At 70.4% G+C, this 175,098-nt stretch carries 155 protein-coding genes, 2 tRNA genes and 1 pseudogene; 77 read left to right on the top strand and 81 right to left on the bottom strand.

Translation table 11 applies throughout. The annotated features are described in order from the left end of the window. Nucleotides 1–421: 421 nt before the first annotated feature. From ABGB11_RS20150 to ABGB11_RS20135, 4 genes are all read left to right on the top strand, one after another. Nucleotides 422–1,804, top strand: coding sequence for a hypothetical protein (locus ABGB11_RS20150; protein ID WP_347634951.1), 1,383 nt, complete (start codon nucleotides 422–424; stop codon nucleotides 1,802–1,804). A gap of 543 nt (nucleotides 1,805–2,347) precedes the next feature. Continuing rightward, nucleotides 2,348–3,655: an MFS transporter gene (locus tag ABGB11_RS20145; RefSeq protein ID WP_347634949.1), complete on the top strand. Its 1,308-nt coding sequence runs from the start codon at nucleotides 2,348–2,350 to the stop codon at nucleotides 3,653–3,655. 75 nt (nucleotides 3,656–3,730) lie between these two features. Continuing rightward, nucleotides 3,731–4,741, top strand: coding sequence for a cyclase family protein (locus ABGB11_RS20140; RefSeq protein ID WP_347634947.1), 1,011 nt, complete (start codon nucleotides 3,731–3,733; stop codon nucleotides 4,739–4,741). A gap of 214 nt (nucleotides 4,742–4,955) precedes the next feature. Then, nucleotides 4,956–5,351, top strand: coding sequence for a hypothetical protein (locus tag ABGB11_RS20135; protein ID WP_347634945.1), 396 nt, complete (start codon nucleotides 4,956–4,958; stop codon nucleotides 5,349–5,351). A gap of 94 nt (nucleotides 5,352–5,445) precedes the next feature. Here the strand turns inward: ABGB11_RS20135 and ABGB11_RS20130 are convergent, their stop codons facing one another. Beyond that, complete coding sequence (locus ABGB11_RS20130; protein WP_347634943.1) at nucleotides 5,446–6,972, bottom strand: AMP-binding protein; 1,527 nt, start codon at nucleotides 6,970–6,972, stop codon at nucleotides 5,446–5,448. 57 nt (nucleotides 6,973–7,029) lie between these two features. On the opposite strand from ABGB11_RS20130, the gene ABGB11_RS20125 reads away from it, so the two are divergent. Next, a complete protein-coding gene (locus ABGB11_RS20125) occupies nucleotides 7,030–7,614 on the top strand; it encodes a TetR/AcrR family transcriptional regulator (RefSeq protein ID WP_347634941.1) in 585 nt (194 codons plus the stop codon). A gap of 21 nt (nucleotides 7,615–7,635) precedes the next feature. Here the strand turns inward: ABGB11_RS20125 and ABGB11_RS20120 are convergent, their stop codons facing one another. The 9 genes from ABGB11_RS20120 to ABGB11_RS20080 form a co-directional block, all read right to left on the bottom strand. After that, complete coding sequence (locus tag ABGB11_RS20120; RefSeq protein WP_347634939.1) at nucleotides 7,636–8,817, bottom strand: GNAT family N-acetyltransferase; 1,182 nt, start codon at nucleotides 8,815–8,817, stop codon at nucleotides 7,636–7,638. Further along, the gene (locus ABGB11_RS20115) at nucleotides 8,810–9,739 is read right to left on the bottom strand and encodes an SDR family NAD(P)-dependent oxidoreductase (RefSeq protein WP_347634937.1); all 930 of its coding nucleotides are present in this window, start codon (nucleotides 9,737–9,739) and stop codon (nucleotides 8,810–8,812) included. Before ABGB11_RS20115 ends, ABGB11_RS20120 begins: the two co-directional genes overlap by 8 nt. Continuing rightward, on the bottom strand, nucleotides 9,736–10,131 hold the full coding sequence (locus ABGB11_RS20110) for a Zn-ribbon domain-containing OB-fold protein (protein ID WP_347634935.1): 396 nt from the start codon (nucleotides 10,129–10,131) through the stop codon (nucleotides 9,736–9,738). The genes ABGB11_RS20115 and ABGB11_RS20110 overlap by 4 nt, the downstream gene beginning before the upstream one ends. Then, nucleotides 10,124–11,275 (bottom strand): thiolase, encoded by a 1,152-nt coding sequence (locus ABGB11_RS20105; protein WP_347634933.1) that lies wholly within the window; start codon nucleotides 11,273–11,275, stop codon nucleotides 10,124–10,126. The genes ABGB11_RS20110 and ABGB11_RS20105 overlap by 8 nt, the downstream gene beginning before the upstream one ends. 596 nt (nucleotides 11,276–11,871) lie before the next feature. Then, the gene (locus ABGB11_RS20100) at nucleotides 11,872–12,489 is read right to left on the bottom strand and encodes a TetR/AcrR family transcriptional regulator (protein ID WP_347634931.1); all 618 of its coding nucleotides are present in this window, start codon (nucleotides 12,487–12,489) and stop codon (nucleotides 11,872–11,874) included. Nucleotides 12,490–13,207: 718 nt separating this feature from the next. Continuing rightward, a complete protein-coding gene (locus ABGB11_RS20095; RefSeq protein ID WP_347634929.1) occupies nucleotides 13,208–13,612 on the bottom strand; it encodes a hypothetical protein in 405 nt (134 codons plus the stop codon). 61 nt (nucleotides 13,613–13,673) lie between these two features. Then, nucleotides 13,674–14,612, bottom strand: coding sequence for a class I SAM-dependent methyltransferase (locus ABGB11_RS20090; protein ID WP_347634927.1), 939 nt, complete (start codon nucleotides 14,610–14,612; stop codon nucleotides 13,674–13,676). 97 nt (nucleotides 14,613–14,709) lie between these two features. Further along, nucleotides 14,710–16,269 (bottom strand): NAD(P)/FAD-dependent oxidoreductase, encoded by a 1,560-nt coding sequence (locus tag ABGB11_RS20085; RefSeq protein WP_347634925.1) that lies wholly within the window; start codon nucleotides 16,267–16,269, stop codon nucleotides 14,710–14,712. Nucleotides 16,270–16,333: 64 nt separating this feature from the next. Further along, nucleotides 16,334–16,957, bottom strand: coding sequence for a TetR/AcrR family transcriptional regulator (locus ABGB11_RS20080; protein ID WP_347634923.1), 624 nt, complete (start codon nucleotides 16,955–16,957; stop codon nucleotides 16,334–16,336). 62 nt (nucleotides 16,958–17,019) lie between these two features. Here ABGB11_RS20080 and ABGB11_RS20075 point away from each other — a divergent pair, with 62 nt between their 5' ends. Then, entirely contained in the window at nucleotides 17,020–17,502 is a 483-nt protein-coding gene (locus tag ABGB11_RS20075) for a DUF2834 domain-containing protein (RefSeq protein WP_347634921.1), read from the top strand. Nucleotides 17,503–17,528: 26 nt separating this feature from the next. Here the strand turns inward: ABGB11_RS20075 and ABGB11_RS20070 are convergent, their stop codons facing one another. After that, the gene (locus ABGB11_RS20070; protein ID WP_347634919.1) at nucleotides 17,529–18,482 is read right to left on the bottom strand and encodes a LysR family transcriptional regulator; all 954 of its coding nucleotides are present in this window, start codon (nucleotides 18,480–18,482) and stop codon (nucleotides 17,529–17,531) included. Between the two features lie 103 nt (nucleotides 18,483–18,585). Between ABGB11_RS20070 and dnaE the strand changes: the two genes are divergently transcribed. Both dnaE and ABGB11_RS20060 read left to right on the top strand, forming a co-directional pair. Next, a complete protein-coding gene (gene dnaE, locus ABGB11_RS20065; RefSeq protein ID WP_347634917.1) occupies nucleotides 18,586–22,125 on the top strand; it encodes a DNA polymerase III subunit alpha in 3,540 nt (1,179 codons plus the stop codon). Between the two features lie 45 nt (nucleotides 22,126–22,170). Continuing rightward, a complete protein-coding gene (locus ABGB11_RS20060; protein ID WP_347634964.1) occupies nucleotides 22,171–23,193 on the top strand; it encodes an LLM class flavin-dependent oxidoreductase in 1,023 nt (340 codons plus the stop codon). An 80-nt stretch (nucleotides 23,194–23,273) separates the two neighbouring features. On the opposite strand, the gene ABGB11_RS20055 is transcribed toward ABGB11_RS20060, so the two are convergent. Both ABGB11_RS20055 and ABGB11_RS20050 read right to left on the bottom strand, forming a co-directional pair. After that, complete coding sequence (locus ABGB11_RS20055) at nucleotides 23,274–23,921, bottom strand: methyltransferase domain-containing protein (RefSeq protein WP_347634915.1); 648 nt, start codon at nucleotides 23,919–23,921, stop codon at nucleotides 23,274–23,276. Between the two features lie 79 nt (nucleotides 23,922–24,000). Continuing rightward, entirely contained in the window at nucleotides 24,001–24,921 is a 921-nt protein-coding gene (locus tag ABGB11_RS20050) for a LysR substrate-binding domain-containing protein (protein WP_347634913.1), read from the bottom strand. Between the two features lie 70 nt (nucleotides 24,922–24,991). Here ABGB11_RS20050 and ABGB11_RS20045 point away from each other — a divergent pair, with 70 nt between their 5' ends. Both ABGB11_RS20045 and ABGB11_RS20040 read left to right on the top strand, forming a co-directional pair. Beyond that, complete coding sequence (locus ABGB11_RS20045) at nucleotides 24,992–25,741, top strand: glucose 1-dehydrogenase (RefSeq protein WP_347634911.1); 750 nt, start codon at nucleotides 24,992–24,994, stop codon at nucleotides 25,739–25,741. Further along, nucleotides 25,738–27,171: an MFS transporter gene (locus tag ABGB11_RS20040; protein WP_347634909.1), complete on the top strand. Its 1,434-nt coding sequence runs from the start codon at nucleotides 25,738–25,740 to the stop codon at nucleotides 27,169–27,171. Before ABGB11_RS20045 ends, ABGB11_RS20040 begins: the two co-directional genes overlap by 4 nt. 282 nt (nucleotides 27,172–27,453) lie before the next feature. Here ABGB11_RS20040 and ABGB11_RS20035 read toward each other — a convergent pair whose 3' ends face one another. Both ABGB11_RS20035 and ABGB11_RS20030 read right to left on the bottom strand, forming a co-directional pair. Next, entirely contained in the window at nucleotides 27,454–27,654 is a 201-nt protein-coding gene (locus ABGB11_RS20035) for a DUF397 domain-containing protein (RefSeq protein WP_347634907.1), read from the bottom strand. Continuing rightward, nucleotides 27,626–28,462 carry a helix-turn-helix transcriptional regulator gene (locus ABGB11_RS20030; RefSeq protein WP_347634905.1) on the bottom strand — a complete coding sequence of 279 codons (837 nt, stop codon included), beginning with the start codon at nucleotides 28,460–28,462 and terminating at the stop codon, nucleotides 27,626–27,628. The genes ABGB11_RS20035 and ABGB11_RS20030 overlap by 29 nt, the downstream gene beginning before the upstream one ends. A gap of 138 nt (nucleotides 28,463–28,600) precedes the next feature. Here ABGB11_RS20030 and ABGB11_RS20025 point away from each other — a divergent pair, with 138 nt between their 5' ends. Both ABGB11_RS20025 and ABGB11_RS20020 read left to right on the top strand, forming a co-directional pair. Continuing rightward, nucleotides 28,601–28,999 carry an ATP-binding protein gene (locus ABGB11_RS20025; protein ID WP_347634903.1) on the top strand — a complete coding sequence of 133 codons (399 nt, stop codon included), beginning with the start codon at nucleotides 28,601–28,603 and terminating at the stop codon, nucleotides 28,997–28,999. Nucleotides 29,000–29,731: 732 nt separating this feature from the next. After that, nucleotides 29,732–29,929, top strand: a complete 198-nt coding sequence (locus ABGB11_RS20020; protein WP_347634901.1) for a hypothetical protein — start codon at nucleotides 29,732–29,734, stop codon at nucleotides 29,927–29,929. Nucleotides 29,930–29,954: 25 nt separating this feature from the next. Here ABGB11_RS20020 and ABGB11_RS20015 read toward each other — a convergent pair whose 3' ends face one another. The 3 genes from ABGB11_RS20015 to ABGB11_RS20005 form a co-directional block, all read right to left on the bottom strand. After that, nucleotides 29,955–30,617: a hypothetical protein gene (locus ABGB11_RS20015; protein WP_347634899.1), complete on the bottom strand. Its 663-nt coding sequence runs from the start codon at nucleotides 30,615–30,617 to the stop codon at nucleotides 29,955–29,957. A gap of 109 nt (nucleotides 30,618–30,726) precedes the next feature. Further along, nucleotides 30,727–31,677, bottom strand: a complete 951-nt coding sequence (locus ABGB11_RS20010) for a sigma-70 family RNA polymerase sigma factor (protein WP_347634897.1) — start codon at nucleotides 31,675–31,677, stop codon at nucleotides 30,727–30,729. 18 nt (nucleotides 31,678–31,695) lie between these two features. Then, nucleotides 31,696–32,907 carry an FAD-dependent oxidoreductase gene (locus ABGB11_RS20005; protein ID WP_347634895.1) on the bottom strand — a complete coding sequence of 404 codons (1,212 nt, stop codon included), beginning with the start codon at nucleotides 32,905–32,907 and terminating at the stop codon, nucleotides 31,696–31,698. A gap of 319 nt (nucleotides 32,908–33,226) precedes the next feature. Between ABGB11_RS20005 and ABGB11_RS20000 the strand changes: the two genes are divergently transcribed. Continuing rightward, complete coding sequence (locus ABGB11_RS20000; protein ID WP_347634893.1) at nucleotides 33,227–34,306, top strand: hypothetical protein; 1,080 nt, start codon at nucleotides 33,227–33,229, stop codon at nucleotides 34,304–34,306. A gap of 283 nt (nucleotides 34,307–34,589) precedes the next feature. On the opposite strand, the gene ABGB11_RS19995 is transcribed toward ABGB11_RS20000, so the two are convergent. The 3 genes from ABGB11_RS19995 to ABGB11_RS19985 all read right to left on the bottom strand — a co-directional run bounded on the left by ABGB11_RS19995 (nucleotide 34,590) and on the right by ABGB11_RS19985 (nucleotide 36,071). Then, nucleotides 34,590–35,012, bottom strand: a complete 423-nt coding sequence (locus tag ABGB11_RS19995; RefSeq protein ID WP_347634891.1) for a DUF4440 domain-containing protein — start codon at nucleotides 35,010–35,012, stop codon at nucleotides 34,590–34,592. A 163-nt stretch (nucleotides 35,013–35,175) separates the two neighbouring features. Next, nucleotides 35,176–35,625, bottom strand: a complete 450-nt coding sequence (locus ABGB11_RS19990) for a nitroreductase family deazaflavin-dependent oxidoreductase (protein WP_347634889.1) — start codon at nucleotides 35,623–35,625, stop codon at nucleotides 35,176–35,178. Next, complete coding sequence (locus ABGB11_RS19985; protein WP_347634887.1) at nucleotides 35,622–36,071, bottom strand: DUF6069 family protein; 450 nt, start codon at nucleotides 36,069–36,071, stop codon at nucleotides 35,622–35,624. Before ABGB11_RS19985 ends, ABGB11_RS19990 begins: the two co-directional genes overlap by 4 nt. A 120-nt stretch (nucleotides 36,072–36,191) precedes the next feature. Here ABGB11_RS19985 and ABGB11_RS19980 point away from each other — a divergent pair, with 120 nt between their 5' ends. From ABGB11_RS19980 to ABGB11_RS19970, 3 genes are all read left to right on the top strand, one after another. Further along, nucleotides 36,192–36,677: a MarR family winged helix-turn-helix transcriptional regulator gene (locus ABGB11_RS19980; protein WP_347634885.1), complete on the top strand. Its 486-nt coding sequence runs from the start codon at nucleotides 36,192–36,194 to the stop codon at nucleotides 36,675–36,677. A gap of 116 nt (nucleotides 36,678–36,793) precedes the next feature. Continuing rightward, nucleotides 36,794–37,465 (top strand): tyrosine-type recombinase/integrase, encoded by a 672-nt coding sequence (locus tag ABGB11_RS19975; protein WP_347634883.1) that lies wholly within the window; start codon nucleotides 36,794–36,796, stop codon nucleotides 37,463–37,465. A 425-nt stretch (nucleotides 37,466–37,890) separates the two neighbouring features. Beyond that, complete coding sequence (locus tag ABGB11_RS19970) at nucleotides 37,891–38,466, top strand: hypothetical protein (RefSeq protein ID WP_347634881.1); 576 nt, start codon at nucleotides 37,891–37,893, stop codon at nucleotides 38,464–38,466. Nucleotides 38,467–38,949: 483 nt separating this feature from the next. Here the strand turns inward: ABGB11_RS19970 and ABGB11_RS19965 are convergent. Further along, nucleotides 38,950–39,495: pseudogene (locus ABGB11_RS19965) on the bottom strand (IS30 family transposase); the annotation flags it as partial. Between the two features lie 567 nt (nucleotides 39,496–40,062). Between ABGB11_RS19965 and ABGB11_RS19960 the strand changes: the two are divergent. After that, complete coding sequence (locus ABGB11_RS19960) at nucleotides 40,063–40,284, top strand: hypothetical protein (protein ID WP_347634879.1); 222 nt, start codon at nucleotides 40,063–40,065, stop codon at nucleotides 40,282–40,284. Between the two features lie 309 nt (nucleotides 40,285–40,593). Here the strand turns inward: ABGB11_RS19960 and ABGB11_RS19955 are convergent, their stop codons facing one another. The 3 genes from ABGB11_RS19955 to ABGB11_RS19945 form a co-directional block, all read right to left on the bottom strand. Continuing rightward, nucleotides 40,594–42,144, bottom strand: coding sequence for a CBS domain-containing protein (locus tag ABGB11_RS19955; RefSeq protein ID WP_347634877.1), 1,551 nt, complete (start codon nucleotides 42,142–42,144; stop codon nucleotides 40,594–40,596). A 635-nt stretch (nucleotides 42,145–42,779) separates the two neighbouring features. After that, on the bottom strand, nucleotides 42,780–43,655 hold the full coding sequence (locus ABGB11_RS19950) for a phosphotransferase (protein ID WP_347634875.1): 876 nt from the start codon (nucleotides 43,653–43,655) through the stop codon (nucleotides 42,780–42,782). Further along, entirely contained in the window at nucleotides 43,639–43,920 is a 282-nt protein-coding gene (locus ABGB11_RS19945; RefSeq protein ID WP_347634873.1) for a hypothetical protein, read from the bottom strand. The genes ABGB11_RS19950 and ABGB11_RS19945 overlap by 17 nt, the downstream gene beginning before the upstream one ends. Before the next feature lie 92 nt (nucleotides 43,921–44,012). Between ABGB11_RS19945 and ABGB11_RS19940 the strand changes: the two genes are divergently transcribed. Then, nucleotides 44,013–44,312: an NIPSNAP family protein gene (locus tag ABGB11_RS19940; protein WP_185030248.1), complete on the top strand. Its 300-nt coding sequence runs from the start codon at nucleotides 44,013–44,015 to the stop codon at nucleotides 44,310–44,312. Here the strand turns inward: ABGB11_RS19940 and ABGB11_RS19935 are convergent. Beyond that, nucleotides 44,306–47,842 carry a WD40 repeat domain-containing protein gene (locus tag ABGB11_RS19935; protein ID WP_347634871.1) on the bottom strand — a complete coding sequence of 1,179 codons (3,537 nt, stop codon included), beginning with the start codon at nucleotides 47,840–47,842 and terminating at the stop codon, nucleotides 44,306–44,308. The two genes, ABGB11_RS19940 and ABGB11_RS19935, sit on opposite strands and share 7 nt — an antisense overlap. 459 nt (nucleotides 47,843–48,301) lie before the next feature. On the opposite strand from ABGB11_RS19935, the gene ABGB11_RS19930 reads away from it, so the two are divergent. The 4 genes from ABGB11_RS19930 (at nucleotide 48,302) to ABGB11_RS19915 (ending at nucleotide 51,955) form a co-directional block, all read left to right on the top strand. Further along, the gene (locus ABGB11_RS19930; protein WP_347634869.1) at nucleotides 48,302–48,949 is read left to right on the top strand and encodes a hypothetical protein; all 648 of its coding nucleotides are present in this window, start codon (nucleotides 48,302–48,304) and stop codon (nucleotides 48,947–48,949) included. Between the two features lie 259 nt (nucleotides 48,950–49,208). Then, entirely contained in the window at nucleotides 49,209–49,391 is a 183-nt protein-coding gene (locus ABGB11_RS19925) for a hypothetical protein (protein ID WP_147339319.1), read from the top strand. A 45-nt stretch (nucleotides 49,392–49,436) separates the two neighbouring features. Next, nucleotides 49,437–50,801 (top strand): N-6 DNA methylase, encoded by a 1,365-nt coding sequence (locus ABGB11_RS19920; RefSeq protein ID WP_347634866.1) that lies wholly within the window; start codon nucleotides 49,437–49,439, stop codon nucleotides 50,799–50,801. Continuing rightward, nucleotides 50,801–51,955: a hypothetical protein gene (locus ABGB11_RS19915; protein ID WP_347634864.1), complete on the top strand. Its 1,155-nt coding sequence runs from the start codon at nucleotides 50,801–50,803 to the stop codon at nucleotides 51,953–51,955. Before ABGB11_RS19920 ends, ABGB11_RS19915 begins: the two co-directional genes overlap by 1 nt. Before the next feature lie 114 nt (nucleotides 51,956–52,069). On the opposite strand, the gene ABGB11_RS19910 is transcribed toward ABGB11_RS19915, so the two are convergent. Next, nucleotides 52,070–53,170 carry a methyltransferase domain-containing protein gene (locus ABGB11_RS19910; protein WP_347634862.1) on the bottom strand — a complete coding sequence of 367 codons (1,101 nt, stop codon included), beginning with the start codon at nucleotides 53,168–53,170 and terminating at the stop codon, nucleotides 52,070–52,072. 254 nt (nucleotides 53,171–53,424) lie between these two features. Between ABGB11_RS19910 and ABGB11_RS19905 the strand changes: the two genes are divergently transcribed. Continuing rightward, complete coding sequence (locus ABGB11_RS19905) at nucleotides 53,425–54,921, top strand: peptide deformylase (protein WP_347634860.1); 1,497 nt, start codon at nucleotides 53,425–53,427, stop codon at nucleotides 54,919–54,921. A gap of 295 nt (nucleotides 54,922–55,216) precedes the next feature. Here ABGB11_RS19905 and ABGB11_RS19900 read toward each other — a convergent pair whose 3' ends face one another. Together ABGB11_RS19900 and ABGB11_RS19895 are read right to left on the bottom strand one after the other, a co-directional pair. Beyond that, on the bottom strand, nucleotides 55,217–55,411 hold the full coding sequence (locus ABGB11_RS19900; protein WP_347634858.1) for a DUF397 domain-containing protein: 195 nt from the start codon (nucleotides 55,409–55,411) through the stop codon (nucleotides 55,217–55,219). Then, the gene (locus ABGB11_RS19895) at nucleotides 55,402–56,211 is read right to left on the bottom strand and encodes a helix-turn-helix transcriptional regulator (RefSeq protein ID WP_347634857.1); all 810 of its coding nucleotides are present in this window, start codon (nucleotides 56,209–56,211) and stop codon (nucleotides 55,402–55,404) included. Before ABGB11_RS19895 ends, ABGB11_RS19900 begins: the two co-directional genes overlap by 10 nt. A 136-nt stretch (nucleotides 56,212–56,347) precedes the next feature. On the opposite strand from ABGB11_RS19895, the gene ABGB11_RS19890 reads away from it, so the two are divergent. Continuing rightward, on the top strand, nucleotides 56,348–56,743 hold the full coding sequence (locus tag ABGB11_RS19890; protein ID WP_347634856.1) for an ATP-binding protein: 396 nt from the start codon (nucleotides 56,348–56,350) through the stop codon (nucleotides 56,741–56,743). A 60-nt stretch (nucleotides 56,744–56,803) separates the two neighbouring features. Here ABGB11_RS19890 and ABGB11_RS19885 read toward each other — a convergent pair whose 3' ends face one another. The 4 genes from ABGB11_RS19885 to ABGB11_RS19870 form a co-directional block, all read right to left on the bottom strand. Then, entirely contained in the window at nucleotides 56,804–60,913 is a 4,110-nt protein-coding gene (locus tag ABGB11_RS19885; RefSeq protein ID WP_347634854.1) for a DNA methyltransferase, read from the bottom strand. Continuing rightward, complete coding sequence (locus ABGB11_RS19880) at nucleotides 60,913–63,819, bottom strand: DEAD/DEAH box helicase (protein ID WP_347634852.1); 2,907 nt, start codon at nucleotides 63,817–63,819, stop codon at nucleotides 60,913–60,915. Before ABGB11_RS19880 ends, ABGB11_RS19885 begins: the two co-directional genes overlap by 1 nt. 42 nt (nucleotides 63,820–63,861) lie before the next feature. After that, nucleotides 63,862–70,092 (bottom strand): protein kinase, encoded by a 6,231-nt coding sequence (locus ABGB11_RS19875; protein ID WP_347634850.1) that lies wholly within the window; start codon nucleotides 70,090–70,092, stop codon nucleotides 63,862–63,864. 141 nt (nucleotides 70,093–70,233) lie between these two features. Further along, nucleotides 70,234–72,321 (bottom strand): N-6 DNA methylase, encoded by a 2,088-nt coding sequence (locus tag ABGB11_RS19870; RefSeq protein ID WP_347634848.1) that lies wholly within the window; start codon nucleotides 72,319–72,321, stop codon nucleotides 70,234–70,236. A 129-nt stretch (nucleotides 72,322–72,450) separates the two neighbouring features. On the opposite strand from ABGB11_RS19870, the gene ABGB11_RS19865 reads away from it, so the two are divergent. The 8 genes from ABGB11_RS19865 (at nucleotide 72,451) to ABGB11_RS19830 (ending at nucleotide 81,246) form a co-directional block, all read left to right on the top strand. Continuing rightward, nucleotides 72,451–73,383, top strand: a complete 933-nt coding sequence (locus ABGB11_RS19865) for an exonuclease domain-containing protein (RefSeq protein ID WP_347634846.1) — start codon at nucleotides 72,451–72,453, stop codon at nucleotides 73,381–73,383. Nucleotides 73,384–73,540: 157 nt separating this feature from the next. Next, nucleotides 73,541–74,020 carry a DUF4352 domain-containing protein gene (locus ABGB11_RS19860; RefSeq protein WP_347634844.1) on the top strand — a complete coding sequence of 160 codons (480 nt, stop codon included), beginning with the start codon at nucleotides 73,541–73,543 and terminating at the stop codon, nucleotides 74,018–74,020. A gap of 191 nt (nucleotides 74,021–74,211) precedes the next feature. Continuing rightward, complete coding sequence (locus ABGB11_RS19855) at nucleotides 74,212–75,450, top strand: DNA repair exonuclease (RefSeq protein ID WP_347634842.1); 1,239 nt, start codon at nucleotides 74,212–74,214, stop codon at nucleotides 75,448–75,450. A 5-nt stretch (nucleotides 75,451–75,455) separates the two neighbouring features. Continuing rightward, complete coding sequence (locus ABGB11_RS19850; RefSeq protein ID WP_347634962.1) at nucleotides 75,456–78,905, top strand: AAA family ATPase; 3,450 nt, start codon at nucleotides 75,456–75,458, stop codon at nucleotides 78,903–78,905. A gap of 232 nt (nucleotides 78,906–79,137) precedes the next feature. Then, nucleotides 79,138–79,392, top strand: a complete 255-nt coding sequence (locus ABGB11_RS19845) for a hypothetical protein (RefSeq protein WP_347634840.1) — start codon at nucleotides 79,138–79,140, stop codon at nucleotides 79,390–79,392. A 510-nt stretch (nucleotides 79,393–79,902) separates the two neighbouring features. After that, nucleotides 79,903–80,583 (top strand): hypothetical protein, encoded by a 681-nt coding sequence (locus ABGB11_RS19840; protein ID WP_347634960.1) that lies wholly within the window; start codon nucleotides 79,903–79,905, stop codon nucleotides 80,581–80,583. 185 nt (nucleotides 80,584–80,768) lie between these two features. Then, entirely contained in the window at nucleotides 80,769–80,966 is a 198-nt protein-coding gene (locus ABGB11_RS19835; protein WP_347634838.1) for a hypothetical protein, read from the top strand. Then, a complete protein-coding gene (locus ABGB11_RS19830) occupies nucleotides 80,950–81,246 on the top strand; it encodes a tyrosine-type recombinase/integrase (protein WP_230298594.1) in 297 nt (98 codons plus the stop codon). The genes ABGB11_RS19835 and ABGB11_RS19830 overlap by 17 nt, the downstream gene beginning before the upstream one ends. Nucleotides 81,247–81,407: 161 nt before the next feature. Here the strand turns inward: ABGB11_RS19830 and ABGB11_RS19825 are convergent. Both ABGB11_RS19825 and ABGB11_RS19820 read right to left on the bottom strand, forming a co-directional pair. Then, a tRNA-Ser gene (locus ABGB11_RS19825) sits at nucleotides 81,408–81,499 on the bottom strand. Nucleotides 81,500–81,636: 137 nt separating this feature from the next. Next, nucleotides 81,637–82,065: a hypothetical protein gene (locus ABGB11_RS19820; RefSeq protein ID WP_347634836.1), complete on the bottom strand. Its 429-nt coding sequence runs from the start codon at nucleotides 82,063–82,065 to the stop codon at nucleotides 81,637–81,639. A 192-nt stretch (nucleotides 82,066–82,257) separates the two neighbouring features. On the opposite strand from ABGB11_RS19820, the gene ABGB11_RS19815 reads away from it, so the two are divergent. From ABGB11_RS19815 to ABGB11_RS19795, 5 genes are all read left to right on the top strand, one after another. Continuing rightward, nucleotides 82,258–82,330, top strand: a tRNA-Arg gene (locus ABGB11_RS19815). Between the two features lie 847 nt (nucleotides 82,331–83,177). Continuing rightward, the gene (locus tag ABGB11_RS19810; RefSeq protein WP_347634834.1) at nucleotides 83,178–83,774 is read left to right on the top strand and encodes a helix-hairpin-helix domain-containing protein; all 597 of its coding nucleotides are present in this window, start codon (nucleotides 83,178–83,180) and stop codon (nucleotides 83,772–83,774) included. A gap of 576 nt (nucleotides 83,775–84,350) precedes the next feature. Beyond that, nucleotides 84,351–84,824: a hypothetical protein gene (locus ABGB11_RS19805; protein ID WP_347634832.1), complete on the top strand. Its 474-nt coding sequence runs from the start codon at nucleotides 84,351–84,353 to the stop codon at nucleotides 84,822–84,824. Nucleotides 84,825–85,076: 252 nt separating this feature from the next. Then, nucleotides 85,077–85,694, top strand: coding sequence for an ABC transporter ATP-binding protein (locus tag ABGB11_RS19800; RefSeq protein ID WP_347634830.1), 618 nt, complete (start codon nucleotides 85,077–85,079; stop codon nucleotides 85,692–85,694). Continuing rightward, nucleotides 85,691–87,172, top strand: a complete 1,482-nt coding sequence (locus tag ABGB11_RS19795) for a DUF6297 family protein (RefSeq protein ID WP_347634828.1) — start codon at nucleotides 85,691–85,693, stop codon at nucleotides 87,170–87,172. Before ABGB11_RS19800 ends, ABGB11_RS19795 begins: the two co-directional genes overlap by 4 nt. 62 nt (nucleotides 87,173–87,234) lie before the next feature. Here ABGB11_RS19795 and ABGB11_RS19790 read toward each other — a convergent pair whose 3' ends face one another. The 9 genes from ABGB11_RS19790 to ABGB11_RS19750 all read right to left on the bottom strand — a co-directional run bounded on the left by ABGB11_RS19790 (nucleotide 87,235) and on the right by ABGB11_RS19750 (nucleotide 93,767). Next, complete coding sequence (locus ABGB11_RS19790) at nucleotides 87,235–87,375, bottom strand: hypothetical protein (protein WP_347634826.1); 141 nt, start codon at nucleotides 87,373–87,375, stop codon at nucleotides 87,235–87,237. Beyond that, nucleotides 87,357–87,767, bottom strand: a complete 411-nt coding sequence (locus ABGB11_RS19785; protein WP_347634824.1) for an alpha/beta hydrolase — start codon at nucleotides 87,765–87,767, stop codon at nucleotides 87,357–87,359. Before ABGB11_RS19785 ends, ABGB11_RS19790 begins: the two co-directional genes overlap by 19 nt. A 20-nt stretch (nucleotides 87,768–87,787) precedes the next feature. After that, nucleotides 87,788–88,423 carry an acetate uptake transporter gene (locus ABGB11_RS19780; protein ID WP_347634822.1) on the bottom strand — a complete coding sequence of 212 codons (636 nt, stop codon included), beginning with the start codon at nucleotides 88,421–88,423 and terminating at the stop codon, nucleotides 87,788–87,790. A gap of 213 nt (nucleotides 88,424–88,636) precedes the next feature. Beyond that, nucleotides 88,637–89,500, bottom strand: a complete 864-nt coding sequence (locus ABGB11_RS19775) for an SDR family NAD(P)-dependent oxidoreductase (RefSeq protein WP_347634820.1) — start codon at nucleotides 89,498–89,500, stop codon at nucleotides 88,637–88,639. Further along, nucleotides 89,497–90,465, bottom strand: coding sequence for an alpha/beta hydrolase (locus ABGB11_RS19770; RefSeq protein ID WP_347634818.1), 969 nt, complete (start codon nucleotides 90,463–90,465; stop codon nucleotides 89,497–89,499). Before ABGB11_RS19770 ends, ABGB11_RS19775 begins: the two co-directional genes overlap by 4 nt. Nucleotides 90,466–90,541: 76 nt before the next feature. Beyond that, nucleotides 90,542–91,879: a HAMP domain-containing sensor histidine kinase gene (locus ABGB11_RS19765; RefSeq protein WP_347634816.1), complete on the bottom strand. Its 1,338-nt coding sequence runs from the start codon at nucleotides 91,877–91,879 to the stop codon at nucleotides 90,542–90,544. Beyond that, the gene (locus ABGB11_RS19760) at nucleotides 91,876–92,559 is read right to left on the bottom strand and encodes a response regulator transcription factor (protein ID WP_347634814.1); all 684 of its coding nucleotides are present in this window, start codon (nucleotides 92,557–92,559) and stop codon (nucleotides 91,876–91,878) included. Before ABGB11_RS19760 ends, ABGB11_RS19765 begins: the two co-directional genes overlap by 4 nt. 63 nt (nucleotides 92,560–92,622) lie before the next feature. Further along, on the bottom strand, nucleotides 92,623–93,111 hold the full coding sequence (locus tag ABGB11_RS19755; protein WP_347634812.1) for a DUF5666 domain-containing protein: 489 nt from the start codon (nucleotides 93,109–93,111) through the stop codon (nucleotides 92,623–92,625). Between the two features lie 65 nt (nucleotides 93,112–93,176). Beyond that, nucleotides 93,177–93,767, bottom strand: coding sequence for a helix-turn-helix domain-containing protein (locus tag ABGB11_RS19750; RefSeq protein ID WP_347634810.1), 591 nt, complete (start codon nucleotides 93,765–93,767; stop codon nucleotides 93,177–93,179). Nucleotides 93,768–93,824: 57 nt separating this feature from the next. Here ABGB11_RS19750 and ABGB11_RS19745 point away from each other — a divergent pair, with 57 nt between their 5' ends. Then, nucleotides 93,825–95,159, top strand: coding sequence for a flavin monoamine oxidase family protein (locus tag ABGB11_RS19745; RefSeq protein WP_347634808.1), 1,335 nt, complete (start codon nucleotides 93,825–93,827; stop codon nucleotides 95,157–95,159). 22 nt (nucleotides 95,160–95,181) lie between these two features. Here ABGB11_RS19745 and recQ read toward each other — a convergent pair whose 3' ends face one another. Both recQ and ABGB11_RS19735 read right to left on the bottom strand, forming a co-directional pair. After that, nucleotides 95,182–97,011 carry a DNA helicase RecQ gene (gene recQ, locus ABGB11_RS19740; RefSeq protein WP_347634806.1) on the bottom strand — a complete coding sequence of 610 codons (1,830 nt, stop codon included), beginning with the start codon at nucleotides 97,009–97,011 and terminating at the stop codon, nucleotides 95,182–95,184. A 44-nt stretch (nucleotides 97,012–97,055) separates the two neighbouring features. Continuing rightward, nucleotides 97,056–97,715 carry an HAD family phosphatase gene (locus ABGB11_RS19735; protein WP_347634804.1) on the bottom strand — a complete coding sequence of 220 codons (660 nt, stop codon included), beginning with the start codon at nucleotides 97,713–97,715 and terminating at the stop codon, nucleotides 97,056–97,058. Between the two features lie 198 nt (nucleotides 97,716–97,913). Between ABGB11_RS19735 and ABGB11_RS19730 the strand changes: the two genes are divergently transcribed. Continuing rightward, entirely contained in the window at nucleotides 97,914–98,366 is a 453-nt protein-coding gene (locus ABGB11_RS19730) for a hypothetical protein (protein ID WP_347634802.1), read from the top strand. Nucleotides 98,367–98,458: 92 nt separating this feature from the next. Further along, nucleotides 98,459–98,839, top strand: coding sequence for a phage holin family protein (locus tag ABGB11_RS19725; RefSeq protein WP_347634800.1), 381 nt, complete (start codon nucleotides 98,459–98,461; stop codon nucleotides 98,837–98,839). Here the strand turns inward: ABGB11_RS19725 and ABGB11_RS19720 are convergent. The 4 genes from ABGB11_RS19720 to ABGB11_RS19705 all read right to left on the bottom strand — a co-directional run bounded on the left by ABGB11_RS19720 (nucleotide 98,836) and on the right by ABGB11_RS19705 (nucleotide 105,087). Then, on the bottom strand, nucleotides 98,836–101,625 hold the full coding sequence (locus tag ABGB11_RS19720; RefSeq protein ID WP_347634798.1) for a hypothetical protein: 2,790 nt from the start codon (nucleotides 101,623–101,625) through the stop codon (nucleotides 98,836–98,838). The two genes, ABGB11_RS19725 and ABGB11_RS19720, sit on opposite strands and share 4 nt — an antisense overlap. 80 nt (nucleotides 101,626–101,705) lie before the next feature. Then, nucleotides 101,706–102,680, bottom strand: a complete 975-nt coding sequence (locus ABGB11_RS19715; protein WP_347634796.1) for a cation diffusion facilitator family transporter — start codon at nucleotides 102,678–102,680, stop codon at nucleotides 101,706–101,708. 74 nt (nucleotides 102,681–102,754) lie between these two features. Continuing rightward, a complete protein-coding gene (locus ABGB11_RS19710) occupies nucleotides 102,755–103,768 on the bottom strand; it encodes a hemolysin family protein (protein WP_347634794.1) in 1,014 nt (337 codons plus the stop codon). After that, complete coding sequence (locus tag ABGB11_RS19705) at nucleotides 103,756–105,087, bottom strand: hemolysin family protein (protein WP_347634792.1); 1,332 nt, start codon at nucleotides 105,085–105,087, stop codon at nucleotides 103,756–103,758. Before ABGB11_RS19705 ends, ABGB11_RS19710 begins: the two co-directional genes overlap by 13 nt. A gap of 333 nt (nucleotides 105,088–105,420) precedes the next feature. Here ABGB11_RS19705 and ABGB11_RS19700 point away from each other — a divergent pair, with 333 nt between their 5' ends. From ABGB11_RS19700 to ABGB11_RS19670, 7 genes are read left to right on the top strand one after another with little or no spacing between them, the layout of a single operon-like run. After that, nucleotides 105,421–106,635, top strand: a complete 1,215-nt coding sequence (locus ABGB11_RS19700; RefSeq protein WP_347634790.1) for a hypothetical protein — start codon at nucleotides 105,421–105,423, stop codon at nucleotides 106,633–106,635. After that, nucleotides 106,632–109,172, top strand: coding sequence for a tetratricopeptide repeat protein (locus ABGB11_RS19695; protein WP_347634788.1), 2,541 nt, complete (start codon nucleotides 106,632–106,634; stop codon nucleotides 109,170–109,172). Before ABGB11_RS19700 ends, ABGB11_RS19695 begins: the two co-directional genes overlap by 4 nt. Before the next feature lie 2 nt (nucleotides 109,173–109,174). Beyond that, nucleotides 109,175–110,272, top strand: a complete 1,098-nt coding sequence (locus tag ABGB11_RS19690; protein WP_347634786.1) for a protein phosphatase 2C domain-containing protein — start codon at nucleotides 109,175–109,177, stop codon at nucleotides 110,270–110,272. Next, complete coding sequence (locus tag ABGB11_RS19685; protein ID WP_347634784.1) at nucleotides 110,269–111,585, top strand: VWA domain-containing protein; 1,317 nt, start codon at nucleotides 110,269–110,271, stop codon at nucleotides 111,583–111,585. Before ABGB11_RS19690 ends, ABGB11_RS19685 begins: the two co-directional genes overlap by 4 nt. Before the next feature lie 5 nt (nucleotides 111,586–111,590). Further along, nucleotides 111,591–112,382 (top strand): FHA domain-containing protein, encoded by a 792-nt coding sequence (locus ABGB11_RS19680; RefSeq protein ID WP_347634782.1) that lies wholly within the window; start codon nucleotides 111,591–111,593, stop codon nucleotides 112,380–112,382. Then, complete coding sequence (locus ABGB11_RS19675) at nucleotides 112,379–113,899, top strand: hypothetical protein (RefSeq protein WP_347634780.1); 1,521 nt, start codon at nucleotides 112,379–112,381, stop codon at nucleotides 113,897–113,899. Before ABGB11_RS19680 ends, ABGB11_RS19675 begins: the two co-directional genes overlap by 4 nt. A gap of 17 nt (nucleotides 113,900–113,916) precedes the next feature. Continuing rightward, complete coding sequence (locus tag ABGB11_RS19670; protein WP_347634778.1) at nucleotides 113,917–114,744, top strand: glutamate ABC transporter substrate-binding protein; 828 nt, start codon at nucleotides 113,917–113,919, stop codon at nucleotides 114,742–114,744. A 28-nt stretch (nucleotides 114,745–114,772) separates the two neighbouring features. Here ABGB11_RS19670 and ABGB11_RS19665 read toward each other — a convergent pair whose 3' ends face one another. Continuing rightward, the gene (locus ABGB11_RS19665; protein WP_250358994.1) at nucleotides 114,773–115,123 is read right to left on the bottom strand and encodes an STAS domain-containing protein; all 351 of its coding nucleotides are present in this window, start codon (nucleotides 115,121–115,123) and stop codon (nucleotides 114,773–114,775) included. Between the two features lie 409 nt (nucleotides 115,124–115,532). Between ABGB11_RS19665 and ABGB11_RS19660 the strand changes: the two genes are divergently transcribed. The 7 genes from ABGB11_RS19660 to hisC all read left to right on the top strand — a co-directional run bounded on the left by ABGB11_RS19660 (nucleotide 115,533) and on the right by hisC (nucleotide 121,051). Beyond that, complete coding sequence (locus tag ABGB11_RS19660; RefSeq protein WP_347634958.1) at nucleotides 115,533–116,204, top strand: lysophospholipid acyltransferase family protein; 672 nt, start codon at nucleotides 115,533–115,535, stop codon at nucleotides 116,202–116,204. A gap of 62 nt (nucleotides 116,205–116,266) precedes the next feature. After that, the gene (locus tag ABGB11_RS19655; protein WP_347634776.1) at nucleotides 116,267–116,962 is read left to right on the top strand and encodes a hypothetical protein; all 696 of its coding nucleotides are present in this window, start codon (nucleotides 116,267–116,269) and stop codon (nucleotides 116,960–116,962) included. Between the two features lie 179 nt (nucleotides 116,963–117,141). Further along, nucleotides 117,142–117,324, top strand: coding sequence for a hypothetical protein (locus ABGB11_RS19650; protein WP_347634774.1), 183 nt, complete (start codon nucleotides 117,142–117,144; stop codon nucleotides 117,322–117,324). Nucleotides 117,325–117,466: 142 nt separating this feature from the next. Next, nucleotides 117,467–118,816 carry an SPFH domain-containing protein gene (locus ABGB11_RS19645; protein WP_347634772.1) on the top strand — a complete coding sequence of 450 codons (1,350 nt, stop codon included), beginning with the start codon at nucleotides 117,467–117,469 and terminating at the stop codon, nucleotides 118,814–118,816. An 89-nt stretch (nucleotides 118,817–118,905) separates the two neighbouring features. Further along, nucleotides 118,906–119,580, top strand: a complete 675-nt coding sequence (locus tag ABGB11_RS19640; protein WP_347634770.1) for an NUDIX domain-containing protein — start codon at nucleotides 118,906–118,908, stop codon at nucleotides 119,578–119,580. A 57-nt stretch (nucleotides 119,581–119,637) separates the two neighbouring features. Beyond that, nucleotides 119,638–119,931: a DUF6401 family natural product biosynthesis protein gene (locus ABGB11_RS19635; protein WP_347634768.1), complete on the top strand. Its 294-nt coding sequence runs from the start codon at nucleotides 119,638–119,640 to the stop codon at nucleotides 119,929–119,931. A gap of 40 nt (nucleotides 119,932–119,971) precedes the next feature. Beyond that, nucleotides 119,972–121,051 carry a histidinol-phosphate transaminase gene (gene hisC / locus ABGB11_RS19630; protein ID WP_347634766.1) on the top strand — a complete coding sequence of 360 codons (1,080 nt, stop codon included), beginning with the start codon at nucleotides 119,972–119,974 and terminating at the stop codon, nucleotides 121,049–121,051. Nucleotides 121,052–121,094: 43 nt separating this feature from the next. Here the strand turns inward: hisC and ABGB11_RS19625 are convergent, their stop codons facing one another. Continuing rightward, the gene (locus tag ABGB11_RS19625; RefSeq protein ID WP_347634764.1) at nucleotides 121,095–122,612 is read right to left on the bottom strand and encodes an MFS transporter; all 1,518 of its coding nucleotides are present in this window, start codon (nucleotides 122,610–122,612) and stop codon (nucleotides 121,095–121,097) included. Nucleotides 122,613–122,715: 103 nt separating this feature from the next. Here ABGB11_RS19625 and ABGB11_RS19620 point away from each other — a divergent pair, with 103 nt between their 5' ends. Continuing rightward, a complete protein-coding gene (locus ABGB11_RS19620; RefSeq protein ID WP_347634762.1) occupies nucleotides 122,716–123,657 on the top strand; it encodes a helix-turn-helix transcriptional regulator in 942 nt (313 codons plus the stop codon). On the opposite strand, the gene ABGB11_RS19615 is transcribed toward ABGB11_RS19620, so the two are convergent. After that, nucleotides 123,612–124,940, bottom strand: coding sequence for a transcriptional regulator (locus ABGB11_RS19615; RefSeq protein WP_347634760.1), 1,329 nt, complete (start codon nucleotides 124,938–124,940; stop codon nucleotides 123,612–123,614). The two genes, ABGB11_RS19620 and ABGB11_RS19615, sit on opposite strands and share 46 nt — an antisense overlap. Nucleotides 124,941–125,654: 714 nt before the next feature. Next, nucleotides 125,655–126,941 carry a UDP-N-acetylglucosamine 1-carboxyvinyltransferase gene (gene murA, locus ABGB11_RS19610; protein WP_347634758.1) on the bottom strand — a complete coding sequence of 429 codons (1,287 nt, stop codon included), beginning with the start codon at nucleotides 126,939–126,941 and terminating at the stop codon, nucleotides 125,655–125,657. A gap of 269 nt (nucleotides 126,942–127,210) precedes the next feature. Here murA and ABGB11_RS19605 point away from each other — a divergent pair, with 269 nt between their 5' ends. After that, nucleotides 127,211–128,254: a suppressor of fused domain protein gene (locus ABGB11_RS19605; RefSeq protein ID WP_347634756.1), complete on the top strand. Its 1,044-nt coding sequence runs from the start codon at nucleotides 127,211–127,213 to the stop codon at nucleotides 128,252–128,254. 11 nt (nucleotides 128,255–128,265) lie between these two features. On the opposite strand, the gene ABGB11_RS19600 is transcribed toward ABGB11_RS19605, so the two are convergent. From ABGB11_RS19600 to purD, 3 genes are read right to left on the bottom strand one after another with little or no spacing between them, the layout of a single operon-like run. Beyond that, nucleotides 128,266–129,048, bottom strand: a complete 783-nt coding sequence (locus ABGB11_RS19600) for an MOSC N-terminal beta barrel domain-containing protein (RefSeq protein ID WP_347634754.1) — start codon at nucleotides 129,046–129,048, stop codon at nucleotides 128,266–128,268. Nucleotides 129,049–129,056: 8 nt separating this feature from the next. Beyond that, nucleotides 129,057–130,367 (bottom strand): adenylosuccinate lyase, encoded by a 1,311-nt coding sequence (gene purB, locus ABGB11_RS19595; protein ID WP_347634752.1) that lies wholly within the window; start codon nucleotides 130,365–130,367, stop codon nucleotides 129,057–129,059. Nucleotides 130,368–130,412: 45 nt separating this feature from the next. Next, on the bottom strand, nucleotides 130,413–131,678 hold the full coding sequence (gene purD, locus ABGB11_RS19590; protein ID WP_347634750.1) for a phosphoribosylamine--glycine ligase: 1,266 nt from the start codon (nucleotides 131,676–131,678) through the stop codon (nucleotides 130,413–130,415). 363 nt (nucleotides 131,679–132,041) lie between these two features. Between purD and ABGB11_RS19585 the strand changes: the two genes are divergently transcribed. Then, entirely contained in the window at nucleotides 132,042–133,121 is a 1,080-nt protein-coding gene (locus ABGB11_RS19585) for a magnesium and cobalt transport protein CorA (protein ID WP_347634748.1), read from the top strand. A 35-nt stretch (nucleotides 133,122–133,156) separates the two neighbouring features. Here the strand turns inward: ABGB11_RS19585 and ABGB11_RS19580 are convergent, their stop codons facing one another. The 3 genes from ABGB11_RS19580 to ABGB11_RS19570 all read right to left on the bottom strand — a co-directional run bounded on the left by ABGB11_RS19580 (nucleotide 133,157) and on the right by ABGB11_RS19570 (nucleotide 135,744). Further along, nucleotides 133,157–133,990: a glycerophosphodiester phosphodiesterase family protein gene (locus tag ABGB11_RS19580; RefSeq protein ID WP_347634746.1), complete on the bottom strand. Its 834-nt coding sequence runs from the start codon at nucleotides 133,988–133,990 to the stop codon at nucleotides 133,157–133,159. 67 nt (nucleotides 133,991–134,057) lie between these two features. Next, nucleotides 134,058–135,341, bottom strand: a complete 1,284-nt coding sequence (locus ABGB11_RS19575; RefSeq protein WP_347634744.1) for an adenylosuccinate synthase — start codon at nucleotides 135,339–135,341, stop codon at nucleotides 134,058–134,060. A gap of 118 nt (nucleotides 135,342–135,459) precedes the next feature. Further along, nucleotides 135,460–135,744: a helix-turn-helix transcriptional regulator gene (locus ABGB11_RS19570; RefSeq protein ID WP_347634742.1), complete on the bottom strand. Its 285-nt coding sequence runs from the start codon at nucleotides 135,742–135,744 to the stop codon at nucleotides 135,460–135,462. Between the two features lie 224 nt (nucleotides 135,745–135,968). Here ABGB11_RS19570 and ABGB11_RS19565 point away from each other — a divergent pair, with 224 nt between their 5' ends. Further along, a complete protein-coding gene (locus ABGB11_RS19565) occupies nucleotides 135,969–136,151 on the top strand; it encodes a hypothetical protein (protein WP_347634740.1) in 183 nt (60 codons plus the stop codon). Between the two features lie 13 nt (nucleotides 136,152–136,164). On the opposite strand, the gene ABGB11_RS19560 is transcribed toward ABGB11_RS19565, so the two are convergent. From ABGB11_RS19560 to fbaA, 4 genes are all read right to left on the bottom strand, one after another. Next, nucleotides 136,165–136,587: a DUF3151 domain-containing protein gene (locus ABGB11_RS19560; protein WP_347634738.1), complete on the bottom strand. Its 423-nt coding sequence runs from the start codon at nucleotides 136,585–136,587 to the stop codon at nucleotides 136,165–136,167. Between the two features lie 58 nt (nucleotides 136,588–136,645). Further along, nucleotides 136,646–137,170: a GNAT family N-acetyltransferase gene (locus ABGB11_RS19555; protein ID WP_347634736.1), complete on the bottom strand. Its 525-nt coding sequence runs from the start codon at nucleotides 137,168–137,170 to the stop codon at nucleotides 136,646–136,648. A gap of 82 nt (nucleotides 137,171–137,252) precedes the next feature. Then, nucleotides 137,253–137,702, bottom strand: coding sequence for a helix-turn-helix domain-containing protein (locus ABGB11_RS19550; protein WP_347634734.1), 450 nt, complete (start codon nucleotides 137,700–137,702; stop codon nucleotides 137,253–137,255). A gap of 91 nt (nucleotides 137,703–137,793) precedes the next feature. After that, nucleotides 137,794–138,816, bottom strand: a complete 1,023-nt coding sequence (gene fbaA, locus ABGB11_RS19545; protein WP_347634732.1) for a class II fructose-bisphosphate aldolase — start codon at nucleotides 138,814–138,816, stop codon at nucleotides 137,794–137,796. A gap of 170 nt (nucleotides 138,817–138,986) precedes the next feature. Between fbaA and ABGB11_RS19540 the strand changes: the two genes are divergently transcribed. Then, complete coding sequence (locus ABGB11_RS19540) at nucleotides 138,987–139,712, top strand: DedA family protein (protein ID WP_347634730.1); 726 nt, start codon at nucleotides 138,987–138,989, stop codon at nucleotides 139,710–139,712. 72 nt (nucleotides 139,713–139,784) lie between these two features. Next, nucleotides 139,785–140,198, top strand: a complete 414-nt coding sequence (locus ABGB11_RS19535; RefSeq protein WP_347634956.1) for a hypothetical protein — start codon at nucleotides 139,785–139,787, stop codon at nucleotides 140,196–140,198. 20 nt (nucleotides 140,199–140,218) lie between these two features. Here the strand turns inward: ABGB11_RS19535 and pyrE are convergent, their stop codons facing one another. Further along, nucleotides 140,219–140,755 carry an orotate phosphoribosyltransferase gene (gene pyrE, locus ABGB11_RS19530; RefSeq protein WP_347634728.1) on the bottom strand — a complete coding sequence of 179 codons (537 nt, stop codon included), beginning with the start codon at nucleotides 140,753–140,755 and terminating at the stop codon, nucleotides 140,219–140,221. Between the two features lie 59 nt (nucleotides 140,756–140,814). Here pyrE and ABGB11_RS19525 point away from each other — a divergent pair, with 59 nt between their 5' ends. Continuing rightward, complete coding sequence (locus ABGB11_RS19525; protein WP_347634726.1) at nucleotides 140,815–141,342, top strand: hypothetical protein; 528 nt, start codon at nucleotides 140,815–140,817, stop codon at nucleotides 141,340–141,342. Nucleotides 141,343–141,352: 10 nt separating this feature from the next. Here the strand turns inward: ABGB11_RS19525 and ABGB11_RS19520 are convergent, their stop codons facing one another. The 6 genes from ABGB11_RS19520 to ABGB11_RS19495 all read right to left on the bottom strand — a co-directional run bounded on the left by ABGB11_RS19520 (nucleotide 141,353) and on the right by ABGB11_RS19495 (nucleotide 148,185). Next, nucleotides 141,353–142,000: a tetratricopeptide repeat protein gene (locus ABGB11_RS19520; protein ID WP_347634724.1), complete on the bottom strand. Its 648-nt coding sequence runs from the start codon at nucleotides 141,998–142,000 to the stop codon at nucleotides 141,353–141,355. 80 nt (nucleotides 142,001–142,080) lie between these two features. Then, nucleotides 142,081–143,433: an NYN domain-containing protein gene (locus ABGB11_RS19515; RefSeq protein WP_347634722.1), complete on the bottom strand. Its 1,353-nt coding sequence runs from the start codon at nucleotides 143,431–143,433 to the stop codon at nucleotides 142,081–142,083. Between the two features lie 276 nt (nucleotides 143,434–143,709). After that, complete coding sequence (locus tag ABGB11_RS19510; protein WP_347634720.1) at nucleotides 143,710–145,104, bottom strand: sigma-70 family RNA polymerase sigma factor; 1,395 nt, start codon at nucleotides 145,102–145,104, stop codon at nucleotides 143,710–143,712. A gap of 159 nt (nucleotides 145,105–145,263) precedes the next feature. Continuing rightward, a complete protein-coding gene (locus ABGB11_RS19505; RefSeq protein WP_347634718.1) occupies nucleotides 145,264–146,889 on the bottom strand; it encodes an alkaline phosphatase D family protein in 1,626 nt (541 codons plus the stop codon). A gap of 49 nt (nucleotides 146,890–146,938) precedes the next feature. Next, the gene (locus ABGB11_RS19500) at nucleotides 146,939–147,922 is read right to left on the bottom strand and encodes an NAD-dependent epimerase/dehydratase family protein (RefSeq protein WP_347634716.1); all 984 of its coding nucleotides are present in this window, start codon (nucleotides 147,920–147,922) and stop codon (nucleotides 146,939–146,941) included. Nucleotides 147,923–147,969: 47 nt separating this feature from the next. Continuing rightward, a complete protein-coding gene (locus ABGB11_RS19495; protein ID WP_347634714.1) occupies nucleotides 147,970–148,185 on the bottom strand; it encodes a hypothetical protein in 216 nt (71 codons plus the stop codon). A gap of 65 nt (nucleotides 148,186–148,250) precedes the next feature. On the opposite strand from ABGB11_RS19495, the gene ABGB11_RS19490 reads away from it, so the two are divergent. The 9 genes from ABGB11_RS19490 (at nucleotide 148,251) to ABGB11_RS19450 (ending at nucleotide 154,509) form a co-directional block, all read left to right on the top strand. Continuing rightward, on the top strand, nucleotides 148,251–148,949 hold the full coding sequence (locus ABGB11_RS19490) for a hypothetical protein (protein WP_347634712.1): 699 nt from the start codon (nucleotides 148,251–148,253) through the stop codon (nucleotides 148,947–148,949). 35 nt (nucleotides 148,950–148,984) lie between these two features. Beyond that, nucleotides 148,985–149,194 carry a hypothetical protein gene (locus tag ABGB11_RS19485; protein WP_347634710.1) on the top strand — a complete coding sequence of 70 codons (210 nt, stop codon included), beginning with the start codon at nucleotides 148,985–148,987 and terminating at the stop codon, nucleotides 149,192–149,194. Between the two features lie 211 nt (nucleotides 149,195–149,405). Next, complete coding sequence (locus ABGB11_RS19480; protein WP_347634708.1) at nucleotides 149,406–150,788, top strand: MFS transporter; 1,383 nt, start codon at nucleotides 149,406–149,408, stop codon at nucleotides 150,786–150,788. An 8-nt stretch (nucleotides 150,789–150,796) separates the two neighbouring features. Further along, nucleotides 150,797–151,147, top strand: a complete 351-nt coding sequence (locus ABGB11_RS19475) for a YciI family protein (protein ID WP_347634706.1) — start codon at nucleotides 150,797–150,799, stop codon at nucleotides 151,145–151,147. Continuing rightward, nucleotides 151,144–152,361, top strand: a complete 1,218-nt coding sequence (locus ABGB11_RS19470) for an RNA polymerase sigma factor (RefSeq protein ID WP_347634704.1) — start codon at nucleotides 151,144–151,146, stop codon at nucleotides 152,359–152,361. Before ABGB11_RS19475 ends, ABGB11_RS19470 begins: the two co-directional genes overlap by 4 nt. A 226-nt stretch (nucleotides 152,362–152,587) precedes the next feature. After that, the gene (locus ABGB11_RS19465) at nucleotides 152,588–152,971 is read left to right on the top strand and encodes a hypothetical protein (RefSeq protein WP_347634702.1); all 384 of its coding nucleotides are present in this window, start codon (nucleotides 152,588–152,590) and stop codon (nucleotides 152,969–152,971) included. Nucleotides 152,972–152,975: 4 nt separating this feature from the next. Further along, nucleotides 152,976–153,632, top strand: a complete 657-nt coding sequence (locus ABGB11_RS19460; RefSeq protein ID WP_347634700.1) for a hypothetical protein — start codon at nucleotides 152,976–152,978, stop codon at nucleotides 153,630–153,632. Between the two features lie 62 nt (nucleotides 153,633–153,694). Continuing rightward, the gene (locus tag ABGB11_RS19455) at nucleotides 153,695–154,099 is read left to right on the top strand and encodes a roadblock/LC7 domain-containing protein (protein ID WP_347634698.1); all 405 of its coding nucleotides are present in this window, start codon (nucleotides 153,695–153,697) and stop codon (nucleotides 154,097–154,099) included. A gap of 38 nt (nucleotides 154,100–154,137) precedes the next feature. Beyond that, nucleotides 154,138–154,509, top strand: coding sequence for a hypothetical protein (locus ABGB11_RS19450; RefSeq protein WP_347634696.1), 372 nt, complete (start codon nucleotides 154,138–154,140; stop codon nucleotides 154,507–154,509). 36 nt (nucleotides 154,510–154,545) lie between these two features. Here the strand turns inward: ABGB11_RS19450 and clpB are convergent, their stop codons facing one another. The 5 genes from clpB to dnaK all read right to left on the bottom strand — a co-directional run bounded on the left by clpB (nucleotide 154,546) and on the right by dnaK (nucleotide 161,457). Next, nucleotides 154,546–157,137, bottom strand: a complete 2,592-nt coding sequence (gene clpB / locus ABGB11_RS19445; RefSeq protein ID WP_347634694.1) for an ATP-dependent chaperone ClpB — start codon at nucleotides 157,135–157,137, stop codon at nucleotides 154,546–154,548. A gap of 64 nt (nucleotides 157,138–157,201) precedes the next feature. Then, nucleotides 157,202–157,654, bottom strand: coding sequence for a helix-turn-helix transcriptional regulator (locus tag ABGB11_RS19440; protein WP_250358966.1), 453 nt, complete (start codon nucleotides 157,652–157,654; stop codon nucleotides 157,202–157,204). Between the two features lie 29 nt (nucleotides 157,655–157,683). Beyond that, entirely contained in the window at nucleotides 157,684–158,856 is a 1,173-nt protein-coding gene (gene dnaJ / locus ABGB11_RS19435) for a molecular chaperone DnaJ (protein WP_347634691.1), read from the bottom strand. A gap of 88 nt (nucleotides 158,857–158,944) precedes the next feature. Next, nucleotides 158,945–159,598, bottom strand: a complete 654-nt coding sequence (grpE, locus tag ABGB11_RS19430; RefSeq protein WP_347634953.1) for a nucleotide exchange factor GrpE — start codon at nucleotides 159,596–159,598, stop codon at nucleotides 158,945–158,947. Further along, nucleotides 159,592–161,457, bottom strand: coding sequence for a molecular chaperone DnaK (gene dnaK, locus ABGB11_RS19425; protein WP_347634689.1), 1,866 nt, complete (start codon nucleotides 161,455–161,457; stop codon nucleotides 159,592–159,594). Before dnaK ends, grpE begins: the two co-directional genes overlap by 7 nt. A gap of 431 nt (nucleotides 161,458–161,888) precedes the next feature. On the opposite strand from dnaK, the gene ABGB11_RS19420 reads away from it, so the two are divergent. From ABGB11_RS19420 to ABGB11_RS19405, 4 genes are all read left to right on the top strand, one after another. Continuing rightward, nucleotides 161,889–162,506, top strand: coding sequence for an RNA polymerase sigma factor (locus ABGB11_RS19420; RefSeq protein ID WP_347634687.1), 618 nt, complete (start codon nucleotides 161,889–161,891; stop codon nucleotides 162,504–162,506). Next, the gene (locus ABGB11_RS19415; protein ID WP_347634685.1) at nucleotides 162,499–163,647 is read left to right on the top strand and encodes a CU044_5270 family protein; all 1,149 of its coding nucleotides are present in this window, start codon (nucleotides 162,499–162,501) and stop codon (nucleotides 163,645–163,647) included. Before ABGB11_RS19420 ends, ABGB11_RS19415 begins: the two co-directional genes overlap by 8 nt. A 123-nt stretch (nucleotides 163,648–163,770) precedes the next feature. After that, on the top strand, nucleotides 163,771–164,376 hold the full coding sequence (locus ABGB11_RS19410) for an RNA polymerase sigma factor (protein ID WP_347634683.1): 606 nt from the start codon (nucleotides 163,771–163,773) through the stop codon (nucleotides 164,374–164,376). After that, nucleotides 164,373–165,596, top strand: a complete 1,224-nt coding sequence (locus tag ABGB11_RS19405) for a hypothetical protein (protein WP_347634682.1) — start codon at nucleotides 164,373–164,375, stop codon at nucleotides 165,594–165,596. The genes ABGB11_RS19410 and ABGB11_RS19405 overlap by 4 nt, the downstream gene beginning before the upstream one ends. 111 nt (nucleotides 165,597–165,707) lie before the next feature. Here ABGB11_RS19405 and ABGB11_RS19400 read toward each other — a convergent pair whose 3' ends face one another. Beyond that, nucleotides 165,708–166,409, bottom strand: a complete 702-nt coding sequence (locus tag ABGB11_RS19400) for a TetR/AcrR family transcriptional regulator C-terminal domain-containing protein (RefSeq protein ID WP_347634680.1) — start codon at nucleotides 166,407–166,409, stop codon at nucleotides 165,708–165,710. Nucleotides 166,410–166,533: 124 nt separating this feature from the next. Between ABGB11_RS19400 and ABGB11_RS19395 the strand changes: the two genes are divergently transcribed. Next, a complete protein-coding gene (locus ABGB11_RS19395; RefSeq protein WP_347634678.1) occupies nucleotides 166,534–168,024 on the top strand; it encodes an MFS transporter in 1,491 nt (496 codons plus the stop codon). Here the strand turns inward: ABGB11_RS19395 and ABGB11_RS19390 are convergent. From ABGB11_RS19390 to ABGB11_RS19375, 4 genes are all read right to left on the bottom strand, one after another. Further along, nucleotides 168,014–169,579, bottom strand: a complete 1,566-nt coding sequence (locus tag ABGB11_RS19390; protein WP_347634676.1) for a 3-hydroxyacyl-CoA dehydrogenase — start codon at nucleotides 169,577–169,579, stop codon at nucleotides 168,014–168,016. The two genes, ABGB11_RS19395 and ABGB11_RS19390, sit on opposite strands and share 11 nt — an antisense overlap. 55 nt (nucleotides 169,580–169,634) lie before the next feature. Further along, the gene (locus tag ABGB11_RS19385; protein WP_347634674.1) at nucleotides 169,635–170,450 is read right to left on the bottom strand and encodes a DUF2182 domain-containing protein; all 816 of its coding nucleotides are present in this window, start codon (nucleotides 170,448–170,450) and stop codon (nucleotides 169,635–169,637) included. Between the two features lie 17 nt (nucleotides 170,451–170,467). Next, the gene (locus tag ABGB11_RS19380) at nucleotides 170,468–171,118 is read right to left on the bottom strand and encodes a DUF1326 domain-containing protein (RefSeq protein WP_347634672.1); all 651 of its coding nucleotides are present in this window, start codon (nucleotides 171,116–171,118) and stop codon (nucleotides 170,468–170,470) included. A gap of 134 nt (nucleotides 171,119–171,252) precedes the next feature. Then, the gene (locus ABGB11_RS19375) at nucleotides 171,253–171,873 is read right to left on the bottom strand and encodes a TIGR03086 family metal-binding protein (RefSeq protein WP_347634670.1); all 621 of its coding nucleotides are present in this window, start codon (nucleotides 171,871–171,873) and stop codon (nucleotides 171,253–171,255) included. Between the two features lie 215 nt (nucleotides 171,874–172,088). Here ABGB11_RS19375 and ABGB11_RS19370 point away from each other — a divergent pair, with 215 nt between their 5' ends. Both ABGB11_RS19370 and ABGB11_RS19365 read left to right on the top strand, forming a co-directional pair. Then, nucleotides 172,089–174,236 carry a (Fe-S)-binding protein gene (locus tag ABGB11_RS19370; RefSeq protein WP_347634668.1) on the top strand — a complete coding sequence of 716 codons (2,148 nt, stop codon included), beginning with the start codon at nucleotides 172,089–172,091 and terminating at the stop codon, nucleotides 174,234–174,236. An 88-nt stretch (nucleotides 174,237–174,324) separates the two neighbouring features. Next, on the top strand, nucleotides 174,325–175,062 hold the full coding sequence (locus tag ABGB11_RS19365) for a ZIP family metal transporter (protein ID WP_347634666.1): 738 nt from the start codon (nucleotides 174,325–174,327) through the stop codon (nucleotides 175,060–175,062). Nucleotides 175,063–175,098: the final 36 nt, after the last annotated feature.

Here is a 175,098-nt window from a genome sequence, read left to right as displayed (position 1 = left end):
TGCCCCACCAACGCCGCCGCGTCCAACAACTCACGATCGATCCGGCTCTCACCCTGCACACCAAAATTCTCCCAGCCGGGCACCGCCCGGCTGGGAGAATCCACAGGATTGTTCAGCAGACTCCTAGACCCAGATCAGCAGGACCTGGCAGACGGCGAAATGCCCGCGGTCCTTGGCGCCGTACTGCTTCGAGGCCCGGTCGACCTCGCGCCTTCCGCTCATCCCGCCCCGTCCAGACCGCCGCCGAGACCCGAGCCGAACGGCACCTTCGCGACCTAAAGGATCACACGCCGGGCCTGGAAGGTCGAGGGCGCGGACGAGGGCCGGCGACCCGGCTCGCGCGCCTATAGCCCATCCCAATTGTTCTTGATCGATCTGCATGGTCGGCGTGTCTCCCGCTGGGGTGGGGCAGGCGAATGCCGTGACCCAGAGTTCTCCACACCCCGCGGACGCCGGTCGCCGACCACCGCGGCTCGACGACGGCACGGACGAGCGCGAGGAGGCCGGGCGGCACCGGGAGTTCACGCAAGGCCCGTCCAGACCCCACTGGCCGGTGCGGTTCGCCGGGGCGTCGGCGTCCGGCCTACGGGGCCGACGCTGGGCGCGGGCGGCGGCGCTGATCGTCATCGCGGGGCTGCTCGGCTCCGGCCTGTGGATGCTGAGATGGTCGGGCGGCGGCTCGACCGCCACGCCGGACACCTTCTGGTACGCCCGGGACGCCCTGCGGTATGCGGGCCATTCGTCGGCCGAGGCGGACCGCACCGCCGCGGAGATCACGTGCGGAGCCATGAAAGGAGACCCGGCGCGCTGGCGCCTGACCTACACCGAATGCCTGCGGTACCGGTCGCGGCTCCCCGCCAGGGCACCGGACCGCTTCCAGCGCATCTTCACGTCGCGTCCGGGCTACCCGCTGCTCGCGGTGCCGTTCGTCCGCGTGATGGGCGCGACCGGTTTCGCCGCGGCGACGGCCGCGCTGGGGGTGGCGTGCGGCGTCGCGGTCGTCCTGCTGGCGCTGGCCATCGGACTGCGTCCCGTCCAGGCGCTGGTGGCCGAGACGCTGTTCTACCTGCTCCCGACGGGTCTATGGGGCAGCCGCATGCTGGCGGAGGCGCCCATGATGCTCTGCCTGCTGGTCGCATTGATCGGGACGGTCCTACTGCTGCGCGGACGCACCGTGAAGACGGCCGCAGTGGTCTTGGCGTGCGCGCTGGCCCTGCTGTGCGCCGTCAAGCCGGCCAATGGCGTCGCTCTGGCCGCCGCGTTGGCCGCGGGTGCAGTCCTGTCGCTCCCCTTCGCCTCGTCGCGCCGGACGTCCCTGGCGGTCGCGGGCATCGCGACATTCGTCCTGGCGGGCAATCTCTGGATCAGCTCCGTCCTTCACTTGCCTGGGGTGCACGAAACCCTCCAGGACACTTTCACCCGCCATTTCCGCCTCCCCGACGTGCCCGATCCGTGGCAGCGCCTCGCCGACGCGTCATGGTCGCTGTGGACGGACGGGATAGCCCAGCTGATGCTCGACGAACCGCTCATCCCGGCGGCCTTCCTGTTCGCGGCCGCCGTCCTGCTCACCCGCATCCGCCGGGACGCGGCCTGGCCACTGGCCCTCGCCGGCCTGACCGGGGCGCTGGTGGCCTCCATGCACCCGCTCGTCTACGAGCTCCATCGCCTGTCGGTCGTGGCATGGATCCCGGTCGCCATCGCCCTGGCCGCCCTGACACCCACCAGCCGGTGTTCAGATCAGGTTCCCCACCTGGAGCGGACGAAGACCGGCTCGTTGTGCTGCCCTGCCACCGGAGGATCATAGATCTGCGCCCCGGGCCCCACCGACCCGGTGACGCGCGCCGCGCGCCGAGCCGGTCGTCTCGTCCGCCACCGTCGTGATCACGGAGGCGTTCGCTCCGGACGGCCAGACGCTCGCCGCGGCCGGGACCACCACGGGTACGTCCACTCCGGCGCCTTCGACCTCCCGACGGTGTTCGCGCTGGTCGGCCGCGGGTTTCCGGTGACCTCGGCTGGGTAGGGCAGTCGGTCGCATCTATGCGCGGGCGCGACCGGCCCCCCAGGCGGTGGAAGTCGCTGGCCCGTAGGGGCTGTGCTGCGGTCGGCGCGACAAGTCGAGGTGCCCGGAGACGCTGCGCCTGACCGGCGCCGGCGGTGGGACGGGGACAAAGTCCAGGTCGCCGAGGTACCTGAGTGTTGACATGACCCACGTCACAGAGCAGAATCGGTGAAACAAAGCGAGCGATCACTTTTCCTGACTCGAAGAGAGAGGATCGGCTCCATGGCGGCGTCCCAGACTGGCCCCAGAAAGATGCGGCTGATCGCTAGTGCGAGCAGCATCGGTACCGTGATCGAGTTGTACGACTTCGTGATCTTCGCGTCCGTGGCGGCGCTCGTCTTCCCGAAGATCTTCTTCCCGGCGCTGGGCTCGGCCGCCGGGACCGTCGCCTCGTTCGCGACGCTCGGCGTGGCGTTCGTGGCCCGCCCCGTCGGCTCCGTCCTCTTCGGTCACTTCGGCGACCGGCTCGGACGCAAGCGGACCCTCGTGTCCACCCTGCTGCTCATGGGCGTCGCGACCGTCCTCGTCGGCGCGATGCCGACGGCGGACCAGATCGGCGTGGCCGCGCCGCTCCTCGTCGTCGCCATGCGGATCCTGCAGGGGATCGCGGTCGGCGGCGAGTGGACGGGGGCGACCCTGATGGCGGCGGAGTACGCGCCGAAGCCGCGACGCGGATTCTGGTCGATGTTCGCCTCGCTGGGAGGCGCCATCGGGTCGGCTCTCGCCCTCGCGACCCTCCTGGTCACGCGCATGACCATGAGCGACGACGCGTTCCTGTCGTACGGCTGGCGGATTCCGTTCCTCGCCAGCGTCCTGCTGCTCCTGGTGGGCCTCTACATCCGGGGCTCGATCGAGGAGACGCCCGTGTTCAGGGAGGAGATCGCGCGCCGCGGCGCCGCCTCGGCTCCGCTGCTGGAGGCCATCAAGCACCAGCCGCGCGAGGTCCTGTTCGGCTCGGGCGTCCTGCTGACGGTGTTCGCCTTCATCTACATGGTGCTCGGCTACATGATCAGCTACGGGACGGCCGAGCTCGGGCTCAGCGAGACCACCGTCCTGTCGATCACCATCCTCGCCAGCGTCGTCATCGCGCCGGCCATCGTGCTCGGCGGCGCCCTGTCCGACCGCATCGGACGGCGGGCCGTGATCATCGGCGGGAACGCCGTCGCGGCCTGCTGGGCGCTGGCGCTGTTCCCCGTCCTCGGCTCGGCGTCCGCCGCGACCTTCGCGCTCGGGGCGTGCGTCACGATGATCATCGCCGGGGTCACGTACGGGCCGGTGGGCGCCTTCATGCCCGAGCTGTTCCACACCCGCTACCGCTACAGCGCGACCGGATTCTCCTACAACATCGCCGGCGTGCTCGGCGGCGCGGTCCCCGGGGTCGTGGCGGCCGCGACGATCAACACCTACGGTTCCTTCGCCTTTGGAGCGTTCCTCGCGGTGCTCTGCCTGATCGGCCTGGGCTGCACCATCGCACTGGGGGAAACGAAGGACGCGGAGATGGGGTCAGGCGACGGATACGGCCGGCACCGGAGCCACCGACGTAACCGCCGGCTCGTCAAGGACGAGAACGCCCTGCCCGCGCACCGCATGCGCTAGGACCCGCAGGACCCGTGCCCCATCACTCACCTTCGCGATCGACGGCCACGACCCGGCCGGAACTTTGGAGGCGATATGTCCGCCGAGAAGCACTTTCCGACCTACGCAGAACTGCTCGCTCGCACTGACGCTCCGGCGGGTTCGGCCTGGGGTCTCTTCGGTCCCGACGACGAGGTCGGCACCCTGAACCACCTCACTCCCGAGCGGGTGCGGGAGGCGGTCGGCGTCGTCCGCACCGGCGAGGTCGTCAACCTGAACCTGCCGCTCGAAACGTTCGACCCGCCGGTGAGCCCTTTCCGCAAGAGCCTCCAGCACAACATCTACGCGAACAACCCGTCCCACAGGGACGAGTACCTCGACAGCTTCTATCCGCAGGCGAGCACCCAGCTGGACGGGTTCCGCCACATCGGCCACCCCGAGCACGGCTTCTACAACGGGGCCGACCCCGACCGCTTCCAGCCGCGCGACCCTTTCCTCGGGATCAACCGCTTCGTCGAGCACGGCATCGTCGGTCGCGGGGTACTGGTCGACGTGGACCGCTTCCGCCGGGCGCAGGGGCGGCCCATCGACCATGCCGCGGCCGAGGCGATCCCGATCACCGACGTCGCGGACGCGGCGGCGGACCAGGGCGTCGAGTTCCGTCCCGGCGACCTGCTGCTCGTCCGGACGGGCTGGGTGCACCACCACCTGTACGAGCTGACACCCGAGCAGCGCCACGCAGCCAAGAACCCCCTGCGGGCGTCGGGGCTGCTCGCCAGCCACGAGACCGTCGCCTGGCTCTGGGACCACCAGTTCTCGCTGCTCGCCGCCGACAACTTCGGGGTGGAGGAGTTCCCCGCCCCGGCGGACTCCCCGTTCCTCACAGAGGCCGAACGCCGCGGCGAGGTGCCGCGCACCGTGTACTCCGGCGTCATGCACGGCGTCCTCATCGGGCTGCTGGGGTTCGTGCTCGGTGAGCTCTGGGACCTGGACGGTCTTGCGGAGCGCTGCGCGCGTGACGGGAAGTGGGACTGCCTCGTCGTGTCCAGCCCGCTCAACCTGACAGGAGGGTCAGGGTCCCCCGCGAACGCCGTCGCGATCCGATGAGTCCGGGGGCTCGCGACGAGCCCCATCAGGGTCGAGGCGCCCTGTGCGAGGGCGCCCGCCTCCGTGAAACGGCACCCGCCGGCAGCCGCCGGCGGGTGCGCCACGGTGTGGAGCGGGGGGGCGACCTGACCCGGCGTCGGGTCGTCCGGTCCACGCGAGGCGCGACGCCCAGCACGTCCTGCGAGCCGGTCTCTGACCCGTACGAGGTGTCCCCATGACGATTGATGCGCTCGGCCGTTCCCAAAGCGGCCTCCACCGCTATGGCGAGTCGATGCAGGAGTCCGAGTCGAGTGCCGTACGGCCGTTTTCGGTGGCGGTCGCGCTGGCCGGCAACGACACATCCGCCTTCTTGAGGCTCGTCGCGACCCTGCACCGGCGAGGCGTCCCCGTGACCGAGGCCGCGCTGGGCCGGCCGACGTCGGGCCGGCGCGCGTTCGCCGCGACATTCGTCGCCACCGGACGCCAGGCACAGGTGGTCGCCGCGTCCCTGAACAGACTGGTCGACGTCGTCACCGTGGACCTCTACGAAGGTCCCGCCGACCCGGGCAACGCCGGATCGGCGTGTGGCGAGGGCTGCGGCCGCCTGATCCCGGTCGGCGGACACCAGTAGCACGGAATCCCGAACGAAGACCTCGCGGGCGCGCGCCTGCACGTCGAGACCCGGGCAGGTGATTGCGTCCTGCCCGGGTCTTCGGTGGGAGAGGTCAGGGTGCGGGGGAGGGCGTGCGTTCTGCCACGAGGGCCGATCGGCGTAGCTTGCCGGCCTCGTCGCGCGGGACGCGGGCGATCACCTCGTAGGTCTTCGGCAGCTTGTACGCCGCCAGCTGCCCTCGCATGAATTCGCTCAGCGCCTCGACGGTCAAGGACGAGCCGTCGACGAGCTGCACCACGGCATGGACGGTCTGGCCCCACTCCGGGTGCGGTAGGCCGATGACGGCGGCGTCCGAGACCTCGGGGTGCTCCAGCACCGCGCCCTCCACCTCGGCGGGGAAGATGTTCGCACCGCCGGAGATGATGAGGTCGACCCTGCGGTCTGCGATGTAGAGGTAGCCGTCGTCGTCGACGTACCCGAAGTCGCCCACGGTGATGAAGCCGTCGGCGGTGGAGGGAGCCGGTTCGCTGCCGAGGTACTCGTAGGTCGGGCCCTGATGGTGGGGGCGCATGTAGATCATGCCGACCTGCCCGGCCGGCACCTCGCGCTGGTCGTCGTCGAGGATGCGCAGGTCGCACCCGAGGGGTTCGCCGACGCTGCCCTCGCGCCGGAGCCATACGTCGCCCCTGATCGCGCTGGCTCCGATGGCCTCGGTGGCGCCGTACAGCTCGTTGACCCGGGTCGGGCCCAGCAGGTCGATCCACTGCTTCTTCAGCCAGCGAGGGCAGGACGCGGCCCCGTGGAAGAGCGATTCGACGCTGGACCAGTCGCGGTCGGTGACACCGTCCAGGCGCATCATCCGCATCATCATCGTCGGGACGGCGAACATGAAGTTCACCCCGTACCGTTCGACACAGTCCACCGCCAGCTCCGCCGTGTACCTTTCCAGGACCACGAGGTGATGGCCGAAGAACAAACCCCAGTAAGCCCAGGCGAACGGCGCGTTATGGTAGAGCGGGCCGGAGACCAGCTGGGTCTGGTCGTGCCTGAACCCGAGGGCCAGGGCGAGCGGCTCCAGCGCGTGGCCCTCGACGGTACCGACAACGCCGCCGGGGTTACCCCAGGGCAGCGGGTCGACGATGAGCTTGGGCACCCCGGTCGATCCTCCGGAGCACACGGCCTTGCCCGGCCGGGCGTCGGCGAGTTGCCAGTCCGGATCCTGCATCGTCTCGATCTGCGCGGGGGTGACGCACTGGTAGCCCGGCACAGGATCGAGCGAGATGACCACGGCAGGACGGGCCAGGGCGAGGATCTGGTCGCGTTCCCGGGCCGGCATGTCCGACCTGAGCGGGACCACGCATGCTCCGAGCTTCCATACCGCCACGGTGGACAGCAGGTGCTCGACCGAGTTGCGCAGCTTCACCACGACGAAGCTGCCGGGGCCGACGCCGCGTGCGGCGAGTCCGGAGGCGAAGGTGTCGCTGCGCGCGTCCAGCTCCGACCATGTCAGACGGGTCGCGGTGGCGTCCGGGTGGGCGACGAAGGTCAGGGCCACGGCATCCGGCCGTGTCGCTCCGAGATGACGGATGCGTTCGCCGTACCCGACGTAGTGGTCGAACGCGAGTCGCTGCTGGGGCAACGCCTTCCTCCTCTTAAGTTAGCGAACGCTTGCTGAACTCGCTGATACGATTGTCATGTGCCCCGTCCCACTCGCGTCCAGGAGATAGTCGCCGCGGCCACGAAGCTCTTCAACGAACGGGGATTCCAGGGGACGTCGGTGCGCGCGATCGCCGAGGGCGCCGGAATGCATTCGGGGGGCCTCTACTCGCATTTCCCCTCCAAAGAGGCTCTGCTGCACCACATCGTCAGCGAGGCGAACCGGCACACGCAGGTCTCCGTCGAGGCGATCCGCGACAGTTCGCTCGATCCGGAGGAAAAGTTCCGTGCCGCGCTGCTCGCGCACGTGAGGGCGAACATCGAGGTCGACGCGGCGGCGATGTCGCGGATCCTGCTGACCGAATGGCGGCACCTCACCGGCCGGGAGCTCGATGAAGTGCTCGGCCAGCGCCGGGCGTACGAGCAGCTCTGGGACGACCTCATCGTGGAGGCGATCGAGGCCGGCGTCTTCCGCAAGGATGTCGACCCGCACATGGTGCGCCTCATCACTCTGTCGGTCGGAAACTGGGCTGGCATGTGGTTCAACCCCAAGGGTCGGCAGACGGTCGAGGAGGTCTTCGGAAGGGCGGCCGACGAGATGCTGCAGGGATTCCTCGCTCGCTGAACCCCATTGATCAGGCGTTTTTCAGAAGTGCTCGAAGAACCATGGGCTGGTGCCGGCGAATATGGCGTCCATCCGGTCGACAGCCGTGCTGTCGCGTGCTTTGAGATGCCCCAGCGCCAGTGCCTCTTGCGCGCTTGATCGTCCTGTGAAGAGGGGCGCGAATGCCGTCGCCTCCACCGTCACGTCCGGCTCCGCATCGGTTCCCTCGACGTGGCAGCGGCCGTCCCGCACCATGAGTCTCAGGGTGCTCGCCTTGGTATCCGGTGCGCCCTGGATGCCCAGCACGAGCGCCATGTCCAGGCCGGCGTTGTAGCCCCGCGAGGCGAGTGCGGCCGGATAGTCGAGGATCTTGGTCATCCAGGGGTGGACCCAGTCCATGAGGACGGGGGCGTCGAAGAAGCCGGCCAGCCCGTCGGACGGGCCGCCGAACCAGGAGAGGTCCTCCCCGGGCGAGCCGGCCTGCGCCAGGGCGTGCAGCAGCGCGCGGGCCGCCGGGGCGCTCGTCCAGACGATCTCGCGGGCACGGACGCGGTGCCAGAACGCGAACTCGCCGCGCGGCGCCGGGGCCTGGTCCCACAGCGCGTACCCGGTCGCGGTGCCGTCCCGTTCGGCGACGGCGGCGTACGTCTCGCCCGACCGGACCCGCGGCAGGATGTGGCCGTGCCACCAGGTCCGGTCGCGGTCGATCGGGCCGTTGCCGCGCCGGGCGAGCGTGTCGTACACCTCGGCGAGCCGGTCGGTGTCGGCCGCCTCGAACCAGCGGACCTCGTCCTTCTCCTGGCCGCGCCGCAGGGCCTGCGGCGACACGTGATGGCGGTAGCGGAACCCGGCGATCTCGAAGCCGGCCCGGCGGTAGGGCGCCACGCTGGACGGGGTCAGGGTGGCGATGGCCGCCCCCGCCTCGGCGTGGCGATCGAGGACGGGGCCGAGCAGGTCCGCCATGACCCCGCCCCCGCGGCGGGTGAGGTCGACCATGACCGACGAGACCGTCACGCACGGGACGGGCCTGCCGCCGAACCACTGCCCGCAACGCCGGGCCAGGAGCGCGGCCACCGGAGCCCCGTCGCGTTCGAGGACGTGGCCGTTCTCCAGCCACGTGTTCACGTCCAGCGGCGCGTTGAAGCACTGGTCGCGGAGGCGCGCCACGAACTGCTCGTCGCCGGCGTCGAAAGGCCGGCACAGCGGCGTTGTCGGATCATCCATCGGCGGGCTCCTTTTCGCCGAGCTCGGCCAGGAACTTCGTCACGTCCGGCCACGTGCCGAGTTCCGGGCCGACCTGCCGTTCCAGCTCTTCCAGGGTCCAGCGCCCGCTCGTGGTGAACCGGTTGACGACGGTGGGCGGCGCGATGAGCCGCACCTCGTTGCCGACGGCGTGCAGGACCTGGCCGGTGGCCCGGCAGGCCGGGGACGCCAGCCAGCCCACCACTGGGGAGACGTTCCCCGGGTCCCAGTAGTCGAAGCCGGTTCCGTCCGCCTCGTCGATGAGCTCGTCGGCCGACGCCATGCTGTCCAGGACCGTCTGCGTGCGGGCCGAAGGAACGAGCACGTTCGACCGGACGCCCACCGTCTCGCCCTCCAGAGCCAGCACCGAGGAGAGCGCGACGATGCCCAGCTTGGCGGAGGCATAGTTGCCCTGCCCGAAGTTGGGCATGATGCCGGCCATGGAACTGGTGTGCACGATGGCGCCCTGAACGGGGGTTCCGTTCGCCTTCGCCAGCTTCCTCCAATGGGCCATGGCGTGGATGGACGGGGCCGCGTGGCCCTTCAGATCGACCCGGACGACGTCGTCCCACTCGGCCTCGGTCATGCGCGCCAGCGTCCGATCCCGCAGGATTCCGGCGTTGTTCACCAGGATGTCGAACCGCCCGAACGCGTTGACGCAGGCGTCGATCATGTCGCGGGCGGCCGTCCAGTCCGAGACGTCGCCGTGGTCGCTCACCGCGCGGGAGCCGTACGCGGTGATCTCCTCGGCGACGTGGTCGGCCGGCCACCGCGCCCCGGGACTCCGGGCGACGTCGTTGACCAGCACGGAGGCGCCGAGGCTCGCCAGATGCAGGGCGTGGCTCCGTCCCAGGCCACCGCCCGCGCCCGTCACGATCGCGGCCATTCCGGCGAGCGGCTTCACTGCGCCACCTCCCCAACTTCGTCGAAGAACAGGAACGGGCGTGCGCCGTCCGGCCGCCTCCAGCGGGCGGCGACACGGTCCCCGATGGCGACGGTGTCCGGCATCCGCGCGAGCAGCCGCGGGCCTTCATCGATCTCCACCAGCCCGACCGTGTACGGCGGCGGGACGTCGTCCCGCACCGGAAGGTGGACCGTCACGCACGAGTACACGGTGCCGAGGCCGGATGCCTCGACCCACGTCAGGCCGGTCGAGTCGCAGGCCATGCAGAAGGGCCGGGGATACAGCTGGTGGTGCCCGCAGATCGTGCACCGCTGCACCAGCAACCTCCCCTCGGCCGCCGCGGACCAGAACGCCCTCGTGGGCGGATCGAGGATTTCCGCGATATCAGTCATTGGTCAGCACCACCGTCGAGCTGTAGGAGCACAGGCCGCCGATCGCGTTGACCAGCGCGCACCTGGGCCCCGGATTCACCTGCCGGTCGCCGGCCTCGCCGCGCAACTGCCGCACGGCCTCGATGACGAGGAAGATGCCGAAAGCGCCGGGGTGCGTGTAGGACAGCCCGCCCCCCGACGTCATGGCCGGCAGTTTCCCGCCGGGTCGGAAATGGCCCTGCGCGAACATCTCGCCGCCCGCCCCCTTCTCACAGAACCCCAGGTCTTCGAGTTGCAGGATCGGGGTGATGGTGAAGGCGTCGTAGGGCTGGAAGATGTCGACGTCCTCCGGGCCGATGCCGGCCATGTCGTAGGCCCGGCGACCCGAACCGGCCGCGGCGGTCGTGGTGATGTCGCGGCGCTGGTGAGGATGCCAGTGGGTGTGGCTCTCCCCCCACCCGCGGATCGCGACCGGCGGACGCCTCGCGGCCCGGGCCCGGTCGGCCGTCGTCACCACGACGGCGCCGCCGCCGTCGGTGATCGGGCAGCAGTCCAGCTTCTTGAGCGGACCGCAGATCCTGTCCGAGGCGAGGACGTCCTCGACCGTGAGCGGGCCCCGCCGCCACGCCTTGGGGTTCATGCGCGCCCATTCCCGCCCGGTGACCGCGACCGAGGCGAGCTGCTCCTCGGTGGTCCCGTACTCGTACATATGGCGCGCCGTGATGAGCGCGAAATGCCCGATGGGCGTCGGGATCCCGGTCGGCAGGTCGAACTGCGCGGCGATCGACTCCGGCGGCGGCGGCGTCACGGGGTACTCCCTGGACCGCTTCCGCAGGGCCCGCTGCCGGGACGCGTAGACGAGGAGGGCGACCTCGCACTGACCGGCCGCGATCGCCGCCATGGCATGGCCGATGAAGCCGACCCACGAGCCCCCGCCCAGGTCCGAGGAATCCGCATGGCTCGGCTCGATGCCCAGGTACTCACCGACCTGGACCGAGCCCTCCTCGCCCATGTAGTTGACGAACAGCCCATCGACGTCGGCGCGCGTCAGCCCCGCCTCGTCGAGCGCCTCCATCGCCGCCAGCGCGGCCATGGACGACTCGGACTGGTCGATGACGTGCCCGAGCGGACTCTCGGCCACACCCGTGATGTAGAACTCCGGCATCTGCTTCCTCTCTACGGCAGGTCCGTCGTCCGGCCGTCCTCCATGACCCTCCGCCGCGTGACTCGCCGGCCCTCCAAAGCAAAGTGAACGCTCGCTTTGTAAAATGCCACGATATCGGGACACCTGTCAACGACGTCTCCGATCCTCAAGACCCCCAGGTCGGACACACATCAACCCGCGAGGACGGAGCGCTCACCCCCCGGACCGCCGCCCCGTGTCGTCCTCCCCCAAGCCGCCAAACCCGGAGCGACCACCAACACCCCGCCACCGCGTCCGGTCAGGGACCGAACCGCCGGGGCCACGCGCGTGATCGAGTCGTCGCACACCGCCGCAGAGCCACGCCCTCCCCAGACGCCCGCGCCGAGAACGAGCAGGGAAGAGGGCAGCGATGCGGGGCGACGATCTCGCCAATACGGAGAAGCGGTGGACGCCGACTTATCGGGCAGCCGTCCCCGCTGATCGCTGACCGACAGAAGCTACTCGAAAGGCATGCGGAACGCCGTGAGGGGTGGCCGGCTGGCGGTAAGCGTCTCCTTTAGCGGCGCGTGTCGAGCATGTCCGTTCCCCCTGGTCGCAAACGGCGAGCGCTGCGCCCGTCAGCGGGCTGCCGCTCGCCGGGCCGTCTGGTGCAGGAACAGCCTGAACCGATGAAGGGCTTGCGGGTCGTCGGCATGCCGGCGGACGCCGTCCGCGCCGACGAAGCCGCCCCTGACGAATCCACTGATCAGCCAGGCCACATGCCACGTGAACAACTCCGGATCCACGTCGCCGTCGACGCACTGGGCCACCATGTCGTTGACCATCCGGAACGGAGGCAGGCCGTACCGCGCCTCCAGATCGGTGAAATCGGTGGCGTCGGACATCCACCGGTGCACCCATATCGACGGAAGCTCCTCATGTTCCAGGGCGTAGTCCAGGTTGCGGTCGATCAGCCGGATCAGACCATCGGCGTCAGGAGTGAACGTGGCCACGACCGGGGCCAGGTAATCCATCCGCTCCTTGGTCAGCTGCGCCATGACGGCCAGATACACGCCTCGCTTGCCCCCGTAGGCGTCGCGGACCACGGAGCAGTCGATGCCGCAGGCGTCGGCGATGAGCTGCGTCGTGGTCTCGTCGTACCCCACTTCGGAGAACAGCCGCGCGGCCGTGAGCAGTACATGCCGGGGAATTCGGCCACCGGCTTCCTCCAGCGATTGCTCCCCCACTTCGACCATCCCCCGCTACAGACGACTTTGCTTGGTAATCCGGCATCCCCGCATCTCGGCAGCCCAAACGCTACCCACTCCCCGATAGAAAGGGTGCCATATGCAACGTTTTGCAGGCAGCCACGACGACCGGACAGGGCGCCTCACTGTGCAAGCCCGACACCCCTCGCAGGATCTGGCAGGTGGGGCAGTCATCGGCGTTGCTTGATCGGCCCGATCCCCTGCTCGACGATGCGGACGAAGCCACGTCCGTCGTCCTGCTCGGCGCCCCCGCCGGAACGCACTGACCATGGAGAACGCGGGGACCGCGACGTCTCGTCAGGTCCGTGAAGACGAGTACGGAGACAGGAATCAAAAGCAGCGTTTCCGGCCGCAGTAGCGAGGAAAGTCGTGGCATCGAAAATCTAAGGGTGAGGGGCAATTCCCGCGGCCCGAGTCCCGCATCGCGCGCGCTATTCCGCAGCCTGATTCAGGCCATTGACCAATTATCAGAGCAGGGGCGTCCTTGTGCGCCTGGTATACGGTCTCGATCCCGGCGAGGATGAGATCGGTACCGGCGAGGAATTGCTCGCGTTCATCGTGTTCGCGCAGCGCGAGGGCACGCGGCGGCCGGGCTGATCGAGGCGGCGTCGCCGAGCAGGGGGTCACACGGGGACCAGGCTCATCGACATGCGTTACGAGAGCCCGATGGGCTTCGCCGGGACCGCGGTGAGAGCGGGGTGGGTGGTCAGGCGAAGAAGAGGATCAAGATGAGCGCCAGCACCAGGAGGGAAGCGACGGCGATGAACGTGAGTTGGAGGACGCAGCCTCGCTGCCTCACGGTGCCGGGAGCGCCGATGGCGCCTGCGAGGTACAGGGCCGCGGGGCCGCGGTACTCCAGCTCAGGTGGCTGCTCGGGAGTGAGGACCGTGGCGGCGACGCCCACCTGGCCGCTCCCCTGTGACACCGCCACGTGCACCGGCCTGTCGGCCGGGATCTCGAAGGCCACCTTGCCCCAGCCCTCGTGGTAGTGGGCGCCGTCGATACCGACGGTGACGCCCGCCTTGGCGACCACCCCGCGGCGGGTGTGGAGGTGCAGGACCCGCGTCGGGCCGTTGTGGTTGCCGGTGTAAGGGATGGGCGTCGCATTCATGCCCGCCATCGCTACCACAGGGACCTGCTGCAGAACCACCCCCCGCCCGCCCCTCGTGCGATCAGCGGCCTGCTCGGGCGGAGCCGATGAATCGGGCGACGGCCACTCGGCCGTTGCGGAGTGAACGGCCGTGTTTGGTCGGTGAATCGATGCGGCGGGCGAGGTCTAGCAGGTCAACGTCCTGTTCGACGGTGAAGCCGTGGGTGGTCAGGAGTTCGGCCGTTTGAGCGGGCGTCCACGCCGAGCGCCATGGTTCGTCCGCGGTGGCGCTCTCGACGCGTCCGAGGCGGGCGACCAGACTGCCCGCGGCGCGGCCCAAGGTGGCCGTCAGAGACGGGGTCTGGTAGTTCACCACCATGACACTGCCGGTGGCGGACCGGGCCGCCACCGCGGTCGCTGTCGTGGCCACCTCGGCTTTGCGCAGGTAGGGCACGACCCCTTCCCAGATCCAGACGGTCGGGATCGCTCGGTCGTGCCCGGCGGTTTCCAGGGCGGTGTCCAGGGGCTCCCGGGTCAGGTCGACCGGGGCGAACACCAGCTCCCGCGCGACCGGGGTGAGGTCGGCGGCGCGGGATCGGGTATCGGCCTGGGTGTCGGGATGATCCACGGAGAACACCTTCACCGTCTCCAGGGCGGGCAGGCGCCAGGGTCTGGTGTCCAGCCCGGCGCCGAGCAGGACCACCTGCATGCCGTCTTGGCCGGCCAGGGCACTGGTCACCGCCTCGTCGATCATCACCGTGCGGGGCGCCACGATCTCGGCGCAGGCGCGGACCGATTCCACCGCCCAACGCTCCCGGCCTCCGCCCTGAGCGGTTCCGGCGTCGTCCCGTGCCGCCTCCACCGGCTTCAGCTCCTCGGGGCCGAGGAGCCGCGCGGCCACCGGATCGCTGAACCGGTCCACGGCCATGCGGCCGTCGGCCACCGCACGCCCCTGACACACGAAGATCGCCGTTCGACTGGCTTGGCCCGACTTCACAGCACCCCTCACCCTTGGTGGCATCCCTCCGTCCGTCGAGAACCGTACTCCGGTTTGAGTGGGCCCTCGCCGATGATCTCGTGGCGAGAACGCAGCGCGTCGGGCCGGCCGGGACGTCGGGTCAGTGGTTGGTGAGGGCCGCTCGGGCGGCGTTGTAGCCGGGGATGAAAGTGATGCCGGGGCCGCCGTGGCAACCGGCGCTGCCCAGGTAGAGCCCGTCGATGCCGAGCGGCTGGTCGGCGTAGCCGGTCGGGCCTGGACGGTTGGGGCCGATCTGCTCGGGGTGGAGCAGGCCGTGGCAGTAGTCGCCGCCCGGCGCCGCGAACATGGTGCTCATGTGGCGCGGGGTGAACGTGGTGTGCTTGGTGATGAGGTCGGCGAAGCCGGGCGCCAGCCGGCTGATCTTGTCGATCACGCGCCGCCCCATCTCGGTCTTCAGCCGGGCGTAGTCCGCGTGGTCGGTCTCGATCGGGAACCAGAGGGAGAACGCCGACGCCGCGTGCTTGCCCGGCGGCGCCAGGTCGGGGTCGTGGGCCGAGGGGATCTGGACCGCGATGGCCGGGTCGTCCGGCACGATCCCGCGACGGCAGTCCTCCCACTGCCGCTGGAGTTCCTCCGGGGTGCTGAACAGGCCGATGGCCGCCTGCATCGCCGGGTCGTTGAGCAGTTCGTAGGGTGCCGCGAACTCCGGCGCGCCGTCCAAGGCGAAGTGCATCTGGACGTAACTGCCGCGGTGGTCGACGCGGGAGAACCGCCGGCGTACGTCGGCGGCCACGGCGCCGGGCGAGACCAGGCGGGTGATGGTCAGGTCGGGGGCGACGCAGGAGACGACGATCGGGGCGTCGAGCGTGGACCCGTCCCGGGTTCGGACGCCCACCACGCGTCCATCGGCGGCGCGGATCTCCGCCACCTCGGTCCGCAGCCGCAGCTCCCCTCCGGCGGAGGTGAAGCGGTCATGGAGATGCTCGGTCAGCGCACCGATGCCGCCCCGTGGCTTCTTCATCAAGACCGCGTCCTCGTCGGGGACGGCCAGACCGAAGGCCAGAGCCGCGGCGCTGCCGGGCGTCGCCGGGCCGCGGTACGTGGTGTTGACCGCGAGGAAGGAGAGCATCCCTCTCAGCGCGCCGTGCTTGTCCTTGTCGGGGAGGTAGCGGTCGAGGACGTCGGTGACCGATCCGAACAGAAGGTCGGTGATGCTCGACCGTTCGAGCTCATTGGTCGCGCACGCGTACATCTCGTCCAGCGTCTTCGGTGGACGCCCGGCGTCGAACCGGCCCAGTGCCCGGGCCGGTGCCTGGCTCCAGGCCACCAGTTCGGCCATGCCGTTGACGACCTCGGTGCCGTGTACCTCGTTCAGGTGGGTCATCAGCCGCATCGGGTCGGTGTAGTAGACGACCGGGTCGTCGCCGACGCCCCGCATCGAGACCGACATGACGTCCAGGTCGATGGTCGGCACCGCGTCCAGGCCGAGCTCGCGGCTGACCGTCGCGGACGTCGGGAACTGCAGCGAGCCCGCGATCTCGAACTTGTAGCCGTCGAACAGTTCCACGGTGGAGGCCATCCCGCCGGCGTACCGCTTGGACTCCAGGCAGACGGTGTTCAGCCCTGCCCGCTGCAACAGGGCGGCCGCCGCCAGCCCGTTGTGTCCCGCGCCGATGACGATCGCGTCGCAGTCACGCATGGGCGCCGCCTCCCGGGTCCCCCTGGCCTCTCCAGGAGGAGGCTGGCACGCACCGCATGTTTCGTCAATAGTGACGAAACATGCCGGCGACCATCCCGCCCTCGATCGAGGAGAGCGCGGAGTGGCACAGCTCGGCCAGCTCGGCCAAGGACCTCTCGTCGCGCAGCATCCAGACCTCCATCGCACCGAAGACGGCGGCGGCGATGCACCGCGCGGTGACCGTGACGGCGAGCCGCTCGCCGAGCGGCATATCGCCTTCCGCGGCCGTTCCGCGGGCCAGCCGCTCGGCGACGGCCTCGGCGAAGTCGGACTCGACCTGGCGGATGTGCCGGACGATCTGCCTGGGGTCGAGCGCCTCGGCCCGCAGCGCGGCGATCTGCGTGACGGCGTCCACGTCGTAGGGGAAGGCGAAGATGGCCGCCCGCACCGACTCGATGATGGGCTCGTCGTCCGGACGCGCGGCCAGAGCGCTGCGGAACCAGTGCAAACCGGCGTCGTAGTCGGCGAAGAGCAGATCGTGCTTGGACGTGAAGTGCCGGTAGAAGGTCCGCAGGGACACCCCGGCGTCGGCGGCGATCTGCTCGGCCGAGGTGTCCTCGACGCCCTGCGCGAGGAACCGGACCAGGGCGGCGCGCCGGAGCGCCTCGCGGGTGCGTTCGCTGCGCGCCGTCTGCGCCGACCTGGCCATGAGCTGAACCTACCTGTTTCGACAATATTGACAAAACTGTGAAGCGCGGTGACGCTGGCGAGATGGTGTCGCTCATCGTCCACGCCGTCCTGGGCGTTGCGGTCGTCTGGTTCCTCGTCGCCTCCAACCCGCAGATCTTCCGCCGTCCGGCGACAGGTCCCCCCGTCTCGCCACTGGAGTGCGTCTACTACGTCATCGGCATCGCGTCCATCGCGATCGGCTGGTACTTCAACATCCGGTTCGTGAGCGAGTACGCCGACGGCAACGCCAATCCGATCTGGGGCGACGGCAGCTGGGCCCAGTACATCGACCTGATGTTCACCAACCCTGCCGCGAGCTCCGCCGGCCAGGACTACACGATAGGGAACGTGATCCTGCTGCCGCTGATGACGATCATCGACGGCCGCCGGCGCGGCATCGGCCGCCCCTGGCTGTTCTTCGTCTCCAGCCTGTTCACCAGCTTCGCCTTCGCCTGGGCCTTCTACCTGGCCACCATCGAACGCCAACGCCGCCTGACGCAATCACCCGCCTCAGCCGACGCATGACCTGACCAACGTGCCCTGCGCGGGCCCTATGGGGGTGCGGTGAAGCGGTGTCGGTCGGGTTCTGGGAGCCATTGGTCGGCCGGGTCGTAGGGCTCGTAGTTGGCCTGGATGTGGTGGGTTAGCTGGTCCAGGGCCGGGTGCCGGTAGGTGCGTGGGTGGAGCAGCGACCAGGGGTAGGCCGGTGTGGGGTTGACCAGCGGCATGCGGACGGTGTCCGGGTGCCACTGGATTCGCGAGCGCTCCCCGATGATGCTCGCGAGCCCGCCCGAGGCGACGTTCCTCACGAAGTGTTCGTAGCCGAAGTCGGGGCCGGTGGTGTCGATCTGGATGCCGAATGCGGCGCCGAGGAAGCGGTGGTACTCGGCCCACTCGCTCCCTTCGGCATTGCCGGGCATCCACACGGTGGTATCGGAGAGTTGGGCCATTTCCACTTGTCGCAGGCCGGCCAGCGGGTGGTTACGGCCGACCAGGAGGTGCGCCGGTTCCAGGTAGGCGGGCAGGCTCACCAGTTCGTCGCCCAGAGTGCCGGCGACCCGGCAGAACGCGGCGTCCACCGTGCCGCGGGCGAGTGCGCCCGGGGCCGACCTGAGTCCGTTGGACGTGATGATCTCGATGTCCACGTCCGGGTGGGCGTCGTAGAACCCGCGGACCAGGTCGATGGCGGCGGTGCGGGTGTCCAGGACGTCGACGCGGAGCGCGCGGCGCCGGTCGCGGAGCACCGCCAGCGCCTGGTCGGCGGTCCCGACGAGGGCGCGTGCGTGCGGGAGGAAGACCCTGCCGTCCTCGGTCGGTTCGGCGCCGGTGCGCCGCCGGGTGAGCAGGCGCACCCCGAGGGCCGCCTCCAGGGTGGCGATGCGTTTGGAGACGGCCTGCTGGCTGATGCCCAGGCTGATCGCGGCCTCGCTGAAGTAGCGGTCCTCGGTGATGGCGACGAACGCCCGGACCGCGGCCAGGTCCAGGTCCGCCGCACCTGCATGCACAACCGACGATTGTGATGAGACGGCGTGTCGATTGTTGGACACTGCTGTTCGCTCTCCGGTCGAATGCACGGGCTTGCGGACGAACCTACAACCGGAGGGCGTCGTGAAGTCGTTCGTGCATCTCCACGTGCACACCGAGTACAGCATGCTCGACGGCGCCGCCAAGATCGGCCCGTTGCTGGACGAGGTCGCGCGGCGGCGGATGCCCGCGGTGGCGATGAGCGACCACGGCAACGTGCACGGGGCGTACGAGTTCTTCCACGCGGCGGCCGGGGCCGGGGTCAAGCCGATCATCGGGATCGAGGCGTACGTCGCGCCGGCGTCGCGGTTCCACAAGCAGGCGGTGTACTGGAGCGAGGATCCCGCGCTGCGCCGGTCCAACGACGAGACCGGGGAGGGCGGGGACGTGTCGGGCCGCGGCCTCTACACGCACATGACGATGTGGGCCACCGGCGCCGACGGGCTGCGGAACCTGTTCCGGCTCCAGTCGCGGGCCTGGCTGGAGGGCCATGTCCAGAAATATCCGCGGATGGACGACGAGCTGCTCGCCGAGCACGCCGCAGGCATCGTCGCCACGACCGGCTGCCCGTCCGGCGCCGTGCAGACAAGGCTCCGGCTCGGCCAGTACGAGCAGGCCGTCGAGGCCGCCGCGCGCTACCGCGACATCTTCGGCAAGGACAACTACTACCTCGAACTGATGGACCACGGCCTGGCCATCGAACGGCGCGTCCGCGACGACCTGCTGAGGCTCGCCAGGCATCTGGACCTGCCGCCCCTCGCCACCAACGACTCGCACTACGTGACCGAGGACCAGGCCGCCGCGCACGACGCCCTGCTGTGCATCGGCACCGGCAAGCAGCTCGCCGACCAGAACCGGTTCCGGTTCTCGGGGTCGGGCTACTTCGTCAAGAGCGCCGGCGAGATGCGGGCCCTGTGGGATCGGGAGGTCCCCGGGGCGTGTGACAACACGCTGGTGATCGCCGAACGCGTCGGCGACTACGGGGAGGTCTTCGCCCCGCGCGACCTCATGCCCAAGTTCCCCGTCCCCGACGGGGAGACCGAATCGTCGTGGCTGCGCAAGGAGACCCTGGCCGGAGCCCGGCGCCGCTACGGCGACGACCCGCCGCAGGACGTCCTGGACCGCATCGGCTACGAGCTGTCGGTGATCGACGGCATGGGCTTTCCGGGGTACTTCCTCGTGGTCGCCGACATCTGCCGGCATGCCCGGGCCGGCGGGATCGGGCTCGGTCCCGGACGCGGCTCGGCGACCGGGTCGATCGTCTCGTACTGCACCGGGATCACCGAGCTCGACCCGATCGACCACGGGCTGATCTTCGAGCGGTTCCTCAACCCCGAGCGGGTCACGATGCCGGACGTCGACCTCGACCTGGACGACCGCCGCCGCGACGAGATGATCGACTACGTCACCGCGAAGTACGGCGCCGACCGGGTCTGCCAGATCGTCACGTTCGGCACGATCAAGGCCAAGGCCGCGGTGAAGGACGCCGGCCGGGTGCTCGGCTACCCGTACGCGCTCGGCGACCGGATCACCAAGGCGTTCCCGGCCGCGGCCGGCGGCAAGGAGATCCCGCTGGCGGCCGTGCACGACCCCGGCCATCCCCGCCACGGCGAGGCGTCCGAGCTGCGGACGATGTACGCCGAGGACCCCGACGTCAAACGGGTCGTCGACACCGCCATGGGCGTCGAGGGCCTGACCCGCGGCACCGGCGTCCACGCCGCCGGCGTGATCCTGTCGTCCGAGCCGCTGATCGACGTGCTGCCCCTGGTCAAGCCCAAGCAGGACGGCCCGGTCATCACCGGGTTCCCCTTCGCCCAGGCCGAGGAGATGGGCCTGCTGAAGATGGACTTCCTCGGGCTGCGCAACCTCACGGTCATCAACGACGCGATCGCCGGCGTCAAGGCCAACAACGGCATCGACATCGACATCCTCAAGGTCCCGCTGGACGACGCCACGACCTACGAGCTGCTCGCCCGCGGCGACACCCTCGGTGTCTTCCAGCTCGACGGCAACGGGATGCGGACCCTGCTGCGGCTGATGCGTCCCACCGAGTTCACCGACATCGCGGCGGTGTCCGCCCTGTACCGGCCGGGGCCGATGGAGATGAACGCCCACACCAACTACGCGCTCCGCAAGACCGGCAGGCAGAAGGTCGAACCGATCCACCCCGAGCTCAAGGACGCGCTGGAGCCCATCCTGGGCGACACCTACCACCTGGTGGTCTTCCAGGAGCAGGTCATGGCGATCGCCCAGCAGCTCGCCGGATACTCCCTCGGCGGCGCCGACATGCTGCGCCGCGCCATGGGCAAGAAGAAGAAGGACGTCCTGGACGCCGAATGGGGCAGGTTCTCCGCCGGCATGCGGGACCGCGGCTTCTCCGACGAGGCGATCAGAGCCGTCTGGGACGTGCTCGTCCCCTTCTCCGGATACGGCTTCAACAAGTCCCACACCGCCGGATACGGCCTCGTCTCGTACTGGACCGCCTACCTCAAGGCCAACCACCCCGCCGAATACCTCGCCGCGCTGCTCACCTCGGTCGGCGACGACAAGGACAAGATGGCGGTCTACCTGGCCGACTGCCGCCGCCTGGGCATCAAGGTGCTGCCCCCGGACGTGAACCAGAGCGAGCTGGACTTCACCGCCGTCGCGCACGACATCCGCTTCGGCCTGGGCGCGATCCGCAACGTCGGCGCGGGTGTCGTCGACGCGATCGTCAGCACGCGCCGGCGCGACGGTGCCTACACCGGCTTCAACGACTTCCTGGCCAAGGTCCCGCAGAGCGTCTGCAACAAGCGCGTCATCGAGTCACTGGCCAAGGCCGGCGCCTTCGATGCCCTCGGCCACCGCCGCAAGGGCCTGGTCATGGTCCACGAGCAGGCCGTCGACGCGGTCATCGACCTCAAGCGCAACGCCGCCCACGGCCAGGACTCCCTCTTCGGCGCGTCCACCGAGGCCGCCGAGACCCTCACGGTCGAGGTCCCCGACGAGGAATGGGACACCGGCACCCTGCTGGCCTTCGAGCGCGAGATGCTCGGCCTGTACGTCTCGTCCCACCCCTTGGACGGCGCCGAACCCGTCCTCGAAGCCCACCGCGACACCACGATCGCCGACCTGCTGGCCTCTCCTCGCGCCGACGCACCGGTGCGGGTGGCCGGGATCATCTCCGGCGTGCAGCGCAAGGTCACCAAGCAGGGCAACCCCTGGGCGATCATCACATTGGAAGACCACGACGCCGCCGTCGAGTGCCTCGTCTTCCCCAAGACCTACACGCTCTACGGGCAGACGCTGGCCGAGGACCGCGTGATCTCCGTCCGGGGCCGTACCAACATCCGCGACGAGACCCTCAGCGTGTACGGCGAGGACATCACCACCCTCGACCTCTCCCGGACGAGAACCGAACCGCCCGTCGTCCTCCACGTCCACGAGGACCGGCTGACCCTCCGGCTCGTCCGAGACCTCAGACAGACCCTCACCGCCCACCCCGGACGCACGCCCGTCCACCTGCACCTGCACCGCCACGGCCCCAAGAGCGCCCTGTTCGACCTCAGCCCCTACCAGGTGAACCCGGGCCCCGCCTTCCACAGCGAGATCAAAGCCCTGCTCGGCACCAAGGTCCAGGGTTAGCGCCGACGCTGGAATCTCATGGACGCCGAGATGGTTGGGGACGGTGTGAAGAGGATCGGCTTTCTCTCGTTCGGTCACTGGAGCGACAGCCCGGGTTCGAAGACCAGGTCGGCGGCGGACGCGCTGCTCCAGTCCATCGATCTCGCCGTGGCCGCGGAGGAACTGGGCGCCGACGGCGCCTACTTCCGGGTGCACCATTTCGCCCGGCAGCTGGCCTCGCCGTTCCCGCTGCTCTCCGCGATCGGTGCGAGAACCTCGCGCATCGAGATCGGCACCGGCGTCATCGACATGCGCTACGAGAACCCGATGTACTTCGCCGAGACCGCCGGCGCCGCCGACCTGATCTCCGGCGGGCGGCTGCACCTGGGCATCAGCCGGGGATCGCCGGAACAGGTCATCGACGGGTGGCGGTACTTCGGGTTCGAGCCGTCCGAAGGCGAGACCGACGCCGACATGGCGCGCAAGCACACCGAGGTGCTGCTCACGGTGCTGCAGGGCAAGGGCTTCGCCCAGCCGAACCCGCGGCCGATGTTCCCCAATCCGCCCGGGCTGCTGCGCGTCGAGCCGCACTCCGAGGGGCTGCGCGACCGCATCTGGTGGGGTTCCGGCTCCAACGCCACCAGCGTGTGGGCGGCCGAGCTCGGCATGAACCTGCAGAGCTCCACGCTCAAGAACGACGAGACCGGCGAGCCGCTGCACGTCCAGCAGCGCAAGCAGATCGAGGCCTACCGGCAGGCGTGGAAGGACGCGGGACACGAGCGCGAGCCGCGCGTGTCGGTCAGCCGCAGCATCTTCGCGCTGACCACCGACCTGGACCGCGCCTACTTCGGCCGGAGCGCCGACTCGGGCGACCAGATCGGGATGATCGACGAGAAGACCAGGGCGATCTTCGGACGCTCGTACGCGGCCGAACCGGACGTCCTGGTCAAGCAGCTCGCCGAAGACGAGGCCATCCAGGCCGCGGACACGCTGCTGCTCACCGTCCCCAACCAGCTCGGCGTGGACTACAACGCGCACGTCCTGGAGGACATCCTGACCCACGTGGCCCCGGAACTCGGCTGGCGCTGAAGCCGTCCTCGGCTCCCTTCCGAGTGGTCGTCCTGGACCCGGACGGCAGCAGCCTCTCCCTCGCCGCGGCCCCCGCCTGGTTATCGAGGGGGTGCCGAAGGCCGGCGGGCGAACACGATTGCGCCCGGCTTCGGCTTGTCCGGATTCAGCAGGTGCTGCGCCTCCAGGCTGAAGCCCGCCTCGCGGATCCAGTCGGCCACGCGGGACGGTGGGCGGTGGTAGACGTATGTCTGTATGGGCTGGTCACCGTCTCCGGTCGTCTCCAGTTTCGCCTCGTTACCGACGTGGAATCCCACGGCGAGTACCCCGTCCGGCCGCAGGACCCGGAGGAACTGGTCGAGGACGCCCGGCACCGCCTCGTCAGGGATATAGATCAGCGACCACCACGCGATCACACCCGCCAGAGAGTCGTCGGCGACGTCCAGGTCGGTCATCGACCCGACGTCGAACCGCGCGTCGGGGTGCTCGCGGCGGGCGATCTCGATCATCGCGGGTGACAGGTCTATGCCGAACGCGTCCGCGCCCAACTCGCGCAGCAGGGCGGTGGTGTGCCCCGGCCCGCAGCCCACGTCGGCGACGGGCCCGCCGCCGATCGCGCGGACGAGATCGGCGAACAGTACCACCCCTGCCCGGACGTGCAGGAGCCTGTCGAGCAGGTCGCGGGTCTCGTCGGCGTAGTCGGCCGCAAGAGCGTCGTAGGACTTCTGGGTATCAGACAACCAGCTCACCAAAGGACCGTAGCCCGTTCGCCAGAGCATCTACAGATGTGCTTGCCCCCGATGCACCAGGTTTGTTGAGCAAGCCTGGTCATTGTTCGGGCTGGGGCAGTCCCGACGCGACTTCAGGCAGCAAATCCAGGAATCGCGCCAGCGCCTGCGACGTATCGTTGGCCCGCCATATCGCCGCGGAGATCACCGGCTGGTCGGCGTCCCGGACGGGGACGTAGTCGATGCCGTCGGTGCGCACCATCATGCTGGTCTCCTGCACCAGGGCCACGCCGAGTCCGGCCGCCACCAGCGTGAGTTGCGTGCCGAGCTCGCCGACATACCGGACCGACGTGGGGATGTAGCCGCCCCTTCCGCACATCGCCAGCAGGTCGTCGTGCCAGAAGGCGCAGACGTCGCGGCCCAGCATGACGAGCGTCTCGCCTTGGATGTCGCGCAGCGCGACGTCGTCCTGCGTCGACAACGCGTGCCCCGTCGGCGCGGCGAGGAGGAAACGCTCGCTCGCCAGGGTCCGCATCCGCAGCTCTCCCCGTCCGCAATCGACCTCGCCGAGGGTGCTGAGACACGCGACGTCGACCGTGTCGTCGTGGAGCGGCTCGCCCAAGACGCCCATGGGCAGCTCCCGCAGGCTCAGCTCCACGTCCGGGACGGCCCGCTCGAAGGCGGACAGCGCAGCGAGGAACGGCTGGGACGAGGCGGTCGGGTGATACCCGACGCGGAGCCGGCCCAGCTCCCCGCGCCGCGCGCGCTCAGCCACCGATTCCGCCGCTTTCGCCTGTTCCAGCGTGCGTCGCGCCTCTACCAGGAAGAGCCGACCGGCGTCGCTCAGCGCCGTGCGCCGTCGCTCGCGCACCAGCAGATCGACCCCGAGGGCCGCCTCAAGACGCAAGATCTGCTGGGAGAGCGCCGGCTGGGCCAGGTGCAGGCGGGCCGCGGCACGCCCGAAGTGCAACTCCTCTGCCACCGCGACGAACGACTCCAGGTGCCGCAGGTCGAACTTCATGCATTCACGTTATCAAGTCATCCCGAACTCGTCTTTGATCTTATGAACTCGCGTTCCTACGGTCGAACACATGGATTCCACACCCCACCTGGACGGCAAGGTCGCGATCGTCACCGGCGCGACCGGAGGCATCGGTGCCGTCATCGCCCGCGCCCTCGCCGCAGCCGGGGCAGCGGTCACCGTCGTCGGCCGCCGCGCCGAAGCCGGCGAGGCCGTCGCCAAGGACCTGCCTCGCGCACTGTTCGTTCCCGCGGACCTGACCGACAGCAGCACGCACGGCCGCATCGTCGACGCCACCATCGAACGCTTCGGGCGGCTCGACATCCTGGTCAACAACGCCGCCGTGTACACCAGCGGCCCGGCGATCCAGGGCACCGAGGAGGAGTTCGACCGCAACGTCGCACTCAACTACAAGGCCGCGTTCTTCCTGACCCAGGCCGCGCTCCCAGGCCTCATCGCCTCTGGAGCCGGACGAATCGTCAACGTCAGCACGATCGGCACGATCAAGACCTACTGGGGCGCGTCAATCTACAACTCCTCGAAAGCCGCACTGGACAGCCTGACCCGCACCTGGGCGCTGGAGCACGGTCCGGACGGCGTACGGGTCAACGCGGTCAACCCCGGCATCGTCGTCGACGGCCCGATGTCCGCCCCGGCGCAGGCAGCCCTCGACATCGAGCGCGACGTGCTGCCGACGATCCCGGCCAACCGGCTGGCCACCGCGGCGGACGTCGCCGCCGTCGTGACCTTCCTCGCCGGCCCCAGCGCCGACTACCTGAACGGCGTGGTCATCCCACTCGACGGCGGCGTAACAGCGTGACCGCCCCCACCAGGCGCCGGGCCGCGATCGGGGTGCTGTGCGTCGTCCAGTTCATGGTCGTGCTCGACAGCACGATCACGACGGTGGCCTTGGACGCCATCCGCGTCGACCTGGCCACCGACGAGCGCACCTTGCAGTACGTGCTCTCCCTGTACGCGGCGGCATTCGGTGGCCTGCTCCTGTTCGCCGGCCGGCTCACCGACCTCACCGGAGGACGTCGGGTCTTCGTCGCTGGCGCCACGACGTTCACCGCCGCCTCGCTCCTGTGCGCGGTGGCGGGCACGATGCCGATGCTGCACGCAGGCCGGTCCGTCCAAGGAGCCGGGGCGGCGTTCGCTTCCGCCGCGGCGTTCGCCCTGCTCCTGGACCTCTATCCGGAGGGCCCGGGCCGTAACCGGGTCTTGGGGGTCTGGTCCGCACTCGGCGCCTCTGGCGCGGCGGCGGGCCTGATCCTCGGCGGGCTGCTCACCGATCTCGCCGGCTGGCACCTCATATTCGCGATCAACGTCCCACCGGGAATCGCCGCGGCCGCGCTCGCCCTCCGCCTGCTGCCACCCACGCCGTCCAGGACTGCCGGCCGCCTGGACGTCCCCGGCGCGGCCACCGCAACCCTAGGAACATCGACGCTGCTGTTCGCCCTGACCCGAAGCCAGACCGACGGCTGGACGGAGCCTGGCACGATGGCCCTGCTCACGTGCGCCGCCGTGCTCCTACTGACGTTCTGCGTCGTCGAGGCACGCTCACCTGACCCGCTCGTCCCGCTGCCGACGCTCACCCGCGGACCCCTGCCGGTCGCCGCCATCGCGATCGCGTCACTCATGGCGGTCGTCGGCAGCCAGGGCTTCTTCCTCGGCCTGTACCTGCAGCGGATCATCGGCCTCGACCCGACGGCGACCGGCCTCGCGATCGCGCCGAGCGCGCTGCTCGCACTCCTCGGAACCGCGCTCGCGGCACGGCTCGCCGCCCGTGTCCCAGCCCGAGCCCTCGTCGTGACCGGCCTGCTCCTGGTCGCCGCAGCCCAGGCGCTCCTCGGAAACCTGCCGGTCAACGGCTCCTACGTCCGGGACGTGCTTCCGGCCCTCCTGCTGTTCGGGCTCGGGCTCGGCACCACGTTCGTCGGCGCCACGATCGCCGGCACCACCGGCCTCGCCCCCGCGGAAGCGGGCCGCGCATCCGGCCTGCTGAACGCCTCCCAACAAATCGGAATCGCCGTCGGCGTCGCCACGCTGGTCAGCGCCACCGCCGTCACTTCAACCCTGCCGCAAGCACTGGCCTCAAGCTACACAAACGGCCTACGCCTAGGCGCCCTAGTTGCAGTAGCAGCCGCAATAACCACCGCAGCCAAAACCCGCCTCACCGCTCCAACCGCCCATCAAGAGAAGACTCCAAGTTCCGCCCGACCCGACCACCATCCGACCACGCCGAAGTAGCAGCCCTACCGTGGACAGCCACCACCCGTGAGATCCACCCGAACAAGAAGCGCGCCAGGCCAAAGCGGGCAGAATCCACCGACCTCGCCCGCACACCCTCCCCCGCGCGAGGCGTAGTGGCGGTTCCGGACCCGGGACGACGGGTGCGGTTTCTAAAGCGTGAGACCGGTTTCGGGGGCGGTCGCTCTTGCTGTGGGGGTGAGGCGGCGGGTCGTCCGGGCTTGGGGGAGGACAGAACGGCTCGCCGCTCGCTCGGGGAGGCGGCTGACTGGTCCGAGACGGTCAGTGCGTGTCGGTGGCGGACTGGACGGCCGCGCGCAGGGCTTCGCGGGTCAGCAGGAGGACGGGCCCGTCCGGGTCCTTGCTATCCCGCACGGCCACCGCGTCCGCCGCCGTCCCGGTCGCGTCCGCCAGCTCGACGCAGTCCCCGCCATTGGAGCCGCTGTAGCTGCTCTTACGCCATGTGGCTTTCTTCCGGCCCATTTTCTTGGACCACCTTCCTTATGTATTCACGTGACATGTCTTCGGTCAGTGCCCGTGAACGAAGGGTTACCAGGGTCCGTGCAACAACGGACAAGTCTGCGGGATCGTCCGTCGTGAGGGGACGGACGGCTGTCTCGATGTACGCGACCTCGCTTCGATCCTCCATCGTTGCGACCACGAACGCGCCCATGTTGCCGTCATGTTCGCCACTTCCCAAGACTACTTGAACGGTGATGTTGGGCAACATGCCCACGGTCACAAGGTGCTCTAACTGCTCCTTCATCGTTTCTGGGGCGCCGACCTGCCTGCAGAGCGCTTGCTCGTCGAGTAAGATCACATAGATCGGCGGGGTGGAGCCGTCTTCCTTTGGGTCCTTGAGGATCTCCTGGCGCGCGATTCGCGCATCCGCGGCTTCCTGACTGCCGTGCAATATTGCCAGTGCGTAGGCCGGGGTCTGCACCAGGCCGGGAATCACCGAGTGCTGATAGGTGATCAACATCGTGGCATCTGCTTCGATCTTCGGCCAGTCGAACCAGATCGGGACTGGGTGGCCGTCCTTGTTGAGGTCCTCCCAGAGGTTGATGAGGGCCCCATCGGCTGCCAAGTGGTCGTCCACGATCTCCACGAACGATCGGGTGGCGCGCTTCTTTCCATTCTCGATCTTGCTCACCTGCGGGCCGCTGACCTGCGTGATGTGGGCGATGGTCTCCTGCTTCACGGCCTGAGCTTCCCGTATACGGCGCATCTGGCGACCGAAGGCGATGAGGGCCGGGGATTCGCTAGGACGACGCTGGCGACGTGGGGACATGTCACCTGCCTCTCGCTGGGCATTTGCCCGTCGGGGGACCGAACTTCCCTTCTCTGCCACCTTTTCGACGGCAACCACATCGTAGGCGGAATGTGCCTCACTGTGTTGGCTAAGTCACACATGGTGAGGAGATCGATCATGGGTCAGGCGGCGGGGTGCGAGGACGAGATGGTGGTGAAGCAGGACCTCGCGGTGGTCGCGGAGGTGCGGCGGTTCGTGCGGCTGGTGATCGGGCGGTGGGGCATGGACGACTTCGTCCCGTGCCTGGTGGCCAGCGAGCTCGTCACCAACGCCCTGCGCTACGCGTCCGCGTCCGACGAAGACGTGCGTTTCCGGCTCGGGCGGACCGAGGACGGCGCGCTGTGGATGGAGGTCCAGGACGCCACCTGCGACCTCCCGCACATGCAGGAGAGCGACACCATCAGCGAGGCGGGCCGCGGCCTCTTCATCGTCGACCAGTTCACCCGCTGCTGGGGCGTCCGCCCCCTCGCCGGCAACGTCGGCAAGGTCGTCTTCGCCGTCCTCGACCCCACATGAAGACGAGCGGAAGGACGTTCCCTCCCGTCCGCCCCTCCGCTACCTACAGGTCGTACTCGCTACCCGTGCCGAACCCGTGCCGAGGTCCATGCCCTAAACGCCGGACGTGTCGAGGGCGGTGAGGCGGCCGAAGCTCAGCTCGGCGAACAGCGGCTCCAGCCACGGCGGATCGTCAGGCCGGTGGGGTCGGCGGGGAGGAGACCGCCGATGGTGTGGACGGCCGAGAAGACCTGGGTGCGGGCGGTGGCGGACATCAGGCGGCACCACCGGAGACGACACCGGTCACGGGCAGATGTTGTCAGAACCATCCTGCCAAGGTCCGGCGAGCGCGAACAGTCATCGTCGACGGAACGACCGTCACAACGTCAGGCGAAAAATGGAGCAACCAATGGGCGATGGCCAGCACATGCACCGCTGGACGCCGCAGAGCAGGAACCCCGACGGGTCGAGCCACGAGACCTGCTCGTGCGGGGAGACGCGGAACGTCAGGTGACGGTTCCAATCTCGACTACCTTAAGGGGTAGTCGAGATTGGAACTCCCAACCAAGCTGCCAGGCTGGTCGAGCCAGACCAGGTGGACGACACAGGTTCCTGTGACGCCACTGTTCGGCCAGACGAGTCAGGCCAGAACACCCGCCGGTCGTTCTCCGAATCATCGGAGAACGACCGGTCTTTTGCAGTTGCTAATAGCGTGGGGAACGACGACTAGTCTTGACCGGCTCGTTTTCGTGGGTGGCATACCTCCCGATCGCCGTCGACGACATCTTCCTGACGTTCGACGAACCACGCACCGAGGCGGCGCTGCGAGTGCTGAACGGCTTGGCGGACCGGTTCCAGGTCATTGTCTTCACCCACCACCAGCACGTCGTCCGAAGTGCCGCCAAGGAACTACCTGAGGGCCGGTGCCACGTACACCAACTGCCCAATTGAAGGAGTCAGCGTGCTGTGCGGGGGCCTACTGAAGTCGCCAGGCCTCCGCACATGCCTCGATCCAGGTCGCGAGGTCGGGCACATCATCGATCGTGAGCAGCGAATAGGGCGGGCAACCGTCCAAGGGGGTGACATCCTCGAACGCGTGGTCAGGTGCGAAGAGAAGGAGCCGGCCGTTGTCGCGATGTGCCAGTGTGAGATTCCCGTTCGCCTCTTCGGCCACGGCGTAGTACTCGTCCGGGTTGATGGGAAGCTTCAGGCCCTCGCCTTCCCACAGCCACACATAGTCGGCCACGACCTCTGAGATTCGTAGACGTGTCGCCTGGGCAGTGAGCACCTGGTCCTGGTTGCACCACCAGGTGTCGGGTTCACCGAACCTCTCGACGATTCCACCGCAGAGCTTCCAGAAGCTCTTGTGCGCCTGCGGAAAAGATCCGCCGTTCGCAACCTCCTCAGGCGGGCGGCAGAGCCATCCCCGTCGATCGTCCGATGGCCCCCACGCCAGCAACTCGTACGCGGTGTCTCCGACGAAGATCGGGGTGAGAGTCGTCGAGCCGAGCAGTGCAGACAGCTCAGGCAGGTCCTCGGCCGATCTGCGCGACCACGGCTGCGCCTCGCCCACCACGACACTCTCGCCAGGTTCGAGGAACCAAGAAACCTCCTGGAGGAACAGCTCCCAGTCGCTCATGGGTCCGATGATGGCAGGCCCGCAGTCAGCGAGCTCGCGGGGGTGAGTCCGTTGGCGATTGAGTCTCTTCAGACCTGCGGCACGCCGCTCACCAGTGTGAGCGCGGGGGTCACCATCGGGTGATGAGCGGCGTGTCCGCTTCGTGCTGCCGCCAGGTGTCGGTGAGCCGGGCCAGGCGGGTGGGGGCGGCGATGCCGAGCACGGTCGCGATCCTGCCGTTGGCGAGGTCGAACGCCACTACGCCGACGACCCGGTCGCCGAGCACGAAGAGGAGGGCGGGCGTGCGGTTGACCAGCGCGTGGTGGACGGCGGGTGCGCCGCCGAGCCGCTGTTTCGCGGGTGCGGGTTGGAAGCCGGCCCGTGCGATGGTGGCGATGCCCTGCGGAGTGTCGTAGCGCAGCAGCGTCCTCGTCAGGCCGGCGCCGTCGGAGATCGCGGTCGCGTCATCGGTGAGCAGCGCCATCAGCCGTTCGGTGCGGCCCGAGGAGGCGGCGGCGAGGAACTCCTCGACGACCCTGCGGGCGGATGCGGCATCGGCTTCGCCGTCGCGGCGGCGCGCGGTGATGATGCGGCGCCGGGCCCGGTGCAGGTGCTGCTGGCTCGTGGATTCCGTGATGTCGAGGATCTCGGCGATCTCGGCATGGCTGTAGGAGAACGCTTCGCGCAGCAGGTAGACGGCCCGCTCCGAGGGCGACAGGCGCTCCATGAGGGTCAGCACCGCCAGGGAGACCGCTTCGCGCTGCTCGACGGTGTCGGCCGGGCCGAGCATCGGGTCGCCCTCCAGCAGAGGTTCGGGCAGCCAGGCACCGAAGGTGCGTTCGCGGCGTGCCCGTGCCGAACGGAGCCGGTCGAGGCACAGGTTGGTGACGACCTTGGTCAGCCATGCTTCCGGTACTTCGATTCGCCGCCGGTCGGCCGCCTGCCAGTGCAGGAACGCATCCTGGACGGCGTCCTCGGCGTCGGCGGCCGAGCCCAGCAGCCGGTAGGCCAGCGAGGCCAGCCGGCTCCGGCTGGCCTCGAACCGTCCGGTGTCGAAGCGATCGGCGGCGGTGTCGTCCACGCGGACCAACCTAGGCGGCTACGTGGCCGGTGTCTCGGCGGACACGGTCGCCTGCCCGGCGACCGCGGTGGTCAGGCGGCGCCTGCGCTTGGGCAGGCCGAAGGTCGGATGCAAGGTGCCCCACAGCGCACCCCTTTGGATGGCCTCCTTGACCCGCACGGCCGTCCGGCCACCCATGTACTTCGGCCTCGCCTGCGCGGGACCGTCGATCAGCTGAAGTATCCCGTCCTTCCGTCCCAGGCTTATGGCGTTGTACCAATAGGTCAGCTTGACGTTCGCGACATCGCGGCCGGTCAGCCGTCCCACGATCGCCTCGATGGCCTGCCGGCCGGTGTAGCCGGCCGAACCGCAGTTCATCGGCAGTTGCCGGTCGTTGTCGCCGAGCGTGTAGACGCTGTCGCCGACGGCGTAGACGTTCGGGTGCGAGACCGACCGCATGGTGCGATCGACGACGACCTGTCCGTTCTCGGTGACCTCGAGACCGCCCGCGGCGGCGACGGGGCCGACCGCGAACCCGGCCGTCCACACGGTCGCGTCGGACGCCAGGACGGTGCCATCGCCGCACAGCACCCCCGTGGCCTCGACGGCTTCGACGTCGGCGTGCTCCACGACGGTGACTCCCAGCCGGTCGCACGCCCGGCGCAGGTGGCCCCGAGCCCCGGCGGAGAGCCGGGCCCCCAGCTCGCCGCGGGCGACAAGCGCCACCGACAGGCCGCGCCGGGATTCGGCGATCTCGGTGGCGGTCTCGATGCCCGTAAACCCGTCGCCGACGACCAGCACCCTCCCGCCTCCGCCCCGCCTTTCCAGGTGATCCAGGCGCTCGCGCAGGCGCAGCGCCGATGGCCGTCCGGCGACGTCGAAGGCGTGCTCGGCCACGCCGGGGACGCCGTGGCCGGCGACGTGGCTGCCGAGCGCGTACACAAGCGTGTCGTAGCCGACCTCACCGCCGCCGTCGGCGTCGGCCACGGCGACGACCTGGCGTTCAGGGGCGATGGCCGTGACACGGGCCACGCGCAGCCGAATGTCCGTGCCCGCGAAGACGTCGGTGAGCTTTGGAGCCTCGATCTCCCGGCCGGCCGCCAGCTGGTTCAGCCGCTGCCGCTGGACGAAGTCCTCCACGGCGTTGATCACGGTGATCTCGGTGTCCGCCGGGGAGAGCCGGCGGGCCAGGTTCCCGGCCACGTAGGCCCCGGCATAGCCGGCGCCGAGGACGACGATGCGGTGCTTCATGCGCTGCTCCTGTCGGTTCGCTGCTCTCGGTGACTTGAGCGAGACAGCACCCCGATACCTGACAGCCACCGCATGTGGCCTGAGTCACACAAGACCAGCACGAAAGCAGGCGGGCGCGCGGGGGACGTCCCGCGGGTAATGGCTGCCTCGCGGGTCGTGCGCGCCGGGACGACCACGCCGATGCCGACTTGCTCACGCCGAGGCAGCGCGGGACCAGCCGCGCTAGGAAGCGCTGCTGCCAGCAGGAGGGCACTGGCGCGACGGCTCGTCGCCGGCCTCGGGTGGATTGGGGGCATACCTGGCCCCTAGGCTGCGCGGGGTGATGGCCGTATCGGACGACGCGCTGCCGGACCCGCTTTCTGACCGGGAACATCGCGTTCTCAGCGAAGCCGGCTTGGCGGTGTTCGCCGGACGTCTGATCCTGGACGCGCAGCCGCCGATCGACGACGCGGTCCTCGGTGCGGTGGCTGAGCGCTGCGCCGGGCCCCTGCCCGATCCGCTCATCGCGCTGTGGCGCACGGCCTTTGGCGGACGGCTCGACTACGACCTGCGCGCTGATCTCGACGGCGAGGACGTCCCGCTGTCATTGGTGGAGCTGTTCTATCCGGACAGCGACGGCTACCACGACCTGTGGGGCTGGATCGACCACGAACGCGAACTGGCCGAGGAGCACCAGCCGGACTGGTCTGGCGGCCTCGTCCATCTGCCGATCGGTGGTTTCGAGTATCTCGAGCGCGTCTACGTACGCACGGCGGCCGGTCTGGATCACGGCGCCGTCGTGTGCTGGCGGCAGGGCCTGCCGCCCGGATGGGAACTGTCCACCGGCGACCGTGTCGGACGGCTCGCGGACGACCTGCGTGCGCTGTTCGGCCGTCTTGTCCTGGATCAGGATCCCTGGGAGAGGCAAGGCGACGCGGGCGCAGAGATGCGTGACGCCGTCGACGAACTGGGGAACAGCGGCGATCCGGATGCCCGGTCGGCTGCGGCGAAGCTGCGCCGGCTCGTCCAGGCGACCGTGCTCGACTGGCGGAGCGCGCTGGACGAGGGCACGCTCGCCGGGCAGCGCCGGCTCCGGCGGCTGGCCTTGGAACGGGCAGCGGCCGATGACGATGTGGCACTGCTCGCGCGCCTGGTGGCGATGGGCTGCGATCCGGCGGAGGAGATTCACAGCGGGCTGAGTCCGCTTGAGGTGGCCCTTCGCCATCGGGCCTTCGAGGTCATCGCGTGGCTGCTCGAACAAGGTGTTCCGGCCGAGAACTCCTTGCGGGTCGGCGCGCACGCTGTCGACGTGGACCTCGCCCGGACTCTTCTCGACCGTGGCGCGTCGGTCGATGCTTGCGGGACTTCGTCCGAGATCGAGGTTCGCCGCCGCCCTGATGGAGGACGGCTACAACCCTGACGATCTCGTGGAAGCGTCGCTGGCCGTCGAGATCCGGCTGGCCGAGCTCGACGCGGCGAACACGGACTCGCCGTAGGAACTGGCCTCCACATACGTGGTCTTCGCGCGGTGCATGGCAGCGATGGATGACGTCGTGCAGGAGCAATAGTCAATACCTGTGGATCAGGGTTCTTAGTTAGCGAGCCGTCGGTACGGCTTGGCGGCGGCCTCGGGCACGGCAGCCCTGGAAACGGGCTGCCTACCCTGCCCGGGGCAAGGATCGTCGGGAGCCGGTGGTCCTGTCCTAGTTCTGCAGCGGTGATTCGCCGATGGGGGTGTTCTGTGCCGCCGCGAGCCACCATCGCCCGGCGCGTTCGACCAGTACGTACAGTGCCATCTCGGAGAATCCTCCGGTGTCGGCTGCTCGCCGACGGATGTGTGTCACCACCACGCCGGGTGCTGGGGTGATCGCGGTCACCACCTCGAACCGTGACGGCGGTGCGACATTCGCCGCCACGAGCCGTCGGTGGATGGCATTCAGTTCGGCGTAGCCGGCCACGGTCGCTCCGAAGGGGCTGCCCCACAGCACGTCTGCCGCGAAGGCGGAGTCGTAGAGGTCCGCGTCGCGGGTCTCGTCGGCCCGCTGCAATATCGCGGTGAAGTCGGCCGCCACCGTCTGCGCGCTTACGGGACGTTCGGTGTCGTTCAGGGCGGGTCGCGTCTTCATTGGTTCGTCTATCCGTTTCCGTCTGGGTTTGGTGCGGGATCGGTGGGATGCCGGATCAGTGAGGAAGGGCGCCGTCACGGGGACGGCGAGCGCTCACCAGAGGGCGGCGGCGGTCGTGTCGGCGTTCCCGGGAATGTTGCGGCGCGCTCGGCCCCCCGTCCGGTTACCTGGGCGGGACCTGTGGGGTGAGGATCACCAAGGGCAATTCGCGGGCTGATTCCTCTTGGTACTGGGCGTATTGAGGGAACATCTCGGTCACGATCTGCCACAGCCGGAGCCTCTCCTCAGCGGTGGCGGTGTGGGCGGTGGCGGTGAAGTGGTCCGGTCCGACCTGCAGCGACACCATCGGAGTGTCAGTGAGGTTGAGATACCAGGCCGGGTGGCGGTCCGCGCCGCCGTTCGAGGCGACCAGCAGGTAGCGGTCCTGGTCTCGGCCGTAGATGAGTGCGGTGCGGCGCAGTCTGCCGGACCTGCGGCCTCGCGTGGTGAGCAGCAGCGCCGGCCAGCCCATGAAGAGGTGGCCTTGGGCGCCGTCGGTTTCGAGGTAGGCGCGGATGTGGTCGGCGACCCAGGGGGTGGGGCTGTCGAGGATCTCGTTCTCGGGCGCCGTCATTGCCCGCTCCTTGTGCCGGCGCGGCGGGCCGTGGCCGTTCGCCAGAAGACGGGGATCAGAACGGCTCCGACGGCCACGTGGGTGAGGGCGAGCACTGCTTTGTTCCCGCCGGAGGTCTCCGCGGCGATGACGGGCAGGAACGACACCGCGAGCAAGGTCAGGGCGGCGGCCGTCCAGATCCGGGCCGCCAGCGGCGTCACCCGCTCCAGCGCGACCAGCAGTGCCCAACCGAGCAGCGACGGGGCCAGCGCGAAGATGCCGATGGCGGCCGCCCCCAAGTCCCGCGGCTGTTGTCCTTTCTGCTGGACGACCAGATCATGGCCCAGCAGCGGGTCCCCGATCACCCAGATCGCCAGCGCGGCCGCGACCGCACCCGCCATGGCGAGGGCCCGCGCACGTCGTGGACTCTTGAGGCCGGTGCGCCCACCCGTTCTGACCCCTGTCATCGGCACATCTCCTTCAGCTGCTCGATAGTTCAGTTTCTGAAGTTTTATCCTTCTCGGAGCGTAGCACTTACTTCATGAGCTAAACAGTTCAGTGGCTTAAGCGGCGGCTATGCTGGCCACATGAGCCCCAATGCCGACACCGACGCCGAAACCGGTGCCGGGGCCGACGCGGATGCGGTCATAGCTGAGCTGAGTGGCCTGGTCTTCGAGCTCACCGGGCGGCTGCGCGCGCAGTTCAACGCCGCCGCGGCGGAACTCGGCCTCCCCCCGGCCCAGGCGCTCGTCCTGACCAACCTGTCCGGCCCCGCCCCGATGCGCCAGCTGGCCGACTGGCTGTCATGCGAGCCGTCCAACGTCACCGGCATCGTCGACGGCCTGGAACGTCGCGGCCTGGTGACCCGCCGGCCCGCCCCGGGCGACCGCCGCCTCAAGCACGTGGTGCTCACCGAAGCCGGCGAGCGCAAACGCCGACAGTTGTGCTCCAGCGCCCACGAGCTAGCCCGGACCTTCTTCGAACTGCCCGGCTCCGACCAGCAGCACCTCCGTGACCTGCTGGCACGCGTCCTGACCGGCCCGCCGGCAAGCACAGATGCGGAATCCGGCTGAGACGCCGAAGCACCACTCCGTGCTGGCCACCGTCGGCATCGAACCCTAAAAAGCCGATCGCCCAGGCACCGGGCCGGTCAACTGCCCCCCGGGCCTGGCCGGTCTGAGGTGCCGGAATGCCATGGAGCGACGTCGACCTGGACGAGGGAATCCTCGCAATTCGCGAAACAAGATCGGACGATGACCTCGAACCAGAGGACACCAAGTCCGACGCGGGGGACCGTGCGGTCACACTCGACGCCACCACGGCCGATCACCTGCGGGCATGGAGGACCCTGCAGAAGAGCGAGAGGCTCGCAGCCGGCCCGGCCTGGCTGAACTCAGGGCTGGTGTTCACACGTCCTGACGGCTCGCCGCTTCGTCCTGAATGGATCTCACAGCGCTTCGAACTGCTCATCACGCAGTACGCCGCCATCAGACGGCGACACGACGAGCAGAATTGGGGGGTCCCACAGATCGCCAAGCGTCACCGGGTCAGCGAGGCGAAGGTGCGCGCAGCACTCGCCGGAGGGCCGCTTCCTCCCATCCGGTTCCACGATCTGCGGCACGGAGCGGCAACGCTGTCGCTGGCCGCTGGGGTCGCGATGAAGGTGGTCAGCGAGACGTTGGGCCATGCGCGATCATCCTTCACCGCCGATGTCTACGCCTCCGTGGTGCCTCAGGTCTTCAAGGACGCCGCCGAGGCGGCCGCAGCCGTGGTCCCCCGCCGCGTCGGCCCCCCATCGGCCCCCCAACACGAAACCAGCGGTCTCCTTGACAGAAACGCGATCAAGGAAACCGCTGGTTAGAGGCGGAGGATCGGGGATTTGAACCCCGGATGGGCGTGAACCCAAACCGCATTAGCAGTTCCATTTTTGGCGTGTTATGGGGTGATTCACGGTCCTTGTAAGTCCACACTTCCGCAGGTCAGCGGCTTGCATAGTTCCGCCTCATCCCCCGTGATCCATTACAGTTCGTGCGCACCCTGTGCGCACCAACCGCCAAGGTCGCCCGAGGTAACCAATCGTCATGCGAGCACTCAGCGTGTCCGCCAGAAGGGTCTCTGTTGTCTCCAGGCCGCCCACGGTCGAGAGCAAGTTGGCCCCGTGTCCAGCAGTCCGGCTGGCTGGGATGCTGGTGGGGCCCGGCGCGAGTCTTCTGTACGAGTGCGTGCCCGCTGGTCTGGCGACATATCCAGATGCAAACCTGCATCGGCTCCCTGATACTTGATTAGGTGAGCGGACAGTACGGCTTCGAGCGGAACCCAGCGGTCGTGTCCTGGCAAACGCTACTTCAGGAACAAATGGAACGTGAGGGGGAGTCGCGCACATACGACTATAGGGACCAGCCTCCAGCGCAGGATCACGTCGCTGCTGAAATGCATCGACTTCGTGGCCTGGTCATGGCTCAGGGGACGGAGACGGAGTCAGTTCTTAGAGAGATCGTCAAGTACTTGGATCCGAACCTCAATATAGAGAAAAGTACGGCTGGTCGACTGATCAAGGACGTTCGCAGGCTCTTGAGTGACGACGATGAGAGTTTCTGGGAATATGAGCTGTGTCTCATCGAAGAGGCCGTTGACCGACGCAATCATGCCGTGCATTCTGAAGTCGTCATCGGCTCTTCTTGGCGAGATTATGCCACCGGTGGCGGCGAGTGGGTCCCTGTGATCAGCCTGCTCGGCAATGAAGAGTACGACGAGGTGGACCTCCGGAAAGACCGTGCCCTTCAGCGGTATGCAACGCAGGCCGCTGTCGAAATCCTCGTTGACCTGAAGCAGCATCGATCGACAGGCGAACCGTCGTCCTGAGATTCGAAGCGACGGTCACGCTTGACGGTTGGCTACCACCCTGCGCGGCCAGTGCGCGGGGTGCGTGGGGGCATGGCCTGAGCCTGCCGAGTACGGGAGGAACGTAGGCCAGGGACAGGATCTGGTTCGCCGTGGTCAAGAAGGCGGCGGCGTAGGGTGATTTCTCCGTGCGGGGAGGAGCGGTTGATGCTGTTGATGCTTCCCGCGGACCCCGCGAGGCACCGGGACGGGGTTCGCGCGATGGTGACCGCGAGGGTTGCCTGGCTGCGTGGGCGTGGTTTGAGTGCGCCGGAAGGGATCGCGGAGACGCTGACCGGGCAGGTGGGTGAGCCGGATTGGCCGGTGTGGGTGTTGGAGGCCGGTGAGGCGGTGGTGGGATGCACCACCGTGCTGAGTGAGTGTCCGGCTTGGGCGTTCACTCAGCATGAGCGGGAGGAGCCGTCGGTGTTCCTCGCGTCGACCTGGACGCTCCCCTCCCTGTTCTCAACCGGTGGAAGCAATTCCGCTGGTCAGTAGCTCGGCGAACACTTCCTTGGGCTTCTTGAAGCCGAAGATAGCGCGGGGGCGGTTGTTGAGCTCGTCGGCGACGGCCTGGAGATAGTCCGGGTCGTTGGTGATCGTGGTGCCTTTGGGGAAATACTCCCGCAGCCAGCGGTTGGTGTTCTCGTTGGTGCCGCGCTCCCAGGGGGAGTGCGGGTGGGCGAAGTACACCGGCAGGCGGGCTTTGAGGGTGATCGCGGCATGGTTGGCCATCTCCGACCCGCAGTCCCAGGTCAGCGACCGTCGCAGCACGTCCGGCAGATCCTTGACCTGGTCGATGACGGCCTCGGACACGGTGGCGGCGTCCCGTCCGGCCAGCGGCACCAGCACCACGAACCGCGAGACGCGCTCCACCAGCGTGGCCACCGCGGTCTTGCCGTCCTTGCCCACGACCAGGTCGCCTTCCCAGTGCCCGGGGACCCGCCGGTCGGCGGCGTCGGCGGGCCGCTCGTCGATCCAGCGGATTCCGCTGATCTGCGGCGCCCGGGGAGCGCGGCCGGTGCGCGGGCCGGCGGCGGGTGCGGCCTGAGCGCAGCGCCAGGCACTGGCGGGCCAGCTCCCCCTTGGGCAGTGCGTAGATCCAGCCGTAGATCGCCTCGTGAGACACCCTCACATGCTGGTCGGCGGGGTGCTCGATCGGCAACCGCCCGGCGATCTGCTGCGGTGACCAGCCCTGCTTGAGCAGCTCGACCACCACCAGGCGTAGGTAGGCGTCGGCGTCGATCCTGCGGGTCTTGGGCCGTCGTCGCGTCCGCTGCGCCGTCCGGTCGGCCCGCGCGGCCCGGTACCGGCTCCGCCCGCCGTGCCGGGCGATCTCGCGGGACACGATGCTCGGGCACCGTCCGATCCGTTCCGCGATGACCTGGTTCTGTACTCCCTCGGCGATTCCCCGGGAAATCTCTTCCCGGTCGGCCAATGTCAGCATGTGTCGCACCGCCCCCACAGCAGCTCCCCCCGACGATCAACTCGCCGAGCAGGACTACACCACTGCAAGATCAATTGCTACGACCGATTGAGGGCAGGCTCTGCTGACCGGTTCGGGCACGTGATCGCGCGATGGGCGTTGGACCACGCGGCCCGGACGGGCCGGCTGCACGTGCGGCGCGGTGCTTTCATTTCGCGCTGGCCGACTACTACTGCCGGGTGCAGGGGTGGACGTTGCTGCGGGAGGTGGACCGGCGGGGCCGGACCGGTTACATCATGTCCCGGCCGGCTGAGCGGCAGCCGGATCTGCTGGTGCGGACCGCGACCGCGCCGATCGCGACCGGGGGCGTGTAGTTGAGTGACCGCAGGCCCACCACCAGAATCAGCGGCCGGTCCACCTCGTAGGTGCGCTGGCCGGTGACGGCGAAGCACCTGCAGGCGCCGGCTCAACTCGGCCTCGACAAGGTACCTGGCGGCAACGAGCAGCGACCCGTCGTCGAACAGTGATTCGAGCAGCCTCACGCCGTGGCGGCGCATCGCCAGGTCAATGATGGCGGGCGTCGGCCTCAAGCCCCAGCCGTCCACCGTCCCCAGTTCGGTCACAAGGTCCGCGGCGCGGTCGGGCTGTATGTGGACCCGCCGCAAAACGAGGCCCTTTTCGAATTACGGACGCGGGTCAGCGGTGCGAAGTAGTTCTAGAAGCCCTTCGACAGCTGCGTATTGCTCGTCGGCCAGCGGGTCTTCGGTGAAGTGCATAAGTTCGTTGCGGGTATTGCGGACTGTGGTGAGCAGTTCGATGAACTGGTCGTGATCCAGCTTCCAGCCAAGCTTGGCCCAGCGATCCTCATTCTGAAGCAGATAGACGTAGTTGCCGAAGGTCAAGTCGGCAGCCCGCGTGACCCTCGCTTTTTGATGGTTTGCAACGGCATCCTTCAAGTCGTCAACAGTGAAGACTTCCTCGGCGGCACGGCGCAGCCTGTTTTCGGCCTCTTCGATCAGGACGAACGGCCGCGCCAGAGTGCCGAACTGACGGGTGAGGTCGGATGCTGTGAGGATGCCCGTGACGCGGAAGCGGTCGGCATCGCGGACGAGGATGAACCCTCGATCGTAGATCACGCTAATCTGATCGAGAAGGGGCGCGTCGTGGTCGACGACGAGAGCCGAAGCCGTTGCGCTCTCCAGTGAGGGATCATCGGAGGCGATATGGGCTCGGCCGATCGATTCCCAACTGACGACGCCGTGATAAGTGCCGTCTTCATCGACCACGGCGATTTGGGAAAATTGCCGCATCACCATCAGGGTCTTAGCGAAGGTGAGGTCTGCGGTCGACGGAACCGAAACCAGCCGCGCAGGCAGCCTTCCCAGTCGAAGTGTCATGGGATCTGGTTCGGACACATCTTCAGTGTCCGCCGTGTCCCCTTCGGTCTCCGTGTCTGTGCCGGGCTCAGCTCCGAGTCGGACGAGCGCGACCACGTCTCCCACAGAGCCTTCTGTAAACGGAGGCCGAGTGGTCAGGCCTTGCGCGGCGAGGTCTTTTTTAATGATTGAAATTACCGGGGCGGTGCGACGCTCCCAGCCCCAATGCTCCAGCAGACTGCGGATAGTCAAGGTGCGGGGGTTCGACGGATCCCGCGACGCCGCGTCTTCAAGAAGCTCTTCGGCACTTGTGGCTTGCTCCTCACCGGCGATCCCGGGGTCGTTTCCCTGTTCGGCCAGATGAGCAATGCGACGCGCAGCGTCATTTCGAGTCAAACCGCAGACGGTCAAAAGAGAGCCAAGACTCGCCCGGAGATCGGGCCTAATCACTGTCCACGGGACGTCCGGCCTAATCCAGTCGACCCGCCTTACCTGCCGAAAGTCTTCGAGTTCATCACCGCGATATTCGTATGGTCCAGCCACGCGGCCAACGGCGAGGAAGCCCTGATTTGTCTTCAACGGCATCACCACCAGGTCCCCCTCTTGTATCTCGGTGGTGAACTTCCAGAGCTGGCCCGTCCAGTTGCCGATCAGATTGCGGCCCGCCTCTGGGTACGTCCGCTGCAGTGCCTCGGTGAGCTCGCCCCAGGTCCTGCAACGGCTGAGGTCTCCTGCCTCGGCCCACCCGGCGATCGCCAGCCCCTCACTGAGTGCCCTGACCTCGCGCTCGCCGTCCCGGCCACCACGAATCAACCATGCGCGAACAGAACCTTCGTTCCGGTGTCCGGACAAACCCACTTACCCCCACAGCCGAGTAATGATCTGCCAGATTTCTATCGCACATCGCGACCATGTACATGCCCGGAACGGCTTAATTCTAGTTTTGTGAATGTCCGAAACCTCGCTGCTGGAGATAGGGCTGCGAGTTGGCGCAGGCGGCTGGTGGTGGGGTGCCAATCCATGCGGGTCTTGTAAGCGTTGATCATGATTAACCCAGATGTCCGGCCACCGGTGGCGCGGTCGATGACTCCGCCGACTGCGGCAGCGATCGTCAGCACCATATGGGCACCTGTCGGATGTGGGGGACTCGGCGGACGTGTCCCTCGCCCCGGTCGTTGATGTCGGTTCTGGTGGCCTCGAAGATCTGCAGCCCAGGCGACGCGAGCATCGCCACCAGCGCAAAGTCACTGGAGTTGGTCGAGGCGCGGGCCGAAGCCAGCACGGCCTCGAACTGCAGATGGGATAACCCGACCGTACCGAGGCGTCGGCCATGGGCGGTGGGGGGGTACTTGAGCGAGACAGGACTCCGTGCCCTTACTCCCGGGCGCCATCACACCGCCCGCCGCCGACATCATCGGGTAACTCGTGGAGCCGGGATGCGGGGGCCCTCAAGCTGCAGCGCCACCATCCTGTGCCGACGCGCGCTGCTGCGCTCAGGGCACTCGGGAGTCGCGATGGTGCTCCAGTAGCCGCTGCGCATGTGCTCGGACATGAGGGGCGAGCCGTGCGTGGACGGGGTCGCGGTTGGCAGCCTGAAGGAGGATGGCCGCGACCGTGAGCTCGGCGAGCAGCCCGTCGCGTGTTGCCAGGACGTCGGCGAAGGTATCGCGCACGCTGGCCGCCAGTTCTGGGACGGGAAGGGTGTATGCGTAGAGGTGGGCGGCGTCGAATCCGTGAGGGGCGGGGCCGAAGCCTTCCCAGTCGAGGATGGTCAGCTCCGGACTGGTGAGGTTGGCCCAGTGGAGGTCGCCGTGGGCGAGGGACCAGCGGCGGACGTTGGTGTCGATGCCTGCTTCGCCAAGGTAGCGAGGGATGGTGCGGTGTACGTAGCCCTGGCTGATGACGCGTGGGCGGTTGTCCGGAACCGGTGTGGTGGCAACCGTGCTCGTAGCGCGCTTCAATTGGGACCACCATGCGCCGGGCAGGGCGATGTGTTGGGTGAGGTCCGGAGTCGGGGAGCAGACGGGCGCCGTTACGTAGGTGCTGAGCTCGGCTCGGTAGGCATATCCCTCGTCAACCCAGTCGGCTGAAGCCAGCAGCCGGGGGCGTGGGATCTTCATCGGAAGAGTGGCGGCGGCTTCTTGAGTGCCGGTCCACAGCTTTCCACCCTCCTTGCCGACTGGTGCTTCCAGCACCCGGAGCCAGGCGTTTCCGGAGGACGTCGTGACGGGGGCGCCGATGGTCCTTCCGCTATGGCCCCAGGTTTCGGTTGCGCCTTCGGCGGGTGCGCAGTCGAGCCGGATCGTCGCGCCGGCGAAGGCGGCGTGCATCCGTGCGCGGACGTCGGGATCGTCAGGCTCGAAGAACACGGCAGATGTCCTGGAGATGCGGGAGTTGAATGGCTGGACGCTGGAAGGCGTTGAATGCTTCTCGCCAGTGTGCCGCAGTTGACGCCAAAAGCAGGGCTCCGGTGAGTCCAAGCGTGGAGGCCACTACCGCGAGCGTCGCGGCGACCTGTGAGGGGCCGGGTCTGATGAACTCGGCCAGGTCGGAAGTGACCAGATCGACGAGTTCGCCGCCGTTCAGCGGCGCGGAGGCCCACACCTCCAGACCGGCCCCGGCGGCTTCCGCCACGGGACCGGCGTGAAGCTGCGTGCGTGGTTGGCTGAGTTTTGTAGGGCAGGTGTTAGCCGACGCTGCGGATTGCAGGTGGAAGAGGAGTCATCGTGCCGAAGACCGTCCAGTTGAGGACGTACACGATCAGGGAAGGCCTGCTGGAGGAGTGGGCGGCCAGATGGCGGGAGTCGGTGGTGCCGCTGCGGTTGAAGCTGGGGTTCGGGATCGGGGGTGCCTGGCTTGATCACGAGCGCAGCCGGTTCGTGTGGGTGATCTGGTACGAGGGGGAGGAGACGTTCGAGGAGGCGAACCAGCGGTACTGGGCGTCGCCGGAGCGGGAGGCGATGGGGCTGGACCCGTCCGAGTACCTGGTCGATCGCGACGTGCGGGTGGTCGAGCAGGTCTACTGATCGGGCTCGGGGAGAAGGTGGGCCAGGCGTTCTTCCTGCGCGAGCGGGCGGAACACGCGGGTTCCGGCCTTGGATTTCAGGGCGTCGAGGTCGACGTCGATGGGCCAGAGCCGGGCGGTGCCGTCGAAGGAGGCGGAGATGACGGTCTGGCTGTCCGGAGTCCAGGTGACGGAGACGACCGGGCCGCGATGGACACCGATGACGCCGATCTCGGCGTAGGTCCTGCCCGCCCACAGACGGACGGTGCGGTCGTAGGACGCAGTGGCGATCATGAAGCCGTCGGGTGACCAGGCCACGCCGGCGACGCGGGCCTCGTGGGCGTCGAGGACGGCCAGTTGCTCGCCGGTGGTGGTGTCCCAGACGCGGGCGGTGCCGTCAGCGGAGCCGGTGACGACCCGGCGCGCGTCGGGGGACCAGGCGATGTCGTCGACCCAGTTGGCGTGGCCGCGCAGCGTCACGACTCCGCCGGGGTCATGGACGTTCCAGATGCGGGCGGTGCGGTCGTCGGAGGTGGAGCCGAGGTGCGTCCCGGTGGGGGACCAGGCGAGGCCGACGACCCAGTCGTTGTGACCGGCCAGGCTCTCGGTGGAGTCGTGGTCGCCGCGGGGGTGGATGCTGATGGTGCGGTCGTGTCCTGCGGTTGCGAAGGTGTCCGAGCCGGGACGCCAGGCCACGGCCTCATGAATGTCGCTGCTGGGAATTCGTTCGCCGGAGATGTCACCAGGTGAGGCTTCGTCCAGCCTCCACAGGCCGACCGTGCGGTCGCTGGAGCAGGAGAGCAGCATCGTGCGCCCTTCCACGCTGGCCCAGGCGAGATCGTGGACGGTGTCCCGGTGGTCGGTGATCACAGCGTGGAGGGTACCGTCGGCGGCGTCCCAGATCCGGATCGTCGCGTCGTCACCAGCGGTGGCGATCAATCGTCCGGACGGCGTGACCGCGGCGGCGCGGACGGGGCCGCGATGGCCGGCCAGTTGGAGACTCTCGGCGCCCTTGGGGGTGACGTCCCAAATGCGGGCGGTGGTGTCGGCCGAGCCGGTGGCCAGATGCGCGCCGTCGGGTGACCACACGACGCCCCACACGTCGTCGGTGTGGCCGCGGAGGGCGAAGATCTCCTCGCTGGTCCGCGGGTTCCAGACGCGGGCGGTGTTGTCGCTGCCGCAACTGGCCAGGTAGGTGCCATCGGGTGACCACGCCACGTTCCACACCCGGGTGCCGTGGCAGCGGATGAGCCCGGTCTGTGCTGAGGAGCGGATGTCCCAGATGCGCATGGTCCCGTCGCCTCCGGCCGACGCGACGAAGGCTCCATCAGGAGACCAGGCGACACCTTCCACGAAGTCCTGGTGACCGTGGAGCACCGTGGCCGTGCCCGTGGCGAGATCCCAGATACGGACGGTCCTGTCATGGGATCCGGTGGCCAGCAGGTTCCCGCTGGGCGAGAAGGCGATGCCGAGGATGTTGTCGGTGTGGCCGTGCAGCTCGGTCAGGAGCTCGTAGGTGTCGGCCCGCCAGATGCGCACCACCCGGTCGCGGGCACCTGAAGCGATCCTGGTTCCGTCCGGTGACCAGGCGACGGTTCGCACGACGTCGGACGCGCCCGTCAGCACAGCCAGCGTGCGGCCGGTGGCGGTGTCCCACACGCGGACGGTGTGGTCGCGGGAAGCGGTGGCGATGCGGCGGGCGTCCGATGCCCAGGCGACCATCTCCACCATGCCGTGGTGGCCTTCCAGTACGGCGGTGTTGGAGCCGGTGGTCGCGTCCCACAGCCGGCATGTGCCATCGCGGGAAGCGGTGGCGATCAGGGCCCCATCGGGCGACCAGGCGAGGTTGCGGACCGCGTCGGTGTGCCCGTCCAGCACGTGGGTCAGGTGGCTGAAGGCCAACGCCGCCATGAGCGCTCGGGTGGCGGCCGGGGTCGGCGGGCACTCCGACAGCGCTGCCGCGGCCAGCAGGATCGCCAGCTCGGGGTACTGCTCGGCGTTGGCCAGGACGTACTGGCCGACCCCCTCCGACACGCGTCGCAGGAACGCCAGGTCGCGCCGTTTGGACGCCTCGATAAACGCGCGGATCTCGCCGCTGTCCTGCCCGGCCGACTCTAGGCCCTCCAGCCACTGCAGTGCGAGCTGGAGTCGCTCGCCGGTCAGCAGGTAGTCGACCTTGTGCCCGGCCTGGCGCCAGTCCGCGGCCCATCGTTCCAGCTCGGCGCGGCGTCGTAGCAGCTCCGCCCGTGCCTCCACCTCCTGGCGCAGCGGCGCCCACTGGCGGAACAGCGCCTCGTGCGCGACCTGCGCGATGGGCGTTCCCTCCCACACGTCGGTGACCAGCAGCCGGGCCTCCACGAACGCGGTGACGACGCGTCGCTCGTCCTCGTTCAGATCGTCCAGGACGACGCGGCGGCGGGTGGCCTCGGTCCCTTCCGTGGTGACGAACTTGAACAGCACCGCCAGGATCGGCTCGATGCCCTCGTCTCCGCGCAGCGCTGTGACGAGCTGGTCGGCCTGCCGGGAAAGCGCGCCCGCGACCCCGCCGAGCCGGCGGTACGCGTCGAACGTGGCGACCTTCCCGCGCCCGGACGCGAAATACAGCTCCTGCAGCAGATAGGCCAACAGCGGCAGCGCATCGGCCGTCCCGGTGTCCTCGACGATCCTGGTGACAAGGCCGGGCTCGAACCGCAGCCCGGCCAGCGTGCCCGGTGCCTCGACCACCGTCGCGAGTTCGGCCCGCGTCAACGCGCCGAGCGCTATGGGGCGGGCGAACAGTACGGCATGGCCGGTCTCCAGGAAGGAGCGCAGGAACTCGATGCGGACAGTCGCCACCACCCACAACCTGGAATCGGCGCGCAACGCCGCCGACAGCGCCGACAGGAACAGGTCCCGCTGGTCGGATCCGGCAAGCGTGAACAACTCCTCTAACTGGTCGACGGTGATGAGGACGCGGGCGTCGCGCCGCCCCGAACGCCGCCGCGCCTCTGCGACCAGCTCGGCAAGCGCGGACGGCGCCCCTCGCAACCGTTCTGAGTCCCGAGCGCTGCCGAACGTCGTCGCCAACGCAGCCATTGGATCGGACCCCGGCGTCAGTACCGGCTGCACCAGCCAGCGGCGCCCGCGCAACCGGGGGATCAGCCCGGCCTGCACCATCGAGGACTTGCCGCTCCCCGAAGCCCCGGCGACGACCACGAACCGCTCGCCATCGCGCTGGTACAGCTGGCGGAGCAGCGTGCTCACCGGCTCGTCCCGTCCGAAGAACACCGGAGCCTCGTCCTCGGCGAACGCCTCCAGCCCCGGATACGGAGTGCGACCCGGATCCCACTCACGCTCCGGCGCCCGCGGCGGATTCTCCAGTCGCGCCGACACCACCGTCAGGACGATCAACGCCACGATCAGCACACCGAGCCCGGGAACGGCGATCTTGCGCAGCAGGTCCAGCGGCAGCGGCGCGTCGTCGCCCCCGGTCGCGTAGTTCGTCAGGATGCCCAGAAGGGCGAGCACGACCACGAGCAGGACGTTCAACGCGATGTTCAGGCGGGGCCTCATCGGCCGCACCACCGGCATGCGCCGCTCATCCCGCTACCCACGCGATCCCACTCCGTCCCCGGACACGGCCTGATCTTCTTCAATAATCGAGCGGGACGCCATTGCCGCAAGGGGAAGGCGATGATGAAGGTCCGACCCGAATGACTGCGTTCCCGGACGCCCGGGGTAAGCGCTACACGGACTACGGCCAGGTCGGTCGTGCTAGCTGAGCTTCTGAGGCGACTGGGCACGTCGGCCCGCGTCAGGGGCGAGGCGGCAGCGGGATAGCGATTCGGGATGACGAGACTGTTCCTGGCAGTCGTTGCCCGGCCAGTCCCGGCGACTGGAGACGGGCAGGGCGAATCCCGGATGATCGAACGCGTCTCGATGGGCGTTAATCCTGGTGGTCAACCCGCGAGCAAAGAATTGTCGGGGCCTTGTGGCATGGTTGGCTCGCGGATCAGTCGAAGGAGGGCGTCCATGGGCCAGCGGTACGCGATTGACCTGATCGACGACGAAATCCTGATCTACTTCCCGTACAACAGGGAGAACAACAGTGCGCTGCGTGAGTACACCAGGGCCACTGATCTGCGTTGGGATCGGCGACGTAGGGCTTACTGCCTGAGCGCCGCCGCCGCGGATTCCCCCGAGGTGTGCCACAACCTGCGGGGGTTCGCAAGCCGACGTGGACTCCGGCTCGACAACGGGGTTGGGGCGCGCCTCGGCGCCATCATCACCAGTTCGACGGTCCAGCGGGTTCGTGCGGAGATCGACGCGATCGAGAGGAAGCTGAGTACGCAGCTCTTTCCCAATCCCGCCGTGGACGGTGAAGGCGACCTTGACGGCCTGAATGGCCGTCTCAGGGAGCTGGAAGCCATGATGAAATGGCCGGGCTTCGTCCGCCGTCCGGGTGCATGCCGTTTCGCCTCTCCCGGCTGCCTCTTCCACGTCCGTTACGGCGACGGCGATGAAGGCACCCTGGTCATCTCCGCCGTGGACATCGACGGCTACGACCGCGTCTCGCCGAACAAACCGGTCGGCAGGGCCCTGGAAACGGGCCGGATCGGCGATCGCTTCCCCCTCCGCGAAGGCCGTGGCTCGATGACGATTCTTGACATCACGGACTGACCCGGCTCCTGGGAAGGTCGCCCGAGCCCGTTCCCGCGCACCTACCGCAATTGGGTGACCCCTCTGCGTCGCTAGAATCGGACATATATCGGCAGAGGGACATCAATCTGGCTCTAGGAAAACCCAAACAACGTGCTCGACGGGGTTCGCGGCCGTAGCCTCCTACTGTTCTCGTGTCGGGCGAGGCTGACCGCCCGCCGCACCGGAACCCGCGCGACCGTCCGCCGGCTTCGCGCGCCCAGTAGAGATGGAGCCGCAGATGGAGCGAGTACTCATCGTGGTCGTGGTGATCCTGGTGGCGCTGATCGCGGCGCTGCTGGCCGCATTCCTGAAGTGGCTCGACGGTGGCCGGGTCATCGGGTCCATCGCAGCCGGGGCCGCTGCTTTCGCCGCCGCGGTGCCGGTGGTCGTCCTGCTCATGAAAACGGGCGGCATCGCGTGAACAAGGACGCGGGGACAGCGCGCCCGGTCACCAAGAGGAGTGGAGATGCCGCCTGAAATCCGAATCCCAGTGCGTGACTTGGGGAACCTTCTGGAATTTCACGATGCCTGCCGCGTCGTGGCCGGACTCGTGATTCTGAGGGACCAGGCACGATACAGTCCGCAGAGCGACCAGCATTCCTTGTGGAACTGGCTCTTGGCCCAAGCGGACAAGCCCCGGCAGCAGATGGGGCTTTCGGTACGAGAATGCCTGCTCCGGTACCAAGACGAGGAAGGCCGCGGGTTCGTGCCGCGTCTTCCTCCAACGGCCGACGACGCGCTGCGTCGCCTGGTCAAGGCGATCCATCGAGTCGGCCGCCTTGATGATTGCCTGGACCAATGCTTGCAGGACTTGTCCGAAGCGAAGGCGAAAAGCGGGGATTACTTCACCCGCAACGACGTCGTGCGGTTGATGGTGGCAGCGGCGGATCCTCAGGAAGGCCAGCGGGTGCTTGATCCGGTGTGCGGTTCAGGCGGATTGCTCATCGGCGCCTACCGCCACGTGTCCGATCGCACGGGCCGGCCGTCGAATCTCGAACTGACCGGCCAGGACGTGCACGCCTCCGCGCTCTATGTGGCGCGAATGAACCTGGCCGCCCGCGGCATCCACGCGCGAGTTCCCCCGCCGGTGGACAGTCTCGCGCGGCCCGCCGAGTCGTCCTATGACATCGTCCTGGCCAATCCGCCGTTCAACGGCTCGTGGCGTGCCGAACCGCGCACGGACGATCCGAGGTGGTCGGACGAGGCGGCGCCCCCTCAGGACAACGCGAACTTGGCATGGATCCTCCACATCGTGCACGCGCTCGCTCCTCGGGGCAGAGCGGCGATTCTCATGGCAGAGGGGGCCGCGACCGGGGCACGACATGTGGAGCAGCGGGTGCGCGGACGGCTCGTCCAGGACGACGTCGTCGAATGTGTGGTGGCACTGCCGCCGGGCCTGTTCGCCCACAGCCGTGCCCCCTGCTGCCTGTGGCTGCTCAACGCCGACAAAGGCCCCTGCGATGAGTGGAGGAGCAGTGACCGTCGGGGCAAGGTGCTCTTCATCAACGCGCGGAAGGCGTACGAACAGGCGCCGAGGCGTAAGCGTCGCCTCAGCCCGGAAGGGGTCGAGCAGGTGCTGCGGACACTCGGGGCGTGGCGAGAGGTGGACGGGCAGTACCGTGACGAGGCCGGTCAGTGCCGTTCCGTCACCGCCGAGGAGATCACCGATCAGCGATACGACCTGCAGCCGCCGAGGTACACCGGTGAGCTCGGCATCGGCGATGCTCCGGAGCAGCGGCAGATCGACGAGCTCACCGCCGAACTCCGGGACAGGTTCCAAGAGTCGCGCGTCCTGGAGGCCGACCTGCTTCGAGTCTTGGACGAACTGTGATGCGCGCACTCGACATTGAGGGCTGGCGGCGCATGACGGTCAAGGAGGCCGCGGACCTGAAGGTCACCTACGGCCTTCCGGAACACGAGCTCCCCAGCGGCGGGGCAGTGATCAGAGCCGGTGACGTCCGCGACGGCCGCCTCTGGACGTCTCCCCCGGCCCCTGCCGCACTGCTGGACGGCAGGTACAACCGCGCCGTCCTCGCCAAGGGCGACCTGGTCGTGGTACTCGTCCGCCGGGTGGGTGACGCGGCGCTGATCGACCAGCGCCATACCGGCTGGGTGACGACGCGCTCGGTCGGCATCCTCCGCTCAAGCGACCATGACATCACCCGTTGGCTGAAGATCTGGTTCCAGACGCCCGTCGCCCGCGCCTGGTTCGACCGGCATGTGTCGGCGCACGTCGAGCCGACCCTGAGCATCGACCGGCTGAGGGCGATGGAGGTGGCCGTCCCTCCTTCCGGACGAATCGAGACCCTCAGCCGACTTGTCGAGTTGATCCAGGACAAAAGGGACCTCAATCTGCGGATCGCCGCGGACGCCGTCACCTTGGCCGACGCTCATCACGCCATGCTGGTGCGGCGGCATCGACGGTCATGGACGCCTGCCACGTTCGGTGCCGTCACTTCGGTCATGACCGGTCGGCCAGGCCGATCGCAGGCTGACTTGAGCGGCGTCGCGACGTCCCGGATAGCGCCGGCCGACGTCCTGCGCGCGGATCCGCCCTACATTCAGGGAGGACAGGAAACGCATGCCGAGCCGGGGGACGTCTGCGAGCCGGGAACCGTACTGGTCGCGTCACGACCCGAAGGGGCCCGCGCCGCACTGACCTGGTTCCGGACCACCCCCGCCCGGGGAGTGCTCGCGGTGCGCCCGTCCGATCCCTCGGATCGCTGGTGGCTGCTGCACGAGCTTCGTTCCAGAAGCGAGGAGCTTCCTAAGATCGCGCAAGGTCGGCAGGCAAGGGAGATCAGTCGACGCGCCTTCTCGCAGTTGGAGCTGGCCTGGCCCGGTGACGGGGTTCGCCGGCGGTTCCAGGAAGTGGCCGAACCCCTTCACGACAGAGCCCGTTCGGCCCTTGAGGAGAACCGGCTGCTGGAGGAACTGCTCGATCGGGTGCTGCGGGACGTGTCCACGATCGCAGCACGCATCTGACGCCATGACCCGTCGGCTCTCCTCTTCCGGAGGGGCCGGGGTGCGGGCTCCGGTCGGTTCAGGTGGCATGACGCCAGGGGATCCCGGGAGCCCTCCCTTCTCACGGGCCCCAGGTCAGGCGATGTCGCCGGGATGGTCCAGCCAGACGCGGTCGCCGGCGGGTGACACGGTCAGGCCGAAGCGGTCGCGGCCCGGGCTGCGATGGGCGATCCAGTCGAAGTAGGCCGACACCGCCAGATCCCACAGGGGCCGGTCCCCGCCCTGCTCGACATCGAAGGAGTCGCGGCCTGGCTCGTAGTGAGCTTCGGCCCACGCGTCCGCGCTCCACAGGCGCAGCGTGTAGGCGGCGCCGTCGTGCGCGCCCCTGGCGCACACACCCGGTAGCGCAGCCCCCATCGCCAGGTCGGCGCCCGCCGGGGCGTAGCCGATGGTCCGGGGGTCGATGTCGGTCGTGGACCGGTCCCCGTGCCGGTCGGAGGCGTCCCAATCGGGGTGACGCTGCGCCCGCATCATCATGTACGAGGCGTAGCCGGTGAACCGGCCCACGGCGGTACCGTCCGGCATCACCACGAGCCGCAGTTCGTGGCTGGACCCGAATCCTGGGGCATAGGGCGTCGCGATCACCCCGCCGGGGCGGGTCTGCCCCACCCACGCATACGGCACGCGGGCGACAGCGCACGTGGCGTGCACCCGGTCGTAGGGTGCTTCCTGCGCCCAACCGTGAGCGCCGTCCCCCACGATGAGCCGAGGAGCCTGGCCCGCGCTCTTGAGATTGGCGGACGCCTGTGCCGACACCGCGGGATCGACCTCCACGCTGGTGACGTTCGCCGAGCCGACCAGACGCGACAGCAGCGCGGCCGTCCAGCCGGTACCGGTGCCCACGTCCAGCACGCGGTGCCCTGGCTCGACGTCCAGCAACTCCAGAAGGGACACGACGGTGCTCGACGCGGACAGCGACGAGGTGAAGCGGCCCGCACCGGTCGTGAGATCGGTCGTGCCGTCGTCGAGTTGGGTGATGATCGCGTCGTCGCCGTAGACCAGATCAAGCCAACCTTCGGGGTCGGCCTCCTTGCTCACCCGTTCGCCGTCGCCGGTCCAGGCCACCGGCGGCGCGAACACGTGCCGGGGGACGTCATGCAGCGCCGCCCTGACGCGGTTCTGCGTCAGCCACCCGGCGGCGGTCAGCCGCTCGATCAGCGCTTCGACGCGCTGCATGACGTCTCCCATCAGTCGATCACTTCCCCCGCTTGCCGTCGCCCTTGTCGTCCTTGTTCGGCGGCGGAATGGGCTTGTCTGGTTTGTGGCCGTTCTTCTCGGCGGGGTCCTCGTGCTTACCCATGGTGCTGCACCTCCTCGAAGTTGTCCTCACAGATGAGGAGACCGCCGATGCAGTCGGTGAGGCCACGCTGACGGGACCTCATTCACGGTTCATTCACACCCTCATCCCGGAATGGAGAGAGGATCGGGCCATGGCTTCCCAGCAGCCCGCCGACAGGCCGGAGCCCCCGTCCGCTCAAAGAACCTCGTTCGGCGCGGCCCTGACTCGGTGGCGCGAACGGCGGACGATGTCGAAGAAGAAGCTGGCCGCCGCGATGGGCTTCGATCCCTCATACGTCAGCCACGTGGAGGCGGGACGTCACCCGGCCAGCGAGGACTTCGCCCGTAAGGCCGACAGCGTGCTCAGTGCCGGCGGTGCACTGTGGCAGGCGTGGCGGGCCGACGGGCCGCTCCGAGCCGCCGGCGCCGGTGCGAGCGACACTGATGGCCTCGTGGTGGAGGAGGACCATGCCCGGCTGGAGTACGACGGGACGGTGTACCGGCCGATGCAGCGGCGCCGTCTGTTCAACGGCGGCGCCGAACCGGTCACCCGCTACCTGATCCGCATCAGCGTCGACCGCTACCCCGGCCGCCCCGACCGGTCCAACGCGCTGTACCGGGCCCGGCCGCTCACCTGGGACGAGCTCGCGCTGACCGCGTCCTGCGATGGCGAACCCATGAGCTGGCACCCCAAGCAGGACCGCGACTCCTTCAAAGAGGCATGGCTGCGCCTGGAGAACGACCGCGGACGCTTCCCCCTCTACCCCGGTCAGCACTCGACTATCGAGTACGGCTACCAGGTCGACGACGGGCGGTGGGGCCCGTGGTTCCAACGCGCGGTCCGCCTGCCGACCCGGCGCCTGTCGGTCGAGTTGGTATTCCCTGCCGGGCTGGATCCGGTGGTGTGGGGCACCGAGACCTCCACTACCGCCGAGGCCGTCCCGCTGCGCACTCCCATCACCCGCGCCGAGGACGGGGATCGGCTGGTGTTCTCCTGGGCCACCCAGGATCCGCCGATGGGCGCCCGCTACCGGCTGGAATGGCGGTTCCGGACCCGCGACGACGACATCGAGCAGCACCGCCCCCAGTTGCGCACAGCCAGCGACCGGATGAGGGCCGCCGGCATCGTCCAGCGCGGCGAACCGATCCTGGCCACCACCGCGCGCCCGTTCGATCTGCCCGCCGAGGCCGGTGAGGCGGGCGACGTCGTGGACCAGTTGTTCGCCGCGATGCAGCGGGTCCGCGAACACCACGTGTTCGGCAAGGGCATGGGCTTGGCCGCCCCACAGATCGGCATCGACCGCGCCGCCGCCGTCATCGCCCCACCCGACCCGGACGCCGAACCGCTCGTACTGCTCAACCCCCGCGTGATCAGCGCATCAGCCGAAACCGACGAGCACTATGAAGGCTGCCTAAGCTTCTTCGACGTCCGCGGCCTGGTGCCCCGTCCGCTCAAACTGGAAGTCGCCCACACTCGGCTGGACGGGCGGCAGGTGGTAGCCGTCCTGAATGCCGCACTCGCGCGTCTGGCCGGGCATGAGATCGACCACCTCTACGGACAGCTCTACACCGACCGGATGCGTGAGGGCGTCCACCCGATCCCCGTCGAGGACTACCGAGGCACCGGTCAAGCCTGGACCTACCGCTGAGTCGCCCGGACGCAGAATGATCGGTCTGGGAGTCGGAGGCCAGTTCCACGCAGTTGCCGCCGGTGGGGCCGCTGTGGGTGCCAGGGTGGGGTTCTCCAGGGGGGCATGGGGCCGGTATCCGGCACGCGGTTGGGCTTGCCAGCGGGCGTGTCCGCTCGGCTGCGGTTGCCACTGGGTCAGGTGGACGGACTTGGCCTCTTGCTGTGGGGAGGGTGAGGCGGCGGGTCGTCCGGGCCGGGGGACGGGACGACCCGCCGCTGCTCGGTGGTCGGGGGCGGCGCGGGGTGCCGGGTGGTCAGTGCGTGTCGGCGGCGGACTGGACGGCGGTCCGCAGGGCCGCGCGGGTCAGCAGGAGGACGGGCCCGTCCGGATCCTTGCTGTCCCGCACCGCCACCACCGATGCACCGGCCAATCCAGCCAACTCGACGCAGTTGCCGCCGTTGGAGCCGCTGTAGCTGCTCCTGCGCCACTTGGCGTCTGTCAGGTCCATTTTTCTCGGATGACCTTTCGTATCAGTTCGCAGGACATTTCTTGTGTGAGTGCCCGGGAACGGAGGTCAATCAGGGTACGCGCCAGGATGGAAAGCTCTGCGGGGTTGTCCGTCGTGGTGCCCCGAACGGCAGTCTCGATGTAGGCGACCTCGCTGCGGTCCTCCATCGTCGCGACCACGAAAGCCCCCATGTTGCCGTCGTGCTCGCCGCTTCCTAAGACTACTTGAACCGTGACATTCGGCAACGAGCTGATGGCGATCAGACGCTCCAACTGCTCCCTCATCGTCTCGGGCGTGCCCACGAGTCGGGTGAGCACCTGCTCGTCGATCAGCAGCAGTAGAACCGGGGGAGCCTTTTCGTCGTCCCTGCTGATGACGGCCTGTCGCTGGAGTCGGGCATCGGCGGCCTCTTTGTTGCCGCGCAAGATCGACAGTGCATAGGCCGGCGTCTGGGCAAGGCCAGGAACCACCGAGTGCTCGTAGCAAACGAGGATTGCTGCGTCTGCTTCGATCTGGGGCCAGTCGAACCAGATCGGCACAGGGTGACCGTCCTTGTTGAGGTCCTCCCACAGGTTGATGAGCGAGCCACCAGTGTCCAGATGATCGTCCACGATCTCGACAAAGGAGCGGGTGGCGCGCCTCTTCCCGTTCTCGATCCGACTGATCTGAGCACCGCTCATCGTTGTCAGTTGCGCGATGGTCTCCTGCTTGACCCCCTTGGCCTCCCGCGCACGGCGCATCTGGCGGCCGAAGGCGACGAGGGCGGGGGAGTCGCGAGGACGCTGACGCCGTGGGGGCATGGCTCTTACCTTTCGAAGGAAGCTACCAATGATGAAGAGGCACTTCCCAAGAACTACCAGCACTTCTTGGTAGGCACATAGTAGCCCGGATAGTGGCTCACTGTGTGTTGTACGACACACACGGTGAGGAGAGATCATGGGCGGCGCGGCGGAGAACGAGATGGTGGTGAAGCAGGACCTCAAGGTCGTTGCGGAGGTGCGCCGGTTCGTGCGGCTGGTCACCGGCCAGTGGGACATGGACGACTTCGTCCCATGCCTGGTGGCCAGCGAGCTGGTAACCAACGCCCTCCAGCACGGGACGTCCGTAACCGACAACGACGTGATCTTGCGGTTGAGCCGCACCGAGGACGACGCGCTGTGGATGGAGGTCCAGGACGCCGCCTGCGCCCTCCCGCACATGCTGGCGGCCGACACGACCAGCGAGACGGGCCGTGGCCTGTTCATCGTCGACCAGTACGCCCGCTGCTGGGGCATCCGCGCCCTGGCCGACAACGCCGGCAAGATCGTCTTCGCGGTCATCGACCGCACCTGAAGACCAGCGGAGGGGCGTTCCCTACCGCCCGCCCCTCCGCTACCTACCGACGACGTCGGCTTACTCGTGCCGAGGCCCGTGCCCCGGCGGTGGAGTGAGTGTGGACGTGTAGTTCTCCCCATCCAGCAGCGGCCCGTCGAGATCAACGCCGACCGCAGCCATCCGGTCGTACTGGGCAAGCACGAGATCCTTCGTCCGGTACGTCCCGTACTTGGCGATCTCGTTGTTCTTCAGCCCCCCTCCGGAGTCGGACTGGAAAGTCTCCAAAATGTAGTCCGTGTCCTCACGATCGATCCCGTAGAGGTGGAAAAAGTAGGCGTCCAATTCGGCGCGAATCTGAGCCCTTCTTCCTTCGTCCCACTGGAACGGCTTCCCGGTGTCCCTGAGGTCACGCGCGAGTCCGGCCATGTCGTTAGCTGTGTATACGAGCTCGAGTACTCGCGGTGTCAAAAAATGTGTATGCGCAGCTAGGTCCTCGGGCGTAGGCACAGGAAGCTGCTTCCAAACAAAAAGCTTCAAATGCATACTTCCCGTTTTTTGACGACTCACGTAATCAAATACCAGCGAACTTTGCGCGGCAATCAGCGCAGACGCGAGTTCAGGGGCTACATGCGGCAGCATCAGCGGAAATGTTTCCACGACGGCAGCGCGGGGAAGGAAGGTCGGGATGGCGGTACGCTCATTAACCGCCTTGGTGATGTCGCGCCAACCGCAAAGCCAATTCCTCTTCCAGTTGAGTTTCCCCAGACGAACGCTGACACCAGGGCTCTGAACCTCGCGCCCTCTCCTGTGTACAGGAATCATCCCGTCTTCGGCGATCCAGTAGCGTGGCATAGCCGAGCTGTCCGGGCGCGCCTTCTCTTCACTTCTTACTGCGACGCGATCTTCGTTGCCTGTGCCGAAGAAACTGTTCCATCGGTGGTCGAAGATGTGGGCCATTTTACCCTCATATAGAGGGAGCATTTTTTCGTCGTTCCGCACGAAAACATTTCCCTGGAGAAGCCAGCCTTCGTTCTCGAGTTTCTGGCGTGTGTGGAAGAGGTCAGAGTCGTCTGTTGTATGAAAGAGGGTTGCTTTGAAGGATACTCTCCAAGTATTTTTGCTTGCTTGGTCCTCTTGAAGAATTGGGATGCGCCTATAAATGGCCGTGGTTATATCTGCGTCACGGCGAGTGCGAAACACGGGCAGGTTGCCAGTATTTGGATTGATGAGCTCGATTTCTCTGGGAGTGAGAGTGTATAGTCTCTTTGAGGCATCTAGATCGCCCGTGTCGAGCATGAAAAATGCTAGTTTGGCCTCTGGCTCCACCAGGGACTTGCCTACCATGGATAGGAGGCAGAACTTGAAGGTCGCATCGACGCCTTCGAAGATTAGTTTGCGATTCTCGAAGTCGTATAGATGCTTCACAGCACTTCGTTTGGCCAGGGAAGCGAACAGGTGCTGAGCTCCAGCGCTTGTCGCGATGGCTGTTTGGACGATGCAGCCGAAGCGTCCATTTTTTGCCACGACGGACTCAAATCGCTCGACAAAAAGCTGGTCCGTCTGAAGCGTGGTGACCCCCTTAACTGTGAGTCCCTTTGCGCATTGGGGGAATGCGCCGGAATCGCCAGCGAAATGAAACGATGATTTCACTTTTCGACGCGCGGCCCGATATCGTCGACCTGCTTCTTGGTTTTCCTCTATCCACTCGGCGATGCGAGTTCTGCGAGCCAAGCCGGAGATCTTCGCAATAGAGGGCTCGACAACGCTGAAGTACTTCTTGTCTTCGAAGTCGACCTTGTCCCATGGCGGGTTTCCGAGCACGCAGGAGAAGCCTCCTGTCCAGCCGGTAGCCGGGTCGATGTCCCCGCTCGATTCTTCGGCTGAGACTGTGAAGATTTCGGGAAACTCCAGGTGCCAGTGGAAGAAGTGGTACTGCTCGCTTAGCCGCGCGATCTCGTCGTGGACGTCCTGACCGGCGGCCGTCGCGTTGGGGTCCTGGAGGGCGCGGAAGACGTCGTGAGTGATTGGCGTCGGAGCGTCCTTGGTTTTGTGCCACATGAAGGCGGCGCACCAGGCGTCCGCCACGTGGACGGCCTGGCTGTACTCCGCCGAGGACTTCCAATCCTCGTACGCGTCGGCCTGACGGTGGACGTCCCGGAGGGTGTTAGACGGGGCGGCGGTGATGCGGCGCAGGCTTTCGGCGAAGGCGGTGTTGGCGACCTTCGTTTCCTCGAACAGGTCGAACAGGCCGCCCTGTCCCTCACGTTCCTTGTTGTTCTGCTTGGCGAAGAAGTTGGCGTAGGCAGCGTCGTCGCCCTCGACCGGCTTAAACGCCTTCGTCGGAATGCCGTCCTTCAGCAGGACTGGCGTAGCGCCTACGAGGCCGTTGCCCAGCTTGATGTGGGCGTCCAGGAACCCGAGCGGCTTGCCGGGCTCCAGGGCCTCCAGCCACAGCGACACCTTGGCGAGTTCGACCGCCATCGGGTTGAGATCCACCCCGTACACGCACCGCGCGATGACCTCGTGGAGCGCGTGGCGTACCGCGTCCAGCGTCGGTTCGGGGTTGCCCTCGCGGACGGCTGCGACGCGCTTGGCGATACGGCGGGCCGAGGCGACGAGGAAGTGTCCGGAGCCGCAGGCCGGGTCGCAGACGGTCAGAGAGAGCAGTTCGGCGACGATCGCCTCGGTCGAGTCAGGTTCGCCGGCTGCGGTGGCCCTCTCCTCGCCGCGCTTCTGGGCGTCGTCGATGACGGGGTCGAGCGTGGAGTCGAGCAGCGTCTCGATCAGGGAACTCGGCGTGTAGTACGAGCCGGTCTTCTTACGGTCGTTGCCGAGCCGGTCGACCAGCTCGAAGGTCCGCTCGACGGCGCTGTGCTTGGGGACGAGTTCGAGGAGCGACTCGTAGATGGAGCCGAGTTCCTCCGAGCCCATGTTGCGGTAGTCGACCTGGCGCCAGCGCCGCGTGTCGCCGTCGTGAATGCGGGACAGGTGGCGGACGGCCTCCAACAGGTGCACGTTCGCCAGGGCGAGGCCATGCAACGGGGCGTCGGCGGGGGCGTCGTCGAAGAGGCCACCGAGCCCGGGAAGACCGAGTTCGGGACGTCCGTCCTCGTCACCGAGCGCGTCAAGCACGATCTTGAGGGCCTGGTAGAGGTCGGCGTGCGAGGTCCCGCGCCGCCGCTGGGCCTGCTGCCGGAGCCGCGCGGACGAGAAGTACTTCCGGTACCGCTGGCGGACCTCGTCCGGCGTGCCCTTGGGGTGCAGGGCGTCGCGTTCCTCGGCGACGAACAGGAAGATCAGCCGGTAGGCGAGGCGGAGCAGCGCGCCGTGGAAGGCGTGCACGTCCAGGTCGCGGAGCAGTTCGGTGTTGGCGGGGTGCTTGAGGAAGCCCGTCCCGAGCGCGGTGATCGCCTTCTGCACGCCCTCGCGATGGTGTTCAAGGGCGCGGGTGCCGGAGTCGATGGCGTCCGTCCGCCATTTTTCGAGCCAGCACGAAGAGGGTGGCGCGCCGTCTTCGACGGCGAAGCGGGAGGCGTGCAGGAGGCGGTACAGGAGCACGAACTCGCTGAACAGCTCCCCATCGAAGATCGCCTCAAGGTCGAATTCGACGTAGGCGGCGGTGGCGAGGGCGCTGGAGTCGCGCAGCAGCCTGAGCTGGCGCCCATTGGTCAGCACGGCCCACAGGTGGGCTTCGGTGCGGTTCAGGCACTCCTGCACGAGCGACTGCGGCGGGACGGTGCCGGGGCCGCCGGGTCGGGTGTCGAGCCGGGTGTTCCAGGCGGTCAGGTGGATCGGGACGTGCGTCCACAGGTGGCTGATCGCGAACGTCTTGGTGTCGTCGTCGGCGTCGATGCCGGACGCGCCGAGGGCGGTGAGGCGGCCGAAGCTCAGCTCGGCGAACAGCGGCTCCAGCCACTGGCGGATCGCGAGGCCCGTGGGGTCGGCGGGGGTCTCGGCCTCCGGCGCGACGGGCAGCTTGCCGCGCAGGTCCTTCCACACCGACTTGAGGTAGTCCCAGTGGCGTTCGGCCTCGTCGGGGACGGAACGGGAGCCGAAGATGTCGTAGTCGGCGGGCTTGGAGCCCTCGACGTCCTTGCCCTCGGAAATCCTGACGAGCATGTCGGCGGGGAGCAGCCCGCCGATGGTGTGGACTGAGGAGAAGATCTGCGTGCGTGCGGTGGCGGACATCAGGCGACACCTCCGGAGACGGCACCGGTCACGGGCAGGTACACGTAGGCGCCGAGGATGTCGGCGGGCCGCTGCGCCTTGACGTCCACGCCCCGGATGATCTCGCCGGCGGCGCTGCGGACGCGGCGGTGCGAGTCGCGGAGCTCGGCGGCGAGCCGGTCGCCGTACTCGTTGAGGTGCTCCGTGGCGTCGGGCAGGGCGTCCAGGACCCGTTTCATCGTCCGCTCTCCGAAGGTGGGGTCGGTGTTCTCGTCGGCGGTGGCGTGCAGCAGGCGCGCGGCGTCCTCGGGCGGCAGCCAGGTCGCGTCGGCCGGTGCGCCCTCGAAGGCGAGGAGCCGGGCGTCCTCGGCGACGAGCTGCCGTTCGCCGACGCGGGACGGCAGCGTCAGGTGGAACCGGTAGCGGACGAGCAACAGGGTCGTCCGGGTGGAGACCGCTCTCGTCCGGATGACGCCGCAGCGGCGGGCCGGGCGGGGACCGTCGGTCTGTGGGTCGAGGGCGGCGTTGAGGAGGTGGCCGGCGAGCGCGCCGACGACCGGGTCCGTGCGGACGAGTGCCGCCTCGCCGCGCGTCACCGCCGACACGGTCCGGAACGGGACCTGTTTGCCGTTCTCGATGATCCCGCCGCCGAGAATCGGTGCGAGCACGTCGCGAAGCCCGACGGGGCTGCCGCTCAGGTCGGCGCCGAAGTCGCCGGGGGCGTCGCCGCCCTCGTAGAGGACGCCGTCCAGGGCGGTGAGGGCGTGGCGGACGAAGCCGCGGATCTCGCCGACGTCGCCGAGCGCGTCCCGGGTGGCGTCGACCTCGCGCTTGACCTCCTCGGGGCGGATGGCGTTCTGCGCGAACCTGGAGCGGGACGCCTTCTCGCGCTCGGCCGTGGAGTTCCACTCCTGTTCCAGCTCGGCGGCCTTCTCGCTGACGGCCTTGACGTCCTCGGCGCCGAACAAGGCCTCCTGCTCGCCGCTCTCCCTGCGCATCAGCAGCCACTCGACGATCGCGTCCGTCACGCCGGAGGACGCCTCGTCGGGCACGGAGACGGAGATGCCGAGGTCCTGCCAGATCTGGCGGTGCTTGCGGATCAGGACTTCCAGGACCTTGCCGTCGATGCCGTTGTCGCTGCCGTAGAGGGTGATGACCTTGACCTCGTCGCGCTTCTGGCCGTAGCGGTCGACGCGCCCCTCGCGCTGGTCGTGGCGGGCCGGGTTCCACGCCAGGTCGTAGTGGACGACGGCGTCGAAATGGTGCTGGAGGTTGACGCCCTCCGACAGGCAGTCGGTGGCGACGAGGACGCGGCGGGCGTCGGGGTCGTCGGCCGTCTCGTCCGCGAGGTCCTCGATGCGCTGGAGGCGCTGCTGCGGGGACAGGGTTCCGGTTACGGCCCGCACGACGGTCTTCCTGCCGAGCTTGCCGTCGAGGTGGTCGCGGACGTACTCGGCGGTCGGGATGTAGCGGCAGAAGACGATCGGGTGGTAGCCGTCCTTGAGCAGCGCCTTCAGGTGCTTGATCAGGGCTTTCAGCTTCAGGTCCTCGGCCGGGCCCTCGAGGTCGGCGGCGCGGTCGGCGAGCGCGGCCAGCCTTGCCCCCGCCCCGCCGGTCTCGGGGTCCGTCTCGGCGCCGGGGGCGACGTCCAGGCCCTCCAGCGCGTCGTTGTCGGCGGAGTCGCGGGTCAGCGGCGCGCCCAGCTCGTCGGCCTCCTCCGCGGTGGCGGCGGACGCGGTGGCCGATCGGGTCCGCAGGGTCTGCGCGGCGGCGCGCGGCGAGGACACCAGGGACCGCAGCAGCGCGATCGCCGACCACCAGGCGATCCGGGCCTCGCGCCTGCCCTGCTCCCCGGCGACGGTGACCCGCTCGCTCGCGTAGCCGATCGCGTCATCCAGAAGCGATCGGTACGCGGGCGACAGCTTGTAGGTCTCGTCCTTGAAGAACCGGTCGGCGGGGAACTCGGTCTCCTCGTCGAGGTACTTGCGGATGTCGGCGCGGCGGCGCTGCACGAAGTGGAGGGCGAGGCGGGCGCGGTCGGGGCCGCTGTTCATGTCCAGGTCGCCGAACTCGGGCTTCAGCAGGGCGAGCAGGTTGCGGAACGCGGCCTCCTTGCCGCTGTGCGGGGTCGCCGTCACCAGCAGCAGGTGGCGCTCGGTGTCCTCGGCGATGCGCTGGAGCAGTTCGTAACGTCGCTGGCTCTGCTGGGACGTGTGGTCGTCGGCGGCGACGCAGGTGTGGGCCTCGTCCACGATGACCAAATCGGGGCAGCGGCGGACGAAGTCGTCGCGGTGCCGGTGCGACTTGATGAAGTCCGTGGAGACGATCACGTGGCGGTGCTTGTCGAACAGGGACTGCCCCATGTCCAGGTCGCGTTCGAGTCGGGTGACCGTGGAGGACAGGACCAGCTCGGCGTCGATGCCGAACTTGGCGCGCAACTCCTCCTGCCACTGCTCGGCGAGGGCCGGCGAGCACAGCACCGCCAGGCCCTTCGCCTCGCCCTGCGCCAGCAGCTCGCTCGCGATCAGCCCGGCCTCGACGGTCTTGCCGATGCCGACGTCATCGGCGATCAGCATCCGGACGGTCTTCTGCCGCAGCGCCATCATCAGCGGGACGAGCTGGTAGGCGCGCGGCTCCACCGCGATCCCGGCGAGCGAGCGGAACGGTCCCGCGCCCGACCGGAACCCGATGCGCAGCGCGCTGCGCAGCAGGCCCGCCGCGCGGAAGTCGCCGAGGTCCCGCGGCGACGGTGCCGCGAACTCCGCTCCCCGCACCTCCTCGAAGGCCGGGAATACCGCCGCGATGTCGTCGTCGGCGCCGCCGAGAGGGCGCAGCACCAGCATGTCCGGGGCGCTCTCGGGCAGTACGACCCATTCGCGGTCGCGGACCGAGACCAGGGAACCGGGGGTGTAGTCCGTCGTCGTCAAAAGGACCTCGCGTGGGGGGTTCGTCGAGTGTCTTTACGTGGATCAAGCGGTGGGAGAGGCGCCGAACCAGCTCGGGGTCTCGGCGACGATCGCGTCCCAGTCGGCGTCGTGGGGGAAGCGGAGGACCTCCCAGCCGCGGTTGCCCAACCGCTGCTCCGCCTGGCGGTCGCGTTCCTTGACGTTGGCGTGCTGGTGGACGGGGCCGTCGACGAACACCGCGAGCGTCACGCCCTGCAGCCGGTACACGAAGTCGGGGCGGGCCTGCGCATCGGCGACATAGGTCTGCGCCTCGTCGGGCATCCGCAGACCGCGCTCCTTCAGCCAGGTGACGAAGCGCTTCTCCAGCGAGGAGTCCGACTGGCGGGACAGGCGCTCGAGCTGATCGGTGCGGGACTCGCCGCGTCCCGTCGCGGTGGTCTTCGCACTGGCCAGGCGCACCAGGAGGTCCTTGATGGCGTGCCGGTCGATCGCGCCGTGGTCGAGCTGGTTGCCGTAGGTGAGCAGGCAGTCGTAGCAGCCGCGGGCGCACGGCCGGTCCGGGTGCGGGCCGCCGAGGTCCTCTCCGTGCTCGTCGAAGTGGCAGATGTCCAGCGCCGCCTTCGCGGCCTTCCTGAGCGCGCCCGGCATCGACTGCATCAGGCGCAGCACTCCGGCGCCGCCCTCGGCCGCCTCGGTGAACAGCATCCGGTCGCGGGGGCCGTCGTCGGGCGGCAGCAGCTCGCTGGACAGCTCCGAGTCCTCCAGCTCGAACGCCGCCTCGATCCCGCGCTCCAGCGCGTACATCAGCGACAGCGCGACCGGGTACTCCAGCGGCTCGGCGAGCTGTGCGACGAGGATGTTGCGGCGGTCCTGCACGTACGGGATGACGCGCTTCTTGCGCTTCTTCTCGTTGCCGTCCGTGTCGACGACCGGCATCTCGCTGGAGTCGCCGGACGCCTCCGAGGCGGCCTTCTCGGTCATCCACTCGCCGGTCGCGGGGTCGAGCCAGAAGCCGTCCGGCTCGCCGTCCTTGGCGCGCAGCCGGCCCAGGTTCGTGATCCGGACCGTCGCCGAGTCGCCGAAGGACACCGTGGCGATGGTTCCTTCGTCATCGGTGATCAGGGCGTCCTGGCGGCCCGCGCGTGCGCCGTGGTCGGCGAACCGGTACGACGTGACGAGCCGGAAACCCGCCCTGCGGCGCTCCTCCTCGTCGGAGGAGATCCGCGCGCGGGCCTTGGTGTAGACGGTGTGCATCTGGAGCAGCCCGTACTTGGCCTCGGGCAGCAGCTCGTCGCACATCTGGCAGCGGTCGGCGCCGTCGGTGGAGTCGTGGTGGTAGCCGCAGGCGGCGCAACGGCGGGCGTCGGAGGTGACGACATCGCCCGTCCCGCCCGGCGGGAGCTGGATGCGGGTCACCTGGTAGCGGGAGCCCTCGTGGTAGATCAGCGCGCCCGGCCCGAACTCGCGGATGGCGAGGAACCGGGGGCGCTGGAGGTAGTCGCCGTCCCGGAAACGGCGGTCCTGCATGTTGATGTACGCGGCCAGGGGGAGCCGGGGGAACGAGTAGCCCGGCAGGAAGCCCTCGCTGGCCAGGTAGCGGTGCGGGCCGAAGTCCGACAGGACCGACCGGCTCTCCGCCGACTGGTTCTTCAGCAGGTCGAGCTGCGTCTCGGCCTCCCGGCGCCGGCCGACGGCGATCTTGTTGTCGCGGTCGGAGAGCGTGGTGTCGAGGACGCGGCGGTTCTGCTCCGCCTGGTCCACCAGCGCCGCCTTGAACAGGTCCCGCCAGCGGTCGAAGGCCCGGTTGAAGCGGTCGGGGGCGCGTTCGACCGCGTCCTCGATCCAGGTGTCGTCCCACCAGACCGTGGCGGCGAAGTCGTCCAGCAGCCCGCCGAACACCTTCTTGGCCGCCGCCACGGCGCGCCTGCGCGCGGCCTCGCTGCTGATCGCCTGGACGACTGTGTCGTGCAGGGGGAGAGGCGGGTCGGGGCGGCGGGAGTCCTCGTCGTAGCCGATGTCCACGATCGCGGGGATGTTGTTGTGCAGCTCCAGGCCCGTCTCGGCGAGCCAGATCGCCTGGATGTGCGACCGGACGAGGTCCTCGTTCGCCAGGTCGAGGCGCGGCGGCGCGACCGCGCCCGCCACCATCCGCGCGGACCGCCGGAAGTAGTACTGGTCGTGGCTGTTGCCGGTCGCGCAGTAGGTGGTGACGAGCGCCGGCTGGCCGGACCGTCCCGCCCGCCCGCTGCGCTGGGCGTAGTTCGCGGGCGTCGGCGGCACGTTGCGCATCATCACCGCGTTGAGGGCGCTGATGTCGACACCTAGCTCCATCGTGGGCGAGCAGTACAGCAGCTTCAGCTTCGCCTCGCTGAACGCCTCCTCGCGCCTGCGCCGCTCCTCGGGGTCGACCTGGGCGGTGTGCTCGCGGGCGATGAGGCCGCCGAGCTCCGCGGCGGTCTCGCGGTACAGGTCCCGGAAGAAGACGTTGACGCGGGGGCCGTCGCCGCTGGCGTAGGTGCGGGTGAGGGGGTCGTGGGCGCCGACCTCGCCCGTCCCGGCCCGCCACATCAGGCACGCCGCCGAGACGCGGTAGCCGGTCACGGTCGGGCCGGTGGGCCGGCGGCCGCGCCTGGCCCACCCGGGCGTCACCGACACCTCCTTGACCAGGTTCGCCTTGGTCAGAACCGTGAGCAGCTCCTTGATGAGCAGCTGGGCGTCGTCCACCGACAGGTCACTGAAATGCACGCGCCGCAGGTACTTGCCGAACTTGTTGGACCCGGACAGGAACAGGCCCGAACGGTCGAGGCCGGGCCGCGCCTTCTGCGGGTAGGCCGTGCCGACCTTGGGCTCGTCGCTCCTCGACAGGACCCACGGGTCGGCGAGCCGCTCCTCGCTGGCGCGGCGGAGGCTGTCGAAGTCGTCCCGGAAGTACTGGACGTCGATGGCGAGGGAGCGGCGCATCTCGTCCAGCAGCGCCCGCATGATCTCGGCGCGGCGGCCCGGTTCGGCATCGCGCAGCGTCCGGTGCGTTCCCTCCCAGCGGTCCTCCCTGGCGGCCAGCCAGTCGAGGTCCTCGTAGTCGATCTTCAGTAGGCCCGTCTGCTCCAGGTTGGGCATGGTGACGCGCCAGCCGCGCTCAAGATCCAGGTAGAGCTGGAACGCGACGACGTCCCGCAGCGTCCGCGCCGCGTTGCGCGCCATCGACGGGGGCAGGTCGGACGAGCCGGTGTAGTCCGCGACGTCCAGGCCGAGGGCGCCGACGACCCTGGACGCCAGGTCCTCGTGGCTGATGCCCTCCTCACCCGCCTCGACGGCCGCCCGGTAGAGCGCGCCGCGAAGCTGGGTGATCTGGACGAAGTCGTTGAAGTGACCGGCCTGGAGGGAGGCGTCCTGCCGGTTGTCGACGAAGGTGAGCAGCTTGCGGGCTTCCTTGACCAGTGCCCCCTCGGGCACCGCCCGCAGGAACCGGATGATCGAAGCCGACACCAGCGACGTCGCCGAGGAACGCCCCTCCTGGTCGAGAGTCGCCAGCTTGGCGAAGTCCTTGCCGCGGACCTGTTCGTAGCTCACCCCGCAGTGCAGGCAGAACCGGAACGGCGCGGGGATGAACGCGGCGTCCAGCTCGCCCTGGCCCTCAACGCCGTAGGGATCGACGCGGACGGGCACCGGGAGCTTCGAGCGGTGGTTGGTGCGCACGACCTCCTGGCCGGTGTCGTCCACCTCCAGCCACGACTCCGGCAGCCGGCGGTCGTCGATCGCCTCCTCGGCGGTGCGCGGCCACGGCCGGCCCGAGTCGACGTACAGGTAGCCGTCGCCCTCACGGCCACCCGACGCCGCGGTGTCGCGGCGCGGCCCGTAACGGACCATGCCGTCCTTCTCCGTCCGCCACACGGTCAGGTACTCCTGGCCGCACTCCCGGCAGAACGCCAGCGGCAGGAGGATCTTGCCGTCCGTATCCGGCTGGACGAGCTGGTAGTCGCGGGTGAGGTGCCGCGTCGCCGGGTCCTCCAGGGTGACGTAGACGGTGTCGCCCTTGGACAGGAACTGGTGCAGCCGGAACGCGAACAACGGGCGTTCGGTCACCGAGTGCTGGGCCTCCGAGCCGGCCTCCAGGGTGCGGCGGATCGCCTGCGCACACACCTCCTCCGGGACCCCGGACTCCCCGGCGAGGTCGGCGGCGGCCTCCTCGATTCTCGCGGGCGTCTGGCGGACGAGTCGTCCCATGGGGTCCTCGGCGAGGCCGAACCGGGTCTCGATCCAGCGGGCCAGCGGATCCTTCACCAGGTCGTCGTAGGCGCGGGGGGCGGCGGACGCCCGCAGCCGCTGCGCCGGCACGGTGGCCGGGGGCTCCTCGGTGGCGCGCACCAGCGTCTCGCCGATGACGTCGTCCTTGTCGACCTTGATCCCGAAGAGGGTGGTGGCGACGCGGGCCACCTCTAGCTTCTGGTCCTCGAAGGTTCCCTCGCTCGACATCGTCGCCGACGTGCCGATGCACTGCAGGTTCTCGGCCTGGCACGCCTCGCGCACCCGCCGGATGAGCAGGGCGACGTCCGCGCCCTGGCGGCCCCGGTAGGTGTGCAGCTCGTCGAAGACCAGGAACTCCAGGCCCTTCGCCATCCGGATCAGCGAACCGCGGTCCCTCGGGCGGGTGAGCATCAGCTCCAGCATCACGTAGTTGGTGAGAAGGATGTCGGGCGGATTGTCGCGGATCTCCCTGCGGCGCTCGTCGTCCTCCTGCCCGGTGTAGCGGGCGAAGGTGACCGGCTCACGGCCCACGCCGTAACCGTCCTGCAGGTACTTCTCCAACTCGTTGAGCTGGCTGTTGACCAGGGCGTTCATCGGATACACGATGATCGCCCGGACGCGCTTGCCGGGCGCGGTCTCACGCTCGCGGAGCACCCGGTCGACGATGGGCACGATGTAGGACAGCGACTTTCCGGAGCCGGTGCCGGTCGTCAGGACGTAGGACCGCCTGCGGTCGGCGGCCTTGATCGCCTCGAGCTGGTGCTGGTGCAGGGTGAGCGGACGCCCGTCGCACTTGGTGCCCCCTCGGGTCTTTCCCGCCTGGAAGATGCGGGCGCACTCCTCGTGGAGGAGCTTGCCGTCGCCGCTCAACTCCGAAACGGTGCCGCCGGACGCGAAGAACGGATTCAGCGACACCCACGGGTCCGGCCACTGGGACTTCTCGTCCAGGGTGCTCTCGACGTACGCGGCGATGCGGCCGTCACGGATGACCGTCCCGCCCTCGGTGAACTCCCGGTAGTTCTCGATGAGCTGCCGGTGCAGCCCGAACACGTCCATCACCGAACCCACCGCCGGGCGCGGCCTCTCCGGCACTGGGGCCGGTTCGGGTGCGGGTGCCCGCCCGGTCGACGCGAGGTAGCGGACCGGGTCGTAGCCCGCCCAGTCCTCGACCGTCGCCTCGCCCTCGGCGAGGGGAAGGAGCGCCTCGCGGACCGCCACGGCGTCGGCCGGGCGGTCCTCCGGCTGCTTGCTGAGGAGCCGCTCGACCAGTCGGGCCATGTCCTCGGGGATGTCCGAACGCAGCAGCCGCAGCGGAGCCGGCGCCTCTGTCCGGTGTTTGTCCCCCAGCTCGTGCGCGTTCTCGCTCACGAACGGCGGGACCCCCACCAGCAGCTCGTAAAGCATGCAGCCGAGCGCGTACAGGTCGGCGGCCTGCGTCACCGCCGCGTCGAGGAACTGCTCAGGGGCCATGTAGCGGGCGGTGCCCACCGTGACTCCCGTACTCGTCACCCTGCCGGCCTCGCCGTCGTCGATGATCCGGCCCATGCCGAAATCGAGGACCTTGACCTGGCCTCCGGGAAGCAGCATGACGTTCGCGGGCTTGAGGTCGCGGTGGACGATGCCGGCGCGGTGCGCGACCGACAGGCCGTCCGCGATCTGCGCGCCGAGAGCCGCGGCCCAGGCCACCGGAAGCTGGGCGTGCTCCCCAGTGAGCACCTGCAAGGTGTGGCCCTTGAGCAGCTCCATGGCGATGAACGGCAGGCCATCGCCCTCGTCGAGGCCGCCCGCGATGATTCGGGGCAGGTTCGGGTGCTCGTTGAGGCGCTGCATGATGACGACTTCGCGCTCGAACCGCTGAATGGCCTTCATATCGGCCCGCGAGTCGATGACCGCACCCGTCCGGCTGCGCAGGATCACCTTTACCGCGACCTCGCGGTCCCGGTCGCCGCCGTCCGCCTGAAGATCGATGGCGCGGTGGACCTCGCCCATGTTGCCCTTGCCGAGAGCGCCTGTCACGCGGAACCGGTTCGCGATGCGATCGGCAGTCACAGCCACACCCTCATCCCCCCGGACGTCTCTATCGAGACGGGGCCTCGGACATTTGTCGGCCACCACACGCCTATTAACGTGCAGACCGTTGTTAAACGGATCGTAGGGGCCCACATGGCGAGGAAGTTCCGGGTTTCCCCGTTACTCGGCTTCATAAGGAAGCAGCGCACCGCTGCCGAGGGTGGCGGCCCAAAGGTCCGCCGTCTCGTTTGCGCAGGCAGCGGCCTTTTGTGCGCTGATTCGGAGTTCGTGGACCTTCCGGAACGCCTGACCATAAGCGGCCTGCTCATCAAGTGTGAGCAGCGGGACACGCAGCCGAGGCGGCACGAGCTGGTATGTGGAGGAGCCGGTGGTCGCCTGGTTGACGTTGTCGGGTGCGCTGACGAATCCGGCGAGGAACCACGGATCGAGACGTGCCGGGTCGGGCCGGAGCAGGAATACGCCGTTGCCGAGCAGGCATCCAGCGTCGTCGTCGCCGGCCACCCGGGTCGCGACGCCCTGCGGGCCAACGACCTGGGTGACCAGGACGTCTCCCGCCTGGATGACGAACGGGTCGGCCAGGGGCGTCTCGCGTGCGTCGCCGCTGGCCCGCCTCCCGCTGAGCAGGTCACGGGCCCGGAGTACGGGACGGTCCGCGAGGTCGGTGGGCGGGTTATCGGCAGAGGAGGCCCGCACTCCCCGATGGACGGCGAGCGCGCCGCCGCGAGCGAGGTCGGCGATCGTGGCGCTGCGCCAGGTGTGGCTCGCGTCCCCGGCCGAGGCCAGCGGCCCGATCTCGCTCGCCTCGGCCAGCGTGGCCACGCCCGCCTTGAGGCGCTCGGCGAGTTCGAGGACGTCGCGCAGAGCCGTGTCCGGAGTGACCATCGGCGCCGTGCGGATGTGCCGTGCCGGTGAGAGATCCACGAGATCGTCCAGGAGGTCGATCGTCGCCACCGCGCGGGCGGTCCCCGGGATCTCGGTGAACTCGGTCGGCGCGATGAACGCCTCCCACGTGCTGAGGATCGTCGTGTGGAGCTTGCCCGTGTCCGGTGCCTTGCCTTGGTTGGGCGGCTCCTCCGTGGCGGCGGCCTCGTCGGAGGTGTCCATCAGCAGGACCTGGTCCGGGTTGGGACGGCCGACTTCGGGGCGTCGCAGTATCCACAGGTGAAGCCCAATGTGGTGCGGTACGGCGAGGCCCGGCGGGAGCGCGATGATCCCGCACAGTGCCCCCTGCCGCAGCAGTTCGGACCGGATGCGGCGGCCGGACGATCGTGACGCGGTCGCCGGCGGGAGCAGTAGCACGGCGCGGCCGCCCTCGGCCAGATGCGCCAACGCGTGCTGGACCCAGGCCAGTTCCGATTCCGAGCGTGGTGGGACGCCGTAGGCCCATCGCGTGTCGAGTGCGAGTTCGTCGTGCCCCCAGTCGCGGTCGCCGTAGGGCGGGTTGCACACGACGGCGTCCGCAAGCAGGTTGGGGAAGGCGTCGTTGCGCAGGCTGTCGCCGGTCCTGACGTCTATCGAAGCTTTGGGCGCCGTCTCGGCCAGCCGGGTCTTCGCTTGGGCCGCTGTGACAGGGCGGTACTCCTGGCCGTTCACGCTCGCGCCGGGCTTGAGGGCGGCCGCGGTCGCGGCGAGGAGGCGCCCGCCGCCGCAGGCCGGGTCGAGAACGCTGCGGACACGCAGGCCTCCGGACGTCGCCAGCCCGGCCATCAGGTCGGCGAGCATCTCCGACGTCGGATGCGTCCCGCGGATGCCGATCGGTCCTTCGGTCTGATCGTCGAGGACGTCGAAGACGGCGAGCGGGCCTTCCTCGTGGGCCACCTTCGCCGCCGATCGCAGGAGATGCGCGGGGACGCCCGCATGGCCCGATCGGCTGGCTCCGGTCGACGAGACCGCTTCCGCGTACAGCGCGATCAGTTCGTTGTCGTCCAGGGTCGCGGCCTCGGCGCGCTTCTTGGCGTCCAGCTCTGCCAGGTGCGCCGTGAACAGGGCCACGGCCTCGGCCTCGCGCGGCGTGCGGCCGTGCAGGTGCGCCCGCAGGTCGTCCCTGGACGAGCGCTCGGGAAGACGGCCCCGCGCGTCGAGCCACGCCTCGATCTGCGCCCGGTCGTAGCTGGGGCTGGCCTCCGTCCCCCCGCTGGGCTGCGGAAAGTCGGGGTGGCGCCGGCGCCAGTTGCTCACGGTCGCCCGCGTCACCCCGGCCAGCCGAGAGATCTCGGCGGCGGTCAGTTGCTCGCTCTGCGATGCCATCAGAACTTCCTCGTCAGCTTTCGGGAGCATCGCCACTGTACACCATCCAATGATGCAAAGCCATTTGACAGTGCTTTCATGTCATGCTCTCATAGTCATGCTTTCAACGGCTAGGCGCTAGGAGCGAGGATGACGAGTTGGGTGGCGATCGACTTCGAAACGGCGAACGCCCGGCGGGCAAGCCCGTGCTCGGTCGGACTGGTCAAGGTGAAGGGAGGGCGGATCGTCGAGGAGTGGTCATCGCTGATCAGACCCCCGGACGGGCACGACCACTTCGACGCCTTCAACGTCGGCATCCACGGCATCACGGCGGACCGCGTCAGGGACGCTCCCGGCTGGCCGGAGACGCTGGAGCACATCGTTCGGTTCGTCGGCGATACGCCCTTCGTGGCGCACAACGCGGCTTTCGACATCGGCGTCCTCGCCGAGACGTGCGAGGCGAGCGGCCTCCGCGTCCCGGACCTTCGGTTCGCCTGCACGCTCGTGGTCGCAAGACGGACCTGGACCGGCCTGCTCGCCTACAAGCTCCCGGTGCTTGCCGACGCCCTGGGCTTCGAGCTGCCGCACCACCACGACGCCGGCGACGACGCGCGGGCGGCGGCCCAGGTGATGCTCGCCGCGCTGAGACGGCAGGGGACGGCCACCCTTGACGACCTCCTGGCCGTCCAGCGGATCCAGATGGGCTCCTACCGCGGCGGCGTCCGCCGGGGGTGCAAGTACCGGGGAGCCACGCGGCGCGAGCCGTACCCGGATGCCGAGCCCAACGCCGACCCGGACAACCCGTTCTACGGACTCACCGTCTGCTTCACCGGATCACTGCCAGGGATGACGAGGACGGCGGCCGCCGAACGGATCGCCGCCTTCGGAGCCTGGACCGTCCCCCACGTCACCAGGTTCGTCGACCTGCTGGTGGTCGGCGGCATCGAGCCCTACCAGCTCGCCCCCGGGGCGAAGAAGACCGGCAAGCTCGCCAAGGCCGAGCGGCTCCGCGACTCCGGTCACGACACCACGGTCATCGACGCCGAGGAGTTCTACGAGCTCCTCGCGGTCGCCGAGGGCTGACCAGCCCATGCGGAGGCGCGCCGCGGCCTCCGCTCCCCGAAGACGCGCCGCCGTCCGCTTGACCAGCCCTACCCCTAAGCGGGCGGCGGCGCCCCGCCAACACGACCCCCATCCCAGGGCGCCGTGCAGAACGCGCCCGGACACAAAGGAGCGCCCCATGCGCAAGATCATCCTCGGCCTCGCCGCGGTCGCCGTCCTCACCGCCGGCTGCAACCTCGAAGAGGACCCGGTCGCCGTCCAGTCGGCCGACCCGGGCAAGTCGACCGGCAAGAGCGGCGCCGCGTCCAAGGGCAAGGCCAAGGCCTTCCCGATCAAGCTCACCGCCAAGCGGGCGCGCGCGAGCAAGAGTGTCCTGAGCGACGGCGGCACCCTGTCCTGCGTCAAGGTCACCGTCACCAACCAGACCAAGAAGCAGCTCGAGGTCAACCCGCTCTACTTCTCGATCACCGACACCAAGAACACCAAGCACGACAGCAGCTCGGCCCTCGGGGAGTACGAGGGCCAGATCGACACCACGAGCCTCGCGCCCGGCGAGAAGGCGACCGGTCTCGTGTGCGCCAAGGGGAGTTTCCGCCCGAAGGTCGTCGCGATGACCAACCCGCTGTTCTCCGAGGCTGCGCGAGCCCAGGTCGCCTGATCAGGGACGGGGCCAAGGAAAAGCCGGTTCGTGATGCGAGACGCCGCTTCATGGCCCAACCCGGTCACCACATGGCGCTGTTTCGTCTCTTTAAGCAGATAAGTCGCAACACGCGGCTACCGTTTCGCAGGCCACTGGAGTTCCAAGGCCATCCCCGCATCGGTCGCCGACCCCACCTGAAAAGGGAGAGCATGAAGATCCTGCATGCCGCCGATCTTCACATCGACAGCCCACTGCGGGGCCTGTCCCGCTACGAGGGAGCTCCGGAGGACGACCTGAGGCTGGCGACTCGGAGAGCCCTCGACAACCTCGTCCGGCTCGCGACCGACCTGTCCGTGGACGCCGTGCTGCTGGCCGGCGACGTGTACGACGGGGAGTGGAAGGACTACCAGACCGGCCTCTACTTCAGCCGGCAGATGGCACTCCTCGGACAGGCCGGCATCCCCGTCTACATGGTCTCCGGCAATCACGACGCGCAGAACCGCACGATGCGCACACTCAAGCTCCCCGACAATGTGCACGTCTTCGCGACGGGGAAGCCCGAGACCGTCCGGAACGAACAGGCGGGGCTTGCCGTTCACGGCCAAGGCTTCGCCCGATGGGACTTGAGCGACAACCTCGCCGCCGGATATCCAGCGCGTGACGGTGGCCTGTTCAACGTCGGCTTGCTGCACACCGGTCTCGAGGGCGGCTACTCCGATCACAAGCGATACGCGCCCTGCACCGTCGCGGACCTCCAGGCGCGGGACTACGACTACTGGGCGCTCGGCCACGTCCACACCCAGCAGATCATCAGTCGGGAGCCGTGGATCGTCTACCCCGGCAACATCCAGGGCCGGCACGCCCGTGAGACGGGACCCAAGGGCTGCATCGTCGTCACCGTGGACAGCGACCTCCAGGTCGAATCGGTCGAGCACCATGACCTGGACACCGCCCGCTGGGAGAGCCTCGACGTCGACGTCACGGGCCGCGACGACATCGACCAGGTACTCAGCCTCGTCGAGCAGCGCTTCCAGGAGATCCCGGAGCAACGGCTGACCGCCGTCCGGGTAACCCTCACCGGTGCGACGTCGGCGCACTCCGCGCTGTGGCGTGATCACGAAAAGATCCTCAACGAGCTCCGCGCGGCGGCCGGTCACCACCCGAACCTGTGGCTGGAGAAGATCAAGGTCTGCACGTCCGGTGAAGACAGCGGCGACTCGGCCGCGAGCACTTCCGGGATCCTGACCGACCTTCGCCGCGCCCTCTCCGTACTCGGAGCCGATCCGGACGGTCTGATGGCCAGGCTCTCGAGTCACCCGCTCATCGGAAGGATCCCGGCCCAGATCAGGGGCCCGGAGGGCATCGCCCCGAACGATCCGGAGTGGGTTGGGAACCTGGCCGACGAGGCTTACCAGCTCGTGGAGTCCCTGCTGCAGGAAGCGCGGTGACCGGAATGCGCATAGAACGTCTCGATCTGATCGCCTACGGCGCCTTCGACGGCCACAGCCTGGACGGTCTGGGCAGGGCCGGCGTCCATCTGGTCTACGGCCCCAACGAAGCAGGCAAGTCCACGGCGCTCAGCGCTTTCGATCAGCTGCTGTACGGCATTCACCACAACTCCCGCTACGCCTTCCTGCACGGGAACCGGACACGGCTCGGTGCCCGGCTCTCAGCGGCCGACGGGGTGGCCTTGGAGATCGTCCGCCGGAAGAAGCGCAAGGACGACCTCGTGGACGGTGACGGGAACCCGCTCAGCGAAGAGGCGCTCGCCCCCTTCCTCGGTGGCGTCGACCGCAAGACCTTCACCACCGAGTTCGCCCTCAACAGCGCCGAACTCCGCAAGGGCGGTGAACTGCTCGCCTCCGGCGAGGGCGACATGGCCCAACTACTCGCCGCCGCACGGTCGGGGATGCGCCTCAACGCCGTCCTGGACAAGATCGAGCTCCGCCAGCGCGAGCTGTTCCTGAAGCAGGGAAAGAAGCCTGCGATCAATGCTGCGCTGGACCGGCTGAAAGGTCTCTGGCAGAGGTCCCGCGAGGCGACCCTCCGCCCCGAGCGGTACTGGGAGGCCGAACAGTCTGCGGCCGAGGCGGAGCGACGCCTCGCCGAGACCGAGGCCGAGTGGCGGGCTGCGCAGCGGTTGCGGGATGCCAAGCGTCGACTCCAGCAGAACCTGCCCGCGCTGGATCAGTGCCGTGATCTCGAAGAACAGATCGAGGAGATCAGTGCCCAAGGGCCGGTGGCCCCCGACGACATCCGCGCTCAACTCCCGGAACTGCTCCAACGGCGAAGCGAGCACAAGGCCGTGCACTCGACGAACGCCGACCTCCTCAAGCGAGCCGAGCGGCAACTCTCTGAAACGGTGCAGGACGACTCGCTCCTCCCGCATGCCGCCGAGATCGACCAGTTGACCAAGGACATCACGGCGATCGTCGACGAGCTGGACCGGCAGAACTCGGCGTCCGACGAGATCGCAGACAAGCGGGACCAAGCCGAGTCGCGGCTGCGTGACGTTTACCCGCATGCGACTCTGGCCGACGAAGGGCTCTACCGGATTCCGGACGCTCTGCGTAGGAAGGGACGGGAGCTCCGGGACCAGGGCCGGACGCTCCGCGATGACCTCGATCATGCGCGCGACACGGTGAAGCGATGCCGCGAGAAGCACGAGCGACTCGGTAAGGAGCTGAGCGCCCTCCCGGTGGGCGAGGATGCCTCGCAGTTGCGGAACGCGTGCGCATCGATCCCCGCGGACCTACCAGGGAAGCTCGCTGAAACGGAGGCGAGCGAGAAGAAGAAGGACCGCCGGTTCCGCCAGGCGCGGAACCGGCTCGGACTGCCTGAGCTCGCACCCGCCGACGTCCTGGAGCTCCGGCTCCCCGACCAGGAGCAGGTCACCGGAGCCGTGCAGGCTTTCCGCGACCTCAAGCAGCGGTTCGATGATCGCGCCAGAGAGCTCGACGACGTCCAACGGCAACTGGCGAAGTGCCGGCGGGACCTCGAGCGGCTCGTGACCGATGACGCGCCGCCGACACACGACGAGCTTCAAGCGCGCCGAGCAGAGCGTGACGATCTCATCGCGCGGTTCCGCGACGATCCGAGCATCATGGACTCGCTCAGCGAGGCCGTCCGGCAGGCCGACGACACCGCCGACATGATGTTGCGGCATGCGGAGAGCGTCAACAAGCGGGCTGAGCTTTCGCGCGAGATCACCGACCTGGAAGCGGCCGTACCCGCCCATCAGACGGCCGTGGAGGACGTGCTCGCCGAACAGGCGCTGGACCAGCGGCGCTGGGAGTCGTTGTGGGAGGGGTATCCGGCTCCTGCGCCCGATGTCGAAGAGGCGAACAAGGTCCTGGACGCCTTCGGCCGGCTCCAGGTCGACGCGCAAGAACTCCAGGATGTCCGCATCGAGCTCGAAGGCCAGCGCGAACGCCTCGACGCCCACACGGTCAGGCTCCAGCACCTGCTGCGCCTCGGTGAGGGCACGCCGGTCGTCGTGGGTACAGCCCAGGCCTCCGTGATGTTCGCCGAGATCGTCGAGATGGCACGTGAACGCCTTGACGAACACCAGCAGATCGCCCGAGAAAGAGAAGCTCTACAGCGCGACATCGCCAACGCGGAAACCGACCTCAAGGAAGCGGAATCGGTGAAGGACGGTGCCGAGAAGGCCGTGGCCGTCCACGATGGGCAATGGCAGCGCTTCCTGAGCAGCACAGGACTCGCCACCGACCGCGACTTCGACACTGCTCTCACGGACCTGGAAAGCCTGTCCCACGTGGCGGCGGCCGTCGATGCTGCGGAGGCGATGGAGCAGAAACTCCTCCAAGGCGAGCAGCGGATCTCCGAGTTCGGGCAACTGCTGGAGAACACGCTCAGTGCCTGTGGCCGGAGTGCGCCGACAGCCGTCACCGGTTGGCGCCAAGCCATTGAGCTGTTGGCGCAGGACCTGGAGGAGCAGCGGGACGGCGCGAAGCAACGCGCGAACCTGCTCGAACAAAAGGCCGACCTCGCCAAACGGGTAAGCGACGCGGAGGCTGAACTGAGCGGGCTGGAAAGCCGCTTGCAGGACTTCTCCGCACGCCTCGACCTCTCCTCGATCGCCGAACTGGAGGCGGCCGTTCAGCGCGCTGCCGCCCTGAGAGAGAAGTCCACCGCTCTCGCGAACATCCGGCGGACTCTTCCGGCGGGGCAGGCGCTGATCATCCTTCGCGAGCAGGCGGAGAAGACGTCCGCTGAGGACCTCACCGACGAGCTGACCGAACTCGACCGTGAGATCGAGGGACTGGAGGAGGCCAAAGCCGCCTGGCTCGAACAGCGTTTGGCGCGACGGCAGGTGCTCGACGGTCTCAACGGGGGCGGCGAGGCCGCCCGCGCCGAGGCCGAAATCGCCCAGATCTGCGCCGAACTCGCCGAGGGCGCCGAAGAGTTCCTGCGCCTGGAAGCCGCGAGGATCGCCATCCTGGCCTGCATAGAGGAGTACCGGAGCAGCGACCAAGAACCCGTCCTGGCGCAGGCCTCCGAGATGTTCGTTCAGTTGAGCCTCGGCCGCTACACCGGGCTCGAACTGTCCGACGAGGAGCGCCCGAGCATCCGCGCCAAGTCGGCCACGGGAAAGCTGCTGGCACCCACCGCCCTGAGTGAGGGCACGCGCGACCAGCTGTACCTGGCGCTGCGCCTGGCCACTCTCGAGCGCCATGCCGCAGTCGGCAACGCCCTCCCCATCGCCGTCGACGACATCTTCATGACGTTCGACGAACCGCGAACCGAGGCGGCGCTACGAGTCCTGGACGGCTTGGCGGACCGGTTCCAGGTCATCATCTTCACGCACCACGAGCACGTCATCCGCAGTGCTGCCAAGGAACTACCTGAGGGGCGGTGCCACGTACACCAACTGCCCAATTAGCCGAAGACAGGGACGGCACGCTGTGCCGTCGTTCTCCACCAGCGAACACCGGCACCCCCGACGCCCCCCATAAGGAGAAACGCATGCAGGACACTTCGGATTCGATGGATGACTCCGAGCCTGATGAGAACGGCCAGAGCGATACCGCTATCTCACCGGATGTGGACGAATCAACACCCGACTCGGATTCCGTAAGCAAGGACAGCTCGGTCAGGAGATTTCGATTGACCAGGTGCGGTACGTACGGGCGGCCGCACAGGACGGAAACGGGCGCTCGGCGATTGACGTCATCACGCCCGATGAGAACATTCGGTTGATCTTCCAGGCCGACATAGAGAACGCACACGTGGACGCGCTCGCCGCCGTGCTCGCGGAGTCAATGACGATCCCGGACGCGGAACGCGACGAACTTGAATGGCGCCGCTACGCCGCCCTCGAGGCGGGTGAGCAGGAGGAGAGCGCTGGCACGAGGTCTACCACCGATTGAATCCGAGGCCGAGACCGGCGACGCCGAGTAGGGCTCGAGCCGGAGAAGCGGGCCGTGACCGACGCACGCACTGGACCAGGCCGCGTGCGTCGGTCGACGGGTGCCGGAGGCGAGGCACGGGTCGAACCCTCCTGAAGGCTTACGAGCGGGCGCCCATCGAAGTCGCGGGACCCTTCCAGCCGCACCTGACCGGTGGACTCGTCGAGTGGCAAGACGCCGGGGCACGACAACTCGGTCCGGGCCTGTAATCAGTAGCAAGAAGATCAGTACCCGGTCAGCCGTTCGATGAGGGTGCGGCTGATCGCCTGCAGTTCCTCGTCGTTTTCGATGCTGTCGTACCTGCCGCGGCGCCGGGCATGGAGCAGTTCGGAGCGGAGCTGAGGCAGGGCGGGGTGTGCGGCGGGCGCACCCGCAGGAAGCAGCGGCCGACGAAGACAGCCAACCGTCGGCCCGTTCAAGACGAAGAAGGCCGCGCAGCAAGCGCTCACGGAAGAACTCGCCAAGTTCGAGATCCATGGACGACAGCTGGATCGGAGCCTGAAGACGGGCGCATACCTGGAGACGATCTGGCTTCCTGCCAAGAAGGAGAGCCTGTCCGCCTCGACGTTCGCGGACTATACGGAGATCGTCCAGCTCTACCTGGTGCCCGGCCTGGGACACCTCAAGCTGGTCGATCTGAGGGACAAGCATGTGATCGCGCTGTATGAGGCGATCATGCAGATCAACCGCCCCCTCCCTGACGGGACGAAGCCGAGCGAGATGCTCCGGCGCCTGCTTGAAGTCCGCGCCTATTCAACGCGACAGCTCAAGGTAGGAGAGGCTCGCCGCCGCAAACAGACCAAGCCCATCTCCCCGACGCGGGTGAGGAAGATCCACGCGGTTCTGCTTTCGGCTCTCAACTGGGCGGTGAAGTCCAAGCGCCTGAGGGAGAACCCGATCGCGCACGTGGAAACACCTCGCGTCAGGGGGAGGCGGGCGAAGCCGCTGGTCTGGACGACCGAACGCGTCCAGCGGTGGCAGGAGACCGGAAAGGTACCCGGGCCGGTGATGGTCTGGACGCCCGCCCAGACGGGCGCCTTCCTCGACTTCATCGCGGACGAGCGGTTGTACGCCCTCTTCCACCTGGTCGCCTTCCGCGGGCTGCGTCGAGCCGAGGTCGCGGGACTGGCCTGGGCGGATACCGACCTCTAGGACGCGGGCACGCTGACCGTCCGCGAGACGCGCCCTGGTTCCGAGAGCCAGGCCGAGGAGTACGACGACACCAAGTCCGAGGCCGGCGAGCGCACCGTGGCGCTGGACGAGGCGACCATCTCGGTACTGCTGGACGGCGGACCGTCCAGGAACGAGAAAGATCCGCCGCTGGCCCCGAGGTATGGGTGGACTCCGGACGGGTCTTCACCCGCGAGGACGGGGCACGCCTGCGTCCCCAGTGGATCTCCACGCGGTTCGAGGAACTGATCAAGAAGTACGGACTCGTCCAGGACAAGCACTCCGTCGAGGGCTGGTCCATCGACAGGATCGCTCGTCACCACCGGATCTCTGTTCGCACCCGTCCAGGTGGCGACGGGAGGTGAGCCGCTGCCGCCGATCCGCTTCCACGATCTACGGCACGGAGCCGCGACACTCGCCCTGCTCGGCAACGTCAACATGAAAGTGATCAGCGAGACCCTCGGCCACGCCCGCCACTCGTTCACCGCCGACACCTACACCTCAGTACTTCCCGAGGTGTCCCGGGCAGCCGCTGAGGCGGTGGCTGCGGTCGTCCCTCGTCGGACGCGGCAGAGCACACCTGACGCCGCCAACGTGATCTCGCTTGCGGACCGACGCAACCGGCGCGGTCAACACGCAGGGTAATCAAAGCCGAGACGACCAGCACCCGCATCGTCCGGCGACGAAAGCACTCCGACGACATCCCGTGCACACCATGTGCACACCAGGACAGGAGAAACGGACATCTGGAACGCGACAGGGACTTCGCTCAAGATCGCAATCTCGAACGAAGTCCCTGGTCAGAGTGGCGGAGGATCGGGGATTTGAACCCCGGATGGGCTTGCACCCAAACCGCATTAGCAGTGCGGCGCCATAGACCGGACTAGGCGAATCCTCCAGCAGCCATCAGGCTCAGGACAGGCTACCGGTTCGGCGAGCCAACCGGCAAAGTCTGACCTGCGTGCTCGTCAGGATAGTCGGACACGCCTTCGGGCGCGTGTGCTCCCGGGGCCGCGGGAGCGGGTGCGCCGATCGTCAGCCCAGGCGGAAGCCGGTGAACCCGCAGGCCTCGGCCAGGTCGTTGCCGTGCTGCCGCATGCTCGTAAGGTTGGGCTGGCGCGGGCTCGTGGAGCCGGACTGGAGGCTCCGCAGAAGCGACGCGGTCTCGTCGAGGTCGCCGGCGAACGCGGTCGCGGCCGTCTCGACGTCCCCGCCGGCGCTCTGGCCCTCAGACCGAACCTTGGAGGCCGTGTCAGAGAACTTCTGCGCCGTCGCCGAGGCGCCGCTGGGGGACGACATCGACATTCCGCTGGTCGAGAAGCTGCGCAGCTCCGTCTCGATGTTCTTGCAGGCGGTCTTCTTCTTCCCGCCCGCGATGGTGTCGATCGCGCCACAGCCCGTCAAACCGAGCATCAGGCCGCCAACGGCGAGGACGCCGACCAGCTTGGTGGCGGAAATGCGCATGGGGTGTCTCCTTCAGGGGGGGTTGGGCTTGGACGGGGTCAAGACTCCCAGGTCACGCCCGTCTCAATCACACCTTTGGCGTAGCTTCGCCACAACGGGTTCCGTGACTCAAGTCACACCTGTGCTGCGCCCCCGCGTCCGGCAACCGATTCGCCCACAGGTCCAAGGAGCCGGTACAGTTAGCTCCGGCAGGCACCCGTAGCTCAACGGATAGAGCATCTGACTACGGATCAGAAGGTTAGGGGTTCGAATCCCTTCGGGTGCGCCCAGCTCAAAGCCCCCTTGCGATCTTCTGCGAGGGGGCTTTTGCTAACGGTCTTGCTAACAGCGCATCTGATCTAGGTCACGTCCTCCACTCGCTTGGCAAAGATCTCGGCTGCCTCGACGAGCTGCTGATTGATCACGTGGGCGTAGACCCGGAGCGTGATGGACGGGTCAGCGTGCCCGAGCCGCGCGGCCACCATCCGGTGGCGAACACGTAGCCGTCCGCTTCCTTGTCGGCACCCTTCCAGGACTTGCCGAGCTTGAGCTTGTCGGCGAGCTGGCGCTTGCGGTGTGCCTGCGCGCAAGGGGCGCCGTCTCACGTGGTCCCGGAGGTCCTCGAGCATCCGGGCATCGCCAAGGACACCCCTGGAGGACGGGTTGCGCCTTCGCCTGGTCGGAGTGCAGCTTCCGTAGCTGGCCAGGCTTTCCGGCGGGAGGACGAGGGGCCGCCGTGACTTGGCCGCCTTCATTCGCGCAGAACGACGCGGGTCGGCGTACGGCTGATTCTCCGCGGGCCTGGGCAGGTCTCTGGGCTGGTCGAGCGTGAGTGTCCGTCCCTCCCGCTGAGCAGAACCGGGAGCTGCGCCCTTCCTGGTTCTGCCGGGGTGAGTGCCGTAGCGGCGGCCTCACCTCCCTTCGCCAACACCTTCACGATCCCCGAGCGCCGTTCGACCTGCGCATCCTCCGGGGTGCAGCACGCAAGCTCAGGGTGGTCCGTATGTGGCCAGCGGCCGAGTGTGTCCGTCTCTTGCTCCTCGGCGTCTGATTGATAGGACGAGGAGGAATGAGACATGACAAACGGGGGGACAGGGCGCACTGTCGCAGGTGTCGCGTGGGCGCTGAGCCCTGTGATCACATTGGGTTTGGGAACGCCGCTCACCTTCGGTTATGCGGCGGTCCGACGGAAGACCTGGCCGTACATCCTGTCGACGGGCGTCTACTTCGCGCTCTGGGTGACCTTCCTCGCCACGTTCGCCGCCGAGGAGGGTGTTGGTTTCGCCGTCAATTTCATCGTGTTCCTTCTCTTGACGTTAGGCGGGACCATTCACGCTCTCTTGATCCGACCCCGAGTCTTCGGCGGGTCGGGGGCCGGGAGAAGCGCGTTCGAGAGGGCGGAGGAGGATGCGCGGCAGCGCCGCGAGCTGCGCGCCATGGCGGCCGAGACCGCCCGAAATGACCCCGGGCTCGCCAGGGAGATGCGCATCGGACGCCCTGACCTGCCCCGAACCTACGATGACGGTGGCCTTGTGGACATCAACAATGCCCCGGCCCCGGCTCTGGCCACCATCCTGGGCCTCACGGCCGATCAGGCGAACATCATCGTCGACGTCCGGAACCAGACCGGTGGTTTCGTCTCACCCGAGGAGGTCGCCGCGCTGACGGCATTGCCTCCAGACCTCACCCCTCGGTTCGCCGAATACGGCGTGTTCCTCCCCAAGCACTGACCACGGCACCTCATCACTCTTCGCGCGAAGCGTCCGGCAGCGCCCCGTAGTCTCCGTCCCTATGCCTGGACGGCGCCAGCCTGCTCACCGTCGCGACTCGTTCTGTCATTTCTTTGAGATCGACTCGCCTGGTGAGTCCGAGCAGGCGTAGCGGCTGCCGCTCAAGTGGTTGTGGGGGCTGTTGCTTGGTATGCCGATGGGGAGGTGGACGTGATGACCCGGTCACGAGCACGGCGTCGCCGAAGGCCTTACGGGACACCGCGTCAACGTGGGTCACCGTCCAGGCGACGGCCCGGTGCCGAAGCCGAACCACGCATCCAGGCCATGAACGGCGACGCTGAACACGAGTGACGGCCCAGCTCAACCTCTGCGTGCGGGATGCGGAGACGGAACAGTCGCGCAGTGGACTCTTACCGGCTGACCATGTTGGCGCCGTCCCGTGTCGCGACTGATGCCAAAGCCACTGGACGGGTGCTCTGTGCACGGATCTGTAAGTGCTGTGCACTCTGACGTAACAAAATACCCGGCGGTGTACCGCATCATTGGCGAGAGGAAGATCGGCGGGTCGGGATTCGAATGCTCGCCGGTGTCGGTCACACGGTTGAAAATGTCGGGCATTCGGGCCCGATGGGAAGGTTTACGATGAGACCTCTGAGAAGGTCGGCGGCGCTGGGCCTGGCAGCCGTTGCCGTGCTCTCGCTCACCACTCCTCCCGCATCTGCGGCGGAAGTCAAAAGCTACATCCATAACTCCGTCTACAACCCGGTCGGCATCGGCGTGATATACGACTGGGACGATGGCGGTGCCCTCTACGACAGGATCCTGCCGGTCGGCAGGCGCACAGACAGGGAATTTGGGTGGGTGCAGGCTGAGGGCTTCTACGTCGGTCCTGGGTTCTGTGCCTGGAGTTATTACAAGAAGAACGGCCAAGAATACGGTTACCATCAGAGCGAGAGAGGTCAGCTGCGTACGCCCACAACCCCGGAGTTTCAGGATTCAGACCACGTGGCGAGATGGCAGGTCACTCTCTACCAGCAGAACAGCTGCTGATTAGCTGCGGGCCTTCAGCCGGAAGGGGTCTTCCCTGATCTGGACGGTTACGCGGAGACCGAAGACCGTGGTGGACCGGCAGGCTGTCCTCATTGCCAGTGCCCCGAAGGCAAGGCGGCCTCGATCTATCAAGGTGACGAGCCTCGGCGCGACCTGGGAGGACCAACGGCGGCACATGGCGCATGCGCAGGCAGATACCCCCCGGGGGTGAAAGCGGCCGGGGCCCGGCCGTCTGCCTCGTAGCATCGGCGGGTGGATGAGAAGATCATCGTGGTGCGCGGGCTCGGGGTTGAGCTGGGCGGCGTCCGGATCCTGCGCTCGGTCGGGTTCGAGGCGGCGGCCGGTGACTTCGTCGCGGTGCTCGGGGCGAACGGTACGGGCAAGTCGACCCTGTTGCGGTGCCTGGCGGGGCTCCAGCGGACGTCGGCGGGAGGGGTGGACGTGTTCGGCGGGCCGCCGGTGGACGAGCCGGCGTTCTGGCGCGATGTCGTCCTGGTCGCGGACGAACCGGCCTGGTACCCGGGGCTTTCGGTGCGCGAGCACCTGGAATTGATGCGCGGCGTCCACCGTTCGACCCGCCTGGAGATCGCTGAGGCGCTGGAGCTGTTCGGGTTGACGGGACATGCGAACCTGGCGCCGCTGTCGCTGTCGACCGGGCTGCGGCAGCGTCTGTTCCTGGCGATGGGGCTGGTGCGCCCGAGCCGGTTGCTCCTGCTGGACGAGCCGGAACGCGGTCTCGATCCGCTGTTCCGCGGACGGCTGGCGTCCATCCTGGACGGCTACACGGCCGAGGGCGGCACCGTGGTGATGGCGACGCACGATCTGGATCTCGCCCGCGGTGCCCGTCGGGTGACGTTGGAGGCCGCGTGACCGGTGTGTGGGCGGTCCGGCGCTACATCCGGGGGCGCGGAAGGGCGCGGGCGAGTTGGACCGACCGCTACACCATCCTCGCCGGGACCGTCATGCTGGCGGTGCCGCTCTGGCAGCTCGCCCAGGCCGCGGTCTCCTCGCTCGCGCGGGAGTTCGAACCCTCGCGCGCCGGGGCGGGGCTTGCCCTCGTGGCGCTGACCTACGCGGGTCTTCTCGCGCTCGCCCGCACGTTCGGGCCCGTCTCGGTGTCCGCCGCCGACGCCGCCTGGCTGGTGCTCTCGCCGCTGCCGCGCCGCGGGGTGCTCGGACGTACCGCGTCGATACTCCTGATCCTGGCGCTCGCCGGTGGCGCCGTGCTGGGCGTCGCGCTGCTCGCCGCGCTCGGTGCGCCGGACCATGCGATGCCGCGCCTGGTCATCGCGGTGGTGCTGGGCGCCTGCGCGGTGGTCGGCGGGACGGCGTCGGCTGTCCTGGCCCAGTCGTCCCCGGTATGGGACGCATTGACGCAGGCGCTGATCGCCGGCGCGGTGTCGGCGTCCGTGATCGCGGTGGCGCTCGGCAACGGCCCCGGTCGGAACCTGCTCGCCGCTGTCGCCGATGCGCCGGTGTCCTTGGGCGCGGCCCTGGCGGCCACGTGCGCGGCCGTCACCGCGTTGCTGCTGCGACTCGCCTGGGGTGCGCTCGGACGGATCCCCGCCCGTCCCCTGCTGGACGCCTCCCGACGAACCGGTCACGTCGCCGCCGCGTGGGTCGTCCTGGACCCCGGTGCCCTCACCTGGATCGCCGAGGATCACCATTGGCGGGGACGCCTGCTGCGTTCCCGTCCGTGGCCCGCACGGCCGGCGGCTCCGGCGGCGGTGGCCTGGGCCGACTGGCGCAGGCTGGCACGCCGCCCGCGCCGGATCGGCGTCCTGCTGGCCTCCACCGCGCTGCCCGCGCTCGCCGCCATGGCGGGCATCGGGACGGTGCCGGTCGCGGCCGCGGCCACCGGTGCGCTGGCGGCGGCGGTGTCGGGCACGGCCGGCGCGCGCCGCGACGCCGACGAGGCGGGCCTGTCACGCCTGCTGGGCGTGCCGTTCCGCGCGACGCTGGCCGCGCGTGCGCTCCTTCCCGCCGTCCTCGGCGGCACCTGGCTCACGCTGGCCCTGGCCTGGCCGGCCGTGGTGGGCGCGCTGCCCGGGGCGGTGTCGTGGGGGCTCGGTCCGGCGGCGGCCCCGGCCCTGTCCGCCGGGGCGCTGCGGATGGCGCGGCGGCGCCCGGTCGATCACTCGATGCCGGTGATCCCCACCCCCGCCGGCCCGCTGCCGACCGGCCCGTTCCTGTGGGCCCTCACAGGCATCGACGTCGCCCTGCTCGGCTGCGCGCCCGCACTGCTGGCGCTGGACGCTCCGCCGTCCGCAGCCCCGGCGTTCCTCGTGGCGCAGGTCCTCGCCGGTACCTTCTCCCTGGTCGCGTTCCTGGCCACCGCCCGCCGCTGACACGGCTCGACGTCCGGGGTGCGTGCGCCTGGCGCGGAGGCGTCTCGACCACCGGGCGCCGGTCAGGACTTGATGAAGCCGGGGAGGTCGGTGGTGAAGTCGTCCTTGTAGGTGCCGGTGAGGCCGTGCGGGGCGCCGGGGTAGACCTTCAGGGTGGCGCCCTTGAGGCCCACCTGCATGCTCATCAGCCAGAACGCGTCCACGGCTCCCTGCGAGCGGGACGCGCCGGGACGGCGCCGAGCAGGACCACCTCGGCGACACGTCCGGTGCCGTGCCGGCCGATGTAGCGGGTGACCTCGCCGCCGCCGGTGGAGTGGCCGACGAGGACGGCGTCCCGCACGTCGAGTTCGTCCAGGAGCCGGGCGAGGTCGTCGGCGTAGGTGTCCATGTCGTTGCCGTTCCACGGCTGGTCGGAGCGGCCGTGGCCGCGGCGGTCGTGGGCGATGGCCCGGAAGCCGTTCTCGGCGACAGGTCTCAGCTGGTCGTCCCAGGCGTCGACGTTGAGCGGCCAGCCGTGGCTGAAGACGACGGGACGTCCGGTGCCCCAGTCCTTGTAGAAGATCCTCGTGCCGTCGTCGGTGGTGAGGAAGCCCATCGTTCCCTGCGTTTCTCGGGTCAGCGGGGGCGGGAGCCGGTGGTGGGCATGATCTCCCTGAGCAGGGGCTTGCCGACGCTGAGGTACGTGCGGCCGGTCATGCCGTTGATGACGCCGGCGGCGGAGGCGTACCAGGCGCAGACGGCGGTCAGGATCCCGATGTAGCCGCCGATCTTGATCGTGGCGTCGCTGCCGGCGAAGTAGCCGATGAACAGGATGATCAGCGTGGCCTCCAGGGTGACGAACACGGCGAGGACGGCCTGGTTGACCTGCGTCGCCCAGATCGTCATGTAGGCGTTGAAGATCGCGAACGCGAGCAGGATCCAGGCGAGGTCGTTGGTCTCCTGCGCGGCGTTGGTCTGGCCGGCGAGGAGCACGACGTAGAGGCCGAGGCCGATCCAGAAGGCGCCGAAGGACGAGAAGGCCGTGGACCAGAACACGTTCCGGTCGCGGAACCCCCACATGCCGGCGAGCAGCTGGACGAGGCCGCCGTAGGCGAAGGCGTAGCCGAGCCAGGCGTCGGTGCCGTCGGTCCAGCCGGCGTTCTTGGCGGACAGGAGGAACAGGGTCAGGGCGAGGGCCGCCAGCCCCAGCGGGGCGGGGTCGGCCACGGTGTGCTGTGTCCGGGGGGTGGACTCTTGCTCGACGTTGGTCATGGTCCCTCCTTGGTGTCCCGAGGGAATGCGGACAGCGGCGTCCGGACGTCCCACGGGTATTCCCGAACCGCCGTGCCTAACCGGCGCGCGGGGGGTCGAACGCGGCGGCTTGGAAAAGGGAATGGGGATATGCGGAAACCCCTTGCCCGATGCTTTGTCCGGCGCTGACCGCGTCGTGGAGGCGTCGACGCCGCCTGGCCGGAGACGTTGCCGCTACTTCACGACGGCCGGGCTGAAGGTGGGCGGGGCGCCGAGCTTCTCGCGATGGGACGCCGGGGTGCCGCCGTCGACGTCCACCACCCCGAGTTCCGCGCCGATCTCGGCGCCGATGAGGACCTGCCCGGTCCGCTCCATCAGCCGGGGGTGGCGGGCGAGGGCGTCGATGACCCGGCCGCTGAATTCGGGTGACTCGGCGCCCGCGGCGAACGCCTTGTACTGGTCGGGGACGCCTTCGAAGAGGGCCCTGTTCCGTTCCGTCTTGAGGAGCCCCATCCAGAGGGAGACGACGGCGACGCCGTAGGGGTGGAAATCGACGGCCATGTCGTGGGCCATCTTGTCGACGGCGGCCTTTCCCGCGCCATAGGCGGGGCCGTGCATATAGCAGCGTCCCCCGAAGGACGAGGTGTTGACGACGAGGCCGCCGTCGCCGCGGATCAGGAGCGGGGCGGCGTAGTAGCTCGCGACGTAGGCCGAGCGCATGCCCACGTCGAACATGTCCTGAAGGGCCAGGGGCTTCTCCCAGAACGGGCCCCTGCGGGCGAGGCCGTTTGGAACCGTGAACGCGTTGTTGACGAGGATGTCCACCCGGCCGTGCTCGCGTTCGACCTGCGAGAACAGCGCCTCCACCTGCGCGTCGTCGGAGTGGTCGCAGATCACCGGGACGCCCGTGCCGCCGCGGCGGCCGATCTCCTCGGCGGTGGCGAACACCGTGCCGGGCAGGCCGGCGTCGCCTTCGGCGCGGGTCCGTCCGGTGACGTAGACGGTGGCGCCGGTCTCGCCGAGCGCCAGCGCGATTCCCTTTCCGGCGCCGCGGCTGGCGCCGGTGACGACCACGACCCGGTCTTCGGTGCGGCTCACCGGGTGCCTCCCGCGAGGAATTCGAGCATGGCCTCAGTGGTCTCGGCGTGCTTCTCCATCTGCATCATGTGGCCGGCCTCTTTGATCATCCGGACGCCGCGGAGGTCGGCATGGTGGTCCTCCAGCCTGCTCAGCGGATCGGGGCCGTGCCAGCCCTCAAGGTCGGTGTCCTGTTCGCTGCCGATGAAGTAGAACGGGACGGGGTTCTTCCGGTCCCCGTACGACTTGCGGTACTCCCAGGACAGATCCATGGCCCGGTACCAGTTGAGCCCGCCCGTGAAGCCACTGCGGCTGTAGGCGTCGACGTAAAACTCCAGTTCCGTTTCGGTCAGCCACGTCCATGGGAGCGGCGGCGTTTCCGGCAGCGCGTCGATATAGGACGTCCCCGGCGGCTTCTGCCAGACGTCGAGATAGTGGTAGTCGCTGGAGAGCGCGTAGAACAGCTTCCGCAGGAACTCGCGTGGCGCGGCGGCCAGTTCCCGGTCGGCGACTTCGGGAGCGCCGAAGTAGTGGATGTGGTTGAAATGCCTCTTGGCCTGCCGTGCCGCGAGCGTCAGCGGTGATTCCCTGCTCGGGGTGAAGAACGGGTTCTCCAGACCGATGATGGCGGCGACGCGGTCCGGGTGGTGGTGGGCGAGGTCGTAGGCGGCGAACAGGCCGAAGTCCAGGCCGCTGAACACCGCCTTCGTCTCGCCGAGGTGGTCGAGGAGCCCGGTGAGGTCGCCGACGATCCGGTCCACGGTGTACTCGCGGTGGTCCGCCGGGCCACTGGTGCCTCCCATTCCGCGCATGTCGGGCGCCACGACGCGGTACCCGGCGCCGGCGATCGGCCCGATCTGGTGGCGCCAGCTGAACCACAGATGCGGGAACCCGTGGAGGAGGACGACGAGCGGTCCTTCCCCCTGCTCCACGTAGTGGACGTCCAGGCCGTTGATGCGCGCGTACCGGTGACTCCAGCCCGCCATGCGGATCCTTCGGTTCGAGGTGCCGACCCATCGGACTGTGCAGGACGCCGCGGGTCGCGGCACCGTCCCGTCCCGCTCAGCGGGAGCCGAGGGTGACGCGGACGATCGTCCCTTTGGATTGCGCGGACAGCAGTTCGGCGCGTCCCCCGTGGGCGGCGGCGATGGCGGCGACGATGGGCAGCCCGAGCCCCGTCCCGCCGAGCCCGGACCCGCCCGCGCGGTGGAAGCGTTCGAAGGCGCGGGCGGTGTCCTCGGGGGACATGCCCGGTCCTTCGTCCGAGACCTCGATCAGGCCCGGCGCGAGGCGGATGGTCGCGGAAGTTCCGGGGGGTGTGTGGGCACGCACGTTGGCCAGCAGGTTCGCGAAGACCTGGCGGATGCGGGCCTCGTCGACGGTCGCGACGAGGGTCTCGGGGGCGTCCAGGACGATGGGACGGTCCGGGTCCGCGGCGGTCGCGTCGGCCATGGCGTCCTTGGCGAGGGCGACCAGGTCCGTCGGGACGGGGTTCAGCGACGCGCCGCGGTCGAGCCGGGCGAGTTCGAGGAGGTCGGTGACCAGGCTGTTCATGCGGCTCGCCTCCTCCTCGATGCGGCGCATCGCGTCGGGCAGCTCGTCGGGCCCGAGGGCGCCGTGCCGGTACAGCTCCGCGTAGCCCTGGATGGCCGTCAGCGGGGTGCGCAGCTCGTGGGACGCGTCGGCGGCGAACTCGCGGACGCGCGCCTCGGACCGGCTGCGCGCCCAGAACGCCTGCTCGATCCGCTCCAGCATCACGTTGATGGCGGAGGCGAGCCGGGCGGTCTCGGTGCGCTGCCCCGGGTCCGGCATGCGGGCGCGCAGGTCGCCGCCGGCGGTGATCGCGTTCGCGGTGGCGGCCATCCGGCTCAGCGGCAGCAGGCCGCGGCGGATCAGCCACCGGCCGAGCACGACCAGGACGGCGAGCAGGAGGGCGGCCGTGGCGATCTCGGACAGGACGAGGTTGCGCACCGCCGCGTGGATGTCGTCGAGGGGGGACGCCACGACGACGAAGCCGCCCCGCCACTGGCGCGCCACCGCCCGCAGCCCGGGGAGGGAGAACGGCTTCCCGCTCGCGGCGCGGTCGGCGAGGCCGGCCGTCCCGAGCCGCTGCACCTCCGCGACGGCCCGTTCGGGGGACGGCTCGTCACCGCTCAGCACCCGGACGGCCCCCTGCGGCCCCACGGCCAGCACCACGAACTGGGCCGGGGCCACCCCCTGCTGGTGGAAGCCGGGGCGGAGCAGCCTGGCCACGGCGTACTCGCGGGAGGCCTGGAGCTCGGCGTCCACGCGGTGCATCAGGTACCCGTTCAGCACCAGCGCGCTGACCAGGCCCATGATGGCCAGCCCGGCCGTGGTGACCGCGAGCAGGCCGGTGAGCAGCCGGGCGTTGAGCGTCATGGCCGCAGCGCGTAGCCGACCCCGCGCTGGGTGTGGATGAGCGGGGTGCCGAGCGGGTCCAGCTTGCGGCGCAGGTAGCTGACGTAGGTCTCGACGACCTGCGGGTTGCCGTGGTCCCACCCCCACACGCCCTCCAGCAGCTGCGAGCGCGAGAGCACCATGCCCGCGTTCCGCATCAGGAAGGCCAGCAGCCGGAACTCGGTCGGCGACAGGTCGACGGCGACGCCGCCGCGGCGCACCGTCCACTGCGCCTCGTCCAGTTCGAGGTCGCCGACGCGCAGGACGGCGTCCTCGGGGGCCGCGGGCTGGGCCGCCCGGCGCAGGACCGCCCGCACCCGCGCGATGAGCGCCTCGATCGAGAACGGCTTGGTGACGTAGTCGTCGCCGCCGAGCGTGAGCCCCGTGACGGTGTCGGACGGGGTGTCCCGCGCGGTCAGGAAGATCACCGGCACCTGGTCGCCGTCCGCGCGCAGGCGCCGGCACACCTCGAAGCCGTCCAGGTCGGGGAGCATCACGTCCAGCAGGACGAGGTCGGGACGCTCCCTGCGAGCCACGGCGAACGCCTCCTCGCCCGTGCCCGCCGTGACGGTGGCGAAGCCGTGGAAACGCAGCGCGACCTCGATCAGGTCGCGGATGTTGGCCTCGTCGTCCACGACGAGCACGCGCCGGCTCTCGCTCATGGGCTCCCGCAGGTCATCTCGTCCCGTCCCCTTCGCCCGAAGGTACCGCCCGGGGGCAAGGGCCTAGCGGGGTTTGGGGACGCGGATGAAGCGGGCGGTCCGGGTGTCGCCGGAGCGCTCGCCCGCGACGAGGACCCGGTCGCCGTTCTTCAGGTCCGTCATGGCGGACTTGTCGCCGTCCTTCCGGACACGGGTCTTGTCGTCGGCCTTCCACGTCCACGAGACGCCGTCCTCGCTGCGGACGGTCACCGCGGTGGCGGACGCGGACGTGATGTCGCCGCGCTGCCAGGTCGCGAGGTGGAAACCGCCGTCGCGCTTCACGGTGGCCTCGCCGTGGACGCCGCGCACGCCCCCCGCGCGCCGGAACGGGTGCCCTCCCATGCCCGGGTGCCCCCAGCCGGGGCGTCCTGGGTGGCCCCACTCCCTGGTCGCCTTCGGCGACGGGGAGGGCGAGGGGTCGTCGGCGGCGGCCGGGACGGCGAGGTAGAGGCCCAGCCCGAGGAGCCCGGCGGCACCGGCCGCGGCGGCGATCGTCTTCCGGTTGGTCTTCATGCGGACCATGGAAGCGGCGGCGTCTGGCAGAAGTCCCCGCCCATTCCTGGGAGAACCCTGAGAGTTCACCGAACGCCGTCGAGCATGGCGCCGACGAGTCGGAGGGCCTGTTCCCGGGCCAGCGCCTGGTCGTCCGCGCTCGTCACGGCGAGGGCCAGTTCGGTCAGCGCGCCGTAGAACGCGGCGGCGGTCAGGCCGAGGGGATGCGGGCCGGAGTCGCCGAGGAGCGCGGCCAGGACGCCGGTGAGGATCGTCCCGAGGTACCGCTGGTCGAGCTCGCGCCAGCGCTCCCAGCCGAGCGCGATGGGGCCCTGGAGCAGGACGATCTCCCGGTAGGCGGGGTCGGAGCAGATCTCCAGGAAGGCGCGGGTGCCGGCGGTCGCCCGCGCCCGCGGGGCGCCCTCGCGGGCCATGGCGGCGGTGACGCGCTCCGCCGCCTCGGCCTCCAGGTCCTCGAAGACGGCCTCGAACAGCCCTTGCTTGCCGGCGAAGTGGTGGTAGAGGGCCCCGCGGGTCAGTCCGGCGGCGCGGACCAGCTCCTCCGCCGACACGCCGCCGAAGCCCCGTTCGGCGAAGAACCGGCGCCCGGTGTCGAGGAGCGCCGCCCGGGTGCTCTCCGCGTACCGCTCCCGCCGGCTCTTGACCCGCTCCTCCATGCGCCATGTATAACACATACATGGCGTATGTGTTATACGTCGCGTATGGGAGGGATCATGGCGGACATCGCGATCGTCGGAGCCGGGGTCGCCGGGCTGGTGGCCGCCCGTGACCTCTGGCGGGTCGGCCACGACGTGGTCGTCCTGGAGGCCCGCGACCGGGTCGGCGGGCGGACGCTGAACGCCGAGCTGCCCGGCGGCGACCCCATCGAGATCGGCGGCCAGTGGGTCGGCCCCGGACAGGACCGGGTGCTCGCCCTGATCGAGGAACTCGGCCTGGCGACGTACCCGACCTACGACGAGGGGCGCCACATCGCCGAGCTCGGGCGTGTCCGCCGCGAGTACGCGGGCCGCATCCCGCGCCTGTCGCCCGCGACGCTCGCCGACATCGCGCAGGGCCAGCTGCGCATCGCCCGCATGGTGCGCGGCATCCCGCCGGACGCGCCGTGGACCGCCCGGCACGCGGCCAGGCTGGACGACCAGACGTTCGAGACGTGGCTGCGCCGCAACCTGCACACCAGCGGCGGCCGCGGGTTCATGCGGCTGATCACCCAGGCGGTCTTCTCCGCCGAGCCCGCGGACATGTCGGCGCTGTGGGCGGGCTTCTACATGGCGTCCGCCGGCGGCCTGGACCCGCTGATCGAGACGGCCGGGGGCGCCCAGCAGGACCGCGTCTGCGGCGGCTCGCAGCGGATCGCCCTGGCCCTCGCCGAGGAGCTGGGCGACCATGTCGTGCTGGGCTCGCCGGTCACCGACATCGAATGGACGGACGACGCCGTCACGCTCCGCACGCCCTCGCGGGAGGTCCGGGCGCGCCGCGCGATCATCGCCGTCCCGCCGCCGCTCGCCGCCCGGATCCGCTACACCCCGGGCCTGCCGGGCGACCGCGACCAACTCGTCCAGCGCATGCCGATGGGCCGCGTCATCAAGGTGAACGTCGTCTACGACGAGCCGTTCTGGCGCGCGGACGGCCTCAGCGGCCAGGTCACCAGCGACCGGCGCCCGTTCGGCATCACCTTCGACAACACGCCGGAGAGCGGCTCGCCGGGAGTGATCGTCGGATTCCTGGAGGGACGGCACGCCGACATCGCCGCCCGGCTGACCGCCGAAGAGCGCCGCGCCCAGGTTCTCGCCGACCTCACCGGCTACTTCGGCCCGCGGGCGAAGGAGCCCGTCGCCTACATCGAGCGGGACTGGGCCGACGAGGAGTACTCGCGCGGCTGCTACGGCGCCTTCGCCACCCCCGGAACCTTGACCCGCTTCGGCTCCGCCCTCCGCCGCCCGGTAGGGCCTTTGCACTGGGCGGGCACCGAGACCGCGACCCGCTGGGCCGGCTACATAGACGGCGCCGCCGAATCAGGCCACCGCGCCGCCAAAGAGATCACCCTCTGAACCCTCCCCCGGTGCCGGTGGGTCAGTCGGTGGTGGCGAGGGTCTCCAGGACCTGGTCGCCGTACTTGGCGAGCTTGTTCTCGCCGACGCCGTTGACCCGGCCCAGCTCGGCGAGGGTGGTGGGGAGGGCGATGGCTATATCGCGCAGTGTGGCGTCGTGGAAGATGACGTAGGCGGGGACGCCCTGCTCCTTCGCGGTGGCGGCGCGCCAGGAGCGGAGGCGTTCGAAGACCGGGGCCGCCTCGGCGGGCAGCTCGACCGGGGTCCTGGCCGCCTTGGCGGTCTTCGCCGCCTTCGCGGTGGGACGTTCCGGTTCGCGGCGCATCATCACCTGGCGCTGCCCGCGCAGGACCTCGGCGCTGGTGTCGGTCAGGACGAGGGTCCCGTGGTTGCTCTCCACGGCGACGAGCCCCTGCGCGAGGAGCTGGCGGATGACGCCGCGCCACTCGACGTCGCGCAGTTCGGTGCCAATGCCGAAGGACTTCAGCGCGTCGTGGTCGAACTGGATGACCTTGGCGTTCTTCTTGCCGAGGAGGATGTCGACGATGTGGCCGGCACCGAACTTCTGGCGCCGTTCCCGGTCGAGGCGGACGATCACCGACAGCACCTTCTGGGCGGAGATGGTCGCGTCCCACGTCTCGGGCGGCGTCAGGCACGTGTCGCAGTTGCCGCAGGGTTCTCCGGACTGGCCGAAGTAGTTCAGCAGCTGGACGCGGCGGCACTCGACCGTCTCGCAGAGGGCGAGCATGGAGTCGAGGTGCATGCTCTGGCGGCGGCGGTGGGCGGCGTCGCCCTCGCCGCCGTCGATCATCTTGCGCAGGTTGACGACGTCCTGGAGGCCGTAGGCGAGCCAGGCGGTGGACGGCAGGCCGTCGCGCCCGGCGCGGCCCGTCTCCTGGTAGTAGCCCTCGACGGACTTCGGCAGGTCGAGGTGCGCGACGAACCGGACATCGGGCTTGTCGATCCCCATGCCGAACGCGATGGTCGCGACGATGACGAGGCCGTCCTCCCGGAGGAAGCGCGCCTGGTTCGCGGCGCGGGTCTCGGAGTCCAGGCCCGCGTGGTACGGGAGGGCCTCGATGCCGTTCTCGCTGAGGAAGGCCGCGTGCTTCTCCACCGAGTTGCGGGACAGGCAGTAGACGATCCCCGCGTCGCCCTTGTGCTCGTTCTGGAGCAGGCGGAGCAGCTGGCGTTTGGGGTCGGTCTTCGGCTCGATCCGGTACTGGATGTTCGGACGGTCGAAGCTCGCGACGAAATGCTTGGCCTGCTCGAGCTGGAGCCGGGACGCGATCTCGCGGCGGGTCGCCTCGGTGGCGGTCGCGGTGAGGGCGATGCGCGGGACGTCCGGCCAGCGTTCGTGCAGGCCGGACAGCATCAGGTAGTCGGGACGGAAGTCGTGCCCCCACTGGGACACGCAGTGCGCCTCGTCGATCGCGAAGAGCGAGACGTCGCCCCGGTCGAGCAGCTCGATGGTCGAGGCGAGCTTCAGCCGCTCGGGCGCCAAGTACAGCAGGTCGAGCTCGCCCGCGACGAACTGCGCCTCGACGACCCGCCTCTCGTCGAGGTCCTGCGTGGAGTTGAGGAAGCCCGCCTGGACGCCGGCGGTGCGCAGCGCGTCCACCTGGTCTTTCATGAGGGCGATGAGCGGGGAGATGACGATGCCGGTGCCCTTCCGGACGAGCGCCGGGATCTGGTAGCACAGCGACTTCCCGCCGCCGGTCGGCATCAGGACGAGGGCGTCCCCGCCGGCGACCACATGCTCGATGATCTCCCGCTGGCCGTCGCGGAACGTGTCGTAGCCGAACACGCGCCGCAGGGCGTCGAGGGTCTCCGGGGTCTCAGGCGAAGTCACCGGGCCATACTATGAACCGCCCGCGACACCCGTCCGCCGAAACCTCACCTGTGGACAACGTCCACGAGCTCCGGCGTCAGCTCGTCGAGGTCCTCGGCGACGTGCGCGGCCAGCGCGAGCGCGTCGGGCGCGGGCGGATGCGCCGGACGCGGGATCGCGATCACCGTCATCCCGGCGGCGTGCGCGGACCGGATGCCGTTGCCCGAGTCCTCGATCGCGACGCAGCTGCCGGCGGGCACGTCGAGCCGTGCGGCCACGGCGAGGTACCCGTCCGGCGCGGGCTTGCCGCTCTCGACCTCCTCGGTCGACACGGTCGCGCGGAACAGGCTCTCCACGCCGAGCTTGCCGAGGACCAGGTCGATCAGCGCGCGCGGGGACGAGCTGGCGAGCCCCAGCGGACGGTGCTCGGCCAGCCGGCGGACGGCGGCCTCGGCGCCCGGCAGCACCGGCGGCCCCGCCTCGTACCGCTGCGTCATCCGGTCGACGACCTCGTAGGCGACCTCCTCGGCCGTCACGCCGTCGACGAGGTCGGTGGCGATGTAGTCCGCCCACTCCTCGGTGCTCATGCCCATGAGCCGTTCCTGGGTGTCGGGCAGCCAGCGCCCGCCGCGCTCGGTGACGTAGCCGTACCGCACCTCCTCCCACACGGGCTCGGAGTCGATCAGGACGCCGTCCAGGTCGAAGACGATCGCCTGCACGGACATGGGCCCTCCACGGGTTCTCAGGTGCGGACGTCCCGTCACTACCCGGAGCGATCGGGACGGAACCCCCGCCACCACCTGCGGTGACCCGGCGGGGACAAAACGTATTTATCTGACGAATCCGACAAGATCGAGTTGCAGTCTGGCATCGTGGGGACCCTCCGCACCCCCTCCGGAGTCACTGCAGAGGAGTTTCTGCTCATGGTGTTCCTCGGTTTTCTCCTGGTCGCCGCCGCCATCGCCGTCGGAGTCGGCGTCGTCCTGGACAACTCCGACCCGGCGAACCTCGTCCTCCTCGGCCAGACGGTGCCCGCACTGGAGAACGAGTGGCAGGTGTTCCTCGCCGGCGCGGCCGTCGCCCTCGTCCTCTTCTCCGGGCTGATGCTCACCTTCATGGGTGCGGCCCGGCGCATCCGCGACCGCCGCGACCTGCGCGACCTCCGCGAGGAGCACGAGGAGTCGCTGACCACCCTGGAGATGGAGAAGCGCCGCCTCCAGCGCGAACTCGCCCGCGTCAAGCAGTCGGGCCCGCGGCAGGCCCCGCCGCCGCCGCGCGAGCCCGCCGTGCAGGGCGTGCGCGTCGCCGGACAGCCGCCCGCCGGCAACCGCTCGCGGATCCCCGCGACCTCCCCGTTCTTCGACCGCGCCGAGTAGTCCGCGGTAGTCCGCGGAGATGACGCCGCCGTCCGCGAGAATCGCCAAGGGGAGGGATGACGCGGGCGGACCCCGGCCAGCATGATCGTGGTGTGCGTATTCTTCTCAAGGTCGCGATCACCGCGGTCGCCCTCTGGGTCTCCACCGTCGTGATCGACGGCATCACCCTCGGCGACCAGACGACCGGCCGCCGGATCGTCACCCTGCTCGCGGTCGCGGTCATCTTCGGCCTGGTCAACGCCATCCTCAAGCCCCTCATCAAGACGCTCGGCTGCGCCTTCTACGTCCTCACGCTCGGCCTGATCGGGCTTGTCGTGAACGCGCTGCTGCTGTGGCTGACGAGCGAGCTGGCCCAGGAACTGGACCTGCCGTTCCACGTCTCCGGGTTCTGGCCCGCCTTCTGGGGCGCGATCGTCGTCGGCGTCGTCGGCTGGCTGCTGCACGTCCTCGTCCCGGACAAGGACGACGACTAGCCGAGCAGTCCCGGGGCGGCGCTCGCGGCCCGCTCGAACGGGCTCTGCTCCAGGCGCCCGGACGGCTCGTCCGCGTACTCCCGGTAGCCCGGCGGGCGCGAACCGGCCGCCCCCACCAGGATCCATCGGTGCGTCCGGACGGCACCGACCAGGAACTCGCCGTCCGTCAGCGCCCCCGCGTCCGCGGCGATCAACGCGTCGAACTCGTGGCCGGGGGCGGTGAGGGCGGCGCCCGCCGGCGTCCCGACGACCAGGTCGGCGGTGCGGAGCAGGACGTCGCCGCCCACCGCCCGGCCGCCCTCCAGGTAGCCGGTCAGCTCCTCGATCCGGGCCATCGCGCGCCGCTGGTGCGTGGGGACGACCTCCGGGTCCTCGGCCGGGTCGGCGCCGCAGATCTCCACGACGTTCTCCCGCGTCCGCGCCTCCGTCGCCTGCACCGTCTCCAATTCCGCTTCCCGGGCGGCCAGCTCCCGCGCGGCCTCTTCGTCGTGGCGCTCCAGCGCCGCCGTCAGCTCCGCCTCCCGCGCCGTGGCGGCCGCCGCCGCCGACCGGGCCCGTTCCGCCGCCGCCAGCGCCTCCGCGCGGGACGCCCGCGCCGCGTTCACCCGGTCCTGGATCACCTGCGCCGCCTGGTGCGCCGCCCGCGCCCGCAGCCCCGCCTCGGTCGCGCGCTCCACCGACTCCGACGCCAGCCGCGCATGCTCCCGGTGCTCGGCCCCGACCTTCTCCCGCTCGGCCGCGAGCCACGTCAGCTCCGTCCCGAGCCTCTCCTGCGCCTCCTGCGCCGCCTTCAGCCGCGCCCCGCCCTCCGACACGAACGACGCCAGCCCGCGCCGGACCCGCTCCGCGTGATCCGCCGCCTCCTTGGCCTCCCGCGCACGCTTCGCCGCCTCGTCCGCCTCCCGCGTCCGGGTCTTCACCTCGGCGCGCAGCCCCCGCAGCTCCGACGGCGGCGACGCCACGTGCAGGCGCTGCCCGAGCGACATCTTCCGGCGCACCGCCGCCAGCGCCGACTCGGCCGACACCAGCCGGTAGTACGCGGCGTGCCCTTCCGCCGCGGCGTCGGCGTCCGCCGCCGTCAGCCGGTGGGCCTCCTCCGCCGCGCCCGGCAGCGCCTCCCGCGCCCGCGCCAGCTCGTCGGTCAGGGACGCCTCCGCCTGCCGCGCCGCCTGCAGCTCCGCCTGCGCCGTCTTGGCCCGCTCGTCCATCTGCACGCACCGCGCGTAGGAGGCGTCGGCCGTCCGGGTCAGCGCGTTCGCCTCGGCGGCCGCCTCGTCCGCGGCCCGCTGCAGCCGCTCCGCCTCCTCCCGCGGCCCCACCAGCTCCGCCTCGGCCTCCTCCTCGACGCCGGCGAGCCGGCGCGCCTCGGCCTCCGCCTCGTCCGCGGCCTGCTCCGCCGCGCCCGCCGCGTTCCGCGACTCCTCGATCGCCTCCGCCAGGCCCGCCCGCTCGACCTTCAGCTGCTCGGACCGCCGCAGGTTCTCCGCCTGGACGGCCTTCAGCGCCGCCGCGTCCCGGGGCCACTGCTCCAGCCACATCAGCCCGCGCTGCAGCAGCCGCGCCTCCGTCTGCCACGACAGCCGCCACGCCTCCCCGACCGGCCGCAACGCCGCCGACCGCACCCGCGTCTCCGGCGCCGACGGCCCCTCCTCCGGCTCCACGGCCGGCGCGGGCTCCACCGGCACCGGCAGCGGTTCGGCCCTGGTCACGGCGGCCTCGCCGGGCACCACAGGCTTGAACTCGATCGTCCCGTTGGACCCGGGCTCCCGCAGCGGCGGCGGCTCCTCCACCGGAGGCATGGCCTGCGTCCGCACCGACCCGGCCTCCGCCGTCTGCGGCTGCGTCTCGATCAGCAGCGAGAAGACCTCGGGGTCGTCCTCCATGCTCCGCAGCAGCTCAGCGGCCTTCTCCGGAGTGGGGGCGATCAGCAGCGCCCGCTCGTCCCGGCCGGCGAGCTCCTTGACCGCGTCCCAGACGGCCTGCGCCTCGTCCCCCGCGTCCACCTCGACGAGCCGCAGCTCCTCCGCGTCCTCCACGGACCCGGGCGACACCAGGAACCGGGCCAGCACCTCCCAGTTCCCCGCGACCTCCCCGTCCCGCAACGCCCGCAGCGCCGCCACCTGCGGCGCCCACCCCACCGGCGGAACGTCCTCGGGCACCTCCCGAAGCCGCGCATCGATCCGCTCGTAGAACTCGCTCAGCGGCCCGTAAACGCTCTCGACGAGCTCCCGCCACTCACCCGCGGAGTCCGTCCCCATGGGCGGCGTAGGCTCCCCGACCTCCACCGGCACGGTCTCCAACCCCGCCCGAACATCGAGCCCCCCGTCGCCGGCCTCCCCACCCACACTCTCCGAGCCGGCGAGATCCTCCCCGCCCTCCTCCTCGCCCGCCCCGCCTTCGGCGGCCGGATCGGTGTCGCCGGCAGCGTCTGGCGTGGTGGCGCCGGTCGGGGACTCGGCGTCGCCTGTCGTCGCTGTGGTGGGCGGGAAGGTGGCGTCCAGAGGGACCTTGTCCGGTGCTTCGTCACTGGGCGTGGGCTCGTCGCCGTTGGCTTCGGGGAGCGGGCCGGTGTCGCCAGCAGCGGCCGGCTCCGGCGCGTCGTCAGTGGCCGGGGGCTCCTCGTCGTCCGAGGGGGCCTCGGCCGGTGCGTCGTTGGTGGGGGTGTCGGAGGCGGGGTCGTCCTCGGTGGGGAGGGGGACGCTGACGGTGGGGAGTTCGGAGTCCGGGATGTATCCGGGCTCGGTGTCTTCCTCGTCCGGCCCGTTGGTTTCCGAAGGTTGCTTCACGGTGCTGTCCGTCCCACATCTACCGCCCGGGGCCAGTATGTTCCCCTTCTGCTCGGGACTAACGTCTCACAGGTAAGCGATCAGCGGTGGCCCGCCAGGACGGCGTGATGGTCTTCACCCGGGCGGGGTTCGGGGTCGGGGTGGACGGCGGCGCCGGTGAGGCGGGGGAGGGCGTGCAGGAGGCTGTGCTCGGCCTCGGCGGCGATGCGGTGGGCGTGGACGACGGTGGAGGCGGGGTCGACGACGACGTCGCACTCGGCGCGGAGGCTGTGGCCGATCCAGCGGAGCCGGACGTCGCCGACGGCGAGGACGCCCGGCGTCGAGGCGAGGGCCTGCTCGGCGCGGTCGACCAGCGACGGGTCCACGGCGTCCAACAGGCGGCGCCAGACGTCTCTGGCTGTTTGGCCGAGGACGGTCAGGATCGCGACGGTGATCAACAGGCCCACGACCGGGTCCGCCCACGGGGCGCCCAGGGCGACGCCTGCGGCGCCCAGCAGGACCGCGAGGGACGCGAAGCCGTCCGTGCGGGCGTGCATGCCGTCGGCGACCAGCGCGGCGGAGCCGATGCGGTGGCCGACGCGGATGCGGTAGCGCGCCACCAGTTCGTTGCCGACGAAGCCGACCAGGGCGGCGGCGGCCACGGCGGCGACGTGGTCCACAGGCTGTGGATGGGCCAGGCGCTGGACGGCGGCGTACCCGGCGGCGACGCATGACGCGGCGATGGCCAGGACGATGATCACCCCTGCGAGGTCCTCCGCGCGGCCGTACCCGTAGGTGTAGCGGCGGGACGGCGGCCGGCGGCCGAGGACGAACGCGATGCCCAGCGGGACGGCCGTCAGCGCGTCGGCGGCGTTGTGGAGGGTGTCGCCCAGCAGCGCCACCGAGCCGGTGAAGGCGACCACGACGGCCTGGAGCGCCGTGGTCGCGCCGAGGCCGGCCAGGGAGATCCACAGGGCGCGCATCCCCCGGGCGTTCGCCTCCATCGCCGAGTCCACCTTGTCGGCCGCCTCGTGGGAGTGCGGGCGGATCCAGTGCAGGAGCCGGTGTCCGTTCATGCGTCCACGATGGACCCGAAAGTCCGTTGCAGCATCTCGACACCTGCGGTGCCGTCGCAGGTGCGCGGGCTGTGTCAGTGCGGGTTGGTGGCCAGCAGCTCCGCGAGGAGGTCGTCCAGCGTGACGATGCCGGCGAACTCGCCCCGGCCGTCGTCCACCACGGCGAGCTGGGCGCGGCCCCGGCGCATGCGGCTGACCGCGTCCAGGACGGTCGTCTCCGCCGTGAGGACGGGGGCCGGGTGAGCCAGCTCGCCTGCGGTGCGGTCGCCGGGGTCGGTGATGGCCGCCCGGACGTGGACGATGCCCGTCATCGCGCCGTCCGGGTCGCGGACCAGCAGCCGGCTGTGGCCGCTGGCGGTGGCGGTCCGGCGGATCTGCGCGGCGGTGGCGTCCGCGCCGATCGTGCTGACGGACGTCGCGGGCACGACGAGGTGCCCGACGGTGGCCTCCCGCGCCGAGATCGCGCGGCGGAGCAGCTCGTGGTCGTGCCGCCCGATGAGGCCGAGGCGGCGGGACTCGCCGACGAGGTGGTTGAGCCGCGCCGGGTCGGTGTGGTTGTCCAGTTCGTCCTTCGGTGTGACGCGGACCAGCCGCAGGAGCGCGTTGGTGGTCGCGTTCAGCGCCGACAGGATCGGGCGGGACACCTTCGCGAACCCGCGGAACGGCAGGGCCAGCAGCAGCGCCGACCGCTCCGGGTGCGAGATCGCCCACGACTTCGGCGCCATCTCGCCGACGACCATGTGCAGGAACGTCACGACGGCGAGCGCGGTGCCGAGCGCGATGGCCTTCACGCCCGCCTCGGGGACGCCGGCCGCGTGCAGCGGCGGCTCCAGGAAGTGCTCGAACGCGGGCTCGGTGACGATCGCGAGGCCGAGCGAGCACATGGTGATGCCGAACTGCGCGCCGGCGAGCATGAGCGACAGCTCGCGGACGCCCGCGACGGCGGCGACGGCGGGGCGGCTGCCCTTCGCGGCGGCGCGCTCCAGCTGGGGACGGTTGGCCGCGACGAGGGCGAACTCGGCCGCGACGAAGAACCCGTTGCCGAGCAGCAGCAGGACGGTGACGAGCAGCGAGGTCAGGGGGTCCACGCGGCCTCCCCGGCCGGGACGTCCGCGGTGCGGATCAGGATCTTCTCGGCGACCCGGCGGGCCACGCTGACGACCTCCAGCTCGACGGATCCGGCGTCCAGCCCGACGGTGAGCCGGTCGCCGGTGGACGGCAGCCGGCGCAGCTCCGCCATGACGAGGCCGCCGAGGGTGTCGTAGGCGTCGCCCTCGGGCAGGTCGAGCCCGGTGAGGCGGCCGACCTCGTCGATGCGCATGCCGGCGTCGACCAGCCAGGACCCGTCCGGGCGGGACGTCGGCGCGTCCTGCGGCCCGTCGGTCTCGTCGGAGATCTCCCCGACGAGCTCCTCGGCGACGTCCTCGAAGGTGAGGATGCCGGCGAGGCCGCCGTACTCGTCGACGACGCAGGCGAACTCCTCGCCCGAGTCGCGCATGTGCTCGATCACGCCGTACAGCGGCTGGCTGCCGGGCACCAGCAGCGCGGGACGGGCGACGGAGCCGATCGGGGTGGACGGGTCGAGCGCGTCGTCGGCGACCTCGCGGACGCCCGCGACGCCGACGACGTCGTCGACCTCCTGCCCGTAGACGGGATAGGCGCTGTGCCCGGTCTCGCGGATCAGCGCGACCAGGTCGGCGACGGGGGCCGCGGCGGGCAGCGTCCGGACCTGCGGGCGGGGCACCATGACCTCGTCCGCGGTGAGGTCGCCGAACGACAGGGCGCGGTCGAGGAGGCCGGACAGGTCGGCGGGGAGGTGCCCGGCGCTGTGCGACTTGCCGATGATGTCGCCGAGCTCCTCCAGCGTCGCGCCGCTGTGCAGCTCCTCGACGGGTTCGACGCCGACCGCGCGGAGCAGCCGCTCCGCGGCGCGGTCGAACAGCCGGATCAGCGGCCCCGCGATCGTCAGATACACGAGGGTGGACGAGGCCAGCGCCCGCGCCAGCGACTCGGCGCGCGCCAGGGCGAGGTTCTTCGGGAAGAGCTCGCCGAGCAGCATCTGGACGAGGGTCGCCAGGACGAAGCCGGTGGCGAGCGCGATCGCGCCGGTGGCGCCGTCCGGGATGCCCGCGAGGCTCAGCAGCGGCTCGATCAGCTCCGCGAGGGCGGGTTTGGCGATGAAGCCCACGACCAGGGTCGTCATCGTGATGCCGAGCTGCGCGCCCGAGAGCATGAAGGAGAGCCTGCCGATGACCTTGACGGCTCTGCGGGCGGAGGTGTCGCCGCGTTCGGCGGCCTGTTCCAGGGTCGCGCGGTCGGCGGCGACGTACGCGAACTCCTGGGCGACGAAGTATCCGGTGGCGGCGGTGAGGAGGATCACCGCCAGCACACCCAGTGCCGCGGTCACCACGGGGCACCGGGTCTATGACTGGGGTCCGACACCGCGGACTCACCACTCCTCTCGTAGACGATCTACCTGACGTAACGTCACCAGGGACAACGAGGTTCCCCGCGGACAGGGTACGGCCGGGCGGTGGTGACTCCCGGGCGGTGCCGGTCTTCCGGGAGAGAAAGGACCTTGTCTCGGTTGGTGTCACGGATCACACTTGTATGAGAGCGTACGTCCGATAGTGGACCGGTCCGTGCTCCCAGACCGGCATTGAGGGCATGCTCAGGGGGACCCGAGAACACGAGCGTGGGGCGAACGTTGGAGCAGAGCGGGGCTGGGGCCGCCGCGCCCATGAGCCGTGAAGGCGTCGACCATGCCCTCAGGGAGCTCCGGGAGGAGCGCGACCGCATCGCCGCGTCCCTGCTCGAACTGGACCGCCACCAGGGCAGCCGCCTGCTGAAGGGCGCCCGCCTCACCGGCGAGACGTGGCGCCGCTGGGAGGAGGCGCAGGCACGGCTGGCGACGCTGTGGCGGCTGTTCGACGCCTACCAGCGGGTCCTGGACGCGGCCGGGGAGCTGCGCGGCCAGTCGTCCCGCCCGGACGCGGCGACGCTGGTGGAGCTGTCGGAGTTGCTGTCGGGCCCCTCGGTGGAGCTGCCCGACGGGGAGATCCCGCTGGAGCACCGCACGCTGCTCGGCCCGCAGGAGCGCCGGATCACGCTGGACGAGGCCGTCACGATGATGTCGGACGCCTACGCGTTCGTCGCCGGCGAGATCGCCGCCGCGGACGCCGCCTGGTCGGCACTGCTCCAGCCGCTGGAGAAGGCCGAGGAGGGGTGGCGCGACACGGCCCGGCTTGCGCACTCGCTGGACGGCACGCGGCACCCCGAGCTCGACCGCGTCGGGCGCGAGCTGACCGCGCTCGGCCGGATCGTCCGCACCGATCCGCTCTCGCTGGTGAGGGACGGCAATGCCGATACCGCCCGGCTCGACCGCGTCTGCGCCATACTGACCTCGCTCGGCGACGAACTCGCCGGCGTCGCCCGGATGCGCGAGGACTACGAGGAACTCGTGCTCCGGGTCACCGCCACGGTCGAGGAGATCGAGGAGACGGAGCGGCGCGCCCACGAAGCCCACGCGACCGCCCTCGCCAAGATCTACTCGCCCAACCTGCCCGAACCGTCGCGGGGCCTCGGCACCGCGCTGCGGGACCGGCTCGCCGCGCTCGAACGGCTCCGCGAGGCGGGCCGCTGGGTGGAGATGGCGGGCCGCTTCGCCGAACTCGAACGCGCCGTGGACGAGGCGCTGGAACGGGCGAGGGGTGACCTGCGTCTCAGTGCCGGGCTGCTCGACCGGAGGGGCGAGCTGCGCGGGCGGCTGGAGGCCTACCGGGCCATGGCGGCGCGGCTCGGCCTGGCCGAGGACGAGCGGCTCACCGCCCTGTACGGGGAGGCCCGCGAGGTGCTGTGGACGGCGCCCTGCGACCTGCGCAGGGCGACGATGGTGGTGGGGGAGTACCAGCGAGCGATCAGGGCGTGCGAGAGCGAGACGGGGACCCGGCGATGAACCGATGCACCCAGCCCGGCTGCACGGGCGAGGTGGAGGCCGACGGCTTCTGCGACGTGTGCGGCATGGCCCCGGCCGCCTCTCCGCCCCCCGCGGAATCCGCTGCCGGACCGGTCGCGGAGCGCGCCGCGAACTCGATGTCCCGGCCCGCGCCCTCCGGGCCGGCACCGCAGATGCCGCCCGCACGGGCGGCGGCGCCCGTGCGTCCTGCCGCGCCCGTGGCCCCCGGCTACCCCGGCGCGTACGGCCGGCCCCCGAACCCCGCCCCGGTGACGACCCCGGCGGCTCCCGCGGCGCCCGCCGGCACCCCGCCCGCGCCTCCGGTCGGCGCGCCGCCCGGCTCGTCCGGCCCGAGCGGGACCGGCTCGTCCGGCGGCTCGTCGAGCAGCGGGTCGCCGACCGGCGGGTCGCGGAGCGTCGGGTCCGGGCGGACGGCGTCGCGCGGCGGCACCCGCGGCACGGGCTCCAGCGGCTCGGCCCGGCGCGGCATGCTCGGCGCCGGGCTGGTCGAGGTGCCGCCCGTCCCGGCCCGCGACCCCGCCTCGGCGATCATGGAGAACCCGGAGGTGCCGGAGAACCGGCGCTTCTGCAGCAAGTGCGACGAGAAGGTCGGGCGGAGCCGCGGCGGCCGCCCGGGACGCACCGAGGGGTTCTGCCGCAACTGCGGGCACCCGTTCTCGTTCACCCCGAAGCTGCAGCCGGGCGAGATGATCGGCGGGCAGTACGAGGTGCTCGGCTGCCTCGCGCACGGCGGGCTCGGCTGGGTGTACCTCGCCCGCGACCACAACGTGAGCGAGCGGTGGGTCGTCCTGAAGGGCCTGCTCGACACCGGGGACGCCGACTCCCTCGCCGCCGCGACCGCCGAGCGCGCCTTCCTCGCCGAGGTCGAGCACCCCAACATCGTCAAGATCTACAACTTCGTCCGGCACGGCGACTCCGGCTACATCGTGATGGAGTACGTCGGCGGGCGGTCGCTGAAGGACATCCTGCTCAGCACCCGCAAGCAGCAGGGCGAGCAGGCGGCGCTCCCGCTCGGCCAGGTGATCGCCTACGGGCTGGAGGTGCTGAGCGCCCTCGGCTACCTGCACGGCGTCGGGCTGCTGTACTGCGACTTCAAGCCGGACAACGCCATCCAGTCCGAGGAGCAGCTGAAGCTGATCGACCTCGGCGGCGTCCGCCGCGCCTTCGACGTCGACAGCCCCATCTTCGGCACGCCCGGCTACCAGGCCCCGGAGATCGGCTCGCAGGGCCCGTCGATCACGTCCGACCTGTACACGGTGGGGCGGACGCTGGCCGTGCTGAGCTTCCCGTTCCGCGGCTACACCGGACGGCACCTGCGCAGCCTGCCGCCCCGCGAGGAGGTGCCGCTCTTCCAGCGGTACGAGTCCTACCACCGGCTGCTGCGCCGCGCCACGCACCCGGACCCGGCCCGCCGGTTCCAGAGCGCCGCCGAGATGGCCGAGCAGCTCACCGGCGTCCTGCGCGAGGTCCTGTCCGCCGAGGACGGCCGCCCGCGCCCCGCCCCGTCGCCGCTCTTCGGGCCGGAGCAGCAGACGGCCGGCACCGAGATCGTCGGCGGCCTGGAGCACAGCGCCGCGAACGGGGCGGCCCCGCCGATCCTGGCGCGGGTGGAGCCCGCGGCCGCCGCGGCGGCGCTGCCCGTCCCGCTCGTGTACGCCTCCGACCCGGCCGCCGCGTTCCTCGCCGGGCTCACCGCCCGCGACCCCGCCGACCTCGCCGCCGCCCTCGGCTCGGCCCCGGTGGCGTCCCGCGAGGTGCGGCTGGCGCTGGTCCGCGTCCGCATCGAGCTCGGCGACCTCGACGGCGCCGCCCGGCTCCTGGAGGACATCGCCGCCGAGGCCCCGGACGACTGGCGCGTCGACTGGTACCGCGGCGCTCGCGCCCTCGCCGGCGGCCGCGGCACCGAGGCCGTCGCCGTCTTCAACGACCTGTACGACCTCGCGCCCGGCGAGCAGGCGCCGAAACTGGCGCTGGCGTTCTGCCACGAGACCCTCGGCGACATGCAGAGCGCCGGCCACTTCTACGAGACGGTCTGGCGCACCGACCCGACGCACGTCAGCGCCGCGTTCGGGCTGGCCCGCACCCGCCTCGCCGCCGGTGACCGGGCGTCCGCCGAACGGGTCCTCGACTCGGTGCCGAACATCTCCAGCCACTACCTGTCCGCGCAGCTCGCCGCCGTCGCCACCACCGTCCGGGGGCGGCGCCCCGGCGAGCTGACCGCGCCCGCGCTCATCGAGGCGGGCCGCCGGCTGGCGTCGCTGCGGCTCGACACCGAGCGCTCCGCCGCGTTCACCGCCGAGGTCCTGGAGGCCGCGCTCGGCTGGCTGCGCGCCGGCCGCGGCTCCGCCCCGCCCGGCATCCGGCAGCAGGTCCTCGGCACCGACCTGGACGAGCAGGCCCTCCGCAAGAGGCTGGAGGACACCTACCGCGTCCTCGCCAAGCTCGCCGACGGCTCCGAGCACCGCCACGCGATGGTCAAGCGCGCCAACGCCGTCCGCCCGAGGACGCTCTTCTGACCATGAACGCGGACCAGCACACCCCCGTGACGCTCTGCCGTACCTGCGGCGAGCCCGTCCAGCCCCGCGACCGCTTCTGCGAGGAGTGCGGGCGGCCCGACCCGACCATCCGCCGGACCCCGCCCCTCGGCACCGCCCTCCCGAACGCCACCCCGCCGCCCGCCGGCCGCGACGTCCTCTTCGTCCCCAACCCCTCCCCCGCCCCCGAGGCACCCGCGCCGCCGCCCAGCGGGGGCGCGGTCTGCGTCGACTGCGGGAGCGGGGCCGTCGGGGCGGACGGCTACTGCGAGCAGTGCGGCCTGCGGCAGCCGAGCGGGCGGGAGCACGTGGAGACCGACCTCGGCCGGCTGGGCGCGGCGGTCAGCGACCTCGGGCTCCGGCGCAGCCGCAACGAGGACGCGTTCGCGCTGGCGGCGCTGCCCGCGGGCGCGTGCGCGGTGGTGTGCGACGGGGTCGCGACGGCCCCCGGGTCGGAGGAGGCGTCGCGGGTGGCCGCCGAGACGGCCGTGTCGGTGCTGACCGGACGGGTCTCGGTCGGCATGGACCCGCGCGGCGCGATGCGCGAGGCGGTGGCGCGGGCGGCGGAGGCCGTGGCGGGGCTGCCGGGCGATCCGGAGTCCTCGCCCGCGTGCACGTTCGTGTCGGCCGTGGTGGACGCGTCCGGCGTGACCGTCGGGTGGGTCGGCGACAGCCGCGCGTACTGGCTGTCCGCCACGGGCTCGTGCCCGCTCACCACGGACGACTCGTGGGCCGCGAACATGATCGAGCAGGGCACGATGACCGCCGCCGACGCATGGGCCGACAAGAGGGCGCACCTGCTGACCGCGTGGCTGGGCGCGGACGCGGGGCCGGTCGAGCCGCACGTGACGGCGTTCCGCCCGACGCGGCCGGGGCTGGTGGTGCTCTGCAGCGACGGGCTGTGGAACGACCTGCCGGAGCCGTCCGACCTCGCCCGGGTGGCGCTGGACGGGCGGGACGGCCCGCTCGGCGCGGCCCGGCGGCTGCTGCGGGCGGCGCTCGACGCGGGCGGGCACGACAACGTCACGGTGGCGGTGGTCCCCTGTCAACCGCCGGAACCGATCAGGGAGCGGGGCAGATGAGCGATTTTCCGGAGTTCACCGTCCGGGTGGACCAGAACCCCTACCTTCCGGCGGGCGGACGGGAGATGCACGCGATCGTGTCCGTGGAGGCCCGCTCGGCGGGCGCCGCGCCGGCCGCGGCCGGGCGGGCGCCGGCCGCCGAGATCATCATGATCGACACGTCCGGGTCGATGTCGTACCGGGGCAAGATGGCCGCGGCGAAGCGGGCGGCGCGGGCGGCGGTGAACGTGCTGCGCGACGGCGTGCACTTCGCGGTGGTCGCCGGCGCGAACCGGCCCCGGATGATCTACCCGCAGGGGGAGCGGCTCGTCGTGGCGGACGAGACGTCCCGGCGCAACGCGGCGACCGCGATCGGGCGGCTGGAGGCGGCCGGCGGCACCGCGATCGGGTCGTGGCTGCGGCTCGCCGAGCGGCTGTTCACCGGGCACGACGCGGCCGTCGGGGAGAGCGCCGTCAAGCACGCGATCCTCCTCACCGACGGCAAAAACCAGCACGAGTCGGACGAGGAGCTGGACGCGGCGCTGCGGCAGTGCACCGGCCGCTTCCTGTGCGACGCGCGCGGCGTCGGCACCGACTGGGACGTCGCCGAGCTGCGCAAGATCAGCTCGGCGCTGCTGGGCGGGTTCCTGGACGTCCCCGACCCGGCCGACCTGGAGGCCGACTTCCTGGCGATGACGCGCGCCGCGATGAGCAAGGAGATCGCGGACGTGACGCTGCGGGTGTGGACGCCGCAGCAGGCGAGGCTCCGGTTCATCAAGCAGATGGTCCCGACCGTGGAGGACCTCACCGGCCGGCGGGTCGAGTCCGGCACGCAGACGGGCGACTACCCGCTCGGCGCGTGGGGGAACGAGAACCGCGAGTACCACGTGTGCGTGGAGGTGCAGCCCGGGGACATCGGGCGGCAGATGCGCGCCGCGTGGGTGAAGCTCGTCGCGGGTGACCAGGTGCTGGCGTCCGGGAACGTCCTCGCCGAATGGACCGACGACGAGGCGCGGTCGACGCGCATCAACGGCCGGGTCGCGATCCACACCGGCCAGTCGGAGCTCGCCGACGCCATCCAGGAGGGCCTGGAGGCGCGCCGGGAGGGCGACGAGGACACCGCGACCGCGCGGCTCGGCCGGGCCGTGGTGCTGGCCCGCGAGGTCGGCAACGAGCAGATCTCCGACCTGCTCGACAAGGTCGTCGACGTGGTCGATCCGGTGCGCGGCACGGTACGGCTCAAGCGGGACGTGGCGAAGGCGGACGAGATGTCGCTCGACACCCGTTCCGTCCGGACCGTGCGGACCCGGCACGGCGACGGGGCAGGGGGCTGAGGCCCATGCCGGTCTGCCCGAGCGGGCATTCCTCCGAGGCCACCGACTACTGCGACGTGTGCGGTGACCTGATGGAGGGTGCCCGGCGCGCCGAGTTCGCCGAGCCCGAGCCCGCCCCGAAGGCGCCGGAGCCGTCCGTGCCGTCGCAGCCGTCCGCGTCGTCCGGGTCGTCCGGGTCGTCGAAGCAGGAGCCGGCGGACTGCCCGCACTGCGGGACGCCCCGCTCCGGCCGGTTCTGCGAGGTCGACGGGTACGACTTCGAGACCGGCACCGTCTACACCGTCCAGCTGTCCGCGGCGGGCACCGCGCACGCGGTGCCGCTGGTGCCGCGGCAGCGCACGCCCGGCCCGCCGTCCACTCCGACACCGCCGCCCGCGCCCCCCGGCCCGTACGCGGTCATCGCGGCCGACCGCGCCTACTTCGACGCGGTGGTCGCGGAGATGGGGCCGGACGCCGGCGGCCTGACGTTCCCGCCGTACTGCCCGGAGCGCCGCGTCCCGCTGCTCGGCGACCAGATCCGCATCGGGCGGCGCAGCACGTCCCGCGCGCTGCTGCCGGAGATCGACCTGAGCACGCCGCCGGAGGACCCCGGTGTCTCGCATCTGCACGCCGTCCTGCTCGCCCGGCCGGACGGCACCTGGAACCTGATCGACCCCGGTTCGACGAACGGCACGACCGTCAACGGCGGGACGGAGCCGATCCCGGTGAACGTGCCGATGCCGGTCGGCGACGGCGACCGCATCCACGTGGGCGCCTGGACGACCATCACGCTGTCCCTGCAGGAGGGCACGCCATGACGATGAGTCCCGCACCGCCGGCGGCCCCCGCCGCGCAGCCGTCGCGGCCGCCCGTCCCGGATGACTCCCCGGAGGTCGTGCGGCGCACCGGCCGCCTGCGGACGTTCGTCCGCGGCCGGTGGCTGAAGACCATCCCCGGCCGGATCCGCTCCCACGTGGCGCTGTGCCTGGCCGCCCTCGTGGCGCTGCTGGCCGTCCTCACCGTGGCGATCGGGAACGCCCGCGACTCCGTCGAGACGATCGGGCACGACGCGGGCCCGCAGGTCGTCGCGACCGGCACGCTGTACTTCGCGCTGAGCGACATGGACGCGCAGGTCTCCAACATCCTGCTGATCGGCCGCGAGCACGACCTCGGCATCGGCTACGACGAGACGCTGCGGGTGTACGAGCGGCGCCGCGCGGAGGCGGACGCGGCGGCCGTGCAGGCCGCGCAGCTCGCCGGAAGCGACCCGGCGCTGAAGCGGACCGTCCAGGAGGTGCTGGACGGCCTCGGCAAGTACGAGCGTCTGGTCGGCCAGGCGATGCAGCTCGACGCGCAGTCGAACCACGCGCCCGGCGAGACCCCGCCGCAGGTCGTGAACGCCTACCGGCAGGCGACCGACCTGATGAAGCTGCAACTGCTGCCGAAGGCGTACAACATCACGCTCGACACCGGCGCGCATGTGCGGGAGTCGTACGAGACGAAGCGGTCCGCGGTGCTGACGGGACGCGCCTGGGTCGCGCTCACCGGCCTGGTCGTGCTGCTGTTCCTGATCGCCACGCAGCTGTACCTGGTGCGGACGTTCCGCCGCGTGCTCAACCCGGCGCTGGTGCTGGCGACGCTCGGCACGCTCGTCCTCACCGCCGTCGGGGCGGGCCTGCTGACGGCCCACGCCGGGCACATCCGCAAGGCCAAGGAGGACGGCTTCGACTCGATCCTGCAGCTGTCGCGGGCCCGCGCGATCAGCCACAGCGCGTTCGGCGACGAGAGCCGCTACCTCCTCGACCCCGGCCGCGCCGACACCTACGAGCAGACGTACCTGGACAAGTCCCTGTCGGTGATCTACCCGGACCTCGGCGACAAGCCGGTGAACCTGGAGAACTACTACGCGGGCCTGGAGCAGAAGGCGGGCGCGTACAAGTCCGGTCGGCGCGACGTCGGGTTCCTCGGGTTCTTCGGGGACGAGGCCCGCACCGTCGGCACGGGCCGCGAAGGCGACGCGCTGGCCAAGACTCTCGCGGCGTACCGGGCCGTCCAGCGCAACGACGCGCAGATGCGGCGGCTCGCCTCGTCCGGGAACCGGACGGCGGCCGTCGACCTGCGGATGGGCCGCAACTCCAGCACGATCCGCGACTTCGACGACTACGACTCGGCGCTGAGCGCGCTGACGGCCGTCCACCAGGACGTCTTCGACAAGGCGATCGAGGACGCGGACGGCGGGCTGCGCGGGTGGAACGCGGTCCCGCCGATCGCCGCCGCCGTCATCGCCGTCCTGATCATCGCGGGGGCCCGCCCCCGGCTGGCCGAGTTCCGCTGAGCGAGGGAGAGCAAGCCATGCGCGCGACCCGTGCGATCGCCGCCCCGGCGGCCGTCCTGGCGGCGGTGGCGCTGCTGCCCGCCTGCGGCCTCGGCGCCCCGGAGGAGCAGTCCATCGCGGACAAGGACTCCCTCGTCATCGGCGTGAAGGAGGACCAGCCGGCCCTCGGCGTGAAGCGCCCGGACGGCAAGTACGAGGGCTTCGACGTCGACGTCGCCAAGTACATCGCCCGCCGGCTCGGCGTCCCGGAGAGCAGGCTGACGTTCCGGACGACGAACTCGTCGGTCCGCGAGGACGCGCTCGCCAAGGGCACCGTCGACATGATCGTCGCGACGTACTCGATCACGGCCAAGCGGAAGATGAAGGTGACCTTCGGCGGCCCCTACTACGTCGCGCACCAGGACACCTTCGTCCGCGCCGACGCGACCGCGATCAAGGACGTCCGGGACCTGAAGGGCAAGCGGATCTGCGAGGTGACCGGGTCCAACTCCTGGCGGCGCGTCATCGAGGAGCGCAAGGTCGCGGCGCAGCCCGTCACCGTGAACACCTACGGCGCCTGCATGGACGCCCTCGCCGCCGGCCGGCTCGACGCCGTCTCGACCGACGACCTCATCCTCGCCGGGTTCGCCACCGGACGGCCCGGACGGATGATCAACGCGCCGTTCACCGACGAGAAGTACGGCGTGGGGCTGAAGAAGGGGGACCTGAAGGGGTGCGAGGAGGTCAACCGGGCCATCACCGCCATGTACCAGGACGGGACGGCGCAGCGGCTGCTGAACCAGTGGTTCGCCCGGTCGGGGCTGAAGCTGACGACGAGCGTTCCCCAGTTCGAGGGCTGCTCCTGAGCCGGAGCGGAGAGCGGTGGCCCCGGACCTACCGGGTCGTGGACGGGAAGGCGACGATCGCCTCCCGCAGCGTGTCGTGGATGGGGATGAACTTGTCGATCCCGGTGATGCGGAAGACCCGCTGGACGCGCGGCGGCAGCGCCACCAGCGCGATGTGCGTGCCGCGCTCTCCCGCGCGGCGGTTGGCCGCGACGATCGCGTTCAGGCCCGTCGAGTCACAGAACGTGACCTCGCGCATGTCGACCACCATCGGCTCGCCCGATTCGACGACCTCGAACAGCGTCTCCTCGAAGCGCGTGCGCGACACCACGTCGATGTCGCCCTTGACGCGGACGAGCGTGCAGCGGTCGTCCCGCATCAGGCTGATGTCGAAGTCCATCGTCACCTCACGCCCCACTCCGGCGGTTCCCGGCCATCTCAGGTGACTCCTCAGGATTGCGCACCCGTGCCCGCGTTCCAAGCACTTCCCGGGAAAAGGACCAGGTCGCCCGCCCCTCGCCCGGGACCGTAACGCCCGCCAGGACGTCCGCCCGGTGCTCCGTGACGACTCTACCTGACGATGCGCCCGGGGCGTCCGGATGCCTCCCGGGGCGTCCGGGAAACAGGCGTAATAACTTACTCAAGAGAAACTTACTTGGGGGTAGGGAATGGCATCCAATACCGTCTGGGTGGCCTTTGACCTGGGCTTGAACCATTCCTGACCGGCTCTCGGCCGGGAAAGGGGGGCGCTGACCGGGGCCCGGATCGGCGCAGAGGTTACAGTGGCGTTGGCGAATTCGGGAGGCTGGGTGTTCTACACGTTCATGACGCGCGTGGTGCGTCCGATCCTCTGGGCTCTTTTCCGCCCGCGGGTGATCGGCGGTGAGAACGTGCCGAGCTACGGGCCGCTCATCGTGGCGAGCAACCATCTGTCGTTCATCGACAGCTTCATCATCCCCCTGGCGGTCCCGCGTCCGGTCACCTACATCGCCAAGGCGGACTACTTCGAGGGCGGCGGGCTGAAGAAGAGCTTCGTCCGCTGGTTCCTCACCAACCTCGGGCACGTCCCGGTGCGGCGCGGCGCCCGGCGGGCAGCGATGGGCGCGCTGGAGCAGGCCGCCGAGGTCCTCGGCAACAGCGGCGCGTTCGCGATCTACCCGGAGGGCACCCGCTCCCCGGACGGGCGCCTCTACCGCGCCCGGACGGGCATCGGCTGGCTCGTCCTGGAGTCCGGTGCGCGCGTCCTGCCGGTGGCCCTCGAAGGCACCGAGAAGATCCAGCCCATCGGCTCGAACTTCCCCCGCGTGTTCGGCCCCCGCCCCACCGTGCGGATCGGCCCGCCGATGGACTTCTCCCACTACCGCGACCTGCCGCCCGCCAAGGCCCGCCGCGCCATCGCCGACGAGATCGTCGAGACCATCCAGAAGATGTCCGGCCAGGAGTACGCCGGCGAGTACAACGAGCGCGCCGAGAAAAGCTGACGGGTTCGTCCGGGGGTGTGTCGTCCGGGGCGTCTCGCCCCTGTGCCCCGTAGGGTCGCGCCATGGCGCACAGGCTCCTCCCGATCATGCTGCTGTCGACGGCCGCCGCCGCGACCGCGTGCGGCGGTGACGCCGGACGCGCCTCCCAGGTGGGCGGCACGGCCCGCGCCGAAGTGGCCGGCATCGGCTACACCTCCGACCAGCTCGCGCAGGCGCTGCTCACCGAGCCCACCGGCTACCGCCGCGCGGGCGAGCCCGACTCGGGCGAGTACGGGTCGCTGAAGGCCATCCAGAACGCCGCCCGGCTCCAGCGGGAGGCGACGCTGGACAAGCCCCGCTGCGGGACGGCACGCCCCACCGGCGACGTCGCCGGCGACGTGCCCGCCGCCCTCGTCTCGTTCACCAACGCCGGCGGCCAGACCGCGACCGAGACGCTGATGGGCATGTCCGCCGCCGACGCCGAGAAGCAGGTCAACGCCCGCGTCCCCACCGGTTGCCTGACGTTCCGCACCAAGGTCGGCACCCGGTGGGCCGAGCACCGGGTCGTCGAGGCGCCGAAGGGCGACATCGGCGAGGGCTCCCGCACCGTCGGCATCACCACGATCAGCGGTGGCGCCCGCACCCGCACCTGGTACGTCGTGTTCCGGGGCCGCCACTACCTGTCCACCATCACCGTCTTCGGCCCCAACGCCACCCGCACCGACGCCGAACGCCTGGCCCACGAGGCCCTGGCCCAAGCCCACCGCGTTCTGCCGTGACTCCCGGGGGCGACCCCCTGGAACCCAAGTGCGAGCCGGGCGATCCTCACGCCCCGGTTTCGGTCGTTGTGCCCGTGCGGGAGAGGGGTTTCAGCCGATACGGTTCGGCTTACACGGGCCGCAGGGTGCGGCGAGGCGTGGCGTTCGCAGGGGTGGTCGTGGTCGGTAGGGAGGGGCGGGTGACCGGCCGGATCGGGCCCGGGCTCGTCGGGGAGGTCATGATCGGTATCCGCGGAGGTGTGGAGGCCTTCTACGCGCACCCGGTCAACCCCCGCGACGAGATCGCCGTCGGGACGATCGTCGTCGTGGTCGAGTACCACCCGCCCCGGACGGTGTACGTGGCACCAGCCCTGCCCTCGTGACGCCGGATCGGTGAAATTGGCCTCATCAGGACGCGAATACGTGCGGCGGTGACCGAACCGTACGCACGCGGATCGCGTCTATTGGGAAACGCGGACGGGCCCCCGGGCCGGACGCGCCCCTGACATCTGAAGAGGAGGCCCCATGCCCGTGGTCGCCGTGGCGGTCGGTGCCGTCGTCGCAGTCATCGTCTTGATCATCTTGTTCAAGATGGTCTGGCGGGTCGCCGAGCCGAACGAGGCTCTGATCATCTCCGGGCTCGGGGCCAAATCCAAGCCGATCGACGGCGTGGACAGCCTCGGATTCAAGATCATTACAGGCAAGGGCACCGCGGTGCTGCCCGGCTTCCAGACGGCCCGCCGGCTCCGGCTCGACAGCCGCGCGGCCAACCTCGAGGTCAGCTGCGTGACGCAGCAGGGCATCCCGGTCAAGGTCCGCGGCGTGGTCATCTACAAGGTCGGCGACGACTTCGTCTCGATCGCCAACGCGGCGCGGCGCTTCCTTGAGCAGCAGAAGTCGATGGACGGGGCCATCCACGAGCTGTTCACCGGCCACCTGCGCTCGATCATCGGCAACCTCACCGTCGAGGACCTGATCCTCAACCGCGAGCGCCTCACGTCCGAGACCCGCGGCTCGGCGGCCGACGAGATGAGCAAGCTCGGCTTGATCGTGGACTCCCTGCAGATCCAGGAGATCCACGACGACGCCGGCTACATCACCAACCTCGGCCGCCCGCACGCCGCCAAGGTCGCCGCCGCGGCCCGCATCGCCGAGGCCGAGCGGAACCAGGAGGCCACCCAGCGCGAGCAGGAGGCCCTGCGGGAGAACGCCGCGGTCATCCGGGACACCGAGATCAAGAAGGCCGAGTACGAGGGCCAGGTGCAGCAGGCCGCGCAGCAGGCCCGGCAGGAGGTCATCCTCAAGGAGACCCGCAACGCCGAGCTGGAGGCCGAGCGCACCGAGAAGCGGCTGGAGAGCGAGGTCCGCAAGCCCGCGGACGCCCGCGCGTACGAGCAGGTCAAGCTGGCCGAGGCCGAGCGCGAGGAGCGCATCTCCTACGCTCAGGCCGCCGCGACCGAGGTGCAGCTCAAGGCCCAGCGCGAGTCCGAGGCGATCCGGCTGCTCGGTGAGGCCGAGGCGGACGCGACCCGGCAGAAGGGCCTCGCCGAGGCGGAGGCGATCAAGGCCCGCGCCGTCGCGCTGGCGGAGAACACCGACGCCGTCATCGCCCAGCAGCTCGCCGAGAAGTGGCCGGAGATCGTCGAGGCCGGCGCGGGCGTGTTCGGCAACGTCGACAACATGGTCCTGCTGAACGGCGCCCAGGGCGTCGAGGACATGCTCGCCAAGGCGCTCACGCTCGGCGGCACCGGCCTCGGAGTCGCCCGCCAGCTCCTCGCGGGAATGAACGGCCAGAACGCGGCGAACGGCCACAACGGCGTCCCGGCCGCCGCGGTCCCGGTGGAGGTCCCCAAGGAGGCCCCGAAGGAGGACTGACGTCCGAGACGTGGAAGGCCCGGCCCGCCGCGAAGGCGGGCCGGGCCTTCTGGCGTCAACGGGCCGTCACTGCCGCTAAGTTCGTTGGCATGTCCGTGCCGCGGCTAGCCGTCTCCGTCGACCTCGTCGTGCTCACCGTGCGGGAGCACCGGCTGTGCGCGCTGCGGTGGCGGCGCGACCGGGCGCCGTACGAGGGGGCGTGGTCGCTGCCCGGCGGGTTCATCCAGCTCGACGAGGACCTGCCCGCCGCCGCGTCCCGCCTCATGGCGGAGCGGGCCGGGCTCGCCGACGTGCGCATCCACCTGGAGCAGCTCGCGACCTACGGGTATCCCGACCGCGACCCCCGGCAGCGGGTGGTGAGCGTCGCCTACCTCGGGCTCGCGCCCGACCTGCCCGCCTCCAGCCGGGCGCAGGTGCTGTGGACGGCCGTGGACGACCTCCTCCACCGCGACCGGGCCGCGTTCGACCACCGGCGCATCCTGTGCGACGGGATGGAGCGGGCGCGGGCGAAGCTGGAGTACACCTCGCTGGCCGCCGCGTTCTGCCCGCCCGAGTTCACGGTCGCGGAGCTGCGCCGCGTCTACGAGATCGTGTGGGGCACCAGCCTCGACCCGCGGAACTTCCACCGGAAGGTGACCGGCGCCGACCGGTTTCTCATCCCGACCGACCGGACCACCACGCGGGACGGCGGACGCCCCGCGAGGCTCTACCGGCGCGGCGATGCCGAGCAGCTCAGACCGCCCATGCTGAGACCCCGCGCATGAGGTTTTACCTGGGGTGATGTCGCAAGCAGTGCCGGGCGGTTGCTAGTTTCACCCCCTATGAACGGTGACCCTTCCGAGGTTCTCGGCGTGCTCGTCCGGGACATCGGGGAGGCCGGCGTCGCGGAGATGGCCGGCTCCCCGGGCCTGGCGGCGGCCGTCGACCAGCATGTGGCCAGCCTCCGCGACGAACTGGGCGCGCCCGGCGCGCCGCCCGGCTCGGCCGAGCTGATGGGATACCTGCACGGTTTCGCGGAGGACGCGTTCAACCGGGGCTGGTGGCCGGACGACACCCGCGACTGGGAGTTCGTCCGGATCGTGGCCGTTTGCTGGATGATGAGGGACGCTGCATAGGCTGGGGCCCATCACCCCCTGTGCGATCTGGAGGACAACGGTGTCCGAGGCAACCACTCCGCGCTTCCGCTCCGTCCTCGACCGGTTCGTGGCTTACAAGCCAGGCAAGGTCGTGATGTCGCCCGAGGGCCGCTCGTTCAAGCTGTCGTCCAACGAGTCGCCGCACGGTCCGCTCCCGTCGGTCGTGGACGCGATCGCCGAGGCGGCCCGGAACGTCAACCGCTACCCGGACAACAACGCCACCGCGCTGACCGAGGCGATCGCGGAGTTCTGCGGCGTCCCCGCCGACCATGTCGCGGTCGGCTGCGGCTCGGTCGGGATGACCCAGATGCTGCTGGAGGCCGTCGCCGAGCCGGGCGCCGAGGTCGTCTACGCGTGGCGCTCCTTCGAGGCGTACCCGCTGCTCGTGTCGCTGTCGGGCGCCACCGGCGTCCAGGTGGCGCTGCGGGACGAGACCCACGACCTGCCCGCGATGGCCGACGCGGTCACCGACCGGACCCGCCTGATCTTCCTCTGCAACCCGAACAACCCGACGGGCACGATCGTGCGGCGCGCGGAGATCGAGGCGTTCCTGGACCGCGTCCCCGCCGACTGCCTGGTCGTCCTGGACGAGGCGTACCGCGAGTACGTCCGCGACGACGAGGTGCCGGACGGCCTCACCCTCTACGGCGACCGGCCGAACCTGGCGGTCCTGCGCACGTTCTCCAAGGCCTACGGTCTCGCCGGCCTGCGCATCGGCTTCCTCGTCGCGCACCCGGAGGTGGCGGGCGCGATCCGCAAGACCTTCCTCCCGTTCAGCGTGAACTCGGTCGCGCAGGCCGCGGGGGTCGCGTCCCTGCGGGCCACCGGCGAGCTGCTGGAACGCGTCGAGGGCACGGTGAAGGAGCGCGACCGCGTCCGGGACACGCTCCTCGCGGACGGCTGGACCGTCCCGCCCACGGAGGCCAACTTCGTCTGGCTCCGCCTGGGCGAGCGCACCATGGACTTCTCCGCCGCCTGCGACGCCCAGGGCGTGAGCATCCGCCCCTTCGCGGGCGAGGGCGCCCGCGTCTCGATCGGCTCCCCCGAGGAGAACGACGCCTTCCTCGCGGCGGCCAAGGCCTTCCCCCACCGCAACTGACGGTCCCCGGACGGCGGCGCACGGGCCTTTGCCCGCGCCGCCGTCAGTGGACCGGCTGGTCCGTCCTCGCCGTCGGTGCGGCCTCCGGGGCGGGCTGCTCCGGCGCGGGACGGGAGAGCCAGCGCAGCGCGAGGATCCCGAGCACGACGTGCAGAAGACTCGCCACGGCGGCGGCGACGCGGAGGCCGGTGACGAAGGCCGCCTTCGCGTCCGCGATGGCCGCGGGGGCCGCCTCGGAGAGCCGGAGCGTCTCATCGAGCGTCGGTGCCAGGCCGGGCCCCTGGAGCCGGAAGATCAGCGCGGCGAGCGAGCCGAGCAGCGCGATCCCGAGGGCGTTGCCGATCTCGTTGCTCGTCTCCGCGATCGCCCCCGCCGAACCCGCCCGCTCGACCGGGACCGCACCGACCGCGGTGTCGGCGACCACGGCGAAGGAGATGCCGTAGCCGACGCCCGCGGTGACCGTGGCGGCGACGTACCATCCGGCCCCGCCGCCGGTCGTGACCGGCAGGAAGAGGAGCAGCCCGGCCGCGATGGAGAAGTGGCACGCGATCAGCGCGGCCCGCGTGCCGACGCGGCCGGCCACCAGCGGCGTCACGACGCAGGTGATGGTCAGGACGGCGGCCCCGGGCAGGGCCAGCAGCGCCGCCTCCAGGATGGGCAGGCCGAGGACCGACTGGAGGTGGACGCCGGCCAGGAAGGCGGTGGCCGACCACGCGGCCAGCGGCAGGAGACCGGTGATGATCGCGACGGTGAAGACCCGGTCGCGGAAGAGCGAGAGGTCCATCAGCGGGTGGTCCAGGACCCGCTGGCGGCGGGCGAACCATACGAGCAGCGCCGCCCCCGCCGCGCCCGCCAGGACCGCGGCGGGCGAGAGGCCCTCGGCCGCCCCGTGCTTGAGCCCGTAGATGACGAGCAGGAGGCCCGCCGCCGAGGTCGCCACGCTGAGGACGTCCACGCGCCCGGGGCGGGCCGTGCGCACCTCCCCGAGCAGGAGGGGGGCGAACACCAGGAAGAGCACGGTGACCGGCAGGTTCACCAGGAAGACCGACCCCCACCAGAACCGCTCCAGCAGCATGCCGCCGACGACGGGGCCGATCGCGAACCCGGCCGAGAACGCCGCGGCGAAGATGCCGATGGCCTGCGCCCGGCGGCGCGGGTCGGAGAACAGCTCGCTCAGCACCGCCAGGGCCGACGGGAGCAGCGTCGCGCCGGCGACGCCCATCAGCGCGCGGGCGGCGATGAGCAACTCCGGGGCGGGTGCGAACGCGGCCGCCGCGGACCCGAGACCGAAGACCGTCGCGCCGATCATGAGCAGCCGCAGCCGGCCGTACCGGTCACCGAGGTTGCCGAACGCGATGAGCAGGGACCCGACGGCGAATCCGTAGACGTCGAGGATCCACAGGGCCTGGTCCGCCGTGGGCGTGAGGGCCTGACCGATCCGCGGCATCGCCAGGAACAGGATCGAGCCGTCCATGGACACCAGGAGTACGGGGCCGAGGACCACCAGGAGCCCGAGCCAGGACCGGACGCCGGTGGGATTCGTCGCGTGCCGCTGAGACATGCCGTCCACGCTCCGGCACCGCCCGGACGGCAGCCATCCACCTGCCGTGGGTACACCTCCCAGGTGCACCCGGATGGACGGCGGACCGCTTACGCTCGGAAGCGTGGAGAGCCTCGGAGCGTTCCTGCGGAGCCGTCGTGACCGTGTCACGCCGTCCCAGGTCGGGCTGCGCACCTACGGCACCGCGCGCCGGGTGCCGGGGCTCCGGCGTGAGGAACTCGCCCAGCTCGCCGGAGTGAGCGCGGGCTACTACACGCGCTTGGAGCAGGGCTTGGCGGACACCGCTTCCGAGCAGGTTCTGAGCGCCCTCGCCAGGGCGCTGCGGCTCGACGAGGTAGAGCGCCTGCACCTGTTCAATCTGGCGCGGCGGTCTTCCGGTCCCCGCCTGTCCGAACCACCCCGGGAGGAGCCCCACGCGCGTGTTCTCGCCCTCCTGAACTCCCTCGGTGAGGCGATACCGGCGCTCGTCCTGGGCCGCCGAGGAGACGTCCTGGCCTGGAACCGCACCGGCCACGCACTGTTCGCCGGGCATCTCGCCCATGACGCGCCGAAGGACCCGGAAGAGCGGCCGTCGATCCCGCGCATGTTCTTCCTCGACCCGCGTAGCCGCGACCTGCACCGCAACTGGGAGGAGCTCGCGCGCATCCATGTCGCGTACCTCCGGCTCACCGCCGGCCGGTTCCCCACCGACGCGCGGCTGGCGCGGCTGATCGGGGAACTCGTCATGCGGAGCGGCGAGTTCGCGGCCATGTGGGCGACCGGCGAGGTCGCCGACTGCACCACCGGCGACATGCACCTGAGCCACCCCGCGGCCGGCGCGCTCAGCATCGCCTACCAGGTCTGGCTCCAGCCCGACAGCCCCGACCACCGGCTGGAGATCTACACGCCGAACAGCCCCGCTTCGGCGGCCGCCCTGCGGACCCTCGCCGACGCCGCCGGCCGGGATGACGCCCGCGAAGCCGGTACCGCCCCTCGCGGCCGTCCGGAGCCGTCCCGGGGTCAGCCGGCCTTGGCGGGGCCGAGCTTCTCCACGATCAGCCGGTAGAGCTGGCGGGGGCGGCCGGGCTGCGGGGTGCGGTTCGGGGGCAGCGGCCAGGCCAGGCCCTCCTCGACGAGGGTGCGCAGGAGGCGGCGGGCGGTGCGGGGCGTGACGCCCAGCATCTTGCCGGCGTTCTCCGCGTCCACGATGAGCGGCTGCTCCTGGTCGCCGAGCTTGTCGGCCAGGCGGGCGAGGATCTCCAGGCCCTTCGGCTTGGCCTGCGGCTGGGCGCGCGGGGGCGTGCGGGGCGCGGGGACGAGCGCGCGGCCGTCGCGGTCGAGGGCGAAGCCCTGCGCGCGCTGGGAGCTCTGCGAGCGGGCCAGGGCGGCGCGGGCGTGGTTCTCCGCCTCGTGCGCCGTGCGGCCCATGCCGATGCCGACCTCGATGGCGAGGCCCAGCTCCTCGCGGACGCGCTCGACGAACGGCGGGGTGCGGAACCCCTCCGTTGACGCGGTCACCGAGCCGCGCGTCGCGATGACCAGGTAGCTGTGGTCGTCCAGGGGCCACACCGAGGCGTTCATGCGGTGCGCCTCCTGGAGGAGGACGCGGTGCAGCGCGAGCTTCAGCTCGTCCCGCCAGTAGCGGGGGGTGACGCGGCGCGGCGTCTCGCGCAGGGTGGGCACGTCCACCAGGACGACGACGAGCTGCGACTCCTCCAGGCGGTGGTGGGCGCCGAGCAGCGCCGCGGTCTGGAGGGAGCTGCGGATCGCGGCGCCGGTCGGGCGGACGCGGATGGTGGGCACGCCCGCCATCTCCATGCGCTCCGCGGTGGCGTGCACGCAGGTCATCGCGACGGTGGTCGCGCCGCGCCGCCAGAGCCGCTCGTGGAACGCGGCGAGCGTGCCGGGGCCGGCGGCCTCCTCGCGCAGGTGCACCTGCTCGGTGCCGAGGCTGATCTCGGAGTAGGCCTCCTCGACCTCGGCGCGGCCGAGCACGTCGATGCTGACCCGGGACGGGTCGAAGCGCTCGTCGAGGGACGCCCGCAGCAGCGCGCCCTGGAGCGCGGCGCCGTTCAACGGCACGTACGTGGCGGGCATGGTGAGGACGCCCGCCTTGCGCGCGAAGTCGTAGGGGACGGGGCTGGCGAACAGGCACACGTCGACGCCCGAGCCCAGCCGAACCACCTTGTCGGCGGCCTCCTGCTCGTCCCGGTACGCGGCGGCCACCAGCCGGCTCGGGACGGGTGTGGGGCCATGGCCCATCAGCATGACCCGTTCCACCAGCTCATGCGGGCCCACGACCCCGATCGTGAGGTCGGGGGTGACCGACCCCGTGCGTGCCGCCGTCATCGATGATCGCTCGCTTCCGGTCCGTCCTCTCGGCGGGGTCGCCGCCCCGGCCACCTGCTCGCGCACGTTCCGCCCAACGGTTGACTCATGGCTCGTCGTCCCTGCCTTCTGACCCAGCACCGCAGTTCCCGGCGATTCGCCTTCCCACAGTCCGCAGATCGGGTCAGGACGACGAAGTGTGACGCCCAGAGGCGAAATCGAATCAAGAGTGCGGCGAAAAAGTAACCTACGCGACCCCCTGGTCAGTAATTTGTCACCAATCGGCCAGGCATGATCCTGCATCTTCGGACGTCCGAAGTTGAAAAACAAGACCCGAAAACATGGCGGAGGGCCCCTCCTGACGCTGTCACGTACAGGGGGGACCCCTAGGGTGCCCGTTTGGTTTACGCGCGGGCCGAAATCCGTGCGACCCGGTGCCGTGCGGGCCGGAAAGACGAGCGATCCGTGCAGGCAGGGCCGCGGATCGGCGCCGGTGATTATTTACCGCGTTACGGTCCGCCCCATCGGGAGCGGTTCAGGGATTACTTCCCAGGTCAGAGGGCCGCCCGACAGGCGGTCAGGACGGCTGTCCGAGCGGTGCGTGACCGGCCGGTGACGCACCGCTCGGACGATTTGGCCGCCGGACGTTACATGACCCGTCAGGGGTCGCGCCCGAGTTGGTCAGGGCGAGGCCACATTCGGCCGATTAAGGCCCCGGGCGGGTGCCGCGGCGCGTTAGTCGGCCTCGCGGACGATCTCCGCGCCGAGCTGGGAGAGCCGCTCGGCCGTGTGGGCGTGCCCGCGGTCGAGGTAGTACGCGGAGGTGATCGTGGTCTCGCCCTCGGCGGCCAGGCCCGCGAGGACGAGGGCGCTGCCGCAGCGCAGGTCGTGCGCCTCGACCTCGGCGCCGCGCAGGCCGCGCGGGCCGTTCACCTTGGCGCGGTTGCCGTCCACCTCGATGTCGGCGCCCATCTTCGCCAGCTCGCCGGCCAGCTTGAACCGGCCGTCGAAGATCCGCTCGTAGACGTAGGACGGGCCCTCGGCCAGGCAGGACAGCGCCATGATCGGTGACTGCAGGTCGGTGGCGAAGCCCGGGTACTCGTCGGTGATGACGTTGATCGGGCGGAGCGTCCGGTCGCGGCGCACCTGCAGGACGGCGCCCTGCTGGTGGAACTCGACGCCCATCTGCTCCAGCTTGTCGGCGGCGACGCCGAGGTGCTCCAGCGAGGCGCCGACCAGGCTGAGGTCGCCGCCGGTGATCGCGGCGGACATCACGAACACGCCGGCGTCGATCCGGTCGGGCATCACGGTGTGCTCGACGGCGGTCAGCTCGTCCACGCCCTCGACGGTGACGAACCCGGTGCCGCCGCCGCTGATCCGGGCGCCCATCGCCTGCAGGATCGCGATGTTGTCCAGCACCTCGGGCTCCAGCGCCGCGTTCTTGATCAGCGTGGTGCCGTGCGCCAGCGCGGCCGCCATGATCAGGTTCTCGGTGCCGGTGTGCGAGGGGGTGTCGCAGTAGAGCGTGCCGCCGCGCAGGTCGCCGGCCTTGATGTGGATGATGCCGTCGCCGTTGTCGGCCACGTGCTCGGTGACCGTGGCGCCCATCCGCTTGAAGCCGTTGTAGTGGAAGTCCAGGTTGCGGCTGCCGAGGTTGCAGCCCCCGACGCCCTCGATCACCGCTTCGCCGAGCCGGTGCAGCAGCGCCGGGACGAACAGGAACGAGCCGCGGAACCGGGAGGCGATGTCGGCGGGCAGCACGGGGCTGCTCAGCGACGACGCGTCGATCACCAGGGTGCGCTCGGTCTCGTGCAGCTCGGCCTTGGCGCCCACCGCGCGGGCGAGCTCCACCGCCCGCCGGACGTCCTCGATGATCGGGACGTTGCGCAGGACGGTCCGTCCCTTGGCCGCCATCAGCGAGGCGCCGATCATCGGAAGGACGGCGTTCTTCGCGCCCTGGATGAAAACGGTGCCGTGCAACTGCCGGCCGCCGCGCACGCGGTAGCGAACCTCGTGGCCCATGCCCATGCCGCCTTACTTCCTCTCAGGTGCGGTTTCAGTGCCTGCAATCCAGTGGGAGCACGAGGGCCGAGCGCGCCGAGTCCCCCTCTGCGCCAACGCGACCCCAGTAAACCACCGGGCCGAGGGTGTGAAGCCCGGCCCGCGCCTCGTCGGCGTCAGTCTGCTCGTTGAGACTTCCGCGACACGCCAAAGGTTCGCGTTCCCCAGGAAAATTCCCAAGGTCAGCCTAGGGCCGCGGGCCGCCAGGAATCGGGCTATCGTGATCATCCATGGACGAGACGGTCGGCTGGGACGCCATCGACGACGCCCTCCGCGGCATCTACGGGGACGAGAAGCCCTACCACCTGGGCACGATTCTCAAGTGGTCGCTGGGCGGTCCCGACCCGCTCGACGGGATCAGCGTCTACGCCCGCACCGAGCCCGTCCCGCACTGGCATTTCGTGTCGTACGGGATGAGCGAGCTGTACACCAAGGAATCGAAGAATCCGGACGAGTCGGGCTGGGGCTTCGAGTTCACCTTCCGCCTCGCCCGCGACCCGGCCGAGGAGACGCCGCCGGTGTGGGCGGCGAATTTCCTGCAGAACCTGGGCCGGTACGTCTTCAACAGCGGCAACTGGTTCGAGTCCGGCCACCACATGAACGTCAACGGCCCGATCGCCGCCGACCGCGACGACTCGGAGATCCGCGCGGTGACCTTCACCGCCGACCCGGAACTCGGACAGATCGCGACCCCGCACGGCAGCGTCCTGTTCCTCCAGATCGTCGGGCTCGCGTTGGAGGAGTACGAGGCGCTGCGCCGGTGGAACGCCGACGGCCTGATGGGCGCGCTCGCCCCCCACCTCCCGCTGCTGGTCACCGACGTCGACCGCCGGTCGCTGCTCGCCGACCCGGACGTCGCCCGCGCCGTCGAGGAGGGCATCGCGCGGGACGGCTCCAGCAGCGGGTTCCTGTTCGTGACCACGGCCGGCTGGCGGCGCGACGCCGGGTCGACCACGCTGCGGCTCGGCGCGCTCCAGGCCCCCGCGATCGCGGACGCGCTGCGGGGACGCCTCCCCTTCGGGCGGGAGCTGATCCTGCAGACCGAGGACACCGTCCTGTCGTTCCACCCAGGCGACGCGTTCGCCGTCGAGGAGCCGGAGGAGGGACGGCTGGAGGTCCACGTCCCGCCGGCCGCCCTGGACGACCTCACGGCCGTCCTGCGGCCCACCGCGGGCAGCGCCCCCGTCCCCGCCCTCCCCGGCCTCACCGTGGAGATCGTGCCGACCGCCATGCGCGACCGCTACGGGAACGAGACCGGCGAAGTGGTCGGCTGACCCTCCGCGGGTCAGCGCGGTTCCAGGACCTCGATGGGGTCGCCGACCGTGAGCGTGCCCAGAACGCGCGGAACGCAATTCTGACCGAAGAGGATGCCTCGGTCACGGGTGCGGTAGGAAGCGAGCGTCCGCAGCGGCTCACGGCCCCGCTCGGCCGTTTTCTGGTCGGTGGTGGTGATGACGCAGCGGTTGCACGACTTCACCATTTCGATGACGGTCTCGCCGACGCGCAGGAGACGGACGTCGTCCTCGCCGAAGGGGCCGAGGCCCTCGATGACAAGGCTCGGACGGAACCGGTTCATCGGCAGCGGTTCGTCCAGGCGCGCGTTGAGGTCGTCCAGAGACTCCGCGGAGATGACCAGCAGCGGGTACCCGTCGGCGAACATGACCTCACCGCCCCCACGGGACGTGGGCCGGTGACCGGTGAAACGCACCAGGCGGCAGTCGGTGTCGAACAACTCGGAGAACCACGCCGCGGCCTCGTCGCCCTGGTCGACGCCCTGGCACTCCTTGCGCTGGACGACGACGTCCCTGACCTCGCCCACGTCCGCGGCCTTGTGGACGAGCCGTGATGCTCCGGGCGCGTCCACCACGAGGATCTCGCCGTCGTAGGACGGGCGCAGCAACGCCATCCGCGCGAGGTCCCGCTGCGACAGGAAGCGGCCCTCGGGGGTGACGAGCATGAACTCGCGGTCGAAGCGCAGACCGCGCGCGGTCAGCTCGGCGGTGCGCAGCGCGGTCACGGCGCCGCTCTTGAGCGGATAGACGTTCAGCTCGGTCAGGGTCCCCTGCAAGGCCCCTCCTACGTGAGATCGGCCAGTCGGTCGAACATCGCTCCGAGACGCTCGACGAAACGCTCCGGACGGCACACCTCGTCCAGGCGCCGCTCGTCCAGGGCCAGGCCCGCCTCCGCGGCGTGCTTGCGGAGCGTCTCGCGGAACGGCGTCCCGCTCTCCCACGTCTCCATGGCGGCCTTCTGGACCAGCGGATACGCCTCGTCGTCGCGCGACATGCCCGCCTCGACCAGCTCCAGCAGGACGGTCGAGGTGTAGATGAGGCCGCCGGTCGAGTCCAGGTTGGCCCGCATCCGCGCCTCGTCCACGACCAGCCCGGACATGAGGCGGTTCGTCAGGTTCAGCATGTAGTCCAGCGCGATGGCGGCGTCCGGCAGCGCGATCCGCTCGGTGGACGAGTGCGAGATGTCGCGCTCGTGCCACAGCGGGATGCCCTCCAGCACCGGGACGATCTGGGCGCGGACGATCCGCGCCATCCCCGCCAGCCGCTCGGAGATGATCGGGTTCTTCTTGTGCGGCATCGCCGACGAGCCCTTCTGGCCCTTGCCGAACGGCTCCCACAGCTCCCGGACCTCGGTGCGCTGCCCGTGCCGCACCTCTAGCGCTATCGCCTCGCACACCGTCGCCATGATCGCGAGGGACGACACCCACTCGCTGATCCCGTCCCGCATCACGACCTGCGTCGACACGTCCGCCGGCCGCAGCCCGAGCCTGCGGGCGACGTGCAGCTCGACCGCCGGGTCGATGTTGGAGTACGTCCCGACCGCGCCGGAGATCGCCATCACGCCGACCGCCTCGCGGGCGCGCCGCAGCCGGTCGCGCGAGCGGGCCAGCGCGAACGCGAAGTCGGCGACGCGGTGCCCCCACACGTCCGGCTCGCCGTGGATCCCGTGCGTCCGCCCGACCCGCAGCGTCGCCCGGTGCGCGAGGGCGTGGTCGCGCAGCGTCGCCACGAGCGCGTCGGCCTTGTCCAGCAGGATGTCGGTCGCCTCGACGAGCTGCAGCGCTAGCGCCGTGTCGAGCAGGTCCGACGACGTCATGCCGAAATGGACGTACCGGGCGGCCTCCCGCGGCTCGGTGTTGTCCGCCCACGCCGACAGAAAGGCGATCACGTCATGCTGCGTGACCGCCTCGATCGCGTGCACCGCCTCCGGCGTCGGCGGCGGCGCCGCACGCACCGGCTCCACCACCTCCGGCGGGATCGTGCCGGCCTCGGCGTGGGCCTCGACGACGAGGACCTCCACCCGGCACCACAGCTCGTATTTGTGCGCGTCGCTCCAGACGCGCCCCATCTCCGGAAGGGTGTAGCGCTCGATCACCCGATGATTGTCCCAGCTCGGACGGTCGGCGGTCGCCCCGGGGCCTCAGGTGTCCCGGAGCGCCCCGGCCCGGGTGGCGCGCAGGGCGATGTCGGTGCGGTGGTGGGCACCGCGCAGGGCGATCTTCGAGACGGCCTCGTAGGCGGTGGCGCGGGCCGCCGCCAGGTCGGACCCGGTGCCGACGACGTTGAGGACCCGCCCGCCGCTGGCGATCAGCCGTCCCTCGCCGCCGAGCCTGGTGCCCGCGTGCAGGACGTACGCGCCGTCGACCCCGGCGGCCTCGTCCAGGCCGGTGATCTCGTCGCCCTTCACCGGCGCGGCCGGATACCCCTCGGCGGCCACGACCACCGTGACGGCCGCGCCAGGGTGCCATTCGGGACGGAACTCCGGGTCGAGCCCGCCGATCGCGCAGGCCTGCAGCAGCCGGCCGATCGGCGTCGCGAGCCGGTCCAGGACGACCTGCGTCTCCGGGTCGCCGAAGCGGGCGTTGAACTCCACCACCCGCACACCCTTGGACGTCAGTGCCAGACCCGCGTACAGGCAGCCGACGTACGGGGTCTCGCGGCGGCGCAGCTCGTCCACCGCGGGCTGGACGACCGTGGACATGACCTCGTCCACCAGTTCCGGGGGCGCCCAGGGGAGCGGCGTGTAGGCGCCCATCCCGCCCGTGTTCGGGCCCTCGTCCTCGTCGTAGGCGCGCTTGAAGTCCTGCGCCGGCAGCAGCGGGACGGCGTGCTGCCCGTCGCTCAGCGCGAACAGGGAGACTTCGGGGCCGTCCAGGAACTCCTCGATCACCACGCGCTCGCAGCCGGCCGCGTGCCGCTCCGCGGCGCCCCGGTCACCGGTGACGACGACGCCCTTCCCCGCCGCCAGACCGTCGTCCTTCACGACGTAGGGCGGGCCGAACGCGTCGAGCGCCTCGGCCACCTGCGCGCTCGTGTCGCACACCCGCGATGCGGCGGTCGGCACCCCGGCCTCCGCCATGACCTCCTTCGCGAACGCCTTGGACGCCTCGATCCTGGCCGCCGCCCGGTCGGGGCCGAAGCACGGGAACCCCGCCCTGCGCAGGGCGTCGCCCACCCCCGCCACCAGCGGCGCCTCCGGGCCCACGACCACGAGGTCGACGCGCAGCCGCCCCGCCAGCTCCGTCACCGCCACCGGATCCGTCGGGTCCAGCTGGTGGTTGTCCGTGATCTCCGCCGTGCCCGGATTGCCAGGGGCGCAGTGGACGGCGGTGACGGCAGGGTCGCGGTGCAGGGCGCGGGCGAGCGCATGCTCGCGGCCACCCGATCCAAGGACGAGTACTCGCACGTCACGCGAGCTTACTGGTCCGGCCCGGGCATATCCTTGCCGAGACCGGCGTTGGTCGGTGTGAGGTGACCGTCACACCCGCGCCGGGTGAACCTTGCCGTTACGGGCGGCGTCCTAATTGTCGGCTGATAGGCTGCGCTGGGCTTGACGCCCGCATGTCGAGGTGCGTGAGAGGAGGTGGTCGGGATGAGTCCTGGTGATCCTTGCAGTTCGCCGGAAAACCCTCACAGTCCGGGCAGGACTGTCTCACCGTCCGCCTCCATCTGGCGTCCGGCCACTCCCTTCGCGCGCTCCCTTCGCTGACCGGCCTGGGTTGAGCGCGCGCTGCGCGCGTGGCCGGCGGGTTAGGAGCACCTCATGGCCATGACTCGAGTTCGCCCGAGCCGAGCGCTGTTCAAGACGCGCGGCCGCTCCACCGGCGTCCCGGCTCCGAACCGCGATTCCGCCGTCATCGACTGGGCCGCCTACATCGACGGGCACCGCGTCTCCACCGGCACCGTCGCCGACGCCGTCCGCCTCATCCGCGACGGCCGGCTCACCCCCGAGGGCGACAGCGCCGGCTTCGTCTGGGTCGGCCTGCACGAGCCGTCCGCCACCGAACTGGCCGACCTCGCCGAGGTCTTCGGCCTGCACCCCCTCGCCGTCGAGGACGCGATCCACGCCCACCAGCGCCCCAAGCTGGAACGCTACGACGACGTCCACTTCGTCGTCATGAAGACCGTCGGCTACGTCTCCAGCGACCCCGGCGGCGCCGAGGTCGTCGAGACCGGCGAGATCATGATCTTCTGCGGGCCCGACTTCGTCGTCACCGTCCGGCACGGCACCCACGGCGCGCTCGGCCCCGTCCGCCGCGACCTGGAGCAGGACCCGGCCCGCCTCGCCCTCGGCCCGGCCGCCGTCCTGCACGCCGTCGCCGACCGCGTCGTCGACGGCTACGTCGGTGTCGCGAACGCCGTCATGGAGGACATCGACGAGGTCGAAGAGGCCGTCTTCTCACCCGAGCGCACCGACGAGTCCCGGCGCATCTACCGGCTCAAGCGCGAGGTCATCCAGCTCAAGCGCGCCGTCGGCCCCCTCGCCGGCCCTCTGCGCAACCTCTCCGGCCGCCGCTTCGTCCCCGCCGAGATCAAGGAGTACCTCCGCGACGTCGAAGACCACCTCACGCGCGTCCGCGAGCAGGTCGAGTCCTACGACGAACTCCTCAACCCCATCCTCCAGGCGCACATGACCCAGGTCACCGTCGCCGACAACCAGGACATGCGCAAGATCTCCGCCTGGGGCGCCATCTTCATGGTCCCCACGGCCATCGCGGGCGTCTACGGCATGAACTTCGACTTCATGCCCGAAACCCAGTGGCGCTTCGGCTACCCCATGATCCTCGGCGTCATCGGCTTCGCCTGCCTCTCCCTCTACCGAGGCTTCCGGCGCAACGGCTGGTTGTAGCTCCCAGCCTTCTGCCCTCCGTCGGGCGGCGGGGCTTAGGCCGGCGCCAGGACGGATTGGAGGAGGTCTGGGTAGTCGGTGACTATTGCGTCTGCGCCGTACTTGATGAAGCGCGTCATGTCTTCGGCGGTGTTGACCGTCCAGACGATGACGGGGAGCGCGGCGTCGTGGGCGTCGTCTACCAGGCCTGGGGTGGTGATGGCGTGTTCGGGGGAGATCGCCGTCGCGCCTATCGCCTGGGCGGCGGCTATCGGGTCGTGAGGGCTCTGGCCTGCCAGCCAGGTGGTGTCTGGGGTGAGGGTCTTGCGTTCTAGGAGGGCTACGCGGCCGAGGCTCGGGTAGTGGCGGCGGGCTTCTGCCAGAACGCGCCAGTCGAAGGCCAGGAGGCTGGCCCTAGGGGTTAGGGCGTGGTGCGTGAGGACGTCCACCACGGCGGCTGTGAAGAGGCCGACTTCCTCGTCGGTCCAGGTGGGGTCCGTCTTGAGTTCGACGGAGAGCTTGACCGTGGTGGGGGCCAGCAGGGCGCATGCCTCGGCGAGGGTGGGGATGCCTGTGCCCGGCATCGGCGCGGGGCGGAAGCGCGTGCCCGCGTCCACGGTGCGGAGTTGGGCGAGGGTCAGCTCGCGGATCGGCTTGCCCACGTAGGGGTGGGCGGGGTCGTCCGGCCAGGCGGGGGCGGTGTCGGCCAGGTTCGCCGGGGAGAGGGACTGGTCGTGGTTCAGGACGACCACGCCGTCGGCGGTAAGGCCCGCGTCCAGCTCGATGGCGTCGACGCCCAGGTCGAGGGCGTGGGAGAAACCGGGCAGCGTGTTCTCCGGACGGAGGCCGCGCGCCCCGCGGTGCCCGTGCACCTCGACGGTATCGATCACCGCACGCACGCTACAGTCCGCGACCGAACGGGCGGTGGAGAACGGATGAGGTCAAAGGAAACGGAAGTCAGATGAGGGAGCGGCGGGTAAGCGTCTGGTCGCGGCCCGGGCCGACGCCGATCGCGGAGATCTGGGCGCCGGACATCTCCTCCAGCGACCGGACGTACGCCTGCGCGTTCGCCGGGAGGTCCTCGAACTTCTCGGCGCCGGAGATGTCCTCCTGCCAGCCGTCCAGGTATTCGAGGATCGGCTTGGCGTGGTGGAACTCGGTCTGGGTCGTGGGCAGCTCGTCCACCCGGACGCCGTCGACCTCGTAGGCGACGCACACCGGGACGCGCTCCAGGCCGGAGAGGACGTCCAGCTTCGTCAGGAAGTAGTCGGTGATGCCGTTGACGCGGGTGGCGTAGCGGGCGATGACGGCGTCGAACCAGCCGCAGCGCCGGTCGCGGCCGGTGGTCACGCCGTACTCACCGCCGGTCTTGCGCAGGTACTCGCCCTGCTCGTCCAGCAGCTCGGTGGGGAACGGGCCGGAGCCCACCCGGGTCGTGTAGGCCTTCAGGATGCCGATCACCCGGCTGATCCTGGTGGGGCCGATGCCGGAGCCCGAGCACGCCCCTCCGGCCGTGGGGCTGGACGAGGTGACGAACGGGTAGGTGCCGTGGTCGATGTCGAGGAGGGTGCCCTGCGCGCCCTCCAGGAGGACGACCTTGTCGTCCTCCAGGGCCTTGTTCAGCACCAGCGTGGTGTCGGCGACGAACGGCTTGAGGCGCTCGCCGTAGGCCAGGTACTCCTGCACGATCGGCCCGGTGTCGATGCGGCGCCGGTTGTAGACCTTGGTCAGGACCTGGTTCTTCTCGCGCAGGGCGAGGTCGAGCTTCTGGGTGAGGATGTTCGGGTCGAACAGGTCCTGGACGCGGATGCCCATCCGGTTGATCTTGTCGGCGTAGGTGGGGCCGATGCCGCGGCCGGTGGTGCCGATCCGGGCCTTGCCGAGGTACCGCTCGGTGACCTTGTCGAGGGCCCGGTGGTGGGGCATGATCAGGTGCGCGTTGGCGGAGATCAGCAGCCGCTCGCAGGTGATGCCGCGGTCCCGCAGCCCGTCGATCTCCTGCAGCAGGACGGCCGGGTCGATCACCACGCCGTTGCCGATCACCGGGACGACGTCGGGCGACAGCACCCCGGACGGCAGCAGGTGGAGCGCGTAGCTCTTGTCACCGATGACCACCGTGTGGCCGGCGTTGTTGCCACCCTGGTAGCGGACGACGTAGTCGACGTCGCCGCCGAGCAGGTCTGTGGCCTTGCCCTTGCCCTCATCTCCCCACTGGGCACCGACAAGAACGATGGCAGGCATGCCACTTTCCTTCCCACGACGAAGGCCCCGGTCGCCGCAAGCGCGCGAAGGGGCCTCTTGCGATCAAAGGGTACCCGGCCCCGGGCGGCAAGGAAACCGGAGCCGGGTCCTGCCCCGCTCAGGTGCCCGCGCGCCGCGGCCAGTAGTTCTCCGCGAACAGCCGGGCGACGAGTTCGCCGCGGCTGGAGACGCCCGCCTTGGCGAAGACGGCCTTGACGTGGTCGCGGACGGTGTGCGGTGAGATCACCAGCTCGGCGGCGATGCCGCTCGTCGTGAGCCCCCGCGCAACGAGCTGGGAGATCTCCGCGGGATCGAACGGGGCCCGGCCCTTCTCCCGGAACAGGCTGACGACTCCCCAGGGCCGCCCGCCCGCGCGCAGGACGGCACGGAGCTCGTCGCCCACCCCCTGGCGGCCGAGGAGCTTGCGGTACTGGGCGCTGCGCGCGGGGAGGCCGCCGGTGCTCGCCGCGAGCCCGGCCGCCGGGACCGCCGCGAGGGCCAGCTCGCGGAACGGTATGACGGTCTCCTCCAGGATCGCGCACTCCCAGTAGGTGAAGCACTGGTCGCCGCTTCCGAGGTTCGTCCCTGCTGGGCCAGGGGGCGGGGCGGCATCCGGACGGTGGCCTCGTGACGGACCCGGAGACCGGCCGGGTGGTCGTCGGCGGCCGTCCCGACCCGCGGGTCCACGTGGCGGGCGACCTCGCCGGCGGCGGCCCCTTCCTCGTGTCGGGCATCCCCGGCGTCGCCGCAAAGGCGCACCGGGCGGCCCGGTCGGTCCTCGCGGCGGGGAACGCCGCGAGGACCGCGTAGGTCGGCGTGCCGGTCAGGAGGCGTTGAGCGCTTCGGCCGCGGTGGCGCTGCTGTCGCGCAGGAAGGCCTTGCAGCGCTCGGCCTCGTCGTCCTCGCCGATGGCGGCGGCGGCGCGGCCGAGGGCGTGCAGGGCGCGCAGGAAGCCGCGGTTCGGCTCGTGCTCCCACGGGATGGGGCCGTGGCCCTTCCAGCCGGCCCGGCGGAGCTGGTCCAGGCCGCGGTGGTAGCCGGTGCGCGCGAACGCGTAGGAGTCGATGACGCTCGCCTTGGCGAAGGCGCGGTCGGCCAGCTCGGCCCACGCACCCGGGTGGTCCGGATGCCGCGCGGCGACTTCGAACGGGTCGACGCCGTTCTCCAGGGCCGTGCGGGCCTCGGGGTTGTCCGGCAGTTCGGTCGGAGGAGGGCCGCCGAGCAGGTTCTGGGTCATGCGGGTCATCGTAAGTGGGCGTGCCCGTCCCGGAACAACCCGGGGCGTGGCCGGTCGTCCCCCGTGATCAGGCGGGGAGGGGGAGCGGAAGCCGGAAGTGCGCGGCCCCGCCGTCCCTGGTCGAGCGGACGCCGGGCCAGCCGCTCCGGACGAACAGCAGCGCGTCCCGGTTGGTGAGGACGACGTCCGCGTCGAACTCGCGGATGCCGCGCCGCTCGGCGAGCCGGGACAGGTAGGCGACGAGGGCGCTGCCCAGCCCCCGGCGCTGCCAGGGGTCGGTCACCAGGACGGCGAGGTCGGCCCGGCCGGGGTTGCCGGCGTTGCGGACGTACTCGGCGATGCCCGCGATCTCGCCGTCGGCCAGGGCGACGAGGGCCTCGCGGTCCCAGTGGTCGAGGTCGTCGAGGAGCCGGACGTAGTGCTCGGGGATCCGCGGCGTGCCCGAGAAGAAGCGCGTGTAGAGGCTGGCGGACGACAACCGGTCCGACATCCGCCGCACCCGGTCGCGGTCGGCCCGGCCGTACGGGCGGATCCGGACGTCGTCGAGCGTGGGGGCGATGCGGGCGGCACTGCGCACATCGAGTTGCATCATAAAACCCATTGGAGCGCACTTAGGTTGCCTGACGCAACTAATGACCCTCTACAAAGTGCGCGCGGTGCGCGCGAACGGGAGGTCAGGCGCCGGGGCCCGGGCGCGGCGCCACGTCGCCCGGCCCGAGGTGGGAGCCGCAGGACGAGCAGGTGAACCGCGTGGTCAGCGTCCCGTCACAGCCCCGGTGGCCGATGATCGCCGGTGGGCCCTCGGGTGCGTAGTGCCGGTCGCCCCACATCAGCAGGGTCATCATCGCCGGCCACAGCTCGACGCCCTTACGGGTGAGCTTGTACTCGTACCGCTCCGGCCGTACCTGGTAGGGGACGCGGCGCATGATGCCCTCGTCGCACAGCCGGTTGAGCCGGTCGGTGAGGACGTTGCGGGCCACGCCGAGGGCGTCCTGGAAGTCGTCGAAGCGCCGGACGCCCTCGAAGGCGCTCCGGATCACCAGCAGCGTCCACCGGTCGCCCACGACCTCCAGCGACCGGGCGATCGAGCAGTTCTGCGACTCATAGGTGCGGGGTAGTGCCACAGGCCCGAGCCTACCTGAGTTTCATCAAACAACGCTTTCGCGCGCCCCCCGGCCGCGATCACGCATCGGGCGGCCGGAGGGCGCCGCGCTTCTACTTCAGCTTCTGGCCGGCGGACTGGAGGTTCTCGGCGGCCTGGACGATGCGGGCGGCCATCGCGGCCTCCGCGGCCTTGCCCCAGGAGCGCGGGTCGTACTGCTTCTTGTTGCCGACCTCGCCGTCGACCTTCAGCACGCCGTCGTAGTTGCGGAACATGTGGTCGGCCACCGGGCGGGTGAACGCGTACTGCGTGTCGGTGTCGATGTTCATCTTGATGACGCCGTACGACACCGCCTCGCGGATCTCCTCCAGCGTCGAGCCGGAGCCGCCGTGGAAGACCAGGTCGAAGGGCTTGTCCTTGCCGTACTTGGCGCCGACCGCGTCCTGGATGTCCTTGAGCACCTCGGGACGCAGCTTCACCGAGCCCGGCTTGTACACGCCGTGCACGTTGCCGAACGTCGCCGCGAGGATGTAGCGGCCCCGCTCGCCCACGCCGACGGCCTCGGCGGTGGCGAGGGCGTCGCCCGGCGTCGTGTAGAGCTTCTCGTTGATCTCGTTGGCGACGCCGTCCTCCTCGCCGCCGACGACGCCGATCTCCATCTCCATGATGATCCGGGCCTTGGCGCACTGGTCGAGCAGCTCCGAGGCGATGTCGAGGTTCTCGTGCAGCTCGACCGCCGACCCGTCCCACATGTGCGACTGGAACAGCGGCTCCTCGCCGCGCGCCACCCGGTCCTGCGAGATCTTGATCAGCGGACGCATGAAGCCGTCCAGCTTGTCCTTCGGGCAGTGGTCGGTGTGCAGGGCGATGTTCACCGGGTACTTGGCGGCCACGACGCGCGCGTACTCGGCGAGCGCGGACGCGCCGACGACCATGTCCTTCACCGTGGAGCCGGACAGGTACTCGGCTCCGCCGGTGGACACCTGCACGATGCCGTCGCTCTCGGCCTCCGCGAACCCGCGCAGCGCCGCGTTCAGCGTCTGGCTGGACGTCACGTTGATCGCGGGGAAGGCGAAGCCGTCCTGCTTCGCACGGTCGAGCATCTCCGCGTAGACCTCGGGCGTTGCTATGGGCATTGTCAGCGTCCTTTCATACGCAGGGTGCCGCCGGGCATCCGGCCGGGCGGTTGCACCCGGACGTCCGAGTACCCAGGTGAGTGCCCAGGTCACACGGTTTCCGGGTCGGGCATGCCGTCCGCGCTCAGTATCCCGCCTAATCGGAGCGTGGGGAAAGGTACGCTCACGGTGTGGATCTCACGACCCTTCCCCTCAATATCACCGAGTGGCTGCACCCCACCGCGTGGCTGCAGCTTTTCGGCACGTTCGCGACGATCGGCGTGCTCGCCATCATCTTCGCCGAGACCGGACTGCTGTTCGGCTGCATCCTTCCGGGCGACTCGCTGCTCTTCACGGCGGGGATCCTGACGGCCGTCTCGACCGTCAACGGGCAGGAGTTCCAGCCCCTGTCGCTGCCCTGGCTGCTCATCGGGGGGCCGGTCGCGGCGATCGCCGGTGCCCAGCTCGGCCATTTCCTGGGGGCGCGGTACGGCCGCAAGCTCTTCGACAGACCCGACTCGCGGATCTTCAAGCACGAGTGGGTCGAGAAGGCGGAGTACTACTTCAACCGGTTCGGGCCCGCCAAGGCGGTGGTTCTCGCCCGGTTCATCCCGATTGTGCGCACGTTTCTGAACCCGCTCGCCGGGATGCTCGGCATGGACAGCCGAAAATTCTTCATCTGGAACGCCATCGGCGCGATCGTGTGGACCGACAGCCTGTTCCTCCTCGGGCACTTCCTCGGCTCCGAGGTGCCTGACATCGAGAAGTACATCCTGCCGGGCGTCGCGGTCATCCTGATCCTGTCGGTCATCCCGATCATTCGTGAGGTCCTCAAGGGGCGTAAAACGGACCAGGGTCCGAATAAGAATGGCCCCGAAGAGTCACGTCCGTCGCTCAGCGGTGACAGTTATCGCTAACCTCCCCATGTGGGACGTCATCGGTCGGACCCTAGGGGTCTCGCGCGCATACTGATCGCGGCCTTGGCCGTGGTGGCCGCCTTGGCCCTTCTCGTGGTCGGAGGTATGGCCCTGGTCAACGCGATCTCCGGCGAGCCCGAGAACTCGGGGCCGTCGACGGCCGCCTCGCCCTCCGACAGCGGTGCCAGAACACCCGCGAGCAGCAACGACGCCTCGACATCGCCGGCGGCGACGGTCCCGCTGGTGATCCGCGTGACCGGTCAACCCACCAACGTCGTCGTCCGCGTCGCCGACACCGGCGGGAAGGTGCTCACCAACGGCACCCTCAACACCGGGGACACGCTCAAGTACGACGAGGCCCCCCTGCAGGTCGTCGCCATCAACGGCGGCTCCCTGCATGTGGTCATCTACGGCAAGGTGCAACCGCGCCAGCCGAACGGCAAGCGCGCCGTGTGGCTCGTCAAGGCCCGCAACAGCGGCTCCTGAGCCGTGACTCCGAGCCGCGGCTAGTCCAGGCCGAGGTCGGCGACGTCGTACGGGTGCCGGTACTCCAGCCCGGCCTCGGCGATCCGGCCGGCGGCACCGCGCTCCAGGATCGTCGCCACCGCCGCCACCTCCGCTCCCGCCTCCCGCAGCGCCTCCACCGCGGTGAGGACAGACCCGCCCGTGGTGGAGGTGTCCTCCACGGCGAGGACGCGGCGCCCCTCGACGTCCGGGCCCTCGATGCGCCGCTGGAGCCCGTGCGCCTTGCCCGCCTTGCGGACGACGAACGCGTCGAGGACGCGCCCGCGCGCCGCCGCCGCGTGCAGCATCGCGGTGGCCACCGGATCCGCCCCGAGCGTGAGCCCGCCCACGGCGTCGTAGTCCAGATCCGCCGTCTCGTCGAGCATGACCCGCCCCACCAGCGGCGCCGCGGCCCCGTCCAGCGTCACCCGGCGCAGGTCCACGTACCAGGACGCCCGCTTGCCCGAGGAGAGCACGAAGTCTCCGTGCACCACGGCCCTGTCCTTGATCTTCTGTAGCAGCTCATCACGATCGCTCACGTGCAGAACCCTAATGACCCCCCGCCCGGCCTCCGGCGCCGCCGTGTACGGTTCGCCGGGTGACCACCGGAACCGTCGTCCTGCTGCACGCCCCGGCCGCCACCGCGGCCTCCTGGGGCGATCTGCCCGAGATGCTCCGCTCGTACGGCTTGGACGTCGTCGCGCCGGACGTTCCGGACGACACCGGCCCCCGCTACATCGCCCGCGTCTCGCTGATCATCACCGCGACCGCCCCGGCGCCGCCGCTCACCCTCGCGGCGCACGGCGCCGCCGGGCCGCTGGTGCCGGGCATCGCCCTCGCGCAGCGCGCCGCGCACCGCCCCATCCGCGGGTACGTGTTCATCGACGCCGATCTCCCGCGCCGCCTCGCCCACGACCACGCGGAGCCGCAGAACGACGTCCCCATGCCCCCAGATTGGCCGGAGGCGCCCTGCGGCTACCTCTGGACCCATGCGGACCGCACCGCCTCCTCCGGCCACGCCCAGGCCGCCAGAGAGGCCCGCCTGCGCGACTGGCGCGTCACCGAGCACGAACCCCCGGCCACGGTCGCGCAGTCGCTCAGCGAACTGGTACTGGGGCTGTCCTAGCCCCGGGCGTTCACGCGTTCTTCAGGAGGTCGTCCAGAAGGGCGTCGTAGTCGTCTTCCTTGCGGCCCAGGTCGATGCGGGCGCGGTAGCGGAGGCGGAGGAGGGCCTCCAGGCTGTCCTCGGCCAGGGCGACGTCGTCGGGGCCCGGGGTGAGGGAGTCGGCGTCGGGAGCGGGGGCCTCGTCGGGGCCGCCGCCCATGCCGGTGCCGACCGCGCGGTCGCGCAGTTCGAGGACGACGTCGGCGCCGCTGGTGGCCCACTCGTGGGCGCCGGTCGCGTCGCCCTGGGCGTAGAGCACCTCGGCCACGGTGCGGTACACCTCGGGGTCGCTCGGCTTGTCGGCACGGATCTGCTCGACGAGCTTGCGGGCCTCGTCGGCCTCGCCCAGTTCGAAGAGCGCGTCGGCGAGGTAGGCGCGCGGGTCGCCGTAGGTCTCGCCGCCGTCCTCCATGGCCCTGCGGTACAGCTCGGCGGCCCTGCCGTGATCGCCGGCGTGCTGCCACTGCTCGCCGGCCCGCAGCAGGACGTTGGCGCGTGACACTCCGCCGGACACCGACTCGGCCAGCTCGGACAGCCGGCGGGCCGCCGAGATGTGATCGCCGGTGCGCAGGGTGTCGAACTCCAGGTCGTCGAGATCGTCTTCCGTCACATGCGTCACGGTTCAACGCTACCCGCCGTCGCGCGACCGAAGCGGGCGAATCGACGATGATCGTGGAATACCGGTGCGTAGGTGTCAGGTCACCTGCGGGAACGTTCTAGGGCGTCCCAGAAACCGCGGCGCAGCGCGTGCCGCACCTCGTCGTGCAGGAGGAAGTCGATGGGCAGCGAGGAGCCCTGCAGCAGCCTCGCCTCGAGGTCGGACGGCATGCGCGGCTTGCGGGCGAGGACGGCCTCCAGCCACAGCGCGGGCGCGTCGCGGGCGACGGACTCGCCGAAGTCCTGGCCTTCCTGGTGGGCGGCCTTGACGGCGTCCGCGAGCGTGGGGGCCTGCTGCGCGGGGACGGGCATCTGCTGCGGACCCGTGTAGGGGCCGTGCTGCCCCGTGGGCTGCACCGTGGGCTGCACCGCGGGCTGCATCGTCTGCGGTGGCGGCGGCGGGGAGGGCGACGGGACGGGCGAAGAGCTGTACTGCGGGCTCGGCGGCGGCTGGGACGGCGCCGGTGCGGGCGACGGGGACGGGGCCTGCGGGGCCTGCGTCGAGGACGGCCCGGCCGGGGCGGGCTGCAGCGGGACCTGCTGCCCGCCGGTGCCGTAGGACGACGCCGAGTAGCCGCCGGTGCCGTTCGGCAGGGGAACCGGGCCGGTGCCCGAGTTCGGTCCGGGGCCGACGCCGCCGGTCGTCCCGGGACCGCCGCCGCTCAGCCCGCCGGTCATGGCCGGGCCGAGGTCGCGGACGGACGAGGTGCCGGCCGGCTGCCCGCTGAGCGGGGACGCGGGCGGCGGGCCCCCGTTGTTCGAGGTCGTCTGGAGCGGGCCGATCGAGCTGCCGTGCCCGTTGACGGAGCCGTGCCCGTTGGACAGCGGGCTCGTCCCGTGCGAGGACGTCCCGTCCATGCCGGTGAGGAGGTTGACGTAGGGGCGCAGGTGGCCGGAGCCGATCTCGATGAGGTCGTCGCACTCCTGGCGGAGCACCCGGGAGATCGTCCAGTTGCCGTCGACGGCGACGTGCACGACGGTGACGCGGACGCCGAAGTCCTGGGCGTCCGCGACGACCTGCGCGAGGTCCTCGTCGCCGCTCACCAGGACGGCGTCGGTGAGCGCGGAGTTGCGGGCCAGCGTCATCAGGTCGCGGTGGATCTCGGTGTCGACGCCTTCGCGGCGGCCGGGCCGGATCCGGCCGAGGCGCAGCTTGAGCCCGGGAAGGTCGGCGAGCGCGTCGTGCTCGGGGTTGCGGCGTCCCTCGACCGTCGCCTCGTACCAGTAGCAGCGCAGGAGGGGCATGCCGGTGCGTTCTCTGGCGAGGTTGCCCAGGAGTTGCAGGAGGCCGCCGAAGTCCCACGAGACGGTCTCGCGATGGCGGGTGCCGTGCACCGCCATGGCGCCGTCGGCCAGCAGGTAGCCGGCGTCTACGAACAGCGCGCAGCGATCCATGCGACACCGTCCTTCCTCAACACGGGAGCTCACAGCATGCCCACATCGGCGTAGCGGCCCCGGGCGCTTATAGCGTAGTGAAGCCCGTCTGCCCGGTAGGCCAATACGGCGATTCGCCACTCTTTCATGGCGACCCGCCGGTTGGCGACTCCCCAGTAACCGCGAGATGGGAGCCGCGGCGGACGCTACCAGCCGATCCGGCCCCGCCCTGAGCTTCCGCAGGATCTTTACGGGAAGAATCAGGTCGCCGGTTCAGTCGCGGTATCCCCGCGACCCTTACTTCAACCGGTCATGGCGGGCCCTATGCAGTGCGGTGTCGTCCCTGAGTCGGACGTGCACCTTCACGGAGCGCGGAGTCACGCGCAGTTGGATCTGGACGAGTGAGCCTCCAGGTTCTTCGACGGGCTTTTCGGGGGCCGGCTGGTGCGGGTCGCCGGGTTCTCCCGGTTCGGGCGGGACGTGCTGGGGAGCTTCGGGCGTGAGGCGTGGTCTGGGCTTTGGTGTCCTCGGGTCGGTCGGGTCGTGGGCGGTCGTCGGGTCGGGCGCCATCGCCGGCTCGGGGGCGGACGCCGGGTGGGGGCCTGTCTTCGGGCCGGGGTTCGCCGTCGCTGGACGGGGAGGAGGAGGCGGCGCGGCGACCGGGACGGTCGGCATCGCCGCGGCCGGTGGTCTGCGCGGAGCGGGAGCGGGCTCGCCGTCGGACACGAGCACCAGCGCGAGGGCCGCCGCGACGGCGACGATGCCCGCGCCGACTGCCTGGGCACGTCTCGGTAAGCGCCGTAACCACGGCAGGGCGCCGCCCTTGGACGCCAGGTAGGCGGTGCTGGCCGAGCCCAGGGCGAGAGGGCCGAGGACGTCGCGCAGTGCCGAGTTCACGTGGGCCAGCTCGGCGTGGAAGGTCGCGCAGCGTCTGCAGCCGTCCAGGTGGCGTTTCACCCGGCGCGTCTCGCGGGCGGCGAGCGCGCCCCGCACGTACGAGCCGAGCTTCTCCTGGACGGGACGGCACGCGTCGTCCGCCTCGATGCCGTCCAGGTGCATCTGCAGGTACGCCTGGCGCAGCCCTTCACGCGCCCGGTACGCGAGCGCGGCGGCGGTGTTCGCCGTGACACCGAGGATCGGGGCCACCTGGGCCGGCCTCTCGCCCTCGACCTCGGTGTGCCAGAGGACCGTCTGCCAGCGGTCCGGGAGGGACAGGAACGCGCGCGCCACCATCGAGCGCTCCAGTTCCTCGATGGCGGTGTCCTCGAACGGCGTCCCGTGGTCGAACGCCTCGATGTCGTCGGTGTGGTGGACGCGCCGGTCGGTGCGCTGCCGGTCGTAGACGGTGCGCCGCACCACCGTGAGCAGGTAGGGGCGGAAGCCCGATCCAGGGCCGCCGCCGCGTTTCAGGACGGCCAGGATCCTGGCGAAGGCGTCCTGGACGGCGTCCTCGGCGGCGTCCCGTCCGGCCAGATGGCGGGCGAGGCCTCGCGCAGCCGGCAGGTGCCGTTCGTAGAGGGTCTCGTAGGCGGAGGCGTCGCCGTCGCGAGCCCGGCGGATCAGGGCGTCGTCGCTGGCCCCCGCGTCCCCGGTGCCCGCGCCGACCCCCGTGTCGCCGGCCGCGGCGTCACTGGCCCCCGCGCCGCCTGGCCGAACGGTGCCCCTTTCGGGCGCGTCCTCTCCTCGCTCCATACTTGCTCATTGTGACGGGTTGACCACGGCTTGTCGCGCGTTTTGGTCACAGAAACCTGGGCGAAGTGGCGTCATGGAGGGGGCGCGCCGCCGTTGGAGTAGTGCGTGAAGCGGGTGCGTTCGTTCCGTCGAGGGGGTGGAACGAACGCACTTCGCGTATCAGGTGATGTCGGCGCGCCCCATCTGGGTGAGCTTGCCGCCGTCCTTCGGGGTTTCCCAGCGCACCGTGCAGTCGCGTCCGGACAGCTCGACGGTGGCGATGGCGTTGTCGAACCACGGGCCGTCGGTCATGCGCCACCGGATCGGGACGGTGGGCACCTTGGCCAGCTTGGCCAGGAGCCGGAACGGTGCGCCCGTCGTCCGCGAGTAGGCGATGCGGTTCGCCCACCGGAACTTCCCGACGAGCGGGTTCCGCAGGGGGGAGCAGACGATCTGGGAGACCTTCGACTGGGTGTCGGGTGACGTGACCCGCGCCAGGTACGAGTAGTGGATGTCGCCCGACAGGAACGAGATGCTCGCCGGCGCGGAGCCGCGCTCCCCCCGGCCCACGGCGACGACGTCGGCGGCGACATCGCGGAACGACTTCTCGAACGCGGCCCAGTGCTCCAGGTCGGCCGCCTGGCGTACCTTCTCGGCCAGGCGCGCCCCACGCTTGCCCCAAGCGCCGCCGGCCATCGCCTCGTTCCACGACTCGGCATAGTGGATTGCCATGGGGAGCAGGTAGGGCAGGGAGCTGGCGATGAGCAGATGGTCCACGCCGCCTTGGCACTGACCGTCCAGCCAGTCGAACTCGTCGTCGTCGAGCATTCCACGGCGGTCGGCGGTGAGCAGCCGGGAGCATCGGCTGTCGACGACGATGAGGCGCGTGCCGCCCCAGTCGTGGGCGTAGCTCCAGCGCGTGCTGTCCGGGTGCTTGTCGGCCTTCTCGGCGAACTCGTCCAGGACGGTGCCCGCGTCGCCCGTGGTGTCGGACGCCGTCCGCACCGCCTTGTAGACGGGGTCAGAGGCGCGTTCCTGCGGCGACAGGTTCCCGAGATGCTGGTAGATCCAGTACGACCCGATCCCGCCGGTGATGCGGTCCTTCCACCAGGGCTGCGACCACATCTCCTGGCGCCACGCGTACGAGGTGTTCCAGTCGTCCCGGATGTCGTGGTCATCGAAGATCGTGAACGTGGGGACGGTGGACAGCAGCCAGCGCACCTCCGGGTCGTCGTGCCAGGCCAGCTTGTAGAGGTGCGTGTAGTCCTCGAAGTCGGCGGCCTCGTCGTCCGGCGGCTCGCCCTGGGCGCGGCGGCCCCGGATGAACGCGCGCATCTCGTCGCTCAGTTCGTCGGCGTAGACCTGGTCGCCGACCATGAGCAGGATGTCCGGCCAGGTGACCGCGTCGCCCCCCGTCCGCAACCGGTGCGCGAACGAGGTGAGCGCGTCGTGCCCGAACTCCTCCACGGTGCCGGGCGAACGGCGGCAGGACCCGAACGAGATGCGGAGCCCGCCGTCTTCGGACAGCGTCCTGATTTCGGACGGTGGAAACCCGCTGTCGCCCTCCGGCCAGACGATCTCGCCGTCGATCGACACCTCGTAAGGGATCCGCGCGCCGGGCGCGAGCCCGTCGATCTCGACGACTGCGTAATGGTGACCATGCGCGGTGAACGTGCGGGAGCCCGCGTCCAGGTCGTGCTGCCGGCTGACGACCCTGACTTCGCAGGGCCGGTCGGTCTCCACCCATATCGTCGCGGTGCGGTGACTCACGTGGCGGAGGTGGGGGCCGATTACCAAAGCGGTCATACCCCGTCTCTCTAGCGGACCGGGGGGCGCCGCGTCCACCCGTCTCGTCTCAGCGTCCCAGCACCGCCGCCTCGGTCACCGGGTCCAGCCCCACCACCGGTCGGTCGGGGCGCTGCGGGGCGCGTCCGCCTATGGACTGGAGCCACTCCCAGGTATCCGTCACCGTTTCCTGGACGGGCCTGCAACGAAGCCCTCCGCCGACGGCCTTCTCCACGTTCGTCCGGTGAATCGTGTCGTAGTCGTCGCCGGGCGGAAGCCAGACGGGAAGCTGCACCCAGGGTTGGACGCCTGCTTCGAGGATGGTTTCCGGGGCCGTCCAGACCAGATCGGCGTCGGAACCCGTCGCCGCGACGCACGCTTCCAGCAACCCGCCCATCGTCGTGTGGCCGGCCGGGCTGGTCAGGTTGTACGGACCGTCGAGGCCTTGCTCGATCGCGTCGAGTGTCCAGGCGGCCAGGTCCCGGACGTCGATGAATTGCACGCCGGCGTCACGCGGGCCGGGTGCCAGTACAGGGCCGCCCTTGGCGATCCGGGTCAGCCACCAGGGGAGCCGGCCGATGTTCTCGTACGGACCGAGGATGAGCCCTGCCCTCACCAGCAGCGCCTTCTGGCCGAACGTCTCAAGAGCCGCCAGTTCACCACCGCGCTTGGCCGCCGCGTAGTCGACGTCGACGTCGTCCGGGGAGCCGTCCACCACGTCTGCTTCTTCGCCCATACCGAGCGGTGTGGGGGACTGGTAGACCGAGCGGCTGGAGATGTAGACGTAGCGGTCTGCCCGTCCTTCCAGGAGGCGTGCGGCGTCACGGACTGCGGACGGCGCGCCCGACCAGGTGTCGACGACCGCGTCCCAGTTTCCGTCGGCGAGAGCCTTCAGACCGTCCTCGGTGGTCCGGTCGCCGTGGACCGACGTCGCGCCCTGGGGCGGCTCGTGGCGTCCCCTGTGGAAGACGGTCACGTCCAAGCCGCGTGCGAGCGCGTCCTCGGTGATGGCGCGTCCGACGAACTCCGTACCGCCCAGCATCAGAAGCTTCATGGGGAAGACTCTGCCTTCTGTACGTTCTGTACGGAACGCTTGCACGCTCACAGCGGAACCGGGGTCTCGGTGGCGATTCCCCGCGAGAGCGTGTCCACTACAAGGCTGGTGAGGGCGGTGTCGGCGCGCGCGGCGGCGACGGCCGCCGCGAACCGCTCGGCCGCCCACCGGGTCAGCGCGTCGATCAGCGCCTCGCGCGTGGCGAAGCGCCGGTGGACGGTCGTCCTGGCGACCCCGGCGCCAGCACGGTCGGCGCCGACCACGTCATCGACGGAGGCGCCATCAAGACCGCCTGACGGTGTCGGACGAACGGAGTAGCTTCGCCTGCGTGACCTCATTCGAGCTCGTCCGCGACCTCCCGGGCGCGCTGGCCGACCGGTCGGCGGCCTGGGAGTACATCCGTGGCTTCGCCGAAGCCTGGTCCACCCCGCTGGCGGCCGGCGACGGCACGCCGGAGACCGAGCTGGCCGCGGCAGAGGAGGCCCTGGGCATACGCCTGCCCGCCGCCCTGCGCGAGGCGTACACCCTCTTCGGCCGCCGCTTCGACCTGCACAGCAACATGCACCACCTCCTGAGCCCTGGCGAGTTCTACATGGACGACCGCAAGGAGGCCTTGGTCTTCCGCGAGGAGAACCAGGGAGCCGCGTCGTGGGGCGTCCTCCTCGCCGACCTCGACCAGGCGGATCCGCCCGTCCGCACGCGTCCCGACCTCGCCGACAAGGAGGCCGAGCGCTGGGAGGGCTGGCTGGACGCCTTCTCCATCTCCTGCATCGAGATCGTCCTGACGGAGTCGGTCCTGGCGGAGGATCCCCTCTGCGACTCCGGCGACTACGAGGACGGCGACGAACTGGCCCGCCGGTTCACCCGCCTGCCCTTCCCCGCGTACCCCGGCGGTGAGGCCGCCTTCTACACCGGCCCGGGAGTGCTCGTCTGGGACACCGGCGGCTGGCTCTCCGTCCGCGCCCGGGACGAGGAGACCCTCGACCGCTTCCGGGACGACTTCCCCGCCGACTGGCTCAACGGCTGACGAATATCCTCGCCCAACGAGGATATTCTCGTGGCGTGGACCTCCAGGAAGGCGACCTGCAGAACCTCACACCCGATGAGAGGGCACGCATCGCCGCAGCGGAACGCCTCCGCGAGGTCGGCACCGGCTACGCCGATCTACAGAGCACCCGACCCCAAACGCTCGCCTACGGGCTCAGCGACTCACCGACCGGGCAACTCGCGTGGATCGTGGAGAAGTTCTGGGAGTGGACGAACCCGACCTAACCGCTCCCCGAGGACGCCGTGAACCGCGACCTGCTCCTCACCAACGTGACGTTGTACTGGCTCACCAAATAAGGCACATCCGCCCAGCTCTACTACGACGGCCGGTGGGAGGGGGTGCGGGCGGCGGGTGAGTTTTTCGGGGGTGGGTGTCGAAAACGGGGCCGGTCGATTGTCGGGAGGGGGAGAGCTGATCCGGCGGAAGGGGAGAGACATGACCGCGCGGCTTTGGGGAGTGTTGGGGCTGCTGTGTGCGGCGAACTTCATGGTGATCCTCGATTCGCAGATCGTGCTGCTGGCGTTGCCGTCGGTGGAGCGCGATCTGGGGTTCGCGGGAGGCGGGGCGCAGTGGGTGCTGAGTGCCTACCTGCTCGGGTTCGGTGGGCTCCTGCTGCTCGGCGGGCGCACGGCCGATCTCGCGGGCAGGCGGCGGACGTTCCTTGGCGGGACGGCCCTGTTCCTCGTGGCGTCGCTGCTGTGCGGGTCCGCGTGGACGGGCGGGGTGCTGATCGGCGCTCGGGTTCTGCAGGGGATTTCGGCGGCGCTCATGGCGCCGAGCGCGCTGTCGATCGTGACCGCGACGTTCGCGGAGGGGCCGGAGCGGAACCGGGCGATCGCGGTGTGGGGCAGCGTCGGCGGCTTCGGCGCGACGGCGGCGCTGCTGGTCGGCGGGCCGTTGACGGGCGTGCTGGGATGGCGGTCGATCTTCTTCCTGAACATCCCGGTCGCGGTGCTGCTGCTCGGTCTGGGCCCGGTGCTGCTGGCCGAGAGCCGGAACGGGGGACGTGCCTACGACCCGGTGGGGGCCCTGACGGTGACGCTCGCGGTGTCGGCGGCGGTGTACGGGGTCGTCCAGGTTCCCGAGGTCGGCTGGACGAGCGGCTGGACGGCCGCCGCGTTCGCGGTGGCGGTCGCCGCCGGGGCGCTGTTCGTGCGGGTGGAGGCGCGGTCGGCGGCACCGCTCGTCCCGCTGCGGACGTTGCGGTCGCGCCGGCTGGTCGGCGGGAACACCGTGACCTTGGTGGCGGCGATGGCGGTGTTCGGGACGTCGTTCGCCCTCTCGCGGTTCGCGCAGGGCGTCCTCGCGTACTCGCCGCTGGAGTTCGGGTTCGCGACGGCGGTGTTGCCCGTGATGGCGGTCGCCGGGTCGTACACGGCGCAGGCGGCGCTGCGGCGCGTCGCCGTCCGGCCGGTGGCGATGGCGGGGCTCGCGGTCATGGCGGCGGGCTGCCTGCTGCTGGGGCGCGTGACGGAGACCAGCGGGTACGCGGCGGGACTGCTGCCGGGCCTGGCCCTGCTCGGGTTCGGGCTGGGGGCGTGCGGGGTGGCCGGGGCGGTCGCCGCGCTCGCCGGGGCCGCCGCCGGGGACGCGGGCCTGGCGTCCGGGATCAACACGGCCGCGTTCCAGCTCGGCGGCGCGTTCGGGGTGGCGGTCTCGTCCACCGCCGTCCTGTCCTGGCCGGGCCCCGCCGCCGGGTTCCGCGCGGCGTTCGACGCGTCGGCCGGGATCGCCCTGGCCGGCGTGCTCGTCGTGGGCGTCCTGCTCGCGGCACCGGTCCGACGAGTTTCGCGGCCGGAGAAGGTCAGAGTCCGATAGGAGGAACCATGCAGTACATGATGCTCATCTGCGGCGTGCCGGGGCGCGAGATGTCCCCGGACGACCAGGCGGCGATGATGGCCGACACGGTGGCGTGGGTCAAGGAGATGGACGACCGCGGCGTCCGCCGGTTCGGGGACCGGCTGCGGCACGCCGACGCCGCCACGACGGTCCGGGTGCGGGACGGCGAGACCCTGATCTCCGACGGCCCGTTCGCCGAGACCAAGGAGCAGATCCTCGGCTTCGATCTCCTCGACTGCGCCGACCTGGAGGAGGCGCTGGAGATCGCTTCCAGGCACCCGTCGGCGCGGTACGGGTCGATCGAGCTGCGGCCGTTCTGGCCGCTCGGGGAGGGATGACGGGCGGCGTCGAGCGGGCGGTCGCGGCGGCCTTCCACGACGAGTGGGGACGGGTCGTCGCGACCCTCATCCGCATGACGGGCGACTGGGACCTCGCCGAGGAGTGCGCCCAGGAGGCGTTCGCCCGCGCCCTCGAACGGTGGCCGGACGACGGCGTGCCGCGCCGCCCGGGCGCCTGGCTGACCACGACGGCCCGCAACCACGCGCTGAACCGGATCCGGCGCGGCGTGACCGAGACCGCCAAGCTGAAGGAGCTGGGCACGATGACCGGGCCGCAGGAACCGCCCGACACCGGCGGCGTCCCCGACGACAGGCTCCGGCTGATCTTCACCTGCTGCCATCCGGCGCTGCCGATCGAGGCGCGCGTGGCGCTGACGCTGCGCACGCTCCTCGGCCTGACGACCGGCGAGATCGCGCGGGCGTTCCTGGTCGCGGAGCCGGCGATGGGGCAGCGGATCGTCCGGGCCAAACGCAAGATCCGGGACGCGGGCATCCCCTACCGGGTCCCTCCCGCGCACCTGCTGCCAGAGCGCACCGCGTCCGTCCTCGGCGTGGTGTACCTGCTGTTCAACGAGGGGTACGCGGCGACCGAGGGCGACGACCCTGTGCGGGTCGACCTGTGCGCCGAGGCGATCCGGCTCGCCCGCGTCCTGCACGGCCTGATGCCCGCCGACCCGGAGGTCACCGGCCTCCTCGCGCTCCTGCTGCTCCAGCACTCCCGGCGCGCCGCCCGGCAGGACGCGGCGGGCGACCTGATCGCCCTGGAGGACCAGGACCGCGACCGCTGGGACCGCGCCGCGATCGCCGAAGGGGCCCCGCTCCTGGAGGAGGCCCTGCAGCAGGGCGCTCCCGGCCCGTACCAGGTGCAAGCGGCCATAGCGGCCTGCCACGCCACCGCCCGCACCGCCGAGGACACCGACTGGCCGCAGATCGCCGCCCTGTACGGGCGCCTGGAGACCATGAACCCGGGGCCGGTCGTCCGGCTGAACCGGGCGGTCGCGGTGGCCATGGCCGACGGCCCGCAGGCGGGCCTCGCCCTCGTCGACCGGATCGAGGGCCTCGACGGTTACCACCTGCTCCACGCAACCCGCGCCGACCTGCTCCGCCGCCTGGGCCGCAGGGAGGAGGCGGCCCAGGCCTACCGCGAGGCCCTCGCCCTGGCCCGCGCGACCCCCGACCGCCGCTACCTCACTCACCGCCTGAACACCCTCTGACCGCTCGGCGAATCCGATCAAACGTCGTGGCTTCACGGCTTTTGGGGGTGTGTCGGAAAGGGGTGGGTGACGGGCCGATTCTGCGGGTAAAACGGGCATATCCGCGCTGACCGGTTCGCATCCTAGGTGGTATTTATATCCCGGTCGCTCGCTTTTCCGAGTTTGTGGTGCGAGTGGGGAAAACCTGGCTAAGGTCGAGTTCCTGCAACTCTCATTCGGTGGGGGAATGGGCTTGCGCATTGACGACTGCCTTGCGCGGATGATGGCCATACCGGGGGCGCAGCGGGTGACCCTGGTCGACTGCGCCAGCGGGCTGGCCGTGGCCGCGGCCGGCCGGGAGGATCTCGTCGACCAGCACGAGGACGCGGCCGGGGCGACCGACGTGGTGCGCGCCGTGCTGACGACGCCGGCGCTGAGCGCCACCGCCGCGGGGGACGACGTCGAGGAGATCATCGTCTGCGGCACGCACGGATATCACCTGCTGGCCCTCACCGACGCCGATCTCGACGGCCACCTGTTCGTCCATTTGCTGCTCGACCGGCAGCACGGGAACCTCGCGCTCGCCCGGATCCGGATGCGCTCTCTCGTCGGCGAAATGACGGGCGGCTGAGACGGTGCGGACCACCATTTCGGACGTCCTCGGCTCGCTCGAACGGGAAAGGCGCACCGGCATGCTCCGTCTCGGCGGCGACGGCACGGTCCATTTCGACCGCGGCGCCGTCGTCCACGCCGAGAGCCCGCACGCGCCGAAACCCCCGCCGGGCGGAGCCGACCCTGAACTGCCGGCGCTGCTCGCCCTGTTCGACGCCGCCTACTTCCTCCTCGGCTCCACGGCCGAGCCGGTGTTCACCGAGGGTTCGCCGCGCGGGCGTCCCCTTCGGGTCACCGTGGCGACGCTCGTGCACGAGCGGCGCCGGCGCCGCGCCCTCCTCGACGCCGCCTGGCCGGACGCGGGCGTGGACGCCGCTCCCGTCGTGCCGGTCCGCCGCGTCCGGCGGCAGCGCGTCATCCTCACCGGCGTCCAGGCGGAGATCCTGCTCAACGCCGACGGCCGGCGCACCCCCGGCCGGCTGGCCCGCGACCTCGGCCGGACGGCGTTCGGCTGCCTGCTCGCGGTGCGCGGCCTCGCCGCCGCGTCCCTGATCCGGACGGACCCGCCCGCCGTCCCCGGCCCCCCGCCACCGCCCCGGGCCGAGATCCCGGCCGAATGGGCACCGGCCGACCACGACCTGCTCGGACGGCTCCGGGCGGCGCTGGTGGAGCTCGGCTGACCGTGCGACGGGCCGAGTGGGCCGGCCGACCGGTGAGACGTTCGATCGAAAGGCTGACGAAGGTGGCGAAACGAGCGGTGGTCCCGCGTCCCGAGACGGAGGTGGCGGCGGAGCTGCGGACGCTGCGGGCACGCGTCCCGCAGCTCACCGGCAGCCTGGTCGCGTCGGCGGACGGGCTGCTCGTCGCGCAGGACCTGCCGGAGTCCGTCGAGCCGTCCGGGATGGCGGCCGTGACGGCGACCGGCCTGTCCCTCGCGCACCGGATCGCGCAGACCGCGCACGGCGGCGCCTTCCACGAGGTGGTGATCCGGGGCGTGGACGGCTACGTCGTCATCTACGCGGCCGGGCCGACCGCGTCGCTCACGGTCCTCGCGGGCCCGTCCGTCAACGTGGGCCGGCTCCACCTGGAGTCGCGCCCCGCGGCCCGTGCCATCGCCGCGCACCTCACCGGCACGCGCCGCCCGTAACCGCAATCACGCGTCACTGGAATCGAAAGGGGAAACGCATGTCCAACCTGGACCTCGCCTTGAAGGACATGATGGCGATCGACGGCGCCGTGGGGGTCGCCGTCGTCGACTACAACAGCGGCATGGCCCTCGGGCAGCTCGGCGGCTCCAAGGCCCTCGACCTGCAGATCGCCTCCGCCGGCAACACCGAGGTGGTGCGCGCCAAGCTCCGCACGATGGAGCAGCTCGGCATCAAGGAAGAGATCGAAGACATTCTCATCAGCATCTCCACGCAGTACCACGTCATCCGCCCGGTGACCGGCCGTAAGGGCAAGGGCCTCTTCCTCTACGCCGCCCTCGACCGCGGCCGGGCCAACCTCGCCCTCGCCCGCCACCGCCTCCGCGAGATCGAGGAGAGCCTGGAGGTGTGACGCGCGTGCCCCAGGGGGCGACCCCTGGGGCACCCGTCAGACCGTCAGCCCCTTGGCCGCGTGGACGGTCAGGGCGTCGGCGGCCTCGTCCAGGTCGACGATCACCTCGTCGCCGTCGCGGATCTCGCCGGACAGGAGCTCGCGGGCGAGCTGGTCCCCGATCGCGGTCTGGACGAGGCGCCGCAGGGGCCGCGCCCCGTACAGCGGGTCGTAGCCGGTCAGCGCCAGCCACTCGCGGGCCGCGGGCGTCACCTGGAGGGTGAGCCGCCGGTCCGCGAGGCGCTTGGCCAGCGTGTCGACCTGGAGGTCGACGATGCGGGTCAGCTCGTCCGTGGAGAGCGCGTCGAAGAGGATCACGTCGTCCAGGCGGTTGAGGAACTCCGGCTTGAACGAGTTCCGGACGGCGTTCCAGACCGCCTCGCGCTTCGCCCCGTTCTCCAGCGTCGGGTCGACGAGGAACTGCGACCCGATGTTGGACGTGAGGATCAGGATCGTGTTGCGGAAGTCGACCGTGCGGCCCTGCCCGTCGGTCAGGCGGCCGTCGTCCAGGACCTGCAGGAGGATGTCGAACACCTCGGGGTGCGCCTTCTCCACCTCGTCCAGCAGCACCGCCGAGTACGGGCGGCGCCGGACGGCCTCGGTGAGCTGCCCGCCCTCCTCGTAGCCGACGTACCCGGGCGGGGCGCCGACGAGCCGGGCGACGGAGTGCTTCTCGGAGTACTCGCTCATGTCGATGCGGGTCATCGCCCGCTCGTCGTCGAACAGGAACTCCGCGAGCGCCTTCGCCAGCTCGGTCTTGCCGACGCCGGTCGGGCCGAGGAACAGGAACGAGCCGGTCGGGCGGTCCGGGTCGGAGATGCCCGCGCGGGCGCGGCGCACCGCGTCCGACACGGTCCGGACGGCGGCCTGCTGGCCGATGAGGCGCCGGCCCAGCTCCTCCTCCATGCGCAGCAGCTTGGCCGTCTCGCCTTCGAGGAGCCGGCCCGCCGGGATGCCCGTCCAGGACGCGACCACGTCGGCGACGTCGTCCGGGCCGACCTCCTCCTTGACCATGGCGTCGCGGTTCTCGGCCTCCTCCGACGCCTCCTCCAGCTGCTTCTCCAGCGCGGGGATCTCGCCGTAGGTGAGCCGCGCGGACGTCTCCAGGTCGCCGTCGCGCTGGGCGCGCTCGGCCTCGCCGCGGAGCTGGTCGATCCGCTCCTTGATCGCGCCGACGCGGTTCAGGCTCGCCTTCTCCTTGTCCCAGCGGGCGACGAGGCCGGTGAGCTGCTCCTGCTTGTCGGCCAGGTCCTTGCGGAGCCGGTCGAGGCGCTCCCGGGACGGCTCGTCGGTCTCCTTGGCGAGGTTCAGCTCCTCCATCTTCAGCCGGTCCACGGCGCGCTGCAGCTCGTCGATCTCCACCGGGCGGGAGTCGATCTCCATGCGCAGCCGGGACGCGGCCTCGTCCACCAGGTCGATGGCCTTGTCCGGCAGGAACCGGGACGTGATGTAGCGGTCGGACAGCGTCGCCGCCGCGACCAGCGCCGAGTCGTTGATCTGCACCTTGTGGTGCGCCTCGTAGCGGCCCTTCAGCCCGCGCAGGATCGCGATGGAGTCCTCCACGGAGGGCTCGCCGACGAAGACCTGCTGGAAGCGGCGCTCCAGGGCCGGGTCCTTCTCGATGCGCTCGCGGTACTCGTCCAGCGTCGTCGCACCGATCATCCGCAGCTCGCCCCGGGCCAGCATCGGCTTCAGCATGTTGCCGGCGTCCATCGCGCCCTCGGCCGCGCCGGCCCCGACGACGGTGTGCAGCTCGTCGATGAACGTGACGATCCGCCCGTCGCTCTCCTTGATCTCGTTGAGGACGGCCTTGAGCCGCTCCTCGAACTCGCCGCGGAACTTGGCGCCCGCGACCATCGCGCTCAGGTCCAGGGAGACGAGCCGCTTGCCGCGCAGCGACTCCGGGACGTCGCCCGCGACGATCCGCTGCGCCAGCCCCTCCACCACGGCGGTCTTGCCGACGCCGGGCTCACCGATCAGCACCGGGTTGTTCTTCGTGCGCCGTGACAGCACCTGCACGACCCGGCGGATCTCCGAGTCGCGCCCGATGACCGGGTCGAGCCGGCCGTCGCGGGCCGCCCCCGTCAGGTCGACGCCGTACTTCTCCAGCGCCTGGTAGGTGCCCTCCGGGTTCTCGGTGGTGACGCGGGCGTGGCCGCGCACCTTCTCGAACGCGTCCAGCAGCGCCTGCGGCGTGGCGCCGAACTCCTTCAGCAGGCCCGCCGCCGGACCGCCGTCCGCGGCCAGCCCGACCAGCAGGTGCTCGGTCGAGACGTACTCGTCCTCCAGCTGCTGGGCCCGGTTCGCCGCGGTGTTGATCGACCGCTGGAGCTGGCCGGACAGCCGCGGCGTCGCGACCGTCGACCCCTGCGCCTTCGGCATCGCGGCGAGCCGCTCCTCCGCCCGCCGCCGGATGACCTGCCAATCGGCGCCGATCGCCTCCAGCAGCGGCACGGCCGTGCCGTCCGGCAGCCCGATCAGGGCCACCAGCAGGTGCTGGGGATCGACCTCGGGGTGCCCCTCGGCCGCCGCCCTGCGGACCGCGACCGACAGCGCCTCCTGGCTTTTCTGCGTCAGCTTGTAGTCCATGCTCCGCCCCCCGGGCTCTGTTCATCTGGGGGGACGACCCCCAGACCCCCCGACAAGTACGATTTCAGTCCGAGTCGCGCTCATGCCAAACGACGACACTCGTGTGCCGGATGGGCACGAGATCGCCGCCGGGTGCGCCGCCCGGTTCCCCGTGCCGCCGCTGCTGCGCCAGCCGCGCCGCGACGGAACGGGTCGATTCGAGTTCGTTGGCGAGCTCCTCCAGCGCGGCGTGCGCCCTGGCGAGCTCCTCGCGGAGCCGCGCGTTGTCGCGCTGCAGCTCCAGGATGTGCTTGATTCCGGACAGGTTGATGCCCTCTTCCTGCGAGAGCCGCTGGATCTCGCGGAGCATCACGATGTCGCGCATCGAGTAGCGGCGTCCGCGCCCCGCCGTCCGGCCGGGGCACACCAGGCCCATCCGGTCGTACGTCCGCAGGGTCTGCGGGTGCAGCCCGGACAGCTGGGCCGCCACGGAGATCACGTAGACCGGAGTGTCGTCGCCGAAAGGATCAGTGTTCATGGCTCACTCCGTTCGCCCGCCGCTCATGACTACTCCTGTCTGGCCTGCTGGAGGAGTCCGGCGCGCAGGTCGTCGCCGGCGCCGGCGTCGCGCAGCCGGACGAGCGCCTCGCGGGACCGCTCGTCGAGCTTCTGCGGGACGTGCACGTCCACGGTGACGAGCAGGTCGCCCTTCGTGCCGTCGCGGCGGGGCGCCCCCCGCCCCTTGACACGGAACTTGCGGCCGTTGGGCGTGCCCTCCGGCAGTTTCAGCGTGACCGGCTGGCCCTGGAACGTCGGCACCTTGATCTCGGCGCCGAGGGCGGCCTCGGGGAAGGTCACCGGGACGGTCAGGGTCAGGTTGTCGCCGCTGCGCCCGAACACCGTGTGCGGGAGCACCTTGATGTTCACGTACAGGTCGCCGGCCGGGCCGCCGTTCTCGCCCGGCGCGCCCTTGCCCTTGAGCCTGATCTTCTGCCCGTCCGCGACGCCCGCCGGGATGCGGGCCTGGATCGTGCGGGTGCCGGTCGCGCGGCCGCTGCCGTGGCAGACCGGGCACGGGTCGTCCACCACGAGGCCCCGGCCCCGGCAGTCGTGGCACGGCTCCTGGAAGCCGAAGTTGCCGAGGTTGCGGGTCTCGTGCCCGGTGCCCTCGCAGTTCGGGCACACCCGCGGCACGGTGCCGGCCTTCGCGCCGGTGCCCCGGCAGGCGTTGCAGGCCGCCTCGCTGGTCAGCTTGATCGGGACGGTCACGCCGTTCATCGCGCGGCCGAACGACAGCGTCACCTCGGTCTCGACGTCCGCGCCGCGCCGGGCGCGCCGCGTGCCGGACGTGCGGGTGCCGCCCCCGCCGCCGCGGCCGAACAGGCCGCCGAACAGGTCGCCGATGCGCTCGCCGGCGCCGCCGGGCTGCGTCCCGCCGCCCGGCTGGCCGAACAGGTCGCCGAGGTCGAACGGGAAGCCGCCGCCCTGCTGGCCGCGGAAGCCGCCCGGCATCGACCGCACCGCGTCGTACTCCTTGCGGCGCTTCTCGTCGGACAGCACGTCGTAGGCCTCGGAGACCTCCTTGAAGCGGTCCTCGGCTTCGGTGTCGCCCTTGTTGGCGTCCGGGTGGTACTTGCGCGCCAGCTTCCGGTAGGACTTCTTGATCTCCTCCTGTGAGGCCGTCTTCGCGACACCGAGGACCTTGTAGTAGTCCTTCTCCAGATAGTCCTTGGTGCTCACGGCGCCCCGCCTTCTGCTCTCGCCACTTGCCACATGCCTTCATGCCCCGAAGTGGGGCCCGCCCCGGACGGGACGGGCCCCCCGGGGTTCACTCGCCCGGTTCGTCGTCGGTGTCGCCCGGCTCGGCGCCGGACGCGTCCGGTGCGGCGTCCGGGTCCGGGTCGGCCACCGCCACGCGGGCGGGCCGCAGGATCCGCTCGCCGATCCGGTAGCCGGGCTGCAGGACGTCGATGACGCTCGTCTCGGTCACCTCCGCCGAGAGCGAGTGCATCAGCGCCTCGTGCACGACCGGGTCGAAGGGCTCGCCCTTCTCTCCGTACCGCTCCAGGCCGAGCTTGCCGGTGACCGCCTCCAGGCTCTCCGCGACGGACTTGAACCCGCCGGTGAGCTCCTCGTGGTCACGGGCGCGGCCGATGTCGTCCAGCACCGGGAGCAGCTCGGACAGCACCTGCCCGAGGGCCTGCTCGCGGACCGCGACCCGGTCGCGCTCGACGCGCTTGCGGTAGTTGTCGTACTCGGCCTTCAGGCGCTGGAGGTCGGCGAGCCGTTCCGCCAGCTGGGTCCTGAGCGAGGAGATTTCCTCGTCGGTGACCGGGGCGCCCCCGTTCGCGGGGGCCTCCGGGGCCGGCGACGACTCCGCCGCCTGCGCCCGGACCTCCCCCGTCTCGGGATCGATGCGCCGCTTGTCGCGGATCACCGGGCCCTCCTTCTCCTCGCCCTCGTTGGGGGAGGACGTCACGATGCATCACCCTTCGGCTTGTCGTCGTCCACGATCTCGGCGTCGACCACTTCGTCGTCCTGCGGCTCGCCGCCCTGGGCGTCGGCCGTCGGCCCGGCGTCGTCGGCACCCGCCTGGGCACCCTCCGGGTTCTGCGCGTACATGGCCGCGCCCATCTTCTGGCTGACCTGCGCCAGCTTCTCGGCGCTGCCCTTGATCGCGTCGACGTCGGTGCCCTCCAGGGCCTTCTTCACCTCGGCGACCGCGTCGTTGACCTCGGTCTTCAGCTCCTCGGGGACCTTCTCGTCGTTCTCCCGCAGGAACTTCTCGGTCGAGTACGCGAGGGTGTCGGCCTGGTTGCGGACCTCGGCCTCCTCCTTGCGCCTGCGGTCCTCCTCGGCGTACTGCTCGGCGTCGCGGACCATCTTCTCGATGTCGTCCTTGGGCAGCGCGCTGCCGCCCGTGATGACCATCGACTGCTCCTTGCCGGTGCCCTGGTCCTTCGCGCTGACGTTCACGATGCCGTTCGCGTCGATGTCGAAGGTGACCTCGATCTGCGGGACGCCGCGCGGCGCCGGCGGCAGACCGGTGAGCTGGAAGGTGCCGAGCTTCTTGTTGTACGCGGCGATCTCGCGCTCGCCCTGGTAGACCTGGATCTCCACGGACGGCTGGTTGTCGTCGGCGGTGGTGAACGTCTCCGACCGCTTGGTCGGGATCGTGGTGTTCCGCTCGATGATCTTGGTGAAGATGCCGCCCTTGGTCTCGATGCCGAGGCTCAGCGGGGTCACGTCCAGCAGCAGGACGTCCTTGACCTCGCCCTTCAGCACGCCGGCCTGGAGGCTGGCGCCGATCGCCACGACCTCGTCCGGGTTGACGCCCTTGTTGGGCTCCTTGCCGCCGGTCAGCTCCTTCACCAGGTCGGACACCGCGGGCATCCGGGTCGAGCCGCCGACCAGGACGACCTGGTCGATGCCGTCGACCGTGATGCCGGCGTCCTTCAGCACCGAGTGGAACGGCGCCTTGGTCCGGTCGAGCAGGTCGGAGGTCATCCGCTGGAACTCGGCCCGGGTGAGCTTCTCGTCCAGGTGCAGCGGGCCCTCGGCGGACGCGGTGATGTACGGCAGGTTGATCTGCGTCTCGGACGAGCCGGACAGCTCGATCTTCGCCTTCTCGGCGGCCTCGCGGAGCCGCTGGAGGGCCATCTTGTCCTTGCCGAGGTCGACGCCGTTGGCGTTCTTGAACTTCTCGACCAGCCAGTCGACGACCTTGTTGTCCCAGTCGTCGCCGCCCAGGTGGTTGTCACCGCTGGTGGCCTTGACCTCGACCACGCCGTCGCCGACCTCCAGCAGGGACACGTCGAACGTGCCGCCGCCGAGGTCGAAGACCAGGATGGTGGCCTCGTTCTCCTTCTCCAGGTGGTAGGCCAGCGCCGCCGAGGTCGGCTCGTTGATGATGCGCAGGACGTTCAGGCCCGCGATCTGGCCGGCCTCCTTGGTGGCCTGCCGCTGGTGGTCGGAGAAGTAGGCGGGGACCGTGATCACCGCGTCGGTGACGGTCTCGCCGAGGTAGGCCTCGGCGTCCCTCTTCAGCTTCTGCAGCACGAACGCGCTGATCTGCTGGGGGTTGAAGTCCTTGTCGTCGATCTTGGTCTTCCAGTCGGTGCCCATCTCGCGCTTGACCGACCGGATCGTCCGGTCCACGTTGGTCACCGCCTGGCGCTTGGCGACCTCGCCGACCAGGACCTCCCCGTTCTTGGCGAACGCGACGACGGACGGCGTGGTCCGCGACCCCTCCGCGTTCGCGATGACGGTGGGCTCGCCGCCCTCCAGAATCGCGACGACCGAGTTGGTCGTCCCGAGGTCGATGCCGACCGCACGTGCCATGTTTCTCGTCCTCCGTCGTTTCCGGTTGCAACCCCGTTGCCGGTGTCCTCGCAGCCCCGGTCGCCCCCCAGGGCGCGGCCGGTTGAGTCTTCTGTCCGCAAGAGTGCCGTCCGGTCGCGCCCTTGTCAAATGACTTGAGTCGACTGGACTCAACTTTGCTGACGTCCTCTTCAACAGGACGATTGACACACCTATTCCGGTTCCCGGTGTGCCGGGCATTCGGCGCGAAGGTGATCGGCCTCTGTGGCCGTGTCGCTGTGGGGCACCGCCCAGGACGGGGACGGCGGCGGCATCGACCAGCGCATCGTCCGCGCCTACCGCGTCCGGTAAGCGGCAGTACGGACCGAAGCGAAAGCGGTGAGGGGTTCCGGGTGATACGTGTGTGACCGCCATCCGCCCGACGGAAAGGCACCACATGACGGGGAACCCCCTTGCCGCGGCGCGGCCGGGCCCGGGCGGGGCCCGGGCGGGCCCGGCGCGGCACCGGTCCGGCCGCGCCACGGCCGTCCCTGGACGACCCCGAACGGTTCGGCGAGGTCTTCGACGCCCACTTCGCCGAGATCCACGGGTACGCCGCCAAGCGGCTCGGCCCCGACGCCGCGTCCGACATCGCGTCCCAGACGTTCCTGGAGGCGTTCCGCCGCCGCCACCGCTACGACCCGGCACGGGCGAGCGTGCGGACCTGGCTGTACGGCATCGCGACCAACCTGATCGGCAAGCACCGGCGCGGCGAGGTGCGCGGCCTCCGGGCCCGCGCGCGGCTCGGCCCCGTCCCGGACGAGGGCGGCCACGCGGACCGGGTGGACGCCCGGGTCAGCGCCGAGGGCCTGCGGGGGCGGCTCGCCGGCGCCATCGCCGGGCTGCCCGCCGGCGAGCGGGACGTGCTCCTGCTCGTCGCGCTCGCCGACCTCACCCACGAGGAGGTCGCGGCGGCGCTGGACGTCCCGTACGGGACGGTCGGCTCCCGGCTCAGCCGGGCCAGGAAGAAGGTCCGCGAGGCACTCGGCGGGACGAACCCGATGCACGAAGGGGAGAACGACCATGGATGAGCTGCGGACGGTCCGCGAGGCGTACGGGGAGCCCGCCCCGCCGACCGCACGAGAGATCGCCGACGCGCGTGCCGCATGGGAGGAGAAGCCCGCACGGCGCATCCGCTTCGGGTGGCCGGCCGGGCTGGGCCTCGGGGTCGTCGCCGCGGGCGCCGCGGCCGCCGTCGCCGTCGCGGTCACCGCCCAGGGTTCGCCGGAGGCGCCGCCGTCCCGGGTCGACCTGGGCAGGAAGGCGGTGCTGGCTGCGGCCGCGAAGGCGGAGCTGATGCCGACCGGCAAGTACTGGTACACCGACCAGATCCAGGGCCAGTCGTACATGATGCGGCCGAAGACCGGGAGTTACGCGATCGTCGGCGCGCACAGCGAGACGTTCCAGTGGGCCGCCGCGAAGCAGGGCGGGGGCGAGGCGTTCTACGGCCGCGACCTGGCCGCCAGACCGCTGACGAAGAAGGACGAGGCGGCGTGGCGGCGCGCGGGCTCGCCCACGAAGTTCAAGGTCTGGTCGAACGACCACTACTACACCTACGGCCAGAAGACGACGGAATGGGAGGTGGACGATCCCGACCCGGCGGGCGGCGGCAAGTACTTCGTGCAGGGGACCGGCCGGACGCTGACCGTCGCGGAGATCCAGCGGCTTCCGACCGATCCCGGCGTGCTGGCCAGGATGTTCTACACGCCGGACCGCGACTCCAGGAACAAGGCCGTCCGCCTGCGCGACCGGAAGATGACGCCGAGCGTGAAGCTCGGGATCACCGCGTCGCTGCTGGAGAACGCGCCGCTGCCGCCGAAGGTGCGCGCGGGGCTGATGCGGGCGCTCGCCGCGCAGCCCGGAATCCGGTCGCTGGGCACGGCGACCGACCCGCTCGGTCGGACGGGCGTCGCGCTGGCCGCCGAGGAGAGCCCGTCGACGGTGGACGGCGAGTTCGGGGCGCCGCCCGAGGAGCAGGGGACCTACCGGGCGCGGTCGGAGCTCGTCTTCGACCCGGCCACCGGCGAGCTGCTCACCGAGCAGCTGGTGCTGACCGAGCCCGGCGGGGCGTACCGGGACCGCGAACCCGGATTCGTGATCAACTATTGGCTCGTCCGGGACACGGGCTGGACGGACGCCAAGCCGAAGCCGCCGGCCAAGCCACCCTTCTGACCCGGGGCCGCGCACGCCCTCCGCCCCGCCGCGCGGGCGGAGGGCGTGCCCCGTGAAGGCGATACGGGGCTTCGGTTGAGAACGGAATGACCGAGCACTTCCCCCAGAGCGAGGATCATCCCTATGGCCCCTCACCCCCCGCCTGATCTGAGCGCGGACGCGGCGGACGCGGAGGCGATCGTGCGGTCGCGGCGCGACCCGGCCGCGTTCACGGAGATCTTCCACCGCCACTTCGCCGCGATCCACGGCTACGCGGCCCGGCGGCTCGGTGTGGACGCGGCCGACGACATCGCGGCCGAGACGTTCCTCGCCGCGTTCCGCAAGCGCGGGCGCTTCGACCCGGCGCGCGGCAGCGTCCGGCCCTGGCTGTACGGCATCGCGACCCGGCTGATCGGGCTGCACCGCCGTGCCGAGGGCCGCCGCTTCCGGGCGCTCGCCCGCACCCCCGCCGATCACTTCGAGGACGGCCACGAGGACCGCGTCACGGCGCGCGTCACCGCCGGTGGCGCCGGGGCCGATCTCGCGGACGCGCTGGCCGGGCTGCCGCGCGGTGACCGGGACGTGCTGCTGCTGGTCGCGCTCGCCGACCTGTCGTACGAGGAGGTCGGGCAGGCGCTCGGCCTGAAGACGGGCACGGTCGCCTCCCGGCTGCACCGGGCCCGGCGCCGCCTGAGGGAGTCGCTCGGCGGGACGCACCGCGCGCTGATGGTTGAGGAGTCGCCCGCGTGAACGAGAAAGAGAAGAACGTGATGGATCAGGTCCGGGATCTGCTGCAGGAGCCTCCGCCCCCGTCGCAGGAGGTCACGGCGAAGGCGCTGTCCATGCTGGAGGACGCGATGGCGCCGGGCGGCGGGCACGTCCGGGCGCCCCGGCCGCGGCGGCGGTTCGGGTGGCCGGTGAAGCTCGGCGCCGGGCTGGTCGCGGTGGGCGCGGCGGCGGCCGTCGCCATCGCCCTCACGGGGCAGGGCTCCTCCGGTTCGCCCGGCTCGCCGGGGACGCCGGGAACCGTCGACCTGCACAGGAAGGCGGTGCTCGCGGCGGCGGCCAAGGCGGAGTTGGCGCCGACCGGCAAGTACTGGCACACCAACAGCCTCGACGGGCAGTCGTACATCGTCCGGGCGAAGACCGGCACGTACGCGATCGTCGGCGCGGCGAGCGAGTCGTTCCACTGGGCGGGCGTGAAGAAGGGGTCCGGCGAGGCGTACTACAACCGCGACCTGCCCGCCAGGCCGCTCACCCCGCAGGACGAGGCCGCGTGGAAGCGTGCCGGGTCGCCGAAGAGCTTCCGGGTCTGGTCGAACGACCACTACTTCACCTACAGGGCCAAGGCGACGCCGTGGCGGTCGCACGGCCCGGAGGTCGGCGTCCTCCCCGAGGGCGGCGGCGAGTTCCTCGGCAAGTCGATCGAGGAGTGGCAGAACCTGCCGGCCGATCCGGCCAGGCTCGCCGAGATCCTGCTGGGCAAGGGGGACGCGGCGCGCCGCGGGGCGGACCCCTCGGGAAGCGGGTCCGACCCGAGGATGAAGGCCGAGGCCCTGCAGGAGAGCGACATCTGGCGGACCGCGTCGATCCTCAGCAACGCCCCGGTGACGCCGAAGGTCCGGGCGGCGCTGATGCGGGCGCTGGCCGCGCGGCCGGGCATCCAGGCGATCGGCACCGTCGCCGATCCGCTGGGCCGCAGCGGCGTCGCGCTGGCGGCGGGCGAGCGCACCACGACGATCGACGGCGAGTGGGGCGGGCCGAAGGCCGAGCGGGGAACCTACAGCCACCGCCAGATGATCGTGTTCGATCCGCGGACCGGGGGGCTGCTGGCCGTGCAGGACACGCTGACCAAGCCCGGCGGGCCGTACGCGGAGATGAAGCCCGGCTTCGTCATCAACTACGTGGCGACCCGCTCGGAGGGCTGGACCCACACCAAGCCGAAGCCTCCCGCTGAGCTGCCCTTCTGACCCTTCCGGACCCGGAGGTGGTGAGCGCTGCCGTTGTCCCTCGGTGAACGCCGCCCCCACACGATGCTCTCCGCCCACCGTCCAGGCGGGGGGCATCGCCCGCGCACGGCGTCAGGGACGCCGGGCCTCCAAGCCGTCCAGGACGCACGCGAGGCCGAACGTGAACCGGCCTTCCAGGACGTCGCCGGTCTCCTTCATCCAGATGTCGCGGATGTGGGCGGCCAGCCCGGGACGTTCGGCGTCCAGCCCCTCCAGGTAAGGGCCGAGGCTCTCGACCCATTCGGCGCCGGACGTGCCCGCCTGGTTGCGCTGCCAGCTCACCTCGCTCCCCGCGGCGCCGATGACGTAGTCGACCACGGCGGACCAGGCGTACTCCAGGTCGAAACCGGCGAACCCGGCGGTGCCGAACGCGGCCAGCACCTCGTCCAGGATGCGGGTGGCGTTCGGGCCGATCATCGGGCGGCTGCCGAAGAGGGTGATCGTCCACGGATGCCGGTGGATCATCGCGCGGAGGCTGCGCGCGTACCCGGCGGCGGCCTCGCGCCAGCCGTCCCCGGCGGGGACCTCCACCTCGGCCATGACGCGGTCGAGCGCGAGTTCGAGCAGCTCGTCCTTGTTCGCGACGTGCCAGTACACCGAGGTGGCGCCGGAGTTCAGCCGGGTGCCGAGGCGGCGCATGCTGAGCCCGTCCAGCCCCTCGGCGTCGAGCAGGTCGAGCGCGGCGTCGACGATCTGGTCGCGGCTCAGCGCCGGCTGCTCGCGCCGCGCCCGCGCGGGCCGCGTCCAGACCGACGCCGGTGCCTTCTCCGCCATTGCCTGCCTCCCTCACCGTCTTCCCGTACAGAGTATCGGAACTTGAACACTGTACGATTTTGATCGTACAGTGTGCGAGTCATCTCGAACACTGTACGAGATCTTCAGGAGAAAGGACGCTCCGATGAGTCAGGCTCCCCATCCACACCGCTGGCGGATCCTCGGCGTGCTGTGCCTCAGCCTCTTCGTCGTCATGGTCGACAACACGATCCTGAACGTGGCGATCCCGTCCCTGCTCAAGGACCTGGACGCCACGACCTCCGACGTCCAGTGGGTGATCGACGCCTACTCGCTGGTCTTCGCCGGGCTGCTGATCACCGCCGGCAGCCTCGGCGACCGGCACGGCCGCCGCCGCGCGATGCTGGCCGGCTTCGTGCTGTTCGGCGCCGGCTCGCTGCTCGCCGCCTTCGCCGCCGATCCCGCGCAGCTCGTCGCGATGCGGGCGCTGATGGGCGTCGGCGGCGCGCTCCTCATGCCCGGGACGCTGTCGATCATGGCGCAGGTGTTCGGCCCGGACGAGCGCGCGAAGGCGTTCGCCCTCTGGGGCGCGACGTCCATGGTCGGGCTCGCCGCCGGGCCGACGCTCGGCGGGCTCCTGCTGGAGCACTTCTGGTGGGGCTCGGCCTTCCTGGTCAACGTGCCGATCACCGCCGCCGCCGTCATCGGCCTGCTGGTGCTCGTCCCCGAGTCGCGCGGGCCGCGCCGCCGCCCGGACGCGCTCGGCGCCGTCCTGTCCACGGCCGGCATGTCGGCGCTGGTCTGGGCGATCATCTCCGCTCCCCAGCACGGCTGGACGGGCGTCCGCACGCTCGGCGCTGCCGGGGCCGGGGCCGCCGCGCTCGCCCTGTTCGTCCTCTGGCAGCACCGCAACCCCGAGCCGATGCTCGACCTCGGCCTGCTGCGCCGCCGCGCGTTCTCCGGCGCCGCCACCATGATCGCGATGTTCGGGTTCGCGCTGGCCGGGGTGATGTTCGCGCTGACCCAGCTGCTCCAGCTCGTGCTCGGCTACGGGCCGCTGGAGGCCGGGCTGGCGCTGCTGCCCGTCGCCGTCTCGGCGGGCGCCGGCAACGGCCTCGGCGCCTCGCTGGAGTCGCGGTACGGCGCCCGTCCCGCCCTGGTCACCGGGTTCGCCGTCCTCGCGGCCGGGCTCGCCGCGCTCGGCCTGACCGACCCGCACGACGGGTACGCCGTCCTCGCTGCCGGGCTGGTCGTCCTCGGGTTCGGCGCCGGGATCGGCACCCCGGCCGCCTACAGCACGCTGATGGCCGCCGTCCCGCCCGAGGAGGCCGGGGTGAGCTCCGCGGTGAACGACGCCGGGCAGGAACTCGGCAGCGCCCTCGGCGTCGCCGTCCTCGGCAGCGTCATCTCCGCCGTCTACGCCGGGGGCCTGCCGGACGGCGTGCCCGGCCCCGCCCGCGACTCGCTCGGCGCCGCGCTGGCGACCGGCGACCCCCGCCTCGCGCGCGCCGCGAAGGACGCGTTCGCCGACGCGGTCTCCACGGGCTCGCTCGTCGCGGCCGGGGTGATGCTGGCCGCCGCGCTCTTCGCGGCGTTCGCCATGCGCGGCGTCGGCCGCCCGGCCGCCGCGGACGCGCCGGAGCCCGTCAGGACGTGAGGTCGGACGGGGCGGTGCCGGCCTCGGTGAGGGGGAGGCCGAGCGCCACCCGTTCGGTCAGCCAGGCGCTCGGCCGGTAGCGCGGGTCGCCGGTGGACGCGTGCAGGCCGCGCAGGATCTCCAGGACGCGGTCCGCGCCCGCGTCGTCGGCCCACTCCAGCGGGCCGCGCGGGTAGCCGAGGCCGAGGCGGACGCCGGTGTCGATGTCGCGCGGGCGGGCGAGCCGCTGCTCGGCGATGCCGCACGCCACGTTCACGATCGACGCGAGGAGCCGCTGCGCCACGGGGGCGGGGGCGTCCCGCACGACGGTCACGTCCCGTCCGGTGGCCGCGAGGGCGGCGAGACCCGCGCGGCCCGCGTCCCTGTCCAGACCCGGATGCACCATCACGGTCAGGCGGGTGAAGAAGCCGCCGAACGGGTCGACGCCGAGGGTGCGCTCACGGGGGAGGCCTTGGGCGGCGGCCACGGTGCTCTGCCCGAACGGGGCGACCAGCACGACGGCGTGTTCGGACGGCTCGTCCCCGGTCTCGACCTCTACATCCGCCGTGGACAGCAGTGCGCCCAGTTCCTCGCGCACATCGCCGTGGACCCACACAGGACGCGGCTCCACCGCAGGCACAGTGACCTCCGGCGGCTCCTGCTTGGCGCCGTCCACGTACTTGTAGAAGCCCTCGCCCGTCTTGCGTCCGTAGAGGCCCGCTTCCAGCCGCGCCCGTCCGAGCCTGGACGGACGGAACCGCGGCTCCGTGTAGAAGCCCGTCCAGATGGACTCCATCACCGGGTGCGACACGTCCATCCCGGTGAGGTCGAGCAGCTCGCAGGGCCCCATCTTCAGGCCGAGGACGTCCCGCGCGATCCGGTCGACGTCCACGGGCTCGGCGGCGCCCTCGGAGAGGATCTGCAGGGCCTCGGTCACCAGGCCGCGCCCGGCGTGGTTGACGAGGAAGCCGGGCGCGTCCGGCGCGAGCACCGGTTCGTGCCCGAGGCGCCGGACGAGGTCCGCGAGAGCGCCCGGGACCCACTCCGCCGTCCGCGCCCCGGGGACCACCTCCACGAGGCGCATCAGCGGCACCGGGTTGAAGAAGTGCAGCCCCGCCACCCTGGACGGATCCTCCAGCGCGGCGGCGATGGCCGTCACCGGCAGCGAGCTGGTGTTGGTGACGAGGATCGTCTCCGCCGGGCAGACCTTCTCCAGGGACGAGAACAGTTCCCGCTTGGTGTCGATGTCCTCCCGCACCGCCTCCACGACCAGATCGCAGTCCTGGAACGGGGTGAGCGGCTCACCGACCGGACGGAGCCTCGCCCTGGCGGCCTCGGCGTCCGCCGCGGTCATCCGCCCCTTGGACACGAGCTTGTCGAACATGCCGCCGATGTGCTCGGCCGCGCCGACCACGGCGTCCATCCGGATGTCGGCCAGCTCCACCGTCAGCCCGCCCGCCGCGGCGAGCTGCGCGATGCCGCGCCCCATCGCCCCGGTGCCGATCACCCGGACCGTCGTCACCCGCCGCGCCCACTGCTCCACCGTGGCCTCCTCGCTCGTCCGCCTACCCCGCATTCAACCCTCCGCCGCCCGGCGGCGCGGACCCCGCCCTCCCGGACCCGCCGCGGTACTAGGTCAGCGTGGGCGTGAGGCCGGGGGAGACGAGCAGGGCGAGTCCGAAGGCGATCATCACGACGCCCAGCGGTCCGCTGACCCGTTCCCCGTACCGCCAGACCTTCTCGACGAGGATGACCGCGGCGATGACCCCCATCCAGACCAGGCTCATCATCCCCGCGGCGAGCAGGACGGCCATCAGCGCCCAGCAGCACCCCAGGCAGAAGGCCCCGTGGTGGACGCCGACGAGCAGCGCGCCCGGCGGGCCCGCCGTGATCCGCTCTCCGTGCCGGACGACGACGGCGAGCGGCGAGCGGCACAGCCGCAGGCACGCCCGCTTCAGGGGCGAGAGCTGGTAGACGCCCGCGAACACCAGCACGACGGCGCCCGCACGCGCGGCCCTCAGCGGGTCGCCCCCCGTGACGGCCGACTGGAAGGCCAGGTACAGGCCGTACGCGGCCGCCCCGGCGGCCCCCCACACGAGCAGGTACCCGGCCGCCAGCATGTACGCCGTCACGCCCCGGCCGTCCCGGCGCCGCACGAGCCGGTCGATCCGCATGATCACCGGGGTGACCGCCGGAAGCATCATCGCCGCCATCATCACGAGCCAGATGCCGAGGAACAGCCCCGCGCTCATGGAGTTCTCCATCGGCATGGCGGCCATCCCACCGGAGTTCTCGGGACGGGCGGCGCCGGTCAGGAGCCCGGCGCGCATGTCCGGCGTGGCCAGGCGGTGGACCTCCAGCCACGCGAACGCGGAGAGGGCGATGAGGACCCCGACGAACACGAGCTCGTGCGTCGCGGGGCGGGCGCCGGTCCGCCTCCGTGACACCAGGGCCGGCGGAGCCCTCACTCCGGCCCGCTCCAGTCGAACGGGATGTGCTTGCTGGAGCGGCCCGCCCAGTCCCAGCTGAAGCCGTAGGCGTCGGCCTGGTCGGCGAGCGCCCTGCCCCAGGTGGCGACCTGGCCGGGCCCCGTCTCGGAACCGGGGGCGTTGACGGTCTGCACCCGTGCCCCCTCAGGTGTCGTGGGGCCCGTCAGCGCCTCGGCCCTCGCCACGACGTGGCCGGGCACCTCAGCGCTCCAGGTGGCGAGGTCGTCGTCGACGGAGATCGTGACGGGCGAGAACTCGATCCCCCGCACCTCCGGAGCGAGCATCCCCACCAACCGGGCGGGCCATCCGCCGGCCTCACCGCCGAAGATCTTCCCGAGCGCCTCGCGCTGGGACTCGTCGGCGCGCTCGTCCAGGAAGACGGCCGCGTACGCGTCGGAGTGCTCGCCCCAGACGTTCCCCACGAACGAGCCGAGCATCAGGACGTTGAGGCCGTCGAGAGAGACGTCTCCGTACCTCCCTTCGCGGATGTGCCATGCCAGCACGCCGTCGCAGTCACCGTAGGTAGGGGGCTGCGCGTAGGTGCACGGGCACGGGACGGCGCACTTGCAGACGTCGAACCAGTCGCCGGCGGCATGCCAGCGAGGTGTCGCGCTGGTCTCGGCCATGGCTTTCCCCCCGATCGCGCTCCCCGCCGCGTCTGGGGGTGCCGGCACACGGCAACCACTCCGATAATCGTTACAAAACACCAGATCGGGAGCCAGTAGGCGCGGGTAAAACCTGCCGCCGGAACCGCCGCCGGCTAGTCCTGCCCGGCCGTCCAGGAGGGGTCGCGGCCGGTCATCGCGATGAGGCGGTCGAGGGCGGGCGCGTCCTCCGGAACGCCGACGGCGGGACCGAACAGGCCCGGGATGCCCTTGCCCCCGCTCTGCTCGACGGACGGGGCCACGAACGCCAGGCAGGACTCGATCTCCTCCCTGCTCACCTCGTAGGGCTGGCCGCTGGCGCGGGCGATGTCCCAGCCGTGCACGACCAGCTCGTTCATCGCGACGTTTCCGGCGTCCGCCCCCGGCAGGTCGATGCCGCCCGCCTGGGTCATGCCCTCCCACGCGGCCGGGTCGCGCCAGGCGCCGGCGAGCGCGTCGAGCCGCTCGGGCATGCGGGCGCGCCAGTCCGGCGGCAGCACCGGCCCCTCGCCGCCGATCCCGGCCTGGCCCGTGGACGGCGGCTGCGTCCCCCCTTCCGGGAATTCCTTCTTCGCCGCCCAGGTGAAGGCGAGCGTGAGCCCGTCCACATGCTCGATGAGGGCGCCGAGCGAGGTGTCCGTGCAGGGGGTCGGCCGGTCGAGCTGGGCGTCGCGGACGCCCGCGAGCAGGGCGGCCATCCGGCGCGTGGCGGGCGCGAGATCGGGCATCGGGGTCATGGAAGTCCTCCGTTTCGGCATACCGCTGGACGGGACGAGGCTGCCGCGTCCCATCCGGTGATATGACACGTGAAGGGCCGAAAACTCATCGGTAGTCTGACCAGCGGATGTGACGCCTAAGCTACTACCGAGTAGTATTCGGGCCCCGGATGACGAGCGGTTCGTGGCGAGCCCTACGCTGACAGCCATCGCCCGTACCCCAGGAGGACGGAACAGTGTTCTGGATCACGTTGGTCATTGGGCTCGCCGGAACGGCGGTCGCTTTGGCGCTCGCCGCCCGGCGGGTGCTGTTCCTCTACGCCATCGCCAAGAGCGGTCAGCCCGACCCGGAACGGACGCTGCAGGTCAGGCGTGAGCCCGCCAAGGCCGTCGAGGGACAGGCCGTCGAGGTGCTGGGCCAGCGCAAGCTGCTCAAATGGACGCTCGCCGGCAGTGCCCACTTCGCGGTCATGTGGGCGTTCCTCCTGCTGATCACCGTCTACCTGGAGGCGGCCGTCGCGCTGCTGTTCGGGCTGGACGCCAAGATCCCGTTCCTGCAGACCTGGGCGCCGATCGGCTTCGTCCAGGACACGATCGCGCTCGCCTGCACCACCGGCCTCGCGGTGTTCACCGCCATCCGCATCAAGAACTCGCCGAAGCGGCTCGACCGCAGGTCGCGGTTCAAGGGCTCGCACCTGTCCGGCGCGTGGATCACGCTGTTCATGATCTTCAACGTGATCTGGACGATGTTCTTCTTCCGCGGCGTCGAGTGGGCCAACGGCAACCTCCCCTACGGCAGGGGCGCCTACTTCTCCTACCTCGTCGGGCGGCTCTTCGAGGGCATGAGCCACGACACGCTGGAGGTCCTGGAGTCCATCGGCCTGCTGCTGCACATCGCGGTCGCGCTGATCTTCCTGGTCTTCGTCGTCCACTCCAAGCACCTGCACATCTTCCTGGCCCCGCTGAACGTCATGTTCAAGCGCAGCCCGGACGGCCTCGGCCCGGCGCAGCCGATGATGTCGGACGGCAAGCCGCTCGACTTCGAGGAGGCCGACCCCGACGAGGACGTCTTCGGCCGCGGCAAGATCGAGGACTTCACCTGGAAGGGCTTCCTCGACATGGCGACCTGCACCGAGTGCGGCCGCTGCCAGTCGCAGTGCCCCGCCTGGAACACCGGCAAGCCGCTGTCGCCGAAGATGCTCGTCCTGGAGCTGCGCGACCACGCCCTCGCCAAGGCGCCGTACTTCACCGCCTCGGAGGAGCAGCGGGAGAAGTTCACCGACGAGCAGAAGCTCGCCATGCAGGTCGACAGGGAGCTCGTCGGCGACGACGGCGTCATCCACCCGGACGTCCTGTGGTCCTGCACCAACTGCGGCGCCTGCGTCGAGCAGTGCCCGGTCGACATCGAGCACATCGACCACATCCTGGACATGCGCCGCTTCCAGGTCATGATCGAGTCCTCGTTCCCGTCCGAGGCCGGCGTCATGCTGAAGAACCTGGAGAACAAGGGCAACCCGTGGGGGATGTCCGAGATGAAGCGCCTCGAATGGGTCGAGGAGCTCGACTTCGAGGTCGACGTCGTCGACGACAAGGTCGCCGAGGACACCGAGTACCTGTTCTGGGTCGGCTGCGCCGGCGCCCTGGAGGACCGCGCCAAGAAGACCACCAAGGCCGTCGCCGAGCTGCTGCACATCGCGGGCGTCAAGTTCGCCGTCCTCGGCCCGATGGAGGCCTGCACCGGCGACCCGGCCCGGCGGCTCGGCATGGAGTTCGTCTTCCAGATGCTCGGCCAGCAGAACGTCGAGACCCTCAACGACGCGGGCGTCAAGAAGATCGTCGCGACCTGCCCGCACTGCTTCAACACGCTGGCCAACGAGTACCCGCAGATCGGCGGGGACTACGAGGTCGTCCACCACACCCAGCTGCTCGCGCACCTGGTCGAGGAGGGCAGGCTCACCCCGGTCACGCCGATCGAGGAGAACATCACCTACCACGACCCCTGCTTCCTCGGACGCCACAACAAGGTCTACAAGCAGCCGCGCGACATCATGGCGACCGTCCCCGGCGTCAAGACCCAGGAGATGCACCGGCACAAGGACCGCGGCTTCTGCTGCGGCGCCGGCGGCGCCCGGATGTGGATGGAGGAGCGCATCGGCAAGCGCATCAACACCGAGCGCGTGGACGAGGCCCTGGAGACCGACCCCGACACCGTCTCCACCGCCTGCCCGTTCTGCCTGGTGATGCTGGGCGACGCCATCAACGAGAAGAAGAACGCGGGCGACGCCAAGGAGTCGCTGGAGGTCGTCGACGTCTCCCAGCTCCTGATCCGCTCCGTCAAGGGCGAGGGCACCGCGCCCGAGAAGGAGCCCGTCGCCGCCGAATAGGCGTGCTTTGGACGGCCCCGCACCCGCTCCGGCGGGTCGGGGCCGTTTTCGTGGGTTGCGGTGGCCGATGAACTGGTAAGACCTGGAAATGGCCGTGCTCGCGTCCGTCCTCGCGTTCGTGATGACGCTCGCCGGGGGGCTGGCGGCGATGCGGATCCGCGACCACCGGCACCTCGTCCTCGGGCTGGCGGGCGGCCTCATGCTCGGCGTCGTCGCGTTCGACCTGATCCCCGAGTCGCTGGAGCTGACCCGGCACCGCCCGCTCGGCGTCCCCGCCCCCATGATCGGCTTCGCGGCCGGGTTCGTCCTGCTGCACGTGGTCGAGCAGGCCGTCGCCATCCACCGCGCCCACGAGGCCGAGTACGCCCCGCACGTCCACGCCCACGGCGCCGGCTCCGGCGGGCTCCTCGCCGCGTCCGCCCTCGTCGCCCACAGCCTGGTGGACGGCCTCAGCATCGGCCTCGGCTTCCAGTCCGGGACCGACGTCGGCGTCTTCGTCGCGCTCGCCGTCGTCACCCACGACTTCGCGGACGGCTTCAACACCTTCACCGCCGCCTCGCTGCACCGCACCGACCGGCGGCCCGCGGTCCTGCTGCTCCTCGCCGACGCCGCCGCCCCCGTGGCCGGGGCCGCGCTCGGCACGCTCGCGTCCGTCCCGGACGCGGTCCTTGGCCCCTACCTGGGGCTTTTCGCGGGCGTCCTGCTGTACCTGGCGGCCGCCGAGATCCTGCCCGAGGCGCACAGCGTCCACCCGCGGATCATGACGCTCGGCGCCACCGGGCTCGGGCTGCTCGCCGTCCTGTGCACGGTGGGCCTCGCCGGATGAATGCGGAAGGCCGCCCGGCGCAGCCGGACGGCCCTC

The sequence above is a fragment of the Actinomadura sp. B10D3 genome, from assembly GCF_039871695.1.
GTDB classification, from domain to species: domain Bacteria; phylum Actinomycetota; class Actinomycetes; order Streptosporangiales; family Streptosporangiaceae; genus Spirillospora; species Spirillospora madurae.
The sequence above is the reverse complement of the archived record's forward strand: the minus strand, read 5'-3'. Positions and strand labels throughout refer to the sequence as shown.

Coding starts and splice junctions, on each gene's coding strand:
- ABGB11_RS19975 (WP_347634883.1), top strand. CDS start 36,794: ATGCCATGGAGCGACGTCGACCTGGACGAGGGAATCCTCGCAATTCGC.
- ABGB11_RS20135 (WP_347634945.1), top strand. CDS start 4,956: ATGACGATTGATGCGCTCGGCCGTTCCCAAAGCGGCCTCCACCGCTAT.
- ABGB11_RS19890 (WP_347634856.1), top strand. CDS start 56,348: ATGGGCGGCGCGGCGGAGAACGAGATGGTGGTGAAGCAGGACCTCAAG.
- ABGB11_RS19615 (WP_347634760.1), bottom strand. CDS start 124,940: ATGACGGCGGCACGCACGGGGTCGGTCACCCCCGACCTCACGATCGGG.
- ABGB11_RS19515 (WP_347634722.1), bottom strand. CDS start 143,433: ATGGATCGCTGCGCGCTGTTCGTAGACGCCGGCTACCTGCTGGCCGAC.
- ABGB11_RS19885 (WP_347634854.1), bottom strand. CDS start 60,913: ATGTCCGCCACCGCACGCACGCAGATCTTCTCCTCAGTCCACACCATC.
- ABGB11_RS20085 (WP_347634925.1), bottom strand. CDS start 16,269: ATGCGTGACTGCGACGCGATCGTCATCGGCGCGGGACACAACGGGCTG.
- ABGB11_RS19765 (WP_347634816.1), bottom strand. CDS start 91,879: ATGACGCTCAACGCCCGGCTGCTCACCGGCCTGCTCGCGGTCACCACG.
- ABGB11_RS19865 (WP_347634846.1), top strand. CDS start 72,451: ATGACGAGTTGGGTGGCGATCGACTTCGAAACGGCGAACGCCCGGCGG.
- ABGB11_RS19465 (WP_347634702.1), top strand. CDS start 152,588: ATGGGCTTGCGCATTGACGACTGCCTTGCGCGGATGATGGCCATACCG.
- ABGB11_RS20075 (WP_347634921.1), top strand. CDS start 17,020: ATGGTGTCGCTCATCGTCCACGCCGTCCTGGGCGTTGCGGTCGTCTGG.
- ABGB11_RS20100 (WP_347634931.1), bottom strand. CDS start 12,489: ATGGTCGAAGTGGGGGAGCAATCGCTGGAGGAAGCCGGTGGCCGAATT.
- ABGB11_RS19700 (WP_347634790.1), top strand. CDS start 105,421: ATGAGCCGTGAAGGCGTCGACCATGCCCTCAGGGAGCTCCGGGAGGAG.
- ABGB11_RS19365 (WP_347634666.1), top strand. CDS start 174,325: ATGGCCGTGCTCGCGTCCGTCCTCGCGTTCGTGATGACGCTCGCCGGG.
- ABGB11_RS19680 (WP_347634782.1), top strand. CDS start 111,591: ATGCCGGTCTGCCCGAGCGGGCATTCCTCCGAGGCCACCGACTACTGC.
- ABGB11_RS19935 (WP_347634871.1), bottom strand. CDS start 47,842: ATGAGGCCCCGCCTGAACATCGCGTTGAACGTCCTGCTCGTGGTCGTG.
- ABGB11_RS20110 (WP_347634935.1), bottom strand. CDS start 10,131: ATGACTGATATCGCGGAAATCCTCGATCCGCCCACGAGGGCGTTCTGG.
- ABGB11_RS19755 (WP_347634812.1), bottom strand. CDS start 93,111: ATGAAGACCAACCGGAAGACGATCGCCGCCGCGGCCGGTGCCGCCGGG.
- ABGB11_RS19400 (WP_347634680.1), bottom strand. CDS start 166,409: ATGGCGGAGAAGGCACCGGCGTCGGTCTGGACGCGGCCCGCGCGGGCG.
- ABGB11_RS19510 (WP_347634720.1), bottom strand. CDS start 145,104: ATGGAGCGAGGAGAGGACGCGCCCGAAAGGGGCACCGTTCGGCCAGGC.
- fbaA (WP_347634732.1), bottom strand. CDS start 138,816: ATGCCCATAGCAACGCCCGAGGTCTACGCGGAGATGCTCGACCGTGCG.
- ABGB11_RS20050 (WP_347634913.1), bottom strand. CDS start 24,921: ATGAAGTTCGACCTGCGGCACCTGGAGTCGTTCGTCGCGGTGGCAGAG.
- ABGB11_RS19855 (WP_347634842.1), top strand. CDS start 74,212: ATGAAGATCCTGCATGCCGCCGATCTTCACATCGACAGCCCACTGCGG.
- ABGB11_RS20005 (WP_347634895.1), bottom strand. CDS start 32,907: ATGAAGCACCGCATCGTCGTCCTCGGCGCCGGCTATGCCGGGGCCTAC.
- ABGB11_RS19895 (WP_347634857.1), bottom strand. CDS start 56,211: ATGCCCCCACGGCGTCAGCGTCCTCGCGACTCCCCCGCCCTCGTCGCC.
- ABGB11_RS20120 (WP_347634939.1), bottom strand. CDS start 8,817: ATGGATGATCCGACAACGCCGCTGTGCCGGCCTTTCGACGCCGGCGAC.
- ABGB11_RS19930 (WP_347634869.1), top strand. CDS start 48,302: ATGGGCCAGCGGTACGCGATTGACCTGATCGACGACGAAATCCTGATC.
- ABGB11_RS19665 (WP_250358994.1), bottom strand. CDS start 115,123: ATGGACTTCGACATCAGCCTGATGCGGGACGACCGCTGCACGCTCGTC.
- ABGB11_RS19910 (WP_347634862.1), bottom strand. CDS start 53,170: ATGCAGCGCGTCGAAGCGCTGATCGAGCGGCTGACCGCCGCCGGGTGG.
- ABGB11_RS19415 (WP_347634685.1), top strand. CDS start 162,499: ATGGATGAGCTGCGGACGGTCCGCGAGGCGTACGGGGAGCCCGCCCCG.
- ABGB11_RS19605 (WP_347634756.1), top strand. CDS start 127,211: ATGGACGAGACGGTCGGCTGGGACGCCATCGACGACGCCCTCCGCGGC.
- ABGB11_RS19735 (WP_347634804.1), bottom strand. CDS start 97,715: ATGTCCGTGCAGGCGATCGTCTTCGACCTGGACGGCGTCCTGATCGAC.
- ABGB11_RS19645 (WP_347634772.1), top strand. CDS start 117,467: ATGCCCGTGGTCGCCGTGGCGGTCGGTGCCGTCGTCGCAGTCATCGTC.
- ABGB11_RS19915 (WP_347634864.1), top strand. CDS start 50,801: ATGCGCGCACTCGACATTGAGGGCTGGCGGCGCATGACGGTCAAGGAG.
- ABGB11_RS19905 (WP_347634860.1), top strand. CDS start 53,425: ATGGCTTCCCAGCAGCCCGCCGACAGGCCGGAGCCCCCGTCCGCTCAA.
- ABGB11_RS19730 (WP_347634802.1), top strand. CDS start 97,914: ATGGTGTTCCTCGGTTTTCTCCTGGTCGCCGCCGCCATCGCCGTCGGA.
- ABGB11_RS19990 (WP_347634889.1), bottom strand. CDS start 35,625: ATGACGGCGCCCGAGAACGAGATCCTCGACAGCCCCACCCCCTGGGTC.
- ABGB11_RS19395 (WP_347634678.1), top strand. CDS start 166,534: ATGAGTCAGGCTCCCCATCCACACCGCTGGCGGATCCTCGGCGTGCTG.
- ABGB11_RS19410 (WP_347634683.1), top strand. CDS start 163,771: ATGGCCCCTCACCCCCCGCCTGATCTGAGCGCGGACGCGGCGGACGCG.
- ABGB11_RS19785 (WP_347634824.1), bottom strand. CDS start 87,767: ATGGGCTTCCTCACCACCGACGACGGCACGAGGATCTTCTACAAGGAC.
- ABGB11_RS19500 (WP_347634716.1), bottom strand. CDS start 147,922: ATGAAGCTTCTGATGCTGGGCGGTACGGAGTTCGTCGGACGCGCCATC.
- ABGB11_RS20095 (WP_347634929.1), bottom strand. CDS start 13,612: ATGAATGCGACGCCCATCCCTTACACCGGCAACCACAACGGCCCGACG.
- ABGB11_RS19850 (WP_347634962.1), top strand. CDS start 75,456: ATGCGCATAGAACGTCTCGATCTGATCGCCTACGGCGCCTTCGACGGC.
- ABGB11_RS19695 (WP_347634788.1), top strand. CDS start 106,632: ATGAACCGATGCACCCAGCCCGGCTGCACGGGCGAGGTGGAGGCCGAC.
- ABGB11_RS19670 (WP_347634778.1), top strand. CDS start 113,917: ATGCGCGCGACCCGTGCGATCGCCGCCCCGGCGGCCGTCCTGGCGGCG.
- ABGB11_RS19625 (WP_347634764.1), bottom strand. CDS start 122,612: ATGTCTCAGCGGCACGCGACGAATCCCACCGGCGTCCGGTCCTGGCTC.
- ABGB11_RS19960 (WP_347634879.1), top strand. CDS start 40,063: ATGGGCGTTGGACCACGCGGCCCGGACGGGCCGGCTGCACGTGCGGCG.
- ABGB11_RS19860 (WP_347634844.1), top strand. CDS start 73,541: ATGCGCAAGATCATCCTCGGCCTCGCCGCGGTCGCCGTCCTCACCGCC.
- ABGB11_RS19760 (WP_347634814.1), bottom strand. CDS start 92,559: ATGAGCGAGAGCCGGCGCGTGCTCGTCGTGGACGACGAGGCCAACATC.
- ABGB11_RS20105 (WP_347634933.1), bottom strand. CDS start 11,275: ATGCCGGAGTTCTACATCACGGGTGTGGCCGAGAGTCCGCTCGGGCAC.
- ABGB11_RS20045 (WP_347634911.1), top strand. CDS start 24,992: ATGGATTCCACACCCCACCTGGACGGCAAGGTCGCGATCGTCACCGGC.
- ABGB11_RS20090 (WP_347634927.1), bottom strand. CDS start 14,612: ATGCCACCAAGGGTGAGGGGTGCTGTGAAGTCGGGCCAAGCCAGTCGA.
- ABGB11_RS19505 (WP_347634718.1), bottom strand. CDS start 146,889: ATGACCGCTTTGGTAATCGGCCCCCACCTCCGCCACGTGAGTCACCGC.
- ABGB11_RS20140 (WP_347634947.1), top strand. CDS start 3,731: ATGTCCGCCGAGAAGCACTTTCCGACCTACGCAGAACTGCTCGCTCGC.
- ABGB11_RS19475 (WP_347634706.1), top strand. CDS start 150,797: ATGCAGTACATGATGCTCATCTGCGGCGTGCCGGGGCGCGAGATGTCC.
- murA (WP_347634758.1), bottom strand. CDS start 126,941: ATGGGCCACGAGGTTCGCTACCGCGTGCGCGGCGGCCGGCAGTTGCAC.
- ABGB11_RS19585 (WP_347634748.1), top strand. CDS start 132,042: ATGACTCGAGTTCGCCCGAGCCGAGCGCTGTTCAAGACGCGCGGCCGC.
- ABGB11_RS19470 (WP_347634704.1), top strand. CDS start 151,144: ATGACGGGCGGCGTCGAGCGGGCGGTCGCGGCGGCCTTCCACGACGAG.
- ABGB11_RS19870 (WP_347634848.1), bottom strand. CDS start 72,321: ATGGCATCGCAGAGCGAGCAACTGACCGCCGCCGAGATCTCTCGGCTG.
- clpB (WP_347634694.1), bottom strand. CDS start 157,137: ATGGACTACAAGCTGACGCAGAAAAGCCAGGAGGCGCTGTCGGTCGCG.
- ABGB11_RS19390 (WP_347634676.1), bottom strand. CDS start 169,579: ATGCGGGGTAGGCGGACGAGCGAGGAGGCCACGGTGGAGCAGTGGGCG.
- ABGB11_RS19920 (WP_347634866.1), top strand. CDS start 49,437: ATGCCGCCTGAAATCCGAATCCCAGTGCGTGACTTGGGGAACCTTCTG.
- ABGB11_RS19655 (WP_347634776.1), top strand. CDS start 116,267: ATGGCGCACAGGCTCCTCCCGATCATGCTGCTGTCGACGGCCGCCGCC.
- ABGB11_RS19685 (WP_347634784.1), top strand. CDS start 110,269: ATGAGCGATTTTCCGGAGTTCACCGTCCGGGTGGACCAGAACCCCTAC.
- ABGB11_RS19575 (WP_347634744.1), bottom strand. CDS start 135,341: ATGCCTGCCATCGTTCTTGTCGGTGCCCAGTGGGGAGATGAGGGCAAG.
- ABGB11_RS19820 (WP_347634836.1), bottom strand. CDS start 82,065: ATGCGCATTTCCGCCACCAAGCTGGTCGGCGTCCTCGCCGTTGGCGGC.
- ABGB11_RS20035 (WP_347634907.1), bottom strand. CDS start 27,654: ATGGGCCGGAAGAAAGCCACATGGCGTAAGAGCAGCTACAGCGGCTCC.
- ABGB11_RS19675 (WP_347634780.1), top strand. CDS start 112,379: ATGACGATGAGTCCCGCACCGCCGGCGGCCCCCGCCGCGCAGCCGTCG.
- ABGB11_RS19555 (WP_347634736.1), bottom strand. CDS start 137,170: ATGATGCAACTCGATGTGCGCAGTGCCGCCCGCATCGCCCCCACGCTC.
- ABGB11_RS19805 (WP_347634832.1), top strand. CDS start 84,351: ATGCTCGCCGGTGTCGGTCACACGGTTGAAAATGTCGGGCATTCGGGC.
- ABGB11_RS19380 (WP_347634672.1), bottom strand. CDS start 171,118: ATGGCCGAGACCAGCGCGACACCTCGCTGGCATGCCGCCGGCGACTGG.
- ABGB11_RS19640 (WP_347634770.1), top strand. CDS start 118,906: ATGTCCGTGCCGCGGCTAGCCGTCTCCGTCGACCTCGTCGTGCTCACC.
- ABGB11_RS19440 (WP_250358966.1), bottom strand. CDS start 157,654: ATGAACACTGATCCTTTCGGCGACGACACTCCGGTCTACGTGATCTCC.
- ABGB11_RS19715 (WP_347634796.1), bottom strand. CDS start 102,680: ATGAACGGACACCGGCTCCTGCACTGGATCCGCCCGCACTCCCACGAG.
- ABGB11_RS20015 (WP_347634899.1), bottom strand. CDS start 30,617: ATGAGCGACTGGGAGCTGTTCCTCCAGGAGGTTTCTTGGTTCCTCGAA.
- ABGB11_RS19480 (WP_347634708.1), top strand. CDS start 149,406: ATGACCGCGCGGCTTTGGGGAGTGTTGGGGCTGCTGTGTGCGGCGAAC.
- ABGB11_RS19745 (WP_347634808.1), top strand. CDS start 93,825: ATGGCGGACATCGCGATCGTCGGAGCCGGGGTCGCCGGGCTGGTGGCC.
- ABGB11_RS19985 (WP_347634887.1), bottom strand. CDS start 36,071: ATGACAGGGGTCAGAACGGGTGGGCGCACCGGCCTCAAGAGTCCACGA.
- ABGB11_RS20025 (WP_347634903.1), top strand. CDS start 28,601: ATGGGTCAGGCGGCGGGGTGCGAGGACGAGATGGTGGTGAAGCAGGAC.
- ABGB11_RS19450 (WP_347634696.1), top strand. CDS start 154,138: ATGTCCAACCTGGACCTCGCCTTGAAGGACATGATGGCGATCGACGGC.
- ABGB11_RS19925 (WP_147339319.1), top strand. CDS start 49,209: ATGGAGCGAGTACTCATCGTGGTCGTGGTGATCCTGGTGGCGCTGATC.
- ABGB11_RS19375 (WP_347634670.1), bottom strand. CDS start 171,873: ATGACCCCGATGCCCGATCTCGCGCCCGCCACGCGCCGGATGGCCGCC.
- ABGB11_RS20030 (WP_347634905.1), bottom strand. CDS start 28,462: ATGTCCCCACGTCGCCAGCGTCGTCCTAGCGAATCCCCGGCCCTCATC.
- ABGB11_RS19750 (WP_347634810.1), bottom strand. CDS start 93,767: ATGGAGGAGCGGGTCAAGAGCCGGCGGGAGCGGTACGCGGAGAGCACC.
- ABGB11_RS19980 (WP_347634885.1), top strand. CDS start 36,192: ATGAGCCCCAATGCCGACACCGACGCCGAAACCGGTGCCGGGGCCGAC.
- ABGB11_RS19900 (WP_347634858.1), bottom strand. CDS start 55,411: ATGGACCTGACAGACGCCAAGTGGCGCAGGAGCAGCTACAGCGGCTCC.
- dnaK (WP_347634689.1), bottom strand. CDS start 161,457: ATGGCACGTGCGGTCGGCATCGACCTCGGGACGACCAACTCGGTCGTC.
- ABGB11_RS19995 (WP_347634891.1), bottom strand. CDS start 35,012: ATGAAGACGCGACCCGCCCTGAACGACACCGAACGTCCCGTAAGCGCG.
- ABGB11_RS19690 (WP_347634786.1), top strand. CDS start 109,175: ATGAACGCGGACCAGCACACCCCCGTGACGCTCTGCCGTACCTGCGGC.
- ABGB11_RS20080 (WP_347634923.1), bottom strand. CDS start 16,957: ATGGCCAGGTCGGCGCAGACGGCGCGCAGCGAACGCACCCGCGAGGCG.
- ABGB11_RS19560 (WP_347634738.1), bottom strand. CDS start 136,587: ATGACCCGCATGACCCAGAACCTGCTCGGCGGCCCTCCTCCGACCGAA.
- ABGB11_RS19635 (WP_347634768.1), top strand. CDS start 119,638: ATGAACGGTGACCCTTCCGAGGTTCTCGGCGTGCTCGTCCGGGACATC.
- ABGB11_RS19780 (WP_347634822.1), bottom strand. CDS start 88,423: ATGACCAACGTCGAGCAAGAGTCCACCCCCCGGACACAGCACACCGTG.
- ABGB11_RS19770 (WP_347634818.1), bottom strand. CDS start 90,465: ATGGCGGGCTGGAGTCACCGGTACGCGCGCATCAACGGCCTGGACGTC.